The organism is Acinetobacter sp. FDAARGOS_494, from assembly GCF_003812225.1.
GTDB lineage: Bacteria > Pseudomonadota > Gammaproteobacteria > Pseudomonadales > Moraxellaceae > Acinetobacter > Acinetobacter baumannii.
Genome location: NZ_CP033866.1, coordinates 1,553,400 through 1,784,085, shown reverse-complemented (window position 1 = coordinate 1,784,085; position 230,686 = coordinate 1,553,400). Strand labels below are relative to the sequence as shown.

General features: G+C 39.8%; 206 protein-coding genes, 4 tRNA genes, 6 rRNA genes and 2 pseudogenes (2 of these 218 only partly in view). 106 read left to right on the top strand and 112 right to left on the bottom strand.

Going from position 1 to position 230,686, the window contains the following annotated elements; genetic code table 11:
• Positions 1–1,554, top strand: partial view of a TonB-dependent receptor gene (locus tag EG365_RS08635; RefSeq protein ID WP_001216156.1) — the 3' portion only. It extends 537 nt beyond the left edge of the window; the window shows 1,554 of its 2,091 coding nt (coding positions 538–2,091); its start codon lies beyond the left edge, outside the window; the stop codon is at positions 1,552–1,554.
• A 44-nt stretch (positions 1,555–1,598) separates the two neighbouring features.
• Here the strand turns inward: EG365_RS08635 and EG365_RS08630 are convergent, their stop codons facing one another.
• From EG365_RS08630 to EG365_RS08615, 4 genes are all read right to left on the bottom strand, one after another.
• A complete protein-coding gene (locus EG365_RS08630; RefSeq protein ID WP_000059266.1) occupies positions 1,599–1,979 on the bottom strand; it encodes a nuclear transport factor 2 family protein in 381 nt (126 codons plus the stop codon).
• 28 nt (positions 1,980–2,007) lie between these two features.
• The gene (locus tag EG365_RS08625) at positions 2,008–2,382 is read right to left on the bottom strand and encodes a ribonuclease E inhibitor RraB (protein ID WP_001078193.1); all 375 of its coding nucleotides are present in this window, start codon (positions 2,380–2,382) and stop codon (positions 2,008–2,010) included.
• Positions 2,383–2,492: 110 nt separating this feature from the next.
• Entirely contained in the window at positions 2,493–3,158 is a 666-nt protein-coding gene (locus EG365_RS08620) for an RluA family pseudouridine synthase (protein WP_001130513.1), read from the bottom strand.
• 111 nt (positions 3,159–3,269) lie between these two features.
• Positions 3,270–3,971 (bottom strand): DUF1003 domain-containing protein, encoded by a 702-nt coding sequence (locus EG365_RS08615; protein ID WP_000428563.1) that lies wholly within the window; start codon positions 3,969–3,971, stop codon positions 3,270–3,272.
• Positions 3,972–4,773: 802 nt separating this feature from the next.
• On the opposite strand from EG365_RS08615, the gene EG365_RS08610 reads away from it, so the two are divergent.
• Positions 4,774–5,475 carry an SDR family NAD(P)-dependent oxidoreductase gene (locus EG365_RS08610; protein WP_001063526.1) on the top strand — a complete coding sequence of 234 codons (702 nt, stop codon included), beginning with the start codon at positions 4,774–4,776 and terminating at the stop codon, positions 5,473–5,475.
• 97 nt (positions 5,476–5,572) lie between these two features.
• Here the strand turns inward: EG365_RS08610 and EG365_RS08605 are convergent, their stop codons facing one another.
• A complete protein-coding gene (locus tag EG365_RS08605; protein WP_000442892.1) occupies positions 5,573–6,802 on the bottom strand; it encodes a beta-ketoacyl synthase N-terminal-like domain-containing protein in 1,230 nt (409 codons plus the stop codon).
• A gap of 668 nt (positions 6,803–7,470) precedes the next feature.
• Here EG365_RS08605 and EG365_RS08595 point away from each other — a divergent pair.
• On the top strand, positions 7,471–7,755 hold the full coding sequence (locus EG365_RS08595) for a hypothetical protein (RefSeq protein WP_004644001.1): 285 nt from the start codon (positions 7,471–7,473) through the stop codon (positions 7,753–7,755).
• A 351-nt stretch (positions 7,756–8,106) separates the two neighbouring features.
• Here EG365_RS08595 and EG365_RS08590 read toward each other — a convergent pair whose 3' ends face one another.
• The 8 genes from EG365_RS08590 to EG365_RS08555 form a co-directional block, all read right to left on the bottom strand.
• Positions 8,107–8,607, bottom strand: coding sequence for an NUDIX hydrolase (locus tag EG365_RS08590; protein WP_001065616.1), 501 nt, complete (start codon positions 8,605–8,607; stop codon positions 8,107–8,109).
• Between the two features lie 266 nt (positions 8,608–8,873).
• On the bottom strand, positions 8,874–9,449 hold the full coding sequence (locus tag EG365_RS08585) for a DUF4126 domain-containing protein (RefSeq protein WP_000447790.1): 576 nt from the start codon (positions 9,447–9,449) through the stop codon (positions 8,874–8,876).
• Positions 9,450–9,572: 123 nt separating this feature from the next.
• Complete coding sequence (locus EG365_RS19365; protein WP_001983336.1) at positions 9,573–9,707, bottom strand: zinc ribbon-containing protein; 135 nt, start codon at positions 9,705–9,707, stop codon at positions 9,573–9,575.
• 331 nt (positions 9,708–10,038) lie between these two features.
• On the bottom strand, positions 10,039–10,305 hold the full coding sequence (locus tag EG365_RS08575; protein ID WP_000450437.1) for a hypothetical protein: 267 nt from the start codon (positions 10,303–10,305) through the stop codon (positions 10,039–10,041).
• A gap of 158 nt (positions 10,306–10,463) precedes the next feature.
• Positions 10,464–13,070 carry a Fe/S-dependent 2-methylisocitrate dehydratase AcnD gene (gene acnD / locus EG365_RS08570; protein WP_001093600.1) on the bottom strand — a complete coding sequence of 869 codons (2,607 nt, stop codon included), beginning with the start codon at positions 13,068–13,070 and terminating at the stop codon, positions 10,464–10,466.
• The gene (prpC, locus tag EG365_RS08565; RefSeq protein WP_000097514.1) at positions 13,070–14,227 is read right to left on the bottom strand and encodes a 2-methylcitrate synthase; all 1,158 of its coding nucleotides are present in this window, start codon (positions 14,225–14,227) and stop codon (positions 13,070–13,072) included. The genes acnD and prpC overlap by 1 nt, the downstream gene beginning before the upstream one ends.
• A gap of 265 nt (positions 14,228–14,492) precedes the next feature.
• Positions 14,493–15,377, bottom strand: coding sequence for a methylisocitrate lyase (prpB, locus tag EG365_RS08560; RefSeq protein WP_001118922.1), 885 nt, complete (start codon positions 15,375–15,377; stop codon positions 14,493–14,495).
• The gene (locus EG365_RS08555; RefSeq protein ID WP_001153625.1) at positions 15,370–16,080 is read right to left on the bottom strand and encodes a GntR family transcriptional regulator; all 711 of its coding nucleotides are present in this window, start codon (positions 16,078–16,080) and stop codon (positions 15,370–15,372) included. Before EG365_RS08555 ends, prpB begins: the two co-directional genes overlap by 8 nt.
• Positions 16,081–16,125: 45 nt before the next feature.
• Here EG365_RS08555 and EG365_RS08550 point away from each other — a divergent pair.
• Both EG365_RS08550 and EG365_RS08545 read left to right on the top strand, forming a co-directional pair.
• Positions 16,126–16,260: pseudogene (locus tag EG365_RS08550) on the top strand (hypothetical protein).
• A gap of 335 nt (positions 16,261–16,595) precedes the next feature.
• On the top strand, positions 16,596–17,810 hold the full coding sequence (locus EG365_RS08545) for an aromatic amino acid transaminase (RefSeq protein ID WP_000486246.1): 1,215 nt from the start codon (positions 16,596–16,598) through the stop codon (positions 17,808–17,810).
• Positions 17,811–17,858: 48 nt separating this feature from the next.
• On the opposite strand, the gene dld is transcribed toward EG365_RS08545, so the two are convergent.
• The 4 genes from dld to lldP all read right to left on the bottom strand — a co-directional run bounded on the left by dld (position 17,859) and on the right by lldP (position 23,444).
• Complete coding sequence (dld, locus tag EG365_RS08540; protein WP_001193011.1) at positions 17,859–19,565, bottom strand: D-lactate dehydrogenase; 1,707 nt, start codon at positions 19,563–19,565, stop codon at positions 17,859–17,861.
• Between the two features lie 291 nt (positions 19,566–19,856).
• The gene (lldD, locus tag EG365_RS08535; protein WP_000587282.1) at positions 19,857–21,008 is read right to left on the bottom strand and encodes an FMN-dependent L-lactate dehydrogenase LldD; all 1,152 of its coding nucleotides are present in this window, start codon (positions 21,006–21,008) and stop codon (positions 19,857–19,859) included.
• Positions 21,005–21,739 carry a transcriptional regulator LldR gene (gene lldR, locus EG365_RS08530; RefSeq protein ID WP_235892095.1) on the bottom strand — a complete coding sequence of 245 codons (735 nt, stop codon included), beginning with the start codon at positions 21,737–21,739 and terminating at the stop codon, positions 21,005–21,007. The genes lldD and lldR overlap by 4 nt, the downstream gene beginning before the upstream one ends.
• Positions 21,740–21,776: 37 nt before the next feature.
• Positions 21,777–23,444, bottom strand: a complete 1,668-nt coding sequence (gene lldP / locus EG365_RS08525; protein WP_169518033.1) for an L-lactate permease — start codon at positions 23,442–23,444, stop codon at positions 21,777–21,779.
• Between the two features lie 373 nt (positions 23,445–23,817).
• On the opposite strand from lldP, the gene EG365_RS08520 reads away from it, so the two are divergent.
• Positions 23,818–25,188 (top strand): phosphomannomutase/phosphoglucomutase, encoded by a 1,371-nt coding sequence (locus EG365_RS08520; RefSeq protein ID WP_000209934.1) that lies wholly within the window; start codon positions 23,818–23,820, stop codon positions 25,186–25,188.
• Between the two features lie 43 nt (positions 25,189–25,231).
• Here the strand turns inward: EG365_RS08520 and galE are convergent, their stop codons facing one another.
• The 16 genes from galE to tviB form a co-directional block, all read right to left on the bottom strand.
• Positions 25,232–26,248, bottom strand: coding sequence for a UDP-glucose 4-epimerase GalE (galE, locus tag EG365_RS08515; protein WP_001062913.1), 1,017 nt, complete (start codon positions 26,246–26,248; stop codon positions 25,232–25,234).
• Entirely contained in the window at positions 26,241–27,911 is a 1,671-nt protein-coding gene (gene pgi, locus EG365_RS08510) for a glucose-6-phosphate isomerase (protein ID WP_000045497.1), read from the bottom strand. Before pgi ends, galE begins: the two co-directional genes overlap by 8 nt.
• Entirely contained in the window at positions 27,908–29,170 is a 1,263-nt protein-coding gene (locus EG365_RS08505) for a nucleotide sugar dehydrogenase (protein ID WP_000686136.1), read from the bottom strand. The genes pgi and EG365_RS08505 overlap by 4 nt, the downstream gene beginning before the upstream one ends.
• A gap of 115 nt (positions 29,171–29,285) precedes the next feature.
• Positions 29,286–30,161 carry a UTP--glucose-1-phosphate uridylyltransferase GalU gene (galU, locus tag EG365_RS08500; RefSeq protein ID WP_000591434.1) on the bottom strand — a complete coding sequence of 292 codons (876 nt, stop codon included), beginning with the start codon at positions 30,159–30,161 and terminating at the stop codon, positions 29,286–29,288.
• Between the two features lie 24 nt (positions 30,162–30,185).
• Complete coding sequence (locus EG365_RS08495; RefSeq protein ID WP_000826958.1) at positions 30,186–30,806, bottom strand: sugar transferase; 621 nt, start codon at positions 30,804–30,806, stop codon at positions 30,186–30,188.
• Between the two features lie 12 nt (positions 30,807–30,818).
• Positions 30,819–31,646 carry a glycosyltransferase gene (locus tag EG365_RS08490; RefSeq protein ID WP_000493225.1) on the bottom strand — a complete coding sequence of 276 codons (828 nt, stop codon included), beginning with the start codon at positions 31,644–31,646 and terminating at the stop codon, positions 30,819–30,821.
• A gap of 6 nt (positions 31,647–31,652) precedes the next feature.
• Positions 31,653–32,687 carry a glycosyltransferase family 4 protein gene (locus EG365_RS08485; RefSeq protein WP_000697210.1) on the bottom strand — a complete coding sequence of 345 codons (1,035 nt, stop codon included), beginning with the start codon at positions 32,685–32,687 and terminating at the stop codon, positions 31,653–31,655.
• Positions 32,688–32,690: 3 nt separating this feature from the next.
• Positions 32,691–33,731, bottom strand: a complete 1,041-nt coding sequence (locus EG365_RS08480) for an EpsG family protein (protein ID WP_000053677.1) — start codon at positions 33,729–33,731, stop codon at positions 32,691–32,693.
• A gap of 82 nt (positions 33,732–33,813) precedes the next feature.
• Positions 33,814–34,905 (bottom strand): glycosyltransferase, encoded by a 1,092-nt coding sequence (locus EG365_RS08475; RefSeq protein WP_000697420.1) that lies wholly within the window; start codon positions 34,903–34,905, stop codon positions 33,814–33,816.
• Positions 34,906–34,996: 91 nt separating this feature from the next.
• Positions 34,997–35,893 (bottom strand): glycosyltransferase, encoded by an 897-nt coding sequence (locus EG365_RS08470; RefSeq protein WP_225873573.1) that lies wholly within the window; start codon positions 35,891–35,893, stop codon positions 34,997–34,999.
• Positions 35,894–36,335: 442 nt separating this feature from the next.
• Positions 36,336–36,902, bottom strand: a complete 567-nt coding sequence (locus tag EG365_RS08465) for an acyltransferase (protein ID WP_000728108.1) — start codon at positions 36,900–36,902, stop codon at positions 36,336–36,338.
• On the bottom strand, positions 36,899–38,251 hold the full coding sequence (locus EG365_RS08460) for a lipopolysaccharide biosynthesis protein (RefSeq protein WP_001238749.1): 1,353 nt from the start codon (positions 38,249–38,251) through the stop codon (positions 36,899–36,901). The genes EG365_RS08465 and EG365_RS08460 overlap by 4 nt, the downstream gene beginning before the upstream one ends.
• A 34-nt stretch (positions 38,252–38,285) precedes the next feature.
• A complete protein-coding gene (locus tag EG365_RS08455; protein ID WP_000564784.1) occupies positions 38,286–39,365 on the bottom strand; it encodes a DegT/DnrJ/EryC1/StrS family aminotransferase in 1,080 nt (359 codons plus the stop codon).
• A 1-nt stretch (position 39,366) separates the two neighbouring features.
• Positions 39,367–39,945 carry a UDP-2-acetamido-3-amino-2,3-dideoxy-D-glucuronate N-acetyltransferase gene (gene wbpD, locus EG365_RS08450; RefSeq protein WP_000011808.1) on the bottom strand — a complete coding sequence of 193 codons (579 nt, stop codon included), beginning with the start codon at positions 39,943–39,945 and terminating at the stop codon, positions 39,367–39,369.
• Positions 39,942–40,892, bottom strand: a complete 951-nt coding sequence (locus EG365_RS08445) for a Gfo/Idh/MocA family protein (protein ID WP_000712681.1) — start codon at positions 40,890–40,892, stop codon at positions 39,942–39,944. Before EG365_RS08445 ends, wbpD begins: the two co-directional genes overlap by 4 nt.
• Before the next feature lie 30 nt (positions 40,893–40,922).
• On the bottom strand, positions 40,923–42,218 hold the full coding sequence (gene tviB / locus EG365_RS08440; protein ID WP_001175092.1) for a Vi polysaccharide biosynthesis UDP-N-acetylglucosamine C-6 dehydrogenase TviB: 1,296 nt from the start codon (positions 42,216–42,218) through the stop codon (positions 40,923–40,925).
• 360 nt (positions 42,219–42,578) lie between these two features.
• Here tviB and EG365_RS08435 point away from each other — a divergent pair, with 360 nt between their 5' ends.
• From EG365_RS08435 to EG365_RS08415, 5 genes are all read left to right on the top strand, one after another.
• Complete coding sequence (locus tag EG365_RS08435) at positions 42,579–43,679, top strand: polysaccharide biosynthesis/export family protein (RefSeq protein ID WP_000872595.1); 1,101 nt, start codon at positions 42,579–42,581, stop codon at positions 43,677–43,679.
• A 4-nt stretch (positions 43,680–43,683) separates the two neighbouring features.
• Positions 43,684–44,112: a low molecular weight protein-tyrosine-phosphatase gene (locus EG365_RS08430; protein WP_001165994.1), complete on the top strand. Its 429-nt coding sequence runs from the start codon at positions 43,684–43,686 to the stop codon at positions 44,110–44,112.
• Between the two features lie 19 nt (positions 44,113–44,131).
• Positions 44,132–46,318 carry a polysaccharide biosynthesis tyrosine autokinase gene (locus tag EG365_RS08425; protein ID WP_001075976.1) on the top strand — a complete coding sequence of 729 codons (2,187 nt, stop codon included), beginning with the start codon at positions 44,132–44,134 and terminating at the stop codon, positions 46,316–46,318.
• Between the two features lie 192 nt (positions 46,319–46,510).
• Entirely contained in the window at positions 46,511–47,233 is a 723-nt protein-coding gene (locus tag EG365_RS08420) for an FKBP-type peptidyl-prolyl cis-trans isomerase (RefSeq protein WP_000030405.1), read from the top strand.
• A gap of 49 nt (positions 47,234–47,282) precedes the next feature.
• Entirely contained in the window at positions 47,283–47,978 is a 696-nt protein-coding gene (locus EG365_RS08415; RefSeq protein WP_000724216.1) for an FKBP-type peptidyl-prolyl cis-trans isomerase, read from the top strand.
• A 45-nt stretch (positions 47,979–48,023) separates the two neighbouring features.
• Here EG365_RS08415 and murJ read toward each other — a convergent pair whose 3' ends face one another.
• Positions 48,024–49,574, bottom strand: coding sequence for a murein biosynthesis integral membrane protein MurJ (gene murJ, locus EG365_RS08410; protein WP_169518025.1), 1,551 nt, complete (start codon positions 49,572–49,574; stop codon positions 48,024–48,026).
• Between the two features lie 72 nt (positions 49,575–49,646).
• Positions 49,647–50,216 (bottom strand): 1,6-anhydro-N-acetylmuramyl-L-alanine amidase AmpD, encoded by a 570-nt coding sequence (gene ampD, locus EG365_RS08405; RefSeq protein ID WP_000810002.1) that lies wholly within the window; start codon positions 50,214–50,216, stop codon positions 49,647–49,649.
• A 171-nt stretch (positions 50,217–50,387) separates the two neighbouring features.
• Here ampD and nadC point away from each other — a divergent pair, with 171 nt between their 5' ends.
• Positions 50,388–51,233, top strand: coding sequence for a carboxylating nicotinate-nucleotide diphosphorylase (gene nadC, locus EG365_RS08400; RefSeq protein ID WP_000026927.1), 846 nt, complete (start codon positions 50,388–50,390; stop codon positions 51,231–51,233).
• Here the strand turns inward: nadC and EG365_RS08395 are convergent.
• From EG365_RS08395 to EG365_RS08375, 6 genes are all read right to left on the bottom strand, one after another.
• The gene (locus EG365_RS08395) at positions 51,230–51,397 is read right to left on the bottom strand and encodes a hypothetical protein (protein WP_000938939.1); all 168 of its coding nucleotides are present in this window, start codon (positions 51,395–51,397) and stop codon (positions 51,230–51,232) included. The two genes, nadC and EG365_RS08395, sit on opposite strands and share 4 nt — an antisense overlap.
• Positions 51,398–51,818: 421 nt before the next feature.
• A complete protein-coding gene (locus tag EG365_RS08390) occupies positions 51,819–53,987 on the bottom strand; it encodes a phosphocholine-specific phospholipase C (RefSeq protein ID WP_001081733.1) in 2,169 nt (722 codons plus the stop codon).
• Between the two features lie 21 nt (positions 53,988–54,008).
• On the bottom strand, positions 54,009–54,143 hold the full coding sequence (locus EG365_RS19545; RefSeq protein ID WP_254974790.1) for a hypothetical protein: 135 nt from the start codon (positions 54,141–54,143) through the stop codon (positions 54,009–54,011).
• Positions 54,144–54,275: 132 nt separating this feature from the next.
• Entirely contained in the window at positions 54,276–54,992 is a 717-nt protein-coding gene (gene rph, locus EG365_RS08385; protein ID WP_001217232.1) for a ribonuclease PH, read from the bottom strand.
• A 158-nt stretch (positions 54,993–55,150) separates the two neighbouring features.
• Positions 55,151–56,293, bottom strand: coding sequence for a fatty acid desaturase family protein (locus EG365_RS08380; RefSeq protein ID WP_086263486.1), 1,143 nt, complete (start codon positions 56,291–56,293; stop codon positions 55,151–55,153).
• 30 nt (positions 56,294–56,323) lie between these two features.
• Positions 56,324–57,349, bottom strand: a complete 1,026-nt coding sequence (locus tag EG365_RS08375) for a ferredoxin reductase (RefSeq protein ID WP_000994547.1) — start codon at positions 57,347–57,349, stop codon at positions 56,324–56,326.
• A gap of 173 nt (positions 57,350–57,522) precedes the next feature.
• Between EG365_RS08375 and EG365_RS08370 the strand changes: the two genes are divergently transcribed.
• Positions 57,523–58,161 carry a TetR family transcriptional regulator gene (locus EG365_RS08370; protein WP_000027529.1) on the top strand — a complete coding sequence of 213 codons (639 nt, stop codon included), beginning with the start codon at positions 57,523–57,525 and terminating at the stop codon, positions 58,159–58,161.
• A 136-nt stretch (positions 58,162–58,297) separates the two neighbouring features.
• Positions 58,298–58,945: a TetR/AcrR family transcriptional regulator gene (locus tag EG365_RS08365; RefSeq protein WP_001047029.1), complete on the top strand. Its 648-nt coding sequence runs from the start codon at positions 58,298–58,300 to the stop codon at positions 58,943–58,945.
• Between the two features lie 78 nt (positions 58,946–59,023).
• On the opposite strand, the gene EG365_RS08360 is transcribed toward EG365_RS08365, so the two are convergent.
• Entirely contained in the window at positions 59,024–59,641 is a 618-nt protein-coding gene (locus EG365_RS08360) for a thiol:disulfide interchange protein DsbA/DsbL (RefSeq protein WP_000737567.1), read from the bottom strand.
• Positions 59,642–59,820: 179 nt separating this feature from the next.
• Between EG365_RS08360 and ubiG the strand changes: the two genes are divergently transcribed.
• From ubiG to EG365_RS08300, 12 genes are all read left to right on the top strand, one after another.
• Positions 59,821–60,534 carry a bifunctional 2-polyprenyl-6-hydroxyphenol methylase/3-demethylubiquinol 3-O-methyltransferase UbiG gene (gene ubiG / locus EG365_RS08355; protein WP_000080759.1) on the top strand — a complete coding sequence of 238 codons (714 nt, stop codon included), beginning with the start codon at positions 59,821–59,823 and terminating at the stop codon, positions 60,532–60,534.
• A complete protein-coding gene (locus EG365_RS08350) occupies positions 60,531–61,232 on the top strand; it encodes an HAD family hydrolase (protein ID WP_000973871.1) in 702 nt (233 codons plus the stop codon). Before ubiG ends, EG365_RS08350 begins: the two co-directional genes overlap by 4 nt.
• 65 nt (positions 61,233–61,297) lie before the next feature.
• Complete coding sequence (locus EG365_RS08345; RefSeq protein ID WP_000877608.1) at positions 61,298–62,044, top strand: YciK family oxidoreductase; 747 nt, start codon at positions 61,298–61,300, stop codon at positions 62,042–62,044.
• Positions 62,045–62,261: 217 nt separating this feature from the next.
• Positions 62,262–62,672: an RcnB family protein gene (locus tag EG365_RS08340; protein WP_000732885.1), complete on the top strand. Its 411-nt coding sequence runs from the start codon at positions 62,262–62,264 to the stop codon at positions 62,670–62,672.
• Between the two features lie 223 nt (positions 62,673–62,895).
• Positions 62,896–63,216, top strand: a complete 321-nt coding sequence (locus tag EG365_RS08335) for an RcnB family protein (protein WP_000724538.1) — start codon at positions 62,896–62,898, stop codon at positions 63,214–63,216.
• 120 nt (positions 63,217–63,336) lie between these two features.
• The gene (argA, locus tag EG365_RS08330; RefSeq protein WP_001142457.1) at positions 63,337–64,692 is read left to right on the top strand and encodes an amino-acid N-acetyltransferase; all 1,356 of its coding nucleotides are present in this window, start codon (positions 63,337–63,339) and stop codon (positions 64,690–64,692) included.
• Between the two features lie 333 nt (positions 64,693–65,025).
• Positions 65,026–65,994: a sulfonate ABC transporter substrate-binding protein gene (locus EG365_RS08325; protein ID WP_001173278.1), complete on the top strand. Its 969-nt coding sequence runs from the start codon at positions 65,026–65,028 to the stop codon at positions 65,992–65,994.
• A 71-nt stretch (positions 65,995–66,065) separates the two neighbouring features.
• Positions 66,066–67,049: a sulfonate ABC transporter substrate-binding protein gene (locus tag EG365_RS08320; protein WP_001164669.1), complete on the top strand. Its 984-nt coding sequence runs from the start codon at positions 66,066–66,068 to the stop codon at positions 67,047–67,049.
• 26 nt (positions 67,050–67,075) lie between these two features.
• Positions 67,076–68,251 carry an FMNH2-dependent alkanesulfonate monooxygenase gene (gene ssuD, locus EG365_RS08315; protein WP_000689552.1) on the top strand — a complete coding sequence of 392 codons (1,176 nt, stop codon included), beginning with the start codon at positions 67,076–67,078 and terminating at the stop codon, positions 68,249–68,251.
• Positions 68,248–69,045: an aliphatic sulfonate ABC transporter permease SsuC gene (gene ssuC / locus EG365_RS08310; protein ID WP_000031022.1), complete on the top strand. Its 798-nt coding sequence runs from the start codon at positions 68,248–68,250 to the stop codon at positions 69,043–69,045. The genes ssuD and ssuC overlap by 4 nt, the downstream gene beginning before the upstream one ends.
• A 13-nt stretch (positions 69,046–69,058) precedes the next feature.
• Positions 69,059–69,859, top strand: a complete 801-nt coding sequence (locus EG365_RS08305) for an ABC transporter ATP-binding protein (RefSeq protein ID WP_000183286.1) — start codon at positions 69,059–69,061, stop codon at positions 69,857–69,859.
• A gap of 260 nt (positions 69,860–70,119) precedes the next feature.
• Positions 70,120–70,740, top strand: a complete 621-nt coding sequence (locus tag EG365_RS08300; RefSeq protein ID WP_001186827.1) for a TetR/AcrR family transcriptional regulator — start codon at positions 70,120–70,122, stop codon at positions 70,738–70,740.
• Positions 70,741–70,774: 34 nt separating this feature from the next.
• On the opposite strand, the gene EG365_RS08295 is transcribed toward EG365_RS08300, so the two are convergent.
• Together EG365_RS08295 and EG365_RS08290 are read right to left on the bottom strand one after the other, a co-directional pair.
• Positions 70,775–71,341, bottom strand: a complete 567-nt coding sequence (locus EG365_RS08295) for a 5'-nucleosidase (protein WP_001090743.1) — start codon at positions 71,339–71,341, stop codon at positions 70,775–70,777.
• An 80-nt stretch (positions 71,342–71,421) separates the two neighbouring features.
• Positions 71,422–72,555: a TDT family transporter gene (locus EG365_RS08290; protein ID WP_000828377.1), complete on the bottom strand. Its 1,134-nt coding sequence runs from the start codon at positions 72,553–72,555 to the stop codon at positions 71,422–71,424.
• A 208-nt stretch (positions 72,556–72,763) separates the two neighbouring features.
• Between EG365_RS08290 and ribF the strand changes: the two genes are divergently transcribed.
• From ribF to EG365_RS08265, 5 genes are all read left to right on the top strand, one after another.
• Positions 72,764–73,765, top strand: coding sequence for a bifunctional riboflavin kinase/FAD synthetase (ribF, locus tag EG365_RS08285; RefSeq protein ID WP_000771825.1), 1,002 nt, complete (start codon positions 72,764–72,766; stop codon positions 73,763–73,765).
• A gap of 61 nt (positions 73,766–73,826) precedes the next feature.
• Entirely contained in the window at positions 73,827–76,664 is a 2,838-nt protein-coding gene (gene ileS, locus EG365_RS08280) for an isoleucine--tRNA ligase (protein ID WP_001281045.1), read from the top strand.
• Positions 76,657–77,187 (top strand): signal peptidase II, encoded by a 531-nt coding sequence (gene lspA, locus EG365_RS08275; RefSeq protein WP_001133879.1) that lies wholly within the window; start codon positions 76,657–76,659, stop codon positions 77,185–77,187. The genes ileS and lspA overlap by 8 nt, the downstream gene beginning before the upstream one ends.
• A gap of 1 nt (position 77,188) precedes the next feature.
• Complete coding sequence (locus EG365_RS08270) at positions 77,189–77,671, top strand: FKBP-type peptidyl-prolyl cis-trans isomerase (RefSeq protein ID WP_000136002.1); 483 nt, start codon at positions 77,189–77,191, stop codon at positions 77,669–77,671.
• A gap of 134 nt (positions 77,672–77,805) precedes the next feature.
• Positions 77,806–78,348: an NADPH-dependent FMN reductase gene (locus EG365_RS08265; protein ID WP_000964178.1), complete on the top strand. Its 543-nt coding sequence runs from the start codon at positions 77,806–77,808 to the stop codon at positions 78,346–78,348.
• A 45-nt stretch (positions 78,349–78,393) separates the two neighbouring features.
• On the opposite strand, the gene EG365_RS08260 is transcribed toward EG365_RS08265, so the two are convergent.
• The 8 genes from EG365_RS08260 to EG365_RS08225 all read right to left on the bottom strand — a co-directional run bounded on the left by EG365_RS08260 (position 78,394) and on the right by EG365_RS08225 (position 86,353).
• Positions 78,394–78,744 carry an ankyrin repeat domain-containing protein gene (locus tag EG365_RS08260; protein WP_000353867.1) on the bottom strand — a complete coding sequence of 117 codons (351 nt, stop codon included), beginning with the start codon at positions 78,742–78,744 and terminating at the stop codon, positions 78,394–78,396.
• A 119-nt stretch (positions 78,745–78,863) separates the two neighbouring features.
• A 5S ribosomal RNA gene (rrf, locus tag EG365_RS08255) occupies positions 78,864–78,978 on the bottom strand.
• 185 nt (positions 78,979–79,163) lie between these two features.
• A 23S ribosomal RNA gene (locus tag EG365_RS08250) occupies positions 79,164–82,056 on the bottom strand.
• 340 nt (positions 82,057–82,396) lie between these two features.
• Positions 82,397–82,472 (bottom strand) — tRNA-Ala (locus EG365_RS08245).
• A gap of 55 nt (positions 82,473–82,527) precedes the next feature.
• Positions 82,528–82,604 (bottom strand) — tRNA-Ile (locus EG365_RS08240).
• Between the two features lie 59 nt (positions 82,605–82,663).
• Positions 82,664–84,200 (bottom strand): 16S ribosomal RNA (locus tag EG365_RS08235).
• A 391-nt stretch (positions 84,201–84,591) separates the two neighbouring features.
• Positions 84,592–85,149: a peptidylprolyl isomerase gene (locus tag EG365_RS08230; RefSeq protein WP_004644054.1), complete on the bottom strand. Its 558-nt coding sequence runs from the start codon at positions 85,147–85,149 to the stop codon at positions 84,592–84,594.
• Between the two features lie 133 nt (positions 85,150–85,282).
• Positions 85,283–86,353: an alpha/beta hydrolase gene (locus tag EG365_RS08225; protein WP_000123588.1), complete on the bottom strand. Its 1,071-nt coding sequence runs from the start codon at positions 86,351–86,353 to the stop codon at positions 85,283–85,285.
• A 210-nt stretch (positions 86,354–86,563) separates the two neighbouring features.
• Between EG365_RS08225 and EG365_RS08220 the strand changes: the two genes are divergently transcribed.
• Positions 86,564–86,890 carry a hypothetical protein gene (locus EG365_RS08220; protein ID WP_001274777.1) on the top strand — a complete coding sequence of 109 codons (327 nt, stop codon included), beginning with the start codon at positions 86,564–86,566 and terminating at the stop codon, positions 86,888–86,890.
• Positions 86,891–87,063: 173 nt separating this feature from the next.
• On the opposite strand, the gene EG365_RS08215 is transcribed toward EG365_RS08220, so the two are convergent.
• From EG365_RS08215 to EG365_RS08205, 3 genes are all read right to left on the bottom strand, one after another.
• Complete coding sequence (locus EG365_RS08215) at positions 87,064–87,294, bottom strand: hypothetical protein (RefSeq protein WP_000733015.1); 231 nt, start codon at positions 87,292–87,294, stop codon at positions 87,064–87,066.
• Positions 87,295–87,451: 157 nt separating this feature from the next.
• A protein-coding gene (locus tag EG365_RS08210; RefSeq protein WP_085940413.1) for an IS4-like element ISAba1 family transposase occupies positions 87,452–88,542 on the bottom strand; the annotation gives its coding sequence in 2 pieces (ribosomal slippage) (positions 87,452–88,002 and positions 88,002–88,542; 1,092 coding nt in all).
• A gap of 332 nt (positions 88,543–88,874) precedes the next feature.
• Positions 88,875–89,741: an MBL fold metallo-hydrolase gene (locus EG365_RS08205; RefSeq protein WP_000765237.1), complete on the bottom strand. Its 867-nt coding sequence runs from the start codon at positions 89,739–89,741 to the stop codon at positions 88,875–88,877.
• A gap of 107 nt (positions 89,742–89,848) precedes the next feature.
• Between EG365_RS08205 and EG365_RS08200 the strand changes: the two are divergent.
• The 6 genes and pseudogenes from EG365_RS08200 to EG365_RS08175 all read left to right on the top strand — a co-directional run bounded on the left by EG365_RS08200 (position 89,849) and on the right by EG365_RS08175 (position 96,382).
• Positions 89,849–90,777, top strand: a pseudogene (locus tag EG365_RS08200) (LysR family transcriptional regulator).
• A gap of 128 nt (positions 90,778–90,905) precedes the next feature.
• Positions 90,906–91,460 (top strand): nucleotide exchange factor GrpE, encoded by a 555-nt coding sequence (gene grpE / locus EG365_RS08195; RefSeq protein ID WP_001262789.1) that lies wholly within the window; start codon positions 90,906–90,908, stop codon positions 91,458–91,460.
• A gap of 153 nt (positions 91,461–91,613) precedes the next feature.
• Positions 91,614–93,554, top strand: a complete 1,941-nt coding sequence (dnaK, locus tag EG365_RS08190) for a molecular chaperone DnaK (RefSeq protein WP_001062605.1) — start codon at positions 91,614–91,616, stop codon at positions 93,552–93,554.
• Between the two features lie 330 nt (positions 93,555–93,884).
• Entirely contained in the window at positions 93,885–94,802 is a 918-nt protein-coding gene (locus EG365_RS08185; RefSeq protein ID WP_000714212.1) for a matrixin family metalloprotease, read from the top strand.
• A gap of 81 nt (positions 94,803–94,883) precedes the next feature.
• Positions 94,884–95,894 carry a M57 family metalloprotease gene (locus EG365_RS08180; RefSeq protein WP_001237496.1) on the top strand — a complete coding sequence of 337 codons (1,011 nt, stop codon included), beginning with the start codon at positions 94,884–94,886 and terminating at the stop codon, positions 95,892–95,894.
• Between the two features lie 101 nt (positions 95,895–95,995).
• Positions 95,996–96,382, top strand: coding sequence for a hypothetical protein (locus EG365_RS08175; RefSeq protein ID WP_001985173.1), 387 nt, complete (start codon positions 95,996–95,998; stop codon positions 96,380–96,382).
• A gap of 49 nt (positions 96,383–96,431) precedes the next feature.
• On the opposite strand, the gene EG365_RS08170 is transcribed toward EG365_RS08175, so the two are convergent.
• From EG365_RS08170 to EG365_RS08150, 4 genes are all read right to left on the bottom strand, one after another.
• Positions 96,432–97,724 (bottom strand): lytic murein transglycosylase, encoded by a 1,293-nt coding sequence (locus EG365_RS08170; RefSeq protein WP_001252435.1) that lies wholly within the window; start codon positions 97,722–97,724, stop codon positions 96,432–96,434.
• Positions 97,725–98,412: 688 nt separating this feature from the next.
• Entirely contained in the window at positions 98,413–99,534 is a 1,122-nt protein-coding gene (locus EG365_RS08165) for a 5-(carboxyamino)imidazole ribonucleotide synthase (protein ID WP_000361796.1), read from the bottom strand.
• Between the two features lie 9 nt (positions 99,535–99,543).
• Entirely contained in the window at positions 99,544–100,056 is a 513-nt protein-coding gene (purE, locus tag EG365_RS08160; RefSeq protein WP_000994663.1) for a 5-(carboxyamino)imidazole ribonucleotide mutase, read from the bottom strand.
• Positions 100,057–100,239: 183 nt separating this feature from the next.
• Positions 100,240–100,602 carry a DMT family protein gene (locus EG365_RS08150; RefSeq protein ID WP_002018080.1) on the bottom strand — a complete coding sequence of 121 codons (363 nt, stop codon included), beginning with the start codon at positions 100,600–100,602 and terminating at the stop codon, positions 100,240–100,242.
• A 241-nt stretch (positions 100,603–100,843) separates the two neighbouring features.
• On the opposite strand from EG365_RS08150, the gene mpl reads away from it, so the two are divergent.
• A complete protein-coding gene (mpl, locus tag EG365_RS08145) occupies positions 100,844–102,217 on the top strand; it encodes a UDP-N-acetylmuramate:L-alanyl-gamma-D-glutamyl-meso-diaminopimelate ligase (RefSeq protein WP_000550105.1) in 1,374 nt (457 codons plus the stop codon).
• Between the two features lie 69 nt (positions 102,218–102,286).
• Here the strand turns inward: mpl and EG365_RS08140 are convergent, their stop codons facing one another.
• Complete coding sequence (locus tag EG365_RS08140) at positions 102,287–103,537, bottom strand: low temperature requirement protein A (RefSeq protein ID WP_001266009.1); 1,251 nt, start codon at positions 103,535–103,537, stop codon at positions 102,287–102,289.
• A 135-nt stretch (positions 103,538–103,672) separates the two neighbouring features.
• Here EG365_RS08140 and EG365_RS08135 point away from each other — a divergent pair, with 135 nt between their 5' ends.
• Both EG365_RS08135 and EG365_RS08130 read left to right on the top strand, forming a co-directional pair.
• Entirely contained in the window at positions 103,673–104,269 is a 597-nt protein-coding gene (locus EG365_RS08135) for an undecaprenyl-diphosphatase (RefSeq protein ID WP_000051331.1), read from the top strand.
• Between the two features lie 318 nt (positions 104,270–104,587).
• Entirely contained in the window at positions 104,588–105,541 is a 954-nt protein-coding gene (locus EG365_RS08130) for a TerC family protein (RefSeq protein ID WP_000447691.1), read from the top strand.
• Positions 105,542–105,592: 51 nt separating this feature from the next.
• On the opposite strand, the gene EG365_RS08125 is transcribed toward EG365_RS08130, so the two are convergent.
• The gene (locus tag EG365_RS08125) at positions 105,593–106,216 is read right to left on the bottom strand and encodes a nucleotidyltransferase family protein (RefSeq protein WP_002027542.1); all 624 of its coding nucleotides are present in this window, start codon (positions 106,214–106,216) and stop codon (positions 105,593–105,595) included.
• A 136-nt stretch (positions 106,217–106,352) separates the two neighbouring features.
• Here EG365_RS08125 and EG365_RS08120 point away from each other — a divergent pair, with 136 nt between their 5' ends.
• From EG365_RS08120 to EG365_RS08095, 6 genes are all read left to right on the top strand, one after another.
• A complete protein-coding gene (locus EG365_RS08120) occupies positions 106,353–106,718 on the top strand; it encodes a hypothetical protein (RefSeq protein ID WP_001256718.1) in 366 nt (121 codons plus the stop codon).
• A gap of 21 nt (positions 106,719–106,739) precedes the next feature.
• Entirely contained in the window at positions 106,740–107,900 is a 1,161-nt protein-coding gene (locus EG365_RS08115) for a glutathionylspermidine synthase family protein (RefSeq protein WP_000823201.1), read from the top strand.
• A gap of 290 nt (positions 107,901–108,190) precedes the next feature.
• Positions 108,191–109,246, top strand: a complete 1,056-nt coding sequence (locus tag EG365_RS08110) for an aromatic ring-hydroxylating oxygenase subunit alpha (RefSeq protein ID WP_000991549.1) — start codon at positions 108,191–108,193, stop codon at positions 109,244–109,246.
• A 56-nt stretch (positions 109,247–109,302) separates the two neighbouring features.
• A complete protein-coding gene (gene guaD, locus EG365_RS08105) occupies positions 109,303–110,628 on the top strand; it encodes a guanine deaminase (protein ID WP_000052272.1) in 1,326 nt (441 codons plus the stop codon).
• Positions 110,629–110,842: 214 nt separating this feature from the next.
• Complete coding sequence (gene hpt / locus EG365_RS08100; RefSeq protein WP_000214980.1) at positions 110,843–111,370, top strand: hypoxanthine phosphoribosyltransferase; 528 nt, start codon at positions 110,843–110,845, stop codon at positions 111,368–111,370.
• 171 nt (positions 111,371–111,541) lie between these two features.
• Positions 111,542–111,793, top strand: coding sequence for a GlsB/YeaQ/YmgE family stress response membrane protein (locus tag EG365_RS08095; RefSeq protein WP_000269732.1), 252 nt, complete (start codon positions 111,542–111,544; stop codon positions 111,791–111,793).
• Positions 111,794–111,846: 53 nt separating this feature from the next.
• On the opposite strand, the gene EG365_RS08090 is transcribed toward EG365_RS08095, so the two are convergent.
• Complete coding sequence (locus tag EG365_RS08090; RefSeq protein ID WP_000592161.1) at positions 111,847–112,545, bottom strand: DsbC family protein; 699 nt, start codon at positions 112,543–112,545, stop codon at positions 111,847–111,849.
• A 95-nt stretch (positions 112,546–112,640) separates the two neighbouring features.
• Positions 112,641–113,627, bottom strand: coding sequence for a CDF family Co(II)/Ni(II) efflux transporter DmeF (gene dmeF, locus EG365_RS08085; RefSeq protein ID WP_001154505.1), 987 nt, complete (start codon positions 113,625–113,627; stop codon positions 112,641–112,643).
• A gap of 57 nt (positions 113,628–113,684) precedes the next feature.
• On the opposite strand from dmeF, the gene EG365_RS08080 reads away from it, so the two are divergent.
• The gene (locus tag EG365_RS08080; RefSeq protein ID WP_000018128.1) at positions 113,685–113,948 is read left to right on the top strand and encodes a metal/formaldehyde-sensitive transcriptional repressor; all 264 of its coding nucleotides are present in this window, start codon (positions 113,685–113,687) and stop codon (positions 113,946–113,948) included.
• Between the two features lie 45 nt (positions 113,949–113,993).
• Here the strand turns inward: EG365_RS08080 and mnmE are convergent, their stop codons facing one another.
• The 5 genes from mnmE to rpmH form a co-directional block, all read right to left on the bottom strand.
• Positions 113,994–115,349, bottom strand: a complete 1,356-nt coding sequence (gene mnmE, locus EG365_RS08075; protein ID WP_000556118.1) for a tRNA uridine-5-carboxymethylaminomethyl(34) synthesis GTPase MnmE — start codon at positions 115,347–115,349, stop codon at positions 113,994–113,996.
• Between the two features lie 90 nt (positions 115,350–115,439).
• Positions 115,440–117,200, bottom strand: coding sequence for a membrane protein insertase YidC (gene yidC / locus EG365_RS08070; protein ID WP_001188089.1), 1,761 nt, complete (start codon positions 117,198–117,200; stop codon positions 115,440–115,442).
• Between the two features lie 5 nt (positions 117,201–117,205).
• On the bottom strand, positions 117,206–117,526 hold the full coding sequence (gene yidD / locus EG365_RS08065) for a membrane protein insertion efficiency factor YidD (RefSeq protein WP_000251652.1): 321 nt from the start codon (positions 117,524–117,526) through the stop codon (positions 117,206–117,208).
• Positions 117,527–117,536: 10 nt separating this feature from the next.
• Complete coding sequence (gene rnpA, locus EG365_RS08060) at positions 117,537–117,929, bottom strand: ribonuclease P protein component (RefSeq protein ID WP_001240377.1); 393 nt, start codon at positions 117,927–117,929, stop codon at positions 117,537–117,539.
• Positions 117,930–117,958: 29 nt separating this feature from the next.
• Positions 117,959–118,093, bottom strand: coding sequence for a 50S ribosomal protein L34 (rpmH, locus tag EG365_RS08055; protein ID WP_000831329.1), 135 nt, complete (start codon positions 118,091–118,093; stop codon positions 117,959–117,961).
• A gap of 670 nt (positions 118,094–118,763) precedes the next feature.
• Here rpmH and dnaA point away from each other — a divergent pair.
• From dnaA to cybC, 5 genes are all read left to right on the top strand, one after another.
• Positions 118,764–120,161, top strand: coding sequence for a chromosomal replication initiator protein DnaA (gene dnaA, locus EG365_RS08050; RefSeq protein ID WP_000964768.1), 1,398 nt, complete (start codon positions 118,764–118,766; stop codon positions 120,159–120,161).
• A 97-nt stretch (positions 120,162–120,258) separates the two neighbouring features.
• Positions 120,259–121,407, top strand: coding sequence for a DNA polymerase III subunit beta (dnaN, locus tag EG365_RS08045; RefSeq protein ID WP_001237350.1), 1,149 nt, complete (start codon positions 120,259–120,261; stop codon positions 121,405–121,407).
• 14 nt (positions 121,408–121,421) lie between these two features.
• Complete coding sequence (gene recF, locus EG365_RS08040) at positions 121,422–122,504, top strand: DNA replication/repair protein RecF (RefSeq protein ID WP_000550807.1); 1,083 nt, start codon at positions 121,422–121,424, stop codon at positions 122,502–122,504.
• Between the two features lie 52 nt (positions 122,505–122,556).
• Complete coding sequence (gene gyrB, locus EG365_RS08035; protein WP_000093725.1) at positions 122,557–125,025, top strand: DNA topoisomerase (ATP-hydrolyzing) subunit B; 2,469 nt, start codon at positions 122,557–122,559, stop codon at positions 125,023–125,025.
• A 37-nt stretch (positions 125,026–125,062) separates the two neighbouring features.
• Positions 125,063–125,455, top strand: coding sequence for a cytochrome b562 (gene cybC / locus EG365_RS08030; protein WP_000987631.1), 393 nt, complete (start codon positions 125,063–125,065; stop codon positions 125,453–125,455).
• 85 nt (positions 125,456–125,540) lie between these two features.
• On the opposite strand, the gene EG365_RS08025 is transcribed toward cybC, so the two are convergent.
• Positions 125,541–126,098 carry a VTT domain-containing protein gene (locus EG365_RS08025; protein WP_001009202.1) on the bottom strand — a complete coding sequence of 186 codons (558 nt, stop codon included), beginning with the start codon at positions 126,096–126,098 and terminating at the stop codon, positions 125,541–125,543.
• 251 nt (positions 126,099–126,349) lie between these two features.
• A complete protein-coding gene (locus tag EG365_RS08020) occupies positions 126,350–128,281 on the bottom strand; it encodes an ATP-binding cassette domain-containing protein (RefSeq protein ID WP_000613969.1) in 1,932 nt (643 codons plus the stop codon).
• A 256-nt stretch (positions 128,282–128,537) separates the two neighbouring features.
• Here EG365_RS08020 and EG365_RS08015 point away from each other — a divergent pair, with 256 nt between their 5' ends.
• From EG365_RS08015 to erpA, 4 genes are all read left to right on the top strand, one after another.
• Positions 128,538–129,542: a putative solute-binding protein gene (locus EG365_RS08015; protein ID WP_000746542.1), complete on the top strand. Its 1,005-nt coding sequence runs from the start codon at positions 128,538–128,540 to the stop codon at positions 129,540–129,542.
• 255 nt (positions 129,543–129,797) lie between these two features.
• Complete coding sequence (locus EG365_RS08010) at positions 129,798–130,805, top strand: putative solute-binding protein (protein WP_000724999.1); 1,008 nt, start codon at positions 129,798–129,800, stop codon at positions 130,803–130,805.
• Positions 130,806–131,147: 342 nt separating this feature from the next.
• Positions 131,148–132,152, top strand: coding sequence for a putative solute-binding protein (locus tag EG365_RS08005; protein WP_001212536.1), 1,005 nt, complete (start codon positions 131,148–131,150; stop codon positions 132,150–132,152).
• 124 nt (positions 132,153–132,276) lie between these two features.
• Entirely contained in the window at positions 132,277–132,612 is a 336-nt protein-coding gene (erpA, locus tag EG365_RS08000; RefSeq protein WP_000993572.1) for an iron-sulfur cluster insertion protein ErpA, read from the top strand.
• 55 nt (positions 132,613–132,667) lie between these two features.
• Here erpA and EG365_RS07995 read toward each other — a convergent pair whose 3' ends face one another.
• Entirely contained in the window at positions 132,668–133,513 is an 846-nt protein-coding gene (locus EG365_RS07995) for an alpha/beta fold hydrolase (protein WP_000366401.1), read from the bottom strand.
• A 127-nt stretch (positions 133,514–133,640) separates the two neighbouring features.
• Positions 133,641–134,768, bottom strand: a complete 1,128-nt coding sequence (locus EG365_RS07990) for an anhydro-N-acetylmuramic acid kinase (protein ID WP_001274581.1) — start codon at positions 134,766–134,768, stop codon at positions 133,641–133,643.
• 61 nt (positions 134,769–134,829) lie between these two features.
• Between EG365_RS07990 and tyrS the strand changes: the two genes are divergently transcribed.
• The 7 genes from tyrS (at position 134,830) to EG365_RS07950 (ending at position 143,050) form a co-directional block, all read left to right on the top strand.
• Positions 134,830–136,062 carry a tyrosine--tRNA ligase gene (gene tyrS, locus EG365_RS07985; RefSeq protein ID WP_000335558.1) on the top strand — a complete coding sequence of 411 codons (1,233 nt, stop codon included), beginning with the start codon at positions 134,830–134,832 and terminating at the stop codon, positions 136,060–136,062.
• Between the two features lie 913 nt (positions 136,063–136,975).
• Positions 136,976–138,511 (top strand): 16S ribosomal RNA (locus EG365_RS07975).
• A gap of 59 nt (positions 138,512–138,570) precedes the next feature.
• A tRNA-Ile gene (locus EG365_RS07970) sits at positions 138,571–138,647 on the top strand.
• Between the two features lie 55 nt (positions 138,648–138,702).
• Positions 138,703–138,778 (top strand) — tRNA-Ala (locus EG365_RS07965).
• Between the two features lie 340 nt (positions 138,779–139,118).
• Positions 139,119–142,010, top strand: a 23S ribosomal RNA gene (locus EG365_RS07960).
• A 185-nt stretch (positions 142,011–142,195) separates the two neighbouring features.
• Positions 142,196–142,310, top strand: a 5S ribosomal RNA gene (rrf, locus tag EG365_RS07955).
• Positions 142,311–142,450: 140 nt separating this feature from the next.
• Entirely contained in the window at positions 142,451–143,050 is a 600-nt protein-coding gene (locus EG365_RS07950; RefSeq protein WP_000587879.1) for a glutathione S-transferase family protein, read from the top strand.
• A gap of 58 nt (positions 143,051–143,108) precedes the next feature.
• Here EG365_RS07950 and EG365_RS07945 read toward each other — a convergent pair whose 3' ends face one another.
• Positions 143,109–143,801, bottom strand: a complete 693-nt coding sequence (locus EG365_RS07945; protein WP_000698059.1) for a TIGR04219 family outer membrane beta-barrel protein — start codon at positions 143,799–143,801, stop codon at positions 143,109–143,111.
• A gap of 628 nt (positions 143,802–144,429) precedes the next feature.
• Here EG365_RS07945 and EG365_RS07940 point away from each other — a divergent pair.
• Positions 144,430–145,773 (top strand): sodium-dependent transporter, encoded by a 1,344-nt coding sequence (locus tag EG365_RS07940; protein WP_000132721.1) that lies wholly within the window; start codon positions 144,430–144,432, stop codon positions 145,771–145,773.
• Between the two features lie 12 nt (positions 145,774–145,785).
• A complete protein-coding gene (locus EG365_RS07935) occupies positions 145,786–145,929 on the top strand; it encodes a methionine/alanine import family NSS transporter small subunit (RefSeq protein ID WP_001097630.1) in 144 nt (47 codons plus the stop codon).
• A gap of 42 nt (positions 145,930–145,971) precedes the next feature.
• On the opposite strand, the gene rsmB is transcribed toward EG365_RS07935, so the two are convergent.
• On the bottom strand, positions 145,972–147,276 hold the full coding sequence (gene rsmB / locus EG365_RS07930) for a 16S rRNA (cytosine(967)-C(5))-methyltransferase RsmB (protein ID WP_000084728.1): 1,305 nt from the start codon (positions 147,274–147,276) through the stop codon (positions 145,972–145,974).
• A complete protein-coding gene (fmt, locus tag EG365_RS07925) occupies positions 147,273–148,235 on the bottom strand; it encodes a methionyl-tRNA formyltransferase (protein ID WP_000691198.1) in 963 nt (320 codons plus the stop codon). Before fmt ends, rsmB begins: the two co-directional genes overlap by 4 nt.
• Before the next feature lie 347 nt (positions 148,236–148,582).
• On the opposite strand from fmt, the gene ilvD reads away from it, so the two are divergent.
• The 3 genes from ilvD (at position 148,583) to EG365_RS07910 (ending at position 152,825) form a co-directional block, all read left to right on the top strand.
• Positions 148,583–150,412: a dihydroxy-acid dehydratase gene (gene ilvD / locus EG365_RS07920; RefSeq protein WP_001113596.1), complete on the top strand. Its 1,830-nt coding sequence runs from the start codon at positions 148,583–148,585 to the stop codon at positions 150,410–150,412.
• Positions 150,413–150,725: 313 nt separating this feature from the next.
• Positions 150,726–152,015: a hypothetical protein gene (locus EG365_RS07915; protein WP_000055250.1), complete on the top strand. Its 1,290-nt coding sequence runs from the start codon at positions 150,726–150,728 to the stop codon at positions 152,013–152,015.
• Between the two features lie 78 nt (positions 152,016–152,093).
• Positions 152,094–152,825 (top strand): sulfite exporter TauE/SafE family protein, encoded by a 732-nt coding sequence (locus EG365_RS07910; RefSeq protein ID WP_000143314.1) that lies wholly within the window; start codon positions 152,094–152,096, stop codon positions 152,823–152,825.
• A gap of 8 nt (positions 152,826–152,833) precedes the next feature.
• Here the strand turns inward: EG365_RS07910 and EG365_RS07905 are convergent, their stop codons facing one another.
• The 4 genes from EG365_RS07905 to EG365_RS07890 all read right to left on the bottom strand — a co-directional run bounded on the left by EG365_RS07905 (position 152,834) and on the right by EG365_RS07890 (position 158,878).
• On the bottom strand, positions 152,834–153,724 hold the full coding sequence (locus EG365_RS07905) for a LysR family transcriptional regulator (protein WP_001209843.1): 891 nt from the start codon (positions 153,722–153,724) through the stop codon (positions 152,834–152,836).
• Positions 153,725–153,803: 79 nt separating this feature from the next.
• Positions 153,804–155,099, bottom strand: a complete 1,296-nt coding sequence (locus EG365_RS07900) for a solute carrier family 23 protein (RefSeq protein ID WP_000073451.1) — start codon at positions 155,097–155,099, stop codon at positions 153,804–153,806.
• A gap of 300 nt (positions 155,100–155,399) precedes the next feature.
• Positions 155,400–158,084 carry a phosphoenolpyruvate carboxylase gene (gene ppc / locus EG365_RS07895; protein ID WP_000250585.1) on the bottom strand — a complete coding sequence of 895 codons (2,685 nt, stop codon included), beginning with the start codon at positions 158,082–158,084 and terminating at the stop codon, positions 155,400–155,402.
• 170 nt (positions 158,085–158,254) lie between these two features.
• Positions 158,255–158,878, bottom strand: a complete 624-nt coding sequence (locus EG365_RS07890; RefSeq protein ID WP_001195316.1) for a TetR/AcrR family transcriptional regulator — start codon at positions 158,876–158,878, stop codon at positions 158,255–158,257.
• A gap of 149 nt (positions 158,879–159,027) precedes the next feature.
• Here EG365_RS07890 and EG365_RS07885 point away from each other — a divergent pair, with 149 nt between their 5' ends.
• From EG365_RS07885 to dnaJ, 4 genes are all read left to right on the top strand, one after another.
• Positions 159,028–160,128 (top strand): efflux RND transporter periplasmic adaptor subunit, encoded by a 1,101-nt coding sequence (locus EG365_RS07885; protein WP_001050652.1) that lies wholly within the window; start codon positions 159,028–159,030, stop codon positions 160,126–160,128.
• Positions 160,129–160,130: 2 nt separating this feature from the next.
• Positions 160,131–163,256: an efflux RND transporter permease subunit gene (locus EG365_RS07880; protein ID WP_000671284.1), complete on the top strand. Its 3,126-nt coding sequence runs from the start codon at positions 160,131–160,133 to the stop codon at positions 163,254–163,256.
• 139 nt (positions 163,257–163,395) lie between these two features.
• Positions 163,396–163,773, top strand: a complete 378-nt coding sequence (locus EG365_RS07875; protein ID WP_000529425.1) for a hypothetical protein — start codon at positions 163,396–163,398, stop codon at positions 163,771–163,773.
• A 104-nt stretch (positions 163,774–163,877) separates the two neighbouring features.
• Complete coding sequence (dnaJ, locus tag EG365_RS07870) at positions 163,878–164,990, top strand: molecular chaperone DnaJ (RefSeq protein WP_001119029.1); 1,113 nt, start codon at positions 163,878–163,880, stop codon at positions 164,988–164,990.
• Between the two features lie 114 nt (positions 164,991–165,104).
• Here the strand turns inward: dnaJ and EG365_RS07865 are convergent, their stop codons facing one another.
• Positions 165,105–165,455 (bottom strand): hypothetical protein, encoded by a 351-nt coding sequence (locus EG365_RS07865; RefSeq protein ID WP_000555689.1) that lies wholly within the window; start codon positions 165,453–165,455, stop codon positions 165,105–165,107.
• A 184-nt stretch (positions 165,456–165,639) separates the two neighbouring features.
• Here EG365_RS07865 and dapB point away from each other — a divergent pair, with 184 nt between their 5' ends.
• Positions 165,640–166,461, top strand: a complete 822-nt coding sequence (gene dapB / locus EG365_RS07860) for a 4-hydroxy-tetrahydrodipicolinate reductase (protein WP_001271389.1) — start codon at positions 165,640–165,642, stop codon at positions 166,459–166,461.
• Between the two features lie 51 nt (positions 166,462–166,512).
• On the top strand, positions 166,513–167,166 hold the full coding sequence (locus EG365_RS07855; protein WP_001036017.1) for an START domain-containing protein: 654 nt from the start codon (positions 166,513–166,515) through the stop codon (positions 167,164–167,166).
• A gap of 40 nt (positions 167,167–167,206) precedes the next feature.
• On the opposite strand, the gene EG365_RS07850 is transcribed toward EG365_RS07855, so the two are convergent.
• Positions 167,207–168,397 (bottom strand): MFS transporter, encoded by a 1,191-nt coding sequence (locus tag EG365_RS07850; protein WP_001097146.1) that lies wholly within the window; start codon positions 168,395–168,397, stop codon positions 167,207–167,209.
• A 4-nt stretch (positions 168,398–168,401) separates the two neighbouring features.
• Complete coding sequence (gene dkgB, locus EG365_RS07845) at positions 168,402–169,205, bottom strand: 2,5-didehydrogluconate reductase DkgB (protein WP_001025233.1); 804 nt, start codon at positions 169,203–169,205, stop codon at positions 168,402–168,404.
• Between the two features lie 120 nt (positions 169,206–169,325).
• Between dkgB and EG365_RS07840 the strand changes: the two genes are divergently transcribed.
• Entirely contained in the window at positions 169,326–170,228 is a 903-nt protein-coding gene (locus tag EG365_RS07840; protein WP_000843079.1) for a LysR family transcriptional regulator, read from the top strand.
• On the opposite strand, the gene EG365_RS07835 is transcribed toward EG365_RS07840, so the two are convergent.
• Positions 170,212–170,586 (bottom strand): hypothetical protein, encoded by a 375-nt coding sequence (locus EG365_RS07835; protein WP_000768329.1) that lies wholly within the window; start codon positions 170,584–170,586, stop codon positions 170,212–170,214. The two genes, EG365_RS07840 and EG365_RS07835, sit on opposite strands and share 17 nt — an antisense overlap.
• Positions 170,587–170,676: 90 nt before the next feature.
• Between EG365_RS07835 and EG365_RS07825 the strand changes: the two genes are divergently transcribed.
• Entirely contained in the window at positions 170,677–172,101 is a 1,425-nt protein-coding gene (locus tag EG365_RS07825; RefSeq protein ID WP_000143925.1) for a PLP-dependent aminotransferase family protein, read from the top strand.
• Between the two features lie 2 nt (positions 172,102–172,103).
• Here the strand turns inward: EG365_RS07825 and ahr are convergent, their stop codons facing one another.
• The 8 genes from ahr to EG365_RS07785 form a co-directional block, all read right to left on the bottom strand.
• Entirely contained in the window at positions 172,104–173,132 is a 1,029-nt protein-coding gene (gene ahr, locus EG365_RS07820; protein WP_000069841.1) for an NADPH-dependent aldehyde reductase Ahr, read from the bottom strand.
• A gap of 38 nt (positions 173,133–173,170) precedes the next feature.
• On the bottom strand, positions 173,171–173,731 hold the full coding sequence (locus tag EG365_RS07815) for a DNA-3-methyladenine glycosylase I (RefSeq protein ID WP_000857016.1): 561 nt from the start codon (positions 173,729–173,731) through the stop codon (positions 173,171–173,173).
• Positions 173,732–173,761: 30 nt separating this feature from the next.
• Positions 173,762–174,007 (bottom strand): hypothetical protein, encoded by a 246-nt coding sequence (locus EG365_RS07810; protein ID WP_001287365.1) that lies wholly within the window; start codon positions 174,005–174,007, stop codon positions 173,762–173,764.
• 9 nt (positions 174,008–174,016) lie between these two features.
• Positions 174,017–174,553, bottom strand: a complete 537-nt coding sequence (locus tag EG365_RS07805) for a M23 family metallopeptidase (RefSeq protein WP_001253744.1) — start codon at positions 174,551–174,553, stop codon at positions 174,017–174,019.
• A 47-nt stretch (positions 174,554–174,600) separates the two neighbouring features.
• Entirely contained in the window at positions 174,601–175,635 is a 1,035-nt protein-coding gene (gene mutY / locus EG365_RS07800; protein ID WP_001113857.1) for an A/G-specific adenine glycosylase, read from the bottom strand.
• A 140-nt stretch (positions 175,636–175,775) separates the two neighbouring features.
• Entirely contained in the window at positions 175,776–176,138 is a 363-nt protein-coding gene (locus EG365_RS07795; RefSeq protein ID WP_000130110.1) for an HIT family protein, read from the bottom strand.
• Between the two features lie 185 nt (positions 176,139–176,323).
• Positions 176,324–177,061 carry a dienelactone hydrolase family protein gene (locus EG365_RS07790; protein ID WP_000100768.1) on the bottom strand — a complete coding sequence of 246 codons (738 nt, stop codon included), beginning with the start codon at positions 177,059–177,061 and terminating at the stop codon, positions 176,324–176,326.
• 171 nt (positions 177,062–177,232) lie between these two features.
• Entirely contained in the window at positions 177,233–177,391 is a 159-nt protein-coding gene (locus tag EG365_RS07785) for a DUF1328 domain-containing protein (protein ID WP_000490267.1), read from the bottom strand.
• A gap of 194 nt (positions 177,392–177,585) precedes the next feature.
• Between EG365_RS07785 and EG365_RS07780 the strand changes: the two genes are divergently transcribed.
• The 3 genes from EG365_RS07780 to EG365_RS07770 all read left to right on the top strand — a co-directional run bounded on the left by EG365_RS07780 (position 177,586) and on the right by EG365_RS07770 (position 180,697).
• Positions 177,586–178,044: a YcgN family cysteine cluster protein gene (locus EG365_RS07780; RefSeq protein ID WP_000102816.1), complete on the top strand. Its 459-nt coding sequence runs from the start codon at positions 177,586–177,588 to the stop codon at positions 178,042–178,044.
• 112 nt (positions 178,045–178,156) lie between these two features.
• The gene (locus EG365_RS07775) at positions 178,157–179,326 is read left to right on the top strand and encodes a PQQ-dependent sugar dehydrogenase (RefSeq protein ID WP_012392008.1); all 1,170 of its coding nucleotides are present in this window, start codon (positions 178,157–178,159) and stop codon (positions 179,324–179,326) included.
• 105 nt (positions 179,327–179,431) lie between these two features.
• On the top strand, positions 179,432–180,697 hold the full coding sequence (locus EG365_RS07770; protein ID WP_001285411.1) for a replication-associated recombination protein A: 1,266 nt from the start codon (positions 179,432–179,434) through the stop codon (positions 180,695–180,697).
• Positions 180,698–180,712: 15 nt separating this feature from the next.
• On the opposite strand, the gene EG365_RS07765 is transcribed toward EG365_RS07770, so the two are convergent.
• The 5 genes from EG365_RS07765 to dapA form a co-directional block, all read right to left on the bottom strand.
• Positions 180,713–181,552 carry a formate/nitrite transporter family protein gene (locus EG365_RS07765; protein WP_000349499.1) on the bottom strand — a complete coding sequence of 280 codons (840 nt, stop codon included), beginning with the start codon at positions 181,550–181,552 and terminating at the stop codon, positions 180,713–180,715.
• Positions 181,553–181,833: 281 nt separating this feature from the next.
• On the bottom strand, positions 181,834–182,037 hold the full coding sequence (locus EG365_RS07760; RefSeq protein WP_000418560.1) for a hypothetical protein: 204 nt from the start codon (positions 182,035–182,037) through the stop codon (positions 181,834–181,836).
• Positions 182,038–182,229: 192 nt separating this feature from the next.
• Complete coding sequence (gene purC, locus EG365_RS07755; protein WP_000917863.1) at positions 182,230–182,949, bottom strand: phosphoribosylaminoimidazolesuccinocarboxamide synthase; 720 nt, start codon at positions 182,947–182,949, stop codon at positions 182,230–182,232.
• Between the two features lie 37 nt (positions 182,950–182,986).
• Positions 182,987–183,589: a hypothetical protein gene (locus EG365_RS07750; protein ID WP_001177091.1), complete on the bottom strand. Its 603-nt coding sequence runs from the start codon at positions 183,587–183,589 to the stop codon at positions 182,987–182,989.
• 15 nt (positions 183,590–183,604) lie between these two features.
• Positions 183,605–184,498 carry a 4-hydroxy-tetrahydrodipicolinate synthase gene (gene dapA / locus EG365_RS07745; protein WP_000193600.1) on the bottom strand — a complete coding sequence of 298 codons (894 nt, stop codon included), beginning with the start codon at positions 184,496–184,498 and terminating at the stop codon, positions 183,605–183,607.
• A 329-nt stretch (positions 184,499–184,827) separates the two neighbouring features.
• On the opposite strand from dapA, the gene pncA reads away from it, so the two are divergent.
• The 3 genes from pncA to EG365_RS07730 all read left to right on the top strand — a co-directional run bounded on the left by pncA (position 184,828) and on the right by EG365_RS07730 (position 187,987).
• Entirely contained in the window at positions 184,828–185,472 is a 645-nt protein-coding gene (gene pncA, locus EG365_RS07740) for a bifunctional nicotinamidase/pyrazinamidase (RefSeq protein WP_000783436.1), read from the top strand.
• A gap of 54 nt (positions 185,473–185,526) precedes the next feature.
• On the top strand, positions 185,527–186,465 hold the full coding sequence (locus tag EG365_RS07735) for a bile acid:sodium symporter family protein (RefSeq protein WP_001275077.1): 939 nt from the start codon (positions 185,527–185,529) through the stop codon (positions 186,463–186,465).
• A 178-nt stretch (positions 186,466–186,643) separates the two neighbouring features.
• Positions 186,644–187,987, top strand: a complete 1,344-nt coding sequence (locus EG365_RS07730; RefSeq protein WP_001071741.1) for an MATE family efflux transporter — start codon at positions 186,644–186,646, stop codon at positions 187,985–187,987.
• Positions 187,988–188,007: 20 nt separating this feature from the next.
• Here the strand turns inward: EG365_RS07730 and EG365_RS07725 are convergent, their stop codons facing one another.
• The gene (locus tag EG365_RS07725) at positions 188,008–188,478 is read right to left on the bottom strand and encodes a DUF523 domain-containing protein (RefSeq protein WP_000924609.1); all 471 of its coding nucleotides are present in this window, start codon (positions 188,476–188,478) and stop codon (positions 188,008–188,010) included.
• Positions 188,479–189,000: 522 nt separating this feature from the next.
• Between EG365_RS07725 and hppD the strand changes: the two genes are divergently transcribed.
• Positions 189,001–190,056 carry a 4-hydroxyphenylpyruvate dioxygenase gene (hppD, locus tag EG365_RS07720; protein ID WP_000353163.1) on the top strand — a complete coding sequence of 352 codons (1,056 nt, stop codon included), beginning with the start codon at positions 189,001–189,003 and terminating at the stop codon, positions 190,054–190,056.
• A 73-nt stretch (positions 190,057–190,129) separates the two neighbouring features.
• Here hppD and EG365_RS07715 read toward each other — a convergent pair whose 3' ends face one another.
• The 4 genes from EG365_RS07715 to fahA form a co-directional block, all read right to left on the bottom strand.
• On the bottom strand, positions 190,130–190,909 hold the full coding sequence (locus tag EG365_RS07715; protein ID WP_000568800.1) for an IclR family transcriptional regulator: 780 nt from the start codon (positions 190,907–190,909) through the stop codon (positions 190,130–190,132).
• A 299-nt stretch (positions 190,910–191,208) separates the two neighbouring features.
• Positions 191,209–191,757 (bottom strand): VOC family protein, encoded by a 549-nt coding sequence (locus EG365_RS07710; RefSeq protein WP_000141645.1) that lies wholly within the window; start codon positions 191,755–191,757, stop codon positions 191,209–191,211.
• Positions 191,758–191,774: 17 nt separating this feature from the next.
• Positions 191,775–192,407 (bottom strand): maleylacetoacetate isomerase, encoded by a 633-nt coding sequence (maiA, locus tag EG365_RS07705; RefSeq protein WP_000781245.1) that lies wholly within the window; start codon positions 192,405–192,407, stop codon positions 191,775–191,777.
• Positions 192,394–193,701, bottom strand: coding sequence for a fumarylacetoacetase (gene fahA / locus EG365_RS07700; RefSeq protein WP_000435859.1), 1,308 nt, complete (start codon positions 193,699–193,701; stop codon positions 192,394–192,396). Before fahA ends, maiA begins: the two co-directional genes overlap by 14 nt.
• Positions 193,702–194,059: 358 nt before the next feature.
• Between fahA and EG365_RS07695 the strand changes: the two genes are divergently transcribed.
• From EG365_RS07695 to zigA, 3 genes are all read left to right on the top strand, one after another.
• Positions 194,060–195,448: an amino acid permease gene (locus EG365_RS07695; RefSeq protein WP_000107089.1), complete on the top strand. Its 1,389-nt coding sequence runs from the start codon at positions 194,060–194,062 to the stop codon at positions 195,446–195,448.
• Between the two features lie 162 nt (positions 195,449–195,610).
• The gene (locus EG365_RS07690; protein WP_000833249.1) at positions 195,611–196,294 is read left to right on the top strand and encodes a YcbK family protein; all 684 of its coding nucleotides are present in this window, start codon (positions 195,611–195,613) and stop codon (positions 196,292–196,294) included.
• 142 nt (positions 196,295–196,436) lie between these two features.
• Complete coding sequence (zigA, locus tag EG365_RS07685; protein ID WP_000624541.1) at positions 196,437–197,702, top strand: zinc metallochaperone GTPase ZigA; 1,266 nt, start codon at positions 196,437–196,439, stop codon at positions 197,700–197,702.
• Between the two features lie 34 nt (positions 197,703–197,736).
• Here the strand turns inward: zigA and EG365_RS07680 are convergent, their stop codons facing one another.
• Positions 197,737–198,849: an acyltransferase family protein gene (locus EG365_RS07680; RefSeq protein ID WP_001246964.1), complete on the bottom strand. Its 1,113-nt coding sequence runs from the start codon at positions 198,847–198,849 to the stop codon at positions 197,737–197,739.
• A gap of 352 nt (positions 198,850–199,201) precedes the next feature.
• Between EG365_RS07680 and hutC the strand changes: the two genes are divergently transcribed.
• The 10 genes from hutC to murI all read left to right on the top strand — a co-directional run bounded on the left by hutC (position 199,202) and on the right by murI (position 211,392).
• On the top strand, positions 199,202–199,954 hold the full coding sequence (hutC, locus tag EG365_RS07675) for a histidine utilization repressor (protein ID WP_001138319.1): 753 nt from the start codon (positions 199,202–199,204) through the stop codon (positions 199,952–199,954).
• Positions 199,951–200,526, top strand: coding sequence for a HutD family protein (locus tag EG365_RS07670; RefSeq protein WP_000593442.1), 576 nt, complete (start codon positions 199,951–199,953; stop codon positions 200,524–200,526). Before hutC ends, EG365_RS07670 begins: the two co-directional genes overlap by 4 nt.
• Positions 200,527–200,777: 251 nt before the next feature.
• Positions 200,778–202,454, top strand: coding sequence for a urocanate hydratase (hutU, locus tag EG365_RS07665; protein WP_000214184.1), 1,677 nt, complete (start codon positions 200,778–200,780; stop codon positions 202,452–202,454).
• A gap of 87 nt (positions 202,455–202,541) precedes the next feature.
• Entirely contained in the window at positions 202,542–204,080 is a 1,539-nt protein-coding gene (gene hutH, locus EG365_RS07660; RefSeq protein ID WP_000421600.1) for a histidine ammonia-lyase, read from the top strand.
• A 64-nt stretch (positions 204,081–204,144) separates the two neighbouring features.
• A complete protein-coding gene (locus tag EG365_RS07655) occupies positions 204,145–205,557 on the top strand; it encodes an amino acid permease (RefSeq protein ID WP_000081464.1) in 1,413 nt (470 codons plus the stop codon).
• 51 nt (positions 205,558–205,608) lie between these two features.
• The gene (hutI, locus tag EG365_RS07650; RefSeq protein WP_000737802.1) at positions 205,609–206,814 is read left to right on the top strand and encodes an imidazolonepropionase; all 1,206 of its coding nucleotides are present in this window, start codon (positions 205,609–205,611) and stop codon (positions 206,812–206,814) included.
• 10 nt (positions 206,815–206,824) lie between these two features.
• The gene (gene hutG / locus EG365_RS07645) at positions 206,825–207,745 is read left to right on the top strand and encodes a formimidoylglutamase (RefSeq protein ID WP_001016889.1); all 921 of its coding nucleotides are present in this window, start codon (positions 206,825–206,827) and stop codon (positions 207,743–207,745) included.
• A gap of 253 nt (positions 207,746–207,998) precedes the next feature.
• On the top strand, positions 207,999–209,825 hold the full coding sequence (locus EG365_RS07640; protein ID WP_000797598.1) for a DUF885 domain-containing protein: 1,827 nt from the start codon (positions 207,999–208,001) through the stop codon (positions 209,823–209,825).
• Between the two features lie 104 nt (positions 209,826–209,929).
• Complete coding sequence (locus EG365_RS07635) at positions 209,930–210,568, top strand: HAD family hydrolase (RefSeq protein WP_000415724.1); 639 nt, start codon at positions 209,930–209,932, stop codon at positions 210,566–210,568.
• Between the two features lie 23 nt (positions 210,569–210,591).
• Complete coding sequence (gene murI / locus EG365_RS07630) at positions 210,592–211,392, top strand: glutamate racemase (protein WP_001063716.1); 801 nt, start codon at positions 210,592–210,594, stop codon at positions 211,390–211,392.
• A gap of 85 nt (positions 211,393–211,477) precedes the next feature.
• On the opposite strand, the gene glmS is transcribed toward murI, so the two are convergent.
• The 8 genes from glmS to EG365_RS07590 form a co-directional block, all read right to left on the bottom strand.
• A complete protein-coding gene (gene glmS, locus EG365_RS07625) occupies positions 211,478–213,316 on the bottom strand; it encodes a glutamine--fructose-6-phosphate transaminase (isomerizing) (protein ID WP_000334189.1) in 1,839 nt (612 codons plus the stop codon).
• A 12-nt stretch (positions 213,317–213,328) separates the two neighbouring features.
• Complete coding sequence (gene glmU / locus EG365_RS07620) at positions 213,329–214,693, bottom strand: bifunctional UDP-N-acetylglucosamine diphosphorylase/glucosamine-1-phosphate N-acetyltransferase GlmU (protein WP_000108584.1); 1,365 nt, start codon at positions 214,691–214,693, stop codon at positions 213,329–213,331.
• 16 nt (positions 214,694–214,709) lie between these two features.
• Positions 214,710–215,225: a phosphatidylglycerophosphatase A gene (locus EG365_RS07615; protein WP_000380675.1), complete on the bottom strand. Its 516-nt coding sequence runs from the start codon at positions 215,223–215,225 to the stop codon at positions 214,710–214,712.
• A complete protein-coding gene (thiL, locus tag EG365_RS07610; RefSeq protein ID WP_000807396.1) occupies positions 215,203–216,120 on the bottom strand; it encodes a thiamine-phosphate kinase in 918 nt (305 codons plus the stop codon). The genes EG365_RS07615 and thiL overlap by 23 nt, the downstream gene beginning before the upstream one ends.
• A 15-nt stretch (positions 216,121–216,135) precedes the next feature.
• Complete coding sequence (nusB, locus tag EG365_RS07605) at positions 216,136–216,585, bottom strand: transcription antitermination factor NusB (RefSeq protein ID WP_000084188.1); 450 nt, start codon at positions 216,583–216,585, stop codon at positions 216,136–216,138.
• Between the two features lie 3 nt (positions 216,586–216,588).
• Positions 216,589–217,059 (bottom strand): 6,7-dimethyl-8-ribityllumazine synthase, encoded by a 471-nt coding sequence (gene ribE, locus EG365_RS07600; RefSeq protein WP_001007829.1) that lies wholly within the window; start codon positions 217,057–217,059, stop codon positions 216,589–216,591.
• A gap of 11 nt (positions 217,060–217,070) precedes the next feature.
• Entirely contained in the window at positions 217,071–218,192 is a 1,122-nt protein-coding gene (gene ribBA / locus EG365_RS07595) for a bifunctional 3,4-dihydroxy-2-butanone-4-phosphate synthase/GTP cyclohydrolase II (RefSeq protein WP_001131392.1), read from the bottom strand.
• Positions 218,193–218,431: 239 nt separating this feature from the next.
• Entirely contained in the window at positions 218,432–219,739 is a 1,308-nt protein-coding gene (locus tag EG365_RS07590; RefSeq protein ID WP_002000748.1) for a hypothetical protein, read from the bottom strand.
• Positions 219,740–219,798: 59 nt separating this feature from the next.
• On the opposite strand from EG365_RS07590, the gene serB reads away from it, so the two are divergent.
• The 3 genes from serB (at position 219,799) to EG365_RS07570 (ending at position 222,500) form a co-directional block, all read left to right on the top strand.
• A complete protein-coding gene (gene serB / locus EG365_RS07585) occupies positions 219,799–221,022 on the top strand; it encodes a phosphoserine phosphatase SerB (protein ID WP_001206799.1) in 1,224 nt (407 codons plus the stop codon).
• 409 nt (positions 221,023–221,431) lie between these two features.
• A complete protein-coding gene (gene aciT / locus EG365_RS07575; protein WP_000255593.1) occupies positions 221,432–221,767 on the top strand; it encodes a ciprofloxacin tolerance protein AciT in 336 nt (111 codons plus the stop codon).
• Between the two features lie 253 nt (positions 221,768–222,020).
• Complete coding sequence (locus EG365_RS07570) at positions 222,021–222,500, top strand: hypothetical protein (RefSeq protein ID WP_000778126.1); 480 nt, start codon at positions 222,021–222,023, stop codon at positions 222,498–222,500.
• Between the two features lie 39 nt (positions 222,501–222,539).
• Here the strand turns inward: EG365_RS07570 and dtd are convergent, their stop codons facing one another.
• Positions 222,540–222,983 (bottom strand): D-aminoacyl-tRNA deacylase, encoded by a 444-nt coding sequence (gene dtd, locus EG365_RS07565; RefSeq protein ID WP_001202018.1) that lies wholly within the window; start codon positions 222,981–222,983, stop codon positions 222,540–222,542.
• Between the two features lie 200 nt (positions 222,984–223,183).
• Here dtd and EG365_RS07560 point away from each other — a divergent pair, with 200 nt between their 5' ends.
• From EG365_RS07560 to EG365_RS07535, 6 genes are all read left to right on the top strand, one after another.
• Positions 223,184–224,707, top strand: a complete 1,524-nt coding sequence (locus EG365_RS07560; RefSeq protein WP_000476845.1) for a catalase — start codon at positions 223,184–223,186, stop codon at positions 224,705–224,707.
• A 129-nt stretch (positions 224,708–224,836) separates the two neighbouring features.
• On the top strand, positions 224,837–225,322 hold the full coding sequence (locus EG365_RS07555; protein ID WP_000639068.1) for an ankyrin repeat domain-containing protein: 486 nt from the start codon (positions 224,837–224,839) through the stop codon (positions 225,320–225,322).
• Positions 225,323–225,462: 140 nt separating this feature from the next.
• Positions 225,463–226,677 (top strand): nicotinate phosphoribosyltransferase, encoded by a 1,215-nt coding sequence (gene pncB, locus EG365_RS07550; protein ID WP_000074561.1) that lies wholly within the window; start codon positions 225,463–225,465, stop codon positions 226,675–226,677.
• A gap of 150 nt (positions 226,678–226,827) precedes the next feature.
• Positions 226,828–227,676, top strand: coding sequence for a sulfurtransferase (locus EG365_RS07545; protein WP_000174475.1), 849 nt, complete (start codon positions 226,828–226,830; stop codon positions 227,674–227,676).
• Complete coding sequence (asd, locus tag EG365_RS07540; protein ID WP_000011218.1) at positions 227,673–228,524, top strand: archaetidylserine decarboxylase; 852 nt, start codon at positions 227,673–227,675, stop codon at positions 228,522–228,524. The genes EG365_RS07545 and asd overlap by 4 nt, the downstream gene beginning before the upstream one ends.
• A gap of 428 nt (positions 228,525–228,952) precedes the next feature.
• Positions 228,953–230,173, top strand: coding sequence for an acetamidase/formamidase family protein (locus tag EG365_RS07535; protein WP_002057470.1), 1,221 nt, complete (start codon positions 228,953–228,955; stop codon positions 230,171–230,173).
• A 26-nt stretch (positions 230,174–230,199) separates the two neighbouring features.
• Here the strand turns inward: EG365_RS07535 and EG365_RS07530 are convergent, their stop codons facing one another.
• On the bottom strand, positions 230,200–230,686 hold the 3' portion of the coding sequence (locus EG365_RS07530) for an AcfC family putative adhesin (RefSeq protein ID WP_000043211.1). Its footprint extends 272 nt past the window's final position; the window shows 487 of its 759 coding nt (coding positions 273–759); the start codon falls outside the window, past its right edge — the gene reads right to left on this strand; its stop codon occupies positions 230,200–230,202.

Here is a 230,686-nt window from a genome sequence, read left to right as displayed (position 1 = left end):
GCCAATACCCAAGAACAATATCGCATAAGTCTGGAACACACCGCGCCTATTAACGATGAACTGGCCTATCGTTTAGCAGTGGCTCACGAAGATAATCAAAGCTTTCGCGATCATGTTAGCAGTGAACGCTGGTTCTTTTCACCACAGCTCACATGGAAAATTTCAGACCAAACACAACTCGACTTTGACAGTGAATTTACAGAGCATAAAGGAACCTTTGACCGCGGTGTCAGCACAGTCAATCATCAGTTTGTGATGGACCCGAAAACCTTTACAGGTGAACCTGACGATGGTGATTTGAAAATAAAAGATTACTTTTACCAATTACGTCTTAGTCACGAGTTTAACCCTGACTGGAAACTAAATAGTGCGGTCAGTTATAAAGATGCACAAATGGTCGGCTTTGCAACCGAACCTCGGCGTATGCAAGCCGATGGACGTACTTTAGAACGTCAACGTCGCTATCGTGATTATACAAGTGAAGATGTGCTGGCTCAGACAGAGTTACTTGGCAAGATTGATACTTCGTGGGCTCGCCATGAAATTTTACTTTCAACCGAGCTTGGTCAACTCGACTATAAGCAAAACCAGCTTCGTCGCAATCACAGCACAAGCTCAACAAACACAATTGATATCTACCAACCTGAATACGGCAAATATTTACCGAACCTCACTCCGTTTACCGACACCAAAGAGCGCCAGCGTTACTTCGCGCTTAATGTACAAGATCAGATCTTTTTCAATGACCAGTGGAGTGTGCTATTTGGCAACCGTTTTGATCAGGTCGAACAAGACTTTAAAAATCATATAAAACAGACCGAAGACAACCAAACACTTCACCAGAATAGTCCACGTTTCGGAGTAAATTTTAAAGCCTCTGAGCAATGGGCGTTTTATAGCAACTATGGCCGCTCATTTGCCATGAATAGTGGTATGAACCGAAATGGACAGACCTTCGCTCCTGAAAAAGGCGAAAGCTATGAAGTCGGTACCAAATATAAAATAAACGACCAAAGTGTGCTGAGCCTCGCTTTGTTTAAAATGAAAAAACGAAATGTACTTACAACTGACCCAATCGACAGTAACTTTCAAACCGCCGCAGGCGAAGTGAGTAGTAAAGGAGTTGAATTTGACTTAAATAGCCAGATCAATGACCGCTGGTTCGTTAATGCCAACTATAGTTATACCGATGCTCAAATTGAAAAAGACCAAGACTTGGCAAAAGGCGCTCGTCTAAGCAATGTTCCAAAACACCAAGGCTCCGTAAGCACCAATTATGAGTTTCTACAAGACGGTGCAAGAAAAGCGGGTGTAGGTGCCAACCTTACCTATGTCGGTGAGCGCAGTGGACATAATCTTGATAATGGCTTTAACTTACCAAGTTATACGCTGGTCAATTTAAATGGCTACTATGCACCATCTGACCGTTTACGCTATCAGCTGAATATAAATAACCTATTTGATAAGACCTACTATGTCTCAAGCTATAGCGATTTATGGGTTCAGCCGGGTGAACCATTGAACGCCTCAATTTCGGCACAGTGGAAGTTTTAATTCTTCTATAAAATAAAAAAGCCCGAATGGTTTCGGGCTTTTCACTAAAACATACCATTTTCATTAACAAGTGGATCAGGCTGTATTTGCCCAATATCCCAAAACTCCGCAATTTTTTCATTTTCAAAACGGCATATATGAACCACAGCTAAAATTGTTAGCTTGTTATTCATTTGCATTTCCAGTTTCGAATGTACTGCAACTAAAGCGCCATCTTCAATGACATGCTGAACTTCAAGAACTTTGTTTGGAGTTTCAATTGCACTTTCACGCATCCCTTCCTTTAAAGAAATCTTATCACCAGCATAATAAGGATTGTGATGCTTAAAGTTTGGAGCGGTATAATTGCCGTAGGCTTCATCGACCTCGCCAGCAGCAGCAAGCTCTAAAAAACGTACCGCAATTTCTTTTTGAGATAAGCTCATTGTAGAACCTCCCGGCTATATTTAGGCTTTACTGTAAAATGTCATCTTCTTCTTCGTCGAAGACATAAGCCATGCAGCCCCACCCATCATATTCGCCGTTAAATTGCTCAGCGATTGTCGAAAACCACTGCTCCAGATCAACAATATCTGAATACTCTGGTTCCATCGTAACAAAGATGGTAATGATCCATTCATTCGGTTCAACAGAATCATCTTGGAAAAGAGAAATTTTTTGCTCTTGATAGAGTAAATGCATCGCGCATTGCTCTGCATTTTGTTGATCTTGAAATGCAATTGAAAATTCAATTTCATGAAGCTCGGTTAAATCATCCCCGTCTTCAACCATTTGCCAAAGTACATTGCCGTTATCATCATCTGGAAATTGTTCGTAATCGCGGTTCATTAGATTGTCCTTGTTGTTGCTCTATTTGTATTATTCGGCATTAAGAATAACCGACTTTTATTGCAGTTTGGATATGTATTCAGTTGCGAATTGCATCAAATTTTAATTTTTTAAAAAGGCACTTGTGACTCAATCACCACATCTGTTCCCTTCAAAGGATGTTGAAAAGCGAGATATGCAGCGTGTAAAGCCATACGATTCAAATGAAACCGTTTAGGTTCAGGATGATATAACTTGTCCCCCATAATCGGATGCCCAATATGCATCATATGTACACGTAACTGGTGCGAACGCCCTGTCACAGGCTCCAGCAACACACGACTTTGATCTGTTGTTGCATCATAAACCAATGGTTGAAACAAGGTTTTAGCATGTTTACCTAATTCAAAATGTACAATTTGTCTTGGGCGATTTTCCCAGTCAGTAATGAGTGGAACTTCAACACTGCCCTCTTGTTTTACTTGGCCTTGCACCACAGCAATATAATGTTTTTTGACTGTTCTGGCCTGAAACATTTTACTTACCGCAACTTCTGCATCGCGATGCTTGGCAAACATAAGTAAACCTGAGGTTGCCATATCTAAACGGTGCGTAACCTTTGCTAAAGGGAACTTTTCTAGCACCCTTAAATACGCACTGTCATGATGTTCAGGTAACCGGCCCATGACCGACAACAAACCCGCAGGTTTATCAACCACAATTAAATCGTCATCTTCAAATAAAATTGAAAGCGGATCTTGTGGCGGAGCGTAAACAAAGTTGTCGTTTAAAGGCATGGTCGTAGAAACAGCAATGGAGCATGGCGGCAAATCATAAAGAAATTTCAGACCTACCGCAAAATAATCTATAGCGCCCTACCTATGTTCCACGTGAAACTCAGAAAATCTTTATCGTTTTTTATTCATTTCAGCTAAAAGATCGAGCTGAATTTCTTGAATATGTGCAAGCCTTTCCCACTGATGCGATAAAAGATGGTCCATTTTTTCATGTAAATGACGAATCTCAAGCTCGGCTTTTAAATTAATTTGATAGTCATGTTGCGAACGCAAACGGTCTTTTGCTTCTTGACGGTTTTGACTCATCATAATAATAGGTGCCTGAATTGCAGCTAAACATGACAACACTAAATTCAGCAAAATAAAAGGATAAGGGTCGACGGGACGGACCACCATCACAACCGTATTTAAAACAATCCACCCCGTTAAAAATAAAGCAAAACAAATAAGAAAAGCCCAGCTACCACCAAATGATGCGATTTTATCTGCCAGTTTTTCTCCAAACGTCCAGTTTTGATCAAAATCTGACTCTGTATTTCGGCTAATCAGTTCATGCCGTTGCATACTGCCAATTACTTCATTTTCTAGGTTAGATAACTCACCCTTTTCCGAGCGTAATAGGGACTGCACATATTTAATTCGATAATCTGCCAGATCGGCCCGACAAATAAAGCTTGAGTAACTCCAATCTGGATGGTCTTTTAAAATTTCATCACTAATCACGTTACGGATGACTTCACCCGATACTAAATCTTTTAAAGGAAAGCTCTTTCCACATACGGCGCATTGGCGACACTGATTTTTATTCTCCATATTATCCAGCTCGCAATTGATCATAAGATTAGTATATAAACGATTTTGGTTGATCACATCGTAAATAAAAATAGCGCTCTAACCTAAAATCTGTAAAGTCGCTAAAACTATTTTTCGGTGAGCAGAAATTACAGGCTTCATATAATGAGATTTAAATGTCAGGAGGTAGCGCAGAAAGATTAGGCTTATTCATAAATTATATTCTTGTAAAATATCATTTTTATTATTGAGAATTTTTTAGGGTGTCAAGGGAAAACATCTATGGTTTACTTCAACAATCATAACTTTGTAAGTTATAACCTTGTGCCTATAAACTTTTGATCTATAGCGTCCTAAGCCGAATCGAGACCTTTTGGGTGAGTACACACTAACGTTATACGTTTCGGTGCATGCTACTCTTTTCGATCCCTATCACACCCTTGAGATATAGTTTAGCCAGCACTCTGCGGGATTGTTTTTCTAAGAAAAGCGAATTTTTATTATTTATGGGAATTTTTACGTCATTAAGCAAATTTAAAAGAATATATTCCCATTTACCTATAATTAGTTAAATTTAAATTCCACTTTATTTGTATTTTTCGGTTTATTTTACCAGTCAAAAAATTTGTAGACCAAATTGGGAACTCTTCCATCAGTTTATGTTTAGCCGAATAAATCATGTAAAGTCGACTTCTTAATCCCGCTTTTAAGTATTTTTATTCTTTGCGTACTATTCTTAGAGATAACTTTTGCGCTTGAATACATTATAAAAACATATTATAAATTATTTATAACCAAATAATTGGTTTTTTGGAACTTTATAATGAACAACAATATTATAATTTTTGGTTATGGAACAGGTATTTCCAAAGCCGTAGCACATAAGTTTGGTAAAGAAGGCTATAAAATCGGGTTAGTGGCACGAAACGCCCAAAAACTTGAAAAGGCTATTCTAGAACTTAAGACACAAGGTATTGAAGCTTACGCTTTTGCATGTGATTTAGCTGTTCTTGAAGATATACCAAATCTTATTAAACGCATTAAAGATCAATTAGGAGAGATTAAAAATATTCATTGGAATGCTTTCCATGATATTGAAGGCAATATTTTAGAAACCCCTCCACTAGAACTTACCAAAAGCTTTCATATTCGCGTGTCGAGCTATATTGCGACGGTACAGGCTTGTCTAGGCGATTTAGAGAAGAACCACGGTAGCATTTTATCAACAAACGGAATTTTTGCTTTCGATGCAGTGGGCATCGACTTGGTTGCCAAAGAATATTCATCGTTAGCAACTACCGCTGCCGCTCAATACAAGGCCACTAACTTACTTGCTCATAGTCTTGCTGACTCAAATGTTTATGTGAGCCAAGTGATTGTAAATGGTTTCGTAGATGGAACCCCTGAAGCGAAGGATAAAACCTACGCGGTACATCCAGAAACGGTTGCGGAGCAGTTCTGGTACTTACACCAACATAAACAAGAAACGGTTTCTTTTTGTGGTGAAGCCATTCAAGCTGCTTAAACTATTTCTAATGAGAGAAAAAGCGTAATAAATTACGCTTTTCTTAACTTTTTAAATTTATTCTTTTTCTCACACCCATATATATTTCGTATTTAAATTACTCTTCCCACTTTCTAAAAACCAGACAAGTATTTACGCCACCAAAACCAAAGCTATTACTCATAACTGTTTTTAGTTCGGTTTCTCGGCTTGTTTGAACAATATCAAACTTTTTAGCTTCTTCGCGCAGTTCGGTAATATTAATGCTCGGCGCGATAAAGCTATTTTGCAGCATTAAAATAGAATAAATAGCTTCGTGTACCCCTGCGGCCCCTAAACTATGGCCAGTCATTGACTTGGTCGAACTGAGTGGTGGTACTTCTTCGCCACCAAAAGCTCGCTCTATGGCCAATAGTTCGGGAATGTCCCCTGCCGGCGTTGAAGTGCCATGCGTGTTGATATAGTCGATGGTGTCTGAACCGTTTTGCTTGGCTTCTGCGAGTGCCAGTTTGATGCAGCGAGTCGCACCTTCACCACTTGGGGCAACCATATCGACACCGTCACTATTGGCAGCGTACCCAACCACTTCGGCCAAAATTTTTGCTCCGCGCTTTTGGGCATGACTTAAAGACTCTAAAACTACCATGCCACCGCCGCCAGCGATCACAAAGCCATCGTTATCGACAGAATATGGGCGTGAAGCCGTTTCTGGTGCGTCATTATATTTAGAGCATAAGGCTCCCATCGCATCGAATATTGCGGTTTGGGACCAATGGTCTTCTTCGCCGCCACCCGCCAGCATGAGGTCTTGTTTGCCAGCGGCAATAAGGTGATATGCATAGCCAATTGCGTCCGCTGACGTGGCGCAGGCACTCGCAACCGATTGAGATACGCCTTTTAGGTTAAAAGCGCGTGATAAGTTAGAGCTAATGGTGCTGGTGAGGTAGCGTGGTGCTAAATCGGGTGATACTTCGCTTGCGCCTTTTTCTTTTAGGGTATGCAACATGTCGATGATAGACGCTGTTGAGGTGCCGCCTGTTCCCCCAATCACGCCATATTTTGGGTTATTGGCAATGTCAGTTACATCAAGCTTGGCATGTTGTAGCGCATCGAGTGCCGAGTTGTAGGCATACATCGCGCAAACGCCCATGTGTTTTTTTAGCTCAGGATCAATATTTTCAAAATTCATTTCGGCAGTGGCGCTCACATGACTTCGAAAGTTTAGTTTTGCATAGACTTCGTTATAGCGAATGCCTGAGCGGCCTGCTTTTAAGGACTCGGTTACTTTCTCTAATGTATTTCCAATACAAGAATTAATTCCCATACCTGTGATGACAACACGTTCCATTCTTATCTCTATAAAAACGACAAAAATAGATCTTAACAATCAAGTTCCTTTTTGGAACTGGCAAAATATTTCTATATTTATTATTTTTTCTCATCAAATATAAATAAAAAGTTAATAATAATAGTTTTATTTTAAAATCTATTTAGTTTGATTATTAAATCAAAAATATTTTAAATATTAAATTGACGTATTTAAAATCACCGATTATTATCTCGTTGCTGGCCTACATTGCCAGACGGTTTTGACAGACCGTAACTCGTGGCGGATTATAGTAGAATCTATAAGTCGTTAGACCCTTGCGTCCCCTTTCTTTGCGGTAGGACGGGAGGGGGACGCCCCGCGCGTGCTGGTTCTACGAGTCCAGTCTGTCAACCCCCTTTCGTTCTACCACCCTAAATTAATTCGCGGTAATTCGGTGGTAGAACTCCATTTTTAAGGAGTTGACTATGCCATTTTTCAAACTCATTTTCTCTCTTATTTAACTATTTTATTGATTTAAAATTTGGTTTTTTACGCCCTATTTTTTAAATTTATAAATTATTTTTTATTTTAAAATTTTATTTTCCTGTATACATTGGAGGATTAATTATTACCTAAAAAATTATTTTAATTTTTAAACTGATTATATTTTTATTCTACTCATAGATATAAATCATTATGAGAATAATATGACAATTTATAAACCTTTTTTGGCTTTAAGTTTTGTTCTAGTGAGCTTGGGTATTTCAGGCTGTAACCTCCACACTCAGCAAGAGTTTGAAAAAATTTGCCTGTCGGGTGGGCATAGCAAGACCAGTTGCGAATGTATTTACCAGCGACTCGAACAAACCTATTCCCCGAAGCTTATGCAGCGCCTAGAACATGTCAGTTTGCAAAGTCCTGTTCTCCCACGGGACTTTGCCCCTACTTTTTTCAGCGTCATGCAGCGGTGTGACAAAAGTAGTCTGGGCTAAGCGTTGGCTTAGCTCTTTATCTCTGTGTTGCAATGGTTATTACTTTAAATCAGCGCAAAAAATTAAAGTCTGTTGTGGCACAGAGGCCTAAGCCTAATTCAAAATAAGATATATGAAAGGCAATCTTGTAAGTTTTAACCTACAAACTTTTAAGGATTTTGCGGATTGGCGACAGCCTACTTTTTTCCTAATATGAAGTCATACAGGAACAGGATGTTCCAGAACACAAAACAACAATAATATGTTCAAGCACCAGGAGCGTGAGATACGACAGGAGTCATATCTAATCACCAAATACGAAAAAGCCCGACAGGAAGTCGGGCTTTTTTTATATCTGAATATTGGGAAATATTAGGATTTAAAAATTTCAGGCAAACTATCTACAAGAATATTAGGAATGTTGTTTGGATAAACAATCTCATCTGTTTGTCTTAGCTCATCAAACGTCCACCAACGACTTTTACTAATCACAAGCTTTTCTTGTTCAGTCCAGTTTGCTGTATTCACTTCTTCATTTTTAATGAAAACAATAAAAAGCCTTTCATCAGAAATCACAACTTCTGCACTAGGTAGCATCATTTCAAAATTGCGTGTTGCCACATGAGTGCCTACATTTTGCCTAACTACACCCAATTCTTCATAAAGCTCTCGGCAAGCTGCTTGTTCGAAGGTTTCCCCTTCTTCAAGACCTCCACCTACAGTTGCCCAATGTGATTGTCCAGCTAAGGCATCATTTGTATGAGTGAATTGAAATAATAGGATTTGATGATTTTCATTAATAACTAATAGTCTTGAAGATTTTCTAATACGCATTTGATTTTTTCTTAAAGCAACAAGATGGCTATTATTCATATTCACTTTGAAAAGTTAAATCATTTCTCTATGTACGTTTTATCCTACAAACTTTTAGGGATTTTGCGGATTGGCGGCACTCTGCTTTTTTCCTAATATGAACTCATACAGGAACAGGATGTTCCGGAACATAAAACAACAATAATACGTTCAAGCACCAGGAGCGTGAGATACGACAGGAGTCATATCTAATCACCAAATACAAGAAAGCCCGACAGGATGTCGGGCTTTTTTTATGCTTATTAAAAAATGATATTTACACTCACCTATAGCGGGGTATGTGCCTGTTCTTGCTTTTTATGGCGAATCCAACGCACCACCCAAATAACCGCAATCAGTACCACTATTGCAACAAGCGCAGGTACCAACATAGCTAAAACTGAAAGTAAGATTGCTCCAATCCACTCCCCTGTTGCAACGATAAAATTACCCAAGCCACCCGTGGTTGCAGTTGAAACACCACGTGCAGCAACGGTACTCATTTGCACCACACCTGCCGTACCACCACCAACAATAATGGCTGCTGCCCAACTGGCAAACTGAGACATTTCTCCACTACTGACCGCCATTGTCGCTAACGTACCCGCGATCATCGCCGCAGGGGTTGCGACTGTGTCTAAGGCATTATCGACCCACGGGATATAGTAAGCTGCGACTTCACACACCGTTGCCACACCTAAAGCCAAACACACCGATGGCAGAGCTAACCACTCAAAGCCTTTTGATGGCTCAAACCAGCCCATCATGGTGGCAATGCTCATAACCAATAGCAGTACAAACACGCGAAAACCGCAGGCAGCGCTCAGGCCCACACCAATACATAAACCCAATATTGTTTCCATAACGGTTTCCTTCTTTATGCCCATCACGGGTCTTGTTATGTAAGTCTTATTTTTAAATTAACAAAAAGCCCCATCGGGTGACAGGGCTTTTTGTTAAATGCGAACGCAAATATTATTTCATTCTTAACGTTTAAATTGCGTGCAGTAGCATTTCGTGCAAGGTGGTAAAGGGTCGGTATTAATTTCTAAAAACACTCTATGTCCGCACTGAGCACAGAAATAGAAGCCTGTTCCGGGTTTTTCGCCAGCTGTTACCATGATTACATTCCTATAATCGTATATATATTAAACAGGAATATAACCCACTTAAAGTGAATGTCAATTGTCCATTTCGCCCGATGATGATGGCATAAATGCAAAAAATGTTATTTGTACGATTTATCTTACATAGATTTAGGGATTTAGCGGATTGGCTACCCTCTGCTTTTTTTCTAATATGAACTCATACAGGAACAGGATGTTCCGGAACATAAAACAACAATAATAGGTTCATGCATCAGGATCGTGAGATACGACAGGAGTCATATCTAGCAACCAAATACGAAAAAGCCCGACAGGATGTCGGGCTTTTTTTATACGATAAATCACTTTAAAGAAAATACATTCGAATCAAATTTGCCGCAATAAGCATAAGAATAATAGCCGTTAAACCTGTCAACAAATTGAGTAGTACTTTAGCGATATTTGATAAGTTTGATTTATAGATCTTAACATTTATACCATAGGCACTTGCTCCAAGAGCTCCGCCAATAGCACCTCCAACCAACATAAGTACGAGTGGCCAGCCACATAATAGATGCGCTCTAACTGGCAACTTCCTCTCAGCTTGATTATCTAATTTATTTGTTGTTTCCAATTTTTGATCCTTTTTTATATGGATATTTATCTAAAAAATCTATTTTAAATGCAATTTTTTATGAGGCTATCAACTCTTTTTACACAATATATAGTAAAAAACCCCATCATCAAGATAGGGCTTTTTTTGAACAATATCAATAATGTTTAACTAAAATATTAAGCCACTTGGCCTTCTAAAAAGTCTTGCGCAAAACGCTGTAATACACCGCCCGCTTCATATACAGAAACTTCTTCTTCTGTATCTAAACGGCAAGTCACAGGCACTTCAAGAATCTCTTCTTTACCATCCGATGTGGCACGTTCAATCACTAAAGTTAAAGTCGAACGCGGCGCAATATTACCAATCACGCTATAAAGCTCTGTACCATCTAGTTTTAAAGTCTTACGGTTTACACCCGGTTTAAACTCAAGTGGTAACACGCCCATACCCACCAAGTTGGTACGGTGAATACGCTCAAAACCTTCTGCTACAATCGCTTCAACACCTGCAAGGCGTACCCCTTTTGCAGCCCAGTCACGGCTTGAACCCTGACCGTAGTCAGCACCCGCAATAATAATTAACGGCTGCTTACGGTTCATGTAGGTTTCAATTGCTTCCCACATGCGCATCACTTCGCCTTCTGGCTCTACACGCGCTTTTGAACCTTGCTTAATGGTACCGTCTGAACGGCGAACCATTTCGTTATAAAGTTTCGGGTTTGCAAATGTTGCACGTTGTGCAGTCAAATGGTCACCACGGTGCGTTGCGTATGAGTTGAAGTCTTCTTCTGGTACACCCATTTTGTGAAGATATTCACCCGCAGCCGAGTCCATCAAAATCGCGTTTGAAGGCGACAAGTGGTCGGTAGTGATGTTATCACCCAAAATCGCAAGCGGACGCATGTTCGCCAAAGTACGTGGTGCAGCCAACGCCCCTTCCCAATATGGTGGACGGCGGATGTAAGTACTTTGCGGACGCCAATCGTAAAGTGGGCTCTTCGCTTGCTCCACTTCGCCCAAGTCAAACATTGGAATGTAGACTTTACGGAACTGTTCAGGCTTCACGGCTTGCTTAACCAACGCATCAATTTCAGCGTCAGATGGCCAGATGTCTTTGAGGTAAATCGGGTTACCTTCTTTGTCATGACCTAACGCATCTTTTTCGATGTCAAAACGAATCGTACCTGCAATTGCATATGCCACAACAAGCGGTGGAGATGCCAAGAACGCTTGTTTTGCATATGGATGGATACGGCCATCGAAGTTACGGTTACCAGAGAGTACTGCGGTTGCGTACAAGTCACGGTCAATAATTTCTTGCTGAATGGCTGGATCTAATGCACCCGACATACCGTTACACGTCGTACAAGCGTAAGCCACAATACCAAAACCAAGTTTCTCTAAGTCTTTTAGAACACCTGCTTCTTCAAGGTAAAGTGCAGCCGCTTTTGAACCCGGTGCAAATGATGATTTCACCCAAGGTTTACGAACCAAACCAAGTTCATTTGCCTTACGTGCCAGCAAACCTGCCGCCACGGTGTTACGTGGGTTAGAGGTATTAGTACATGAAGTAATTGCAGCAATAATGATTGCGCCATCTGGCATTAAGCCATCAGAACGGTTTTCAACTACACCTGCAATCCCTTTTTCTTTTAGGTCACTGGTTGAAACACGTGCATGCGGGTTTGATGGGCCAGCAATGTTACGTGTAACTGTCGATAGATCAAAACGTAGTACACGTGGGTACTCTGCTTTGGTCATTTCAGATGCCCAAAGGCCGATTTCTTTTGCGTACTGTTCAACCAATGCCACTTGAGCATCTTCACGGCCTGTTAGGCGTAAGTAGTCGATTGTGTTTTGGTCGATGTAGAACATCGCAGCCGTAGCGCCATATTCTGGTGTCATGTTCGAAATGGTTGCACGGTCACCCACAGACATGCTGTCAGCGCCTTCACCAAAGAACTCAAGGTAAGCACCAACCACACGCTCTTTACGCAAGAATTCAGTTAGAGCTAACACGATATCTGTTGCAGTAATGCCTGCCTGACGTTGACCAACCAACTCAACACCAATAATGTCTGGCAGACGCATCCAAGATGCACGGCCCAACATTACGTTTTCAGCTTCTAAACCACCAACACCCACAGAAATTACGCCCAAAGCGTCTGTATGTGGTGTATGTGAGTCTGTACCGACACATGTGTCTGGGAATGCTACGCCATCACGCGCCTGAATCACCGGAGACATTTTCTCTAGGTTAATCTGGTGCATAATGCCGTTCCCCGCAGGGATCACATCGACATTTTTAAATGCGGTTTTGGTCCACTCAATAAAGTGGAAACGGTCTTCGTTACGGCGGTCTTCAACAGCACGGTTTTTTGCAAAAGCGTCTGGGTCAGCACCACCATATTCCACTGCTAAAGAGTGGTCGACAATGAGCTGTGTTGGTACAACTGGGTTAACTTTAGATGGATCGCCGCCCTTCTCAGCAATCGCATCACGCAAACCTGCAAGGTCAACCAATGCAGTTTGACCCAAGATGTCATGACACACCACGCGCGCTGGATACCAAGGAAAGTCCAAGTCCTGACGGCGTTCAATCAACTGCGTTAAATAAGCAGTTAAGTTCTCGGCATCGGCACGGCGTACCAATTGCTCTGCGAGTACTTTAGAGGTGTAAGGCAGTTTTTCGTATGCGCCTGGCTGAATATCTTCAACGGCTTGACGCACGTCGTAATATTCAAGCTGGGTACCTGCCAGCGGTTTACGGTATTTTGTGTTCATTAACCACGCTCCGCCAATGGTTTAAATTCGAGGTTTTCAGGGCCTGTGTAGTTCGCGCTTGGACGAATGATTTTGCCGTCTTGGCGTTGTTCAATCACGTGTGCTGACCAACCTGCTGTACGTGCAATTACGAATAACGGTGTGAACATTGCAGTTGGAACACCCATTAAGTGATAACTCACCGCACTGAACCAGTCGAGGTTCGGGAACATGTTTTTCACTTCTTTCATCACTGCTTCCAAACGCTCAGCGATGAGGTACATTTTGGTGTTCTCTTGCGCTTCTGCTAAGTCGTGCGCCACTTTCTTGATCACTTCGTTACGTGGGTCAGAAACTGTATATACAGGGTGACCAAAACCAATCACGACTTCTTTATTTTCAACACGTTTACGGATGTCAGCTTCTGCTTCGTCTGGATTGTCGTAACGTTGTTGAATCACGAATGCAACTTCGTTTGCACCACCGTGCTTAGGTCCGCGAAGTGCACCAATACCGCCTGTAATTGCCGAGTACATGTCAGAACCTGTACCTGCAACCACACGTGAGGTAAATGTAGATGCGTTGAACTCATGCTCAGCATACAAAATAAGTGATGTATGCATCGCTTGAATCCACTCTTCACATGGTTTTTCGCCATGCAACAAATGTAAGAAATGCGCTGCAATCGAGTCGTCATCCGTTTCAACTTCAATACGACGACCGTTATTGCTGAAGTGGTACCAATAAAGCAGCATTGAACCTAAGCTTGCCATTAATTTGTCAGCAATGTCTTTTGCGCCAGCTTCGTTGTGGTCTTCATGTTCTGGCGTTAAACAACCTAGAACTGAAACACCAGTACGCATCACATCCATTGGATGTGCAGATGGTGGTAATTGCTCAAGTGCAGTTTTAAGTGCTGCTGGTAAGCCACGAAGTGCTTTTAATTTTGCTTTATATGCTTTGAGTTCAGCTTTGTTTGGTAATTTGCCATGTACGAGCAAGTGAGCAACTTCTTCAAACTCGCTACCTGCCGCAAGGTCAAGAATGTCATAGCCACGATAGTGCAAGTCGTTACCGCTACGTCCTACGGTACATAGTGCTGTGTTGCCTGCAACTTGTCCACTTAGTGCAACTGATTTTTTTGGTTTGAAGCCTGTTGTTGTTTCATTTGAGCTCATAAGATTGTCCTTTCCTATCTGAATTTATTTATTAAGCACGACGGAGTCGCACCGTTTTCACTTCTTATTTCGGGATTAACCTTCGGTTCGACCTACTTTTCTTTCGGGAAAAGTAGGCAAAACCATTGTCATCTGCAAAACTCGTCCACAACCATCGAATATCCTATCTATCGCAGAACCAATTTTAAAAAATGTAGTCCTGTCTCAAACAGTTGCAGATGACGCCTCCGAGTATCAGATTCCAATTAATCAACTTTTTAATTTATTACTTCTTTTTAGCAAATGCGTTGTCTAAGTAGTCTTCAAACGCGTAGTAGTTAATGCGTTCATATAACTCTTTACGCGTTTGCATAATATCAACCACATTCTTTTGCGTGCCTTCTTTACGTAAGGTTTCATACACAGTTTCGGCTGCCTTGTTCATAGCACGGAAAGCAGAAAGCGGATAAAGCGCAAGGCTTACATCGGCAGATGCTAACTCTTCAGTAGTAAACAATGGTGTAGAACCAAACTCGGTAATGTTTGCCAAAATTGGTACGCCTGTCTTCTGAGCAAATTGCTTGTACATATCAAGCTCGGTAATTGCTTCAGGGAACAACATGTCTGCGCCTGCCTCAATGTAGGCACCCGCACGGTCAATGGCAGCTTGTAAGCCTTCAACCGCTAACGCATCGGTACGCGCCATAATCACGAAGCTGTCATCACCACGTGCATCAACCGCAGCTTTAATACGGTCAACCATTTCTTCTTGAGTCACAATGGCTTTGTTCGGACGGTGACCACAACGTTTTGCGCCCACTTGGTCTTCAATGTGCATTGCCGCTGCACCAAACTTGATGAGTGCTTTTGTAGTACGTGCAATGTTAAATGCAGAAGCACCAAAACCTGTGTCCGCATCGACTAATAATGGAAGATCACATACATCAGTAATACGGCGTACGTCGGTCAACACATCATCAAGGTTACTGATTCCCAAATCAGGTAAGCCTAAAGAACCAGCTGCTACACCACCACCTGATAAGTAAATCGCTTTATAACCTGCACGTTTTGCCAAAAGTGCATGATTGGCGTTGATGGTTCCAACCACTTGTAATGGCTTTTCTTGGGCTACGGCATCGCGAAATAGCTGACCTGCGGATTGTTTAGCCATTGTTATGTTCTCCTTGTGCTTGTAGCAGTGTTTGCTCAATAATTTTGTAAGAAGCATTGATATGTCGATGCATGAGCAGCTCAGCAAGTTCACCATCGCCTTCTGCAATTGCATCTAAAATACGGATGTGTTCGTCCCAAGCTTTGCTCGGTCGATCAGGTGTGTTTGAAAACTGAATTCGGTACATGCGGATGAGATGATAGAGCTCATCGCATAGCATTTTTTCTAAGGTTTTATTGCCACTACTTTTGATAATGCAGTAGTGAAAATCATCCTGCCCTTCTTGCAAGTAATATCCCTTACCTGCTTTAAAGTTTTCATCTTCAGCATGCATACGCAAGACATCACGTAGCGCCAGAATTTGCTTTTTATCAATATGCTGTGCCGCAAGTTTGCAAGCTAAACCTTCTAATGACGCACGAATCTGGTAAAGCTCTTTAAACTGTTGCAGTGAGAGCGAAACCACGCGCGCGCCCACATGTGCGGTACGCTCAACCAAACGTTGCCCTTCAAGGCGATGAATCGCTTCACGCAATGGCCCACGGCTAATACCGTAAGTACGTGCCAGTTCAGGCTCGGAAATTTTGCTACCTGCCGGAATTTGACCCAAAACAATCGCCGTCTGTATTTGCTTAAATACATGCTCGGTCAGTGTTCTTCCCTGACTTTGTAATGGCTCTGGTGCGAAGGTCAAATCTTGCATATTGTCGACAATTTTTAATCAATTATGAGTTTTATAGCGGGATGAATGAAAAAAATCAAGGTGATTGTTGACACTTTTCAGAACGCATCAGGTCAATTTTTATAGCCTGACCGCTTATATCACCTTATATTTAAACAATTAAACCACTTGCCAATTAATATATATAAAACAGTTACTTAATATTAATTTACCTATAGATTTATGGCACTTTTTTAGTTGCTTTTCGGCCTCTAATCTTTTGTTTCAAACTTTAGTCTACAACCAATGTATTACAGCAAGATTGTAGACAATCTGCTTGAATGAAAGCATGAGTTAGAAATTAGTTTCTATTTACCGTAATTTCTTTTAAATCTTTTTATCATTTTCATCCAGAAAATATCGATATTAGTGAAATTATCAGGTGCTTCACGGTAGCTTTATTGATACATTATTGAGCATCGACATAGTTGTGGCGTATTTTTCGAGACAGAAAAAACCCAGCACTATGCATATTGTTGAATGAAAGGACTTTTTTGATGTTTCAACATATCCCCCCATACGCAGGCGATCCAATTCTCTCTTTAATGGAACAGTTCAATGCTGATACTCGTTCTGAAAAAGTAAACTTGAGTATTGGTCTTTATTATAACGAAGACAGCATTGTTCCTCAGTTAGAGACCATTATCGAGGCGCAAAAGCGTATTGAGCCTAAGAACGGTAAAACCAAACTTTATTTGCCAATGGAAGGCTTCAAACCTTACCGTGAAGCAATTCAAGCACTTTTATTTGGTGCAAACAGCCCAGCAGTTAAAGCTGGCCGTGCTGTAACCATCCAAACGCTTGGTGGTTCAGGTGCATTGAAAGTTGGTGCAGATTTCTTAAAAACTTATTTCCCAAATTCAGACGTTTGGGTAAGCCAACCAACTTGGGATAACCACGTTGCCATTTTCAATGGCGCTGGCATTAAGACTCATTTCTACCCATATTTCGATGCAGAAACGCGTGGTGTAGATTTTGACGGTATGCTTTCTACACTTAAAACTTTGCCTGAGCAAAGCATTGTGTTGTTGCACCCATGCTGCCATAACCCAACGGGTGCTGATTTAAACCCAGCGCAATGGGACCAAGTGATTGCAGTATTAAAAGACCGTAACCTTATTCCATTCCTAGACATCGCTTACCAAGGTTTTGGTGACGGTATGGAAGAAGATGCGTATGCAATCCGTGCTTTAGACCAAGCGGGTCTAAACTTCATTGTGAGCAACTCGTTCTCTAAAATCTTCTCTTTATATGGCGAGCGCGTTGGCGGTTTAACTTTCGTATGTGACGATGCAGAAGCTGCTCAGTGCACATTCGGTCAGTTAAAAGCGACTGTACGCCGTATTTACTCTAGCCCTCCTACAACAGGTGCTTGGCTAGTTGATGAAGTGTTAAATGACGCTGAACTTAACCAACAATGGCAAGGTGAAGTGAAAGAGATGCGTGAGCGTATTATCAAAATGCGTAGCATCTTGAAAGACGAACTCACTAAAGCATTACCAGACCGTGACTTTAGCTACCTTGTAAACCAAAAAGGTATGTTCAGCTACACAGGTTTAACTGCTGAGCAAGTTGATATCTTGCGTGAAGAATATGCAATCTACTTAGTACGTAGTGGCCGTATTTGTGTAGCAGGTTTAAACATGAACAATGTTTACACTGTTGCTAAAGCGATGGCTGAAGTGCTTGCTAAATCTGTAGAAGCTGCATAAATCATCTATAAAAAAAGGCGCTTCGGCGCCTTTTTTTATGTCTCGATATTACGATTTAGCCTTGCCCCAATATTTCAGTTTTGAGGTATGTCCAATCCCTACGTTAAAGCTGTTGGTTGGGTCGAGTTTTTGGTAGAAATTGGCTAAGGCAGGTTTGGCAATATAAAGATGCCCGACATTATGCTCTGCCGGATATTCAGCACGGCGCGCATCGAGTAATTTCCACATTTGATGTTCCATTTCTAAAGGGTCATTGCCCTTTTTAAGAATATAGTCTTGATGGAACACATGACAAAAGAAATGCCCATAATAGAGTTTATAGAGAATTTTCTTTTCCATTTCAGCTGGTAGTTGCTCTACCCATTCGCGGTCATTACGACGTAACGCAATATCAAGCGCCACAATATCTTCAACTTCACTACGGTGTGTATCGCGATAACGAATTGCAGCTCCTGCAATCGCAAAACGGTGTAAGAATGCCTTTCGACCTTCCTCTTCACTACATACGAAATAGTTACCTGACTGATGCACAGTAAAATATTCTTTTAAAAACTGCTCTGTCTGTGCTTTCGAATTATTTTCGACACGTAAAACCAAATGGTGCTCATAACGGTCTCGATATTCGGTCATACGCTTCGGCAAATGACTCGGTAAAAAGAAGGTAATCGCCTGTAAAATCTGGTCTGTTAAACCTTTAATTTTAAATTTTTCTAAAAAGCCATCGACTTTATCTTTCATCGCAAAGGCTTTTGGAACATTGGCTGTACCAAACTTTTCAATAAATAAAAACGTGTCTTTTCCGTACTTTTCACCAATCAAGTAAGCATCTCGATGAATATATTCACCCGCAATCGGTAGGCTTGGCAGTGAGGTCAGTAAGTAACGACGAATGGCCGTTAAATCATCGGCATCATTACTACCAATATAAAAAACACTGCTCTCTACTTTTTCATAGGTATCAAGGCGTACAGCAAACACACAGACCTTACCTGCCGAACCTGATGCTTCAAACAAACGTGACGGGTCTGCATTAAAACGAGCAGGCGTATCCTCATCCACTTGCGTCACGTCGTGCGCATAGCGATGGTCCGATGCCTGCTTTTCGTTGTCATCTAAAATATCTACGGCTTGGTATTGCTGCTTCTCTAAACGAGTCAAAATTTCTTCGGGTGTCGAGCCTAAATTCACCCCTAAATGATTCACCAGCTCTAATTGACCAGCAGAGTTCACCTGAGCATATAACGCCAGTTCCGTATACGCAGGACCACGGCGTACCAATGCACCGCCCGAGTTATTACAGACACCGCCAAGTACTGATGCACCAATACAAGATGAACCAATCACCGAATGTGGTTCACGATTATAACCTTTTAAAATTTGCTCTAAATTATCTAAGGTCGCACCCGGTAAACAAATCACTTGCTTACCGTCATGAATGACGTGAATACCCTTTAATCGGCGCGTACTCATCACTAATACAGGACGGTCATAATCATCACCATAAGGGGTTGAACCACCAGTGAGTCCTGTATTGGCCGCCTGCATAATCACAATACAATCTGCCTCAATTGCAGCTTGGAGCACCTGCCATTGCTCTAGCAAGGTCCCTGGTACAACCACTGCAAGCACTTTCCCCTCACCAAAACGACGACCTTGACGGTACTGACGCGTACTTTGATCATCGGTCAAAACATGCGAACGCCCTACAATATTTTGTAAGCGATCAATCACTGCTTGAGGAGAAAATGTTTGCATGATGGTTTCCTTTTGGTCATCCATTTATCAAATTAGACCAACACGACGGCAACTTACCGTTTGTAATTTATAATTTAATTAGCTCATTCTCTAATGTGAATCAGCCCTACATTTACTATCGCGGTTGGCGGCATGGATGCCGCCGTTTCGATGCGGTAGCAAGGACGTACCGTCATCGAAACTAAAGTTTTTGGTTACTTTTGACCTTTCAAAAGTGACAAATGCCTATATGTAAAACATCAGCAAATCACCAAATTTTGAGGCTGTGCTTACTGCTTCACTTACTATGTCTTAAAGTCCTTGTTTAATCGCCTGTACTAAACAATCCGCATTAATATCCGAAATCGACTTAGCACCCGTTAAGGTCATCGCAACACGCATTTCCTTATCAATTAAATCAAGTAAGTTCGACACACCTTGTCCACCTGCTGCTGCCAAGGCATAAACAAACGCACGGCCAAGTAAAACCGTATCCGCACCAAGCGCCAACATGCGCACCACGTCTAAACCATTACGAATGCCTGAGTCAGCCAAAATTGCTAAGTCACCTTTGACTGCATCAGCAATTGCAGGCAATGCACGAGCAGAAGACATCACGCCATCTAACTGACGACCACCGTGATTCGATACCACAATGCCATCTGCACCAAAACGCACAGCATCTTTGGCATCTTCAGGATCTAAAATACCTTTAATCACCATTGGGCCATCCCAAAACTCACGAATCCACTCAAGGTCTTTCCATGAAATGGATGGGTCAAAGTTCGAGCCTAACCAGCCGATATAGTCTTCAAGCCCAGTCGGTTTACCTAAATATTTAGAGATATTCCCGAGGTCATGCGGACGTCCCATTAAGCCAACGTTCCATGACCAGTGTGGGTGAAACACTGACTGCATATAACGACGCATCGCAGCATTTGGCCCACTCATACCCGAATGAGCATCACGATAACGTGCACCTGGTACAGGCATATCTACGGTAAATACCAGTGTTGAACAACCTGCTGCTTTTGCACGTTCCAAAGCATTACGCATAAAACCTCGATCGCGTAATACATAAAGCTGGAACCACATTGGACGGTTAATTGCAGGTGCAACTTCCTCAATCGGACAAACAGAAACCGTTGAAAGCGTAAATGGAATACCTTTTTTATCGGCTGCCATTGCGGCTTGCACTTCACCACGGCGTGCATACATACCTGTTAAACCCACAGGAGCCAAGGCAACTGGCATCGACAGCGTTTCATTAAACAGTTTTGTCTCTAAACTTAACGCGGACATGTCATTCAGCACACGTTGACGCAATGCAATTTCTGACAAATCTTGTACGTTACGCTTTAAGGTATATTCCGCATACGCTCCACCATCAATATAGTGAAATAAAAATGGGGGTAAGCGACGTTGTGCCGCAGCACGATAATCATTGCCAGAAGAAATAATCATTTTGAATCAACTCTATTTAAACGGTTTGCACGTTTCTGGCGAGCTTCATCTTCATCCAGAGAACGCACATGATTAATCACAAATTCAATATGACCGCAGACAGCTTGGCGTGCGGCCTCGGGATCTTTACGATCAATAGCATCCATCACCTGAAAATGCTGCTCGCTGAGCAAGTCACCATTTACGGGGTCGTTATAAACTTTCTTACGCCCTAACAAGACGTTGTATTGCAGCAAATCAAATAGACTTCGCATCATTTGAATCAGCACCACATTGTGAGATGCTTCAGCAATCGCTAAGTGGAATTCAGCATCGGCCACCGCCGCCTGTGCTGAGTCACCCGCATTTTGATGGCGACTAATTTCATTAAAATAATGATGAATTTTGGCGCGATCTTCTGGGGTCGAACGTAACGCGGCATACCATGCAGTTCCCCCTTCGAGCACCAAACGCGCCTCTTGCACATCAAAACGGTATAACGGATCTTCTTCAATCAGGTTACTAATCGGGTTCACAATCAGTTGCTGTGGCCATTGTTCAGGTAATTGCTGAATATAAGTTCCATCGCCACGGCGACTAATCAGTACACCTTGACTATTGAGCTGTTGAATTGCTTCACGCAAAGACGGACGAGAAACCCCTAAGCTAGTTGCAAGCTGGCGCTCGGCAGGCAAACGATCACCTTTTTTCATGTGACGCTCTTCAAGTAATGCCTGCAATTTCATGACCACTTGATCGGAGATTCTCATCGCGTTTCCTTCACTGGAGTTATGGAATCATCCACGGAACCAGATAAGCCTGAACCGTAATAATGATGCCAACAAAGACAGTGAATATGATGCTATGTTTTACCGTGAAACGGAACAAGTCAGACTCTTTTCCAACTAAGCCCACTGCGGCACAAGCAATCGCAATCGACTGTGGCGAAATCATTTTACCTGTCACACCACCACTGGTATTCGCAGCGACCAATAACACTTCCGGAATACCAATTTGCTGAGCGGTGGTTGCCTGTAATGCCGAGAACAAAGCATTTGAAGACGTGTCTGAACCTGTAAGGAACACACCAAGCCAACCCAAAAATGGCGAGAAGAAAGTAAACGCATGACCCGTATGCGATAGAGCCAAAGCCAAAGTTGCAGATAAACCTGAATAGTTCGCAATAAAAGCAAATGCCAACACCATACCAATCGAGTAAATCGGTGTTTTTAACTCATTGAGCGTCTCACCGAAGGTTATTACTGCCTCACTTGCTTTCATTTTTAAGAAAATAACTGTGATGATTGCAGCAATAAAAATTGCAGTACCTGTTGCAGAGAACCAGTCAAACTTATAAATCGCTTCGTATGGTTTCATCTCGGACACAATCGGTGGCATTTTCTCGACCAATTTGTGTAAATACGGCACTTCAAGTTTAAAATTCCAGTGTTCAAGAGCACCATCTTTTGCAAATAATGCTTTAAATGGCTTAACGCTCCAGATCGTGACCATTACCGTTAAAATAGCAAATGGAGACCATGCCTTTGCAATTTTCCCAATGCTATAACGTTGAACTGTTGTAGGTTGCTGAGCCAAAGTCTGACCCGCTTCAGGTTCAAAACGGAAAATATGTTTTGGTTTCCAAACGCGGAATAACAACGTCAGGCTGACCAATGAAGCAATTGCTGCGGTAATGTCTGGTAACTCAGGGCCAATAAAGTTAGAGGTGAGATACTGGGCAATCGCAAAAGCACCACCACCGACCAATACCGCAGGCCAAGTTTCCTTAACACCACGCCAGCCATCCATAATCGCCATAATCCAGAACAGCACAATAATGGTTAAAAATGGCAACTGACGACCCACCATCTGGCTAATTTCCATAGTGTCTACACCGGAAACCTGCCCTGCCACAATAATTGGAATACCCATTGCACCGAATGCAACTGGTGCTGTATTTACAATTAAACATAAACCAGCAGCGTAAAGTGGCTTAAACCCTAAACCGACAAGTAGTGCAGCGGTAATTGCGACAGGAGCACCAAAGCCCGCAGCTCCTTCAAGGAAAGTACCAAATGCAAAACCAACAAGTAACATTTGCAGACGTTGGTCTTCGGTAATAGATAGAATGCTTGAGCGGATAACTTCAAACTGGCCTGTTTTTACCGAAATCTTGTATAGAAAAACTGCCCCAATAATGATCCATGAAATTGGCCATAGACCGTAGAAGAAACCGTAAATGATTGACGCAAAGGCCATTTGACCCGGCATTTGATAGAAAAATAGCGCAATCAGTAATGCAATAATAACTGTGCCCGTACCCGCGATACTGCCTTTTAAACGAAAAACAGCCAAGGCCAAAAAGAAGAAAATAATCGGGATTAATGCAACCGCACTAGACAGCCAAATATTATTTAAAGGGTCATAAAGTTGTTGCCACATATTGAGCATTGTCATCTCCTTGAAATGCCGGGGCGAATTTTTGTACCTTAAAATCTCAACATTTACACAAATTGGTATGACCAATTAAAATTTAAGTGTAAATGCTATTCCTTAAACCACATGGCGCATCATAAACACAGTTATTGGTAAGATCAATGATTAAATAATTACCACAATTGGTATGACCAATATAGCCAAGAAAAATCAAGCCATTTCTCATCTATAATTTTTTTTATTCGACTAAAGTCGTAAAAAAGCTTCCTTATAAACTTAAATATGACCTACAGAAATGAAGTGCAAAATTTGAATATAAAAACTATAAACGTACCAATTTGATGATCTATGTATAATGTGCACACAACTCAAACCACATGTATTGAATTGAATAATGACTACTTTAACGTGTTTTAAAGCTTATGATATCCGAGGCAAACTCGGCACCGAATTGAATGAAGAAATCGCCTATAAAATTGGCCGCGCTTACGGACAAATCTATAAACCAAAAACTGTGGTTGTAGGTTGTGATATTCGTCTAAGCAGTGAGGCTTTAAAACAAGCGGCCATCCGCGGTTTAAATGATGCAGGTGTGAATGTGCTTGATTTAGGCATGACGGGTACTGAAGAAGTGTACTTTGCCGCTTTCCATTTAGACGTACAAGGTGGTATAGAAGTAACTGCGAGTCATAACCCAATGGACTATAACGGTATGAAATTGGTTCGAGAAAATGCTCGTCCAATTAGTGCCGATACTGGTTTAAAAGAAATTCAGGCTTTAGCAGAGACCAATAACTTTGAAGAAGTTGGTCAAAAAGGTACAACGCAAAGCTATAACATTTTGCCTGAGTTCGTTGACCATCTACTGACTTATATTGAACCTGCAAAAATCCGTCCATTAAAGTTAGTGGTAAACGCGGGTAATGGTGCAGCTGGTCATGTGATTGATGCCATTGAAGAAAAATTTAAAGCGCTTAATGTACCGGTTGAATTTATTAAAATTCATCATGAAGCAGATGGCACTTTCCCAAATGGCATCCCTAACCCAATTTTAATTGAAAACCGTGACAGTACCCGAAATGCTGTTCTTGAGCATAAAGCAGATATGGGTATTGCATGGGACGGCGACTTTGACCGCTGTTTCTTGTTCGATGAAAAAGGTCAGTTTATTGAAGGCTATTATATTGTTGGTTTATTGGCTCAAGCTTTCTTAATCAAACAGTCAGGCGAAAAAATTGTGCATGACCCACGTTTAGTGTGGAACACATTTGATATCGTCGACGAATATAAAGGTGTTGCTGTACAGTCAAAATCGGGGCATGCATTTATTAAAGATGTTATGCGTGAACACAATGCCGTATACGGCGGTGAAATGAGTGCCCACCACTATTTCCGTGATTTTGCTTACTGTGACAGTGGTATGATTCCTTGGTTACTCACCATTGCTCTACTCTCTGAAACAGGACAATCTCTCTCAACACTCGTTGAAAATATGATTGCCAAGTTCCCTTGTAGTGGTGAAATCAACTTTAAAGTAGCCGATACGCAAACTACGATTCAAAAGATTTTCGACTTCTATGCCGATCAAAATCCACAAATTGACCGTACCGATGGTGTAAGCCTCGACTTTGGCGCATGGCGCTTTAACGTCCGTGCTTCAAATACTGAGCCTTTGTTACGTCTTAATATTGAAAGCCGTGCAGATCGTCAAGCTCAGCCAATGCAATATTATGTAGATGAGTTGACTGGATTAATTCAGAACTAATTAAAAATAAAAAAGGAGCAAATCGCTCCTTTTTTATCCGAATTTAATTGTAGCCATTAGGATTCTGCTTTTGCCAATTCCAGCTATCCTTAAGCATATCTTCTAAGCCATATTGAGGTTTCCAACCCAACTCAGCAACTGCGCGAGCATTGTCCGCAAAAGAAGTCGCAACATCCCCTGCTCTACGTGGAGCGAACTCAAAAGCAACAGGTACACCATTCACTTGTTCAAAGGTATTTTTGACTTGTAAAACAGATGAACCATTACCTGTACCAATATTCCATGCACGGCAACCTTGCGCCTGTAAGCGGTTATTTAAAGCGCATAAATGTGCATTCGCCAAGTCAACAACATGGATATAATCTCGCACACCTGTACCATCTATTGTATCGTAATCATTACCATAAATAGATAGTTTCTCACGGCGGCCCACAGCAACTTGAGTCACATAAGGCATTAAATTATTTGGAATACCTTGCGGGTCTTCACCAATACGCCCACTCTTATGTGCACCTACTGGGTTAAAATAACGTAGTAAGGCAATAGACCATTTAGAGTCAGCTACTGAAAGTTTTTGTAATAATTGCTCAACAATTAGTTTTGTATATCCATAGTTATTACTTGGCATACCTGTTGGCATTTCTTCATTTAAAGGAGAGGTATTTGCTTCATCATATACTGTCGCAGAAGAGCTAAATACAAGTGTATAGACACCTGCCTTTTCCATCGATTTAACCAGTTGAATACTGCCCGCAATATTATTATCAAAATAAATAAGCGGTTTTTCCTGGCTTTCACCTACTGCTTTTAAACCTGCAAAATGAATAACCGCATCAATTGCGTGCTCTTGAAACACTTGGTCAAGCTCACCAGAATTCCGAATATCGCCCTCCACAAAAGTTAAACTTTTTTGTGTGATCTCTTGAACTCTATTTAAAGATTCTTTTGAGCTATTTGAAAGGTTATCAAATACAATAACTTCATGGCCTGCTTCTAAAAGCTCTACACAAGTGTGTGAACCAATATAACCTGCACCACCTGTAACTAAAATTTTAGCCATCGACTTTTCCTAATAAAATTTTAATCAAACCACGTGTTGAAGCATCAAGTGTTGAAAGATCATTTTGAGCACCATTTAAAATTGGAAGTAACTGATCAGCAATCTGCTTACCTTTTTCAACACCCCATTGATCAAACGGATTAATATTCCAAATCACCGACTGAACAAATACCTTATGTTCATATAAGGCAATCAACATTCCTAAACTATATGGATTAAGTTCTTTTAAAAGTAATGTTGAGCTTGGCTGATTACCTTCATATTGTTTATAAATTGGTAAATTCTTTAATTCAGCTGAATCTAAAGCTTCATTACCAAAAGCCAATAAACGTGATTGTGCCAAACAATTTGATAATGCGAGGTGATGTTGCTCAATCAATGCCTCAGCATTCTCTACATACGTAAAGTGATCTGCATTATAGCGTTGGACTGGGGCAATAAAGTCACAGCTTACTGCTTGAGTTCCTTGATGTAATAACTGATAGAAGGCATGTTGAGCATTTGGTCCGACTTCACCCCATACAATTGGGCAAGTATCTAATTCAACTTTTTGACCATCACGTTGTACCGACTTACCATTAGACTCCATTTCAAGCTGCTGCAAATAGGCAGCAAAATACTTTAATCTTCCGTCATAAGGTAATACCGCATGGGTTTGAATATTTAAAAAATTATTATTCCAGATACCGAGTAATGCCATGAGAACCGGTATATTTTGCTCAAAGTTTGTATTTTGAAAGTGCTCATCGACAGCATGTGCGCCAGCTAAAAGCTGTTGAAAGCCATCTATACCAATCGTGAGCGCTATAGGGAGACCAATACAAGACCAAAGAGAATAACGTCCACCAACCCAGTCCCAAAGCAACAACTGATTTTCAGGAGCAATACCCCAATCAGTCATTTTTTCAGCTTTTGTAGATACACCAATGAAGTGACTTTTTACAACGCGGTCATGCTTTCCTAAAGCTTTTTCAAGCCACTGACGAACTGTTTGTGCATTTGATAAGGTATCAATAGTACCAAATGACTTTGAAGAAATAATAAATAAAGTTGTTTCCGGACGCAGTTGATGGAGTAAGTCTGATAACTGGCTACCATCCATAGTCGAAACAAAGTGTACATTAAGTGGTTTGGCAGTTTTTACTTTAAAATCGCATAGTGCATGGGTCACCATTTGAGGCCCTAAATCGGAACCACCTACACCAATATTAACGACATCCTGAATCACTTCACCCGTAGCACCGCGGTATTGCCCAGCATGGATTTTTTCAACCAAAGCGTACATACGCTGTAATTGAGTATGAACCTGTTTTGTGAGTTCAGGAAATTTAGAATATTCCGATGGTAAACGCAAAGCCCAGTGCATAGCTGCACGCTGCTCAGTACAGTTGACTTTGTCTTGGGAGAATAAGCGCTCAATCCAGTGAGTTAATTGTTTCGTCTTTGCTAAAGCAAACAATTGTTCTAAAACACTTTTTGTTATACGGTGTTTACTATAATCAAAAACCAATTGATCGAACTTTACCGAATAGTTTTGAAAGCGGTCTTGCTCGGCTGCAAATAATTCTTTGATATGTAATTTTGAATTCTTCTCAACTAATGAATGAAGCTGTGCTATAGGCGAGACTAACTCTTTAGGAAACTTTTCGATAGATTTACTCATAATCGACCTACTCCTTCATAAGCGAAACCTTTTGCTTTCACATATGCCGGATCGTAAATATTACGCCCATCCAAAATAAGAGGATGCTGCATTACTTGTTGTAACTGTTTAAAATCAGGGCTCCAATATTGTTTCCATGCTGTCACTAAGCATAAAGCATGAGCTCCCTGTGCAGCTTCATATTGGTCAGCACATAAAACCAGATCTTCACGGTCTCCATAAGTTGTTGCGATCTCATCTAAGGCTTGTGGGTCATGTAAACGTACTTTTACCCCTTGTGCCCATAATGCAGCTAACAAAATATGAATAGGTGAGTTATGAGTGCTAGAGGTGTTTTCCTTAAATGAAGCCCCCCAGATCGCAACAGTTTTACCGCTCAAATCACAGTGATAATAATTCCATAATTTACGGAATAAAATTTCTTTTTGTTGCTCATTAATCGCCCACACTTGCTCTAGCAACCGACTTTTAGCCCCTGTTCCAGATACAGTACTCGAAAGCGTTAAAATATCATGTGAAAAGTTTTCACCACCAAATCCAACACCTGCCGACAAATAGGCTGCACCAATACGTGTATCTGCAGCAATACCATGTTTTACATTAGCAATATCAATACCGAGTTTTTCGGCCACCATCGCCAAATCATTCATGTAGCTAATACGGGTTGCCAACATTCCCGAAATGCTGAGCTTTGTAAATTCAGCATCTAAAATTGGCATAAATAAATATTGATAGCTAAAACGGAAAAAAGGACGTAACAGCTCTTGCATAGTGTCTTGAGCATAACTCGATTCAACACCAACAATTACATGTTTTACGTTCAGCACGCTATTAATCGCATTTCCTTCTTGAATCACATCAGGAAAATAAACCCACTCATCTTTTGGCAAATGTTGTTTTAATTGATTCGTACCATGTAGACCAAAAGTAGAGCCATTGATCATTAAACGTGGATGAACTATCGGGCGCTCACTCAACTTTTCAACTGTTTTTAAAGCAAGCTCGATTTGTGTTGGGCTAAAACAAAATAAATAAACTTCAATATCTAAAGGAATTTCAGAAAAAGGACTCTCTTTTAAAAAACCTGCTTTTCTCTGTTTATTTAAATAATGATTAACTTCTTGATCTTGATAAGAAAGTATAGAAATGTTTTCTTCACAGGTGACACTTGTACACCAATAGATCTGATTGCCATATTCAGCTAATAATGCTGCCATTACACCAGCATGTAAGGTGGTTCCAAATACCGCGATTTTCATTGTACACCTGATTTTAATATTCTATAAAATTCTCTTCCCTTTCCAGGAAGAGAATATATTGCTCTGTTCATATATTCATTCGTTTTTACAAATAGTTAAACAGAGCTACAAAATTTTATAATTTAAGTTCCTGAATTAATTGTTTAAAATCATTTCCTAACTTAGGGTGTTTAATTCCATAGTGTAGTACAGCTTTTAAATACCCAATCTTACTACCACAATCAAACGTTTGACCTTGCATACGATAAGCTTCAACAGTATCTGTGTCTTGAAGCATTGCAATTGCATCAGTTAACTGAATTTCATTACCCGCACCTTTCGGCGTGTTCTCAAGTAATTGCATAATCTTGGCAGGTAACACATAGCGGCCAACCACTGATAAGTTTGATGGTGCAGAGCCTACTGCAGGCTTTTCAACAATACCCTGCATAGCAATGCTTTCACCTTCATTTGGGCTATGTTTTACATCCACAATCCCATATTGATCTACTAAATGGTCTGGCACTGCTTCAACCATGATTTGAGCAGCTTGGCTTGAGTTATAGCGAGCAATCATACGGGATAGATCATTTTGTCCAGAGCTATCTTTCACCAATACATCTGGTAATAGCACAGCGAAATCATCTTGACCGACAACACTCTTTGCACATAACACAGCATGCCCTAAGCCTAAAGGCTGAGGTTGTCTTACACTTACTACACTCACATGCTCAGGCACAATTTGAGTAATCTCTGCAAGTAAATCGAATTTTTTCTTTTGTTCTAGAGTGGTTTCCAACTCAAAGTTACGATCAAAATAATTTTCAATTGATGCTTTCGATGAATGAGTAACTAAAATAATTTGTTCAATTCCAGCCTCTACCGCCTCGCGTACTACATATTCAATTGCAGGACGATCAACGACCGTTACCATTTCCTTTGGAATAGACTTACTTGCCGGTAGAAAACGTGTACCTAAACCAGCTACTGGTAAAACTGCTTTTTTAATCATAAGAAAGATTTCAAGATATAAAATTTACTTAACAGAAGAATCAATATTTTCTTGGGTATCATTACCTTTAAATAAAGATGGCCCAACATGCCCTGGAGCATTAATTCCTTCACGTTTTAACATCACTTTGACTGTTTTAAACATGATTTTGAAATCAACCCAAACGTTGTGATTATCTACATACCATACATCACACTTAAATCGTTCTTCATAATCAAGTTCATTACGCCCGCTTACTTGAGCTAAACCCGTCATTCCAGGGCGTACTTCTAAACGACGCGCTTGTTCTGGTGAATATAAAGCAACAAAATCTTTTAGCATTGGACGCGGCCCTACCACACTCATGTCACCTTTTAGTACGTTAATAAGCTGTGGCATTTCATCCAGACTAGTTGAACGCAGTTTTTGTCCAAACGGAGTAATACGAGCTTCGTCTGGCAATGGATTTCCTTGAGCATCAAATGCATCTTTCATAGAACGGAACTTAATCATTTTAAATAATTTTCCGTCCTTACCAGGTCTTTCTTGGTAAAAGAATATTGGTGAACCTAAATTTTTACGGACTTTATAAGCAACTATCAGAAATATTGGCGACAGAACAGTTAAAGCTATTAAAGAAATGACTATGTCTACTAAACGCTTCATATTTTCATTCACTCATTTTTTAATATCTTTACGAAGAAAGGTATTATAAATTGTACCTAATAAATTCGCTGGTAACAGTCTAAACGCAGACCGTACCAGAAACAGCATGTTAGCATATAGAGGATTTTGTAACTTTAGTTGTTTTTTTAAATCTAGTAACTGTTTTTCACTTTTAATATATTGTAAACCTTTGCGGCGACCATGCATACCATTATCAATACGTGCATAGACCAATACATCTGGTAAGTTCTCAATTTTATACCCTTTAGCAATCACCCGTAAAAAAAGGTTATAGTCTTCCATCCATAAATGATGTTGATAACCACCAACCTCAAGGATATGTGACTTTCGATACGTAATAGTCATATTATTAAACGGACTTTGCTTTTTTGCATAATTTCTTAACTCCTCATTTGATAGAGGAACTTTACGCATTCCTACCGGATTTCCAATATCCTCAATAAATTCAAAAATTTGTCCTCCAACAATAGAAATTTCAGGATTTTGTTGTAAAAATTTAATCTGTTTTTCAAAACGTTCAGGGACATAAATATCATCTGTATCAACAATAGATACAATGTCATAATTACATTCTTGTAATCCAATATTTTTTGCCTTTCCTGTACCTACATTTTTCTCAAGTTTAGTAACTCGTAAAACATTCCCAAGTTTTTTTTGCCACTGAGCAATTACTTGATCTAATTCAGGAGTTAAAGGGCCATCTTCGATTAAAACAATTTCTGTAGGTTTTAAAGTTTGATTATCCCAAATGCTTTCCATACAAGTATTGAAATGTTCCGGTTGTTCTTTATGATAAATAGAACTTAATACAGAAAACATAAAAATTTATCCTTCTAAAACCTTTTCAATCCAGATATTTAAAATCTGTTCAGGCTGATATTTTTTGGAATTTAACAATGAACTTTGAGAAAACTGTTCTAATAGCTGAGGAGATAAAGCAAGTTTTAAAATCGCTGCAGCTAACTCTTCCACATTTTGATCTTCAACTAAAAAACCGTTTTTACTATCGCGAATGACATCACTTGGACCATAAGGACAATTATATGACACAATAGGTAAACCGAAGCTCTGAGCCTCAATTAGCACCATTGGTAAACCTTCATATTTGGATGACATTACAAAAAAGCTAGATTGTTCATAAACTTCTTTTACATTTGAGGTACTACCCTTCAAACTCACATTTTTAAGAGAATGTTGTTTAATATAATCTTGCAACATCTCCTCATGCTCACCTTCACCATAAATATTAAGCTTCCAATCCGGAATAGATTGATATATTTTCTTCCAAGCTTGAAGTAAATGAATATAGTTTTTCTGATCAGTTAAACGGCCAATCGTTACAATTTGTTTATTATTATTTTGTGGTTGCGAAGCGATAGAAAAGGGAGAAAAATTAGGAATGACAATTACATTTGAATGAAACTTATCAAATTGTTCTTTATCATTTTGGGTTAGTGTTACCACTTGATCAATATTACGATATAAGAACTTACTTAGAATTTGTATTTTTTTAGGGCGACTAATAAAAGAAACATGTTCCAAAACTACTAATTTCTTTATATTTGGAACAAAAGCACATAGTAGGGATAATTTACCCATATTATGTACAACTACAACATCATAATTATTAGAAGAAATCTGTTTTTTAAGCTTTTTATAAAACTCAAATAAACTGCCAGATAAAGCAATTACTTCTACATTATCTGCAATTGGGTAAGCTGCATTTTCTTTTATAGATTCCCTATTCAAAAGAGTAATATTATAGCTTCCTATTGCTGCCATTTTATTAGCCAGCTCAACTGCAACTCGTTCAGAACCAGATTTACTCTTCAAAGAATTAATTAAAAAAAGAATTTTCATATCTTAACTCAATGGTAGGAAATAGTTATTTTTTATAAACTCTGAAGCTTGGAATGTCCATGTAACATAAAAAATCACTAAAAAGTATAATAAAAAATATATATACAAATAAATTTTATTTAATCTACTACTTAGTAACATAGGCATTAGAAAAACTTCAATTAGTAAAAATGTATTTGATAGTCTACCACTTAATATACCAAAATCATAAAAAGCCACGCGTAATGACAAACCAACTGTAAAAATAAATACAAAAAAAACTATAAATTTATTTAATAACAACCTATTATTCAATAATAAAAAAATTAAAAAGAATTCTATATAAAATTTTATATTCGAAAGTGAAAAAAAGCCAACACTTTCAGCATAATCAGTAGTAGAATAGGCCTCTAATCTTTGAAAATAATCCATAGCAGCGTCTAAAAGTATAAATCTTGCCACAATAAATCCGAAAACTAAAATCAAAATATTAATTATAAAAAATTTAAAAACTGAAGTATTTATTTTCAAAAAATTATTAAAGAAAAGATAAGAAATAAAAATAAGAATAAATGCTAAAGAACTTTGATGAAACAATATAGCCAAAATAAAAAAAACCAATGAAATATATTTTTTACCAGATAAATATAAAACACTACCGTAAATAACCAATGGAATAGCAAAACCTTGCCTAATTTGCATAAACTGTTGCATCATAAAGAAACCAGTGGGCAAATAATACAACATTACATATAGAAATTTGATTTCTACTAATCTAGATATTCTATAAAAAGTAAAAAAAGTAAAAAAAGAAAAAATGGTAAAAAGAACTACAGGAGAATCTGAAAACAAGGAAATAATTTTACTATATAACCCCCAACCAATCTCTACTCCTGTTTCATTATAAAAAAGAGAAAAATTTGTAAGATCATAGGATCCTATATTCTTAAAAATCATATAATATGTAATTGTATCATTAGTATTCCCCCTAAATCCTACAAGTAATGATAAAAATGAGGAAAGAATTAAAAAAATGAGCAACTCTTTTCTTATTTTTAAACTCACATTATCACCTTAAGAAATAGACTTCAAATACAACTTACATTTTATACTAGACGAAATAAAGAATGTATTAATTTTACATGGTTTAACTCTTTTCTTCCAGAAGTTGTTCATACAATTCTTTTAGAAGAATTTTCTTATCAATAAATTTTATTGCGGCTTGCTTTACTTCAGATTTACTGACTTTTCTCATTAAATGGGCAAAAGACAAGATATCAACAAATTTTGGTTCTCCAAATTTATAGTATTCAAATTCCTCTGGAAATATATCCTTATGACCAGAATAAATAGGCAAACCATAATTTAAGTATTCCCTTACTTTTAATGTACAGGCTTCTTTCATTCCTTTTCTAAATAAACCAAATGATGCTAGCCCAATCCACATTTTTGACATCAATTGTGAAATTTCGATATTATTCAAATGTCCATGTAAGATGACACGACTATCCTTCTTTGCTAAAAGTTCATCCTCCACACTAACATCGCCAACTATATGCAATATAAAATCATCATTTATCGAACTTAGATTGTGAAGCAATAAATCTAAACCATGCCAACCATTAAAATAGCTAGCAATAAAAACAATTTCTGGAATATTATCATTACGGTCATCTAAAATAATATCATGTTGACTTATAATTCCATTAGGATAAACTATTTCTTTTTTAAACTTCCCATTAACTCTTGAATTTTCATATAGAAAAATTTCTTTAGTTACTGCAACAATCCCTTTTGAATAAGAAATAGATTTTTTACCAAAATAAATTTCCATCAAACTTTTGATTTTAGTTTTAACTCCATAATTATATGAATAAAGTTCATCTATTTCAAAAGTATGATGCATAATATATACAGGTTTGATCATTTTTCTTATAAAGAATGGCTCAAATGGATCACATAAACTATGCCTAATTATAAGCACATCATACTCTTGCATAATCCCTTCTAGCCAAGAATAATAAGACTTTTTCGCTTTAAACCATTTTTTTAACTCTCCCCCCATAATATCATTACATACTGTAACAATTTCATTATTATGAAATCCATTAGGATTTTGTACAAATAAAATGGATTTCCAAGAAATCCCAAGCTCTTTAGCAGCCTCTTGTTCCCAATACATTTGATTAACAATACCTGAGGAAGCATCTTTCATATAAGCAGCATGTAAAATTTTCATATAAAGACCGGAAAAGTTAAACTTATATATTATAACTAAATATTAGCACCTACGACATCATTATTAGGTACATTAATAACAAGATAACATATTAAATACCAATAGTATAAACACTCTTAATTTTATCATTATAATAATCAATAGAATGTTCTTTTTTAATACGATTCAATGATTCAACACCTTTATTAATAACAACATTAGGATTTTCATATGCACTGAGAATATGCTTCTTCAACTGATCAATAATAGTTCTTCTGCATAAGTCTTTCTTTGAATAAGAATCAACTACAATCTCACCATATTTATTTTTATCAACATTAATTAACCAACCAATATCGTTATTATTAATTTCCGACAATGCTCTAACATCCGTTGAAATTACAGGGCAACCACAAGCTTGGAACTCTAAAACAGAATATCCAAATGTATCTGCCCATGTCGGTAAAAGGCCTATATGATGCTCTCTAATCATTTCAATTACTTTATTATTGTCCACATTAGAATATATTTTAATATTTTTTCTGTTCATAATTATGGTATTAATATTTTTTGAAAAATCAGAATCATCTTGATAAATACCAAAGGAATAATTATGGGTCCGATTTAAAATTCCTACAACTGTCAACATAATTTCATTTTCAGAAATTATCCCCTCTTCAAGTAACTCATTAATCGCTAATATACATTCTGCACCACCCTTTAAATAAAAATCATTTCCAACGAAAATTAATTTTAATGGTTTTAAGACTTTTTCTTCAATCTCATGTTGAGTAGTATATATTTTTTGAGGAGGGTACAAAACGAACATTTTTTTTTCAATCTTATCTCTTACTTTTGGATAAGCTTTTAGAATATCTGATTGAATTTTTTTTGCGCTTTTTGACAATGCAATAACACCTAAACAATTATCCCTTGCAACAACTTCCAAATATTTATTTATTTCATCATTATAAATATATTCAGGATTCAAATTCTTATGATTACTCAAAATATCCAAAAACCGTGGTAACATTGTCTCGAAAGTAACCACCCATTTATTATTTGTTAAACAAATATCATTAAAAGAATGTATTACATCTACATTTTTTACAGAAATAGGTTTAAACAAAAAACGATGAAAATAATTCTTAATGACTGGTATATTATTAAAATAATAATAAATATTATATTTTTTAAATTTATATAGTCATTTTCCTGCGAAGTTGTAACACATCTAATTTCCGGATAATTAAATTTTGTCAATCCAATTTTCATATAGTAACCTTAAAAAATAGTTAAATTCACTATCTAAAAAAACATATAAAAATTTTTAGATAGTTCAGCTTTAAATAAACATTTAAAATCAACTTGAGAAACTCAATCCAACCATTCATCTAAATAAAGCCATAATAAATTGATATCTTATACCTAATATTATTATAACTTTACTATTACTTAATCTCCTTAATAATTTTTGCAGGCACTCCAGCAATTACGATATTACCCTGTTTAAAACTTTTTGTTACGACTGCTCCAGCAGCAACTATTGTTCCATTACCTAAAACAACACCTGGCAAAATTACACTATTCATGCCTATCCAACATTTGTCACCAATAACTACATCTTTGCCTTCTGTATGGCTTTCCAAATCAGCAAGATCATGATTTGAAGTAATTATTCCAACATTTGGAGCAATATAAGAACCTTTACCAATATATATGTGAGCACTAAAATTTTGAAAATACGTTCCAGGTGATTGAAAATTATTTAAATCATCTGGATGAAAGTGAATGTTATAAGGATTTGAAATCGAACAAGTTAAAGCCGTAGGAAAAGGGGTAGGCTTGCTTAATCTCAGTATATTTTTCACCCAAATAGATCTTACAGCCCAAACATAACCACTTAAACTTTTAGAAAAAAAGCGTCCTTCTAAGTATTTTCTTTTAAAAAACAAATTTAAAAATAGACGAATACAAGGCAATATAAAATAGATTAGTTTCCGAAGTTTTTTTTTCATAGACCCAACACTCTTAAAGTTATATTCACCATTACGCCCAATGAAGTTATAAATATTAATAAGAAACCAACTTTCTTAACCAATAGAATATGATCTTTAACTTCAAGGCCAGCAGAATTAGAAAAAACGATATAACAAATTCCATAAAATATCCCTCCTGAGATTGCATATGCCTCTAATAAATAGGTAGGATTTAAATAGAACTGTCCATATAATATACCTATACGTAATATAAAACCTGTTAGAGTCAATAAAAGCATTTGTTTCTGACGACCAACAATATGCATAATCATTGATATAGGTGAAGCTATTAGTTGGAAAGCAAACCACGGTATCATCCAGCTTATAATTAAACCGACCTTTTCCCATTCGTAGCCAAATATATATTTAGCCAAGATGGGGCTAACTAGACCTATAAAAATTAAACTACTTACACCATATTTAAATAAATTTTCCAATATATTTGTAGTGTAATGAGCAATAGTTTTTTCTTGCACAGCCGCAGGGGCATGAGCTAAATATACTTGCGAAACTGCCCCGCCAATTAACTGAATAGGCACCGCCAATACTTGCATTGCTATCATTAAATAACCAGCTTCAGAACCTAAAGCAAGTGTAGCAATAATAATTATAGGAAGTTGAGCTCCTGCAGAGTTAGCTAAAGAATCAAGAGTTGAATATTTAGGGAATTGATCATTTTTTTTAAAAACATTATACAATTTTATAATTGTTATATTTCTTATAAAAACTTCTGATTCCTTCCAAAAGTTCTTAGCTAACTTTCCGATCCCGAAGGAAACCTTAATAATTTGACCGAGAGCTAGCCCCAAAGCTGCTGTACCCCAAAACCCCAATATTATTTGTGTAGCTACCCCACTTATCGACTGTACAACTCTTGTTCTAGCAATTACAGTAAAATTTTTCTTTCGGGTAGCCCAATATTGAAGCGCTGTATATATTCCTGAAAAAAAAACGCCCAAAGGGATTAACCAAATTATATGATTAAAATTAGGTTTTTTTAATAAAGAAATAATTTCTACATGAAATACCCAAATTAAAAGTCCAGTTAATATACTGATAGCAAGATTACTAATTAATGCCAATATAACTAATATTGCTGCTTCCTCATCTTCAGAAGGAATTGGTATAGCAATTTCAAAACGCAAACAGCTAGCTACTGTCACAATACCTAATATAGATGCATAAACAGCAAATATAGAAAAATCACTAGGACTATATAATCGTGTTATAAAAGGCAAAGCTATTATAGCCAAACCTTGAGCAAAAGCTGTACCTCCGACTAGGACTGACACGGCTTTTAAAAAGCCTCCCTGAGCATTTAACCTCATATTAATCTTTTCAAAAAGGCTTTTCACAGCTTAATCAACCAAAAGCCTTAACAATTTTTAATTGATCATCAATAACTAAGTAGGGATGCATAGGTAAGCTCATTACTTTCTCCGCAATCGCATCTCCAATAGGGAGATGAATGTCACTATCCGCTACAGCAGGTTGCTTATTAAGTGGTATTGGATAATGCACTGCTGTTGGAATACCTTGAGCTTTTAATTTCTCTTGTACTTCTGCACGGTTATCAACCTGAATCGTATATTGAGCCCATGCACTGGTATTATACGATTCAATATACGGCGTAGTATGAATCCCTACATCGTTAAATAGTCGGTTATAAACTTCCGCTACTCTTTGACGTGCTTGCATTTCATCATCCAAAATTTCTAATTTTGGTAATAAAATTGCTGCCTGCAAGGTATCTAAGCGGCTGTTCACACCAACACGGATATGGTGATAACGCTTATCTTGTCCATGACGTGCAATCTGACGAATCACTTTAGCTAGTTCATCATCATTGGTAAAAATAGCGCCACCATCACCATAACAACCTAATGGTTTACTTGGGAAGAAACTCGTACAAGCAACTGTACTTAGGTTACAGCTTTTACGACCTTTATATGTGGCCCCAAAGCTTTGGGCAGCATCTTCAATTACAGGGATACTATACTTTTTAGCAATTGCATTGATTGCATCAAAGTCTGCACATTGGCCATATAAACTCACAGGAATAATAGCCTTAGTTCGAGGTGTAATTGCAGCTTCTAATTTTTCAATATCTAAATTATAAGTCTTCGGATTTACATCAACATATACAGGTTTTGCACCTAAGAGTGCAACTGTTTCAGCAGTAGCAATATAAGTAAAACCTGGTGTAATCACTTCATCACCAGGCCCAATACCGAAAGCCATTTGTGCAATTTGCAGGGCATCTGTGCCATTTGCACAAGTAATACAGTGCTTAGCACCCACATACGAAGCTAGCTTTTCTTCTAACTCAATTACTTCCGGCCCTAAAATGTATTGACCATGTGTCAATACATTTTGAATACCAGCATTAATTTTATCTTTAATTCGATTTTGTTGTGCTTTTAAATCAATAAAGTCAATCATATTAACCTTGCTTTGTTAGTGTTGTTCCATCGAGTTGATAAACCGCTCCTGTATGAGAACAGATAGCCTGAGCTTGTCCCTGCAAAGGTAAATCAAGCTGTTCACCAAATTCACTCATCCAACCGATTTGTTTAGCAGGTACACCCACCATCAGCGCATAAGCAGGAACATCTTTATTAACAACTGCACCCGCCCCAACGAAAGCATAAGCACCTATAGTAATGCCACAAACAATGGTACAGTTTGCACCAAGCGTAGCGCCCTTTTTCACCAAGGTGTCTCGGTATTGATCTTTACGCTCAATGAGGGAACGCGGGTTATAAACATTCGTAAATACCATGCTTGGGCCACAAAAAACCCCTTCTTCCAAAGTAACATTATCGTAAACCGATACATTATTTTGGACTTTACAATGGTCACCAATTACAACTCGGTTACCAACAAATACGTTTTGACCTAAAGAAACACCCTTGCCAATTTTGGCCCCACCACAGACATGAACAAAATGCCAAATACGCGAACCGTCACCAATTTGTGCACCATTATCGACTATCGCAGTTTCATGTTGATAAAAGCTCATGCTTTTTTCACCTTTGCTAATAGTGGATGTGGATTTTCAGGATTTTCAATAATTGGAGAAACTCGGATCACCTCGACCGTTTCAATTGCCGCGCGGTTCTCCTCAACACCGTAGCCTTTACCTTCTAATACACGTTGATAGCTCTGAGTATGTAAATCGGTAAAACCACCAGAGAATTCAAGTTCTTCATTTTCAATAGTAATGCTACGGTAAGTTAATTTTTCACCTTGCACCGCATTTTCTGGTAGATTATTAGCATCAATTGATAAGAACCAACGTACACGTGCACGCTCATATTCTAAATAACCAGATGCAGTTTTCTCATCGCGATAATGCACTTCATTTTTTACAATTTTTCCAAAAATAAAATGCAACATATCGTAGAAGTGCACACCAATATTTGTCGCTACACCACCAGATTTGTTATCAACGCCTTTCCATGACTTTAAATACCATTTACCACGAGAAGTTAAATAGGTAAGGTCAACATCAAATACTTTATGGGCTGGGGCAGCTTGAACTTTATCACGCAGTGCAATAATAGACGGGTGTAAGCGTAGTTGTAGAATCGAGTTTACTTTCGCACCATATTGCTTTTCATATTCAGCTAGCATATTTAAGTCTTCTGAATTCAAAACTAATGGCTTTTCACAAATAACGTCTATACCATTTTTTAAAGCATATTTCATATGTGGCGCATGTAAATAATTAGGTGAGCAAATTGCTACATAGTCTAGCTTTTCACCTTTTAACTTTTGATCTTCTACATATGCTTCAAATTCTTCAAATTCTGTAAAAAACTCAGCCTCAGGAAAATGACTATCCATAATCCCAACAGAGTCATTTACGTCCATCGCAACCGCTAAAGTATTACCAGTTTCTTTAATTGCTTTTAAGTGACGCGGTGCGATATAACCAGCAGCACCAATTAATGCAAATTTTTTCATGTTTAAAACTTCAATTTAATATAAATAAAATTAGAGACGGAATACAGTAAAACCAACATCTGACATTTGTGTACGGTCAAAAAGACTCTTCACATCAGCTAAAACTGGTTTTTCAGCTTTTACGTAGCTACGTAATTCACTGGCAGAAAGAGAACGGAACTCACTATGGCCTACTGCGACAATCAAACTATCAACTGGATTTTGAGCATTCACGGTACCAAGCTCAACACCATATTCATGCTTAACTTCTTCTGCATCAGCCCAAGGGTCTGCAACCACAACCTGTGCACCCCAAAATTCGAGCTCTTTAATTAAATCGGCTACTTTACTATTACGAATATCAGGACAGTTTTCTTTAAATGTGACACCTAATACCCCTACTTTTGAGCGCGGTACATCAATACCATTTTGAAGCATTAGTTTAATCGTATTACGAGCAACATAGCGCGCCATATTGTCATTAATACGACGACCAGCAAGAATTACCTGCGGATGATAACCTACCTCTTCTGCTTTATGGGTCAAGTAGTAAGGGTCAACACCGATACAGTGTCCACCTACCAGACCAGGACGGAAAGGTAAGAAGTTCCACTTACTACCCGCTGCTTCCAACACATCTAAGGTATCAATACCAATACGGTCAAAAATTACCGATAGCTCATTAACCAAAGCAATATTTAAATCACGCTGAGTATTCTCAATAACTTTTGCTGCTTCTGCGACTTTAATACTAGAAGCTTTATGAGTACCTGCAGTAATAATGCTGGCATACACTGCATCCACCGTATTAGCTACTTCTGGTGTGCTACCACTCGTAATTTTTTTAATTTTGGTTAGTGTATTAACCTTATCTCCCGGGTTAATACGCTCAGGACTATATCCTGCAAAAAAGTCCTGATTAAATTTAAGTCCCGATACTTTTTCCAATATTGGAATACATACTTCTTCAGTAGCACCTGGATATACCGTTGATTCATAAACAACAATATCGCCCTTTTTTAGAGCTTGACCAACTGTCTCACTTGCCTTTTTTAAAGGGGTTAAATCTGGTCGGTTAACTTGGTCCACAGGTGTAGGAACTGTTACAATAAAAAAATTACTCGTTTTTAAATCATCTAAGTTTGCACTAAAACTTAATTGTTCTGCTTTTTGAAGCTCTTCTGGAGAAACTTCTAAAGTATGGTCTTTTCCACTCTTTAATTCATCAATACGATTTTGATTAATATCGAATCCAATTACTGGCCCTTTTTTGCCAAACTCAACTGCCAATGGCAAGCCTACATATCCTAAACCTATAATCGCTATTCTTAAATCGGCAAGTTGCATAAAAGTTAGCCTTTTTCCTTACAAGATTGTATCTATTAAATATATGTTGCATGTTAACTGGATATAGTCGAGCGTAACTATAGCAGTTTTTTTTTATTCTCCGTAATGCAATTGTATAAAAGTGTTTACAGCATTTACTAATAAGACGGTTTAATTTTTTTGAAATGTTTTTCATATTTAGTGTTAAACTTTTTCAACGGAAAAATAGCCGTTCGGATAAACTAAACATACAAAGCACTACGATTTTTCGATGTTTTTTGATTTCTTTTCAGCTAGAATCTGTGCATCCTGCGTTTAATAGACACTTGTTAATACGCAGTAGAAAATATCAATTAAAGATAAATACACAAAGGGTCGCGTGTGAAGTATTGCCAGTTTTTCTCTGTTCTTGCTTTAAGCTTAAGTGCTGCCAGCTGTGCGGTTACTTCCGGTTTACAAACTTATGATATTCCTAGTGAGGGTGTTTATAAAACGGACCTCGGAACTACAGTTAATGTAGTTAAAATTTCTCAAGAGACATTACCGGCAATTCAGCCTGCTCAAATTGACTATCAACGCGACTACGCATCATTATTTAAAACGCAGCAGTCTATTTATCGTTTAAGCCCTGGCGATATTCTTTCTATTCAGCTTTGGGCATATCCAGAAATTACTCCTCCAGTTAATGGTATTAGCAGCGAACAATCTATTCAAGCCAATGGCTACCCAATCGATCAGAGTGGTTATATTCAGTTTCCGTTGGTTGGACGCTACAAAGCTGCTGGTAAAACACTTGCTCAAGTCAACCGTGAGTTACACAACCAACTCGCCCGCTTTTTAAAAAATCCTGATGTTATTGTTCGCGTGCTTTCATATGAAGGGCAGCGCTTCTCTGTTCAAGGTAGTGTTACCAAAGGTGGCCAATTTTACCTAAGCGATCAACCGGTGAGTATTTATACTGCATTAGGTATGGCAGGTGGCGTCACTACGACAGGTGATAACACTTATATTCAACTGATTCGGAATGGCCGAACTTATAACCTAAATACGATTGATTTAGAGAAAGCAGGCTATTCACTTCATAAACTTCTGGTTCAGCCAAACGATACTATTTATGTAAGCACACGTGAGAACCAAAAAATTTATGTGATGGGTGAGTCAGGTAAAAATCAAGCTTTACCAATGCGTGATCAAGGCATGACTTTAACTGATGCTTTGGGTGAAAGTTTGGGCATTAATCCAAACTCTGCAAGTGCAAGCCGTATATATGTTGTACGGACTAATCCAAATGATCATGTTACTGAAATTTATCATTTAAATTTAATGAGTCTCGGTGATTTCGGCTTAGCCAATCAATTTAGACTACGTAGTAATGATATTGTTTATATTGATGCGACTGGCTTGACACGTTGGCAACGTGTGGTTAATCAGATTATCCCGTTCTCAAATGCTTTATATAACATAGACCGTTTGGGACAATAATTTTATGCAAATTAAAAATATTTTGGTGGTTTGTATTGGGAATATTTGCCGTAGCCCTATGGCAGAATATTTATTAAAACAGCAATATCCTCAACTCAATATTGAATCTGCGGGTATTTCGGGGTTGATTGGGCATCAAGCCGATGAAAAGGCGCAGCTCTGTATGCAGCGTTTAGGCATTGATATGCAGCCTCATATTGCGAGAAAGCTCAATGCCGAGCTCATCAAAAAAGCTGATCTTATTCTAGTGATGAGCAGTAACCAACAAAAGCATATTGAACAAACTTGGCCCTTTGCAAAAGGAAAAACTTTCCGTTTAGGTCATTGGCAAAATAAAAATGTGCCCGATCCCTACCAGCATGAGCAAGCTGTATTTGATGAAACTTGCCAGCTCATTCAGCAATGCGTGGCTGACTGGAAACCTTATATTTAACGTATAGATTTTTAAGCATATGAACCAACAGAATACTAATACCGAAGATACAATTGACTTAAAAGAATTGTTTTTTTCACTGATTGCTCAGTGGAAACTCATTGCTCTATGCGTTATTTTAAGCGTTGTATGTGCCCTACTCTATTTACGTGTAACGCCAGATACCTATTCGGTAGATGCTTTAGTTCAGGTTGAGGACAGTAAAGGGGCTTCTGCTGCACTTTTAGGTGATCTCTCACAAATGATTGAGCAAAAATCACCAGCTCAAGCAGAAATAGAAATTTTAAAATCTCGTTTGGTTTTAGGCACGGTCATTAAGGACTTACATTTAAATATACAGGTCTCTAGCACTGAAAATACACTTACCCATCGCTTATTAAGTGATACTGACTATAAAACTGAATACACTAAGAAATCAGTTTTATTTAAAGATGACTTAAAAAGTTTTGAAGTACGTGAATTTGAAGTTCCAGCTTACTATCTTGACAGAAACTTACTTCTTAATTTTGATAAACAGTCTTTACGTTTAACAGATCCAGATACTGAAGAAGTCATCTTAACTGTTCCATTAAACCAAGCTAATCACGTTGCTGGTCCTCATGGTTTATGGAAAGTTGCTATCTTTACGAAAGATCAATTTGACGCGACCTATAATATTAAAAGTCAATCAATACCAGCTGCTGTAAATGCACTTAGCACAAATTATTCAGTAGCAGAACGCGGCAAGCTTACAGGAGTGTTAGGTCTTAACTATCAAGGTCAAGACAAAGAGCATATTACCAAAGTTCTCAATGCGATTTTAGCGACCTATAGTGCACAAAATATTGAGCGCCGTTCAGCAGAGTCTGCTCAAACCTTAAAATTTTTAGATGAACAACTACCTGATCTGAAAAAACAGCTAGATGATGCAGAACGTCAATTTAATAAATTCCGTCAACAGTATAATACCGTTGATGTGACTAAAGAGTCTGAGCTTTATTTAACCCAAAGTATTACTTTGGAAACTAAAAAAGCAGAGCTTGAGCAGAAACAAGCTGAAATGGCAGCTAAATATACAGCTGAACATCCAGCAATGCGTGAAATTAATGGCCAGCTCGCTGCGATTAATAAGCAAATTGGTGAGCTCAATAGTACTTTAAAACAATTACCGGATGTTCAACGCCAATATTTACAGCTTTATCGTGAAGTTGAAGTTAAGACACAACTCTATACAGCCCTTTTAAACTCATACCAACAACTTCGTATTGCCAAAGCTGGTGAAATTGGTAATGTACGTATTGTTGACACTGCAGTTGAGCCAGTTGAACCAATTAAACCGAAAAAGTTGTTAGTCCTTATTTTATCGGTATTTGTGGGTGGCTTTATTGGAGCTCTAATAGCCTTATTACGTAATATGTTACGTACAGGTATTAAAGACTCTGGTCAAATTGAAAATGAAATGGATTTACCGGTTTATGCAACCGTTCCTCGTTCTCCAATTCAAGAAAGCCGTATCAAGATTTTAAAGAAGAAGAAGAGCATTCCTATTCTTGCGGTTAAAAACAGTGATGATATTGCCATTGAAAGCTTACGCAGTATCCGTACAGCTATTCACTTTGCATTAGCAAATGCAAAAAATAATATCATTATGATTGCTGGTCCTTCTCCTGAAGTGGGTAAATCGTTTATTTCAACTAACTTGGCAACTATTTTCGCGCAAGGTAATAAACGAGTACTATTGATCGATGCCGATATGCGCCGTGGTTATATGCACAAATATTTCGATGTTGATGTGAAACCAGGTCTATCAGAACTTTTAAGTGGACAAGCTGATTTACAAAAAGTATTGCACAAAACTCAGGTAGCCAATCTTGATGTGATCACTCGTGGTAAGAGCCCAACAAACCCTTCAGAGATCTTAAGCTCAAACCAATTTAAGGAATTACTTGAGCAGCTACAAAGCCAATACGACCACATCATTATTGATACTCCACCAGTGCTTGCAGTAACCGATGGTATTATTATTTCGCAATATACTGGTGTGAACTTAATTGTTGCACGCTACGCCAAGTCACAAATGAAAGAGCTTGAACTAACTGTTAATCGTTTTGAACAGGCGGGTGTTAAAGTCAACGGCTTTATTCTCAATGATATTCAACGTGCTAGCGCTGGCTATGGTTATGGCTATAACTATGCTTATGCCTATAAGGCACAAAAAGAAGACTAATTAAAACTCTTCATAAAAAACCGGATCAAATGATCCGGTTTTTTATTTGCTTTTTAAGTTTTGCCACATTAAAACTAACTAAAATATATAAAAAACCACTCGTTTTTTTTGTTAAACATTCTATGCTTAAGTCGAAGCATGCTAAGATCGAAGCAGCCTTTTAGACTCAAATGATTATTTTTGGAACCCTTTATGAGTAAAGCCTTACCCATTGCTGTCGCTGTAGTTTTAGGCGGTGCTGCACTTGTACCTGTATATTATGCAACTCAACATCCGACCACAGAAGTCGGACGTAAAGCAGACAAAAATGCTTCTCCAATTCAAAAAATCAGTTATGTTCTTGGGTATGAAGTTGCTCAACAAACCCCTCCTGAGCTGGATACCAAAGCATTTGTTCAAGGGATCCATGATGCGCGTAATAAGCAGCCTAGCGCTTATACTCAAGAAGATTTAAAAGCTGCCGTTGCTGCTTATGAAAAAGAGTTACAACAAAAAATGCAGCATCAAGACAAACCTGAGCAAGCAGGTACAGCTACTGACTCTGCAGATGCACAGTTCCTTGCAGAAAATAAAACGAAAGCTGGTGTAAAAACTACTGTATCAGGTTTGCAATATATCATTACTAAAGAAGGTACTGGTAAACAGCCAACTGCTCAGTCTATTGTTAAAGTACATTATGAAGGCCGCTTAATTAATGGACAGGTTTTCGATAGTTCTTATAAGCGTGGTCAACCAGTAGAATTCCCGCTTAATCAGGTCATTCCGGGTTGGACTGAAGGTCTTCAACTCATGAAAGAAGGTGGAAAAGCGACTTTCTTTATACCATCAAATCTTGCATATGGCCCACAAGAGCTTCCTGGAATTCCAGCAAACAGTACACTGATTTTTGATGTAGAACTCATTTCAGTGAAATAATAACAATCCAGGAGAGTCGTTATACTCTCCTGTTTTTTTGGAAAATGACATGAAAAAAATCAGTTTGGTTATTGCAGCGTCAACGATGAGTTTATCTGTTTTTGCTGCTGCACCGATAACAAATAAAAGTCCGGCAAAAGATCAGTTTAGTTATAGTTATGGTTATTTAATGGGCCGTAATAATACTGATGCGTTAACAGATTTAAATCTTGATATTTTTTACCAAGGTTTACAAGAAGGTGCTCAAAATAAGACAGCACGCCTAACTGATGAAGAAATGGCGAAAGCAATTAATGATTATAAAAAAACATTAGAAGCTAAACAGCTAGTCGAATTTCAAAAACAAGGTCAACAAAACGCTCAGGCTGGTGCAGCTTTTCTGGCAGAAAATGCTAAAAAATCTGGTGTGATTGCGACTAAATCAGGTCTGCAATATCAGGTATTAAAAGAAGGCACTGGTAAAACACCTAAAGCCACCTCTCGTGTAAAAGTAAACTATGAAGGACGTTTACTCGACGGAACTGTATTTGATAGCTCAATTGCACGTAATCACCCTGTTGATTTCCAGTTAAATCAAGTGATCGCTGGATGGACCGAAGGCTTACAAACTATGAAAGAAGGCGGTAAAACCCGTTTCTTCATTCCAGCAAAACTTGCTTATGGTGAAGTTGGCGCTGGGGATAGTATCGGTCCAAATAGTACTTTAATTTTTGATATTGAGTTGCTACAAGTTTTGCCAAAATAATTTTCGAAGATAAAAAAAGCGATCTAAATTGATCGCTTTTTTATTTTAGTGTTTTAAATCTCTCGGTCTAAAGCCTGTCAGTAATAAGCCAATTAAGTAAGCGATCACACCTACAACGCATAAACCTACCACCTCTGCAACACGAACCCATTGAGAGAGTTCTCCGTTATACCAATTTAACCCGAACCAAAGCGCTGCAATCATCGCAAGGTTGGCCAAGCCATATTGAAGTGCCAGTTTTTTCCAATGTGCACCAAATCGGAAAATATTACGCTTATGTAGGTAGAAATAGAGCAAACCTGCATTTACTAAAGCTGAACCAGAAGAGGCTAATGCAAGCGCCATATGCTCTGCATGCCAATTGATTAATTTAAAGAAACCAATGAATACAACGTTTAAAATCGCATTGGCAGCAACCGACATTAAACCCACACGGACCGGTGTTTTTGTATCTTGCTGCGCATAGAAACCTGGTGCAAATACTTTAATTAACATAAAGGAAATTACGCCTGCACTCATACATTGCAATGCAAGTGCTGTCATTTGTGTATCGCGTAAATCAAACTCACCACGCTGGAACAATGCCTGAATAATCGGTGTAGAAAGCATAAATAAAGCAATACTTGCTGGCAAACCAACCAACACAATCACTTTTGCTGCCCAATCGATCATACTGCGAAACTTCGCTTGGTCTTGTTCAGCATGACGTGCTGACAGTGAGGGTAAAATCACTGTACCAATCGCAACACCGATTAATCCTAAAGGTAACTCAGTCATACGTTCGGCACTGTAGAGCCAAGATACTGAACCATCTTGCATGAAAGATGCCCAAATCGTATTTAGCAATAGGTTAATCTGAGTCACAGATACACCAAATAATGCTGGAAGCATTAATTTTAAAATACGTTCTACACCTTCATGTTTAAAATCAACTTTCGGTGGGATCAGTAAGTTTTTACGCCATAACTCAGGAATTTGTATCGCTAACTGTAAAATACCAGCCGCAACAACCGACCAACCTAAAGCTTTGATTGGCTCAGCCATATACGGTGTAAGCCACCAAGCCCCTGCAATCATTGCTACGTTCAGTAAAACAGGTGAAAAAGCTGGCGAGGCAAACGAGCCATAACTGTTTAAGATGCTGCTGGCAAAAGCCGTAAGCGACATAAACATTAAATAGGGAATGGTCAGACGGAACATACTGACCGCTAAATCAAACTTTTCAGGGTCATTATGGAAACCCGGCGCATACATATAGATAATTGCTGGAGCTAAGACCATAGCCACGAAAGTCAGTAAAGTCATGACTGTCAGCAAACAGCCAAATACTCGACTAATTAAGATCTGTACTTCTGCATGCGCACGACCTGTTTTATATTCGGTCAATACCGGAATAAAAGCCTGTGAAAAAGCCCCTTCGGCAAACAACCGTCGAAAGAAGTTGGGAATACGAAAAGCCACAACGAAGGTATCGAAATCTTTACCCGCACCAAACACGTTGAGCAATACGACATCTCGTACTAAGCCCAATACCCGTGACAACATCGTCATCGCACTGACAATAAAAGTCGATCGCCATAATGCCATCGTACTCACCTACAGCTATATTCGAAAGTCGCTATTGTAATGAAACTAGAAAATCTTTTCGTTGTGAAATGATGAATGAACTCAAGTTTTTTTCTGTGCTAACAACTGCCTAAAGTGCTGCCATTTAAAATAAGGTCCTGGATCGGTTTTTCGGCCCGGTGCAATGTCTGAATGCCCTGCAATATGGTTTTTAATTTCAGGATAGGCCTGACGAATAGCATTAACAACGTCAGTTAGCACTTCATATTGTACGTCTTCAAAAGGTAAATCATCACTTCCTTCAAGCTCAATACCAATTGAATAATCATTACATTCAACTTTGGCTAAGTAGCTTGAACGCCCTGCATGCCATGCACGATCATTAAAGTTAACAAACTGTAGGACTTCACCTGTTCGTAAAATTAACAGGTGTGTAGAGACTTGCATACCTTCAATAGTCTGAAAATAGGGATGAACGGACCAATCTAATTTATTTTGGAAAAACTGTTCAATATAGCCTCCCCCAAACTGAGAAGGCGGCAAGCTAATATTATGAACCACAATCATTTGTATTTCGGTACCAGCGGGACGCTGGTTAAAATTTGGAGAAGGTACTTGTCTCGCCCCTTTTAATTGTCCATCTATAACTTCATACGGTGTGATTTGCTTCATTGAGATGCCAATAAATTGCTTGCCAATTGTTTTAGTTTAAAACAGTTAATTGCTTTTCAGAGTAGTCAGCATGATTGTTTATCGCGATTAATCTGATAAAACAGCTTATTTTTAAAGTCGACGGTGCTAATATATCGCAAGTTTTAGGGTCATCGACAAAATGGAAACCGTATGAGCATACCTCAGTCTTTGCTTGAACAGTCAATTCAAATCAATATTCAACAAGCATTACAAGAAGATATTGGGGACGGTGACATTACCGCCATGCTCACACCTGAAGATGAACAAGCTACCGCAACTATCATCAGCCGTGAAGATATGGTTTTAGCTGGACAGCCGTGGGTGAATGCGCTCATCTCAGCGTATGACAACACTGTACAGGTGACTTGGTTAAAACAAGAAGGTGACCGTGTTGCTGCAAATGAAGCCTTTTTAAAGCTTGCTGGTTCTGCACGTAGCTTACTGACTGTAGAGCGCCCTGCTTTAAACTTTATTCAAACATTATCGGCTGTTGCAACAAAAACTGCTGAATATGTTCAGCATCTTGAAGGTTTAAACACAAAGCTTCTCGATACACGTAAAACTTTACCGGGCTTACGTATTGCACAAAAATATGCCGTAACCGTCGGTGGCGGACAAAATCACCGCCTCGGTTTATTTGATGCATTCTTAATTAAAGAAAATCATATTATGGCAGCGGGCGGTATTGCCCAAGCGATTGCAAAAGCACATCAAATTGCGCCGGGTAAACCTGTTGAAGTCGAAGTTGAAACTTGGGATGAGCTAAACCAAGCGCTTGAAGCAGGTGCAGACATTGTCATGCTCGACAACTTTAGCCAACAACAAATGATTGATGCTGTAAAACACGTGGCGGGACGCTGTAAACTCGAAGCTTCGGGCAATATCACTATTGAAAACTTACGCGAAGTAGCGACTACTGGTGTCGACTATATTTCTATGGGCGTGTTGACTAAAGATGTCAAAGCCGTTGATTTATCAATGCGTTTTAATGCCTAAATAAAATCAGCATCATTATTGGTATTTTTTTGCGACTTGGTCATGTCTGCCGCTTGTGTTTTTTGCCATGCTGACTGAGTCGCTTGTGCCCCACTATCCCGTGGATCGGCAGCCATTAAAACAAAAGTAACTACTGCTAATAATACAATAAAACCTTGTAGCATAAATTTTCCCCATCACTTTAAAAAATTAGGGTTTCAAGGTAAAAGATAAATATGACCAGGCTTAGGAGATTCTGTTACAAAAGGTAAGTCTTTATTTTTATTATTCATCTATACGAAAAGTTATTACCTGTCTTCATTTATATTTCCCAACATTAGATTGTGCGAGATGTCATCTACAACCTGAGCAAGACAAAGCGATTATAGCTTTGTCGAAGCGCACGAATGTTATTAAGCCAACTGTTGTCTTTCGATACGTAATAAAGATTAATTAATCTTTATTACGTACTTTACTTTGGGCGAAACCAAAGTAACGAATTAGCTACTTCCACTGGATGAATAAACGATAAGACTCCGTCGTGCTAACTAATTTAAAATAACTATTAACTAAGACTTCAGCTTAATATTCATGCATTACAGCAACTTAAGACTCTAAATATCCCATATATGGATCAGAAATTGAATCTTCTTGAGTTTCTATACGTCCTGCAAAACGGCGACTAAACGTCGCATCGTCCGCTAATGTCACCGTAAAATCATACCAACCACCAAATTCAGACATATCCCAAACCAGTTCTTTTTCAACACTATTGGTTTCTATCACCCATGTCTTGTTTGGTAGATAAGCATTAGCTTTGACGTTGAGCTTGACTGTCTTATTACCATCATGACGCACTTTTAAATATAAATTCGCATCACATTCTTCTACACATACTCTAATTTCCGGTAATGCTTGAGTCTGATTAGCTTGACTTAAATTACCTTTAAACGCACGGTGAAAACCATTTGGTCCAAGTACCCATAAATCATACTGTCCATTGATAGTATTCCACGCGTCATCAAGCTGTTTGCCCGCCTCAACCATATAACGGCGTGGAATTGCCGTAAGATCTAATCGGTTATAGACATGGAAAACGGCTGCCTGTTTACCCGTATTGGAGAACATCAGTTTAACCGTTTTTTGAGTGACATCGACTTTGGCACTAGTGTGCAAAATATAAGGTAAAGCACGCGAAGGTCGAATTCCTATTTCCTGCTGAGGAAATTGTTGCTGGCTCGGAACAGAAACTTGCGGCAATAGTTCTTGAGCGACACGAATCGCATCGGCTTCGGCTTTTGTTTTCTTCCCATCTAGTTCAGCAACAGGCAAAAGATTCGGTGTTTTAAAATTAAATGCCGTTGTTAAATCACCACATACAGCACGGCGGTATGGGCTAATGTTAGGTTCTTGCACACCAAAACGTTTTTCTAAGAATTGTAAAATAGAAGTATGATCAAAGACTTGAGAATTTACCCATCCTCCACGGCTCCACGGCGAAATCACATACATTGGAACGCGTACACCTGGGCCATACACCCGTCCGTCTGTTTCGGGTTGAGATTTTGAAGTCGCTACTGCTGGATGGTTAAAGTATTCATAAGATACTTGTTGGTCCGTTAAAGTAGTTTTTCCATATACAACACCGTTTATATCTTTAGAAGGTGCGCTTGGTGAAGGAACATGGTCAAAGAAACCGTCATTTTCATCGAAGTTCACCAATAAAACGGTTTGACTCCACACTTGAGGGTTTTCAGTTAATACATTTAATACTTCCTGAATATACCAAGCGCCTTGTACAGGACTAGATGGCCCCGGATGTTCACTGTAAGTTGCAGGAGCAACTAACCAACTCACTTGCGGTAATTTACCCTGCGCAATATCAGCTTTAAAAGTTCCTAAAAAACCACCGTCTGGCATGGTATTGGCAATACCTTTGTAAAGTGGTTGAGTCACATCAATCTTTTCATCATATGCTGGACACGTTAGTGTGTCGTTACTGACAGGTTGACCAGATTGCTCATTTGCACGGCGATATTGCTTGAAACCAGCTAAAGGGTTATCAGTAAAGTTATCCGGCATGTTTTGATAAACTTTCCATGTCACGCCAGCCTGCTGTAAACGCTCAGGATATGTCATCCATTCATAACCTTCTGTTGATGGACCAATTCCATCAAATTCGTTGACCACACTCGCAACACCTGCGCCTGTAGGTCCATTGGTTCCCGTCCAGATAAATTTACGGTTCGGGTTAGTTCCCGCGTGCATGGCACAGTGGTAGGCATCACAAATCGTAAAAGCATTCGCTAAGGCAAATTGATATTCAACTTCTTGTTTTTTGTAATAGCCCATCGACTGCGGTTGTTTATGCGTTACCCAATCACTCATACGCCCATTATCCCAAGCACCTTGACCATCTGACCATGAATGATTTGTACCAGTAACACGCTGAGCATTTCCTAAATGACTATCTAAGTGGTATGGCAATACTTTCTTTTTGTTGGCGTCATATTGTTCCCAAACCTTTCGGCCTTCTGTCATAGGAATGGTAAAACGGTCGCCGAAACCACGTACACCTTTTAGTGTTCCAAAATAATTATCAAATGAACGGTTTTCCTGAGTCAAAATCACAATGTGTTTAACATCTTGAATTGTTCCACTTTCAACTTTGGCGTCAATTGCTAACGCTTTTTGAATACTCAGCGGGAAACTCGCTAGAGCAGCTGTCCCAAACATTGTTTTTGTAGAATTTAAAAGAAATTCGCGACGATTCATTAGTTCTATCCTGAGTTCTTATTATGGTGCACAGTGCATTTTGCAATTACTGGTAGGCGGTGTTGTTGGCGATGAATTATCTGAGTCGTTATCATCGTTACAAGCACTGAGCATGAGTGCTAAAGATGTAATTAATAAAATTGAAAGTTTTCGCATTGGTTTTTCCCAAACGGTTTAAATGCGAACTACTAATAAAGCGAAAAGGTGACAGGCAAGTGATGTTTTTATGTCGATTTGATGAAGGCATAAAAAACGCATCCGAAGATGCGTTTTTTAGAAAACTTAAACTTACCAGCCTAAAGCTTCTTGTTGCTTTTTAATGAGCTCGGCAATTCCTTTTTCGGCCATTTCTAACATGGCATTGCTTTGAGCACGGGTAAACGGTTTGTCTTCGGCAGTACCTTGAATTTCAATAAACTCGCCTGCTTGTGTCATCACGACATTTAAGTCAGTTTGACAGTTCGAGTCTTCTTCATAACAAAGATCAAGCAATACTTCGTCTTGATACATGCCTACAGAAATTGCAGCAACTAAGCCTTTAAGTGGATCTTGCTTAATTTTTTTCTGTGCAAGTAAAACATTCATCGCATCAACCAATGCTACAGCAGCACCAGTGATTGAAGCAGTACGTGTACCACCATCTGCCTGAATGACGTCACAGTCGATGGTAATAGTATTTTCACCAAGCTTTTTCAAATCAACCATCGCACGTAAGCTACGACCAATGAGGCGTTGGATTTCTTGAGTACGACCAGTTTGTTTGCCACGAGCAGCTTCACGATCACAACGTGAGTGTGTTGAGCGCGGTAACATGCCATATTCTGCTGTTACCCAGCCTTGACCTTGGCCTTTTAGAAAGCGTGGCACTGAGTTATCAATGCTTGCAGTACAAAGGACTTTGGTGTGACCAAATTCGACCAGCACAGAACCTTCAGCATAACGGGTGTAGTTTCGTGTAATTTTCACTTCACGTAATTGGTCTAATGCACGTTGGTCAATACGCATAATCCTTCCTAAATTCTCTTAAATACAAACTTGGGCATAGTATAGCAAAGGATTTTGACAGGTTGAGTTTATTCCCTACTTTCAAATGTAAGTCTGCACTTTTCATGACTTAAAAATAAAAATAGCCCCTTTTTAGGAGCTATTTATTGGTCTATCTATTAGGCAAATTTGAATTTTGCTTTTAATTTTTCTAATGTCTGCATCACTTTTGCAGTGGTGTGGTTTGGTAATGAGCATTTTGCTAAACGCACCCATACACTCCAGAACTGACGCATGAAATTAGCTTCATTGTAGTTAATGCCGTATTCTGCACAGAGTGCCTTAATTTTCGGTGCTACTTCTTTATAGCGGTTGGCAGGCATATCTGGAAATAAATGGTGTTCGATTTGATGGCTTAAATTACCACTCATAAAATGAAGCCATTCTGTACCACTAAAATTACTTGAACCACGAATCTGACGTAAATACCACTCTGCCTTAGTTTCAGTGTCGGTATTATCCGGCTCAAACGTTTCTGCATCTTCAGTAAAGTGGCCATTAAAAATCACAGCAGATGACCACAAGTTACGAATAATATTAGCAACTACATTGCCTGCAAAAACCGGTAAAAACATAGGACCAGAGATCACAGGGAAAAACACATAATCCTTTAAAACTTGGCGTGTTGCTTTTTTACGGACCTTAGCCGCATCTTTCCACACCTGTTTCCAGCTTTTGGTTTTATAAACTAATGCATCTTCAAGATGTAGATTTTGTACACCTACATACCATTCAAAGAAAAACATTAACTGTAGAGCCAAAGGAATATTAAATAGGTGACGAGGTTCCCACTTCTGTTGATCGCTTACTCGCAAAATGCCATAACCGACATCATGATCTTTACCGACAATATTGGTATAGGTGTGATGTACATAGTTGTGTGTTTCACGCCAGTCATCACCAGAGGCAATGGTATCCCAATCGTAAGTATTACCATTCAGACTTGGTTCATTTAACCAGTCAAACTGACCGTGCATAACGTTATGACCAAGTTCCATGTTTTCTACAATTTTAGAAATACCTAGTAAACCTGTACCCAATAACCAGACAGGTGGAATCCAACCACCAAACATCAACATGCCACGTGATGCGATTTCGGTATAGCGAACGAAGTTACGGACTTTGTAGATATATTTTGCATCTTGCTCACCAAGACTTTGCATAACATCTTGACGAATCTGTTCAACACGGCGGCCAAATTCTTCAATTTGCTCAGGGGTTAAATGAGCAGATTTAGAAGCCATAGAAACTTTTAATGCCATATTCATAGGGTTAATCCTCTGTAATTCTTTTTATAGATCAATTGTGACTGGGCTTAATGCCTGGCTCACGCATAGTTTAATTGGACGGTTCGGTTGGTCTTCAATTTCACCTGTTAACAGGTTTTGAGTAACTCCGCTCACTTTGGTACAACTGCATTTATTACAAACACCCATACGGCAGCCATGTTGCGGGCGTAGTCCCGCCTGCTCTGCACTGCTCAGTAAATTTGTTTCAGCTAAAAATTCGTGTTGAGCACGGCGGAAAATAACAGGCTGTGCTGCATGTGTACCAGTCACTTGGAGTGGTTGGAAATATTCTTGGTGAAGCCGAGACTGAGCACCTTTTTGCGCATAAATTTCATTCGCCTGCAGCATCATGCCGTGGTGTCCACATATATAGGTCGCAGTCTGCGCAAAATCTGGAACCAGCTTTTGCAGTAAGCTTTCAGTTAAATGCTGCTTTTGCTCGCTGGTATTAAAAAAATGATATTGAAGCTGTGGGTGCTGTTCTGCCAAAGCTTTTAATTCGGCATGAAAAATTTCTGCACGATTAAAATAAATGACATGAATTTGTTCAAGCTGCTGTTTCAAAGCTTGCTGCAAGAGTGAATAAATTGCAGTAATACCACTTCCTGAAGCAATCAAAATCGCAGGCTGCTGGCCTTGATGCAAAGTGAAATCACCTTGTGGCTGTGAAATTTCAACACACTCGCCCACATGTAATAGTTGAGCTGCACGAGACACCAAGCCTTGTACTTTAATACCTAAAGCGATTTCACCTTGAGTGGTTACTTCAATAATCGAATAGCTACGTTGTTGGTAAACGCCATCGATAAGCAACGTCAATAGAATGCTTTGTCCCGCACAAACCTGTTCGAAATTAAAATTACGATTTGGTTTAAGCTTGATCAGTACCATATCAGTATGAAGCGGCTGAACAGCGGTAACTTCTGCAAGTACCCTTTTCCAAGCCCAAGTCGCGTTAATTTTCTGCAAAACAAAATCAACGAAATCTTCTCGTACCCAATGTGGTTGATAGTTAAGTGTTGCGTTCATACGTTCCTCTTTTGTTTCTGGCTATTTATTTGAGTGAACACATGTTCGTATAGTGAACATATGTACACTATATTTATAAGTGTTCACTCAGTCAACACTTGTTCACTATTTTTTTTATGAAAGTTTGCTCTTTTTTGTTAGACTTTGGCTCACGGTTTAAATAGGTTTTTTTAATGTCGATACGGGATGAACGAAAACAGCAAAGTCGTCAGGCACTTCTCGATGCAGCCTTGCATCTGAGCACGTCTGGGCGTTCGTTCAGTAGTATCAGTTTGCGTGAAGTTGCACGTGAAGTGGGTTTAGTGCCAACAGCGTTCTATCGTCATTTTCAAGACATGGATGAACTCGGGAAAGAGTTGGTTGACCAAGTTGCCCTACATTTAAAAAGCGTTTTACATCAACTCGGCCAGAGTTATTTACAGCACAAGTCTGCAAAAACCCAAACCAGTATTGAGCTATTTGTACAGGCAGTGAACCATAGCCCTAAACAGTGGCAATTTATGATTGCTGAACGTTGGGGTGGTTCAGAAACGGTCCGTGCAGCCATTGCTAGAGAAATTGAATTTTTGATTGAAGATCTCACAACAGATCTGACTAAGCTCGAAAATTTTAAACATATTCAAAACCCTCAAGACTTAAATGTCTTATCTACCATTTTGACCAATATGTCATTTACATGGGCAATGACGTGGCTCAACCTCGCCAAACAATATCAAGGTGAGCAACTTAAACAACAACAGACTGCATTTATTGAAAATGCGTCTACACAAGTTCGCTTACTGTTTAGAGGCATTGCTAACTGGGAACGGTAAAACTGGCAAATGACAAAAAACAGGTTATGTGTTAATACGTAAAGAGTGAAAGAAAAAGGCGAAAATTTCGAGAAAAGTCTTTTTCTTTTTACAGGAAGTAAACTATTCGTTAGGCCAAACTGGTGTGGGAATACCTATGAATCTTGATCGTCATACACAGTTTTTGATGCGCAAAGAAAAAATTCTAAGCGTTGCAGAAAAATTGTTACTAGAAAACAATCAGGAAATTACTCTAGATGAATTAGTGGCCGAGCTAGATATTGCAAAAGGTACGCTTTATAAGCACTTTAGAAGTAAAAATGAACTTCTGCTTGAATTGATTATTCAAAATGAAAAACAAATTTTAGAAATTTCTCAAAAATATAATACTGATTTTAAAGAGTATGCGCCACGGTACATGCTCCACCATTTGCTCACACCGGGAAAAACGATTTTATTGCATCAACTTGAAGAAAATCTGACGATGACAGAGTCTAAGTTGAAGCATCTTTTTGAAGAGCTTTATGAAGTTCGTCAACAACGTATTCTAGCGATTAAAGACATTACAGAAAGTTATTTAAAATCATTAAGTTATGATATGTCGATTCGTGACTATTTATCTTATATCTGGTCACTCACTTACGGTGCATCGTTGCTTTTAAACTCAACTTATTATCAGCGCTCGATTGGTTCTCGCCAAAAATTAATTAATTTATATATTAACCAAGCCTTATCACTACCTACCCAAACCACCAATTTTGATGCGCTAAATTTTCAGATAGAAGACGAGAATTCTCAAAATTAATTGAATTATTTCGTGATTATGAAATAAATTTTATAAAAAAGGGCTTCATAAGAAGCCCTTTTTTAAAGCAATAAACTTTTATTTTGCCTTACGTTCTTTTTCAATTAAGTAATTAAGGACTTGGGTAACTTTACCATCTTCACCCTGTACAACATATTTACCATTAACGACAACTGCTGGAACACCTGTTAATTGGTACTGTTGAGCAAGTTTATTTGACTCGGCAACTTTTGCAGTTACAGCAAATGAGTTGTAAGTGCTATTAAATTTTTGTTCAGGCACACCGTAACGAGTAAAGAATTTAGCCGCAGAAGCCTGGTCAAAAATCTGCTGACCATTCACCTGAATTGCATGGAATAATGGTAAATGCGTGCGCTTACGTACACCTAATGCCTCAGATGTATAGTAAGTACGTGCCCCTTGTTCCCATACTTTGTTCATGGCTGCTGGCGTACGCACAAAACGTACATCACTCGGAATTTGTTTTAACCACGTTTGCATATGTGGTTCAAGTTTAAAACAGTGCGGACAGCCATACCAAAAGAACTCACGAACTTCGATTTTCCCCGGTACTTCCACTTTGCCTGGATTGGCGATTACGGTGTAGTCTTTACCAGCAACAAAATCTGCTGCCATTGCACTACCCGATACGGCCATAATTGCTGCACTCAAACCACCCAAAACCAATTTTTTCATTGTTACAGCTTTTCCTCTAAGTTGTTATGCATTAGCTTATGCCCTAAATATAAAACAAATATGCTAAATTCGTTTTGCTTCTGTGAAGTTTTTTATTGGGTTTATCGCTTTTTTCCCAATAATCGCTACACTAACGGCGAACTACATCAAAAAGATAACCCAAGTTTAGAGGTGACACCATGTCGCAATTGAATGTTGATTTACAAGAAATCGCAAAATTTGAAGCACTTGCTGCCAAATGGTGGGATCAACATTCTGAATTTCGCCCACTTCATCAAATCAATCCTTTACGCTTAAACTGGATTGATGAACGTGCAGGTGGCCTTGCCGGTAAAAAAGTACTTGATGTCGGCTGTGGCGGCGGGATTTTGGCTGAAAGCATGGCACGTCGTGGAGCAGATGTACTGGGCATTGATATGGGTGAAGCGCCTTTAGCTGTAGGCCGTTTGCATGCTCAACAAGAAAATGTTCAAAATATTGAATATCGTCAAATTCCAGTTGAAGAATTGGCGCAAGAACAAGCAGGCCAATATGATGTGGTCACTTGCATGGAAATGATGGAACACGTTCCAGACCCGGCATCCATTGTAAAAGCATGTCAGACTTTGGTTAAACCCGGTGGCCATGTGTTCTTCTCGACCATCAACCGTAACCCGAAATCTTATTTATTCGCCATTATTGGTGCTGAATATGTGCTGCGCATGCTGCCAAAAGGTACGCATGATTATCACAAGTTTATTCGCCCATCTGAAATGGCACATGATATTCGTAATGCAGGCTTAACGTTAAAAGAAATGACGGGCTTACACTACAACCCAATTACGAAGCGTTATTGGTTAGCGCCAAATGTTGATGTTAACTATATGGTTCATACAGTAAAGACAGGTGCATGATGAAGGCTGTTTTATTTGATTTAGACGGCACGCTCATCGATACGGCTGCCGACTTTATTCGTATTATTCAACAAATGTGCCGTGATGCAAGACGCCCTGTTGTAGAAGCCGATCTTATTCGTACACAAGTGTCTGAAGGTGCCCGTGCCATGGTCAAATTGGTCTACCCAGAGCTGGATGTGACCAATCCAATTTTCTTGGCACATCGACAAAATTTTTTAGATTTGTATGGCAATAATATTGTTGTCGATACTGACCTGTTTGAAGGGATGTATCCACTTTTAGAAGAGTTAGAAGCTCAGCAAATTCCGTGGGGTATTGTCACCAATAAACCACGTGGTTTAAGTGAATCTCTTCTAGAAAAGTTAAACCTGACGGAACGCTGTGCGGTTTTGGTATGTCCTGAAGATGTTTCTAAAACTAAGCCAGACCCGGAACCAATGTATTTGGCTGCAAAGCAGTTAAATATCCCGGCAAATGAAATCATTTATGTGGGGGATCACCCACGTGATATCGATGCTGGCCGCAATGCTGATATGTATACCATCTTAGCAGCTTATGGCTATTTACCTATCGAACATCGGGATGATTTAAACGCTTGGCAAGCCGATTCGATTGTAAATACGGTGACAGAATTACACGAGTTGTTACGTCAAAAGCTTCCTGCTCTACAGGAAAATCAGCGTATGATAAGTTAACACAAGAGTTTTATAAGCTTTTTTAACGGTTACTTATATCAATATAAAAAGAAGGAGGTTTACCAATGAAATATTCAGAATATCAACCTCGTCCGGATCTACTCAAAGATCGAATTATTTTAATCACTGGTGCTGGTGATGGAATTGGGCGAGCTGCGGCCCTCAGTTATGCTTTACATGGTGCAACTGTCGTCTTGCATGGTAGAACCTTAAATAAACTTGAAGTAATTTATGATGAAATTGAAGGTTTAGGCGCACCTCAACCTGCTATTTTACCCCTCCAGCTTTCGAGTGCTTCCGATCGCGATTATGACTTTTTAGTAAGTACGCTAGAAAAACAATTTGGTCGTCTGGATGGCATTTTGCATAATGCGGGTATTTTGGGTGAGCGAGTAGAACTTGCACATTATCCAGCAGAAGTATGGGATGATGTGATGGCAGTCAATTTACGTGCACCTTTTGCTTTAACCCAAGCTTTATTACCACTATTACAAAAGTCAGAAAACGCTTCTGTCGTATTTACCAGCTCTGGTGTAGGCCGTGAGGCACGCGCGCTCTGGGGTGCGTATTCTGTCTCTAAAGTCGCGATAGAAGCGGTGAGCAAGATTTTTGCGGCTGAGCATACTTATCCAAATATTCGCTTTAATTGTATTAACCCAGGAGCTACACGTACTGCCATGCGTGCTAAAGCTTATCCTGAAGAAGATCCGAAAACATTACCAACACCTGAGTCCATCATGCCAGCTTATCTTTATTTAATGGGTGAAGATAGCTTAACGCTCAATGGGCAAAGTATTGATGCACAGGATTAAATAATTACAGATGAAAAGCTAAAATAATTTATAGCCGATCATCACATCTGGCTTGGCTATACCTGAAAAGATATATACAAGCCTTTTTTATTATTGAGAAAAACGCTGGATTTATCCGTAATTTTAATTGAAGCATTAAATGATCTTCACAGTTTCTCTGCATTTTGCGCGTACAGTATTCAACATGAGAGACATCAGATGTAAACGAGGATGCATCATGAAAAAGTTGTTCACCATCTTAGCCCTTTGCATCACTGTACTGACCACCAGTATGGCAAGCTTTGCTGATCCTCCTTTTGACCGAGGACATGGCCCGAAAGGTGCTAAAGGCGGACCTCGTGGTGAATGGAATGATCGTGGGCATAAATTTGACCGTGACGATAATGGTGATCGTGTTCGCGATGAACGCCGTATGCGTGAGGAACGTGGCTTTGAGCGTCTGAAACAACATCGTTGGCAGCCAGGTTATGTGATGCCACAGCACTATCGTGGTAATGGTTATAAAGTCGACTATAAAGACAATAACTTACCTAAACCCGATCGTAACCAGCAGTGGTACAAAATTAACAATGACTATATTTTAGTCGACACGGACTCTAACAGTATTGTGAGTATTCGCGGTTTCTAAGATAGATAGCTCCTCACTATCGCTTAGTAGGAAAGGATAAAGCTGATCGGCTTTATCCTTTTTTGTATTTTTATATCAATATGATATTAAAATTTAAATCTTCTAAATTTCTTCTTATTTCATAGAAAATTTTCACATTTATTATTCTTCGCCTTCACGATTTATCTGTAATTTTTCACTAATCTTCAATTATCGAAATTTAATAGATCATTCGAGGTTTACGATGAAAAAGATAACAACAGCAATTATTCTTTCAATGAGTGGTTTAATCGCAACAACAGCAATGGCTGCGCCTCACGACCATTATCACCACCAAGGATATGAGACAAAAACCGTTAAAGTCATTCATAAAGATGACCATGCGAATATCTGGCGTGCAGGCCAAGTCGTACCGCATCAATACCAACATCCACGTTATGTCATTGACTACCGCTCACACCAGAAATTGACTAAGCCAGGTCGTTATCAAAAATGGTATAAGGTGAACGGAAATTATGTACTTGTAAATGAGCAAAGCCATAAAATTATTAAAGTAATTCGTTAAGTTCATAAAACATCTAACACCCAAATCTAATTTGGGTGTTTTTTTATCTAAAACATGCGACTTTGAGCTTTTTTGTTTAGAATCCTCTTTATATCTTTTTGCTGTTGATTCGAGATCGGTATGCCAACTAAGTCTTTAGAGAAATCACATAATAATACTCAGCATTATGTACATTGGTTCCGACATTCAGCACCCTACATCAATGCGCATCGTGACAAAACTTTTGTTTTAATGTTTGGCGGTGAAGCAGTCCGCGATCCTAATTTCGAACATATTATTCACGATATTGCCTTATTACATTCTCTTGGCATCCGTTTAATCTTAGTGCATGGCGCACGTCCACAAATTAATCACAACCTTAAAGAAAAAGGGATTGAAACCCCTTTTTATGATAACTGCCGTATTACTACACGCGAATCTTTAAGCTGTGTCATGAGTGCTGTAGGGTCTATTCGGTTAGAAATCGAAGCATTGTTATCTATGGGTTTAGCCAACTCTCCAATGTATGGCGCTCGAATAGATGTCGTATCAGGTAATTTTGTAACCGCTAAACCTTATGGTATTCGTGAAGGAATGGATTTTCAGCTTACAGGCGAAGTTCGTTCAATAGATACAGACGCGATTGAACGTCATCTTGATAACAATAATATTGTTTTACTTGGTCCAACGGGCTATTCAACCACAGGTGAAGTATTTAATTTAAGAGCTGAAGAAGTTGCAACCAAAACTGCGACTTATTTAAAGGCAGATAAATTAATCTTTTTAGGTGAGCAACAAGGTTTACCCAATGAAGATGGGCAATTACTGCGTGAATTAAGCCCACACCAGCTTGATTATTATATTCAACAATACCAAACCACCCACCCAACCCTAACCCTACATTTGCAAGAAGCAAAAAAAGCATCTTTATCGGGTGTACATCGTGTCCATCTAATTTCTTATTCTTATGATGGCGCACTTATTGAAGAACTCTTTACGCGTGATGGTGTGGGTACCATGATTACCGATGCGCATTATGAAGAAGTTCGTATGGCACATATTCAAGATGTCGGCGGGTTAATGAACCTTTTACGCCCATTAGAAGAAGAAGGCATTTTGGTGTATCGCTCACGTGAGCGTTTAGAACAAGAAATTAACCAGTTCGCTGTCATTGAACGAGACGGTATGATTTTGGCCTGCGCTGCCCTTTATCCAATTCCGACTGAGTTTAATGAGACACGTTCAGCAGAAATTGCTTGTGTAGCAGTACACCCAAGTTATCGTAAATCGAACCGTGGCAGCCAAATTCTGCAATTTCTCGAAGAAAAGGCCAAACAACAAGGTATTCGTCAATTGTTCGTTTTAACCACCCGTACCGCGCACTGGTTCTTAGAGCACGGTTTCCATCAGGTGAGTGTGGATGACTTACCAAATGCCCGTCAGGCACTTTATAACTATCAAAGAAATTCTTTAGTCTTTAAAAAATTGCTTCCCTAGACTATGCATTTTTTAAGATATTCTTATTTCAGATAAGCTTAGTCTAAAAAGTACAACCATAAAGGTAATTAATATATGGTTGTACTTTTTTTAAATCTTTAAATTTTTCTATTTTAATAATTTTTATTTTATTTACATATACTTAAATATCTTTTTATAAATATTATTCTGTTCAATAAATCATTTTTTTGCATAAGTTTATCGCCGAAAGTTTTTAGCTTTTTTTTGCATAAATAAAGACTGAATATTTATTTTTTACGAAATAAAAATCCCTTTAGGGTATCTGCTCATCCAATTATTTTTCTTTTTCTCTTTCGGGGAGCACGAAACCACATGGCACTTTTTAATTCCACTTCATGGGCAAAATATTCAGTCATTGCTGCCAGCCTTGCGGGAGTGATGATGCTAGGTGGTTGTGCCAAAAAAGAGGAGCACACCACGACAACTTTAAATATCGGCTATCAGAAATATGGCATCCTTCCTATTCTAAAAGCACGTGGTGACTTGGAAAAAGCGCTCAAAGATCAAGGCGTACAAGTGAAATGGGTCGAGTTTCCTGCGGGACCTCAATTACTTGAAGGCCTAAATGTAGGAAGTGTTTCGTTAGGCGAAGCAGGTGAAGCACCACCTATTTTTGCTCAAGCAGCCAATCCAAATTTAGTCTATGTCGCAAATCAACCTGCTGCACCAAAAGCAGAAGCGTTATTGGTACAAAAAGATTCTCCAATCCAGTCTATTAAAGACTTAAAAGGAAAACGTGTCGCACTGAATAAAGGTTCGAATGTTCACTACCTTTTATTGAAAGTCTTAGAAGCAAATCACTTGAGCTTAAGTGATATTCAACCTGTTTATTTACCACCATCAGATGCGCGTGCAGCCTTTGAAAAAGGAGCTGTCGACGCATGGGTGATTTGGGATCCGTTCTTTGCAGCAGCTGAACATCAGATTCAGGCCCGCGTTCTAGCAACAGGTGAAAACTTGGTAAGCAATCATCAGTTCTACTTAGCTGATCGTAAATTTGCAGAAAGTAATCCAAAAGTTCTGAACACTGTTGTACAAACGCTAAACCAGACAACTGAATGGGTTAGCACACACCAGGATGAGGCTGCTAAGCTACTCGAAAAACCTACGGCACTTGAATTTGATGTACTTAAAACATCCATTTCACGTATGGGTTTTGGAGTTCAGCCAATATCTGACAAGGTAGCCCAAGAACAACAATATGTAGCTGATGCCTTCTACGCGCAAAAGCTCATTCCCAACAAGCTCACCATTCAAGAAGCCATTTTAAAACTGAAATAAACCCTGCTTGGGCACAGCTTAAATAACGATATAAATGCTGTGCCTTGTGTTAAGGGAACAAGGATATCAATATGCAACATCAGTCATTATTTAATAAGAGTCAGTGGACTCAGTTAGTTAAGCGCTTTAGCGCGGTCGCTGTATTAGGTTTCACAATCGCAGCACCTGCTTGGGCAATTGACCCAACAGTGAAAGAACTTCGTATTGGTTTTCAAAAAAGTTCGATTAACTTCGCGATTGCCAAACAGCAAAAACTATTTGAACAAGAATTTCCAAATGCCAAAATCACTTGGAATGAGTTCCCCGCTGGCCCTCAAATTTTAGAAGCCTTAGCTGTTGGCTCACTCGATGTTGGCGTTACTGGAGACACGCCCCCGGTCTACGCTCAAGCCGCTGGCAAGCCTTTATATTACATTGCTTATGAAGCAGCCAAACCATTGGCCTCAGCAATTTTAGTTCCCAAGAACTCACAACTAAAACAGCTTAAGGACCTAAAAGGTAAACGTATTGCGCTACAGAAAGGTTCTAGCTCACATTACCTACTTGTACAGGCCGTACGTAAAGTAGGCTTAAAATGGAGCGACATTACCCCAATTTGGCTCACACCTGCCGATGCTCGCGCTGCATTCCAAAAGGGTGCTGTTGATGCATGGGCAATATGGGATCCGTACTACGCTTCAGCACAACTAGAAGACCAAGCTCGTGTTCTTGCATCTGGTAAAGGCCTAAGCCCGAACTATACCTTTTACTTAGCCGCTCCAAATTTTGTTAAGCAATATCCAAAAGCTGTTCCAGGACTCATCAAGCAGATCAATCAAGCTGACAAATGGGTCCAAAGCCATCAAGCAGAAACTGCAAGTGCGGTTGGCCAAAGTACAGGCCTAAAACCTGCGACCAGTGACTTATTTATTAAACGCCGTCCACGTCCGTCATCGGCAGCTCCACTTAACAGCAAAGTCATTGCTGAACAACAGCAGCTTGCAGACATCTTTACTCAACAAGGCATCATCCCTAAACCAATCAGCATTAAACAAGCTGTTTGGGGTGCCAAGTAATTTCAATAGATATATAGGTAATGCACATGAAAATTTTCTGGTTTATTCCTACCCACGGTGATAGTCGCTATTTAGGTACAAGTAAAGGCGCTCGTCAGGTTGACCATGCCTATATGAAGCAAATTGCTGTGGCAGTAGATAACTTGGGTTACGAAGGAGTACTTATTCCAACAGGTCGTTCATGTGAAGATCCTTGGATTACGGCGGCAAGCCTAATCGATGCAACTCAACACCTTAAGTTTTTAGTTGCATTACGTCCAGGGGTAACAACACCAGCGTTGGCAGCTCGTATGGCTGCAACATTTGACCGCTTGTCGAATGGTCGTGTTCTACTCAACTTAGTGACAGGTGGCGATGAAGCAGAACTACGTGGGGATGGTTTATATGAAGATCACTCAACGCGTTATCAAACAGCCAATGAATACGTAAAAATCTGGCGTGAAATTTTGACACGCTCACATACGGGTGAAGCTTTTACATTCCACGGTGAACGCTTACAAGTAGATGATGCAAAACTACTTTACCCACCTGTACAAAAGCCTTATCCACCACTTTGGTTCGGCGGTTCTTCAGATGTCGCTGTTGAACTCGCGGCTGAGCAAGTTGACACCTACCTGACTTGGGGTGAACCACCAGCAGCCGTGAAAGAAAAGATCGAACATGTCCGTGCCAAAGCTGAGGCTAAGGGCCGTAAATTAACTTATGGCATTCGTTTGCATGTCATTGTTCGTGAAACCAATGAACAAGCATGGGCAGCAGCTAACGAGCTTATCCAATATCTGGATGATGCAACTATTGCTGCAGCACAGAAAAAATTTGCACAAATGGACTCAGTGGGTCAGCAACGTATGGCGGCTCTACACGGCGGTAATCGAGACAAACTTGAAGTATCCCCAAATCTTTGGGCAGGTATCGGTCTAGTCCGCGGTGGTGCAGGTACAGCACTTGTCGGCGATCCTGAAACCGTTGCTGCACGTATTCAGGAATATGCGGATTTAGGTATCGATACCTTTATTTTCTCAGGCTATCCACACCTTGAAGAGTCAATCCGTTTTGCAGAGTTAGTATTCCCATTATTACCAATCGAGACCCGAGCTAAACTTGCTCAACCAAACTTAACCGGTCCATTCGGTGAAATCATTGCCAACAACTATGTTCCAGACGAGAAGAAACAAAATAGTTCCGTCAAGGAGCCTGCATGAGCAAAGATATAAATATTGTTTCACGTGGAACGAAACAAGTCGGGCAGCGTCTGCTGCCTTGGATTTTTCCGATTGTTCTATTGGTTGTCTGGCAAATTGCATCGAGTTCAGGGCTTTTAGAAAATCGTATTCTGCCGGCTCCTACGGCTGTCGTTTCTGCTTTTTGGCATCTACTCATTAGCGGCGAGCTTTGGCAACACGTTAAAGTCAGTGCAGGACGAGCCTTACTCGGACTATTTATTGGTGGTGGTTTAGGTTTGCTATTGGGTCTGCTCAATGGGTCTTCGCGTTTCGCCTCTACCCTGCTCGATACAACCTTGCAAATGATTCGTAACATCCCAGCATTAGCACTTATTCCACTGGTTATCTTGTGGTTCGGTATTGATGAAACAGCCAAATTATTTTTGGTGGCGGTCGGAGTCTTCTTCCCTATTTATATCAACACCTATCACGGTATCCGTTCAGTCGATCCACAATTAATTGAGATGGGTAAAAGCTATGGTCTTTCACGTTGGCAGCTTTACAAAGAAATTATTCTACCGGGTGCGATGCCCTCTATTTTAGTTGGTTTACGTTTTGCTTTAGGTCTGGTTTGGGTGTTGCTCATTGTAGCTGAGACTATTTCAGCACAAGCAGGTATTGGCTATATGACTATGAATGCACGAGAGTTTTTGCAAACTGATGTGGTTCTGGTCGGTATTCTTCTTTATGCCCTATTAGGCAAATTAGCCGATGTTCTAGCGCAACTTTTGGAACGTTATTTACTACGCTGGCATGCCGGTTATCAAAAATAAAGGAGCTTAAAATATGACAAATCTGAATTTAAATATTAATCAGAATGACGTAGAGCTCATTCCAGAAAACCATCCAGAGTCACAAGAACCTGTGGTAGGCGCAGAGATTCTGATTGAACAGCTTTATAAGTTTTATGGTGAAGTTAAAGTTCTTGAAGATCTTAACCTTCATATTCAACCGGGCGAATTTTTAGCTATTGTTGGTCGTAGTGGCTGCGGTAAAAGTACTTTATTGCGCTTAATTGCCCAACTTGAAAAAGCCAGTTTTGGAGAAATCAAATTTAAATCTGCCCGACATTTGCGTGAAGGTATTACTAACGATGACATACGGGTTATGTTTCAAGACCCCCGGTTACTTCCTTGGAGAAATATTCTTCAAAACGTGCAACTTGGGCTACCAAAATCGCAACATGCTTTGGCAGAAGAATTATTAGAAAAAGTAGGTTTAAAAGAAAAAGCGGGACAATGGCCTTCACAGCTCTCAGGTGGTCAACGACAACGTACTGCCCTAGCCCGTGCGTTATCTCATACTCCCCGTATTTTATTGTTAGATGAACCTTTGGGTGCATTAGACGCGTTAACTCGTCTTGAGATGCAAAGCTTGATTGAACGTTTATGGAAAGAGCAAGGTTTTACTGCCATTTTAGTTACACACGATGTAAGTGAAGCAGTGCAACTGGCTGACCGCATTATATTGTTAGATAAAGGTCAGATTGCTCAAAGTTTTCAAGTTAATTTGCCGCGTCCACGGAAAAAGAGCATTACTTTTGCTCAGCTTGAACAACAAGTACTCGATGCCGTTTTAGCCACTTAAGGTTGAGATGAGTAATGAGAACCATTCAACCGAAAAATGCCCAATTAACGAGCAATAAAACTGATGATTTATTGCTCTTTTTTAGGGCGAAGATTAAAAAATATTTTTAAGAATAACAATAAACTAGTGAATCTCTCTATTTTTTGCACAATAGTATATCTATTGCTCAAATAACTATCCGTTTTTTCACTAAAAAAGTGAGACACCTGTGCACAAATCAAACGATTTACCTTACAATGGGAACACTATCTTTTTAATTTATGCAGCAAATGGAACAAAAGAAGAGTACCCAAAAGCGCAATCAGCTTCTTGCTGCCGCCCTTGATGTGTTTTCACTATATGGGTTCAGTGGCGCAAGTCTGGATGAAATTGCCCAACTCGCTGACATGCATAAGTCGAATATTTTCTATTACTATGAAAATAAAGAGTCTTTATATGTGGAAGTGCTGACCACAGTTTTACAAAAATGGCTAGCTCCCTTACAAACCTTAGAAGCTGAGTTAGAACCAGCCGAAGCCTTGTCTCATTATTTAATTCAAAAAATCGAACTTTCTCGTAGCCAACCAAAAGCTTCGCGACTATTTGCTTTAGAAATTATTCAAGGGGCACCGCATATTTTGCCTATACTGAAAGGGCCCTTGAAAAAGCTATTTAAGCGCAAAGCTAAGGTCATTCAAACTTGGCAAGAGCAAGGAAAAATTTCACCGGATATCGACCCGGAACTTTTAATTCTCAATATTTGGGGTCTTACGCAAAATTATGCCGATTTTGCAACTCAAATGGAAATGGTAACCGGGAAAACGCTTCGTAACCGCAGTATGTTCCAGCGTTCGATTGAGCATACGGTACATATGATGCTCTACGGTGTATTACCTCGCTAAAATAAAAAAGATCGGCAAATTTGCCGATCTTTTTTTAGAAATGATTTTGATAAAGTGCTAAAAGCTTTTGTGCACCCAATAATAAGTTTTCTTCCCAATCCAAATGAGCCGTATCATCTGCTCCATCAGTAATATATTTCACCGAAATTAAACGTACACCTAACTTGTGGCAAACTTTTGCTAACGCATAACCTTCCATATCGACTACATCACAAGCGACCTTCGGCTGACCCGTTTCAAATGAGTCCCCTGTCCCACAAATTCCTTTTGGTAAATCCGCAAAATGCGTTTGGAGATGAATTTCAGCCGCCAAGTGGTCATCTAACGGCGTTACCCCAACTTCAAATCCTAAAGGTGAAACGTCCATATCGCGTTGTACAAAAGTTTTTATTTCTACTAAATCGTGCCGATTAAAAGATGAACTTCCTGCTGTACCTAAGTTAATTAAAGTTTTACAGCCTGTTTTTTGAATAACTTCAAACGCTTTAAAAGCAGCGTTGATCTTACCAATACCACTGTAATGGACTTCGATACCTGCTTGCTCGAATAAACCTTTAGACTCGTTGGGAAGTGCCATAATTAAAGCGGTATCTGTGTTCATTCAAAAAGCTCAAATCAGAATTAACAAAATTAGAAAGTAAGTATAAATCAGGTGCAAAAGCTTTTTGCACCTTTTCACCTTTACTGCATTCTTTGTTGTAAAGCCACCAAACATGGAGAGAAGAATAGCTTGCCACTGTATGCTCCGGCTAAGGTTTTCTTCATTACCCCGCTCCACATCACTAATAATAAAATACTGAATGCCACAGCGACGTATTGTAAAAATACAACTTCAATCTGATGACCTAAATTAAATAAAGCCAAAATAAACACACCAAATGGGAAGGTTAAGCCCCACCAACCCAAGTTAAATGGAATACCTGTCTTTGCATGACGAAGTGTTGTTAAAATCGCAAGGCCAAGCCACCATAACCCAAAGCCTAAAAGTACCAGACTACCCACAACGCCCAAGGCTTGAAATACATGGGCCAACTCAGGAAAGCCAACATTTACAAATACTCTTTGTGCCTGCTCACCTAGCAACAATAGGCCTAAAGCACCTGTCCCAATCGGGCCTAAAGAAAGCCAGCTAGAAATCGCGACTTCTTTTTCTGGTAACTGATGCAAAGCCATACGCAACATTAAAATCGTTAAAATGGCAAATGCAGGTAAAACAGAGATTCCCCAAAGTACGTAACCCGCTAACAATAAATGAAAGCTATGCACATCTGTTGGTAAATGTGCAACCAACATGCCCGCAGAACTTGCTGCGACTTCACAAGCAACTACAGGTAACAACCAAATTGCAGTCATGGTATGTAGCTGATGATTCTGACGGCTAAACATACAAAATGGTACGATCCATGCAATTGCTAGTGCTAAAAAAACGTCGATGTACCACAAAGCTTGGGCGATATGAACTGCCACTTCGCCGTAAAGTCCGATTCCGAAGCTTAAAAAGCCATTTAGTATGGTTGCAAGCCCCATCGGTATAGCACCTAAAAACAAGCTCATATTTGGATGATTAAATATTTGCTTCGCTTCATGCGGGAAGAGTAACCACCGCAATAAATAGAGAACTGAAAAAACACTAAATAGAACAATATTAAATTGCCATAACAGCGTAGCCAGCATAAATAAAAATGATTTGGCAAATGGAAGCTGAATTAAAATCATACTGACCACGCCAGTACCCATAGTTGCTGTAAACCAATTTGGGGTAAAATGCCGTATAACATCTTTACTTTGATTTAATTGGTAAAAGGGTCTTTTCATCTTAAGTCTCTAATCAAAGAGTGGATGAGGCTATAGTAGGATAAATTAATAATAAGAAAAATTGATTTATTTTTATTTAATTCATCATTTTTTTAGATATAGAAAGTATTCGTATTGAAAAATACCTGAGTAAAAACACAACAACAAGACGAATCTGTGAGATTATGGCAATATATAGCCCTTGCAAAAATAGCCATATTTTAAGTTCATGAAACTGCTTCGTCTTAATGCGTTATCGCCCAATTTCCAGTTACCACAAACAGCGGTAACTATTGGTAATTTTGATGGTGTCCATTTAGGTCACCAAGCGATGATTGCTCAACTCAAAAAAATTGCTGCAGCACAAGGCTTAAAAACATTGGTCATGATTTTTGAGCCCCAACCGCTTGAGTTCTTTAAAGGCTACGATGCCCCACCTCGTATTAATTCATTACGGGAAAAAGTTGAATATCTAGCTGAACTTGGGGTGGATTACATCGCGGTTGCCAAGTTTGACCAGCATTTCCGTAGCATGAGTGCTTCTGAGTTTGCAGATTTATTAAAAGACAAATTAAATGCTCAAGCTTTAGTTTTAGGAGATGACTTTCATTTCGGCAAAGACCGTCAAGGCAATAGCGAATTTTTAAAGAATTACGGCTTTCAAGTCACAAATTTACATACGATTGAACTCGAAGGTGAACGCGTCAGTTCAACCCGTATTCGCCAAGTGCTTCAAGTGGGTAATCTCGCTTTAGCAGCTAAATTATTAGGCCGTCCGTACAGTATTACCGGTCGTGTTCAATATGGTGACCAAATTGGACGAACTTTAGATTTCCCAACGATTAATGTTCGTCTCAACCGTCATAAGCCTTGTTTAAATGGTATTTATGGCGTTGAAGTCATTTGCGAAACAACTTCGCTAACTCAAAAAGTGCTTCAGGATAATCCTGAAAAGCCCGGAATTGCCGGATATCATGAAAACAGCCTCTATGGTGCAGGTCATGTCGGTACTCGTCCAGCCATTCAGCAAGAACATCCAGAGTGGAGATTAGAAGTACATTTCCCTGATGTTTCTGCTAATCTGTATGGCTTATTTATGCGGGTGACTTTTCTTCACTATCTTCATGGTGAATTGAACTACCCTTCGCTTGAAGCACTTAAGGCAGGAATTGATAATGACGTGCAGCAATTACGACAATATCGTAACGACACGACACAATTTCCTTTTTAATTCGAATTTTGATTGTAAAACATGTCGGCTCCCAAGCTGATTAAACTGGAAGACAACTTGCATGAGCGATAAGCAAACTACTGAAAATGCAGTGGACTACAAAGCCACGCTAAACCTGCCGGATACTCAATTTGCAATGAAAGCAAATTTGGCAGTACGTGAAGTGAAATGGTTAGAAGAGTGGTATACCGACAACATTTATCAGCAGATTCGTGCATCGCGTATTGGCAAGAAAAAATATATTTTGCATGATGGCCCTCCATATGCGAACGGTACAATTCACTTGGGCCATGCGGTTAACAAAGTACTTAAGGACATCATCGTAAAAAGCCGTACTTTGGCAGGTTTCGATGCGCCATATGTACCAGGTTGGGACTGTCACGGTTTGCCAATCGAACTAAAAGTTGAAGAAAAAGTAGGTAAAGTGAGTGAAAAAGTTGATGCAGTCACTTTCCGTAAACATTGCCGTGAATATGCGCTAAAGCAAATTGATTTGCAGCGTACAGACTTTAAACGTCTTGGTATTTTAGGTGACTGGGATAATCCTTACCTCACCATGAACTACAAACAAGAAGCCGATATCGTTCGTGCTTTAGGTTTAATCCAAAAAAATGGCCATATCCAGCCGGGCTTAAAGCCAGTGAACTGGTGTATGGACTGTGGCTCAGCACTTGCTGAAGCTGAAGTTGAATACGAAGATAAAAAATCAGACGCAATTGACGTTGGTTTTGGCGTTGTAGATTTAAAAGATTTAAGCGCTCGTGTAAATGTAGACGTTCAAGATCCAACTGATATCGTGATCTGGACCACTACACCTTGGACGTTACCAGCGAACCAAGCAGTTGCATTGCATGCCGAAATTGAATATCAATTGGTACAAGTGACTACTGAACGTGGTAAGCAAAACTTTATTCTTGCTAAAGACTTAGTTGTTTCTGCAATTGAGCGTTACAAGCTTGAAAACCCAGTTGTTTTAGCTGACTTTACTGGTTCAGCTCTTGAGAACCTTACCCTACAACATCCTTTACTTACCGATCGCCAAGTTCCGGTAATTTTAGGTGAACACGTTATCGCAACAAGCGGTACAGGTGCTGTACACACTGCTCCTGGCCACGGTGCAGATGACTATAAAGTAGGTCTTCAATACAACCTTAAAGTTGAAAACCCAGTGGGTGGTAACGGTGTTTACTTACCAACCGCACCAATCTTTGCTGGCGAGCACATCTATAAAGCCAATCCAAAGATTATTGAAGCTTTAGGTGCTGTAGGTCGCTTATGGGCTCATCAACCGATTAAACACAGCTACCCACACTGCTGGCGTCATAAGACTCCAATTATTTTCCGTGCTACACCACAATGGTTTATCAGCATGGATCAAAAAGGTTTACGTGACGGTGCACTTAATGCCATTGAAAACGATATCGAGTTTGTACCGAACTGGGGTAAAAACCGTATTGAATCAATGATCGAAGGCCGTCCGGACTGGTGTATCTCACGTCAACGTACTTGGGGTGTACCAATTCCTTTCTTCGTTCATAAAGATACGAACGAATTGCACCCTCGTACGCCTGAGCTCATCGAAGAAGTTGCCAAACTTATCGAGAAAGAAGGTATTGATGCATGGTTTAACCGTGATGCGAAAGACTTCATTGGTGAAGATGCTGAACAGTACAATGCTGTTCGCGATACGCTTGATGTATGGTTTGACTCTGGTACAACGCATTACGCTGTACTTGAGCAACGCGACGAATTAGAAAGTCCTGCTGACTTATATTTAGAAGGTTCAGACCAACACCGTGGTTGGTTCCAATCTTCTTTATTAACGTCTATGGCAATTCACAATCGTGCGCCATATAAAGCCTTGTTAACTCATGGTTTTACAGTTGATGAAAATGGCCGTAAATTGTCGAAATCTTTAGGCAACTATATTCCGCTTGAAGAAATCATCAAACAACTTGGTGCCGATGGTTTACGTTTATATGTAGCATCTAGCGACTATCGCTATGAAATTGCAGCATCGAAAGAAATCTTTAGCCGTGTAAGTGATAGCTACCGTCGTATTCGTAATACGCTACGCTTCTTACTTGCAAACTTAAATGGTTTCAAACCAAGTACAGATGCTCTGGCAGTAGATGATCTTATTGCTCTTGATCAATACATCTTGCAACGTGCTAATGAAGTACAACAGACCATTATCGCGGCCTATGAAGAAATGAACTTCCACGTCGTGTGTAGTGCGTTAACAAGCTTCTGTATTAATGACTTAGGTGGTTTCTATCTAGACATCATCAAAGACCGTCAATACACCACTAAGGCTGACTCACAAGCACGTCGTTCCGCACAAACAGCGCTTTACCATATCGTACAAGCATTTGTTCGCTGGATGAGCCCGATTCTAAGCTTCACAGCTCAAGAAGCGTGGCCACTTATTCCTGAACAAACTGACAAGTATGTATTTACAGCTGAATGGTATGACCTACCTGTTTCATCAAAAGCAAACTTGCTTTCTGAAGCAGATTGGCAAACATTGATTAGCGTAAAATCTGCAGTAAATAAACAGATTGAAGCAGCTCGTAACGCTAAACTTGTCGGTAGTAATCTTTCAGCCAAAGTTGAACTTTGGGCAAATGAATCATTACAAACAGTTTTAAACCAACTGGCTGATGAACTCCGTTTTGTTCTTATTACTTCGCAAGTAGTAGTACATCCATTTGCTGAACAAGGTGAAGCAACTGAAATGGAAGGCTTACGTGTACAAGTATCTGCAGCTGAAGGTGAAAAATGTGCACGTTGCTGGCATGTCCTTCCTGATGTAAATACACATGCCGATCATCCTGGTTTATGTGGTCGTTGTATTGTGAACGTCACTGGTCGTGGCGAAGTGAGAAAATATGCCTAATTCACAAGCTAAAAAAGGCTTATTCCAGTTTTATCCTCACAACCTCATTTGGCTTGGACTTTCTGTCCTTGCCATTGTGTTGGATCAATGGACAAAATGGATTGCAAGTACACATCTGAACTACGCAGATCCTGTACCTGTACTTCCATTTTTAAACTGGACACTATTACATAATTATGGTGCAGCTTTTAGCTTTTTATCTGATGCTGGAGGATGGCAACGCTATTTCTTCACATCTTTGGCAGGCTTAGTTTCAATACTTTTTGTATTTTGGTTGCTACGTATGCCTAAAAAAATGGTGGTGCTACCTGTAGCTATCGCTTTAATTTTAGGTGGAGCCCTTGGTAATCTAATTGACCGTATTACTTTAGGGTATGTGGTCGATTTTATTCATGTTTATTACCAAAATCATCACTTTCCAGCTTTTAATATTGCGGACAGTGCCATTACTCTAGGTACCATTTTGCTACTCATCGACACATTCTTCCTTGAGAAGCAAAGACCTAAAAATTCGGATGCATAATATGACCGAAATTATTCAACCTAATGAAGAAATTCGTATTACTGACGGTTCTAAAGTTGACCTACACTTTTCTGTTGCTATTGAAAATGGCGTAGAAATTGACAATACACGTAGCCGTGAAGAACCTGTTAGCTTAACTATTGGCGACGGTAACTTGTTACCAGGCTTTGAGAAAGCGCTTCTTGGCTTACGTGCAGGCGATCGACGTACAGTACATCTACCACCAGAAGATGCTTTTGGCCCGTGGAATCCTGAAAATATACAAACTTTTGATACGGTTAAATTCGAACAACGACCTATTCCTGGTCACATGATCGAGTTTGAAGATAAAGCAAAAGCAACTTTATTTGGTGTTGTGAAGTCAGTAAATGATGATATTACTGAAATTGATTTCAACCATCCTCTAGCCGGCAAAAATATTACTTTTGAAGTAGAAATATTTAAAGTGACTCCAGCTGGTCAGCAAGGCATTAAGATCATGTAAAAAAAGCCCTCGATTGAGGGCTTTTTTTATTATTTAACTTTTATTGATGACATAAGAATCCTTACAAATTCTATATTCTCACGCACCTATATAATGAATTAAGTTATAAAGATAAAAATCCTTAGGAAAAACATATGCTGGTCTATATTATCGTCGGAAGTGTTCGCGAAGGGCGCACAGCTATTAAAATTGCCAATTGGTTAGAAACAACAATACCCTCATTTAATCTAAAAGATTTTCAAACAGAAGTAATTGATTTAAAAGAATGGAATCTACCCTTATTTTCAGGTTCTCACCCACCTGCTACAGGTATTTATGATCAACCTAAACAACAAGAATGGGCTGATAAAATTGCCCAAGCTGATGCATTTATCTTTATTAGCCCAGAATATAACCACGGTTATAGCCCAGCTTTAAAAAATGCACTAGACTATGTTGGTAAGGAATGGAGCGGTAAACCAGCAGCATTTATAGGTTATGGCTCAACAAATGGTTCTCGTTCTATTAGCCAAATACGCCAAGTCACTTCAAGTTTAAGTATTGTTGACCCCAATGCTGTAATAGAAATTCGGGATATATTTAAGCGTAATAAAGATGAAAAATTCGAAGCCAATGAGTTTGAAGTAAAAGGGCTTCAATCAATTGTTGAGAAACTACAGAAATATCATTTGTCTTAAATTGAATAAAAAGCCTCCTTTTTAAATAAAAGGGGCTTTTTAATTTTATAAACTTTTTAAATAATTCACTATGTCAGTATTACCCGCCATTTCTGCAAGCTGTAGTGCTGTATATTCGCTTTTATAAGTGACATGCGCCCCTTTTTCAACTAAGAGCTTCACTATCTCTAAATGATCATTCTCAGCCGCTGCTTGTAGAGCAGTATACCCTTCATCATCAGTCTGATTAGGGTCTTCTCCATCTATTAATAATTGTTTTACTTGCTCTAGATCACCTAAAGATGCCCAATAAATCAGTTCTGGAAGAGAGAGTTCTTCATCGTCTTCAGGTATGGGAGAGAAAGAATTAATTTTCACGGGGACACCAAAAATAAAAAACTTCCTCATTATATCCATAGAATCGAGTAAGCATCCAAAAATGATTTGTAGTTCTATATTTAAATAATTCTTTATTGATTGCTTTCTTGATATAAAAAAACACCCCCAACCACTGGTTGGGGGTGTTTAGAATAATGAGCTGGCGATGACTTACTCTCACATGGGTAATCCCACACTACCATCAGCGCTAAGAGGTTTCACTTCTGAGTTCGGGAAGGGATCAGGTGGTTCACTCTTGCTATGGTCGCCAGCACAACTGTTTATGGATACTTGCTTAGGTCTTACTTGATGCCGAAGCGTTTTCCAAATCTGTAACAGACTGGGCTGAATTGAATCTTACTTTATCTGTTCATTTTAGCTAGAGGTATAACTAAATCAAGTTGTCTTGCATACTTAAGAATCGATTGATGCTTCATATACAACTGCTTGGGTGTTGTATAGTCAAGCCTCACGAGCAATTAGTATTGGTCAGCTTCACATATCACTATGCTTCCACATCCAACCTATCAACGTCCTAGTCTCGAACGGCTCTTTAGAGGACATAAAGTCCTAGGGAAATCTTATCTTGAGGTAGGCTTCCCGCTTAGATGCTTTCAGCGGTTATCCCTTCCGAACATAGCTACCCGGCGATGCGACTGGCGTCACAACCGGTACACCAGAGGTTCGTCCACTCTGGTCCTCTCGTACTAGGAGCAGATCCTCTCAAATTTCCAGCGCCCACGGTAGATAGGGACCGAACTGTCTCACGACGTTCTAAACCCAGCTCGCGTACCTCTTTAAATGGCGAACAGCCATACCCTTGGGACCTGCTTCAGCCCCAGGATGAGATGAGCCGACATCGAGGTGCCAAACACCGCCGTCGATATGAACTCTTGGGCGGTATCAGCCTGTTATCCCCAGAGTACCTTTTATCCGTTGAGCGATGGCCCTTCCATACAGAACCACCGGATCACTAAGACCTACTTTCGTACCTGCTCGACTTGTGGGTCTCGCAGTTAAGCGCGCTTTTGCCTTTATACTCTACGCGTGATTTCCGACCACGCTGAGCGCACCTTCGTACTCCTCCGTTACTCTTTAGGAGGAGACCGCCCCAGTCAAACTACCCACCAGACACGGTCCTCGTCCCGGATCACGGGACAGAGTTAGAACCTCAACATTACCAGGGTGGTATTTCAAGGACGGCTCCACTGGAACTAGCGTTCCAGCTTCAAAGCCTCCCACCTATCCTACACAAGTAAGGTCAAAGTTCAGTGTCAAGCTGCAGTAAAGGTTCACGGGGTCTTTCCGTCTAGCCGCGGGTACACTGCATCTTCACAGCGATTTCGATTTCACTGAGCCTCTGCTGGAGACAGCGCCGCCATCATTATGCCATTCGTGCAGGTCGGAACTTACCCGACAAGGAATTTCGCTACCTTAGGACCGTTATAGTTACGGCCGCCGTTTACTGGGGCTTCGATCAAGAGCTTCGCTTACGCTAACCCCATCAATTAACCTTCCAGCACCGGGCAGGCATCACACCCTATACGTCCACTTTCGTGTTTGCAGAGTGCTATGTTTTTAATAAACAGTTGCAGCGGCCTGGTTTCTGCGGCTGTCGTCAGCTCAGGAAGCGAGTTCCATCACCAACAACAGCGTACCTTCTCCCGAAGTTACGGTACCATTTTGCCTAGTTCCTTCAGCAGAGTTCTCTCAAGCGCCTTGGTCTACTCGACCTGACCACCTGTGTCGGTTTCGGGTACGATTCCTGTGTAACTGAAGCTTAGAGACTTTTCCTGGAAGCATGGCATCAACCACTTCGCTGTACAAGTACAGCTTGCTATCAGATCTCAGCATAGAGTACCCCGGATTTGCCTAAGATACATGCCTACATCCTTTCACCTGGACAACCAACGCCAGGCTGATTTAGCCTTCTCCGTCCTCTCATCGCATTACACAGAAGTAATGGAATATTAACCATTTTCCCATCGACTACGCCTTTCGGCCTCGCCTTAGGGGTCGACTCACCCAGCCCCGATTAACGTTGGACTGGAACCCTTGGTCTTTCGGCGAACGGGTTTTTCACCCGTTTTGTCGTTACTCACGTCAGCATTCGCACTTCTGATACCTCCAGCATGCTTCTCAACACACCTTCATCGGCTTACAGAACGCTCCCCTACCACGTATACAAAGTATACATCCGCAGCTTCGGCACATAGTTTTAGCCCCGTTACATCTTCCGCGCAGGCCGACTCGACTAGTGAGCTATTACGCTTTCTTTAAAGGGTGGCTGCTTCTAAGCCAACCTCCTAGCTGTCTATGCCTTCCCACATCGTTTCCCACTTAACTATGATTTTGGGGCCTTAGCTGGCGGTCTGGATTGTTTTCCTCTTGACTACGGACGTTAGCACCCGCAGTCTGTCTCCCGGATAGTACTCATAGGTATTCGGAGTTTGCATCGGTTTGGTAAGTCGGGATGACCCCCTAGCCGAAACAGTGCTCTACCCCCTATGGTATTCGTCCGAGGCGCTACCTAAATAGCTTTCGGGGAGAACCAGCTATCACCAGGCTTGATTAGCCTTTCACCCCTATCCACAAGTCATCCCCTGGCTTTTCAACGACAGTGGGTTCGGTCCTCCAGTTAGTGTTACCCAACCTTCAACCTGCTCATGGATAGATCGCCTGGTTTCGGGTCTATACCCAGCAACTAAACGCCCTATTAAGACTCGATTTCTCTACGGCTCCCCTATACGGTTAACCTCGCTACTGAATATAAGTCGCTGACCCATTATACAAAAGGTACGCAGTCACACCACGAAGGTGCTCCCACTGCTTGTATGCATGCGGTTTCAGGATCTATTTCACTCCCCTCACAGGGGTTCTTTTCGCCTTTCCCTCACGGTACTGGTTCACTATCGGTCAGTCAGGAGTATTTAGCCTTGGAGGATGGTCCCCCCATATTCAGACAAGGTTTCACGTGCCTCGCCCTACTCGTCATCATTATGTGTGCCCTTTCGTGTACGGGAATATCACCCTCTACGTTCGCACTTCCCAGAGCGTTCCACTAAAACACACATAACTTAATGGGCTGATCCCCGTTCGCTCGCCGCTACTGAGGGAATCTCAATTGATTTCTTTTCCTAAGGGTACTGAGATGTTTCACTTCCCCTCGTTCGCCTTGCAACACTATGTATTCATGTTGCAATACCTACCTTAAAGTAGGTGGGTTCCCCCATTCAGACATCTCCGGATCAAAGGATATTTGCCGCCTCCCCGGAGCTTTTCGCAGGCTATCACGTCTTTCATCGCCTCTGACTGCCAAGGCATCCACCACATGCACTTAATTACTTGACTATACAACCCCAAACAGTCGATGTTACCTACAAGTTAGTAACTTCAACATTTCAGTTTAGAGCACTGTGCACTTAAGCACTGTACAGCTTCAATCTAAATTCACATACCAAAACGCTTGATTCAGTTAATTTGCTAGTTCTCAATTCATCTAGATTAATTGCTTAACCTAAACTCTTGAGTGAACAATTTATTTCAGACTCAATTTTGCCAATCTGTTAATGAGTTAATGTGTCTTCGTCAGATCACACTAATTACCGTGATAATGAAATCACAGAAGTTAATAAACCAAGATCTTAATCTTTATTTACTAATTTCTGTAATCCGAACTTATCTTAAGTTCTGGTGGAGACTAGGAGAGTCGAACTCCTGACCTCCTGCGTGCAAAGCAGGCGCTCTACCAACTAAGCTAAGTCCCCAGCTTACATCATCAATCATGTATCTTTTATCTATAACTTCAACCAGTCAAAGTCATGGTGGGTCTGACAAGACTTGAACTTGTGACCCCACGCTTATCAAGCGTGTGCTCTAACCAACTGAGCTACAGACCCTCAGATACATCTATGAAGAACAACTTGTTGTGGATTCTTACCAATCGTCAATCTTTCGTTAAGGAGGTGATCCAGCCGCAGGTTCCCCTACGGCTACCTTGTTACGACTTCACCCCAGTCATCGGCCACACCGTGGTAACCGCCCTCTTTGCAGTTAGGCTAGCTACTTCTGGTGCAACAAACTCCCATGGTGTGACGGGCGGTGTGTACAAGGCCCGGGAACGTATTCACCGCGGCATTCTGATCCGCGATTACTAGCGATTCCGACTTCATGGAGTCGAGTTGCAGACTCCAATCCGGACTACGATCGGCTTTTTGAGATTAGCATCACATCGCTGTGTAGCAACCCTTTGTACCGACCATTGTAGCACGTGTGTAGCCCTGGCCGTAAGGGCCATGATGACTTGACGTCGTCCCCGCCTTCCTCCAGTTTGTCACTGGCAGTATCCTTAAAGTTCCCATCCGAAATGCTGGCAAGTAAGGAAAAGGGTTGCGCTCGTTGCGGGACTTAACCCAACATCTCACGACACGAGCTGACGACAGCCATGCAGCACCTGTATCTAGATTCCCGAAGGCACCAATCCATCTCTGGAAAGTTTCTAGTATGTCAAGGCCAGGTAAGGTTCTTCGCGTTGCATCGAATTAAACCACATGCTCCACCGCTTGTGCGGGCCCCCGTCAATTCATTTGAGTTTTAGTCTTGCGACCGTACTCCCCAGGCGGTCTACTTATCGCGTTAGCTGCGCCACTAAAGCCTCAAAGGCCCCAACGGCTAGTAGACATCGTTTACGGCATGGACTACCAGGGTATCTAATCCTGTTTGCTCCCCATGCTTTCGTACCTCAGCGTCAGTATTAGGCCAGATGGCTGCCTTCGCCATCGGTATTCCTCCAGATCTCTACGCATTTCACCGCTACACCTGGAATTCTACCATCCTCTCCCATACTCTAGCTCACCAGTATCGAATGCAATTCCCAAGTTAAGCTCGGGGATTTCACATCCGACTTAATAAGCCGCCTACGCACGCTTTACGCCCAGTAAATCCGATTAACGCTCGCACCCTCTGTATTACCGCGGCTGCTGGCACAGAGTTAGCCGGTGCTTATTCTGCGAGTAACGTCCACTATCCCTAGGTATTAACTAGAGTAGCCTCCTCCTCGCTTAAAGTGCTTTACAACCATAAGGCCTTCTTCACACACGCGGCATGGCTGGATCAGGGTTCCCCCCATTGTCCAATATTCCCCACTGCTGCCTCCCGTAGGAGTCTGGGCCGTGTCTCAGTCCCAGTGTGGCGGATCATCCTCTCAGACCCGCTACAGATCGTCGCCTTGGTAGGCCTTTACCCCACCAACTAGCTAATCCGACTTAGGCTCATCTATTAGCGCAAGGTCCGAAGATCCCCTGCTTTCTCCCGTAGGACGTATGCGGTATTAGCATCCCTTTCGAGATGTTGTCCCCCACTAATAGGCAGATTCCTAAGCATTACTCACCCGTCCGCCGCTAGGTCCGGTAGCAAGCTACCTTCCCCCGCTCGACTTGCATGTGTTAAGCCTGCCGCCAGCGTTCAATCTGAGCCATGATCAAACTCTTCAGTTAAAATCATTTTGCACCTTATTTATAGACAAGGTACCAATTCTGGCTCATCAATTACTGACTTAAATTTCGCTCAAATAAACTTCGAGTAATTTAAACCAATCAATCAATGAAAATTATTTCGATTAATCAATCAGTAAAAATCCACACAAGTTGTTCTTCAATTCTCTTAATGATTTTTCTGCTCCTCATCAGAGACAGAATTCAACGCAATACAAAACCTTCATCTTAACCCTGTAAGCTAAGATATTCTCGTGTATCGCGTCGGGATGAGTGCATTATAGGGAAAAAAAACCAGTACGCAAGCACTTTTATAAATATGCGCGCTCGACCGGTTCTTTTTCAGCCAAATAAAATTTTAAAAATAATTAAATAGCTGATTTATATGGTTAATTTATTTTTGAGATTTTTTGATTTTTATATCTACTATCTTTATAGGCTGTTTTGGTACGTTTTGATGCATGCCATAGTTTGATGTAGGAGCCTGAACAATACGGACAACTACATCCATTCCTTTGACCACTTTACCAAAAACAGCATATCCGGGATTTCCTGGTGAACGGTTAAGAAAGTTATTGTCTGCAACGTTTATAAAAAACTGGCTAGTTGCTGAATCAGGATTTGAAGTACGGGCCATCGCCAAAGTACCTCGTGTATTTGCAATACCATTTCCTGCTTCGTTTTTAATAGGTGCTCGTGTTGTCTTTTCCTGCATGTTCGCAGTCATTCCGCCACCTTGAGCCATAAATCCTGGAATGACACGGTGAAAGATGGTCTCTTTATAAAAACCAGATTTTACATAGCCTTTAAAGTTATTCACACTCATTGGTGCTTTATCATCGTATAACTCTATTTCGATGTTGCCTAAATTTGTTTGCATCTCAACTAAGGTATTCGCCCACACTGAGTGACTACTTACTCCTAAACACAACAACATTAGTAATTTTTTCATATTGCCCTACAACAACTTTATAAATAATTAACCGTTAAATCTAATCGCCTACGGCAAACAATTCTAGTGAGTATTTATTAATAGCTTTTATATTAATCCACGTTCCACGTGAAACATGGATTAATCAGCTTACTTAACTATTTTTATCCCAAAACTTTCTAAAGTTTTTACTAATTTCGATCATATAACGTTTTGCTTTTCTAGAAATCGGAGTCAGGTTAATAAAGCCATGGGTCTGATCCGGAAATTCTTCATAATGCATTTTCACGCCATTTTGTCTTAACTTATGACTATATATTTTAGCTTCATCATGTAAGACATCATGCCCCGCTGTAATCACAAAAGCGGGCGGGTTTTTCTTTAGATTGCCATAGGTAGGTGAAATTATTGGATCATCAAGTTCTACATTATGATGCGTTGCATAATATTGTGTGACATAGTCAATATCAGTATTTGTTAAGACTAACCCTTCGTTATAAGCGTAAAATGAAGGATGTCTGCTTTTGAAGTCGACTGTAGGATAAATCAATAATTGTGCCTGTGGAGCATAAGCTTTATTTACTGATCTTTGCGCTACAACAGTACTAATATTTCCGCCAGCGCTATCCCCTGCGACAGCAATTCTACTTTTTAATATTTTTAATTGTCTGCGGTTTTGATAAACCCAAGCTAATGCATCTTCACACGATTGAATTAAATGTTGTGGTGAAACTTCAGGTGCTAAAGGATAGTCGATACTGAGCACCTGTACTTTTGCATATTTTGCTAATAAGCGACAGACCTCATCATGAGTATCCAAACCACCTACCACAAAACCACCTCCATGATAGAACACGATCAATGGCAATTTTTTATTAGGGGCAGGATGATAATGCCTAGCAAAGATAGTCCCGCTTTGTAGGGGTAAGCGGATATCTTCTACTAACTCAATATCAGTTGGTTTTTGGCGTATGGCCTGCATTTGTGCATCGAATGCTCTTCTTGATTCAATTGGGTCTGAACCAATAAATCCCACTCTCCCCTGTTTAATTTGCACAGCCATCATGCATTTCGTAAATGAATCGAGATCTGGATATTGATAAGAGTATCCTAAAATTTTAGCGAGAGACTCTTGAGCTAGTCTAGGTAACCTATCAAGTGCTCGAGCGGCAGGACCTTGCCCCTTATCTAGCAATGTTTGAATTTTTTGATTAAATGCTGTCATGCCTGTCTCCTTGAATCCCTCTTATCCTTCATATTTTCTACAGAATTCTTTGTTGTTTGACTATATTCGCATACAACTCATGCAATCAAGATACAAAGGTAAAAACCAATCTACGCTAATCTGATTTATAGCAAATGTCATTAACAAATCTGTCGTTTAAAACAGGACTTTTTTGCCAATTATTGTTAACAGACAAAAAGAGGTACTGCTATGTCAGCAAAACTAGTTGTTACTTTGTTAGCAACCAGTCTTTTAACTGTAGGCTGTGTTGCTTATACAGATGATCCTTATTATCGCGGTGGTTATGGTTACCATGATCATGACGACGATCGTTATGACCGTAACGATGGACGTCGATATAGTGAGTGGGAACGCAAACGTTGGGAAGAGCGTAAAAGATTATATGAACAACAACGCAAAGATATTCGCGAACAGGAAAAGGATCGTCGTGAATGGGAAAAACGACACCGTAAATGGGAGAAGAAACGCTTAGAAGACCGAGATCATGATCATAGAGATTATCGTCATGATGACTAAACATACTACTTCTATATAAAAAGCCCCAAAGCAATAAGTCTCTTGGGGCTTTTTTGAGGAATATAAATTCTCTCTAATTTATAGAAAAATGAGTAGCAGCTCATTTCATATATGTATCGGCATCTTGAACATATACGTTCTATAAACTCATATCTCTTATTTTTAGCAGCAAATTACTGAGCAGTTGCAGAACCTGAAACTGAACCAGAAGCGCCAGCATCAACTTGACCTGGTTGAGCTTGACCAGAAACACCTGCATCTACACCAACACCAGCTTGTACGCCAGATGGGCTAGCACTTGTTTGAGCAGAACCAGAAGCATTTAAACCAGCTTCTGATGCACAACCAACAGCTGTAAATGCAACACCAGCAAGTACTACAGAGATAAGACCTAATTTTTTCATGATAGCTTTCCTTTCATTACGACAAACATTTAAATGCAAAGTTCATCTTCGCGCTGCCTATAATTCACAATTTTTTTTCTCAACGTGCGTATCATTGGTTGTCTTTTGTAGTAATAGCGGTACAAATTCTGCAATTTTTCTCTGTACACGACAAATTTCACAGAACCCTTATCCTATCAGGGTTCTGCCTTCTTAAAATTGCCAAAATTTCCTTAAACTCTTCTTTTTTCCCAAAACCAATTAAACGCTGAATCGCCATTTGAACATAGTCTAAACCATAGCGAAATAAACTCATTGAGAGTCGTCCATGCTTCTTTATTTTTATCGCTTTTTTTTGATCATGTTGCCATTCACCCGTTAAGTAACACCAACAGAAGCTTATAGCTAACACCGCAATCAATTTTTTCACTCGTCTAGGGTCTGTCAAGCGCGTATTTTCAAGATTAAACCCGCGTCCTTTGAGACAACTGAATAAGGTTTCAATTTCCCAGCGTAATGCATAATCCTGAATAGCATTGGCATTAAACTGAGGAGAAACGACGAGTAAAAGCTCTCCATTTTCTAACTGTAGTGCACTTATATATAGTTTCACCCGACCAACCAAAATCCGTCGTTTACGACATTCAATTTGACCAACTTTAAGATGGCGAAATAAATCACTAATTTTATGATTCTTTCCTAAATGATTGGTGACAATGAAGTTTTTTTAACACGAATGCAGAAGTTGATGTCTTGTTCAATTAACCATGTAAACCACTGCTCACCGATAAACTCTCTGTCTGCGAACACATTCACAATACGGTCTTTACCAAAAATGGCTATAAAGCGTTGAATCAAAGCAATACGCTCTTTCGTATCTGAATTTCCACGTTTATTAAGCAATGTCCAAAGGATAGGTATCGCTATTCCACGATAAACGATTGCGAGCATCAGGATATTAATATTTCGTTTTCCCCATTTCCAATTGGTTCTATCTAAAGTCAGTTGCACTTGGTCGAATGAAAACATATTGAAAATCAACTGAGAAATTTGACGATAATCAAAATACTGACCTGCAAAGAAGCGCTGCATACGTCGATAAAATGATTGTGGTAAGCACTTGATGGGCAAGGCTTTAGATGCAGAAGAAAGATTACATGTTTGCTTTAAAATAATCACAAGCATGATGAGCGCAAAGCACTTTAAATGTGACTTGTTCCATTTTAGATATTTGTTTAAGATAAGATATAACTCATTGAGATGTGTCATAGTATTCGTCGTTAGAAAACAATTATTATGACATTATTTCAATGAGTTATCTATTTTTATCGTGTACAGAGGCAATTTTTTATTAAAATTACTTTCTTAAATCAACTATATTATTTTATAAATGAAACTATAGATAAGCACTTGTTTAATTTTATCAATTTTTTATTTTTTCTCTATTTGATAGATATATTCAAAATATTTCCCTTTATAGAAACGCAATATAAGTTGCGTAGATTGTTACAGAGCTTTTTGACTTTTAAAATCGATTTTTCTGTAAGAAAGCCGTGAATTGTCACGGCTTTCTTGAAAGTTAATATGGCTTAAACGCTAGATTATGGCCACTGCATTTCACCTTTTACCACTTTAGCACCGAGCTCTAAGCTATCAACACTTTGAAGCGTTGGGTATTGCTTCTGCATGAGCTTGCTCAGCTCAGTAGCATTTTTAGTTGCTTTAGCTGCTTTTTCATAACTATTTAAATAGCTAATTGAAAAGTTAACAGCATCTAAACCTTGTGGAGTTCCCTCAACCATATGAGCAGGTACAACAATTTTAGGTTGGAGTGCTTTGATGCTTTCTAAAGATTGAATGACTTCCACACGATCTTTGGTTTTAGGTGTATCTGCCATCCATAAATGAATACCTGAAGATACCGGAATCCCCCCCACAACTGCTTTTGCAGAAGGAACCCATAAATAAGTAAGTTCTTTTTTACCTTTAATCTCGATTGACTCATTCTCAAGTTTTAAAGTTTTAGCAGTGTAAGCTTGAGGCACAATAATCTGGCTAGGTGCATTTGCACCCATTTGTGGCCCCCAATATTTAACTTTAAGCGCTTGAGTATCCTGAATATGCTTTACTGTTTCCGGCGTAGCAATGATCTGTACATTCGGGAAATACTGTTTAAATACATCTAAGCCGAAATAATAGTCCGGGTCGCCATAGCTTACGAAAATAGTTTTTAATGTTTTACCGCTATCGAGAATATTTGCAGCAATACGTAATGCTTCAGATTTTGAGAATTGTGCATTAACCAGTAAAACTTCTTTGTTGCCTTCTATTAAGGTTGAGGTGACACCAAAGTGCTCTGGTTTAGCCAGAAAACTCTGAATTTTCAGATCTTGAGCAAGAGCTGACTGAGCCATAGTTAATGCCGTAGCAGTAGCAAGTGCGGAAGCGGATAATTTAAATAATTTCATTAGGTATTCTCCTGTTTCATGAAGAACACTTTAAATTGCAATTTATGTAAGATAAACGCACTAATTTAAGATAAACTGTTGCATATATTGTAATAATAGCTAGACATATGGATACTTTAAAAGCCATTCAGGTCTTTGTTTCTATTGCACAACACGGTAATTTAACTAAAGCCGCAGAGCATCTTAATTATTCTCGTGCAATGGTTTCGCGTTATCTTGAGCACCTTGAACATACGTTCTCAACTCGACTATTTCAGAGAAATACCCGAAAAATATCTCTTACACCCGCAGGTGAAAAAGCCCTGCTCTACTGCGAAAATATTTTACAGCAGCAACAACTTTTACAAGAACTCGCAGCACCTGAACAACACAACGGTACAATCCGTTTTACATGCGGATTATTTCTATTTGAACTTGGGGTTGCGGAATGTATTCGGCAATTTAAGAGACAGCATCCTCATATTCAGTTTGATGTGTACCTGACTGAAAGCACGATGGATCTTATAGATGCACAAGTGGACTTGGCACTACGCATTACTCAAAAAGTCGCAGATGGTTTAATTGCACGGCCAGTTTGTCAAATCGAATCCGTTTTCTGTGCTCATCCTGATTATTTAAAACAGCACAGTCCCCTACTCCATCCTCGTCAACTCATTCAACATGAATGTATTGCACATCATAGCCAACATCAATTCTGGACACTTTTTGATAATGAGCAACAACCTCAGAACTATCCTCTAAATGTCACTTTTAAAAGTAATGATGTGAATGCACTTTACGATATGTGCTTACATGCACAGGGAGTCGCAATGTTGCCTACATTATTAGTTGAGAAAGATTTAAAAGAAAAACGCTTAAAAGCTTTATTTAAAAATTTTACGGCCCCCGAGTTAAGTTTGTCGGTCGTGTATGCTTCTAGACAACATTTACCCCGAATCACTCAAGAATTTATAGCTTTTATGATCGAAAATTTAGATTTTTACTTAAAACCGCAAAATTAAAAGCTTTAAATTGCCGTGTACGCTTGAATTTTTAGGCAATGCCCATACTTCATCCCTATTAATGAATTACAGCATATGCATGGCAGTTCAGGTTTTACACAGTAAATACTGATGCCAAAAAGGACTGTACATGTTTAAAAACCCATTTAAACGGAGATCATCAATGGCTAATGAGCAAAACGAGCAAGCTCAAGACATTCAAAATGAGCAAGTTGAGCAATCTAACGAGCAAACTCAGGCTGAAGGTGTAGAGCAAGCAAACGACGTTACCGTTGAATCTTTACAAGCGCAAATCACTAAACTAGAAGAAAATCTTAAGCTTGAAAAAGCTCGTACTGCCAATGCAGTTTACGAAGCACAAAAAAGTGTAGAGCGTATTCAGCGTGAGTCTGAGAAGCATAAAGAGACTGTGCTTGAGAAATTTGCAAAAGAATTGTTGGACTCTGTCGATAATTTAGAACGCGCAATTCAGGCAGCTGGCGATGAAGAAACGCCTGTACTTGAAGGTGTTAAGTTAACCTTAAAGTCACTTTTAACGACTCTTGAGAAATTTGGCGTTGTAGAAGCTGATACTCAAAATGGTTTCAACGCAGATTTACACCAAGCTGTTGGCATTGATCCAAATGCAAAAGCAAATGAAATCGGTACCGTTTTACAAAAAGGCTATACCTTAAATGGCCGCTTATTGCGCCCTGCTATGGTTATGGTTGGTCAATAAAATGAGCAAAAGCAAAGCATCTCTTTGCTAAAAGCCCAAGAATTTGAGAGTTTTTTGATTTTTTTTCATAAAAATGCTTGAAAAAAACCGATTGACTCTCATATCGAATAACAAGCAAAAACATTGCAACAGAATTTTAGAGGAACACACCAAATGGCAAAAATTATTGGTATTGACTTAGGTACTACCAACTCATGTGTTGCTGTACTTGAAGGCGATAAAGTAAAAGTAATCGAAAACGCAGAAGGCGCACGTACAACTCCATCGATCATTGCGTATAAAGATGGCGAGATCTTAGTGGGCCAAAGCGCTAAGCGTCAGGCAGTAACAAACCCTAAAAATACATTATTCGCGATCAAGCGTTTAATTGGTCGTCGTTATGAAGATCAAGCAGTACAAAAAGACATCGGTCTTGTACCTTATAAAATCATCAAAGCAGACAACGGTGATGCTTGGGTTGAAGTAAACGATAAAAAACTAGCACCTCAACAGATCTCTGCTGAAATCTTGAAAAAGATGAAAAAAACTGCAGAAGATTATTTAGGTGAAACAGTAACTGAAGCGGTAATTACCGTTCCTGCTTACTTTAACGATGCTCAACGTCAAGCAACTAAAGATGCGGGTAAAATCGCTGGTTTAGATGTTAAACGTATCATTAACGAACCAACTGCTGCTGCACTTGCGTTCGGTATGGACAAAAAAGAAGGCGACCGTAAAGTTGCAGTTTACGACTTAGGTGGTGGTACATTCGACGTATCTATCATTGAAATCGCGGATCTTGATGGCGACCAACAAATTGAAGTGTTATCAACTAACGGTGATACTTTCCTTGGTGGTGAAGACTTCGATAACGCGTTAATTGAATACTTGGTTGAAGAATTCAAGAAAGAACAAAACGTAAACTTGAAAAACGATCCACTTGCGTTACAACGTTTGAAAGAAGCTGCTGAAAAAGCAAAAATCGAGCTTTCTTCTTCGAATGCAACTGAAATCAACCTTCCATACATCACTGCTGATGCGACTGGTCCTAAACACTTAGTGATCAACGTAACTCGTGCAAAACTTGAAGGTTTAGTTGCTGATTTAGTTGCTCGTACTATCGAACCTTGTAAGATTGCTCTTAAAGATGCTGGTCTTTCGACTTCTGACATCTCTGACGTCATCTTAGTTGGTGGTCAGTCTCGTATGCCACTTGTACAACAAAAAGTACAAGAATTCTTCGGTAGAGAGCCACGTAAAGACGTGAACCCTGACGAAGCAGTTGCAATCGGTGCTGCAATTCAAGGTGCTGTATTGTCTGGTGACAAGAACGACGTATTGCTTCTTGACGTAACACCATTAACTTTAGGTATTGAAACAATGGGTGGTGTATTAACACCAATCATTGAGAAAAACACGACGATTCCTGCGAAGAAATCACAAGTGTTCTCTACTGCTGCTGATAACCAACCAGCGGTAGATATTTCAGTTTACCAAGGTGAACGTAAGATGGCTCAACAAAACAAATTGTTGGGTAACTTCCAGTTAGGTGACATCCCACCTGCTCCACGTGGTGTGCCACAAATTGAAGTATCTTTCGATATTAACGCTGACGGTATCTTGAAAGTGTCTGCAAAAGACAAGAGCACTGGTAAAGAGCAATCGATCCAGATTAAGGCAAACTCAGGTTTATCTGATGCTGAAATCGAAGCGATGATTAAAGATGCAGAAGCAAATGCTGAAGAAGACCGTAAGTTTGAAGAACTTGCAAAAGCTCGTAACGAAGCTGATGCATTAATTTCAAGCTCAAACAAAGCTGTTAAAGATCTTGGTGACAAAGTAACTGAAGATGAAAAAACAGCGGTAAATACAGCAGTTTCTGAACTTGAAGCAGCAACAAAAGAAAATGATGTTGAAGCAATCAAAGCGAAAACTGAAGCTTTACAAAACATCTTAATGCCGATCACTCAACGTGCTTATGAACAAGCGCAACAAGCTGGCGGTGCTGAAGGTTTCGACCCAAATGCATTCCAAGGTGGTGATGCTGGTCAACAAAAAGCAGACGATGGCGTTGTAGATGCTGAGTTCACTGAAGTAAAAGATGACAAAAAATAATTTGTCTCTTTAAAAAAGACCGCGCGAAAGCGCGGTTTTTTATTATTTACAAAAAGTAACAATAATATTTTTTATATATTTTCATGAACTTAATGGGCAAAATAGTCAATTATAAAAACTAACTATTTATTATTTATAGATATTTTAAAAAATTAAAATCACTGTTATGAAATCCATTAATTTTTCTATTAATGCCAAACACATGTATTTATTTATTCTCTTTCTTTAGCAAGATCACAAAAAAATCGCTAACTCTGGTCATTTTTATCACTTTGACGAATAAGGATTACATCCTAACAATAAGAATTTATTTATATTTTTATTTTTGCCATGAAAAAATTTCTATGGTGGGGAATAAGTTTATACTTCAGTATAAGCTTACAGATAGCTGCTTTTGCTCAAAGCAATTTATCAAATATTTCTTTTAATCAGCCTTTAAAATATAGGATGAATTATATAGATCCACGTTTTGAATTAACGAAAGAACAATTTATTCAAATTGGTAAAGAAGCAGCTGAAATTTGGCAAAAAGAAACTGGGAAAACCTATTTTATTTACGATTCTCAAGCAGAGCTTACCATTAATTTGGTATTGGACAATCAACAAGCTACTCAAAATGAAAGAAAAAATAGTATAAATGAGCTATTAAAGCAGCAGGAAGAATGGAGAGAGAAAAATAAAGCTATTCTTTTATTTAAACAACAAATTGATCAGGAAACTACTCTTTTGAATAAAGAAAAAGAGAATCTCAAGTATAAATTCGAACAATATCAAAAAGATGTATCTCTTTTTAATCAAGGAAACTATGGGCAATTTACTCAAAGCAGTTTAAACAAACGCCAAGCTGAGTTAAGCCAGCTTTCGTTAGAATTACAAACAAAGTTTTCTCAACACAGCAATAAAATAGAAATGCTTAATAGACAAATTAAGCAAATAAATCAACAACAAAGCTTGCTTAATCAATCTATTGAGCAATTTAATTTGAGCACGACTTCTGGCTCAAAGACTTTTCATAAAGGCTTGTTTAGTCAAAACCAAATTCAGATTTATGGCTTTACTTCATTCGATGATTTGCGCCTAACACTTGCTCATGAGTTTGGACATGCATTAGGTTTAAAACACACCGATGATCCTAAATCTTTGATGTACCCTCTTTTAAGAGAGCAGGATATTCATAACTTCAAATTAACAAATTCAGATTTAGATCTATTGGCTACATTATATGGTTCAAATGACGAAAATCATTAAAACTAACTGATTAAATAAACTAAATAAAATAAAAACTATTCAATTTTTACTAAAAAATAATTTGGCATTTGGTAAAAAATAATGAGACTCAAGTCTCATTATTTTGTCGAAATTGTATATTTTTTGATTGATTTTTCATTTTATATTCTTATAATACGTTTTTTTTCAAATCTCCCCCCTTTGATTATGCGTTTAACTTCTTTGTTATTAGGCATGGCCTTTGCTTTTTCTAATTTTCAGGCTAATGCTAATCTTGCGACTCCCCTACACACCCAAGTTCAGCAAAAAAATGTTCAACATTTGACATATAAAATTGCTGAAGTTGACCCTCGTTTTGGTTTAAGTCAAGAGCAATTGATCCAGATTACACAGCAAGCTGCTGATATTTGGAAAGAAGGTACAGGTAAAAATTACTTTACTTATGACCCAAATGCAAAGTTAGAAATTCGTCTTGTATACGATGACAGCCAAAATCGTTCAGCAGAGCGTCAAAAAATCGCTTCTCAGTTCAAACAAGACCAACAACGTGTAATTGATGAGCAACAACAAATTAAACAGTTGAAGCAAAATTTAAGTCAAACTCAATCGGATCTTGAAAATAAAAAACAGATCTTAAATGAGAAATTGAAGAATTTTGATCAACAGATGATGCAATTTAAGGAAGGAAAATTAGCACCTGAATACACCGCAAAATCCCTTTCGAAAACTCAGAAAGATTTACAGAAACAGACAGTTGCTTTAAAGAAAGATATCGCTGCTTATAATCAGCAAGCTGCAGACTTAAATAAAAAGGTTACTCACTTTAACCAGATTAATGATGAATTCAATCAATCATTAAATCAGTTTAAGCAAAATGCCCAAGCTGATGTATTTAAGAAAGGTATTTATAACGGTAAACAAATCATGATCTATGAATATAGTTCTATTGATGATTTACGTTTAACAATTGCTCATGAATTAGGCCATGCACTTGGCTTAAAACATAGTGATCAACCGGGTGCTTTAATGTACTCAGTTCGAAAAGATAGCGATAAAAAAAGTAATATTTTAACTGATGCTGATCGTGATCTATTAAGCGCTTTACCTCAATAATTAGATACTGAACTCATACGATGTATCTATTTTATAAATAGATACATCGAAATTCATGTCAAAGTCATGTTATTGTGGTTGTAAGAGCCGTCTAAAATAGAATGGAGATCAAGATGAGTTATTATCATATCCTGATTGAAGTAAATGATCACATTAGTACGATTGAGCAAACTCGAGATATCGAACTATTTGATATTATTGAACTTAAACCTTACCTTCATTCTATTTTATTACCTTACTTCAATGAGCAAGAAATTGAGCTTGAAGATGAAAATATTGAATATAAAGATATTTTACATCTGGAAGTTAAGCAGACATTATTGCCTATCGAGCACCTAATTGAAGAAGAACAAAAGCAGCTACCAAGTGATACAGATGTCACAATTACTGCTTATGAAATTTTTAATGACCGTGATTTAAGCCAAGATGTTACCTCAGTTATTTTTGATATATTGGAAGCAGTTAAGCTAGATCAATCTATAGTTTAGCTGTTCAATAAAAAAGGTCTGCATATGCAGACCTTTTTTATTGAATATTTTATTGCATCATTTTTCGTGCTTGTTCTTGGCGGAATGCACGTAAAATTTGTTGCCCTGCCCGTCCTGTTGGATTTAAACCTAAACGGGTTTGCTCCTGACGAATAGCAACACGGGTTTTATCGCCAATCAATCCATCAACAGCACCAATATCATAACCACGATTAATCAAAAATTGCTGAATTTCGCGACGCTCTGCACGTGAAGTACCAGGATCATCAGTTGGCCAAGAGCTAACAAATGGACCTGCTCCTCTTAAGCGATCAGACAAATGTGCAATTGCAAGCCCGTAACTTTCCGCAGCGTTGTAACTATAAATAGCATCAAAATTCTTAAATACTAAAAATACTGGTCCACTTGGTCCTGCTGGAGCCATTAAACCGGCTGGCGTACTACCAGACAAAGGACCTTGTATTAGTGGCGAACCATCAATCCGTGTTACTCCTCGCGCACTCCAACTGCTTAATGGTTTTTTCGAGCGTCGTCCTTCTCCATCAATTGACATGCCTGCTGGAATTTGAACTTCAAAACCCCAAGGCATACCCGTCTGCCAACCTGCTTTATTCAAGAAATTAGCCGTTGATGCCAATGCATCTGCAGTACTCGATACTAAATCGCGTCGGCCATCTCCATCAAAATCAACCGCTAAGCGTTCATAAGTTGATGGCATAAATTGAGTATGACCAAATGCTCCTGCCCATGAACCTTTAAGTTGATCTTCGGTTAAGTCACCACGCTGTAAAATACGCATTGTGGCAAAAAACTCAGTACGGAAATAACTTTGCCGGCGCCCTTCACAACTTAAAGTTCCAAGCGCTTGTAATAAAGGATATTTTCCAGAGATATCACCAAAATTACTTTCAACGCCCCATACTGCTACAATGGTTTCAGCAGGCACACCATACTCTTGAGAAGCACGATTTAAAACATCACGGTGTTGTACAAGTTTTTGTTTTCCAAGTGCAACACGTTCTTCATCTACCAGACCAGACAAATAATCCCAAATCGGTGTCGAAAACTCTGGTTGGTAATTTAACTTATCAATCACCGAGTAATCTGGTGTTAAATTTTGCGTATAGCCATCATAAGTGCTACCTGAAACACCAGCAGCAATAGCCTGTGAACGTAAATTTGCCAAACAGCTCTGGAAATTATTATTAGGCGTATAAGTATCACTATTCGTTACTGGAACAGTCGCATTACTAGATATTGTAGAACCATTAATTACCAGCTCTGCTTGAGCCTGGGTCATCGCCAAAAATACAGACCCAACAATACAAGAAAAACGTCGCATATTATCCTAGTTCAATTTTTAAATTTAAATTTGTAAGTACCATACCATTATGGACTCAAATTTTTCAGAGAGAAATCGTAAATTTGAATTCATAATTACTTCTTTAAATTCATTTCCAGAGTTTTAAATTCAAATTTCCCCTCTATTTTTGAATTTAAAACTTTCCTCACAAGATGAATTAATTTTTAAATTCAAAATCTGCCCTCTAATTTAAATTCAAAAACTTCATTTTAAATTTAAAAATCCAAACCCAATCCACTTGTGGATAACTTATAAAACCACACATCTAAACTGCCTCACACACTATATTCTTTATGCTTTTCATAACTCTTGTGAAGTACAAGCCCTTGGCTACTCATGAATATACGTTTTAAATTTAAAAGTCAGGCGCAGTTTTGAATTTAAAATATCATTCAGACGACATACATCTTTTTAAATTCAAAACAAACACAAGCTGAAGCACAAGATTTAAATTCAAACTTCAAACATTGGGGATAACTTATTTTAAATTCAAAAACTCTCAAAACAACTTATTTCATTTTTAAATTCAAAATTAGAGCCTATATTTAAATTCAAAAGCTCAACAAAAGTTATCCACAGCAAGCAAATAACAGGTTTTTAATATTTTTTTAAATTTAAAAGACAAAAAAAGCGATCCGAAGATCGCTTTTTAAAAAATTTAACTTATTTAAATGGTCATATCATCTGTTAAAGCGAGTGGTTCTGGCAAAATTTTCGCTAACTGACGGCATAAATTCGTCAATTCGTTACTATCCACAGGCATTAAAGTGATATGGCCTAATTTACGGCCAGCACGTTCCGATTTGTTATAAAGGTGCAGATGAGCGCCATTTAGTGCCAAAACATCTTTAGTTTTAGGATGCTGACCAATAATATTGATCATAACCGTTGGTCGAACAACGTCTGTTGACCCCAATGGTAGTCCTGCAACAGCTCGAATATGGTTTTCAAACTGTGAACATACAGCACCTTCAATTGACCAGTGACCTGAGTTATGCACACGTGGTGCCATCTCATTTGCACACAAGCCTTGTTCTGTCACAAATAGCTCGAGAGTTAGCACACCTACATAGTTGAGATGATTTAACAAACGCGTAATGTAGTCTTGAGCAACAGGTTGTAGAGCTTCACTATTCGGTGCAGGTACGATTGAGTGCGACAAAATACCGTTGTGATGGTGGTTTTCAGCCAATGGCCAAGTTTTTACTTCACCATTTTGACCACGTACTGCAATAATCGAAACTTCGCGAGAAAATTTCACAAAGCTTTCAGCCACTAAACTTTTTGCAGGACCAAGCTCTGCCCAAGCTGTATCAATTTGGTCTTCGGAACGAAGTACAAACTGACCTTTGCCATCATATCCGCCAGTTGCAGTCTTAAGTACAATTGGTAAACCAAGCTCAGCAACAGCTTTTTTCAAGCTTTCTAGACTATCTACAGCACGATACGGCGCAACAGGAATCTCAAGTTCATCAAACAATGCTTTTTCTGACAAACGATTTTGCGCAGTTGCTAAAGCAATACGGGGAGGGTGCAGTGTTTTAGTTTGTGTTAACACATCTACATCTGCAACAGGTGTATTTTCAAACTCAAGACTGAAAACATCAGCGCTTTCAATAAACTGCTTTAAACCTTGTTCATCTTGACTAGAAAAAACTTGGCCTAAAACACCTGCTGGACAATCTGTATTTGCTTCAAAAAAAGTACATTGAATATTTAATGGTAAAGCTGCTTGCGCCATCATACGGCCCAATTGCCCACCACCAAAAATACCGATAGTTTTATCCATTTCAGCCTCTTAAACCTGTCCCGGAATATTGTTGCTTGCAACTTTATCAGTTTGTGCAGCACGGAAATCTGCAACATTTTTTGCGATTTCAGGACGAGTTAAACCTAAGATTTGAGCAGCCATAATCGCAGCATTGGTCGCACCAGCCGGACCAATTGCCAAAGTACCTACAGCGATACCTGCTGGCATTTGTACAATTGAAAGTAATGAGTCTACGCCATTTAAAATTGATGATTTAACTGGTACACCCAACACAGGTAAATCAGTTTTTGCCGCACACATACCTGGTAAATGCGCAGCTCCACCAGCGCCTGCAATAATCACTTGAATACCACGATCACGCGCAGTTTCTGCATATTCAAACAAACGGTCCGGAGTACGGTGAGCAGATACCACTTCCGCTTCAAATGGGACACCAAGTTGTTTAAGCATATTGGCAGTATGTTCAAGCGTTGCCCAATCGGACTGGGAACCCATGATAATTCCGACTAAAGGTTGGGTATCTGTTGCGACCGCGTTCATTGGCATTTCCAAAGCGTAAAAATGGTAAAAACTCGACTTGTACCAAGCCAAGCATGAGAGAAAAAGATGAGGCCAATATTATAGCTGTTTTTTCACTCACCCCAAAGCCCAAGTTTATGTGGAAAAAGCATGATTCCGATGGATTTAACAACGATCTGTCTGAAAACCCAATTTCATATAATTTTACTGGCTTCTAAATACAAAATAGACACAACCAAACAGGCATAACATAGCCCAAACATAGTCTAGCTTGAACGGCTGCTTAAATAGCAACACCATAAATGGAACAAATACAATAAGCGTGACAACTTCTTGGGTAATTTTCATTTCACCCAAAGTCCAACCTTGGTCACTCAAGAGTCGAGTTGCCGGAATCATAAAACTATATTCAAGCAGGGCAATAGTCCAACCGAATAAAATCGCTTGCCAGAATGGTGCGTGGTGCAAAAACTTAAGATGCCCATACCATGCAAGTGTCATAAAACAGTTAGAAATAATTAACAGAACGAAAGCTAAAACCGTTGGGCTCAAAGGCACATCCTTCATCATCACGATGATGTAAGTATTAATATGGATCGAAAATATTATAAAAGATAAAACTGTAATTCAGCTTAAATCTAAAAAATAAAGCTGTACTTTTATGAACGCCTCAAACACATAGAACAACAACGAATTTTGACTATCTTTTCCAGTTGAGCCTTGCTATCGTTGCTGGCAAATTTATCAATAATGAAAACACAGTAATTCACATTAATACTGTGTACAAAAGCAGTGGAGAAGGCGAGCAATGCATCTGCATATCTTGGGTATTTGTGGCACTTTTATGGGCTCTTTAGCACTTTTAGCTCGTGATTTAGGACATAAGGTAACAGGTTCCGATTCAAACGTTTACCCGCCAATGTCTACCCAGTTAGAAAATGCAGGTATTGAACTCATGCAAGGCTATGACCGTAGCCATTTACAGCCTCATCCGGACTTGGTTATTGTCGGCAATGCCATGAAACGTGGTATAGATGCCGTCGAATACATGCTAAATGAAGGTCTGCCATATATTTCTGGTCCACAGTTCCTTGCTGATCACGTTTTACAAGGTAAACATGTGCTTGGTGTGGCGGGTACTCACGGGAAAACAACTACGACAACCATGCTCGCTTGGGTACTTGATCAGGCGGGTTTAAACCCGGGCTTTTTAATTGGCGGTGTTCCACTTGGTTTTAGTGAAAGCGCTCGTTTAGGCGGTGGCAAATACTTTGTGGTTGAAGCCGACGAATATGACTCAGCTTTCTTCGATAAACGTTCTAAGTTTGTTCATTATCATCCAAAAACGGCGATTTTAAATAACCTTGAATTTGACCATGCCGATATTTTTGATGACCTAGCAGCGATTCAAAAGCAATTCCATCATCTGGTTCGTACTATTCCAAGTGAAGGCCGTATTATTGCGCCAATTACCGAAACTCATATTGATGAAGTACTTGAAATGGGCTGCTGGACACCAGTGATTCGTACAAGTTTAGAAGCAAATGAAAAAGCGGCTTTGTCTGCTGAATTAATTTCAATTGATGGCAGCCATTTTAAAGTACTCGAAAATGGCAATGTTGTTGGCGAAGTGAAATGGAGCATGACAGGGCAGCATAGCGTAGCGAATGCATTGGCAACGATTGCAGCCGCTCAGCATGTAGGCGTTTCGCTTGAAAAGGCATGTGAAGCTTTGTCTAACTTTGGCGGTGTAAAACGCCGTATGGAGTTACTCGGCACGATCAATGGTATTGAGGTTTATGATGACTTCGCTCACCATCCCACAGCAATCGACACGACTTTAGATGGCGCACGTAAACGTTTAGGCGAACGTCGTTTATGGGCCATTATTGAGCCACGTTCAAATACCATGCGCATGGGTAGCCATAAAGATGGCTTGGCACATTCTGCACGTTTAGCAGACGAAGTGATCTGGTATCAGCCAGAAGGCCTAGACTGGGATTTACAACCTGTGATTGAAGCCGCGACTAACCATGCCCAAGTCAGCCGTTCACTTGATGAAATTATTGAACGTATTGTCAATGAAGCAGGTGAGGGTGATGCCGTTGTAATTATGTCGAATGGTGGTTTTGGTGGCTTACATCAAAAACTTATGAGCGCATTAAAAGCAAAAGCTGCTTAACTTTCGCTCCAGATGAATCAATAAAAAACGGGTTTCAAATTGAAACCCGTTTTTTATTTTAATGATTTTTTAACCCTGTTTTGGCTCTATATTTTGCATAAATTTATTCGAGATGAATAAACGTAACGTATAGACAATACCCATCGCAAACACGCTATATCCCACGTTAGTACAAATAAACGGAATACATAAAATAATGAGTGCAGTAATAGGATAAAACCATTTAGTAATTCCAGATAAGCACTGAAACTCATAAAGTATCCATATGCAACTGGTATAAAGCACCACACTCACCGCGACAATTACACCCATGTATAAATCAGAAATATGGGCATGGTGCGTGGTGACATCCACGGCGGCGGCAAGCGCAGCACCTACCGCAGCAATACTCACAAAAACAAAATAATGGCCATATCCCCAAACAAACGGACGTACACCTTTAATATGATGATGCTGTTCACTGCGGTCAAAGTAAGCCCACCACATTGCAAACATCAACATTAATCCGCCAATCATTAAAAAAACAGCCGGAATATTAATAGATTGAGCCGCAAGCGCATCACGAATGGCATTAAAGCTACCTACGATGGATTCCCCTAAAACGATAATAGTAAGAAGGGCATAGCGCTCTACAATATGATGAGGATGCCACGGCGTAGGAGAATATTTTTCTGCATAGATAGGAACAAATAACTCGACCACAACCAGAAGTAAAAATAAAGGAATTGAAAGAGCATGAGCAAAGTTAGCAACAAGCCAACCAATTTGTACCAATACGATACCTACGGCATAACGATACGCCGTAATTCGCCGTTCAGGGTCATGTTTTGCGGCTCTCAGCCACTGGGTGACTAAAGCCAAACGCATAATCACATAGCCGACAATAATGATGTCAAAATCCTGACTATGGAACACATCAGGAATACCTGCGGCCATGACCAATGATCCTACAATCTGTACAAAGGTAAGACACCGATACAATGCATCGTCATTATCGTAAGCCGAAGCAAACCATGAAAAATTCATCCATGCCCACCACAGCGCAAAAAATACCATCAGGTAACTTGGTAATGCATGCCATAGATGATTTTCAATAATTGCATGATGTAGCTGCTGACCAGCTGTTGCAATCGCGACTACAAAAATTAAATCGAATAATAATTCGAGGGGAGTTGCTGCTCTATGCGGCTGTTCTGGATCTCTTGGAGATAGGGGCCTCAAACTTAATTTTTTCTGTTTTTCTTGAGTAGTCATAAAATAACGTTCTCGAATAAAGTGCCAACACGTTAACACTTTAATATTAACGCCCCGAACACGCATTAAAAATTATCTAGCCTTACTGTCTATTATTTACTCACAAATAAACTATATTTCATTTTTGTGACAATTCTTTATCAAGACCTTAAGCTTAATTCTTTATCATAGCTCACGTTTTTGTTCTTGTTTGGAATATGAATGTCTTTAGAAACACTCAACCTTGGCTTATTCCATGTCATTAATGGGGCTCAGGATGCGAGTCAATTTATCATTCGTCTTGCTATCTTTTTTGCTAATGATCTCCTCTATATTCTTTTATTCATACTTACATTTTTATGGTTTTATGGCGATCAAGATTTAAAAAATAGGGTCATTAAATCTGTCTTTCTAACCTGTGTATCGCTTTTAGTCGGTTACGTTATTTCTCTGTTTTACCATCACCCAAGACCGTTTGTGATGGGTGTGGGCACCACCTTTATTGAACATGCGCCAACAGCGTCTTTTCCAAGTAATCATATGCTAATTTTTAGCACCATTGCCCTGTCTTATTTATTTGCTCAGCGCAAAATGATTGGAATTATTCTTTTATTTTTGTCATTTGTAGTGGCGTGGTCACGTATTTATTTAGGTGTGCATTTCCCTTTAGATATGTTGGGTGCTTTTATTGTCGCGTTACTAGTCAACACAGCCGGTTATTACTTCTGGAATGTTTATGGTACGCCTTTAACAGCATTCTTTATTCACCTTTACCAGATTATATGCAAACCGCTTTTAGACCGTGGTTTGATTAAATAACCTCTAGAGCTTTTATGTAGTAAAACCACCACATGAAGTTCAGTTGCGTAATACAAAAAAATCTGCCATTCTATGTGGACTTGGATATGTTTTATCCAAAACAGAATTTAGTTTGACAAGGGGAGTAGCCTCCTCCAAACATAACAGCAATGTTATGTGTCAGATATCGTCAATACACTTTTATTAAAAAGTCGGTATCTGAGCATCGTGAAATTCATGGTGTAGGCAAGACCTTGATCATGTTGATACAGATGTTTAATTCATCTGGCAACTGGTCGAGGTTTTTTTATGCCCAATTGCCGGATGTATGGAGGATTTATGGAAACAATCGGCAATTTATGGCTGTACATAGCATTCTTTGGCATAGTCATTGTCATGCTTCTGATTGACTTCTTGGGCTTTAAGCAAAAACAAGGTCAAGATGTCTCAATTAAGCAAGCTGCTTACTGGAGTGTGGCGTGGGTAAGCGTCGCAGCCTTATTTGGTGGCGGTTTATGGCTTTACTTACAACAAACAGTTGGGGTGACCTTAGCAAATCAAAAAACCATGGAATACTTTGCAGGTTACTTACTCGAAAAGTCCCTCGCAATTGACAACGTTTTCGTGTGGTTAATGATTTTCGCAGCGTTTGCTATACCAGCTGCGCTACAACGTAAAATTTTGCTCTACGGCGTATTAGGTGCAATCGTACTGCGTACCCTCTTTATTTTTATTGGTGCATGGTTCGTTCAAGAGTTTTCTTGGGTACTTTATATCTTCGGTGCGTTCTTGGTATATACAGGCTTTAAGTTCTTAAAAGGCCAAGAAGAAGAAACCAATATTGAAGATATCAAGCTTTTAAAATGGTTACGTAACCATATGCGTATTACGCCACAGCTTGAAGGTGACAAATTTTTTGTACGCCAAAACGGTTTATTATGGGCAACACCGTTATTTCTAGTTTTGATTTTGGTTGAAGCTTCAGACGTGATTTTCGCAGTAGATTCTATTCCTGCTATTTTCGCGGTAACTAGCGACCCGTTTATTGTTTTAACGGCGAACTTAATGGCAATTTTAGGTTTACGCGCAATGTTCTTTTTACTTGCTGGCGCTGCGACTAAATTGCATTACTTGCCATACGGCTTAGGTATTATCTTATTGTTCATTGGTGCAAAAATGTTATTGCTTGATGTATTCCACATGCCAATCTGGATCTCATTAAGCTTTATCGTCATAGTGTTAGCAATCACTGCTTACCTCTCTTTACGTCATAATAAGCGACAAATCTCATAGAATCTTTACTTACATAATATTAAAGGGCTTTCATAGAAAGCCCTTTTTAAATTAGGAATTGACTATTTTTAATTTTGGCCATTGTTGTAACCAATTTTTGCTTTCTACACGATTTTTGAAAGTCTGATAACTAACTAGAGCTGAATTCCAACGTAGATTCAATTCAAATAAATCTGATAAGCCAAAAGGTGCAATTATTTCTAAATTACCGAAAGTGTCAAAACGTATTGCTACAGCTGTTGCTGTTTCTGACCATAATGATAATGCTTCCTCAATCGAAGTTAATGGTTGAATTTTTTCACCATTATCTTTACGGTACCATGTATGTACCAAAGCCTGATTAACAACATCCCAATCTTGATTTGGAAATTTGCTTTTTAAATCACTTTGCAATTCTTTTTGATAACTATCATCATATTCATTAGCATCATAATAAATCACATCCATATCACTTGTATTTAAATCATAAGTTTTGCCATGTAAATATGACCAAACAGTATTTCTCACAGCGCCAGCACTTAAATAAACTTTTGGATGCAATTCGGAAATGATAGCTAATATCTTTAATAAACAAGGAGATTTCATCACCAAATCAATAAAATCTTGTTGATAATTATTATATATATTTGTCATATTTGGAAAAATACTAAAGTCATCCACCATGTAATAGTACATAGAAGCTCTGTACTTTAAAAGCGCTGATCAATATCATATGCCAACCTAAAATTTATCTTTCCTAATCAGAAACATAATAGATAACAGCTAATCGGTATTTTATGCCGAATATATTTATTAAAATGTGTGGAGTCTCATGCGTTCTAAAAAAATTAATCTTGTCGTTGTCCCGTTATTACTCACGGCATGTAGCCATAATGATGATCCTTTAGTACAAGACGTATATAACAACCAATATGACTGTGCTCGCGACTGGAATAATGAAACATGTAAACAAGAAAATAGCTCAAGTGGACATGGTTCTAGCTATGTTGGAAGCCGCTATTTAGGGCCTGCGTATTATCAAAATAATCGGGAAGTTTCTTATCACGGAAATACCTTACATCCTTACAGCAATTTGAGTGTAGGTCGCCCCATTATCTCAAGTACGGCGAAAAGCGCGTCTTCCTCATCCCCAATACGTGGGGGGTTTGGTCGTAGCGGTTTCTCTTTCGGCGGCTAAATCCTCAGGCATTCACTTAATATGAAAAGAAAAATATTTACTCCACGTCCAGACTGGCAAGTGGAACATCAAAATATTGGTTTTGATTATTTTAATTTACCTTCTCTCGATGGCTCAATTTACTGGTCTGAAGGGGTTGCGTATGAGTTTACCCTTAAACAGATTGAACAACTCGAAGATGCGGCAAATGAACTGCATCAGATGTGTTTATCAGTAGTAGGAGACCTCATTCAACGGGGAAACTATCCTGTTTACTTTCAAATTCCAGAAACAGCCATAAACCATATTGAACATTCATGGAAACAAAATGCTCCCATGCTGTATGGCCGCTTTGATTTCGCTTACGATGGGCGAAATATCAAAATGCTGGAATATAACGCCGACACGCCTACTGGCTTACTCGAAGCCTCTGTCGCGCAGTGGCTGTGGATAGAACAAGTTTCAGGCATTGCAAACCGAGACCAGTTTAATAGCATTCATGAAGACCTGATTAAACGCTGGAAGACAATTTTACCGCGTGGTAGCCATGTGCATTTTGCTGCCTGTCAGGAGGCTGGAAGGGAAGACTGGGGTAATTTAGAGTATTTGATAGATACCGCTTATCAAGCTCATCTACAAGTTTCCGAGCTTTCTATGGAGAACATAGGTTGGAACGGGCAAGATTTTGTTGATCTCCATAATCAGCCCATTCAGAACATATTTAAACTCTATCCATGGGAATGGATCTGGGAAGAAGCATTTTCTCAATATATCCATCCACAAACACAGTGGATTGAACCTTGCTGGAAAATGTTACTTTCAAATAAAGCGATTTTGGTTGAGCTTTGGAAGCATTATCCAAACCATCCATTATTGGTTGAAACCCATACCTATGACCCGCAACAAGCTTTGTCCGGTAAATGGGTGAAAAAGCCGATTTTAGCAAGGGAAGGGGCCAATATTCGGGTTTTACAAGACGGCCATGACCAAGGCGCGGCTTCTGGTAGCTTTTATTTTGATGACTATGACAAATATGGTTATGTCGTACAGAAATGGGTAGATACCCCATTATTTTCAGGACAACTACCTACTCTTGGTTTATGGATGGTTGGACATCAATGTGCAGGCATGTCTATTCGTGAAGATTGTTATGACATCATTGGTAATGATGCCCACTTTGCAGCACATTATTTTGTCGAGTAATAAGCGAATAGAGATTTAAAAAAGCACTGTTTAGGTGCTTTTTTATTGTGCCTTCGACGCAGTCAATCAGTGCATTTTAAATATATAGCGAATAATCAATGTTCGCTTTTAAAGCTAAATTAGAACAAAAATTCAAAAATATAATGATTTAACTCTATGTATTTTAAATTTTTTATTCTGGTTTACTTTCTTAAAATTCAATATTGGCAAGCTCTTTGCATCTCCTAAAAAGAAAAAAGCCTAGATTTTAAGGGCTCGCGAGAGCCCTGATTTTTTTAAGGAGTAATGCAATGAATGCTATTCCAACTTTAACTCCCCTTGCCATGCCGTGTAACAGCAGTTTTGAAGCAAAAGATTGGGAAATTTTATCGAGCCATTGGTATCCCGTCGCACGTATTCAAGATGTCTCCAATGCGCCTCAACGAGTCACACTACTAGACGTCAATATGGCCCTCTATAAAACAAAAAGTGGTGAAATTCATCTGGTCCGAGACATTTGTCCACATCGTGGCGTGCCTTTAACCAAAGGTTGGGTGGATGGTGAGGAGATTGTTTGTCCTTATCACGGTCTACGCTATAACACCGAAGGGAAATGTACCCAAATACCAGCTCAGCCCGAACTGACTAAAATTTCTGATCGTTTTTCTCTAACCAAATTTCCGGTTGTGCAAAGATACGGCCTCATTTGGACCAGTATTCATGGTCGTGATATTGATAAAGCCAATATTCCTGTATTAGATACTTGGGATGATGCAGAACATCAAGCGATTTTGCCACCTTTTGTAGATATTGGTGGTTCTAGTGGTCGTCAGCTTGAAGGGTTTATCGATGTCGCTCATTTTGCATGGGTGCATCACAACGCCTTTGCGAATCGTGATAATCCCATCGTCCCTAAATATCACACTGAACGTACCAACTATGGCTTAAAAACGGTCTATATCAGCAATGTCAGTAATTATCCGCATGAACTGAAACATCTCGAACCAGAAGGCTTTTTGTGGAAGCGTACTTTTGAGGTTTATCCGCCATTTTCTGCCGTGCTTACTGTCGATTTTCCAGAAGGTGGGATCTTAAAAATTTTAAATGCCTGTTGTCCTATCTCAAGTAATAAAACCCGCTTATTTGTTCCACTCACACGTAACTTTGACCAAACAGGTGATTTAGAAAAGGTATATGCATTTAATGCGCAAATTTTTGCCGAAGACCAAGATATGGTCGAATCACAAAAGCCAGAAGAACTGCCGCTTGATCTAATGATGGAAGCACATTTTGAAGCAGACCGTTCATCAACGACTTATCGACGGATTTTGGCTGAATGGGGACTAAGTAAACGTTATACCGTTTAAATCTTGGCTAACTGGGGTACAATCAATCGAAAAAAGTGAAAATATATAGGCTTTCCATGTCATTGATCGCAAATACCACCGTTGTGCGTGGTCGTTTTTTAGATATTCAACAAACTGTCTCTGAGCCAACTGATATTCCAAATCAAATACGTTATTTGGAAGATGGTGTATTGATTAGTGAACATGGAAAAATCAAATGGTTTGGTGCATGGGCAGACGCTCAACAGCATCTTCCTGCTGGAGTTGAGGTTCAACATTATCCAGAACAATTGATTGTACCTGGCTTTATTGATACTCATATTCACTTCCCTCAAACCGAAATGGTGGGAGCTTACGGCGAGCAACTTTTAAGCTGGCTTAATACTTATACTTTCCCAACTGAAATCCAGTTTCAAGACAAAACATATGCAAACGAAATTGCCCAGTTCTTTGTTCAGGAACTCTTAAAACACGGTACAACTACGGCCCTCGTTTTCTGTACAGTTCATCCCGAGTCTGTTGATGCCTTATTTGAAGCCGCAGAGCGCGTTCAGATGCGTTTAATTGCTGGTAAGGTACTTATGGACCGTAATGCGCCAGAAGCGCTGTGTGACACGCCAGAAACGGCTTACAGCGACACCAAAGCACTCATTGAAAAATGGCATGGTAAAGGCCGTGCTCTGTATGCAATTACGCCACGATTTGCGCCGACTTCTACACCTGAGCAACTAGAAAGAGCAGGGCAGTTAAAACAAGAATTTCCGGATGTGTATGTCCATACGCATTTAAGTGAAAACAAAGATGAAATTGCTTGGGTGAAATCTTTATTCCCGGAACAAGCAGGCTATCTAGATGTTTATCAACATTATGGCCTGACTGGTAAGCGTTCTGTGTTTGCGCATTGCGTTCACTTAGAAGATGAAGAATGGCAATGTATGCATGATACACAATCGGCTATCGCATTTTGCCCAACTTCAAACCTGTTCTTAGGCAGTGGTTTATTTCCATTGAAAAAAACTTGGGAAAAACAAGTGAAAGTAGGCTTAGGGACAGATATTGGGGCTGGCACATCGTTTAGCTTACTGCAAACTGTTAACGAGGCTTATAAGGTTCAGCAGTTACAAGGTGATAAACTCTCCGCTTATGAAGCGCTTTATCATGCAACCCTAGGCGGAGCAAAAGCACTCGATTTGCAGGATCAGTTAGGTAACTTCAACGTCGGTAAAGAAGCAGACTTTGTGGTACTAAACTTAAAGCCAACAGCATTACAGGAACTTCGCCAGTCTAAATCTAAGTCTGTTGAAGATTCACTGTTTGCATTATTCACTTTAGGTGATGACCGTAATATTGAGGCGACTTATATTTATGGAAACCGTGCTTATCAAAAAGAAACAGCCAAATAAAAAAGGCATTGTTAAGTTTTTGTTATTATTTGGAATATGTGCTATTGCGTTAAAACGTGATCGACATATTCCGCAAAATGATAAAATTTCACAGCCATCAAAGGGTGCATGAAACGTCATTTTGCTTTAAAATTTTACCATTAACTCAGATTTTCGAGGTGTTGCTGGTCAACACCTTTTTTATTTTTTCTTTTATATCTTGTAGGAATCTGCCATGACTGTTGCAATGAGCATCATGATTTCAACCGAAGAAATTCAAGCAAAAGTCAAAGAGCTCGGCGAGCAAATCAATTCTCACTATGCAAATAGTGACAAAGAATTGGTTCTGATTGGTCTACTTCGTGGTTCTGTTATTTTCATGGCAGACTTATGCCGTACGATTACCAAACCACATGAACTCGACTTTATGACAGTGTCTAGCTATGGCGGCGGTACCACTTCAAGTCGAGACGTTAAAATCTTAAAAGATCTTGATGGTGAAATTCGTGGTAAAGACGTGCTTGTGGTTGAAGATATTATTGACTCAGGCAACACCTTAAGCAAAGTCGTGGAAATGTTGCAGACTCGCGAACCAAATTCGATTCAATTATGCACATTAGTGAGTAAACCATCTCGCCGTGAAATTGATTTAGAAGTTAAATTTTTAGGTTTTGAAGTTGAAGATAAATTTATTGTTGGTTATGGCTTAGACTACGACCAGAAATATCGTCACTTACCATTTATTGGTGAGATTGGCCTATAAATTTTATAAAAATGGCACCGCAAGGTGCTATTTTTTATATAAAGGCTGAGCTTTGAACAAAAAAGACACAAAAAGTCGCAATCTGCTACAGACAAAACAGATCACTCTACCGCACGATAGAATATGAAGCAAAATCATTAACTTCATCAAAAAAACAACTGGAGAACAAATATGTGGTCACTTATTGTTGCTATTGTGGTTGGTTTCTTCGCTGGCTTAATCGCTCGTGCTTTACACCCAGGTGATGATAAAGCAGGTTTTATTGTTACTACTTTAATTGGTATTGCAGGTTCACTTCTAGCCACTTATGGCGGTCGCTTACTTGGTCTTTATGGAGAAAATTCAGCGGCGGGCTTTATTGCTTCTGTCATTGGTGCCGTCATTATTCTCTTTATCTATAACCTAATTGCACGAAAAAGCTAAGTAGTAAATTTAATTTTAAAAAAAGCACCGAACGGTGCTTTTTTTAAGTCATTTTATAAACCTAACTCTTTCCAAACTGCCTGAATTTCTTCAGCAGAGCGTGCTCCGACGAGTTTAAATCCGTTAGCAAAAATGAGAGTAGGCGTGCCATTAAAACCTAATTTTTTCCCTAATTCCAAGTTACGGTCAATCGGGTTTGTACAGCTCGCAACCGTTGGTTTAACACCTTGCTCAATTAATTTTTTCCATGAATATGATTGATTCGGTGCACACCAAACTTGTCTAGAAACCACAATAGACTGAGGTTTTAAAGGATAGATGAACGTGTAAATAGTCACATCTTTCAGCTTGTCGAGTTCAGGCTCAAGCTGTTTACAATAAGGGCAATTTGGATCAGAAAATACTGCTAAAACATGCTGGCCATTACCTTTGACTGTTTTAATGGCATCTTTTAAAGGCAACTGTTTCCAATCAATTGAGTTCTGTCCTAAAACCAGATCTTTAGTTAAGTTCTTTTGGTCTTTTAACCGAATCATAGAGCCTACAAACATGTGCTGCCCATCTTCACCAAGATAAATAATTTGCTGGTCCAGATTAGCACTATATAGCCCAGGCATTTCGGTTTTCTGAATATTACTAATTTTCAAATTAGGATATTGTTTTTTAATATTTTCCCGAACAGTATCTACATTAGCGAAACTCAAACTTGTAGTTAAACTAAATAACGCCAATATTCCTAATTTTTTAATCATAAAACCGACTCGGAGGCAGGAGAGAAGAACATTTTAATCAGTTCCGTTAGTGAAAACAGAACTGATTACCGAGTTATAACCAAACTTCTACTCAGTTATGCCAATGTTTCACGTGGAACATAAACAGGTTTTAAGGTATTAATTTCTACTGAAATATGCACAATTTCATCATGAATCGATAAAGCATCACGAATCTGGTCTGCATTTAAAGAGATATCGTCAGTTTCAAGCGCCAAAATACAAGAAAATTTACCTTTTGCGACTTTCCAGACATGAATATCTGTAATTTCCACATGTTTCGGAAATTCAGCTATTACTTCCCGAATTTCATCAACTACAGGATGGTCCATTTCAGCATCTAGAAGGGTTTTTCCTGTCTCTTTCATTAAGCCAAAAGACCACTTTGCAACTAAAATAGCACCTAAAATTCCTAAAATTGCATCTAAAAAATCCCATCCAAAATATTTACCTGCGAAAAGCGCTACAATTGCAAAAACAGAAGTCACTGCATCTGCAACCACATGTAAAAACGCAGCTTTTTGGTTTAAATCATGGTGATGATGCCCATGGCCATGCTCGTGATGGTGATGGTGATGGTGATGGTGATGGTGATGGTGATGGTGATGGTGACCATCATCATGAAGTAACCAGGCACAAATCAAGTTAATAACTAAACCTAAAATTGCAATTGGAATCGCTTCATTATAAAAAATTTCAACCGGGTTAAATAAACGTTGAATTGACTGAAAAGCCATAAAAATAGCCACAACCATCAGCAAAATTGCGCTGCTATAGCCGGCTAAAATCTCAATTTTCCAAGTTCCAAAGCTAAAACGGTGATCATTGGAATAATGACGGGCTGCACGATAGGCAAAGTAGGCTAAACCAAGGGCCAACATATGTGAACTCATATGCCAACCGTCGGCCAGTAGTGCCATTGAATTGAAGAACCACCCACCAAATACTTCCAGTACCATCATGGACGCCGTTAAAATGGTTGCAATCAAAATACGTTTTTGTGCAAGTGGATTTCCTTCATCAAACTGATGTTGATGATGACGTGATACACTATAATCCTGCATAAAATTTAAACCCAATATACTCCCTACCAGTATATTAAATTGTACAAGAGAAAACAGATGAGTCACATTGGTCAGGATAAAAAAATTGTTAATCGTGTAAAACGACTAAAAGGGCAAATCAACAGCATTGAAAATGCGATAGAACAACCAGAATCTTCATGTATAGATATTTTGCAGCAAGTTGCAGCCATAAAAGGTGCAATAAACGGTTTGATGAGTGAATTAATGGAACAGCACTTACATCATCACGTACTTAAAGGCGCAGAAGTCGATCAAAATGAGCTAGATGAATTTTTAAAAGTTTTAAAAAGATACGGCTGAGAAAAGTACTGGATGACATAGCACTCTACATCATCCAGTTTTTTATTATTTTCCGATACAGAACGAACCAAAGATTTTGCCTAATAGGTCATCGGCACTAAAGTCACCCGTAATTTCACCTAAAGCATTTTGAGCAAGACGTAGTGATTCAGCAACGAGCTCACCAGCGTTAAATACAACAAGTTGCTCACGTGCCTCTGCCAAATAGAGCTGAGTGCGCTTCATTGCGTCTAAATGACGTGTTCTCGCAATAAATGTATCTTCCTCAGGGTGAAATCCTGCATGCGCTGTAATCGCATCTACGAGGCCTTGTACACCCATCTCTTGTTTTGCTGAAACTGTGATATGACGGAACCCTTGATAATCGCTTATTTCGGCAGGTTGACCAGTTAAATCACATTTATTACCAATTAACATGAGACGACGCGGTTCAATATGTTCGGCAAAGTATTCTTGAGCCAGTTTTAAAGGGTCATCACCTTGATTTAAATCGTAGACCAATAACAACAAATCGGCCTGCTCAATTTCTTTGATTGCACGACGAATGCCTTCTTTCTCGACTACATCTCCCGTTTCACGAAGACCCGCAGTATCCGTTAAGGTGATTGGTAAACCATTTAAGCTAATTTTTTCATGTAAAACATCACGAGTTGTACCAGCAATATCAGTCACAATTGCACGCTCAACACCAGCAAGTGCATTTAACAAGCTCGACTTACCCGCGTTTGGTTTACCCGCAATAACAACCTGTAGACCTTCACGGAGTAATTGCCCTTGTCGTGCAGAGGTTTGAACGGCATGTACAGATTGTTGAACATCTTCCAACAAAGCTAAAATTTTGCCATCAGCCAAAAAATCAATTTCTTCTTCTGGAAAATCAATCGCAGCTTCTACGTGCAGACGTAAATGAATCAGTTTTTCTAAAACTGTATTAATTTTTGTTGAAAAAGCGCCTTGTAAAGAACGGACTGCCGAACGAGCCGCAGCTTGAGAGGTCGCATCAATCAAATCGGCAATTGCTTCAGCTTGTACCAAGTCCATTTTGCCATTTTCAAAAGCTCGCATGGAGAATTCCCCAGCTTTTGCAGCAATTGCCCCAAGCTCAAATAAACGGCCAAGTAAGGCATTTTGAATGACAGGACCACCGTGGCCTTGAAGTTCTACAACATCTTCACCAGTAAAAGAATGTGGATTTGGAAAGCACAAGACAATACCTTCATCCATAATACTTCCATCAGCATCATAAAACTTACGGAAACCCGCCATCCGAGCTTCAGGTAAGTTTTTTTGCGTCAGTTTTTGAGCAATATCATAGGCCTTAGGTCCCGATAAGCGAATCACGCCCACTCCACCACGCCCTGGTGGCGTTGCAATTGCGGCAATTGTGGTTTGACTATGCATATTATTCACCTAAAAACCTAAAATACAGCCAAAGAAAAATCCGCCTAAGATTACCATCTTAAGCGGATTGATTCAGCAAAAGTTCAAGGATTAAGATGCCGATTCAGCTTTACTGATACGACTTTTCTCAACGCTCTTGTTAATAAACCATTGCTGTAAGATTGTAATACTGTTGTTCACAATCCAGTACAACACAAGACCCGCAGGGAAGAACAACATAAATACCGTAAACATAATCGGCATAATGCGGAATACTTTCGCTTGCATTGGATCAGCTGGTTGCGGGTTCAACATTTGCTGAGCAAACATTGTCGCACCCATAATTAATGGCAAGATGAACCATGGGTCCATCGCAGACAAGTCTTGAATCCAGCCTAACCACGGTGCATGACGTAATTCCACACTTTCCATGAGTACCCAGTACAAAGCAAGGAAAATTGGCATTTGTAGCAATAACGGTAAACAACCAGAAAGCGGGTTAACCTGTTCACGTTTGTAAAGCGCCATCATTTCTTGCGAGAAGCGCATACGGTCTTCACCGAATTCTTCTTTCATGCGTTGCATTTCTGGTGCAATCACACGCATTTTCGCCATAGAACGATAACTTTTTGAAGATAAAGGCCATAAAATCATCTTCACCATAATGGTAAGTAAGATAATTGACCATCCCCAGTTGCCTACAATGCTATGGAAGAATTGAAGACCTAGGAACAATAACTTCGCAATTGGCCATAACCAACCATAGTCAACAGTCTGGTTTAAACCTACCGCTAAATCTTTTAATTCAGATTGTACTTTTGGACCTGAATAAAGCTTCGCATCGACTTCCATCGAAGTACCCGCCGGAACATTAATTACTGGCGAAGTAAAGCCAATAATATTCATATGATCCGCAGACTGACGAGATTCAAGTTTAGCGACATAAGGCTGACCATTTGCTTGAGTCAGTTTAAGGTTTCCTGGAATCCAAGCACTTACAAAGTAGTGCTGAACCATTGCAACCCAACCGCCTTTAGCTTCGGTATTGAGTTTTTCTTCAGAGAAATTCGCAAACTTAAGTTTGTTGTAGTGAGCATCCGGAGTACCCCATGCACCACCTAAGAACGTACCTAAAGTGAAAATACCCTGAGAAGACTTACCTGGATCTTCCGAATTATCACGTTTCAACTGTCCAAACATCTGACCTTGCCAGTTTTGTTGGCTACGGTTAACAACTTGATGTTTGACAACAATTGGATATTGACCTTGAGTAAATGTAAAAGTTTTAATAATTTCAACGCCTTCTGGTGTCTTAAACACCATAGGAACTGTTAAAACTTTCTCAGAATGTCCACTTTGATCTTGTACCCCTTTAGCATCAGCTAAAGTATATGATGTTTTTTCAACAGCATATAATGGGCGACCACCACGACTGCTATCTGGTCCATTCAAACCAATTAAGCCAGACTGAGCAACATAAGTACGCTTGGCATCATTTTCAAGCATAACAAATGGTTGATTACTGTCTTTGCTCTTGTCGTGAGAGAGTAATTCAATACGAACAATATCACCACCTTTTGGATTGATCCAAAGATGATAAAGGTCAGTTTGTACTGAAATAAGCTGTTGATTCACAGGTGCAGTTGCATCTGTGGTTTGTGACTGCGCAATATTTGCTTGTGGCACATCGGAAGCCACTGTTGCAGTTTTAGCATTTGGCAAATCAGCAGATACTTCATGTGAACTTACAGCCGCCGCTTGTTGTTGCGGTGCAGTTGCAGCATTTCCATAATCTTTTTGCCAAGCCAAAATGAGCAAATATGCGGTGACAAACATGGCCCCGAGAATTGCAAACCTGGCCCATTGTTGCATATCTATTACCCCAAATGGTTAGAGAGATTTTGCTTCATTAAACGATCACGAAAGGGTACAGCAACATGATGCGTTTGAGAATCTATTTGATGAAACGAAATAAAACGAATTGCTTTAGGCGGTACCGGATCGTATCCAGAGCCTCCCCACGGATGACAACGACAAATACGTTTAGAAGATAACCAAACGCCTTTGATTGCACCATGAGTTTGTAATGCTTCTAGCGCATATTGGGAACAAGTTGGGATATAACGACAACGGGGTCCAAGAAGCGGACTAATCGCAATTTGATACAGTCGAATGAACCAACGCAAAATACGAACCATTGGTCATCTCTTAATTCTGCGAGGTTGGGACAACTTTAGAATGTTTTTTCGCTAAGCGTTGTAATTTTTGCCAAGCAAAATCTAATTGTTGATATAGCTCAGCATTCGTAATCGTTTCTATACCAACTTTAGGCATCACAACAACATCTATGTCTGACCCAAATTTCGGCTGATGTAGACGAAAGCTCTCACGAGCAAGACGTTTTATTCGATTTCTTTCATGCGCACGACGCACTTTTTTCTTAGCAACAACAATACCCAAACGGCTGTTAGGCTGTTCGGTTAATTTTGCAAGAAATAAAAAATGGGGTTGATGCACTTTAAAAAGCGCACCATCAAATACACTTTTATAATCTGCAGCACAGCGTATACGAAGATCTGTGCTAAAACTGTAAAGTGCCATCACACCCAAGTCTGGTCAGCGTAACAGTATTAAACAGTTAAGCTATGACGACCTTTTGCACGACGACGAGCTAATACTTGACGACCAGCTTTAGTTGCCATACGAGCACGGAAACCATGAACGCGTTTACGCTTTAATTCAGATGGTTGGAAAGTACGTTTCATATCGAAACTCCCAAAAATGATCTTTCTATAAAGGTCCGCGATTTTATTGTGCAATGTTTACGCTGTCAATGAAAAACAGTGAAAGTTTTGTATTTAAGTCAAATTTTTAACTTTTTATCTTCTCTTTATATTTAGCCTATTTTTCTTATTTAAAAGTTATACACAAAGTAATTGTTTATTTTTATTAAGACTTTTAAGATATACACTTCTTATTTACATACTTATCAACAAACCTTGATGTGAAGTTGGTTTTGATTTGGTATATTTGAATTTAAATTCATATTTTTTAGTTATCCACAATTTGGATCAGCCCTATTAAATAAATTCAAATTTTAAAATTTAAATTTATTCTTATTAGTGTGGACTTTTTTTGTGGATTTCACAGTTTTAAATTTAAAAAACATATATTTGAACTGTTGATAACTCTGTTTTTATTGTCTTTATGGATTGTGGATAAGTTTATGTGATAATTTATCCACAGGATGTGCAAAAAGTTATTCACAATTGATTTTGAATTTAAATTTATTCACAAGAGATTTCTTTTTAGGCAAAATCAAACGAAATCGTCATGACAGATGTGGATAACTTGGGTAGAATGGCGACCCCTTCTCATCAGGAAGGGTTAATCTTTAAATGATTTGAATTTAAAACGCAGACATAGGGGATACACATGCTTTGGACAGACTGCTTAACTCGCTTGCGACAAGAGCTCTCTGATAACGTCTTTGCGATGTGGATTCGCCCTTTAGTAGCTGAAGAAGTAGAGGGGATACTACGTCTCTATGCTCCTAATCCTTATTGGACGCGTTATATTCAAGAGAATCATTTAGAGTTAATTTCTATATTGGCTGAACAATTGTCAGAAGGGCGGGTGCGTCAGGTTGAAATCTTGGTAGATTCTCGTCCTGGTAGTATTTTGTCCTCTAGTGAACAGCCTGCAACAACTACAGCAGCTTTACAAACTGCCCCTATACCTCAACCTGCTAAGGTTAAAAGAGAACCGGAACCTGTTGCTAATACTGCAGTTAGTTCTAAGAGTTCAAAAAAGAAACTATTAAATCCACAATTTACTTTTTCACTATTTGTTGAAGGCCGTTCTAACCAAATGGCAGCAGAAACCTGTAGAAAAGTATTAACACAGTTAGGTGCTTCTCAACATAACCCTTTATTTTTATATGGTCCGACAGGTCTAGGTAAGACTCACTTAATGCAAGCAGTTGGTAATGCCTTACTGCAAGCGAAGCCGAATGCAAGAGTCATGTATATGACTTCAGAAAGTTTTGTACAAGATTTTGTGAGCTCATTACAAAAAGGAAAGGTAGAAGAGTTTAAGAAAAATTGCCGTTCTTTAGACTTGTTATTAGTAGATGATATTCATCTTTTGGCAGGAAAAGAAGCAAGCCTCGTTGAATTCTTCTATACATTTAATGCCTTACTTGATGAATCCAAACAAATTATTTTAACTTCTGATCGATACCCTAAAGAATTAACAGAACTTGATCCTCGTTTGGTTTCTCGTTTTTCCTGGGGGCTATCAGTAGGTGTTGAACCACCTGATATTGAAACTCGAATCGAAATTCTGCTTAAAAAAGCTGAAAATAGTGGCGTTGATTTACCTAGAAACTGTGCGTTGTTTATTGCCCAACAAGTCGTAGCGAACGTACGTGAACTTGAGGGCGCACTGAATAAAGTTGTCGCAATTTCACGTTTTAAAGGTGCTCCAATTGACCTTGATGTCGTACGGGAATCTTTAAAAGATGTTTTAGCGATCCGTGCTCGTACAATTAGTGTAGAAAATATCCAGCGTGTAGTGAGTGAATATTTCCGAATTCCATTAAAAGAGCTGGTAGGTCCAAAGCGTACCCGAATTTATGCTCGACCACGTCAGTTGGCGATGGGGCTTGCCCGTGAATTAACGGGAGATAGTTTTCCTGAAATTGGAATGGCTTTTGGTGGGCGTGATCACAGTACAGTGATGCATGCTTGTGAAAAAGTCGTCAGTTTACGGGAAGAAGACCCAATCTTTGATGAAGATTATAAGAACTTATTACGTTTGCTTCAAAGTTAATGAAATAATAAGACGTTGTTGCAAAGTCTACGTAAGTGCAGCATAGTACACAGCTAAAAAATGAAATGTTTGCTCCAAGTTGCTAGAGGAATGAATCGTGCGTTTGAAAATCGCTAAAGAAAGTTTACTCAATGTTTTATCGCATGTGGTCGGTGCGGTAGAACGTCGTCATACCTTGAATATTCTTTCAAACGTCAAAATTCAGACTAATGCTCAAGCGCTCACTATTACGGGTTCCGATTTAGAAGTTGAACTCGTAGCGAGCACCGCTTTATCAGAAGGGGCGTGCCTTGAGGCAGGCGAGACAACTGTTCCTGCTCGTAAATTGATGGAAATTTGTAAATCTTTGCCTACAGCTGCATTGATTGATTTACAAATTACTGAAGATCAAAGATGTATTTTAAAATCTGGTAATAGCCGTTTTGTGCTAGGTACACTACCGGCTGAAGATTATCCATTGTTAACCACTGAGAATAGCCAAGGTACGCAAGTACAGGTGACTCAACGTGAATTAAAGCGTTTATTTGAAAAAACTGCTTTTGCAATGGCTGTACAAGATGTACGTTTTTACCTCACTGGTACTTTATTAGAAATTGATGAAAATCAATTGCGTGCAGTAACAACTGATGGTCACCGTTTAGCACTTTGTGAAATTTTGGCTTCCTCTACTTCATCTCAGTTGGTACAAGCGATTGTGCCTCGTAAAGCTGTGGGTGAATTACAACGTTTACTCAGCATTGAAGATGAACAGCTCACTTTGCTTATTGGCCGTGAATTATTAAATGTAACGATTAATACGCCAAGCCGTGATAAAGAACAAGGTGATATTACAGTTCGTTTTACAACTAAATTGATTGATGGGAAATTCCCTGATTATCGCCGTGTTATTCCACGTGGTGGTGATAAACATGTTTTGATTGGTCATGACGTATTTAAACAATCATTACAACGTGTAGCAATTTTAAGTAATGAAAAATTGCGTGGTGTTTTCCTAAACTTCAATCAGGATTCTTTACAGCTTCGTGCAAATAACCCTGAACAAGATGAAGCAATTGAAGATTTAGCGATCCAATATCAAAGTGCCCCATTAGAAATGTCATTTAATGCTCAATACCTACTCGATGTGTTGGGTGTATTAGATGGTGATGATGTAAATATGAGCATGACTGAGGCGAATCAGTCTGTATTGGTTCAAGATCCGGCTCATCCTGACCAGACCTATGTGGTTATGCCGATGCGTGTTTAATCTGGTTTAACTATATGCATCTTACGCGCTTAAATATTGAACGTGTGCGTAATTTAAAAACGGTTGCACTCCATGGGTTGCAACCGTTTAATGTCTTTTATGGCGCAAACGGTTCGGGTAAAACATCAATTTTAGAAGCGATCCATTTGCTTGCAACAGGTCGCTCATTCCGTACACATATACCCAAAAATTATATTCAATATGAAGCTGACGACGCGATTGTATTTGCTCAGTCAGCAACTGAAAAAATTGGTATGCAAAAACTCGCTTCTGGTGAGCAACTCATGAAAGTGAATGGCGATACCGTTGCGACTCAAGGTCAGCTCGCAAAGTTACTTCCTTTACAGCATATTGATCCACAAAGTACGGATATTATTGATCATGGTGCCAAGCCAAGAAGACAACTTTTAGATTGGCTTATGTTCCACGTGGAACCTGAATTTTATTTTGCGTGGCAATATTACTCTCGTGCGCTAAAGCAGCGTAATACCTTACTCAAAACACGGCGTAATCTTTCATTAGCTGATTTAGAACCGTGGAACAAAATGTTGAGTGATTATGGCGAGATTTTGCACTCACAGCGTTTAAGTATTGTCGAGCAATGGAATGTTTATTTCCAAAATGACTTAAGCCAATTACTGCCTGATTTGGAGATTGAGCTGGAATATAGCCCAGGTTTTCATACAGAGCAGGGGCTTATGCAAGACTTGTTGAATCAGCATCAAAAAGACATCGAGAGACGTTATACCGAGTATGGTCCTCATCGGGCAGATTTGCGCTTAAAAACGCCATTTGGACATGCTGATGATGTTTTATCAAGAGGTCAGAAAAAACTCTTGATTATTGCCTTAAAACTGTCACAAATTGCAATGTTGCATGCGAGTAATAAGGAAACTGTGGTATTATTGGATGATCTGACAGCAGAATTAGACTTAACCGCACAACAACGTTTAATTGAACGATTAAGCCAACTTGGTAGCCAGGTTTTTATGACAACTTTAGATCATGCATCGGTAAAAAAACATTTACATGATCTGTCTATTTCATATCAATTATTCAGTGTTGAATCCGGTCAAGTTAGTCTTGCTGCACCATAATTTTTTGATGTTACCCATCTTTGAATAAACCTATATTTGCTAGGGAGAAACCATGAGTTCAGAGTCTCAATCAGCCTCTCAAACAGAACAAACCAATGAAAAGGCTTATGATTCCTCTAGTATTAAAGTATTACGTGGATTAGATGCAGTTCGTAAACGTCCGGGTATGTATATTGGGGATACAGACGACGGTACCGGTTTACACCATATGGTGTTTGAGGTTGTCGATAATGCAATCGACGAAGCTTTAGCTGGCCACTGCGATGAAATTATTGTCACGATTCACGAGGATGAATCGGTCAGTGTTTCAGATAATGGCCGCGGTATTCCAACCGATATTCACCCTGAAGAAGGGGTTTCTGCTGCAGAAGTAATTTTAACGATTCTGCATGCAGGCGGTAAGTTTGACGATAATAGCTATAAAGTTTCAGGTGGCTTACACGGCGTAGGTGTTTCGGTTGTTAACGCACTTTCAAGTAAATTGCATCTAACAATTTACCGTGCTGGTCAAATCCATGAGCAAGAATATCATCATGGCGATCCGCAATATCCATTGCGTGTGATTGGTGAAACGGATAATACCGGAACAACTGTACGTTTTTGGCCAAGTGCAGAAACATTCAGTCAAACCATTTTTAATGTTGAAATTCTAGCACGCCGTTTACGTGAGCTTTCTTTCTTGAATGCTGGTGTACGTATCGTTTTACGTGATGAACGTATTAACCTTGAGCATGTGTATGACTATGAAGGTGGTTTATCTGAGTTTGTAAAATACATCAACGAAGGTAAAAACCATCTCAACGAAATCTTCCATTTCACAGCTGATGCTGACAACGGCATTGCTGTAGAAGTAGCATTGCAATGGAACGATAGTTACCAAGAAAATGTTCGCTGTTTCACAAACAACATTCCACAAAAAGATGGTGGTACGCACTTAGCAGGTTTCCGCGCAGCTTTAACACGTGGCTTAAACCAGTATCTTGAAAATGAAAATATTCTCAAGAAAGAAAAAGTGAATGTGACTGGTGATGATGCGCGTGAAGGTTTAACAGCCATTATTTCTGTTAAGGTTCCTGATCCGAAATTCTCGTCTCAGACAAAAGAAAAATTGGTATCAAGTGAGGTAAAACCAGCGGTAGAGCAAGCAATGAACAAAGAGTTCTCTGCTTACTTACTTGAGAATCCACAAGCTGCAAAATCAATTGCAGGCAAGATTATTGATGCTGCACGCGCACGTGATGCTGCACGTAAAGCACGTGAAATGACACGCCGTAAGAGTGCATTAGATATTGCAGGTTTGCCTGGTAAATTGGCTGACTGTCAGGAAAAAGACCCAGCGCTTTCTGAATTGTATCTTGTCGAGGGTGACTCTGCGGGTGGTAGTGCCAAACAAGGCCGTAACCGTAAAATGCAGGCTATTCTACCTTTAAAAGGTAAGATCCTGAACGTTGAGCGTGCGCGCTTTGATAAAATGATCTCTAGTCAGGACGTGGGTACATTAATTACAGCACTTGGCTGTGGTATTGGCCGTGAAGAATATAACCCTGACAAGCTCCGTTATCATAAAATTATTATTATGACCGATGCCGATGTCGATGGTTCGCACATCCGTACATTGTTATTAACATTCTTCTTCCGTCAAATGCCGGAGTTGGTGGAACGTGGTCATATTTATATTGCACAGCCACCTTTGTATAAGCTCAAAAAAGGTAAGCAAGAGCAATATATTAAAGATAACGACGCATTAGAAACTTACTTGATTTCAAATGCGATTGATGAGCTTGCTTTATATATTAGTGCTGATGCGCCTGCAATTACAGGTGAAGCGCTGGCAAAAGTAATTCAAGACTATCAAGTTTCACAAAAGAGCTTACAACGCTTAACGTTACGTTATCCAGCAAGCTTACTTGATGCATTACTCGAAGTCGACGCATTTAAAGCAGATCAAAACCATGATCAAGCTTATGTACAACAATGGGCGGATCAAGTACGTGAAGCTGTACAAAGACTACAGCCAAGTTTGCGCCCTGAAATTACGCTTGAAACATTTGAACGCGAGAATGCTCAAGGCGAGAAATCTGCGCATTACTGGCCACGTGTAACTGTATATGTTCATAACTTGCCACATGCTTACTTACTTGACGCAGGTTTATTGAATTCTGCGGAATATGCTCGTTTATTGAAGAACTCGAAGAGTTGGTTCAAGTTAATTGAAGATGGCGCATACTTGCAAAAAGGTGATCGTCGTATTCAAGTCGCTAATTTCCATCAGGTATGGCAGCACATTCTGCAAGATTCACGCCGTGGAATGATGATCCAGCGCTATAAAGGTCTGGGCGAGATGAATGCTGAGCAGCTTTGGGAAACCACAATGGACCCTGAAAACCGTAATATGTTACAGGTGACTATTGATGATGCAATTGAAGCTGATCGCATGTTCTCATGCTTAATGGGCGATGATGTTGAACCACGTCGCGCCTTTATTGAAGAAAATGCATTAAATGCGGATATTGATGCTTAATTGATAGCAAGATTCTAAATCAGTCTAGGGAGAGAAGATGATGAGTCAAAAAATTCTAGCAAGTATGCTGATTTCATGTGCGGCTTTAGTGAGTCATTCTGCATTTGCAGCAGACTTGGAAGCCGACATGAAAACTTTAGCGAAGAGCACTAAAGCCTTTGCTGAAGCAAAAGATATCGATAACGCTAAACAGCAGCTTGTGATTATGCGTCAGGCAGCATTATCTTCAAAATTATCTTTACCTCATAAGTTGGAAGGTTTACCCCCTGAAAATGTACAGGTAAAAGAGTACCAAGCGGGTTTAGATCAGTTGGTTGCTGAAATTGATCGGGTTACGGTTTTTGTTGATAAGGGACAATTGGACCAAGCCAAAGCTGAAGCAATTAATCTGGTAAATATTCGTAATGAAAACCACAAAAAGTTTAGATAAAGTTACTTTGATCTAAATCAAATAAAGGGAATGATTAATTCATTCCCTTTATTTTTAGCTATATAAATTTATTTAACCAAACTTATTAATTTTCAACAAAATCTGTAACTTGAATGAGTGCATGGCCAAATAGGTAGCCAGCCGTTAAAAGGATGCAGATCCACAAAATAGCTCCTGCCACATTGTAAATCAAAAATTTTCCATAGCTCATATTGCTTGAGCCGGCAGCGAGGGGTGCAAAAGAACGTGCGAAAGGAATAAAACGTGCTAAAAGAATAGTTTTACCGCCATGTTGCAAGAAATAGCGGTTCGTTTTATTCAAATATTCTTTTTTAATAAAACGTGATTTTGCTTCAAAAATACGGTTTCCAAAATGGCGGCCAATAGAATAATTGACGATATAGCCTAATGTTGCTGCAACGGTGAGCAGAGTAATCATATAACCAAGATGCATCAGTTCAACCACCGAGCACAGTGCACCTACAGTTAAAAGTAAGCTATCTCCAGGTAAAAAGAACATAAACACAAAAGCAGTTTCAGAAAAAATAATCAAAAAGAGTATGGCATAAACCCATGCACCATACTCCTGAATCAAAATAGGTAAAAATTGTTCAAAATTAGTAATAAAATCAATAAAATTCATTCAGTTTGTCTGATCCCGAATTAAATACCTACTCAAGAAGGGTAAAAACGAAGTTACAGAATTTAGTTAAATTATCTGTGTATGGCAACCCTTAAGATGTAGCTTAAGTTTTATATGTTATCAAATTTGAATCTATCTCAAAAATTTAACAGCTGAATGAAACTTTATTAGAGATCGTTCATATTTTTATAAGCTAATAAAAAATAAAAGCCAGTACAGATACTTAAATATACGAATACTGGCCAAGATATTTAGTTTTCAAATGAGGCTTCCATTTCCTCAAGTTCCATCATGAGTTCTAAGAGTTGCTCTTCATATTGTTCAAGCTTAGCTTTGAGTTCGGTTTGCTCATTCATCAGTTTAAGCAAATCGTCCTTACGATTAGCTTCATATAGTGAAGTATCTGCTAAAGCTTCTTCGATTTGAGCAAGACGTGGCTGAAGCTTTTCAATTTGAGATTCAACCTTTTCAATATTTTTACGGATTGGTCGAGTTTGTTCACGACGGCGAGCTGCTTCTTTACGCTGTGCTTCTTTATCGACTTTAGCGGGAGCTGGAGCGGCAGAAGATGAATTATTTTGTGCTACAGCAGTCTGAGCATTGATTTGTTGCTGGCGTGCTTCACGTAGCCATTTAGCATAATCCTGCAAATCACCTTCAAACTCGGTACATTTGCCACCGTGTACCAAAAGGAGTTCATCACAAACGCTGGCAATAAGTTGACGTTCGTGAGAAACCAGAACAACTGCACCCTCAAAATCTTGTAAGGCCATACTAAGCGCATGACGCATATCAAGGTCTAAGTGGTTCGTTGGTTCATCCAGAATTAAAACATTTGGGCGCTGCCATACAATGAGTGCTAAGGCCAAACGAGCGCGCTCACCCCCAGAGAAGCTTTCACATGGAGTATCCATGCGTTCGCCACTAAAGCCAAAACTACCTAAAAAAGAACGTAATGTTGCTTCACTAATTTGTTTATCGGCTATCCGGGCGAGTTGAAGCATTGGGCTGGCTTGACCATCTAAAGCGTCCATTTGGTGCTGTGCAAAGTAACCAATGTTAAGTAGCTCGGAAGCTTTACGTTCACCTGCCAGTAATGGTAAATCTCCCACCAAGCTTTTAATCAATGTTGATTTACCTGCACCATTCATACCAAGCAGACCAATACGCGAGTTTGGCGTAATTTGAAGTTTAATTTTTTCAGCAATTTTTTTATCGCCATAACCTATGCTGGCATTTTCTAGGGTCAGCAACGGTGAACTCATTTTGGTAGGTTCACGGAAACTAAAAGTAAACGGTGTATCTACATGAGCAGGTGCAAGTTGCTGCATGCGTTCAAGTTGCTTAATACGACTTTGTGCCTGACGAGCTTTAGTGGCTTTAGCCTTAAAGCGATCAATGAACTTTTGTAAATGAGCACGGGCTTCTTGCTGTTTTTCAAAAGCTTGTTGTTGTTGTGCTAAACGTTCACTTCGAGTGGTCTCAAATATGGAGTAGTTACCCGTGTAAAGAGTAAGTTCCTGATTCTCAATATGAAGAATATGGTCTGTAATTGCATCTAAGAAATCTCGGTCATGCGAGATTAAAATGAGGGTGCCCTCATAAGCTTTGAGCCAATCTTCTAACCATAAAATTGCATCCAAATCTAAGTGGTTAGTTGGCTCATCCAATAAGAGTAAGTCAGAACGACTCATCAATGTACGCGCCAAATTCAGACGCATACGCCATCCACCAGAAAAACTAGCAACGTTTAAACGTAATTGATGTTCTAGAAACCCTAAGCCAGCCATCAGCTGAGCTGCTTTAGATGGCGCAGAATAACCATGAATTTCATCAAAACGGCCATGTAATTTAGCCAAATCCGAGTCAGTTAATTGTTCTGGTTGAGCAAGTTTATTTTGAATATCCCAATATTCTTCATCACCAGAAAGGACAAAGTCGATAGCAGGCATGTCTAGGGCTTTAACTTCTTGCGCCATATGCGCCACAGTCCATACAGAAGGGCGAGTAAGCGAGCCTTCATCTGCTCCTAAGCTACCGAGTAATGCTGCAAATAGTGTTGATTTACCTGCACCATTGACCCCAGTCAGACCAATCTTCCAACCTGGGTGTAATTGCATAGACGCTTTTTGAAATAGAACACGTCCACCGCGGCGTAAAGAAACTTGGTCAAATTGAATCATCTTGTCTTATTGAGGTGAGTTAGGGATGCTGTATTTTAAAGAGAACTGATCATGAAGACAAAACTTTCGGAGTTTTAGTTTATAAATACTGAGATTGCATGGTTTCACTGATCCCGATTAAAGCTATTCGTCTGAAAATATCCAAATTTTGAGCAAGATAGGCCACATTTAGAAAAATATGGCTAAAATAAAAACAATTTAAAACTTGGTTGATAAATGAGCTACTAACTAATAAAACTAGACTAAGGAAAGTCAAATGAAAAAAAGATTGGGGATAGTAAGTGCAGTCATTTGCTGTGCTATGGGGACAACACACGCGGGGCAAAACGTATGTGTATTCGATTTATTGGGTAAATCAGGTGAATCCTACAAAATGATGGAAGAATGGGCACTTGCGGCAAAAAGTTGGCAAGCGGACATTACATTAATTCCATTTCAAGATGAAGCTCTAGTAGATCGTAGGCTGCGTGAGGGTAAATGCGATGCAGCTTATATGACTTCAATGCGAGCACGAAACTACAATAAATTTGCAGGCTCGATTGATGCGATTGGCGGGGTGACAAGTAATGCTATTGCTCAAAAGGCGATTAGTTACGTTTTGGATCAACGTAATAAACATCGCATGCTAACCACACAAAATGGAACAAACTATGAGGTGGTTGGAATTGTCCAGATTGGACTAGCATACTTATTTGTAAGAGATAGAAACCTCAACTCAATTGAGAAAGTACGTGGGACTAAGTTTGCTATTTTGCAATATGACGCAGCCCAGAAAATTATGGTTGAAAGTGTAGGTGCCCAGCCTATTCCTTCTGAGATTACCGATTTTGTGAAAAAGTTTAATAGTGGCCAAGTCGAGGCAATTGCTGCACCTGCTTATGCTTATAAACCTTTAGAAATTGGTAAGGGGATTGGAGCAAATGGAGCTATGTTTACTTTTCCTGTGGTGAACGTCACAGGGGATTTAATTGCAAGAAGTGATAAGTTTCCGGCCAATTTTGGAATGAAGTCTCGTGAATGGTTTATTAAACAGTTGCCACAGAACTTCGCAATGGTAAAACGGTTAGAAACCGGGATTCCTCCTAAAATTAAATTAAATTTTTCAGCCGAAGATAAGTTGAAATATCAGAAAATATTACGTGAAGGTCGCCTTGGCTTAACAAAACAAGGTGTATATGACGCGACAATGATGAGTGTACTCAAGCGCGCACGATGCACCATTGAACGGACAAATTTTGAATGTACGCTTACTGGAGAGTAGTTTGTTTTTTAATCACAAAAACCCTACAGATATTTCAAAGCTGAATATGGGTATGAAAATTGTGAATATAAAAAATAACTTACGGAAAATTAGCGATTTTTTATTTTAATAAATAATTTAAATCGAACAAACAATGGTTCAATGAGATAAAAATATTTGAGTAAAAGCTCTATTTTTTTCTAAAAAACATGATTAATATCTGTGTTTGAAAGGAAACTTCAAACAAAAAATCTGTTCCGTGGAAGGATGAAGAAAATGAAAAAAATCGTACTTGCTATGGCTGCCGCTTCTGTTGTTGGTTTTTCTGCTTCAGCGCAAGCAGCGAGTACCGTGTGTGTATTCGACCTCTTAGGAAAAGCAGGCGACTCATATAAAATGATGGAAGAATGGGCTCTAGCTGCAAAAGGCTGGGGTACTGAAATTAACTTAGTTCCTCGTCAGGACGAGGCTGTTGCAGATAATGATTTCAAAGCTGGTAAATGTGATGCCGTAGCAATGACAGCTATGCGTGCTCGCCAATATAACAAATTTGCCGGATCAATCGACTCGCTTGGTGGCGTTCCTAATAACCAAATTGCACAACGTGCTATTACTTATGTATTAGATGCACGTAATGCTGCAAAAATGACAACTAACCTTGGTGGTAAAAAATACGAAGTTGCTGGTATCTCTCCGTTAGGTTCAGCGTTCATTTTCGTACGTGATAAAAACATCAACTCAGTTGAAAAAGCTGCTGGTAAAAAATTCGCTGTGTTAGGTTATGACGATGCACAAAAAATTATGGTGCAGCGCGTAGGTGCTCAGGCAGTTCTTTCTGATATTTCAAACTTTGCTGCTAAATTTAATAATGGTCAGGTAGATATGGTAGGTGCGCCTGCTTATGCTTACAAACCATTAGAATTGAACAAAGGTTTGGGTGCAAACGGTGTAATGTGGAACTTCCCAGTATTACATGTAACGGCTGATTTAGTATTGCGTGCTGATAAATTCCCAGCAGGCTTTGGTCAAAAGTCTCGTGATTGGTTCGTAAAACAATTACCAAAAAGCTTTGCAATGATTAACCGTTTAGAAGCACAAATTCCAGGTAAATATAAAATGAACCTAAGTGCTGAAGACAAACTGAAATATCAAAAAATGTTACGTGATGGCCGTATGGATTTAACTAAACGCGGTATTTACGATGCAGGTATGATGTCTGTATTGAAAAAAGCACGTTGTTCTGTAGACAAAGCTAACTTTGAATGTTCAATGCCTGGTGAATAATTCATGTTGAACTTAAAAGCCTAGATTTATTCTAGGCTTTTTTGCTTTCTATAGGCTGTCAATTCAGCCATTGTGATTCATTAAAAAGACGCTAATCTAAATTGAGGATAAAACTTCATCTGGATATATGAAGATATTAGAAAATAGAACAAGGAAGTGAGTCATTAAAAGAGCTAAGGGAATTTAACTCGTTATTTTTTATTGAGCTCGGATAAACAGAATTGATCATAAAAATATCTAAATTGTGAATCTTAGATGAAGCATATCTCATGAGAATCATGCCAACCAGCGTGAAATTTCTTGATGCCAAAAACAAAAAATTTACAAGGAAAGGAAAAGAATATGCGATTTTCCAAAACGCTTTTACTTGCGATGGGACTCACAACAATTTCATTTGCAGCCGAGGCCAAACAAACCATATGTGTTTTTGACTTTGTTGGTAAAAATGGCGATGTCTATGCACTCATGAAGGACTATCAGCTTGCAGCGAAAAACTGGGGAGCTGATATCGAACTAAAAGTAAACCAGAATGAAGCAGTGATTGCTGAAGATTTTAAAGCGGGCAAATGTGATGGTATTAGTGTATCAGGCATGCGCGGACGTCAATTCAACTCATTTACGGGATCATTAGATGCAATTGGTGCGATTCCAGATCTCAAACTTGCTGTTAAAGTCATGCAAGGTTTAGCAAGCCAAACCTTTAGTAAATATATGGTCAATGGCCGCTATGAGGTAGTAGGTGTTATTCCGGTAGGAGATGCTTACCTTTTAGTAAACGACCGTAGTATTAATACCGTAGCGAAAGCTGCGGGTAAAAAAATCGCCGTATTAGACTACGATGAAGCACAAAAAATCATGGTTCAGCAGGTGGGTGCTCAGGCAGTGAGTGCAGATGTGACTAACTTCGGGGCCAAATTTAATAACCATCAGGTCGATATTATTGGTGCGCCAGCAGCAGCGTTTAAACCTTTAGAGTTGCAAAAAGGCTTAGGTACAAAAGGGGCAATTGTAAACTATCCAATCTTACAGGTGACCGGAAATATTATTATTCGTCCAGACAAATTCCCAGCTGGTTTTGGTCAGAAATCTAGAGAGTGGGTGGCTGGTCAGTTACCGCGTGCTTTTACTATCTTGGGTAAAATGAAAGCGGATATTCCGCAAAAATATTGGATGGAAGTACCAGCTGCCGATAAACCGGGTTACCAAAAGCTCATGCGTGAGTCTCGAATTAACCTTACACAACGCGGTGTTTATGATAAACGGATGATGAAACTATTATGGCAATTCCGTTGTAAGCAAGACGCGAAAAACTTTGAATGTGGCTTACAAGATGAGAATTACAAATAATCTTGATAAAAATACTCAAGATTCGCTTTAAACTTCGAAGACAGACCCTATATTGATTATGCTATACTCAATATAGGGTCTTTTTTATTTTGAAAGGCACAGCAAAATCCGAGGAACAATCATCATGAATGCCCAAGCTCTAGTTTTGACAGATAATGCTGCCAATAAGGTACGCCAACTCCGTGATAGTGAAGGGAATGACGATCTCATGTTACGTGTATATGTAACCGGAGGCGGGTGTTCAGGGTTTTCATACGGCTTCAATTTCGCCGAAAGCGTAAATGAAGATGATGCTGAATTTGTAAATGGCGACGTAAAGATGCTGGTTGACTCGCTCAGCTATCAATATTTAGTTGGCTCAGTGGTTGATTATGTTGAAGGCCTTGAAGGTTCACGCTTTATTGTGCAGAACCCGAATGCGACAACAACCTGTGGTTGTGGTTCTTCATTCTCAATTTAAAAAGAATTTTAAATAAAAAAACCTCTCATTATAGAGAGGTTTTTTATTTATAAGATTATGCTTGATCATGTATAGATTCTAAAAAGCATTGTACGAGTTCAGGTGCATTTTGATAAGGAATCCAATGAGAGGCATCCATAAAAATAGCCTTATAATTATTTTTAAAATAACCTGAATTTAACTTGGCACTTTTTTCTGTTACTGCAATATCATGCTTACCCCAAATAAAAAGAGTGGGAACGTCTATTGCTTTAAAAGGATTTTCAGGCTTTTCCCAAAAAAAGCCACGATACCAGTTTAATGCCGTAGTTAGCCTATTTTCTTTTATAAATTCAGTTTCGAATATTTCAATTTGCTGTTCGGTCATGCCAGATGATTTAAGAAATTTTCTTGCTACTTTAGGCATTTTCTTAAATAAAAGTTCGGGCAAAATAGGAAGCTGAAAAACTGCAAAATAATAAGATTTTAGTAGTTGATTGCTACTTAAGCAGGCTTTTAAAAAAGCAGCTTGATGGGGTACGGAAACTAAAGTGAGATGTTGAATATACTGTGGATACTTCATAGCTACACTAGACGCAATTACAGAACCCCAGTCGTGCCCAATTAAATAAACTGGTTGACCAAGTCCCTTAATAAAAACTGCGACATCTTCAGTTAGTTCACTTAAAGCGTAATGAAAGCGGCTTTGTGGTCTAGCATTTAGACTATAACCACGTTGATGGAGCGCAAATGTTCTAAATTGATGCTGATGTAATAATTCCGAAGTCTGCTCCCAACTATGGGCAGTTTCTGGAAAGCCATGCAATAAAACCACGAGAGGGCCATCTATAGGGCCTGAATCAATGACATCGAATGTCCAAGCCCCACGTGTGTATTGATGAATACGTTTGGTCAGATCCATAAGAACATGCCTTACTTATTTTTGTTGGCATTTATCATGAATTTTTATGACCAATTTAATAACAGCATTTCGGGTCAGGAAATGTGTTATGAGGTCGAATCAGTCCAATTAAATCGAATAAGTAGTTTTATACCGCCGTGATCGTGCCTAAGATTCTAAAATCTGACGCTCCGGTTACCGCAGGTAAATTACCACTTAAACCATTCACAAAACGCATTGCTAACCATGCAAATGCTGTAGCCTCAACCCAAGTAGGGGAGAGCCCTAAAACATCAGTGGTTTGAACTGACCAATTGTGCTTACGTAAGCGCCAACGTAATTGTTCTAACAAATAGGAGTTATAAGCTCCACCTCCACATACATAAACTTCACCTGTTTCCATATTAGAACGATAGATCGCTTTTTGAATGGCACGTACAGTAAGTTTCAATAAGGTAGCTTGAATATTTTCAGGTGTATCTTCTAACTCATCATAAGTTAAATCATTACGCCAATCGATTAACTGATCATCTAACCAGTCAATATTGAAATCTTCACGTCCCGTACTTTTAGGAGGTTCTTTAGAAAAATACTCATGAGCATAAAGACGGTCGAGTAAAGAGCGAATAGGATGACCATAAGCCGCCCAGTCACCATTTTCATCGTATGGATGGCCTGTATGGCGATGGCACCATGCATCCATCAAAATATTGGCAGGTCCAGTATCAAAACCAAAAACGCCGTCTGGATTGTTAGCTGGCAACATACTTACATTGGCAATGCCGCCTAAATTCAAAATCACCCGATGAATACTTGGGTGCTGGAATAATGCCTGATGAAATGCAGGCACTAATGGAGCGCCTTGACCACCTGCTGCCATATCTCTACGACGGAAATCTGAAACGACCGGGATTTGAGTGATCTCAGTAATAATGTTTGGATCGCCAATTTGTAGCGTAAAACCATGCTCTGGACGATGACGAATGGTTTGTCCATGCGACCCAATCGCTTTAATTTGTCTACGATCTAATTGGTGCTTTTCAATGAGAGAATTAATCCCGTGACCAATCATTTTGGCTAGAGCAACATCAGCTTTACCCATGCGGTCAATTTCATTGTCATCGGGTAAAGTTAATGCCATAAGCTCATCACGTAACTCGGGTTCGAATGGAACTGTAAGTGTGGCATGAAGCTGTAGTGGCTCAAATGAAGCCGCAACAATATCCACACCATCCATACTAGTGCCAGTCATTACGCCGATATAGATTGCGCTCATATGCAACTTCCCCTGCAAGACGCTGAAAAAATGTTAGTATATCGCACAAATTGAATAACTGATGTGTTTAGGTTTTGTGATGTCAAATTTCTTGCCCGCCGAAGAACAGCTTGCCCTCATCCAACGAGGCACGCACGAAATTATTTCAGAAGAAGATTTACTGAAAAAGCTTAAAGAGAATCGTCCTCTTAAAATTAAAGCTGGTTTTGACCCTACAGCTCCAGATTTACATTTAGGACATACGGTTCTTATTAACAAACTAAAAACGTTTCAAGATTTGGGTCATGAAGTTACTTTCTTGATTGGCGACTATACAGCCATGATTGGTGACCCAACGGGTAAAAGTGCAACTCGTCCGCCGTTATCACGCGAACAAGTTGAAGCTAACGCTAAAACTTATCAAGAACAAGTTTTCAAAATCTTAGATCCGAATAAGACAAAAGTACGTTTTAATTCAGAGTGGTTTAACCAAAAGTCTGCTGCGGATCTTATTCAGTTGGCAAGCCAGCAAACAGTATCACGTATGTTAGAGCGTGATGACTTCACTAAGCGTTATAACAATCATCAGCCAATTGCAATTCATGAGTTCTTATATCCTTTAGTTCAAGGCTATGACTCTATCGCACTTGAAGCAGACGTTGAGTTAGGTGGTACAGACCAAACCTTTAACTTACTTATGGGCCGTACATTACAAAGCCGTTATGGCCAAGAATCACAAGTATGTATCACTGTACCAATTCTAGAAGGTTTAGATGGCGTAAATAAAATGTCTAAATCTTTAGGTAACTATATTGGTGTTTTTGATGCGCCAGGTGCAATGTACCAAAAAGTATTATCAATGCCTGACTCTTTAATCGAACGTTATTTCGATTTATTAAGTTTTAAATCTCTAGATGAGATCAAAGCTTTATTAGATGAAATCGCGGCTGGTCGTAATCCACAAGAAGTAAAACGTATTCTTGCACTCGAGTTGGTTGAACGCTTCCATGATGCTGAAGCTGCTGCTAATGCTCATAAGAGTGCTGGTAACCGTATTACAGAAGGTGAGGTGCCGGCAGATACTCCTGAAGTAACTATTTCACGTGGTGAGTTTGGTGGTGAAATCTTTATTGCCACGATTCTTCGCGTAGCAGGATTAAATCCAAATGCAGCAGCTGCAAAAGATGCTGTTGCACGCGGTGCAGTAAAAGTAGACTGGAATGTAGTAGATGCAAGTTTCTCTGTAAAAGAAAACGGGACTTTCATTATTCAGTCTGGGAAAAAAGCAATTGCACGTGTAACTTTCACTGACTAAAAGTTATGTAGTGATAGAAAAGCAGGAGTAATCCTGCTTTTTTTATTTCAGAACCATAAAACCAATTAAGCGTTCCACGTGGAACCATCTAAGTATTATTAAGAATAAAATAAATTAAAAAATAAGAAGAAATATAAAGTGAGGGTAGAGTATTTACTCTAATATTTCTTTGGATTCTTTGGATTCTTTGGATTCTTTGGATTCTTTGGATTCTTTGGATTCTTTGGATTCTTTGGATTCTTTGGATTCTTTGGATTCTTTGGATTCTTTGGATTCTTTGGATTCTTTGGATTCTTTGGATTCTTTGGATTCTTTGGATTCTTTGGATTAAAAAGCTTATAGAGGAATAAAAACCATATAAAAGACTCCCTAACTTCAAAATGATTATATAGCTAAAGATAAAAACCAATAAAAAAATAGCAAAAATGCCTAAAAAAAAGCCATATATATCACTTTTTTCGCAAAATAGTAGAAAAAAACGGCACTCAAGTGAAAAAGGGATAAATACCCCTTGCAAAGGGAATGAGATGGTCTATAATGCACATCCATCGGCGGTGATGCAGATAGAAACTTGTTGAAAAACAGTTACTTGTGATTAGGTTGATTGCTTTAAGTGATGAATTTGATGATGAGATGGTTTAGAGAATAAGTTTTAAAAATATCGAAATTACCTGTTGACTTTTAAGAGATTAAGAGTAATATAGCCGGCCTAGCTTGCTGGTGACGAACCAGTAAGAAGATCATTAAGAGAATTGAAGAACAACTTGTGTGGATTTTTACTGATTGATTAATCGAAATAATTTTCATTGATTGATTGGTTTAAATTACTCGAAGTTTATTTGAGCGAAATTTAAGTCAGTAATTGATGAGCCAGAATTGGCACCTTGTCTATAAATAAGGTGCAAAATGATTTTAACTGAAGAGTTTGATCATGGCTCAGATTGAACGCTGGCGGCAGGCTTAACACATGCAAGTCGAGCGGGGGAAGGTAGCTTGCTACTGGACCTAGCGGCGGACGGGTGAGTAATGCTTAGGAATCTGCCTATTAGTGGGGGACAACATCTCGAAAGGGATGCTAATACCGCATACGTCCTACGGGAGAAAGCAGGGGATCTTCGGACCTTGCGCTAATAGATGAGCCTAAGTCGGATTAGCTAGTTGGTGGGGTAAAGGCCTACCAAGGCGACGATCTGTAGCGGGTCTGAGAGGATGATCCGCCACACTGGGACTGAGACACGGCCCAGACTCCTACGGGAGGCAGCAGTGGGGAATATTGGACAATGGGGGAACCCTGATCCAGCCATGCCGCGTGTGTGAAGAAGGCCTTATGGTTGTAAAGCACTTTAAGCGAGGAGGAGGCTACTTTAGTTAATACCTAGAGATAGTGGACGTTACTCGCAGAATAAGCACCGGCTAACTCTGTGCCAGCAGCCGCGGTAATACAGAGGGTGCGAGCGTTAATCGGATTTACTGGGCGTAAAGCGTGCGTAGGCGGCTTATTAAGTCGGATGTGAAATCCCCGAGCTTAACTTGGGAATTGCATTCGATACTGGTGAGCTAGAGTATGGGAGAGGATGGTAGAATTCCAGGTGTAGCGGTGAAATGCGTAGAGATCTGGAGGAATACCGATGGCGAAGGCAGCCATCTGGCCTAATACTGACGCTGAGGTACGAAAGCATGGGGAGCAAACAGGATTAGATACCCTGGTAGTCCATGCCGTAAACGATGTCTACTAGCCGTTGGGGCCTTTGAGGCTTTAGTGGCGCAGCTAACGCGATAAGTAGACCGCCTGGGGAGTACGGTCGCAAGACTAAAACTCAAATGAATTGACGGGGGCCCGCACAAGCGGTGGAGCATGTGGTTTAATTCGATGCAACGCGAAGAACCTTACCTGGCCTTGACATACTAGAAACTTTCCAGAGATGGATTGGTGCCTTCGGGAATCTAGATACAGGTGCTGCATGGCTGTCGTCAGCTCGTGTCGTGAGATGTTGGGTTAAGTCCCGCAACGAGCGCAACCCTTTTCCTTACTTGCCAGCATTTCGGATGGGAACTTTAAGGATACTGCCAGTGACAAACTGGAGGAAGGCGGGGACGACGTCAAGTCATCATGGCCCTTACGGCCAGGGCTACACACGTGCTACAATGGTCGGTACAAAGGGTTGCTACACAGCGATGTGATGCTAATCTCAAAAAGCCGATCGTAGTCCGGATTGGAGTCTGCAACTCGACTCCATGAAGTCGGAATCGCTAGTAATCGCGGATCAGAATGCCGCGGTGAATACGTTCCCGGGCCTTGTACACACCGCCCGTCACACCATGGGAGTTTGTTGCACCAGAAGTAGCTAGCCTAACTGCAAAGAGGGCGGTTACCACGGTGTGGCCGATGACTGGGGTGAAGTCGTAACAAGGTAGCCGTAGGGGAACCTGCGGCTGGATCACCTCCTTAACGAAAGATTGACGATTGGTAAGAATCCACAACAAGTTGTTCTTCATAGATGTATCTGAGGGTCTGTAGCTCAGTTGGTTAGAGCACACGCTTGATAAGCGTGGGGTCACAAGTTCAAGTCTTGTCAGACCCACCATGACTTTGACTGGTTGAAGTTATAGATAAAAGATACATGATTGATGATGTAAGCTGGGGACTTAGCTTAGTTGGTAGAGCGCCTGCTTTGCACGCAGGAGGTCAGGAGTTCGACTCTCCTAGTCTCCACCAGAACTTAAGATAAGTTCGGATTACAGAAATTAGTAAATAAAGATTGAGATCTTGGTTTATTAACTTCTGTGATTTCATTATCACGGTAATTAGTGTGATCTGACGAAGACACATTAACTCATTAACAGATTGGCAAAATTGAGTCTGAAATAAATTGTTCACTCAAGAGTTTAGGTTAAGCAATTAATCTAGATGAATTGAGAACTAGCAAATTAACTGAATCAAGCGTTTTGGTATGTGAATTTAGATTGAAGCTGTACGGTGCTTAAGTGCACAGTGCTCTAAACTGAAATGTTGAAGTTACTAACTTGTAGGTAACATCGACTGTTTGGGGTTGTATAGTCAAGTAATTAAGTGCATGTGGTGGATGCCTTGGCAGTCAGAGGCGATGAAAGACGTGATAGCCTGCGAAAAGCTCCGGGGAGGCGGCAAATATCCTTTGATCCGGAGATGTCTGAATGGGGGAACCCACCTACTTTAAGGTAGGTATTGCAACATGAATACATAGTGTTGCAAGGCGAACGAGGGGAAGTGAAACATCTCAGTACCCTTAGGAAAAGAAATCAATTGAGATTCCCTCAGTAGCGGCGAGCGAACGGGGATCAGCCCATTAAGTTATGTGTGTTTTAGTGGAACGCTCTGGGAAGTGCGAACGTAGAGGGTGATATTCCCGTACACGAAAGGGCACACATAATGATGACGAGTAGGGCGAGGCACGTGAAACCTTGTCTGAATATGGGGGACCATCCTCCAAGGCTAAATACTCCTGACTGACCGATAGTGAACCAGTACCGTGAGGGAAAGGCGAAAAGAACCCCTGTGAGGGGAGTGAAATAGATCCTGAAACCGCATGCATACAAGCAGTGGGAGCACCTTCGTGGTGTGACTGCGTACCTTTTGTATAATGGGTCAGCGACTTATATTCAGTAGCGAGGTTAACCGTATAGGGGAGCCGTAGAGAAATCGAGTCTTAATAGGGCGTTTAGTTGCTGGGTATAGACCCGAAACCAGGCGATCTATCCATGAGCAGGTTGAAGGTTGGGTAACACTAACTGGAGGACCGAACCCACTGTCGTTGAAAAGCCAGGGGATGACTTGTGGATAGGGGTGAAAGGCTAATCAAGCCTGGTGATAGCTGGTTCTCCCCGAAAGCTATTTAGGTAGCGCCTCGGACGAATACCATAGGGGGTAGAGCACTGTTTCGGCTAGGGGGTCATCCCGACTTACCAAACCGATGCAAACTCCGAATACCTATGAGTACTATCCGGGAGACAGACTGCGGGTGCTAACGTCCGTAGTCAAGAGGAAAACAATCCAGACCGCCAGCTAAGGCCCCAAAATCATAGTTAAGTGGGAAACGATGTGGGAAGGCATAGACAGCTAGGAGGTTGGCTTAGAAGCAGCCACCCTTTAAAGAAAGCGTAATAGCTCACTAGTCGAGTCGGCCTGCGCGGAAGATGTAACGGGGCTAAAACTATGTGCCGAAGCTGCGGATGTATACTTTGTATACGTGGTAGGGGAGCGTTCTGTAAGCCGATGAAGGTGTGTTGAGAAGCATGCTGGAGGTATCAGAAGTGCGAATGCTGACGTGAGTAACGACAAAACGGGTGAAAAACCCGTTCGCCGAAAGACCAAGGGTTCCAGTCCAACGTTAATCGGGGCTGGGTGAGTCGACCCCTAAGGCGAGGCCGAAAGGCGTAGTCGATGGGAAAATGGTTAATATTCCATTACTTCTGTGTAATGCGATGAGAGGACGGAGAAGGCTAAATCAGCCTGGCGTTGGTTGTCCAGGTGAAAGGATGTAGGCATGTATCTTAGGCAAATCCGGGGTACTCTATGCTGAGATCTGATAGCAAGCTGTACTTGTACAGCGAAGTGGTTGATGCCATGCTTCCAGGAAAAGTCTCTAAGCTTCAGTTACACAGGAATCGTACCCGAAACCGACACAGGTGGTCAGGTCGAGTAGACCAAGGCGCTTGAGAGAACTCTGCTGAAGGAACTAGGCAAAATGGTACCGTAACTTCGGGAGAAGGTACGCTGTTGTTGGTGATGGAACTCGCTTCCTGAGCTGACGACAGCCGCAGAAACCAGGCCGCTGCAACTGTTTATTAAAAACATAGCACTCTGCAAACACGAAAGTGGACGTATAGGGTGTGATGCCTGCCCGGTGCTGGAAGGTTAATTGATGGGGTTAGCGTAAGCGAAGCTCTTGATCGAAGCCCCAGTAAACGGCGGCCGTAACTATAACGGTCCTAAGGTAGCGAAATTCCTTGTCGGGTAAGTTCCGACCTGCACGAATGGCATAATGATGGCGGCGCTGTCTCCAGCAGAGGCTCAGTGAAATCGAAATCGCTGTGAAGATGCAGTGTACCCGCGGCTAGACGGAAAGACCCCGTGAACCTTTACTGCAGCTTGACACTGAACTTTGACCTTACTTGTGTAGGATAGGTGGGAGGCTTTGAAGCTGGAACGCTAGTTCCAGTGGAGCCGTCCTTGAAATACCACCCTGGTAATGTTGAGGTTCTAACTCTGTCCCGTGATCCGGGACGAGGACCGTGTCTGGTGGGTAGTTTGACTGGGGCGGTCTCCTCCTAAAGAGTAACGGAGGAGTACGAAGGTGCGCTCAGCGTGGTCGGAAATCACGCGTAGAGTATAAAGGCAAAAGCGCGCTTAACTGCGAGACCCACAAGTCGAGCAGGTACGAAAGTAGGTCTTAGTGATCCGGTGGTTCTGTATGGAAGGGCCATCGCTCAACGGATAAAAGGTACTCTGGGGATAACAGGCTGATACCGCCCAAGAGTTCATATCGACGGCGGTGTTTGGCACCTCGATGTCGGCTCATCTCATCCTGGGGCTGAAGCAGGTCCCAAGGGTATGGCTGTTCGCCATTTAAAGAGGTACGCGAGCTGGGTTTAGAACGTCGTGAGACAGTTCGGTCCCTATCTACCGTGGGCGCTGGAAATTTGAGAGGATCTGCTCCTAGTACGAGAGGACCAGAGTGGACGAACCTCTGGTGTACCGGTTGTGACGCCAGTCGCATCGCCGGGTAGCTATGTTCGGAAGGGATAACCGCTGAAAGCATCTAAGCGGGAAGCCTACCTCAAGATAAGATTTCCCTAGGACTTTATGTCCTCTAAAGAGCCGTTCGAGACTAGGACGTTGATAGGTTGGATGTGGAAGCATAGTGATATGTGAAGCTGACCAATACTAATTGCTCGTGAGGCTTGACTATACAACACCCAAGCAGTTGTATATGAAGCATCAATCGATTCTTAAATATGCAAGACAACTTGATTTAGTTATACCTCTAGCTAAAATGAACAGATAAAGTAAGATTCAATTCAGCCCAGTCTGTTACAGATTTGGAAAACGCTTCGGCATTAAATAAGACCTAAGCAAGTATCCATAAACAGTTGTGCTGGCGACCATAGCAAGAGTGAACCACCTGATCCCTTCCCGAACTCAGAAGTGAAACCTCTTAGCGCTGATGGTAGTGTGGGATTACCCATGTGAGAGTAAGTCATCGCCAGCTCATTATTCCAAACACCCCAATCTCAAAAGAGGTTGGGGTGTTTTTTTATAGCAGGTAAATCAAAATATTATGGAAGTGTTGTGTTATAAACAATAAGAAAATTATATATTTAAATATGCAGAATAAGGGGGTAAGTACCTATGATAATCTATGGTGATGTAGATTCAGGTAATTGTTATAAAATCAAACTGTTACTATCCCTATTAAATATAAATCATAGATGGATTCATGTTGATATTTTAAATAAAGATACTCAAACAGCAGAGTTTCTATCTTTAAATCCTAATGGGAAAATACCTGTATTAGCTTTAGATGATGGACGGGTTCTAAGTGAGTCTAACGCTATTCTAGGCTACTTGGCTGAGGGAACGGAATTGATTCCTGCAGATCCTTATATGAAGGCAAAAATGTATCAATGGATGTTCTTTGAACAATATAGCCATGAACCATTTATTGCAGTTGCTCGTTTTATTAATAAATATCTAGGTTTACCGCCAGAAAGAATAGAGGAATATCATAAATTACAACCAAAAGGCCATAAAGCGTTATCTATTATGAATAAAGCTTTAGTAGAGCACGACTATCTTGTTGGAAATAAATTTACAATTGCTGATATTGCTTTATATGCATACACGCATGTAGCTGAGGAAGGCGGCTTCGATTTAAAGTTATACCCAAATATTCAAGAATGGTGTCAACGAATTCAAAAATGTCCAAAATATGTGAGTATGGTTGAATAAAAAAGAACTCTTATAGAGTTCTTTTTTATATGGGGAAGATCAAAATTCTGTTTTTAATTTAGAAATGTGCTTCTAAGCCCACATAAGGTCCTTTAAATTCAAATTTAAGGTCATTGTTATCATAATCATCTAAATCGATATTGAGGATACGATAACCAGCTGTTAAGCCTAAATCGATTAATAAATTATCGGCAAACTTATACTTTGCTTCTACTAACGCATCTGTAATTTTTGCATCATCAAAGTTTGTATATGTTGCTTCACCTTTAGCGCTTAACCCTGTAAATGGAAGTTTTACTTCACCTGATAAATAAGCAATCGGATATGTCTTATCAATATCTACACGTTTACCGGTATAGGCAGTAATATCTCCATTTAGTACAGTTGCACCAAGACCTGCATCTACACTGACAATATTATCTAGTAACTCATAGTAGAGAATAAAATCACTATGATCTAAATCAACGTTATAGTTAGCTTGACCCAAAGTTTCTGATTTAGTTTGAGTATCTAAATTAACATAACGAATTTTTGCATTTGGAATAAATGGGATTGGGTGCTCAAAAGCTAATGAAAGTTGAGCACTACCTTTTCGGTCTAGATCTTGATCTTCAAGAGATTGTGAAGACATATTAGCTTTGCCGTCATAAAACCAGTAGCCAACGTCTCCTTTTACGCCTATAAAATCTGCTTGTGCGAATCCGCTAAGACCCATCCCGAGTGCTAAAAAAGACAGTTTTAATATTTTCATCATCAATCCTAAAAAGAAAATCTTTGAACGCATGATATAGATATCTTTGCAGTTATGCATTGATGAAAAATGGTGAATATAAAGCTTCTATATCTTCAATTTTTAATATTCTTTTATTTAATTAATTTTCATATAAAAATTAATTACTTATGGTGATTTGAGTTTTAGAGGTTTTAGTATAAATTTTGTGTAAGGGATCGATAATACTTTGATATTTTACTCATCTATAAATTAGTTGATATATCTACTTTATGAATGGGAATAAAATTTTAATGGTAGAAAATATCATTGAATGTAAGGAGGTAATAATATGCTTTAAAACAGGAATATTAGCTAAAAAATAACCAATCTAGATAAGAATCTCTAAAAAAACGTAAATTTTCAGACGGAAATTACAGTAAAAAGAAATAAAAACAGGTATTGTTCAGCTATATAGGGGCAAAAAATGGACAAAAATCTTTAAGGAAGAATTTTCTATTTTTGCTTGTTTGTTAAGGGAATAAAAATACTCAAAAGGTGCATTTTATTTTCTACAAACACAAAAGTATTTTTTGGTTCTTTTTTTGCATGCGGAATAACAATCAACAATAGCAGTAAAAATAAGTAATCTTTTAACATTAGGTGTTCTATGACAGATACTCGTGAAAACTGGACGTCACGATCTGGTTTTATTATTGCAGCCGTTGGTTCGGCTGTAGGCTTAGGTAATATTTGGCGCTTTCCGTACGTTGCGTATGAAAATGGCGGTGGTGCGTTTCTTATTCCCTATCTATTAGCACTCATCATTGGTTTGTACTATGCAAGTGTACTTACATGGGCTGGTAGCTATGTTTACTTCTCTATTGGCCAAATGTGGGGAAGTGATCCGGAAGGTTTCTTCTTTAATACCTATTTGCAGACCACAAAAGCAACCGGCTTTGATCTACAGTTTGTAGGTCATTTATTCTGGCCGATTGTTGGGATTTGGGCACTTACTCTCATCATTCTTTATGGTGGTGTGAAAAAAGGTGTGGAATTATCAAATAAGATTTTCATGCCTTTATTATTCATTCTCTTCACTATTTTAGTTATTCAATCGTTACGTTTACCAGGTGCGGTACAAGGTTTAAATGCATTCTTTACACCGAACTGGTCTGCAATGATGGATTATAAAGTTTGGTTAGCTGCCTATGGCCATACTTTCTTTTCACTCTCAGTTGGTTTCGGGATCATGGTGACCTATGCATCCTATTTAAAACCAAAAACGAATTTAACTGGTTCTGGTTTAATCGTTGGTTTTGCAAATGCTTCAACAGAGATTTTAGCGGGTATTGGTATCTTCGCAGCGCTTGGTTTTATGGCACATGCCGCAGGTACTGAAGTTAAGGATGTTGTGAGTGGCGGTATCGGACTCGCATTTATTGCTTTCCCTAAAATTATTTCAAGTTTAGGTTCTGGTGCTGATCTATTCGGTCTTTTGTTCTTCTCTTCATTATTTGTTGCTGGTATTTCTTCAATGGTCAGTATTTTGGAAGTGCCTATTGCAGCAATGCAAGATAAGTTAAAGTGGGGACGTAAGAAAGCGGTAACGATTATTGGTGGTGGTAGTGCACTGGTTTCAATTATTTTATTCTCAAGTGTAAACGCAATTAAGCTCGTTGATATTGTTGATCACTTTATTAATAACATTGGGATTATTGGTGGGGCTTTATTATCAATTATTAGCGTAGCTTGGTTTAAACGTTCAGCACTTAAAGAGCTTCGCGACCATGTAAACCGTATCTCAACCATTCAATTGGGTAAAGGCTGGGACTTCACTTTAACAGTCATTACCTCTTTAATCTTATTAACCACACTCTGTATGACTGTTTTTAATTTGATCAAAAATGGCTATGATACTTATAGTATGAGCTTACAAGGTGTCTTTGGCTGGGGCAGTGTGATTTTCTGTGCAGTCGTTGCTATCGTGTTAAGTAAAATGAAAGATCGCTAGGAGGATAAAATAATGAATACTTCGGCAATCGTGATGTTAATAATTTCGATGGTATTTGTATGGGGTGGATTAGCACTATCCATCTTACATTTAACAAAGCATCCTGAAGAGTTAGATGAAGTTTTAGAAGAAGTAAAAGATCAGCATACGCTTTGATATTCTGATCTAGTAAAAAAGCAGGCATAACGCCTGCTTTTTTTATGTAATCTTTTGAATTTTACAATAATAAAATCCATCACCAGATTGTGCTTCTGGCAACAGTTGTCTGCCATGAACTTGTTCAATTCCCCAATCTGCCTCGATTTTCACTTCTTTTGCATCAGGATGTTCTGTGAAGAAGTTAATCATCTGCTGTTCGTTTTCAGATTTTAAAATTGAGCAGGTGATATAAAGCAATGTACCGCCAACTTTGAGTTGCTGCCACATGTGCTCTAAGATCTGCTTTTGTAGCTCAATGGTTTGGGCTATGTCACTAGATTGGCGCAATAGGCGTATGTCAGGATGACGTCGAATCACACCTGTCGCAGAACAAGGAGCATCAAGTACGATACAATCTACAGGTTGAACAGGATTCCACTTGGTTGCATCGGCTGCCAAAATTTCCGTATGACTTTGATCGAGTGCTAAGCGATTTAAGTTTTCAATCACACGGACTAAACGACTGGGGTCCTGATCAATGGCGATGAGCTGTGCTGGTTTAAACTTTTCAAGCAAATGAGCCATTTTACCCCCTGGGGCAGCACAAGCATCAATAACCGTTTTATTGTTTAAATCAGGCAACAAGGTGGCACATAGCTGTGCATGTTCATCTTGTACAGAGAACCAGCCTTGTTCAAAACCCGGTAACTGAGTGATTTGTACAGATTGCTCAAGGACAATACCAGCTTCGGAAAACAAACACGCACGTGACTGAATGTCTAAACTTTGTAGTTTTGCTAAATAAGCATCTCGACCAATATGACGCTGGTTCACCCGTAAAGTTAAAGGCGCGGCTTGCTTTAACGATTGGCAGAGAGCTTCTGTTTGTTCTCCCCAATCCTTTTTTAACCGTTTAAAAAGCCAACTTGGTAAGCCATGTGCTTGCTGTAAACCTTGCTGAAAGTCATCAGTTTCACGAGTTGCTCGACGCAAAATTGCATTAACAATACCACTGAGTGCAGGGAAACCAAGTTGTTTAGTTGCATCGACTGTTTCCGAGATGGCAGCGTGCGCTGCAATACGCGTGCATAAAACTTGATAAAGGCCCACGTATAGGCAGGTTTCTACAGTCTCATTGTTTAAAGGTTTGCTGAGTAAAGGCAGGCTAATTGACTTAAGTGCGAACCATTGGCGCAATGTACCTAAAACAAGTTCATGAAATAGTGCACGATCACGCTCTGCTACTTGATTCAGCTGTGTATTTAAAATACTAGCGAGCGATTGACCTTGCTGAACTTTTAGCAAGGTCTGGACGACTTGAGCGCGCAGGTTAAAACGTGATGAATTTGAAGTAACCTGACTCATGGCAGAATCTGTCCTACGTGAAGTTTTTGAGTTTGTGCAATTTGTTGAGCATTTAATGCTTTACCACCCGGCCACTGCACACTCGTTAAACAAATAAATGTATTTTCACCGCAAGCGACATGTACACCCTGTTTATCGATTGCAATAATTTCACCAGCTTGAGCATCTGCTTTGTTTTGATTAGAAATTGTTGAATTCCAAACACGCAGCGCATTATTTTCATCAAGTTGAATAAAGGCAACAGGCCATGGGTTGAATGCCCGGATATTGCGGTCAACTTGAACTGCATTCATAGACCAATCAATACGAGCTTCTGATTTCACGAGTTTATGCGCATAGACTGTTAAGCTTTCGTCTTGAACTTCGCGTTCTGCTAAATATTTTTGCAGAGTTTCTTCTGACTCAAGTACCGCACAAATTGCTGTTGCACCTTGAGCTGCAAGTTTGTCATGCAACGTCGCTGATGTATCTTCGGAAGTGATTGGGCAATAGGTTTTATACATCATATCGCCTGTATCTAAACCCGCCGCCATTTGCATGATGGTGATACCAGTTTCATCGTCACCTGTTGCAATTGCACGCTGAATCGGTGCTGCACCGCGCCAGCGTGGTAATAATGAGCCGTGAATATTTAAACAGCCATATTTAGGTGTATCGAGTACAGCTTGTGGAAGAATTAAGCCATATGCCGCAACCACCATGACATCAGCGCCTAAAGCAGCAAGTTCTTGTTGAGCTGCCAAGCCTTCTTCAGTTGAAGCTTTGAAGTGAAGCGGTTGATAAACAGGAATATTATGTTCCAGCGCAAGCTGTTTTACAGGAGACGGTGTTAGTTTTTGTCCACGACCTGCTTTACGGTCTGGTTGAGTATAAACCGCGATAATTTCATGGGAAGTTTTTAGTAGAGCCGCCAATGCTGTTGCAGCAAATTCGGGGGTGCCAGCAAAAATAATTTTCACAAATGCAATCCAAAAAAAGTTTAACGCTAGTATACGTGAAAAACGATTGAAGCCCTAAATCGAGGTCAAAGGAGAGCTAAAGCCATAAATAGTGAACAAAAAATTATTCAAAAACTTTTATTGATAAAAAAAGGTTATAAAAAAATAAAAAATTATTCATGTAAGTTTTGCTAAATATTGACTGAGTATTATCGTTCTTGGCTTTCCCAATATTATTTGCTTCTATAGAATGGAGAATGATCAAATTATGATGATGAGTCAATATTCCGACTGATCTAACGCTATATCAGTATCATTCAGCCAGAGTGGAAGTCATTTCACTCAAGCACAACTTGTTGGAAACACAAATGCCTGACTATCGTTCAAAAACATCGACACACGGAAGAAATATGGCTGGCGCACGTGGCTTATGGCGTGCAACAGGAATGAAAGATGAAGATTTCGGCAAACCGATTATTGCAGTGGTCAATTCATTTACCCAATTTGTTCCAGGCCACGTCCATCTGAAAGATTTAGGACAGCTTGTCGCGGCAGAAATTCAGGCAGCAGGTGGTGTTGCTAAAGAGTTCAATACAATCGCGGTGGATGACGGTATCGCAATGGGGCATGACGGCATGCTTTATTCATTACCATCACGTGATTTAATTGCGGACTCAGTTGAATATATGGTGAATGCACATTGCGCCGATGCGATGGTGTGTATTTCGAACTGTGACAAAATTACTCCGGGAATGTTGATGGCTGCGATGCGTCTAAATATTCCTGTGGTATTTGTGTCTGGCGGACCAATGGAAGCAGGTAAGGTTAAATTCCGCGGTGATGAAAAAGCAATTGACCTTGTAGATGCTATGGTTGTTGCAGCTGATGACAGCTACACAGACGAAGAAGTTGCAGAATTTGAACGTTCAGCATGTCCAACTTGTGGTTCGTGTTCAGGTATGTTCACTGCGAACTCAATGAACTGTTTAACAGAAGCGCTAGGTTTATCGTTACCGGGCAATGGTTCTATCGTTGCAACGCATGCAAACCGTAAAAAATTATTCTTAAAAGCAGGTCAGCTTATTGTTGAATTGGCCAAACGCTACTATGAGCAAAATGATGCAAGTATTTTGCCTCGTTCAATTGCCACTAAAGCTGCTTTTAAAAATGCGATGACACTTGATATTGCAATGGGTGGTTCAACCAATACAGTTCTTCACTTGTTAGCTGCGGCAAATGAAGCTGAAGTTGATTTTACGATGGACGATATTGATGAATTGTCACGTCGAGTACCAGTGCTTTCAAAAGTAGCACCAGCAAAACAAGACGTACATATGGAAGATGTACATCGTGCAGGCGGTATCATGGCCATTTTAGGCGAGCTTGATCGTGCGAATCTACTTGATGTATCTGTACCGACAGTACATGAGAAAACATTAAAAGATGCGTTAGATAAGTGGGATATTATCCGTACTGAAGATCCAGAGGTATATGAGTTCTATCGTTCATCTCCGGGTGGTGTTCCAACTCAAGTTGCATTCTCACAAAACCGCTACTACTCAACTTTAGATGGCGACCGTGAAAAGGGCGTAATTCGTAATGCAGAACATGCATTCTCTAAAGATGGTGGTTTAGCTGTTTTATACGGCAACATCGCACTTGATGGTTGTATCGTAAAAACTGCGGGTGTAGATGAATCTATTTTAAAATTCACTGGTACAGCACGCGTTTTTGAGAGCCAAGATGCAGCTGTAGAAGCAATTTTAGGCAATGAGATTAAAGCTGGCGATGTTGTTGTTATTCGCTACGAAGGTCCACGTGGTGGTCCGGGCATGCAAGAAATGCTTTACCCAACCAGCTATCTTAAATCTAAAGGTTTAGGAAAAGACTGTGCGTTGGTTACAGATGGTCGTTTCTCTGGTGGTTCATCAGGTCTTTCAATTGGTCACGTTTCGCCAGAAGCCGCTGAAGGTGGTGCGATTGGTTTGGTTGAAGATGGCGATACCATCGAAATTGATATTCCAAATCGTACCATTCACTTGAATATTGATGATGCGACTATGGCGCACCGTCGTACAGTTCAAGAAGCGAAAGGCTGGCATCCGAAAGAAGAACGTAAACGTAAAGTATCAAAAGCGTTAAAAGTTTATGCAATGCATACCACAAGTGCGGCAAAAGGAGCTGTACGCGTTCTATAAAATATTCAATTTTAATAATTGAGTAGGAAACATGCACCCATTAACACGATGAATTGTTATCATGTTAAGGGTGCATTTTTTATGTCTGGTAAAAAAAATCCGCTTGTAGAAAAAGGTGGTTTCAGATCATTCTATGGGTTTGCCATAAAATGGTGATAAAATCTTCACCTACGCAGAAACTCGCGAAATAACATGACATATTTTCTGCGCGAACTTAGGTAGTCATTTTTCCATCTCGACTACTGTTTCACCTTGCACTATGATCAAAATAACTTTTGATCTCGCTTAGGATTTATTTTTAGAGGCACTACTCATGTCACTGCTACGCCGTTGGTTTGACCCTATCCGATCGAGCTGGTTTTACCAAAAGCCTTCTCGTCAAGCGGTGTTACCCACGGAAAATGGTTTAAGTATTTATTTACGACTTGATGATGTGTATAGCTATCTGGCTGTTCAGCAATTGTCTCAGCTAGATGAAATTTTAAGTGATGAACTTAAACCTTTAAAAATTATTATTTCCCATACGGCTTCTGAACCTCCAAATAGCATGACGCATGAGGAGTGGCAGCATTATTGTTTAAATGATGCCAAAATTTTAGCAAATCAGCATCGGTTTGCTTTTGATGAGTTTCCAGAAATCCCAAGTCCAGAATCTTTAAAACAAGCCGCTGTCATATTAAAAAGAACCCCACTACAAGGTCAGAACTTCTTACATTTACTTGAAGATATCTTTCACATGCTTTGGCAACAGCAATATGGAAAATTGCGTACTCTACATGCCATGGCAGTCAAGCATCAGGTTCCTCAGCATTTTCCAGAACGTATTTTTACGGATGAACCTGTTCGAGCGGCATACTTTGAGTTTGGTGGACGTAAATATCATGCAGTAGATGATTTATTACGTTTAACCCGACGTTTAAAACAACAAAAGTTACTGACAGGTAATCCGATATTTTTAATTAATCATATCGAATGGCGTGAACATTTGATTAATGATGCTGAGGCGTTAAATGAAATTCAGGCTTTGCATCCTGAACTTGATGTATTTATCGCTTTAGAAGACCCGATGAGCTGGTTGTTGCTTGCCTATATTAAAGAAGAGCTCGCAGACTATTATGATATTCAGCTAAAAGTTTATCCTTTGAGTTATCGGGGCCGAGACTGGTTTGACTGGAGCTTGGCAACACGTGTGTCTAAACGTACCGAGGTTGCTTTTACACCTTTTTGCCGACCTACAGAAGAAAGTACGCTTGGGATGGCAAAGCTTTTCTATAGTGTGCCGGAAAATCAGCAACTTGATACAATTTTCACTATTTTGCAGGCTGTTTGGACGAAAGGAAAAGATCTATCTTTCCAGAAGCATTTCCAACAGTTACAGCAGCAACTGGGTATTGAGCAGTTAACTGAACAGGATATACAGTCGGTTTTAGCGCAAAATGATGCACTTTGCCAAGACAAGCATCAACCTGATTTGCCGGTTTTAGAGTTGCGTATCGATGGGCAAAGCTATGTATTTAATAGCCTGTATCGGGTTTGGATGATTGAAAGTATTTTTAGCAATGTTTTAGAAGAAAAATACAAAACGGCCTCAACTTCTAATTGAGGCCTACTCCTAAAAACAAGAATAGGGCAAAGCCTGTTTTTTCCGTAGCATAACCATGTAGGGAATCGGAGATAAACAGTGACATTTCTAGCAATTATTATTGTGGTGTTTGCCTTCGCGGGCATGATTAAAGGCATGATCGGTTTAGGATTGCCCGCGGTATCGATGGGTTTACTCACCATCGCAATGAGCCCTTTTCAGGCAGCCTCTCTGCTCATTGTCCCTTCAATGGTCACCAACGTCTGGCAGCTTTTTGCTGAAGGGCATGTCTGGGCGTTTATTCGGCGTTTCTGGACATTGCTTGTCGGCATTATAGTAGGTTCAATATGGAGCTTTTTACCTACTTTAAGTCAAAGTCATGGGCATAGTAGTGAAATTTTATTAGGCTGTATGTTGGCCTTATATGGACTCTATGGGCTATGCGTAAAGAGACTTCCACACTTAGGAAAGCATGAAGGTTGGCTATCACCCATTATTGGATATATCGGCGGGGCAGTGACTGTAGCAACAGGCGTCATTATTATTCCTATCGTACCGTATTTGCAGTCTTTGCATTTAAAACGTGATGAGTTGGTACAGGCTTTAGGATTAACGTTTACGGTCTCTACCATTTGCCTTGCTGTGTTTTTACACCATAACCCGATGTCAGGGATATCACTGGACTATCGTTTATCTTTCGCTGCGTTGTTGGCTGCGCTCATTGGAATGTGGATCGGTAAAAAAATCCGCTATCGACTGAATGAGCAAATATTTCGCCGTATCTTTTTTATAGGCTTGATGTCATTAGGACTTTATATGATTTTGCATTAAGTCAATTTTTAAGGACGATGCTGCAATAAAAAGTCTGCAAACTGTTGATAACTACTGGGCAACTGATTGAAACTTTGTGTGGCCAAAAGTAGTTTACGGTTTGCCCATGCGCCTAGCAGTTGAATTGAATGGAAATCATAGTCTGATTGTAGGCGCTGTGCAGCACGGGCAGGCATAATCGCAATTCCCACACCTTTGGCGACTACCTCGGCAATTGCGCCAAAGTTAGGTAAGCGCAACCGATACTGTATATTAAAGCCTAATAATTTGGCTTGGGTTTCAATGGACTGTTGTAAAGAGTGATGCGATTTGAGTCCAATAAAACCATAGCTTAAAGCATCTACTAAATTTAGCTCTTTGTAGTAGGCTAACTCATGTGTCACAGGGCAAATAAGTACTAATGGGTCGCTTGCAAACTCTTTAGTTTGCAAATGTCGGGTATTGAAAAAACTCGAGACTAGGCCAAGACTTGCAATCCCTTGGGTTAATGCATCTACAATTTCTGAACTTTCTGCTTCATGCAAATCGATATTCATTTCGGGATGAAGCACTAGATATTGCGGTAATAAGGTAGGTAGATATTCACTTTGAGCAGATGAGTTACACCAAAGTGTTAATGCTTCTGTTGTCGGCTGTCTGAACCGCTGCATTTCGTGTTCGAGTTGATCTTTTTGAGCTAAAAGCTGACGAGCATGCTCTACAAATGCATGTCCAGCAGTAGTGAGTTCTACGCCTGTGGTTTGTCGAATAAATAAGGGGGTCTCAAAATACTGTTCAAGTTTTTTTATACGTTCACTCGCCGCCTGAAGTGAAATCGCAGAGCGGTCAGCGCCTTTGGTGAGGCTACCAGTCGAGACAATATGAAGAACCAGCTGTAAATCAAAAAAATCAAAACGCATGATAGGAACGTATTGAAATGCAAAAATTCATCATACTAAATCGGAATGAAAAAAGGCAGCTTGCGCTGCCTTTTAGAATTTAGGTTTTATCTTTTAAACTAAACAGCCAGTTTAAAATAATGGCTGCAAACGTTGCTGTACCAATACCACCTAAATTGAAATTACCGAACAATAATTCAAAGTTTCCAGCACCCAAAATAATGGTTACTGAAGCCACAATCAGATTTTTATTGTTAGAAAAATCGACTTTGTTTTCAATCCAGATTTTTGCACCGGCAATGGTAATTAAGCCAAATACCACAATAGATGCACCTGTAAGGACTGCACTTGGAATGGTACTAATGACAGCGCCAAATTTTGGTGATAGACCTAAGAAAATAGCAAAGATGCCTGCAATCACAAATACAATGGTTGAGTACACACGAGTGACTGCCATCACACCAATGTTTTCACCATAAGTCGTCATCCCTGGCGCACCAACACTACCAGAAAGTGTCGTAGCTAAACCATCAGCGACAAAGGCTTTGCCTAATTGTGGAGTTAGGTTTTCTCCAGTCATTGCACCTACTGCTTTGATATGGCCTAAGTTTTCTGCTACTAAAATCAGTGCAACCGGTGCAATAATTAAAATAGCCTTAGTATCAAAAGTAGGATGTGAAAAGTTTGGAATACCGAACCACGAAGCTTGTGAGATCTGGCTAAAATCGATCGGTTTACCTAAACCTAGACCGTTTGTCGCAATCGCATAGATTACATAAGCCAAGATCAAACCTACCAATAGAAGTAGACGCTGCAATAAGCCTCGTGTAAAAACTGCAATACTGCCCATACAAAGTACAGTAATTAAGGCCATCCACATTTCAAATGGCTGTCCTGCAACGCCTTTAATGGTAACAGGGGCAAGGTTGAGACCAATAATCATCACAATTGCACCAGTCACCACAGGCGGCATAAGTTTTTCAATCCAGCGTGTACCCGTGAGCATGACAATAAAACCGATGAGTGCATAAAAAATACCGCACGCTACGATCCCGCCCAACGCAATAGAAAGATTTGGATTGGCCCCTGAACCTGTGATATGCCCCGTGGCTGCTGCAACAACCCCAATAAAGGCAAAACTCGATCCTAAATAACTAGGAACACGACCACCTGTAATTAAGAAGAACAGGATGGTACAGATACCTGACATTAAAATAGCAAGGTTAGGGTTAAAGCCCATGAGTAAAGGTGCTAAAACAGTTGCTCCAAACATGGCAAATGCATGTTGGATACCTAAAATAGCACTTTGAACTGGAGGGAGATATTCATTGGTAGAGACCGGCCGATGGTCAACATCACCTTGGTAAGGCTGCCATTTGGGAAACCAGTTGGACATAAAATAAGCTCATTATTCTTTAATTGGTGCAATGATACTCTTTCTTGTAAAAGCATTTAATCTCTTGTATTGAATATGAAAGTGAAAAGTAATTATTTTTTAACGATCGGTATAATTTTATAAATTCTAAATATAAGGAATTAGGTGTTTTTTTCTGATAAAAATTAATTTTATGATTTTTAAAAAAATATTCTAAAAAATGAAAAATCGAGGAAAATTTGAGAAAAACAAGGAATTTTGCAAGTAAAAAGCAGCACATCCGAGATGCACTGCTTTAAGAAAGTAGTTAGTAAAATGAGCTTAGCCTGTATTACGTAAACCAGCAGCAATTCCGGCAATACTTACCATAAGTGCATGGTCAACAGGGGTATGCTCTGCCTGACGTTCAGCAAGATAATCACGGCGGCGTTTCATGAGTTCAGCTTGTAAAAGATGCAAAGGCAGTAAATAAGGTTTACGAACTTGCATAGACTGATCCAAAACTTCATTGTCGCTTAATAGTTTTGATTCATCTTTTAACGTAAGCAAGGTTTCCACAGCATCTTTTAGACGTTGGCGTAACTGATTGCCGAGCACTTTTAAGTCTTCATCTTCAGTCAAATGAGACTCGTAATAGAGTGCAATATTGGCATCGGCTTTAGACAATACCATTTCCAGCATATCAATAAGTGTCTGGAAATAAGGCCATTGCTGAAGCATTTCATCAAGCGTTGCTTTTTGCTGATCAGCAATCACTTCATTAATCGCCGCACCTGTACCTAACCATGCAGGTAACATCAAACGGATTTGTGTCCAAGCAAACACCCATGGAATGGCACGTAAAGATTCGATACCGCCACTTACTTTACGTTTTGCCGGACGTGAACCTAGTGGTAACATTTGTAATTCAAGCTCAGGAGTGACAGTCCGTAAGTACTTCACAAAATGCGGGTTTTCACGAACTGTTTGACGATAAACCTTCACAGAATGATCTGTCATACGGTTCATAAGTTCACGCCACTCAGCCTTAGGCTCTGGTGGTGGTAATAATGTCGCTTCAAGCGTTGCTGCGGTATAGATTTCAAGGTTTTGCATGGCAATACCTTCTAGACCGAATTTGAAGCGGATCATTTCACCTTGTTCTGTCACACGAATTGCACCAGAGATTGAGCCCGGTGGTTGCGAAAAGAGTGCTTGTTGCGTTGGAGCACCACCACGGCTAATTGAGCCGCCACGACCGTGGAACAGAGTCAACTGTACGCCGTGTTTACGAGCAATTGCAGTCAGCTCTTCTTGAGCACGGTATTGGGCCCAGTTAGCAGACATGAAACCGGCATCTTTTGCTGAATCCGAGTAGCCGATCATGACTTCATGTTTACCCTGAATGTGCTGCTTATACCAATGCATATTAAACAACGTATTCATGGTAGTTGCTGCGCCATCTAAATCTTTTAAAGTCTCAAATAAAGGCACTACACGTAAAGGATGCTGAATACCGGCTTCTTTTTGCAATAACAATACAGCTAAAACATCACTTGGATATTCAGCCATAGAAATAATATAAGCCCCTAAAGACTCAGGTGGTTGGTCTGCCAAAGTACGCATGGTTGCAAATACTTCTTGTACATCTGGGTGACCAATCAAACTACCTTCTGGCTCATTAATATACTTCGGTAGTAGCGGGCGTTTGCTTTGGAGCTCCTGAATAAGGAAGTTTTGGCGCGCTTGTTCAGTCCATGACTCAAAATTACCCAGACCTAAGTATTCGGTAATTGCTGAAATGGCTTGGCGATGACGACCTGATTCTTGGCGAATATCGAGCTTAAGTAGTTCAATACCAAAACAGTTCACACGGTAGATAAAGTCGAGTAGTTGACCATTCGCGATTTCAGGTAGATTACTGTCAATTAGAGAGCGATAGCACAGCAATAATGGTTGTAACAGTTCATCTTTGCTTTTAATGACATTGCTGTCATCAGCTTCTAAGCCTTGTAGGCGCTGAGCTAACCAATGACGAGTTGCTTTTAAACGCTCACGTGTTGCACGTAAATACTCACGATAAGGCTCTGGATGAGGACTACCAATGGCTTGAACCATTTCTTCGGAACAAGACTGAATTGATAGTTCCCAACGTAAGTTTTCGATATCTCTTAGATAGAGGTCGGCAGCTTGCCAGCGTGATAACCATAATACTTCTTGGGTAATTTGATGAGTAACGTTCGGGTTACCATCACGGTCTCCACCCATCCAAGATGCAAAACGTACCGGAGCAATATGAAGTGGTAAGTTTTGTTGGCAATTGTCTTGGACCAGTTCATTTAGCTCACGGATAAATTTAGGAACAGCATTCCAAAGTGTTTGCTCAATTGTGGCAAAGCCCCATTTTGCTTCATCTACCGGGGTCGGGCGGTGCTGCCTGATTTCATCTGTTTGCCAAGCCGAACTAATTTGTTGTTTTAAATTGGCAAGAGCATTTTGTCGTTCACGCGGAGTAAGTTTTTGCTGATCAAGTTGTGATAGACAAGCATTGATATCGTCATATTTTTGAATCAGGGTACGACGACTCACTTCTGTTGGATGCGCCGTAAGTACCAATTCAATCTTAAGATCACAAATTTGCTGGAACAGTTTTTCCGTCGAAATATTTTTATCTTTAAACTTTTTAAATAAGTGAACAAGGGGATTCGGGGAGTTTGCATCCGGATCGAACTCTGCCTGTCTGCGGCTACGTACCACATGATATTGCTCAGCAATATTGGCAAAATTGAGGAAGTGAGAAAAAGCGCGGGTAAGAGGCAATAGCTCTTCATCGGGCAATTCTAAAAATAATTGTTCTAATTGCTTTTCGGCTTCAGCTTGACCATCACGTGCACCTTTGGCAAGAGCACGGATTTGCTCGATCTGATTAAACAGTTCTTGTCCTGCATGCTGTTTTAGGGTTTCACCTAATAAATTGCCAAGTAAGCGGACATCCTCACGCAGTGGCGCATCGATTTGCTGAACCATGCTATTTTCTCCTGTTCTTATTCTTTTCGAATATAGCGCGATTAACGAACATTCCAAGCTTTGAGCGTAAGAAAATGTGAATTTTTGCTTAAAAAATAACATTTAAATCGCTTATAACGCTTTAAAAGTCGACATGCACCCGTTGCAAATTTTGGCAATCGGACTTTGGTTTAATGCCGATATCTGAGTAGAAATAAATCAATAGCATCCCGAATAAACCGATCTATCTCTTGAGCATTCGGTACAGGAATAATTCTAAGTAGAACCTTGTGATGGCGTACACCAAGCAATAAGGTCAAAAGCAGCTCTGTTTGATATAGCGGATCATCGGCTTGAATAAAACCTAATTGAGCAGCTTTTTGAAAAAACTCAACTAACTGATTTTGCAGACGGGTATGGGATGCATTAAAAAACTGTAGGGCGAGTGGACTTTGCTCTGCTGCAAGTTCAAATAATACATGCTCGAGTTTAAGTGCTTCGGGGGAATAAATAATCTGCAAGGCACGTGAACACACTATATAAAGTGTTTGATAAAAGTCTGCCGATGCATCTAATTCAAATGGTTTAGTGCCTAGAGTCTCTTCACAAGTTTCTGTAATGGCACAGATAAACAGGTTTGCTTTGTCTTGAAAGTGATTATAAACCGTGAGTTTAGTAACGCCTGCTTCCTGTGCAATCAGGTTCATGCTGGTACCGTGATAACCGGACTTTAAAAAAATAGCTTTAGCGGCCTGTAAGATACGAGCACGCTTTTCCAGATCTTTGGGGCGACCACTTTGATTAACTGTTTGCACGAAACCCTCTAATAAAACTATATAAAAATAAATACTTATAAGTTTTTCTTTAATTAATGTACCGTCGGGTATATTAATTAAAAAACAAACAAACTATGATGCAAATATATTGTGCCTTAAAAAACCAGTTTGAATAAGAGCGATAAGATATGAATCTGTTAAAACCTCTCATCATGAGTATGATGATTGTTTGCATGGTCACATTAACGGGGTGTAGTAAAGAGGCTCCCAAAACAGAAGAAATACCCTATGTAATGGTGACCCAGCCTTCAACCACACTTCACGAACAGAAAAGCTATGCTGGAGATGTACAGGCTCGACAACAAACTGCCTTGGCATTTCGGGTGGGTGGACAAGTTACGGCTCGCTATGTGGATGTAGGTGACCGAGTTAGAGTTGGGCAAGTATTAGCAAAACTCGATGTGGCGGATGCACAGCTACAATTAAATGCTGCCAAAGCTCAATTAGAAAACGCACAGGCAGCAGCAAAAACAGCCTCAGATGAGCTTAAGCGGTTTCAACAATTATTACCTATAAATGCCGTGAGCCGTTCGCAATACGATACGGTAAAAAATCAATATGATGCGGCTCAGGCAGCATTACAACAAGCTCGTTCTAATTATGAAGTCTCTGCCAACCAGACTGGTTATAACCAACTTGTTTCTAATAAAAACGGGGTGATTACAGCGCGTAATATTGAAATTGGACAGGTGGTTGCAGCAGGGCAAGCGGCTTATCAACTGGCAATTGATGGTGAACGTGAAGTGGTCATCGGCGTACCGGAACAAGCAGTTAGCGAGATTAAAGTTGGCCAAGCGGCATGGATAACTTTGTGGTCTAAACCGAACGAACGATTTGCCGGATATGTACGCGAAGTTTCTCCAGCTGCTGACCAGTCCCGTACATTCACAGTTAAGGTGGCACTCAAAGAAGGTCAGTCTGCTATTCAGCTTGGGCAAAGTGCACGCGTATTTTTTAGTTCGACTCAAACTAATGTCATGAGTGTGCCACTTTCGAGTGTATCTGCAACAGATAACCAACCTTATGTATGGGTGGTGAATGCGAATCAGACCTTACGTAAAGTGCCTGTAACGATTGGTGCTTATGGCAGAGATAGTGTGCCGGTATTATCGGGTTTAACACCAAATGATTGGGTAGTGATTGGTGGTGTGCACTTGCTGCGCGATAAACAGAAGATTCACCCGATTGATCGTGAAAATCGTGCAGTGAAAATTCAGGGAGCCAAATAACCATGAAATTTAATCTCTCTGAATGGGCACTGAACAATAAAGGTATTGTCCTTTATTTCATGCTCTTGCTCGGCATTATTGGTGCAATTTCTTATTCAAAACTCTCACAAAGTGAAGATCCGCCATTTACCTTTAAAGTCATGGTCGTACAAACCTACTGGCCAGGCGCGACAGCCAAAGAAGTTTCTACTTTAGTTACGGACCGTATCGAAAAGGAACTGATGACCACAGGTCAGTATGACAAGATTATGGCGTATTCCCGTCCAGGCGAGTCGATGGTGACTTTTGTTGCTAAAGATTCTCTCACTTCTGCGCAGATTCCTGATGTTTGGTACAACGTTCGGAAGAAGGTCAATGACATTCGCCATGAACTCCCAAGTGGGGTGCAAGGTCCATTTTTTAATGATGAATTTGGCGATACCTTCGGTAATATTTATGTACTGACAGGCAAAGACTTTGACTATGCGCTTTTGAAAGAATATGCCGATCGTTTGCAATTACAACTACAGAGAGTCAAAGATGTAGGCAAAGTTGAGCTAATTGGGCTACAAGATCAGAAAATCTGGATTGAAATTTCAAATACTAAAGCCGTTCAGCTTGGGATTCCTGTTTCTGCCATACAAGAAGCCCTACAAAAGCAAAATAGCATGGCAAGTGCAGGTTTTTTTGAAACTGGAACGGATCGTATTCAAATTCGAGTAAGTGGCCAATTACAAAGCGTAGATGACATTAAAAAAATGCCTTTACTGGTAGGCGATAAAACCATTCAGCTTGGTGACGTTGCTGATGTCTACCGTGGTTTTAGCCAACCTGCTCAGCCGCGTATGCGTTTTATGGGTGACAATGGTATTGGTATTGCCGTATCTATGCGTAAAGGCGGCGATATTATTGCCTTAGGTAAAAATCTGGAAACTGAATTTGCCCAACTGCAAAAAACATTACCTCTAGGTATGAAACTACAAAAAGTATCTGACCAACCAGTAGCGGTACAACGTAGTATCCATGAGTTTGTCAAAGTACTTGCTGAAGCGGTCATTATTGTCTTGTTAGTGAGCTTTTTCTCATTAGGTTTCCGGACGGGTTTAGTTGTCGCTTTTTCCATTCCTTTGGTTTTAGCAATGACTTTTGCTGGCATGAATTTATTTGATGTCGGGCTGCACAAGATTTCGCTTGGTGCCCTAATTCTAGCTTTGGGCCTGCTTGTAGATGATGCCATTATTGCGGTCGAGATGATGGCCATTAAGATGGAGCAGGGGTATAGCCGAATTAAGGCCGCCGGATTTGCATGGAAAACAACAGCATTTCCGATGTTGACGGGGACATTAATTACCGCTGCAGGCTTTTTACCTATTGCTACGGCTCAGTCCAGTACAGGTGAATACACACGCTCTATCTTTCAGGTCGTGACGATTGCTTTATTGGTGTCGTGGGTTGCCGCAGTTTTATTTGTACCTTATTTGGGTGAAAAACTACTACCTGATTTTACCAAGATGGGTCATCAAGCACCTTGGTATGTCCGTTTGTGGGCAAGAATAACTAAAAAACCGCAACTGCAAACTGTGGCCATTTCACAGGACCATCATTACGATCCTTATCAATCGAGTTTCTATTTACGTTTTCGGAAAATGGTCGAGTTTTGTGTGACCTACCGTAAAACCGTGATTGTAACAACGGTGGGGATTTTTGTGCTGTCTGTACTCATGTTTAAGATGGTGCCACAGCAGTTTTTCCCGCCTTCAAACCGCGCTGAAATTTTAGTCGATTTAAAACTCGAAGAAGGCGCATCGTTAACCGCTACAGAGCAAGCGGTGAAAAAGGTTGAACAATTCCTGTCTAAACAAAAAGGCATTGATAATTATGTAGCCTATGTCGGTACAGGTTCACCACGTTTTTATTTACCTCTAGACCAGCAATTACCGCAAGCTAGCTTTGCGCAGTTTGTTGTTTTGGCATCATCGCTTGATGATCGTGATGAAATTCGCCGTTCGTTAGACACCCAAATTAAGCAGTTACTCCCACAAGTCCGTACTCGTGTGTCATTACTCGAAAATGGCCCACCTGTTGGTTATCCATTGCAGTATCGTGTGTCAGGTGAAGATTTAAATCTGGTACGTAAAGAAGCACAGCAGGTTGCTAGGGTAATTAGTGAAAACCCGAATACCACCAATGTGCATTTGGATTGGGGTGAGCCAAGCAAGATTATTTCAATTCAAATTGATCAAGACCGTGCTCGACAAATGGGTGTGTCCAGCCTCGATTTAGCCAACTTCTTGAACGCCTCAATTACAGGTAGTGCGATTGAACAGTATCGTGAAAAGCGTGAGCTGATCGAAATCCGATTACGTGGTGATAAAGCTGAGCGCGTTGAAGTAGCTTCACTGGCAAGCCTTGCAGTACCAACAGCGAATGGAACAACTGTACCTTTAGCCCAGATTGCGAAAATTGAATACAAATTTGAAGATGGTCTGATTTGGCACCGTAATCGGTTACCGACAATTACTGTTCGTGCAGATATTCGTACCAATTTACAGCCAGCTACCGTTGTTGGTGAGTTAGCTGAATCAATGGACAAGTTACGCGCTGAGCTGCCAAGTGGCTACCTCATTGAAGTGGGGGGAACAGTGGAAGAGTCGGCACGCGGACAAAGTTCGGTCAATGCCGGTATGCCACTCTTTTTGGCAGTGGTCATGACATTACTCATGATTCAGCTGAAGAGTTTGTCTCGGGCAACAATTGTATTTTTGACTGCACCATTAGGCTTAATTGGCGTTGTTTTATTCTTACTTTTGTTTAATAAACCATTTGGTTTTGTTGCCATGCTAGGAACCATTGCCTTATCCGGCATGATTATGCGTAACTCACTCATTCTGATTGATCAGATTGAACAAGACAGACAGGCAGGGCATCCAACGTGGGAAGCAATTATTGATGCAACAGTACGCCGTTTCCGTCCGATCATTCTCACGGCATTGGCAGCAGTACTCGCCATGATCCCTCTTTCGCGGAGTATTTTCTTCGGTCCAATGGCTGTTGCAATTATGGGCGGACTCATTGTTGCTACCTTGCTGACATTATTTTTCTTACCTGCATTGTATGCAGCGTGGTTTAAGGTGAAAAAAACAGCATAAAATACATAAATTTTTTGTGAATAAAGGTGCGAAATATTGAAAAGTCCAATATAGTAGCACCTGTCTTTACACAAAAAATACAGGATTATTTCGCTGCATAAAAAATAGGCATAATGCAGTGAATTGAGGTGAAATACAGATGGGGCAAGACCATATCGAACAGCATCGCCGTTATATTGTAATTTCTTATGCGTTCATGTTTCTTGCATTGTTTACGGTTATTTTTGCGGCCTTTGCTTATCTGGTCGCTCGTAAAGTAGCTGTTGTGGATGATGCGGAAGTTTGGATTCATGCTCATGCGCTATGGATTATGCGCAATGGTATTCTATTCCTCCTCATGTCAGTTTTTGCTGTGGTCTGGTTTATTCCTCTCTTCTTTTTTGCATGGGATAGCAACCTTTGGGTAACGGCTTCAACAGTTGCTGGTGTAGTTTTTAGTGCTATTGCTTGGTTATTTTTATTAAATGCATGGTTAAAAGGCTTGTCTAAATATTTAAAAAATAAGGCAGTTTTTTAATATATCTGTTTTTTGAAAGTTTTCCCCTTGTAAATTCGGCTAAAGCCCCCCATTTAGTCGGCAATAGAGTATTGATAAAATTTCCGTGAGGAGCACCGCCAAACATGGCTAAACGTGATTATTATGAGGTTTTAGGCGTTTCAAAAACCGCAAGTGATGATGAGATCAAAAAAGCCTATCGTAAATTGGCGATGAAATATCATCCTGACAGAAACCCTGACAATGCCGAGGCTGAAGAAAAATTTAAAGAAGCTTCTGAAGCTTATGAGATTTTATCGGACAGCGAAAAACGCAGCATGTATGACCGTATGGGACATAATGCGTTTGAAGGCGGCTTTGGTGGCGCTGGTGGTGGCTTTGGCGGTTTCAGTGCAGAAGATATTTTTAGCCAGTTCGGTGATATCTTTGGTGGAGCGTTTGGTGGCGGCGGACGTCAGCAACGCCAACGTCGCGGTTCAGATTTACGCTATGTAATGGAACTTACCCTTGAGGAAGCTGTAAAAGGGGTTAAAAAAACAATTACCTTTACTGCTCCAGCACCATGTGATGTGTGTGATGGTAAAGGCTCTAAAAATCCAAAAGATGTAGAAACCTGTAAAACTTGTCACGGTTCAGGACAAGTGCGTATGCAGCAAGGTTTCTTCTCTGTACAACAAACTTGTGGCACATGTCGTGGCCAAGGCAAAATTATTAAAAACCCATGCCATGCATGTCATGGTTCAGGTGTAGCAGATCGTCAGCAAACATTAGAAGTGACGATTCCAGCGGGTGTGGATAATGGTGACCGCGTTCGTTTAAGTGGTAAAGGCGAGGCTATTCGTGATGGTCAAGCTGGTGACTTATACGTTGAAGTGGTTGTTCGTGAACACGAAATTTTCCAACGTGATGGTGCCGATTTATATATGGACGTACCAGTAAGCATTGCTGATGCTGCACTTGGTAAAGAAATTGAAATCCCGACTTTGGAAGGCCGAGTTAGCTTGAAGATTCCTGAGGGAACTCAAACAGGTAAATTATTCCGTTTACGTGGTAAAGGTGTGCGCCCTGTACGTAGTAGTATGGTGGGTGATTTACTTTGCCGTATCGTGGTAGAAACACCGGTTAACCTAACCTCTCGTCAACGTGAATTACTTAAAGAATTACAAGCATCTTTCGATGGTGAAGACAGTGCTTCTTCACCAAAGAAAAAATCTTTCTTTGATCGCTTATTCGATTAATGATTGATTAGATCAGAAATTAAAAAGAAGGCGGATATTGATAAAATATCCGCCTTTTTATTGCGCTGATTCATCTTATTATTTTTATTCTGCTTAAAAGAAAATGACTAGTAATTATTCTGTAGGATGAGCGACATCAATATCATCAACACTTACGTTGAGTTCACTTGATGCAACTGGAGCCACTATAGCTTCGACAGTAGCTTGAGGAGCAGGTTGTACAGCTGCTTTTAGGGCTTCTTCAGTTTTTTCTTCAATGATTGGATCAATATCTTCAACTTTAACCTCAGCAGTAGCATCGCTTGTTTGAGCTGTAGGTGTTGCTGCTTGAGTATTTACGTTTGTTGTAATACGTGCTTTAGATAAGCTCTCTAATGTTTCTCCGGGCTGGATTGCAGGCTCTGCAAATGCCACTGAACTTATTATCCCCATAATAGCGATTAGGCCAATAATTTTCGAATGCATGCTGAACTCCTTATAGTCATCTTTTTTTCATTCGTGGCTCAGTAGTGTGCAGATCAATTCTTTAACTTTTGTGAAAACAGATTAAATTCCGGTTCCCTTTAAAAAATATTTTTTACTTTTTATCGTGAGCAAAGAGTTTTGATATAGTAAGCCAATTACGTAAAACAGAAGATTGGGAAGGATTATGTCAGCAGCTCCACGCATTGGTATTTTGGGTGCAGGCGGCCGTATGGGTCGTACACTTATTCAGGCAGTTCAACAAGCAGGCTATCAATTGGCTGCGGCAGTAGAGCGTCCAGAAAGTAGTTTGGTCGGCACAGATGCTGGTGAACTTGCAGGAATTGGTTCAGTGGGTGTGAAGGTTTCAGGAAGCTTGGCTGATGTACTTAAAGATTGCGATGTAATCATTGATTTTACTGCACCAGCTGCAACCGCCCAGCATTTAAAGCTATGTCGTGAAGCTGGGGTGGCTATGGTGATTGGCACCACAGGGATGTCTGATGAGCAAAAGGCTGAATTGGATGAAGCAGCAACGCATACACCTGTTGTATATGCTGCGAACTACTCTGTTGGCGTAAATGTATCAATCAAGTTACTTGAGCTTGCAGCAAAAGTATTTGGCGATACAGTAGATATTGAAGTAATTGAAGCTCACCACCGTCATAAAGTAGATGCACCATCTGGTACTGCATTAATGATGGGTGAAGCAATTGCGGATACGTTAGGCCGTAACTTAAAAGAAGTTGCTGTTTATGGTCGTGAAGGGCATACCGGTCCACGTGATCGTCAAACCATTGGTTTTGAAACCATCCGTGGTGGCGATATTGTAGGGGAACATACGGTCATGTTTATTGGTGAGGGTGAGCGTGTTGAAGTCACTCACAAAGCCACTAACCGTATGAACTTTGCCGCCGGTGCAGTACGAGCTGCTGCATGGGTAGTGGGCCGTGAAGCGCGTAAATATGACATGAAAGATGTTTTAGGGTTGAACGACGTACAGGTGTAAACCATCTGTACACTTCCCATATGTGGCGAGAAAAACAAGATAGAGCAGAACATGAATAAAAAACAAATTGCTTTGACCACTCTTCTTTGCTTAAGCAGCCTCTATACAGGGGCTGCCTCTACAGACAAGGCTAAACTCAGCCTAGACCGTAATCATATTAAAGTGTGGACCTATCAAAAAGCAGATAACCCAGTCTTTCAATATAAAGCGGAAACAACGTTTGATGTACCCCTTGAACGTGCTGTGGCGGTGATTTTAGATGTAGATCGTGCAGCTCAATGGGTGCCTTATATGGGCAAGGTCCAAATGCTTTCTCAGGATGAAAAGAAAGGCGAATTTACTTTATATATGGTGTTAGATTTTCCTTTTCCGCTAAAAGACCGCGATGTAGTGGTTAAAGGAAAAATGAGTAAAGCAGCCAATGGCCTAATTACTATTAAAAATACGGCAGTTAATAGTAACTATCCGATACAACCCGATGTCGTGCGCCTAACACGCTATGAAGGGGATTGGACATTCCAGAAACTTGCCAATAATAAAGTTAAAGTCACCACTAGTGGCTATGCTGATCCAGCGGGTGCAATTCCTTTAAGCTTCGTCAATATGTTTGTTCAACAGCAGCCTTATCAGATGCTGCTTAAAATGAAACGGGAAGTAATGAACCCGATTTATGAGCAACCTAAGTTGCCGGAAATTTTAAAATAAATAAGCTAAAAAAAGCGCCTGATCTCAGGCGCTTTTTTTATTAGTCTGAACACTGTTGTAAGGTTTGAGCGGGGCTGCTTTCTCGTTTGATTTGGAATAAAACCAATAACAAACCTAATCCCGCCAGTAAGGCACCCGCAAAAGATACTGCACTATAACCCCAACCTAAATCGAGTACTAACGCGCCTGCAGCGGCACCTACTGCATTACCTAGGTTAAACGCACCGATATTTACTGAAGAGGCAAGCCCTGGAGCTTCGTGAGCAACTGACATGACACGCATTTGTAATGGCGGTACTAAAGCAAAGGTTGCTGCACCCCATATCACTAACGCAATGGCTGCTCCAATCTGGCTTTGAGCAAGAATTGGGAAAGTTACCATCATCACAATCAACAGTACCAAGAAACCAATCAGAGTTTTGTTGATAGATAAGTCTGCAAAACGGCCACCTAAATGGTTACCAATCGAGAAACCGACACCAATCAGCACCAACATGAACGTAATGAAGGTCGGTGAAGCATGTGTAAACTCAGTCAAACTTGGCGCAATATAGGTGTAGAGCGTAAACATTGCACCTGCACCGAGTACGGTAGTGAGTAATGCAAGAACCACGGGGGTACGCGTTAATACTTTTAACTCGGCCTTCACGTTTGGTTTTTGGGCAACCATACCTTGCGGTAATGCTTTCCACAAAGCGAGCATAGTAATAATGCCAAGCACGGAAATCGCAAGGAAAGACATACGCCAGCCAATGTTTTGCCCAACCCATGTTGCTAAAGGCACACCACCAATATTGGCAATGGTTAAGCCCATAAACATGGTTGCCACTGCACTAGCCTGTTTATGCGCTGGTACGATACTCGCTGCCACAACAGAACCAATTCCGAAAAAGGCACCGTGGTTCAGGCTTGTAATGAGACGTGCACCTAATAAGCTCATATAATTTGGTGAAAACGCTGCAATCAGGTTACCCACCGTAAAGATCGCCATCAAAAAAATCAGTGCATTACGTCGTGCAAAACCACCAAACCACAGGGTCATAAACGGTGCACCTAGCATTACGCCAAGTGCATAGCCTGTAATTAACATACCGGCTGTTGGAATAGAAATCCCTAAATCATTAGCGATATTCGGAAGCAATCCCATTGGAGAAAATTCCGTGGTGCCAATGGCAAAGGCACCTATTGCCAATGCCAATAACGAGAACGCCGTATTTGATTGAGTGTTCATGAGTTTAGTCCCAAACTGGTGCCCATGGCTCTGGGCTAACTTCACGACTGTTACGATCAAGTTCGGCAATCATTTGCATTTCAGCCGCAGTTAACTCGATATCCTGTGCTTTTAAATTACTAATCAGGTTTTCACGTTTAGTCGAAGATGGAATGACTGCAAAACCACGCTGCAATGCCCATGCTAATGCAATTTGCGCTGTCGTTACTTTATGAGCTGCTGCAATCTCCGCTAAAACAGGATCTTGAAGCACTTTACCGTATGCAAGCGTCATGTATGAAGTGACATCAATATTCTTCTCTTGTAAAAAATTCACAAGTTTATGGTTTTGAAGATAAGGACTCAGCTCAATCTGGTTCGTTGCAATATGCTCTACACCAATTGTGTCAATTGCTTGTTGGGTAAGTGTAATATTGAAGTTTGAAATACCAATTTGCTTGGTTAAGCCTTGTTGTTTTGCTTCAAGTAAAAGCTGCATGATTTCAGGAATCGAAACGCCTAAATCCGGTGCTGGCCAGTGAATCAAAGTTAAATCGACATGGTCAGTACGAAGCTTTTGTAAGCTCTCTTTTAAGCTTGGAATAAACTTCTCTTGAGCAAAATTATCTACCCAGATTTTTGTAGTTAAAAACAAGTCCTGACGTGATACGCCACTTTCAGCAATCGCTTGACCAATTGCTGCTTCATTTTCATAGATTTGAGCAGTATCAATTGCACGATAACCGACATCTAGCGCATTTTTAACAGAATCAATCACAGCTTGTTCTTTAAGGCGGAAAGTTCCTAGACCAAAACGTGGGATATTCATGTATTCACCTGAAATTAAATAATTGTTTAACTTGAGGTGCATTTTGCTTTTTTTATTGTTGCGAAAAAATAGATGAATAAGCAAAATATCTTTGATGTTTAGTCAATAATAGAATAAACCATGAAATCAACAATTGAAGAACTTGTTGCCTTTATCACAATTGTTGATACAGGTTCATTTGTGGCAGCAGCAGAACATTTAAAGCAAACACCTTCGGGGGTGAGCCGATCTTTAACCCGTTTGGAAGCAAAGTTAGATGTGACTTTGCTAGAGCGAACAACGCGTAAATTGAAACTGACTCAAGAAGGGCAACAATTTCTTATAAAGGCCCGTAAAATTTTGAATGAGCTGAATGCGGCCGAAGAAGAACTTCAAAAGTCTGATCAAGGTACTGCCGGTCTTATTCGGGTTGATTCTGCCACACCGTTTGTTTTGCACGTGATTGCACCATTAATGCATAAATTCCGTGAGTGTTACCCCGATATTGAAATCGAATTAAATAGCAATGATCAGGTGATTGACTTACTTCAGCATAAAACCGATGTCGCATTTCGATTTGGGGAACTTAATGACTCTAGTCTGCACGCCAAGTTGGTATGTAAGAGCCGTTTATATATTGTGGCAAGTCCTGACTATCTAGCTCTTAAGGGAACGCCAACACAACCTGAAGAACTTGAACAGCATGATTTGATTGGCTTTACTAGACCTACTTATATCAATAGCTGGCCAATTAAAGTTGGCGATGAATATTTTTTTGCCCAATCAAAAATTAAAGCATCGAGTGGAGAGACCGTACGCCAACTGACGATTAGAGGACACGGCATTGCGCGACTATCTGAATTTGAAATTTGGAAAGATATGGAAGAAGGGCGATTGATTGCATTATTTGAAGACAAAATTGAGCATCAATATCAAAGCATCCATGCTGTGTATTATCAACAAGAGCATCTACCAAAACGAATCCGTTTATTCATTGAATTTTTGGCAGAACAGTTAAAAGATGGTTTTAAAAACGCTCTCTAAAGGTCGTATAACTATCAGTTGGAATATGAACTTCTAAAATAGGTGTCGTTTGTCCTTCTGATGAATGTTGAGACAGAAAATAGCTTTTTTGCTGTTCTCGGCAGCTAAAATATAGTTTGGAATAGACTGAATTCACCATTACAACTTCACTTGAGCTATTTCGTTTATATTGATAATGAGAAATCGCACTGGTCTCGTCATCAGTGCGTTGCTCCATTTTGTAGTCTTGCTGGTTGGTCATTTTTAAATAACCTTCAATCAAACTTTGGCAAACCGTGTGTCTTTGCTGTTCATTTTTTGGTTGTGGTTGGCAACCTGCTAAAACAATAGTAAATAACAATATAATTTTTAATTTCATTAGCTTGCTACTCTCTGAGTTGATTTCCATAGCCTAAAGGTGTTCTATAAACCAGTACAGATACAGAAATTTTTAAAAAAGCAGCACAGAATGACTTTTCAATATCAGGTTCTTGCCAATCAATTAGCACATCGTATTTATCAAGATGAGCTTAAACCTCATCAAAAACTCATTTCCTTACGAGATTTTGCCCGACAACATGGTATTAGTTTAAGTACAGCAAAAAGTTGCTATGAATTACTTGAGGCGAGGGGACTTATTTATGTAAAGCCGAAGTCGGGTTATTTTGTAGTTGCTCGTACCCCATCTAGTCCTATTCCGGATAGTCCTGATTTCTTATCTTTGCCTCGACATGTCTCAAATCTGGAGTTGCATAACCAAATTCAGGAAGCTGCCTTACAAAGTCATCTTGTACCTTTGGGATCGATTCAGTTAACGCCCCACTTTATTCCGGTAGAGGGTTTACGTCGTTCTATTCAACGTGCTTTAAAAAATTGTCAGCCACAAGATTTTCTTTATTGTAATAAACAAGGGCATGAGCAATTAAGAAAAGCACTATCCGATCATTGGCGTGAAGATGGCATTTATATCGCTCCGGAAGATATTTTTATTACCAATGGCTGTATGCCGGCTTTGTCTTTAGTGATTCAGAAGCTTACTGAAGTGGGCGATAGTATTCTTATTCCTACACCCACCTACAATGGTCATTTACAGTTATTAGCAAGTTTAAAACGACAGATTGTTGAGATTCCGGCAGATCATCGCGGAATTGATCTTGAGCGCTTAGAATCTTTAATGCAGCAAGGTTTGGCGAAGGTTTGCTTAATGACAGCCAACTACCAAAACCCTTTAGGATATTGCTTTAGCAACACAGAGAAGCAGAAGATTGCTGAATTAGCTGCAAAGTATCAGTGTTTTATTATTGAAGACGATATTTTCGGTGAATGTGGCTACAGTAGCGAGCGACCATTACCCATTCGATATTGGGATCGCGAAGGTTATGTGGTTTGGTGTGGTTCAGTGTCGAAGTCTTTGTCGAGTGCGTATCGAGTAGGATGGTTTTGTTTAACGACAAAGTTACAGCATTTAAAACTTGAACTGTTGGTAAGTAATATCGGGGTGAATACGCCCTTGCAGTTAGGTCTAGCTGATTTTATTTATAGTCGGGGTTATCGAGAGCATTTAGAGCAGCTACGACCAAATTTAATGCGGCAAGTGGAAGAATACCGTAGCTGTATTTTAAGAGCCTTTGAAGGTATACCAATTGCATTGAGCCAGCCCGAAGGCGGATATGCATTATGGATACAGTTACCTAAGAGTGTAGATAGTTTAGCGCTCTATTACACTGCACAAGCTCAGGGAATTACTGTAGTACCGGGCCATGTTTTTGGTGAGGATGAACGCTATCGACATTTTATTCGTTTAAACGCAGGCCATGAGTTAACTGCAAATGTCCGCCAAGCGATTAAAAACTTGGCAGACTGGTCACGACAGCAGATGAAAACCTTGAGTTAGTTTTATTCTGCGAAGTCTGCTTTAAGCACAATACGGTAGCGTGCTTGACCTGAGTGTAGACGTTCAATTGCTTCATTGAGCTGTGACATTGGAAATAGCTCAATTTGAGGTGCAATTTTTTTGCGTGCGGCAAACTTTAAAAGTTGGCGTAGAGCAGCAGGTGAACCTGTAGGTGAACCAGTTACTGATTTGGCACCATCAATAAGTGAGCCGACAGAAACAGGAACAGGTTCTAGTGTGAGCCCTAAGAAGTGCAAAGAACCGTTTGGTGCTAGCGTAGAAATGAAAGCACGCCAATTTAAAGTCACATTCACGGTACTCAGCAATAAATCAAATTTACCCTTTTGAGCTTTTACCACTTCTGTATCGCGGCTATTCACCACATGGTTGGCTCCCATTGCTTTGAGTTCTTCGGTTTTATCTGGGTTAGAACTAAACGCCGTAATTTCACAGCCCCACGCTTTAAGAAGCTTAATGGCTATATGACCCAAACCACCAATGCCAATCACACCCACGTGATGTGTTGCCTGTATTTTGTGTTTGAGTAGTGGATCAAAAACGGTAATTCCGCCGCAAAGTAAAGGGCCTGCACTTTCTGGGTCTAAATCTTCGGGAAGGGGAATGGCCCATTGCCAGCCTGCACGAACTTTATCGGCAAAGCCACCCGCATGTCCCACGATTGTTGCGATATTTTCGCCCGTACAAAGTACTTGTTGACCACCAATACACTCATCACAGGCTTGGCAACTTTCAGCGGTCCAGCCAATACCGACACGTTGCCCAATTTGTAGTCCTTTGGCTTCTGAGCCTAAAGCAACAATTCGTCCAATAATTTCATGGCCTGCAACTACAGGGTACACGGTTGAGCGCCATTCATTATTTAAAACAGAAATATCAGAATGACACAAACCACAGTATTCAACTTTTACCTCAACCTGATGCGGTTGTAATTCACCTGCATCAAATTGATATGGGACCAGTTTTTCACCTGCCTGCATTGCAGCATAAGCCTGAATCGTATTATTGCTCATCGGAAACTCCTTAAGCGGATTTGAACCGTTCTGGTGGGTTATGAAGCTTTAAATTGACAATCATTTTCATGGTCATTGACCATACCCACTGCCTGCATAAACGCATAGCAGGTGGTTGGACCAACAAATTTGAAACCATTTTTTTTAAGCGTTTTGGAAAGTTTTAGGCTGAGCTCAGTTTGAGCAGGGGCCTTGCGATAATCTGCAACATCATTGTGTTGAGGAGTGGCATCTACAAACTGCCAAAGCCATTTAGAAACATCACCAACTTGAGCTTTAAGGGCTTGCCAAGCAATCGCATTATCGCGAATGGCTTTGAGTTTGCCTAAATGACGAATTAAGCCTGCATCGGATAGTTTTGTTTCTAAAAAGTCATCCGTAAATGCGGCAATGTCAGCAATAGGATGATTAAAAAAGTGCTGACGGTAGCTTTCTCTTTTTTTCAGTACGGTAATCCAAGATAGGCCTGCTTGTTGCCCTTCAAGACAGAGCATTTCAAATAATCGGGCTTCGTCGTGTTCTGGTTTGCCCCATTCTTCATCATGGTAAGCAATATAGAGTGGATCATCGGAACACCATCCGCAGCGTTGAGTTTTCATGATGATGCTCCTTATATTTATCTTGGTATTTTAGAGTTTGAATGGTACCCATTCATTTGGGCGAGTATCCCAATAATACAGTTCAGCTTGAGTTAAGTCTTCAAACTTTAGCCAAAAGTCTTTGCCAACTTTATCTGAAAAACCGGTACTGATCAGTAGGGCATCATCACTGATTTCCATGATCCAGCCTTGATAGCTATTGCCATTTAAAATGATCTTTTGCTGGTTGCCAGACTCGGCAAACTCTACTAAGCGATTGATCAGCGCTTCCGACATAAAATGTTCCTAGCGTAAATATGAATAAGGATTAACAGCACCACGACCTTTACCATCTAAGTAAAGACCATAATGAAGATGAGGTGAAGTATAACGTGCATTGCCCGTGTTGCCGACATAGCCAATTAAATCACCTTTTTTGACATAGTCACCTACGTTTAAGCCACGTTTATGTCCATCAAGATGAGCATAATAATGCCATGTTCCTGCTGGGCCTAAAATCCAGATGACTTTGCCACCGAGGTTATTATTACGAAGATCGGCAATGAGCCCTTCAGTTGCACTGTACACTTTGGTTCCACGTGGAGCCAAAATATCAATTCCTTCGTGGCTACGGCCCTGACTCCGAGCAGCTCCCCATGTGTCTTTTAGCTCATCTCGATCGACACCTTTTACCGGAACAGGAAGCCGACTTGGAAGCTGCATACTCTTGAGTTTGCTAACTTGGGCTGGTGAAAGCGGGGCAGGTTTTTTAGGCGCACTGGCACAGGCTGCCAATAGAATAATGAGAAAACCAAGTGAGAGATGGGAAACTAAACGTCGCACAAAATACTCCCTGTCACAGCCATATCAAAATTATTTTGCTCACTATGTCATGAACGGCTTGTCGAGATCAATTTTTTCATAGCAGTTGGAACACCTTTAGCAATAGCTTGTTCTGGACTCAGCCATTGGCCTTCAAGTTCAATCGCCAGATGTTCTTTTTGATCAGGTTCCACGTGGAACACATGAGCATTAAGTAACCATGTGAAGTGAGTAAAGCTATGACTGATCTGAAAAGTTTGTGGTTGAGGTTGTAGCTTAAATTGCTGACTTAATTTCAAGCGTTCATGTTCATTTTCTAAAATAGGTAAACAAAATAAACCGCCCCATAGACCATGAGCTTGGCGTTGCTGCCAGAACCATTCATCTTCGCACTGAATAATAAGAACATCTGCCGTTTTAACAGGCGGTGTTTTTTTCGGTTTTTTAAAAGGTAATTCTTGTTCTAAACCTTGCTGATAAGCCTGACAATGAGCTTGCATTGGGCAATATAAACAAAGAGGTTTTTTAGGCGTACAGATGGTCGCACCCAAGTCCATAATTGCTTGAGTGTAGTCATGATTGCGTTGGGTGGGACAAAGCTCTTCAGCCAGTTTCCACATTTCACGTTCGTGCTGTGGTTTGCTTAAGTCATCTTCAATGGCAAAGAAGCGAGCTAAAACGCGTTTCACATTGCCATCCATAATCACGCCATACTGACGTAAACCTAAAGACATGAGTGCACCTGCGGTCGAGCGACCAATGCCGGGTAGTGCAATCCATTCTTCTAGGGTTTCAGGAAATTTGCCTTGCTGTGCTACAAGGCCGGCAGCTTTATGCAAATTACGGGCACGAGCGTAATAGCCAAGACCTGCCCAATAAGGAGCTACTTCATCCCAAGTTGCATGACCTAAAGCTTCTACTGTTGGGAAGCGCTCCATAAAGCGGTCAAAATATTGCAGAACTGTTTTTACCTGAGTTTGCTGTAACATAATTTCAGAAACCCAGACTTTGTATGGATCATCTGCGACTTGCCAAGGCAAATCATGCCGACCATGTTGATCGAACCAGTTTAAGAGGGCAGCAGAAAAAGAAAATTCAGGCATGAACAGCTATAGAAGAAAAGTAAGGGCTAAATTATAGCTGAAATTTGGGTGAAATTTTGTTTAAAGCAACCGAAGAAAGTGGACATATGAAAACAGGGACTACATTAAAAATGTAGTCCCTGTTCTATGAGTAAAAAGGATTAATCCTTTTGTACACCCCAACGTTGATCAAGTTTCAACGGTTGATTTTTGTAGTATGGAATGACATGAATGTGAAAATGGTCAGAAGTCTGTCCAAACACTTCACCATCATTAAAGCCAATATGGAAACCGTCTGGCTGATGGCGAAGCTGGGTTTCATGACGGGCAATTTCAAGAAGTGTCAGTAAGCCTTGATGTTCTTTAGAAGTAATATCAAAAAACGAGCTGACATGGCGTAGCGGAGTCACTACACAGTGACCTTTAGACAACGGATTTGGGTCTGGTAAAATTACAGCAAATTCATTCTTATCAATGATGTCATATTCATCAAAATCGCAATACGGACATTTCTTGTCAGTCATTGTTGTATCCTCTCATGTTATTCCATTAAACCCCGAGTGCGGGAAATAAGACTAGGCTTTGCTCTAGCTCAACGGGAGTATATTTATTGAAGTATGGTTTAAAAAATACAGTAAAAATATTGCAAAGTCATAAACATTTAAGGGAGCAAATGCGAAAAATGCCATTTGCTCCAAATTTGCTTCTTTTATTTTAAAGTACGTTCTAATAAAGCGTACATTTTAGCAAGGCCTTGTTTCTCCGCTTCGCTGTTGTAGCCAAGGTCTACACCATTCGCTTTAGCTCTTTCATCTGCAAGCGGGTTACTAAAGCCATGTTTAGCATCTTTTAAAACCACTACCTCATGTTTAACCTCAGCAGCTTGCATCTCTTTTTCAAAATTAGCAACATCTTCTAAGGTGACCATGCTGTCTAGTTCACCATGTAGAACCAATACCTCGCCTTGAATGTTGCCTTTTTGAGCAGGAGCCTTAGGAGTTAATGTACCATGGAATGTCGCAGTTGCTTTGAGGGGAGCACCTGAGCGAGCTAGATCGAGTACCACTTTGCCACCATAGCAAAAACCTACCGCTGCAAGTTTTTCACTGTTCACTTCTGGTTGAGCAGCTAAAGTTTGAAGCCCTGCGTTGGCACGATCAGTCACAGTGTCTAGATCTTCAAATGTCTGCATCATCCATTCATAAGCTTGAGCTGCAGTCGTTGTTACTTTTTTATCGCCATACATGTCAATTGCAAGTGCAGCATAACCGTGTTCAGCAAGTTCACGCGCACGTTGTTCAGTGTATTCGTTACGACCCCACCACTCAGGACCAATAATGACACCTGGTACAGGTGTTTCACTTTCTGGAGCCGCAAAGTAACCAATTAAATGGCTACCATCTGGTGCAGTATATTGAATTTCACGGGTTTTAATTGCTGTACTCATGACATTAATCCTGAAATTAAATTCGATTTAAATACGCTTGATTAAAGCATAAAAAATAAAAGCCATATAAATAACTATGTAAAAAACTACATCAAAAGAAAAGCATAGAAATATTTATGCAATAAAAAAAGAAGGAACGAGTTCCTTCTTTTTGATATGGTCATGATTAAATTAAGTTCGGCCTCGCGAAATAAAACCAATAACAGCGAGAATTACAGCGATCACTAATAAAATCACGGCAAAGTCTTTAGATAACCCTGCAACACCACCAAACCCTAATAGACTGGCAATGAGTGCAATCACTGCAAAAATTATTGCCCAACGGAACATATGCTGTCCTCCTTATTTTTCATTGTCTTTTTACTATATAGCGTGTTTTTTGCACGAAATGTGTCGTTTATGTGGTTGAAATGTATATTAAACAATCATTTTGTGATGCCAAAAATACGGCTTCTTTTCTTAAGACCAGCGTACTTCAATGCTATAATCTGATTTTGCTTGATCTATATAGCCGTTAAAATCTTATGTCTACCGAGACCTCACTTCGTCCATTGTTTTGGAAAAATTATACGCTAGAGCAACTGACTCAGGCTGAGTGGGAGGCACTGTGTGATGGATGCGGATTGTGCTGTTTGGTCAAGCTAGAAGATGAAGATACACATGAAGTTGCGTACACCAAAGTGGCGTGCAAGTTACTTGATTGCAATACTGGACGTTGTTCTGACTACCCAAACCGTCAGCAGCAAGTACCCGACTGTTTACAACTAACACCGGAAACTTTAAAAACCATACACTGGTTGCCATCGAGCTGTGCCTATAAACGTTTGAATGAAGGCAAAAATTTACCTTCTTGGCACTATTTAAATACGGGTTCCAGACAAAGCATAGTGAAAGCGAAAAAGTCGGTAGCAGGGCGTTGTATTCCTGAAACTGATGTACATGAAGATGATATCGAAGATTATGTGGTGCGTTGGGTGCGTTAATACGCTCCCGATGAGCATTTTTAATTACAGCGTATAATAAAGTAACATTTTTATCGTAAATTTTTTAATCATCTCCGTTATATAAAAATAAAAGCAAAAGGAGATAAAAATGATGAGACGATTAGCAGCCCCCTTATTATGTAGTAGTTTCTTCTTGTTAATGGCCTGTGGCTCTAATAATACTAATTCAAAAAGTCCTGAACAAAATACAACTACAAAAACAGAGCAGACCAGTGCTGCCAAACAAACTTATCAGGTCGAGGCAGTCGCACATTTTAAAGAGCCTTGGGCGATCACCAGTTTGCCTGATCAACGCTTATTGGTGACTGAACGGCAAGGTAAGCTAAAAATTTTTAATCCACAAAATAAACAGATGTTGGATGTCCAAAGTATTCCAGCCGTAAGTTATGGTGGGCAGGGCGGTTTAGGTGATGTAGCCTTGCACCCGGACTTTGCCAAAAATCACTGGATATATCTTAGTTATGCAGGCAAAGGGCAAGGTGGGTCTGGTGCAGTGATTTCACGTGCAAAATTAGATTTATCTAACCCTAATCAACCAAAACTCACCGATATAAAGCAAATTTGGCAGCAAGTACCTAAAGTGTCAGGACAGGGCCATTATGGGCATCGTATGCTTTTTGGCGCAGATGGTAAGCTGTGGGTGAGTTCAGGTGAGCGTCAAAAGTTTGACCCTGCCCAAAATATGAAAAGTAACTTGGGTAAAATCTTGCGTTTAAATGATGACGGTTCAGCAGCCTTAGGTAACCCTTTTTATGAGCAAGGCGGTGTCACTGCTGAAATATGGTCACTTGGACATCGTAACCCATTAGGAATGGCCTTTGACCGTAAAGGACAGCTATGGGTGGTTGAGATGGGGCCTAAAGGTGGTGATGAGCTTAATATTATTACCAAAGGCGAAAACTATGGTTATCCGATTGTTTCAAATGGAGATCATTATTCAGGGCAGCCTATTCCAGATCATCACACGCGCCCAGAGTTTAAAGCACCAGAAATTGACTGGACTCCTGTAATCTCACCGTCGAGCTTAATTATTTATCGCGGACAACAATTTCCTGCATGGCAAAATAAAGCTTTAATTGGCGGGTTATCTTCAGAAGCAATTGTTGTTGTAGATTTAGAGCATAAGCCCGTAAAAGAAGTACAAAGATTAGAGATGAAGCAACGTATTCGTGGGTTACATGAAGCACAAGACGGTTCAATTTGGGTAATTGAAGATGGCCCCAATGCTCGTTTACTCAAGCTGAGTAAGAAACCCTCTTAATGCTAGGAAATACCCTGTAAATAAAGGATGTGTCTCATAGATTCAAATTGTAGATTTCTGTGAGACACAATAGACTATAGTGAAAAGACGATAAAGCTATTTGAGATGTCAGACACCCATATTCCACTTCCTGAACGCCTGCGCCCGAGAGACTTGTCTGAAATTATTGGGCAAGATCATTTGTTAGGTGAACATGCGCCCTTACGTCAAATGATTGATCAGGGACATTTGCCTTCTATTATTTTTTGGGGGCCGCCAGGCGTCGGTAAAACGACAATTGCTTTGCTTTTAGCTCAGGCAATAGATCGTCCATTTGTGAGCTTATCTGCGCTAAATACGGGCGTAAAAGAATTACGTGAAGTGATTGCAGAAAGTGGTGACTTACTGACACCTGTAGTTTTTATTGACGAAATCCATCGCTTTAATAAATCACAGCAAGATGCATTATTAGGTGCCGTAGAAAAAGGTAAAATTACCTTAATTGGCGCCACCACTGAAAACCCGTCTTTTGAAGTCAATAGTGCACTTTTATCACGCTGTCAGGTCTATACCTTAAACAGTTTAGACAGTGAGGCAATTCAGACGCTACTTAACAATGCACTCCAAAACGATAGATTTTTAAAAGAACGCTATATTCATATTGAAGAGTATGATGCTCTTTTACAGTTTGCAGCAGGTGATGCTCGTAAGGCACTCAATTTACTTGACTTAATTGCAAGTACTTTTGAGCCCGAAGTTGAAAATACCATTACCAATGCGGTTGTAGTAAAAGTCGCTCAGCAAAATATTGCGCGTTATGACAAATCGGGTGAACAGCATTACGACCTCGTTTCTGCCTTTATCAAATCGATTCGTGGTAGTGATCCAGATGCGGCTTTGTACTGGATGGCACGGATGCTTAAAGGTGGGGAAGATCCGGTTTTTATTGCAAGACGTATGTTGATTGCCGCTTCAGAAGACATTGGAAACTCGAATCCAAATGCACTATTGCTTGCAGGTGAATGTTTCCGTTCTGTACAGGCGGTGGGAATGCCTGAGGCTCGAATTATTTTGGGTCAAACAGCAGTTTATTTAGCGACCAGTGCAAAAAGTAATAGTACTTACCTCGCAATTAATAAGGCCTTGGAACTTGCTGAGAAAACGGCAAATTTACCAGTACCTTTACACTTGAGAAATGCGCCAACCAAACTGATGAAACAGCAAGGTTATGGAATTAATTATCTCTATCCTCATGACTACCCAGAGCACTTTGTGTTGCAAGACTACTTGCCACCTGAGTTAAAGGGAACCAAACTCTATGAGTCGGCAAGAAACAAGCGTGAAGTTGAAGGTGAACGCCTACAACAACGCAGATGGCAGCAGGAACAATAGTTTTATTGTTTCCTGCTATTGTTCCAATTCTTCAGTCACTTGACCATAAATCAGCAGGGTAAACACGCCTGTACCACCAATAATATTGCCAATGGTGGTTGGAATCAGGAAATTAAACATATATTCACCAAGAGAAGCTTCTCCTTGCCAGACCAGATAGGACATTTCGGTAGAGCCAACGACCACATGGGTAAAGTCGCCTAGTCCTATTAGATAAGTCATGAAAAAGATGACTAGGAATTTATTGCTGACGGAAGGTAGCATCCAGACCAATGCAGCAATTAAAAGTCCAGACATAACCCCTTTAAGCAAGTTTTGGATGGCGGAAAAAGACGCAACATGATGTGCGAGCTCATCTAGGGCTTTGTCAATGTTTGGAGTAAACAAGTCGGTGGTCAGGAAGAATAAACTCGCCAAACCTGTTCCAATGATATTGCATAGAATCACGATTCCCCATAGACGGCCTACAGCTCGTAATTTGTCTAAGGTAAAGGGCTTAAATAGGGGCACAACTGTAGTAATAGTATTTTCGGTAAAGAGCTGCATGTGTCCTAAAATAGCGATCAGGAATCCAATGGTATAACCGAAATTGGTAATTAAATCGGTCCAGATGGCATCAGTTGGGATATAAGAAGCAATAATCGCTTTAAATACAAATGAAAAACTGATGACTAGACCTGCTGCAATGCCTGAAAAGATGAGTGCGGCTGTTGGGCGATCTAACTCTTCGGCACCATCACGGCGAATAATTTCATATACTAAACGGGGCGACAGTTTCTCGTGTTCTTCAACTGCCATTTTTTCACGCCAGCTTAGGGTTTGATCGACTTTCTCTTCTTCTAGTTCATGGTCCATCAGGTTTACTCCTCACTGAATATTTATATTTATCGTTTTTTATTTATTGTTAAGGCAGTGTTCAGGATAAATCTAGAAGATTCCTACCAGCTTTATGTGTTTTTTTATAAATTGAACACTCGGGGGGGTAAGCGAACTAGAACAATAATGCGTGAAGAAAAGAATCGACCAGACCTGATAGAAAAGTTAAGTATAAGAAAAGATAGCAAACTCAATCAGCCTGCTATAAAAAGTGTAACGTTGAAGCTAAGCGCTTGTAGTCATGAAAATGGCAACAATAATTAAAACAAGGTATATGCTCTCAAGGTACGTATGAGTTTCATATAGTCGCCTTGGGAAGCTTCAGAAATGACAGTTTCGACTTCAGCTTGGCTCCATCCTTGCTTTAAGGCAGAGTGGCTAAAATTAGATAAAATTACTAATGGATTTTCACCAAAATGGATTGGATGATTCATTAATCTCTTTTCAGGCTTAAATAGTTCCATAGACTCATCCTATTTAAAAATTTAATTATTGTGATGCAATTTATATTTTTTTTGATTTTAGTGCCTTGTTTTGAGATTGTGCAAGTCATAATTTAATTAAATATACAAATCTGTCTACTTTTCCTAAATTCTTGGGTGCTGAAAATAAAAAAACCGAGCTGAAATGCTCGGTTTTTTATAAAGTTGAGCTGATTAGATGTCAGATAAATCTACGCCTAAACGAGCAGCAACTTCTTCATAAGCTTCAACAACACCGCCTAAGCCTTGACGGAAACGGTCTTTGTCGAGTTTTTTCTTAGTATCTTTGTCCCATAAACGACAACCGTCTGGAGAGAATTCGTCACCAAGTACGATACGATCATGGAAAACACCAAATTCAAGTTTGAAGTCCACCAAAATCATGTTGCCTTCAGCAAATAATGCTTTTAATACATCATTTACTTTATAAGTTAACACTTTCATTTGTTCTAACTGTTCAGCAGTTGCCCAACCTAAAGCAATCGCTTGAGATTCGTTAACCATTGGATCGCCTAGGCCATCATCTTTGTAGAACAATTCAAATGTAGGAGGAGTTAACTCTTTACCTTCTTCTACACCTAAACGACGGCATAGAGAACCTGCTGCATAGTTACGGATTACACATTCAACAGGAATCATTTGAAGTTTTTTAACAAGAACTTCAGTTGGAGAAAGCAATTTTTCAAAATGCGTTTCGATACCCGCTTCAGCAAGTTTTTCCATGATGAAGGCGTTAAAACGGTTGTTCACCTTGCCTTTACGATCTAGTTGTTCGATTTTTTCGCCATTGAACGCAGAGGCATCATCACGAAAGACTAAAATCAGATGGTCGGCATTGTCTGTTTCATATACAGATTTTGCTTTACCAGTATAGAGCAAGGTTTGTTTTAACATGAGGGAACCTTTTTTAAAAAAAATGCCTAGTAAACGACTAGGCTGGCCAATTTTGGTAAATCTGGTTTAACACTTCTGCGGCAACATCAGGGCTAGCAAAAGTGTTATCTGGATTAAATAGAGCAAGGCTATGACTAGAGCCAACACCAGTGAGCTTAAGCACATATGTATTGTCATTTACTTTAATCGTCGCTTGATTGTTACCTTGAGCGATGACGTTGTAATTTAACGTGCTTAACGTAGCTTTGGTGTATTGCCAAATCTCGGCAGTACTTCCATCAATTTTTAACAGTGGATTTTTATTACCATCTGTCACAAGTTGAGGGCGACCAAGCGCACTACCTGTTTGAGCAGATGCATCTGCTGTCGTATCAGTTTGAAGTGGTTCAGGACGTGGCAATGCAAAACGATTGCCACGCTTGTTTTCAAACTTCGGTGCGTGATCGATAGCAAGCTGGTCTACTGTTGGTGCAGGATACAAAGGTGTCGCTGGTCGTACAGTTGCATCAGCAGGGTACTCAAGTGGGGCGAGTTGCTTTGCATTTTTATAATCTAAAGAGTGATTATTGAGTGCGAAGCGACCACAGCCAGCTAAACTTAAGGCTGAAACTGCAAGGACTAAACCAAGACGTAATTGCATCATAAATTGCTCTTATTAAATAATTCCCGCATCTTTTAGGGCATTGCGGAGAGGTTCGCGATATTGCTCAGCGAGAGGAGTGAGTGGTAAACGAATACCAGTATCAATCAGTCCCATCTCATGTAGTGCCCATTTCACAGGAATTGGGTTTGATTCGCAAAATAGAATATTGTGTAAATTTGCAATCTTATTGTTAAGCGTCTTTGCTTGTTGCTCATCTTTTGCAATTGCAACCGCACATACTTCGCTCATTGCTTTAGGTGCAATGTTTGCAGTAACCGAGATATTACCGTCTGCGCCAAGAAGCATAAGTTCCCATGCAGTTTCATCATCACCTGAGTACACAGCCATCTTGCCGTTTAAAGCATCAATTAAAGCTTTACCGCGCGGTACGTCACCTGTTGCATCTTTAATGCCGACAATATTTGGAATTTCCGCTAAACGAACAGCTGTATCGTTTGACAAATCTACACCTGTACGACCAGGTACGTTGTAAAGAATAAGCGGTAATTCAACAGCTTCAGCAATCGCTTTATAGTGTTGGTAAAGGCCTTCTTGAGTCGGCTTATTATAGTATGGGGTTACAAGTAAAGCTGCATCTGCGCCAAGGTCTTTGGCAGCTTTAGTTAATTCGATTGCTTCACGGGTTGAGTTTGCACCAGTACCGGCAATAATTGGAATACGTTTGTTGGCTACACGAATAATTTCTTTAATAACCTGTGTGTGCTCTTCCATGCTCAATGTTGAGGCTTCGCCGGTTGTACCGACGGCTACAATACTGTTTGTACCTTGTTCTATGTGCCACTCAACCAGCTTCTCAAGACTCTTCCAATCTACACCGCCATCTTTCAACATGGGAGTGACGATTGCGACGATTGAGCCTTGAATGGTCTGTGCTTGCTGAGTCATTTTAAAAAATATCCTATTTATCCATCCGAATCTGAGGTAAGAAAAACAAAATGTGGGATGGTTGCAGTATTTTGATTGTCCAGTTCTAACAATAACAGATTGTTGAATGACAATTATGCAAATTATGACTGATCAGACGCATAAGAACAATATGCTTGACTGATAAACCCTATGTAAACTTGAGCAAAACATAGAATGCCAATTTGATCATTTCAAGTAAAAGACAGTAAAAATGAGAATATGGTGCAATTCTTCCAACCTCTACTTAACACGGTCTTTTTTATGGCAAGATAAAATGCATATTTCTCCCGAATGGGACTTAAGATGGCATGAAAATGAATAAACAACCACAAAATTCGGCTTTAGTCGTAGTTGATGTGCAAAATGGTTTTACCCCTGGTGGAAACCTAGCAGTTGCCGACGCCGATACGATTATTCCAACCATTAACCAATTGGCAGGTTGTTTTGAAAATGTAGTCCTCACTCAAGACTGGCATCCGGATAATCATATTTCTTTTGCAGCCAACCATCCGGGCAAGCAGCCATTTGAAACGATTGAACTGGATTATGGATTACAGGTGCTTTGGCCTAAGCATTGTATACAAGGCACACATGATGCCGAATTTCATCCGGATTTAAATATCCCGACAGCTCAACTGATTATCCGAAAAGGTTTTCATGCTCATATTGATAGTTACTCGGCTTTTATGGAAGCTGACCACTCAACAATGACAGGTTTAACGGGATATTTAAAAGAACGTGGTATTGATACGGTCTATGTGGTCGGAATTGCCACAGACTTTTGTGTCGCATGGACTGCTTTAGATGCGGTTAAGCAAGGCTTTAAAACTTTAGTGGTTGAAGATGCGTGCAAAGGTATTGATCTTAATGGTTCATTAGAACAAGCGTGGCAAACTATGCAGCAACAAGGTGTTGTTCGTATTCAATCGACTGATCTGTTGAATGAATGCTAGAGATACTGATTTTGATGCTTGGACTTTAATTGCGATTTGGTATGGATGAACAGTATGTCTGCATTACTCCGTTTTACTCAGTTTGTTCAAAAGACGTTTGCCCTATGGGTAATTATTTTTGCAGCTCTGGCGCTATGGCAGCCTGAATTTTTTGTTTGGCTGAAAGCTTATATTCCATGGATTTTGGGCATTATTATGCTTGGCATGGGAATGACCATGACCGTTGATGATTTTAAAGGGGTTCTACAAAGCCCTAAAGCCGTGTTAATTGGGGTTGTCGCGCAGTTTGTGGTGATGCCGGGCTTGGCATTTATTTTATGTAAATTATTTAATTTGCCTCCTGAAATTGCGGTCGGCGTTATTTTAGTCGGTTGTTGCCCAGGAGGAACAGCTTCAAATGTCATTACCTATATGGCCAAAGGCAATGTGGCTTTATCGGTCGCCTGTACCTCGGTATCAACACTCTTGGCTCCTGTGTTAACGCCTACAATTTTCTATCTACTTGCCAGCCAATGGCTAAAGATTGACGCGGCTTCGATGTTTATTTCGATTTTGCAGGTCGTACTACTTCCGATTGTGATTGGGCTAATTTTGCGAACTTGGCTTAAACGTCAGGTTGAATCCTATATTCAAGTCATGCCATTAGTTTCAGTGATTGCAATTGTAGCGATTGTGGCAGCCATTATTGGTGGCAGTAAAGCAGCTATTTTACAGTCGGGTTTGCTCATTTTGGCGGTAGTGATATTGCATAATGGGCTTGGATATTTATTAGGTTTTGCCGCAGCGCGTTTCTTTAAATTGCCTTATGTGGACAGTAAAGCAATTGCGGTAGAAGTAGGAATGCAAAACTCAGGCTTAGGCGTGGCGCTTGCAGCAGTGCATTTTGCGGCTTCCCCGATTACTGCCGTACCAAGTGCTATTTTCAGCCTTTGGCATAATATTTCTGGTCCTGCACTTGCGACTTATTGGGCAAGTAAACACAAACAAGAATAACTATATAAACGATATACATTAGAAAAGAAGGCCAAACGGATAGTTTGGTCTTTTTATTTAAAGCACTTTTTATTTGAGCTGAATTTAAAACTGGTATGTCTTTTGCTTCGAATTGATGCACTAAAAATAACGTGAATATCAACATAAATCGCAAAGAAAAAAATAAGGCATTTTTTTGATGAACCAGATTTTTAAATTATTTATTCCCATGCTCTCTAGCAATTTGATTCTAATTTTAAGTGGATTGATTGATATTGCTTATGTAGGGCATTTTAGTAATGACCATGTTGCCGCCTTATCGGTGTCCTTATCTTTATATACAGTGGTTTATGTCATTGGAATGGGGATACTGCAAGGTGTGATGCTTAAGCTCTCGGAAGCTTATGGTTGCCATAACATACCACGTATTCGTCAAATTTTTATTCAAGGCGTTTGGCTGATGTTAGGTTCGGCATTGGTGAGTATTGCCTTGCTTTACTTGTTCCGTGATCTACCAAAATTATTTGGTGCATCTGAACATGTCGTTTCAATTACTAAAAACTGTATTTGGGCTTTGGTATTTATTTTACCTGCCCATTTATTGATGCGCTTATTTACAGCTTTGTCTCAGGTCACTGAAAATGCGTATAAAGTTTTATTATCAGATAGTCTTTTCTTCATTCTTAAAATTATTTTGTCTTATCTTCTGATTTATGGTGTCGCTTTATTTTCAATTCCGCCACTCGGGGCGATAGGGGCGTTGTTAGCCACTATCATTGTACGGTGGTTTATGTTGGCCGTTTATTACCTGTTTTTTCTAGAGAAAAGGTACATCTTTATTGAACATCCAGAACGGTCAGATGAAGATAGCCGGCAAAGACTGCGTATGATTTTAAAAATAGGGATACCTACTGCGATCATGGCGTTGATGGACGTTGTTGCATTTTGTTCAGTTGCTATTCTGATTTTGCCTTTCGGGAGTGTGGTGTCTGCAGCCCATCAAATTGTCGCGAGCACTGGCGGTTTCATGTTTATTTTTCCTTCATCAATTGCCTCGGCTTATAGCATTTTGGTGTCAAGAACTATGGGCAGCGGAAACATGGAAGAAGCAAACAAAATTGCCATACAAAGTATATGGGTCATTATGGCAGTAAGCGGCAGTCTATCCCTGTGTTTATGGCTGGAGAGGGACTTAATTGTCACGTTATATTCAGATGATTTGGCTGTTCAGATTTTGGCTGCATCACTGCTGTTGATTGTCTGTATGTCTCACTTTCTAGATGGCTTAATGACGTTATTGACCTCTTTGCTGCGTTGTTGGGATGTGTCGATTTTACCAATGCTGATTTTCTTGGTCGTGGTGTTATGTTTCGGATTAGGCGGTGGTTGGTGGATGGCTTATAAAGGGCTGCACTGGGGGAGTCACTCTATATCTGCAATGGGAATTTATGGTTTCTGGAGTATGGCTGCCATAAGTTATTCAGTGGCTTGTGTATTGAGTGCCTTCTGTTTTCGTTTTAGAAAGCAATTAAGAGGTTTTTGATTAGGTAAATCAACACAACCTTAAAAAGGATGTGCTGCTAACCATTCTTCAATCTCATTTTCAGAAATCACTTCAAAACCATGGCGCTGTAACAGTGCTGTGGTAATCCCAACACCCGTAATTTTCTCGCCTTGAAAAGTACCGTTATAAATTTTTTGACTACCGCAAGACGGACTATTTTCTTTTAAAACCACACAAGTTGCTTGTATTTGCCGTGCAATGTCTAAAGTACGGTAGGCGCCTTTTAAATATAGCTCTGTTACATCTAAACCAGATGAATCCAGGATTTTTGCCTTGCCATCAAGCACATCTTGACCCGTACCCCCAACAATTTCTGCAGGTAACCTTGGAGTAGTAAAACCACCTAATAACTCTGGACAAAGTGCATGCGCTTTTTTATTTAAAAACAACTGCTTAAGTTTAGTGTGTAAGCAAGAGCGGCCATCGTAGCGTACAGGCTCCCCAATTAAACAGGCACTAATTAAAAGCATGATTTTTCCGCCCTTAGAACTTTAAAAGCCATGTGAGTGTACCCAATGATTTATAAAATATGAAATCTAAAACAAGCACAAACAAACGAAGTAATTTGATTAATAAATTACACAATTCATAATTAAATTATGTATTGCATAATTTAATTGTTTTTAGTAGCATCTGTCTTAAGGTAAATGGCCATTGGAGGTCCAACAAGGATGTTGGCCTCCATAAATCTAGGAATAACTTTAGGAAAAGACGATTTTTAAAGGTTTATTGAAAAATCTCAATCGTACTTTTAGATAAGAAAGGACAGTGTGTATGGAAAACAAACACCATATAGAAGGGAAATTAATCATCGGCTTTGCGCTCACTCAATCTTCGTTTTAGTTATTGGTTTTTTTCTCATAGGATGCGTTGGGCTAAGGCATTTTGACGGTTCAAACACACTCCCAGCAAATGCGTATTCTATAGAGAAAGGAGCTGACCAGATCAGCATGAGAAGTAAACGGATCAGGTAATTACCAGAGGGAAACTAGATGGATATTTTAGAGAACCCATTAGAATTATGCGGTTTTGCATTTATTGAGTTTGTTTCAAAAGAAAATGAATTAGATCCAATTTTTGAAACAATCGGCTTTTCAAAAGTAGCCAAGCATAAATCGAAAAAAGCGTACTTATGGCGTCAAGGAAATATCAATATTATCCTGAATTATCAGCCAGAATCTTATGCTTCATTCTTTTTTAATGAGCATGGTCCATCTGCTTGTGCGATGGGATTTAAAACTCGTGATGCAGCAAAAGCTTTTAAAAAGGCGGTTGAACTTGGTGCAGAACCAATGTACTCAAAAGTTGGGCCAATGGAGCTTAACATTCCGGCAATTAAAGGTATTGGTGGCATGCCAATCTTCTTGGTTGACCGCGATATTTATGAAAATGACTTTGTTTTCTTCGATGATGCGCAGCGTAACCCTGAAGGTGCGGGTTTAAAAGAAATTGATCACTTAACGCATAACGTCTACAAAGGACGTATGGAGTATTGGGCAAACTTCTACGAGAAGATTTTCAACTTCCAGGAAATTCGTTATTTCGACATTAAAGGTGAATATACAGGTTTAACCTCTAAAGCATTAACTGCACCAGATGGCATGATTCGTATTCCTTTAAATGAAGACTCAGACAAGGGTAACGGCCAAATTGCAGAATTCTTAGCTGATTTTAATGGCGAAGGTATTCAGCATATCGCGTTTATTTGTGATGACTTAATTTCGACTTGGGATAAGTTAAAAGGCCTTGGTCTTAAGTTTATGACACCACCGCCAAATACGTATTATGAAATGCTTGAAGAGCGTTTACCTGAACATGGTGAACCAACTGAAGAGTTAAAACAACGCGGTATTTTATTAGACGGCAGTACTAAAGATGGCCAGAAGAAGCTTTTATTACAAATCTTCTCTGAAAATATGATTGGGCCAGTCTTCTTCGAATTTATTCAACGTAAAGATGACGACGGTTTCGGTGAAGGTAACTTCAAAGCACTGTTTGAATCGATTGAACGTGACCAGATTCGCCGTGGTGTGCTCGAAGCAAAATAAGTTTTGCTTTGTCTCTAATCTAAAAAAACCAAGAGCAATGCTCTTGGTTTTTTTATGGCTATTGATTAGCTGATTAGCGGCTTTTAATATATTGATTAATTGAATTAATCTCATTTTTAAGTGTTTCAATAATTTTACTTTGTGGATCGACGGGTAAAAACATCTCGCTATCAAGCGCCACAATACAAAACTCAATCCCTTGGTTTGAGTTAAATACTGGCAGGCCTACTGCGTTAATACCGGTAAGTAAATCACCTTTCGCCGCAGACATTTGTTGTTGGCGGATCGTCTCTTTAAGTTCTAAAAATTCTTCCCAGTTATGTGGCGCAATGTTTAGCCCAAGTTCCTGATGTTTTTGCCACTCAGTTTCTAATAAAGGACGAACAAAATGCTCAGGAAGGTAAGAAGCAAATAAACGCCCAGCAGCAGAATTGACTAAAGGCATAATTGAGCCAACTTTGGTCACAATCGAAATTGGGTGGTTAGATTCAATCGATTGAACCACGACAGGGCCTTTGGGTGACCACTTACTAATTTGAATACCACAGCCAATTTTGCTTTGTAAGTCGTAAATTAAATGTTGTACTAACTGTAAAGTATCGCTGTGCTGAATGCAGTTTAAGCCTAAACGCCATGCTTGATCACCTAAGGCATATTGGCCATCCTCAAGCTGTTTGGCGTAATCCATGCGAATTAGGCTCACCAAGTAGCGGTGTACTTTGGCAGGATGCATCTCAAGCTTACTAGATAAGTCTTTGAGAATAATGGGTTGATTGTGCTCTAAAAGGGCATTTAGTACGGATAAGCCAACTTCAAGTGATTGAACCCCCCCAGATATTTTTTCTTCAATCATTTAAATACCCTTAATCGATTTACTTCAACAGTTAAACAGTTTTGTTCAGAACATAAATTGGCATTGATGCGTTTTACATCATGCCTGAGCCTATAGAAAAATAGAAATCACCTTTTTCTATTAGCGAAATTCACATGTTTAATAATCCACAATTTTTACAAACACCTTCATCTTACATTTATAGCGTAAATTGATAGAGGTTTAGTAGATTTAAACAATATAAATCGGCATTGATATAGAACAGTTCATTTAAACTATTCCCATCAATGCCGACTTTTAAAACGATTGCTTTGAAAGAATTACGCGCCTAATTCTTCTTCATGCAAGAAATGAGTATGGTGTGGAGCGCGTTTGGTTTTGCTCCATTCCTCTAACATTTCAGTTTTCATTTCTTCAGTAATTTTTGCAATTTTTTCTTCAGCATGTGCATCGTTATAAGTCAGTTCTAAACGATGTCCATTTGGGTCAAAGAAATAAATTGAGTGGAAGATACCATGGTTAGTAATACCTAATACTTTAACACCGTTGTCTTCCAAATGTTTTTTGGCAGCTAAAAGGGCATTTAAATCTTCAACTTCAAAGGCAATATGTTGCACCCATTGAGGCGTATTTTCATCACGGCCCATTTCTGGTTGGGTTGGCAATTCAAAAAATGCTAAAACGTTGCCTTGACCTGCATCTAGGAATAAATGCATATACGGGTCAAAAGCTTTCGTTGAAGGTACATGGTCTTCTGCAAAAGCTAAGATAAAGTCCATATTGAGCATTTTTTTATACCACTCAACAGTTTCTTTCGCATCCTTACAGCGATATGCAACGTGATGTATTTTTTTAATGGCAAATGTCATGTTGAAACTCCTTTTTACTATTCCCAATCTGGTTGTTGTTCTGGCGCCGCGTTATAGAAGGCTGGGATAGACAAACAATGTTGATAAATTGATTCAATTTTTGGAAACGCCGACAAATCAATCTTGAAGCGTTTCGCGTTGTAAACCTGTGGAATCAGGCAGCAGTCGGCAATGGTTGCGTGTTGTCCAAAGCAAAATTGTCCATTTGAATCTTGAAGTTGCTGTTCGAGTGTTTGAAAGCCTTCAAGAATCCAGTGCTGATACCAGTAATTTTTTTGTTCGTCCGAAACATTTAAATCATTTTTTAAATATTTCAGCACGCGTAAGTTATTTAACGGGTGAATATCACAGGCAATCGCCTGTGCAAAAGCACGGATTTTGGCTCTCTCTTTCACATCATTTGGAAGTAATTTGGTTTGAGGATATTGTTCATCCAGATATTCCAAAATACTTAATGACTGTGACAGGGTTAAATCGCCGTCCACTAAAGTTGGTACTAAGGCACTGCGATTTAACTTTAAATAGTCTTCAGTTTGCTGCTCATTTTTAACTAAATGAACGGGTACAGTTTCATAAGCGAGACTTTTAAGGTTGAGACCAATCCGTACTCTGTAAGCTGCAGAGCTACGAAAGTAACTATACAGCTTCATAATTAGGCTCCGAAGTTTCTGCAAAATCAAAAGTTAATGCAGGAAGTACCGTATTTCGGACTTCACCAAAACCAATACGGATACCATTTTTCTCACAGTGGCCTTTCATGATGAGTGTGTCGCCGTCTTGCAAGAAACCACGAGTTTCACCATTCGCAAGTGTTAGAGGCTTAGTGGTGTTCCAAGTCAACTCAAGCAAGCTACCATAAGAGTCAGGTGTAGAACCAGAAATAGTACCTGAACCCATTAAATCACCGACCTGAACGTTACAGCCTCCAATGGTGTGGTGAGTTAGCTGCTGAGCCATAGACCAATACATATATTTAAAATTAGTACGGCAGATCACATCAGGTTGTGTTGATTTCGGGCTTTGAATTTCAACACTCAAATTAATGTCGTAACTATTCGCGATATTTTCTTGTAGATACGCTAAAGGTTTAGGCTCTTGTTTTGGGCCTTCCACTTTAAATGGCTCAAGTGCTTCAAGCGTGACTACCCAAGGTGAGATGGCACTAGCAAAAGATTTTGAATTGAAAGGACCTAGAGGTACATATTCCCATTGCTGGATATCGCGCGCTGACCAGTCATTGAGTAATACCATTCCAAAAATATGGTCCCAAGCATTTTCAATTGAGATTGGCTGGCCAAGCTCCGTTGGTTTACCAATAACAAATGCTGTTTCAAGTTCGAAATCGAGTTTACGCGTAGCTGAGAAAACTGGACGCTCTTCATTTGGAAGTTTAATTTGTCCAGATGGACGCACGACTTGAGTGCCACTGACTACAACAGAGCTAGCACGGCCATTGTAACCAACAGGCAATTCAGTCCAGTTTGGAAGTAAGGCATTTTTAGGGTCGCGGAACATACAGCCTACATTGGTGGCATGTTCTTTAGAAGAATAGAAATCGGTATAACCAGATACTTGAAGTGGTAAATGCAAAGTAACACTGTCTTGCTTAACCAAAACTTCTTGGCGCAATGCTTCATTTTCTTGAAGCGTTAAATTATCAACTGAAAGAAGAGACTGTAGCGTTTTACGAACTTTAGACCAATTGGCTTTGCCCGATTCAATAAATTTATTCAGTGTAGGCTGGTTAAAGTATGTGTCTTGATCTGAAAGTTTTAAAAGACCATGCTTTTCAAGAGCAGCGAGATCAATGACCCAATCACCGATAGCTACACCGACCTGACGCTCGCCTTCGGCTGTTCTACTAAAAATACCATAAGGCAAATTATGAATAGTGAAATCAGATTGAGGTGAAACTTCAATAAAAGAGTTTAGTTTTTGTTCCATTTTCGCTTCCTTGTCTTCATCTCGCGTCTTATACAAATAAAAGTTCGGTCTAGGGACTGAGCTACTCAATAAGTTTTAACCGTTATTTAGATCATCTTTTTACTTATGAGTTTGATAGAGACCGAGAACAACCAATTACTTCATGGTTCTTATAATACTGAATTCATCAAATTACGCAATACATAATTTAATTACACATTGCATAATAATTGTTATTTCTTGCATTTTCTGTTTTCATGCGCGGTTGTGAGAAAAGTAACGCAATTATTTTTTCATCAATCTCTATGAAAATCCGATCAATTTATGATATACGTAATTTATTGGAAAAAAATTACGTGACAAGGATGAGAATAATCATATGTCAACACAAGAGCAAGGAAACCTGAAACATGGTTTGAGTAATCGTCACATCCAGCTGATTGCGTTGGGTGGAGCGATTGGTACAGGGCTGTTTCTTGGTATATCACAATCGATTAAATTGGCAGGTCCATCGGTAATCTTGGGTTATGCGATTGCAGGATTTATTGCTTTTTTAATGATGCGCCAGCTCGGTGAAATGGTCGTAGAAGAACCTGTAAGTGGGTCTTTTAGCCACTTCGCTTACAAATATTGGGGACCTTTTGCAGGCTTCATGTCAGGATGGAATTACTGGGTACTCAATGTACTCGTGTGTATGGCAGAGTTAAGTGCAATTGGTCTTTATATTCAATATTGGTGGCCGCAAATCCCAACCTGGGCATCTGCTCTAACGTTCTTTATTCTCATTAATGGTATCAATTTACTACATGTTAAGTTTTTTGGCGAAATGGAATTTTGGTTTTCAATTGTCAAAATCTTAGCAATTTTAGCCATGATCGGTTTCGGTTCATATTTACTTGCAACCGGCACCGCAGGGCCTCAGGCCAGTATTTCTAACCTTTGGGCATTAGGTGGTTTCTTCCCATTTGGTATTGAAGGCTTGGTTATGGCTATGGCTGTGATTATTTTTGCTTTTGGCGGTATTGAGCTTTTCGGTATTACTGCTGCTGAAGCGCGTGATCCAGACAAAACTTTACCTAAAGCTGTAAACCAGATTATCTATCGTATTTTGATTTTCTATATTGCGACACTTTTTGTTTTATTCTCATTATTTCCGTGGAATCAAATGGCAGAAGGTGGCAGTCCTTTTGTGATGGTCTTTGCCTCTTTAGATAGCCAAGGTGTTGCGACATTATTAAATTTCGTTATTTTGACAGCTGCGGTTTCCGTCTATAACGGAACCAGCTATTGCAGCAGCCGTATGCTTTTAGGCCTTGCCCAACAAGGTAATGCCCCGAAAGCTCTTGCCCGTATTAATAAACGCGGTATTCCAACCAATGCGGTTCTAGTCTCTGCATTTGTGACGGTATTGTGTGTTTTACTCAATTATATTTTCCCTGAAAAAGCATTTGGTTTACTCATGATGCTGGTAGTAGCAGCGATTGTGATTAACTGGGTAGTGATTTCATGGACACATTTAAAATTCCGTAAATTCATGCAACGTCAAGGTCAAACGACTAAATTCCCTAGCTTCATGTATCCATTTAGCAACTATCTTTGCATGGCATTCATGCTTGGAATTTTAGTTGTGATGTCTTTAACGCCAGACATGCGTGTGGCAGTTATGATGATTCCAGGATGGATTTTGTGTTTGATGGTGGCTTATCAATTTAAGCGCCGTAAAATAAAAGCTGAGCAGACTGTACATGCTTTAGAAGCCGATATGTAATTAGGTCTTAGATAGAAGCTAAAAAGGACGTATAAATACGTCCTTTTTTATTTTTTAAAATTTACAACAGAAATTAAAGGATTTAATAATTGTTATATTATAACATTTCTGAAATTAAGTGATTAAAGGCTTCCAGACGTTTAGGGAAGATAGAATATATTTATGAAGCGTTATTTAGGTTTACTCGTATTATCTCTGGTGGCTTGTAGTACTCAAACACCCCAGCCGACGATTACTCATCGCTCTCCCTCTTTGCCTCAACCATCTAAAACTGTGGTTAAAATCAAACAACAGCCTGAAGATTATATCGTTTGGATTGCTACTGCAGATCACAGACAGTCTGTACAAGCTTATAAGCAATTTCTTAAGCAAAAAGGACTTGCCGATTTAGTTCCAGACCACGAGTTATTACGTTCAGCCCGAGACTGGCAAAAATGTGGAGTTGAGCCTTACGCAGTGCCACCACGCGAGATTTGGTCCAACATTGTTCCGACGCTCAATATATTAAAAGCATTGGTTGATGATGGCGTGATTAACGATTTTGAAGTGACTTCGGTCTATCGAGCTTTAGCTTTAAACCGCTGTGCAGGTGGTGCTGATGCTTCTCGACATGTCTTTAATGCAGCACTTGATTTTAGGATTGGGCCAGAACAGCCTAGCGACTTAGACCAGTTCAATATTCAACAAACTAAAACCAAGCTTTGTCAGTTCTGGGCAACTAAAGGCCAAGCGTTTAATATGGGACTGGGTGTTTATGCTTCAGGACAAATCCATATTGATAGCCAAGGTTTTAGAGCATGGGGGCCAGACCATCATTATAGAACCTCAATTTGTCAGGGACTATAAAAGCAATTTTTTCAAACACTAAGTAATTTGGCTTAGATAAAACTGGAATAAAAACTTGATCAATAGTTATGTTATAACATAACATTATTGTGGTTTAGAAATAGATTACGCCTGTGATCTGGCCATATTTAAATGGCCAGCCATGATCAGTTTAAATATTATTCAAAGAGATCAAGCCATGCACACTGCAATCGCCAACTCATTTGCCAAGCTTCCCGTCACTGTTTTATCGGGCTTTTTGGGTGCAGGAAAAACTACATTACTCAACCATATTTTAAATAATCGCGAAGGCCGCCGTATTGCCGTGATTGTTAATGATATGTCAGAGGTAAATATTGACGCGGCATTAGTACGCGAAGGTGGGGCAGAGCTTTCAAGAACAGATGAAAAACTGGTTGAAATGAGTAACGGCTGTATCTGTTGTACGTTACGAGAAGACTTATTGGTTGAAGTGAGGCGTTTAGCCGATGAAGGACGCTTTGACCAATTGGTGATTGAGTCAACAGGCATTTCAGAACCTTTACCTGTGGCAGAAACTTTTACTTTTGAAGATGAAGATGGAAACTCACTCAATGAGTTTGCTCGACTCGACACTATGGTTACGGTAGTCGATGCTTTTAACTTTCTTAAAGACTACAGTTCAGTTGACTCCCTACAACAACGCGGCGAATCATTAGGCGAGCAAGATGAGAGAACTGTGGTTGACCTTCTTATCGATCAGATTGAGTTTTGTGATGTGATTGTACTGAATAAAATTGATTTGATTGATCAGGCTCAGCAAGATCAGCTTATCGCCATTTTAAAAACGTTAAACCCGCGTGCCCGAATTGAAATTGCTCAATTTGGAAAGGTCGCTTTAGATAAAATTTTAAATACACAGTTATTTGATTTTGATGAAGCCGCGCAAGCACCGGGTTGGTTAAAAGAGTTACGCGGCGAGCATACACCTGAAACTGAAGAGTATGGCATTAGTAGCTTTGTTTATCGTGCCCGCCGACCTTTCCATCCAGAGCGTTTTTATGATTTGGTTCAGGCTGAATGGCCGGGAGTCGTGCGTTCCAAAGGCTTTTTCTGGTTGGCTGCCGAACCGACATTGGCTTACTCATGGTCACAAGCGGGAGCAATGGCTCGACACGGTTTAGCTGGTTATTGGTGGGCAGCCGTTGCAGAAGAAGACTGGCCGAGTGACCTAGCCAGTATTGAAGAAATTAAGAAAAACTGGGATGCCCGCACAGGTGATGCGCGTCAGGAGCTGGTTTTAATTGGTATGCAAATGGATGAGCAAGCTTTAATACAACGCTTAGATAGCTGCTTGTTAAACGATGAAGAAATGGCTTTAGGACCACAAGCATGGCAGAGCTGGTCTAATCCTTTTAAGCAAGATGATGAAACGATGTTGATCGCTTAATAAAAAAGCCCCTATTTTCAAGGGGCTTATTTTTTTATGATTTATCTTTAATAAAAACCTTTCGAATGTAGCTGTTAAGCGGGGTGGAATAGTATTTTTCAATTGCTGCGCTAATGATAAAAGTCAGAACCAAATAGCCAATTAAAAGCATAATTTTAATGCTAGAGTCGGTTTGGGCTGGAATAAAAGCAACCTTCATAAGGCCCAGCACAACCAGATGAAACAAATAAGTTTCGTAACTTCTTTGCCCCAACCAGACCATCACTTTGGTAAATAGGTTATGCGCTTGTGTTTCGGAAGGATGTTGAAAACACAAAATCAGTAAGCTTGTGGCAAAAGCAAATAAGCTAATACCCCATGTACTGACTTCTTTAATGGGCGCATATAAATATAGAGCGGTCATACTCAAAATAATCAACCATGAAAGAGGTTTTTTATAGGTCCAATCTGGTCGATAGGTATGAGAAAATATCGCCGTTAAACAACCAATTGCTATACCATCAAAACTCGAAAAATAATGATATAAATAGGCACCGCTTTCTTCTCCAAAATGGAGAGACCTAAAATAAGGTCCATATAAAATCACTCCAACAAGTACAGTAATAAAGACCTTATTACTACGCGTAAGTAGACACAATAATGGAAAAACAAAGTAAAAAACTTCTTCTACAGAGAGCGACCACAACACGCCCAAAGCGTAGTTTACCCAACCAAATTTAATAATCAGGATATTCATCCAGAAGGTTAAGGCTGCAAATATGGTTAAAGGATAAGAGACCTCAATGCCATTCGGTGCTTGGTTCATAAAGGGTTTTAAGTCAAATGAACCAAGTATGCTTACACCTAAAATGAGTAATACCAGACACGGTAAAATACGTGCTGCCCGTCGGATATAAAAATGCTTGAGGTTAATTGCAGAAAATTGTTTGTCTCGTTTTAAAGTGTGATGGGTAATTAAAAAACCCGAAATCACAAAAAACATGGTGACGCCATAATTTCCGTTTCTTGCGATGACTGTGCTAAATGCTTCACCTAAAAAATCAAAACCTAACCATGTATCTTTGAGTTTATAGGGAATATTAAAATGATGTAAAAGAACCAAAAGGATAGAAATTCCTCGAAGAATATCTATTTTATAATTACGCATTCGATGTGCTTCCAGTTTTATTAATATACTGTGTGGCAGAAGAATACTATCGATCAGTTATTTTAAATAAAAATTTTAAGCATCATTTCGTAAACCAGAAAAAATGATATTTTTGTTTTCTAGGATGGGGCACTGGCTTAGCAGAAATAACTATTAAATAAATATTGATAAAGCCTTTATATATTTGAATTTCTCTACATAAAACTTTAAATTAGCTCTTGTCGAGCTATGTTTATTTTTTAAACTTTTTAAAATATATTTAATTCATAAATTAACATGTTGTATGTGGTTGTATATACATAGCATGTCAACTAAAATACCTTTTTGCCTGCTGCCTTTTTGAGTATTTGTTATGCCCAGAACATCAAAACAAGAACATACTGAGCTTTCGATTGAAGCTGATAGTCCAGTTCCTTTATATCAGCGCGTAAAACAGCTGATTTCACAAAAGATTTATGAAGGCTCTTGGGCTGTAAATAAAAAAATTCCTTCGGAAAGTGAACTGGTTAATCAACTCGGCTGTAGCCGTATGACGGTAAACCGTGCGCTACGTGAGTTAACAACAGAAGGCTTACTTGTTCGAATTCAGGGTGTTGGTTCTTTCGTTGCTGAAGGGCAAGGCCGAACTGCACTTTTTCAAATTAACAATATTGCCGATGAGATTATTGCACGAAACCATAAGCACCATGCTGAAGTTTTAGTCTTAGAACAAATTTATGCAAATGCAGAGCAAAGCGTGTTAATGCAGACTCGCGAAGGGCAAAAATTATTTCACTCGATTATTGTGCATTATGAAAATGATGTGCCTGTTCAGGTCGAAGATCGTTTAGTTGATGCGGCACTGATTCCAGATTATTTAGAACAAGATTTTAAAACCATTACCCCAAATGCTTACCTCATGGCAAAAGCACCCGTGACAGAAGGTGAACACATTGTTGAGGCCGTTTTAGCATCGCCTCAAGAGTGTAAGTGGTTAAAGATTACTAAAGCTGAACCGTGTTTACTCATCCGCCGTCGCACATGGTCAAACAAACAACTCATTTCAAGTGCACGATTGATTTATCCGGGCAGTCGCTATTATCTCGAAGGGAAATTTAATCCATGATTAAATTGATCAGGGCCGATCAATATACAAAAATGCTTTGGAAAAATGGTGCAGGCTTTACTTTAGAAATTGCTCGAAGCCAAGGTGAAGCCGACTTTGAGTGGCGCATTTCGATGGCAGATGTAACAACTTCTGGACCATTTTCGTTATTTCCGAATAAGCAACGCATTATTAGCGTACTCGATGGGCAGGGCATGGTACTGCATGTCGATGACCTTCCTGCCAAAAAGCTGAAACAGGGCGATATTTTTGCTTTTCATGGTGAAAGTCAGGTCCAAAGTGAACTGGTAGACGGTGCAATTCGGGATTTAAATTTAATTTATGATCCTGCAAAGTTTCATGCCCGTTTTCAGTGGTTGAATGAGGCAGCGGAGCAGGAATTTATAAGTTCGGCAGACCTGATTTTTATTTTTAATCAGGGTAGTGAAACGGAAGTGAACGTTGATGAGCATTCCGTTCAGCTTGCTGCTCATGAGACGCTAAAAATTGAGAAAAAATCTGGTGTCACATCAATCAATTTTCCAAAAAAACAGCTCAAAAGTTGCTATATCATTGAGTTAATTCAACGTTAAAAAGACATCATTTACTGATTAAAAAGCACATGTCTTGTTAGAAGATATGTGCTTTTTTTATGTCAGATATAAAAATAAATTAATTTAATTCATAAGTTTATTCAACTTTTTAAAAAAAATACGAGCAAGCCTCTTCACGCCGAAAAATATTTGTGTAGTATATAGATGTATATACAAGTTAATACATTACTATACAAATGCAGAAACAAGTGATGTTCTGCTGATGTAAGCTCAAAGGAAGGAGTCCGACTGTGACAACAACGACAACAAAATTTCGTGATGTAGAAATTCGTGCACCACGCGGCACTGAATTAACGGCTAAGAGTTGGTTAACTGAAGCCCCATTGCGTATGTTGATGAATAACCTTGATCCGGACGTTGCAGAAAACCCGAAAGAATTGGTGGTATACGGTGGTATTGGCCGTGCAGCACGAAACTGGGAATGTTTCGACAAAATTGTAGATACGCTAAAAAATCTTGAAACTGACGAAACTTTATTAGTTCAATCAGGCAAACCAGTAGGTGTATTTAAAACTCATAAAGATGCGCCACGCGTTTTAATTGCAAACTCAAACCTTGTACCGCACTGGGCAAACTGGGAACACTTTAACGAATTAGACGCTAAAGCTTTGGCAATGTACGGTCAAATGACAGCGGGTTCGTGGATCTACATTGGTAGCCAAGGTATTGTACAAGGTACTTATGAAACTTTCGTTGAGGCAGGTCGCCAACATTACAATGGTGATTTAAAAGGTCGTTGGGTTCTTACTGCTGGTTTAGGCGGTATGGGTGGTGCTCAGCCTTTAGCTGCAACACTTGCAGGTGCATGTTCTTTAAACATTGAATGCCAACAAGCAAGTATCGATTTCCGTTTACGTACTCGTTATGTAGATGAACAAGCGACTGATTTAGACGACGCTTTAGCACGTATTGATCGCTATACAAAAGAAGGTAAAGCAATTTCAATCGCACTTCATGGTAATGCTGCTGAAATTTTACCTGAGCTTGTACGCCGTGGTGTACGTCCAGACATGGTGACTGACCAAACAAGTGCACACGATCCACTTAATGGCTACTTACCAGTAGGCTGGACTTGGGAGGAATATCGTGAACGCGCGAAAACAGAACCGGAAGCTGTTGTAAAAGCTGCAAAACAGTCGATGGCAAAACACGTACAAGCCATGCTTGATTTCCAAAAAATGGGTGTTCCAACATTTGACTATGGTAATAACATCCGTCAAATGGCGAAAGAAGAAGGCGTAGCAAACGCTTTTGATTTCCCAGGCTTCGTACCTGCATACATCCGTCCGTTGTTCTGTCGCGGTATTGGTCCATTCCGTTGGGCAGCGCTTTCTGGTGACCCAGAAGATATTTATAAAACAGATGCCAAAGTTAAAGAGTTAATTCCTGATGATGAGCATTTACATCACTGGTTAGACATGGCTCGTGAACGTATTAGTTTCCAAGGCTTACCAGCGCGTATTTGCTGGGTAGGTTTGGGCTTACGTGCAAAACTTGGTTTGGCATTTAACGAAATGGTTCGTAGCGGTGAATTGTCTGCACCGATCGTGATTGGTCGTGACCACTTAGACTCAGGTTCGGTTGCAAGTCCTAACCGTGAAACTGAAGCAATGCAAGACGGATCAGATGCAGTATCAGACTGGCCTTTATTAAATGCATTGTTAAATACAGCAGGCGGCGCAACTTGGGTGTCTCTACATCATGGTGGTGGTGTAGGTATGGGCTTCTCTCAACACTCAGGCGTTGTGATTGTGTGTGACGGTACAGATGAAGCTGCTGCACGTATTGCTCGCGTACTAACCAATGACCCTGCAACAGGTGTTATGCGTCATGCCGATGCAGGTTATGAAATTGCGATTAACTGTGCCAAAGAGCAAGGCCTACACTTGCCAATGATCACCCAATAAAAATACATGGAAGAACTGGCGGTGCTTTTTGCAATTGTGAAAAGCACCGTCTCAGCAGAATATAGTGCAAAAAATTAGGAAGCCAACATGGAATTACTGATCCAACCGGGAAAACTGACCTTAGCCGATTTACGTCAAGCTTACCTCAACCCAATTAAAGTTAAACTAGATGAAAGTGCTTCATCTGCAATTAATGCAAGCGTGGCTTGTGTAGAGCAAATTGTAAATGAAGGACGTACAGCTTACGGTATTAATACAGGTTTTGGCTTACTTGCCTCAACTAAAATTGCGCCTGAAGATTTAGAAAAATTACAGCGTTCATTAGTTCTTTCGCATGCGGCAGGTGTAGGCGAAGCACTTGATGATGCAATGGTTCGTTTAATTATTCTATTGAAAGCAAATAGCTTGGCACGTGGTTTCTCTGGTATTCGTCGTAAAGTCATTGATGCTTTGTTGGCCTTAATTAATGCTGAAGTTTACCCACACATTCCACTTAAAGGTTCAGTAGGAGCTTCTGGCGACTTGGCACCACTTGCACACATGTCTTTAGTTTTACTTGGTGAAAGTAAGGCACGTTATAAAGGTGAATGGTTACCAGCAGTTGAAGCTTTAAAAATTGCAGGTTTAGAACCAATTTCTTTAGCGGCTAAAGAAGGTTTGGCACTTTTAAATGGTACACAGGTTTCAACAGCTTACGCTTTACGCGGCTTATTCGAAGCAGAAGATTTATTTGCTGCCGCGACAGTTTGTGGTGGCTTAAGTGTTGAAGCAATGCTTGGTTCACGTGCACCTTTCGATGCGCGTATTCACGAAGTACGCGGCCAACGTGGTCAAATTGATGTGGCTGCGGCTTATCGCGATTTATTGACTGATTCGAGTGAAATCTCTCGTTCACATGAAGAATGTGGCAAAGTTCAAGACCCATATTCTTTACGTTGCCAACCACAGGTGATGGGTGCATGTTTAACTCAAATCCGTCAGGCTGCTGAAGTATTAGAAATTGAAGCAAATGCTGTATCTGATAACCCGCTTGTGTTTGCTGAACAAGGTGACGTGATTTCTGGTGGTAACTTCCATGCAGAACCTGTTGCAATGGCGGCCGACAATTTAGCATTGGCAATTGCAGAAATTGGTTCACTGTCTGAACGTCGTATTTCCATGATGATGGACCGTCATATGTCACAGCTTCCACCGTTCTTGGTAGCAAATGGTGGTGTTAACTCGGGCTTTATGATTGCTCAGGTAACCGCTGCTGCTCTTGCAAGTGACAACAAAGCGCTTGCACATCCTGCAAGTGTGGATAGCTTACCGACTTCAGCCAACCAAGAAGACCATGTATCGATGGCTCCAAATGCTGGTAAACGTCTTTGGTATATGGCTGATAACGTTCGCGGCATTTTAGCTGTTGAATGGTTAGGCGCTTGTCAGGGTCTAGACTTCCGTGAAGGTTTAAAAAGCTCGCCTAAACTTGAACAAGCTCGTAAAATCTTGCGCGACCAAGTTCCTTACTACAGTGAAGACCGTTTCTTTGCTCCTGATATCGAACAGGCTAGTGAATTGCTTGCGAGTGGTTGCCTAAACGAGTTACTCATTCCAAAACTACTCCCTAGTTTATCTGAAGTGTGATTGATAAAACGGTCACATGGAGTGGCCGAATCCAACTAAATTTCCTCAAGGATTGGAGATTATAATGTCACAAAACTCCACACTACAGCGGGGCTTAAACACCCGCCACATTCGTTTCTTGGCATTGGGCTCAGCAATTGGAACTGGGCTTTTCTATGGTTCGGCAACTGCTATTAAAATGGCAGGGCCTTCAGTATTACTTGCGTACATCGTTGCAGGGATTGCAATTTATATTGTGATGCGCGCACTGGGTGAAATGGCAGTCCATAACCCTGTCTCTGGCTCATTTAGCCACTATGCTTCTCAATACATTGGTCCTTTGGCCGGCTTTACGACAGGCTGGACTTATGTTTTTGAGATGGTGATTGTTGCAATTGCCGATGTCACTGCGTTTGGTATTTATATGGGGTTCTGGTATCCCGATGTCCCACGGTGGATCTGGATTTTGTCTCTCATCATGTTCTTGGGCGCAATTAACCTCATTCATGTGAAAGTCTTTGGTGAACTCGAATTTTGGCTCTCAATTGTCAAGGTGAGTGCCATTGTTGCCATGATTTTAGGTGGCTTAGGTTTGATGTTCTATGGCTTCCATGCTGACCATAGCAGTGTAGTGCCGGGGATTCAAAACTTATGGATCTATGAAGGCTTTATGCCACATGGCATTGCAGGCTTGGTTGCATGTTTATCTGTAGTGGTATTTGCTTTCGGTGGTATCGAAATTATTGGTATTACAGCAGGTGAATCACAAGACCCGAAAACCACTTTACCGAAAGCAATTAATGCTGTTCCGGTACGTATTTTACTTTTCTATGTACTAACCATCTTTGTACTCATGTCGATTTTCCCATGGAACCAGATTGGTAGCCAAGGCAGTCCGTTTGTACAAATTTTTGAAAACTTAGGCATTAAATCTGCTGCAAATATTTTAAATATTGTAGTGGTAACTGCTGCAATTTCGGCAATTAATAGTGATGTGTTTGGTGCAGGCCGTATGTTGTACGGTATGGCAAATCGTGGTCAAGCACCTCGAATTTTCCAAAAATTATCGCGTAATGGCGTGCCTTGGATGACTGTTGTGGTTATGGCTGGCGTACTGTTAATTGGCGTCGTGCTGAACTACCTGATTCCTGAAAATGTGTTTGTCATCATTGCATCAATTGCAACGTTTGCAACTGTTTGGGTATGGCTCATGATCTTGCTTTCGCAAGTCGCGATGCGCCGTAAATTATCTACTGCTGAAATTAAGGCACTTGATTTCCCTGTATTTGGCTGGCCATATGCCCCTGCTTTTGCAATCGGTTTTATGGTGTTCATTTTAGTGATGATGGGCTACTTCCCAGACTCGCGTCCTGCAATTTATGTAGGAATCACTTGGCTTGCTCTCTTAACTATTGCTTATCGTATTTGGGTAAAACCAGAGCAAAGCTTGGGAAAGGAAAGTGAGCCTGTCCAGCAAAACATAGAAATGGAAAGCTAACAAATCAGCTGCCCAATAGTTTTACTGTTGGGCAGTTTCGAGGATAGGCTAATGAAAAAACTTTGGCAAAACTGCCATATTGCCACCATGCAAAATGGGCAATATTCCTACATTGAAGATGCTGCAATTGTTACCGAAGGGCATCTCATCCACTGGATTGGAAAACAACAACAACTTCCTACCGACACTTATTCCGAAACAGTTGACTTAAATGGTGCTTGGGTAACCCCTGGGTTCATCGACTGTCATACGCATAGCGTATTTGGTGGCAATCGTAGTGTTGAGTTTGAAAAGCGCTTACAAGGTGTAAGTTATGCTGAAATTGCAGCAAGCGGTGGCGGTATTGCAAGTACAGTACGCGCAACACGTGAAGCCAGTGAAGAACAACTCTTAAACTCAGCACTGAAACGTATTCGCTGTATGCAGCAAGACGGTGTCACCACCATTGAAATTAAGTCTGGCTACGGACTCAATTACGAAAACGAGCGCAAAATGCTGCGTGTAATCCGTCAAATTGGTGAAAAATTACCGATGACGGTCAAAAGTACCTGTTTGGCTGCCCATGCGTTACCGCCAGAGTACAAAGATCAAAGCGATGCTTATATCGAGCATATCTGCACCGAAATGCTGCCTAAACTACATGCTGAAGGCTTAGTCGATGCAGTTGATGCGTTCTGTGAGCATTTAGCATTTTCGCCAGCTCAGGTTGAACGTGTTTTTAAAACGGCACAATCATTGGGGCTACCCGTTAAACTTCATGCTGAACAGCTTTCATCGCTAGGTGGCTCAAGCTTAGCAGCACGTTATCATGCTTTGTCGGCCGACCATTTAGAATACATGACTGAAGATGACGTCAAAGCAATGGCAGCGTCAGGCACAGTTGCAGTGTTATTACCGGGTGCCTTTTATTTATTGCGTGAAACCCAATACCCACCGATTGAAAGTCTGATTAAGCATGGCGTGCGTATTGCGCTATCGAGCGATTTAAACCCCGGCACATCTCCGGCACTTTCTTTGCGTTTAATGCTGAATATGGGCAGTACGCTATTCCGTCTGACACCTGAGCAAGCATTAGCAGGTGTCACTATTCATGCTGCACAAGCGCTCGGTTTAGAGCAAACACACGGTAGTTTGGAGCAGGGTAAAGTCGCTGACTTTGTCGCTTGGGATATTGAGCATCCATCTGAAATTGTTTACTGGCTGGGCGGAGATTTGCCTAAGCGAGTCGTTCAGCATGGACAAGAAGTTATTTTTTAAACGGTGTCACATGAATCACACATTTAAATGGCAAGGCCGACATGATGGCGAGGGTGAGGCACATCAACGTATTCACCATATAGTGAACACCACCCAACATGCTGAATTTGCCCTGATTGGTTTTAGCTCTGATGAAGGCGTAAAACGTAATAAAGGCCGTGTTGGTGCTGCCGACGCACCAGATGCGATTCGTACCCAACTTGCTAACTTACCAATTCATCGTCCAGTCAGTATTGTCGATTTGGGGACGGTGACCTGTGAATATGGCAATTTAGAGCAAGCACAAAGCGAATTAGCTGAACAAGTCGCAAATAGCCTAGAACATGGCTTAAAACCTGTTGTATTGGGCGGTGGACATGAAGTTGCATTTGGCAGCTTTAGCGGTCTGTTCCAATATGTACAAGCCCACGCACCAAATAAAAAAATCGGCATTATTAATTTCGATGCCCATTTTGATTTGCGTGAAGCAGAGCATGCCACCTCTGGAACACCTTTTTTACAGGCAGCTCGACTTTCAGAACAGCATCAAAAACAATTTAATTATTTATGTATTGGGGTTGCCAACCATGCCAATACTAAAATTTTGTTTGATACTGCCGATGCGCTGAATTGTTCATATTTACGTGATCATGAGGTTAATATGTTTAACCTAAACAACGTGCTCGTAGCGGTTGATGCTTTTATTGAAAAAGTAGACTGCTTGTACGTTACGATTGATCTAGATGTCTTCACGGCTGCGGTTGCACCGGGAGTCAGTGCACCTGCTGTAAAAGGAATTGATTTAGCGACTTTTGAAGCAATTTTTAAGCATATTCAAGAGACTGGAAAAATCAAACTTTTAGATATTGCTGAGTGCAATCCAAAATTTGATTTAGACAATAGAACTGCAAAGTTGGCTGCCTATATTGTTTATCAATATTTGTTTTCTTGAGAAACAATTTTTAAGGTAGAAATGAAAAAGTGCACTGAGATCGCTCATGTGCGCTTTTTTTTGACTTTCTGGTAAATTAAAGTCAGATACGGAATATAGATAGCAACTATAATTAATTTAATTAAAAAGAAAATTAATTTATAAAATCATTGAGTTAAAAAATACTCGATTTTTACACTATTTTATATGCTGCTTGGCACGTAATTTGTTTTGTCTTTATTTTAACCTTTGTTAAATATGTTTGGATAATTAAATGAAAAACAGAACCTTACATTTTGCTTGTATCAGTGTTTTATTTTGGATGTCTCATTCTTCTGGTGCTGCAAACCCCGAAATTAATACGAATACCATCGAAAAATCACAATCTAAACAAAAGAGTGATATCTCTGTTCGGGTGAAAGCTTTAAACCAGCTTTTACAAGAGCAGTGGGAATATACTTTAAAAAATAATCCTGAAATTGCAACGACTTTAGGTGATTTACGCTACAACAATCGGTGGACCAAGTTTTCAAAAACTCAGATTGAGAAAGATAAAAAAACTACGCAAAATTTTTTAAAACGTTTTGAAGCAATTGATAGCACAGGGTTTTCAGCAACTGATCAATTAAATAAAGATTTAATGATTTATCAGTTGAAAGAGTCACTTAAATATTATGATTTGAAATTGTATGAGATGCCTTTCAATCAAATGTGGGGACTACATTTACAATTTCCGGGATTTATTAGTTCGATTCCATTTGATAATGCTAAACAATATCAAGACTATATTTCTCGTTTAAAACAAATTCCTCTTATTCTTGAGCAAGGTATTCAGTTAGCGAAACAAGGACAAAAAGATGGCTTGATGCCACCCAAATATTTAATTGAAAAGGTGGCAAAGCAGATTGATAGCATTGCAACTCCAGCAGGAAAGGACAGTGTGTTTGCTTCTCCATTAAAGCAATTTCCAAACAACATTTCGAAAGCAGAACAAGAGCGTTTAAGCCGTGAAGTACTACAGGTCATAGACCAGAATGTACGGCCTGCTTATCAAAAACTCGGGACGTTTATTCAGAAAGATTACTTACCCTATGGACGACAACACGAGGGTATATGGAGCTTGCCAAACGGTGAAGAGCTCTATCGCTTTTATGTAGAAAACAATACGACAACCTCTGAAAGCCCTGAAACTATTCATCAGCTCGGATTAAAAGAAGTTGCTCGGATAGAAGCGGAAATGCTGAAAATTGCCAAAGCACAAGGTTTCAATAATTTAAAAAGTTTCCAACAATCATTAAAGACAAATCCTGCGGTTTTCCCAAAATCTCGTGAAGAAATTTTAGAGATTTATCGCGGGTATATTGCCCAAATGCAACCAGAGCTGCCGAAGCTGTTTGGTTTATTACCCAAAAATAAAGTCGAGGTTTTACCTGTAGAGCAATATCGCGAAAAAGAAGCGGCAGGTGCGGAGTATCATCAAGGAACGCCTGATGGTTCACGGCCGGGACAGGTATATGTAAATACTGGCGATTTCTCTGAACGTTCCAAAATATCAATGGAAGCAACCGCTTACCATGAAGCAATTCCCGGCCACCATATGCAGATTGATATTGCCCAAAACCTACCAAATTTGCCGATGTTCCGAAAGCAACCCAACCACACCGCCTACATTGAAGGATGGGCACTTTACGCCGAGCAGTTGGGTAAAGATGTTGGTTTCTATAAAGACCAGCTTTCAGACTATGGAAGACTCTCGAGTGAGTTGTTCCGTGCTTGTCGGTTAGTGGTGGACACTGGCGTACACTATAAAAAATGGACCCGTCAGCAAATGATTGATTTTATGCGAGAACACTCAGCTTTAGATGAACCCGATATTCAGGCAGAGGCAGACCGATATATCGCTATTCCTGCCCAAGCATTGGCATATAAGATGGGTCAACTCAAAATTTTAGAGCTACGGGAGCTTGCAAAACAGGAGCTTGGAGATCGTTTTGATATCAAAACGTTTCATGACATGATTTTAAATGCAGGAACACTGCCTTTAAATATACTGGATGCCCGTATTAAAAATTGGATTAAGGAACAAAAAGCGGCAGCTTAAAACAAAAATCAAAATTTAGGTCAGGTCCTCGAAGGGCCTGATTTAAAAACCAATAGAAAACAGAATATAATTATAAAAAATATATTTTATTTCAGAACTTTAAAATGGAAAAATCTTTAAAAGAATACCAAGCTATTATTTTTGATATGGACGGTACTTTAGTCGACTCCTTTCGCTTCTTTTTAGGGGCATTAAATCAGCTTGCCAAGAAGCATAAATTTAAATCTGTAGAGCTACATGAAGTAGAGCAGTACAAACATCTTTCACCAAAAGAAATTATGAAAGAGATGAATGTTTCTAGGTGGAAACTGCCTTGGATTGCCAAAGATTTCATTCGTTTAATGAAAGAAAGAGATCAAGAAGTTTACATGTTTGAAGGCATGCGGGATCAGCTAATAGAACTACATAAGCGGGGATATACGCTCGCAATTATTACTTCAAACTCTAAAGAAAACTGTCAAAGTATTCTTGGTACAGAACTATGTGAACTTTTTAGCCATATTGATGGTGGCTCGTCTATATTTGGTAAAGCTAAACGAATTAAGCGTGTTCTAAACATTTTGAATTTAAATAAAGAGCAGGCTATTTATGTTGGTGACCAAACGACTGATGGCGAAGCTGCACATAAAGCAGGCATTGATTTTGCTGCGGTAGGTTGGGGTTATACATCGGCTGAAAAATTAAAAACCATTCAGCCCAAAGTCGTGCTAACAGACTTGGCAACCATGAAAAAATTTTTCTGAATATATGAAATGCAGGACAAACCATGAATAACAATAACAACCCGATTGGAATGATTGATTCTGGTTTAGGTGGGTTGTCTCTTTTTAAGCATATTCGGCAGGCCCTTCCGAATGAAGACATTATCTATTTCGCTGACTCGAAATATGTCCCGTATGGAGACAAAGAAAGCGACTGGATTGTTTCACGAACCACGCATTTAATTTCAAACTTAGTTGCTCAGGGCAAATGCAAAGCGATCGTAATTGCTTGTAACACCATGACGGCTGTAGCGATTGAAACGATTAGAGCGCAAATTAATGTGCCACTTATTGCAATAGAACCCGCCGTAAAACCGGCAGTAGCAATCACTCAAAGTAAGCATATTGCGGTTTTGGCAACTGCCACCACGGTAAAGGGTAAAAATTTAAAAAGTTTAATTGAAACGTATGCGCAAGATATTAAAGTGTCTTTAGTGCCTTGTATTGGCTTAGCTGAAAAAATCGAAACGGGCAAAGCACATACCGCGGAAGTTAAAGATTATTTAAAAAATATTTTGGCGCCGTTGGTCGAGCAAAAAGTCGATACGATTATTTTAGGATGCACACACTATCCATTTGTCTCAGATACGATTCAGGAAATTGTAGGCCGTGATATTCAAATTATTGAGCCTTCGGAAGCTGTGACAGCGCAATTAATACGGCAGCTCAATCAATATCATTTAAGTTCTGAAAGTCCAAATGAGGGGAATCATATTATTTGGACCAGTTCAGACCCGTTGGAAGTTGCGGACGTTACTTTTTCTTTGTTATCTGAGAAATTGTCTGTAAAAGCTGTAGAGCTATAAAAAGCCCAATAGGCAATTAATGCATATCGGGCTTAATAAATCAGTTATTAAAGCAGGTGATGCCTTAATAATGATCTTTTTTGAATTACTCTACAGTTACTGACTTCGCCAAGTTACGTGGCTGGTCAACGTCTGTACCACGTAATACAGCAACGTGATAAGACAACAACTGAACTGGTACGCTATAAATGATTGGTGCAAGCCATTCGTTTACTGCTGGAATTTGTACAACGTGTTGACGATCTTTTTCGACTACACCGCTATTTTCATCAGCAAAAACGAATAACTCACCGCCACGCGCCTGAACTTCTTCCATATTCGACTTAAGCTTATCAAGCATTTCGTCATTTGGCGCAAGAATCACGATTGGCATTTCAGTATCAACAAGTGCCAATGGGCCATGTTTTAACTCACCAGCCGCATAACCTTCTGCGTGAATATATGAAATTTCTTTAAGCTTTAATGCACCCTCCAAAGCGATTGGATAGTGTGTGCCTCGGCCTAAGAATAAACAGTGTTGTTTTTCAACGAACAATTCTGATAAACGTAAAATTTCAGCATCTTGCTTAAGCGTATCTAGAATGACTTTCGGGCTGTGCCACAATTCACGAGCAAGCTCTTCAATCATCACATTGCTAATACGTTGTTTCACTTGACCAATTTTCAAGATTAACAACATTAATGCAGCAAGCTGAGTCGTGAACGCTTTTGTTGATGCAACACCAATCTCTGGGCCTGCAAGTGTCAATAAGTGGTGATCAGTTTCACGCACCATTGAAGAAGTTGCGACGTTACAGATCGTTAAAGTCTGAATGTCGATATTATTTGCTTTAGCACGTTTTTGAGTTTCACGTAGTGCAGCTAAGGTATCCGCTGTTTCACCTGATTGTGAAATACAGATGTAAAGTGTATTTTCCACAATCACTGGTGAGCGATAACGGAACTCACTCGCAATCTCAACTTGGCATGGCACACCAATTAACTGTTCAAACCAATATTTAGCGATCATTCCTGAGTGATAACTTGTACCACACGCAATAATTTGAACACTTTGAAGTTTACTGAAATCTGCATCAGCATCTTTCAAGAAATCATCACGTAAATTGTTGCCATCAAGCGCTTGAGAAATTGTTTGTTTGATTGCTTCAGGCTGCTCATAAATTTCTTTGAGCATGTAGTGTTTATATTCACCTTTTGAAGCACTGCTTACAGTTGCATCAAGTTCTTTAACTGGACGTTCAACACGTTCACCTTTTACAAATACTTCAATTGAAGTACGAGTAAGACGGGCAATATCGCCTTCCTCTAAGTAAATAAAACGGTTTGTTACTGGTAAAAGGGCCAATTGGTCTGAACTGATAAAGTTCTCGCCAATACCCACACCAATTACAAGTGGTGAACCTTCACGTACAGTAATGAGTTCATCTGGGTAATCGCTGTGAATAATACCTAACGCATAGGCACCTTTAAGCTGAGGAACTACAGATTCTACTGCTTCAAGTAAACTATCAGTATTTTTTAGAGCTTCTGCAACTAAATGGGCTACCACTTCAGTATCTGTTTGAGAAGTAAATACATATCCTAAAGCTTGAAGGTCATCTTTAAGCTCTTGATAGTTCTCGATAATACCGTTGTGAACGACTGCTACCTTGCCTGACATGTGCGGGTGAGCATTATTTTCGGTCGGTTTACCGTGTGTTGCCCAACGGGTATGCGCAATACCAATTGCTCCAGTAAGCTGGTGTTCTGAAACAGCATCTGCAAGATTGGCAACTTTACCAACACGGCGCTCACGTAAAATTTGCTGGTTATTGAGTAAAGCAACGCCTGCCGAATCATAACCACGATATTCAAGACGTTTTAAACCTTCAATTAAAATCTCGGTTACACAACGTTCTGCAACGCCTCCGACGATACCACACATATTTCAATCCTCTTATTTTTTAAGCTTTTGGGGACGTTGATAATTTGCTTTAGAAATTTGTTGAGCACGCTCAAAGGAGAGACTTTGTTCAGCCACATCTTTCGTAATCACAGAACCCGCACCGACTGTTGCTCCATTACCAATAGTCACAGGCGCAACCAGCGAGCTATTAGAACCGATAAAAACTGCATCGCCAATAGTGGTTTTGTGTTTATTTGCACCATCATAATTGCAGGTGATTGTACCTGCCCCAATATTTGATTCAGCACCGATCTCGGCATCACCTAAATAGGTGAAATGGTTAGCTTTACTGCCTAGACCGATCGTTGTATTTTTGACTTCAACAAAGTTGCCGATATGTACTTCGTTTGCCAATTTAGCACCTGGACGTAAGCGTGCGAATGGACCAATTTGGGTATTTTCCCCAACAACTGCTCCATCAAAAACGCTGTATGCTTGGACTTTAGTGCCCGCTGCAATGGTTGTATTTTTTAAGATACAGCCAGCACCGATTTCGACAAAGTCACCGAGTTCACAGTCGCCTTCAATAATGACATTCACATCAATACGAACATCATGACCAACTTTTACTGTACCACGTAAATCAAAACGTGCAGGATCAGCAAAAGTTACGCCTTGCTGCATAAGTTCTTTTGCTTGTTGCTTCTGAAATTCACGCTCAAGTGCTGCAAGTTGCAGGCGGTCATTTACACCTTCAACTTCAAATGCGAGCTCTGGTTGAATTGAGGCGATTTCTAGACCATCAGCAACAGCCATCGCAACGATATCAGTTAAATAGTATTCGCCTTGTGCATTTTCATTTGAAAGCTTAGGCAACCACTCATGAAGTTTTGCATTGCTGACACAGTAAATACCTGTGTTGATTTCTTGAATTTGACGCTGAGCTTCGGTTGCATCTTTATGTTCAACAATTGCTTGGATTTTACCGTCTTGGCGGACAATACGGCCATAACCTGTTGGGTTATCGACATGTAAAGTAATCATGCCAATACCGGTTTTATTTGATACTTCAATCAGTTGTTCAAGTGTTGTTTGACGGACTAAAGGAACATCACCGTATAAAATTAATGAAATGCCGTCTTTAGGAAGTACCGGTAAAGTCATCTGTACAGCATGACCGGTCCCTAACTGTTCTGCTTGTTCAACCCACTGAATATTTTCTTGTGCGAAAGTCTTTTTTACGTGATCGCCACCATGTCCATAAATGGTAATGATGTTTTCTGCTAATAGTTGTTTTGCTGTTTTAATAACATGTCCTAGTAGCGGGCGACCAGCTAAAGGTTGTAGTACTTTAGGGAGCTGAGAACGCATTCGCGTTCCTTTGCCTGCAGCAAGAATAATGACAGTAGTTGACATGAATAACTCGAATGATTTAACTCAAATGGATAATAATTAGTGTACAAAGAGCAGCCCATACACCGGCAATAATATCGTCAAGCATAATACCAAAACCACCGTGTACTTGGCGATCAATGACGCGTATAGGCCAAGGTTTCCAAACATCGAAAATTCGAAATAATATAAATCCTGTAATTACCCAAATCCAATTTATTTGTTGTAAATAGAGCAGGGGAATAAAGGTAATAGATTGACCTGCAAATTCATCCCACACAATTCGACCATCATCGTGTACGTTGATTACTTTTGCAGTTTGACCGCAAATATAAATACCCACCACTGACATGATGAGAATAGCGATTAAACTTAAAGTAAATCCGAGAGATAACCAGATGGGAACAAAAAGTAAGGCGAAAGCAGAGCCAAAAGTACCAGGTGCTTTAGGAGCAAGACCAGATCCAAAACCAACCCCACAGAAAACGATGCAGCGGTTGAACCAAGACATGTCTTTAAAATGAATCGGCGGTTTATGCAAAGTGTTGGTATCCATGAATTTGCAATGGGTAATCTGAACCCAAATGCTCAAAAGTTAGTTTTGTTTGCTCAACGATCTGTCCGATCATTGTAATCTTAACGTCTAGTTGTTTTTGCAAAAGTTTTTCATAATTTTGCGGTGTTATTGTAAAACATAATTCGTAGTCATCACCACCTGCCAAGGCATATTGCCAACGTTGTCGTTCTTCTAGTTGTTGCAGTACAGGATCGACAGGTAATTTTTCTAGGATGAGTCGTGCTCCAACCGTGGATGCTTTTAAAATATGTCCTAAATCTTGAGCTAAACCATCTGACACATCGATCATGCTAGAGGCGAGCCCTTTTAGCTCTTCTCCAAGCTTACAACGTGGCGTCGGATAGTCCAGTCTTTGTTGTAGGGAATGTCCTAAATGCTGAAGCCCATAAGCAGCATCACCAATCTGCCCACTTACACAAACATAATCACCGACCTTAGCGCCTGAACGTAATACAGCTTTTCCTGTTTCAATCCAGCCCATGGCTGTGACGGTAATGGTAAGGTGCGGACCTTGAGTGGTATCTCCGCCAATTAAGGCAACTCCAAATTGATCACAACAGTCATAGATTCCCTGACTAAATCCTTCAAGCCACTCATGGTCAACTTGAGGCAAGCTGATTGCAAGTAAAATACTATGAGGTTTTGCACCCATTGCAGCAATATCAGACAGATTTACGGCAACACTTTTCCAGCCAATCGCATGGGGCGAGGTTTCAAGAGGGAAGTGACGTCCAGCAACAAGTGTATCTGCACAGATCACCAGTTGTTGATTTGGAGGGGGAGTAATTAAGGCTGAGTCATCACCAATACCAAGCGCAACGTCAGGATGTGACTGACGATTAAAGTATTGATCAATAATTGAGAACTCAGCCATAGAACATCAAGCCTATTATTTTGCTTGTTGTTTTTCTGCGCTACGCAGTGTCGAACTTAAACGGTCTAATACACCATTGATGTATTTATGACTGTCTGCTCCGCCAAAATGCTTCGCAAGTTCGATTGCTTCATCAAGTACCACACGATATGGAATTTCTAGATGATCACGTAACTCGTAAGCACCTAAACGCAAGGTTGCGAGCTCTACACCATCTAGCGCGTCAATTTCACGGTCAAGTACCGGAATAAGTAACGCATCAAGGTCTTCGTGCTGAGCGATAACTTGAGTAAGTAGTTCGTGATAATAGTTCAAGTCTACCTTGTGCATTGCATTTTCAGCACGTGTACGCGCTTCGATTTCATGTACAGGGTTGTGACTCATTTGCCACTCATAAATACCTTGTACAGCAAAACGACGTGCTTTACGTTTTGCTGCATAAGCGGCTTGCAGTGTTTGAGACATGCTTTAAATTGCCTTTAATAAATTAACCATTTCAATTGCAGTTAAAGCAGCTTCGCTACCTTTGTTTCCTGCTTTTGTACCTGAGCGTTCGATTGCTTGCTCGATGCTGTCAGTAGTTAATACACCATTGATAACAGGCAAGCTGCTTTCTAACGCAACTACACCTAAACCTTTCGCACATTCACCAGCAACAAAGTCAAAGTGAGGTGTGCTACCACGAATGACTGCACCGAGTGCAATGATGGCATCAAACTGGTTTGATGTAGCTAATTTTTTAGCAACGATCGGTAGTTCCCATGCGCCTGGAGCGTGAATAACAGTAATGTTATCTTCATTTACGCCATGACGTTTTAACGTGTCGATCGCGCCTTCTAATAAGTGTTCAACAACAAAACTGTTGAAACGACCCACTAAAATCGCATAACGACCTTCGCTTGCGAGATGTAATAAACCTTCAATACGGCGAATTGCCATAGCAACCTCGATTATTTCGTTGTGATTTGATCAGCAGTGACATATTCCACTACTTCTAAATTAAAGCCAGATAAGGCATTGAAACGCAATGGTGAGCTCAGAAGCTTCATTTTTTCAACACCTAAATCACGCAAAATTTGAGCACCAACACCAATGGTTTGATATTGATGTGAAAGTGCTGCATTGGATTTCACCGGTTTTGGCTTAGTTAAATCATCCAACGCTGGTCCCAAGTCTTGCAAATGATCTTGTCCGATCCAGACTAAAACGCCGCGGTCACTTGCTGCAATCGTTTGTAGCGCACGGTCTAGATTCCAAGCCGGTTCACCGTCAGCTTTATTTAGCTTAAGCAAATCGCGAACAGGACTAAAACCATGTACACGTACCGTTGTAACACCTTCTTTTGGCTCACCTTTGACTAAAGCCAAATGAATGTCAGGGTTACCTATCTCACGATAGCGATAGAGCTCAAATGAACCATATTCTGTTTGAATCGTTCTTTGATCCAAACGTTCTACAGTTTGCTCATTGGTCATACGGTAGTGGATTAGGTCGGCAATTGTACCAATTTTTAGGCCATGCTTCTCAGCAAAAATTTCTAAATCTGCGCGGCGTGCCATTGTGCCATCTTCTTTGATGATTTCACAAATGACAGATGCAGGCTCAAGACCTGCTAGTCGTGCTAAATCACAACCTGCCTCGGTATGACCTGCACGGTGTAATACACCACCTGGCTGTGCCATGAGTGGGAAAATATGGCCCGGTTGTACAATATCGGTTGGTTTGGCATGTGCTGCCACAGCAGCTTGAATCGTGTGAGCACGTTCTGCTGCCGAAATACCTGTAGTAATACCTTCAGCTGCTTCGATAGATAACGTAAAGTTAGTACCATGCTGGGCACCGTTCTGGTCAACCATCAGCGGGAGGTTTAATTGTTTACAACGTTCACGGCTTAAAGTTAAGCAAACTAAACCGCGTGCATGTGTAATCATGAAGTTAATATCTTCAGGGCGTACATGCGTTGCTGCGATGACAAGGTCACCTTCATTTTCACGGTCTTCGTCATCCATTAAGATGACCATTTTGCCTGCACGAATATCGGCGACAAGTTCTTCAACACGACTCAGCGGCATTCGCTTTCACCTTTTTTTGTCGTAAGACAATTTCTATTGAATAAATTTCGCATAGTTTACGCTGTTTATAGAATTTTGCCTATGATTCTGATTTATCCAAATTTACGACTCAACATCATAGAACCGGATTTATTTAGATAAATAAATCATAAGGAAATAAAATTATTTAAAATAAATACCATAAATTTAGATAAAAAAACCTAGCCGGATGGCTAGGTTTAAATGCGCACAATAAATTTTTAAGATGCTGCACTACTCGGGCTGTCATTTTGAGGAATTGATTTTTTACCCATCAAAATTTCAGTTCGAATATTTTGTGCAAGCTCTGCACATTCAGCATTCATACCATTGATCATAAATGCATGACGAGTCATGACATTACTTGGGTTAGGCATTGCAACAAGCTGATAGCTGTCTTGAATTGCTTTAAGCTGTTCATTATCAAGGTAGAGTGCAGATTCTTTCGCATGAAGATGTTGCGCTAAACGTTGAGCAGCTTCTTTGGCATCAATTTGCATTGCTTCTACGGCATTACACACGGCACTGCGAGTTTGTAGCGCAAAGCGTTTATCTTCACGGTAACGCTTATATAAAACGTCTGAAAGCAATTGGAAAACCGTACCTACCATAAGTAGACACTCTACAGCGTGTGGATGTGAAGTCGAAATGGCAAGTGTTGCGCCCTCTGCATGAAACTCGTCTACGACATCAATATCAGTCGCTTTCAAATGATAATGCTTCGTACATAGCTCAATACTCTTGTTTAAGAAGAGCTGACAAAGTTTAAAGTACGGTACAGAAACAGACTGGTTAACACTACTTAATAACTGTTTAGGGTCATAAAATTGAATATTAAGTGCCAAGGTATTTTGGTCTGTAGACTCTAAGCTTTTTTCTGGTTGTGAGCGAACAATTGGTTTCGCTTTAGCTTGCTGCTGAGCTTGAGCTACCAAGGTTACCGTATTTTGTTTTTCAAGTGCTAGAGCTTGAGTTAACTCTTGAATTTCATGTTTTAAACGATTTTCTTCATTAATACGGGCTAAGTATTCGCTACGTGTTGGGCGAGCAATGGCACGGTAAGCTAGCCATAATAAAACATGTAAAAACAGTGAAGCTAAAATCGCAAGCCATTGGGTACGAAGAATTTCCCCAATACTTGGTTGAATTAGTGTGATTTCAATAGAACCGACTTTTTTCTCGTTTTGAAGCGCATCACGAACAAAAATTTCACCTTGGCGAGTTTTTGACATGCCGCTTGTTGCCAAAACTTGTTTATTGGCGTCAAGAATACGGATAGATGCCACACTTGGATTGGTCGCATAGCGATTGGCAATCAGAGCTAAAGAGACCGTATTGGCAGGTTCAAGCTCAGATAAGCTGTCTGCAACGAGTTGACTGGTCATGAGCTGACCTTGACTCGCACGGTTTTCATTGAGCTGGTGTGTCGTTGCAATCACCAATAAAAAGGTATGCAATGCAAAACTAATGATCAGTAGGCTAGCAAATAGCCCTTGTCTAGGCGCAATCAAGTTAAACTTCCAAGGCAATTATATTGAAATTCGATTATGATTCTTACAATAGTTGTCACTCAGACTAGAGTCAATTCATGCGAGAAATCATTCTTATATCCTTTTTAGGACCGGACCAACCAAACCAGTTTACCCGATTAATGCAAGTACTATCCGTACATTCATTGCAAATACTGGATGTAGGTCAGGCTGTTATTCATAATCAACTGACATTGGGCATTGTGGTCGCCTCTGAAAATGAAACCGCGACCGCGTTGGCAATGAAAGAGATTTTGATTTTAGCACATGATATTGGCTTAACAGTGCGCTTTAAACCTATCTCGGGCGCAGAATACGATCAATGGGTCAGCGAAGGTGGACGAACTCGTTATATCGTCACGGCTTTAGCACCGGAACTCACTGCTGCACATTTACAAGCCGTTACACAAATTGTGTCTAGCCAAGGCTTTAACATCGAAACTGTAACTCGTTTATCAGGTCGTGTAGACCTTGAAAAAGATAGCACATTGCCTCGCCGTGCTTGTGTACAGTTTGGTTTAAGCAGTGGTCCGACTTTAGATGCTCAAGCTATGCGTGCAGCTTGTTTGCTTCTTTCAAGCGAATTAAATATTGATGTAGCTGTTCAGGAAGATAACGCTTATCGACGTAACCGCCGTTTAGTCTGCTTCGATATGGATTCAACTTTAATTGAACAAGAAGTGATTGATGAATTGGCGCTTGAAGCAGGGGTGGGTGAGCAAGTTGCTGAAATTACTGAAAGAGCGATGCAAGGTGAGTTGGACTTTCAGCAAAGTTTCCGTGCGCGGGTTGCTTTACTCAAAGGTCTTGATGCATCAGTTTTACCTAAAATTGCCGAGCGATTGACAATCACCGAAGGTGCCGAGCGCCTCATTTCGACTTTAAAAGCCCTTGGATATAAAACGGCAATTTTATCTGGTGGCTTCCAATATTTTGCTGAATATTTACAAGCTAAATTAGGCATTGATGAAGTTCACGCTAACGTTTTAGATGTACAAGATGGCGTTGTGACTGGTGAAGTAAAAGGTGTAATTGTTGATGGTGCCCGTAAAGCGGAGTTGCTGCGTGAGCTGGCGAACAAACTCGGTATTTCACTAGAGCAAGCGATGGCTGTTGGCGATGGCGCAAATGATTTACCGATGCTTGCGATTGCAGGACTTGGCGTAGCATATCGTGCTAAACCACTGGTGCGTCAAAATGCAAATCAGGCGATTTCAAGCGTTGGTTTGGATGGAGTACTGTATTTACTCGGTATGCATGACAAAGATTTAAGCCGTGCTTAAATAATAGTGAACAATCATTAAGCGCTGCTCAAGAGTAGCGCTTTTTTTATGCAGAATAGTCATAAAAACAAGCAAGTTATGACAAAATTATGCACAGAAAAAAGGCAATAAAAAAAACTGAAAAAAACTTATTTTGAGGCAAAAAAACAGCATAGTTTTTTGTAATGACACGCCAGAATTGATGCCATATAGGAAGTAGAACTTTTTTAAATTTACAAAAATGTAATGACAAAAGAATGTTGCGACAAAGTATGTCGCATCGACAAATAACAGGTCTTTTTTTCTAAAAAAAAACATCCATAATGCTTTCTAAGCTTCAACACAAATCATGAATTAAAGTTGTTTTTGGAATGAGGTCTGGTGTTCAGACCGAATGTTTTTAGACGTTTTCATTAAGACGGAGGTTTCTATGGTAACAGCGAATTTTGCCGCTATCGCCGGACTCAGCTTAATTGCTGTCGCGCTTGTTGCTGTGTTCTTTTCTCCTTACCGTCGTTGGCTTGGTTTTATGCTTGCAGGGATGTTTTTTTGGGGGCTATTGGAAGTGGTCCGTTTTGGAGTTCAAGTCACTTTTGAAATGCCAGTCACATATAGTTATTTAACTGCACTAAGTCTAGCGATGGTAATGGTTACATTTGTTTTATTACGTGAGGATAAACAGGCACAGAAGGCTTTGGCAAATCGCCAATATATAGAACACACGCCAGTATATGAAGATGATCAGCAGCAATGTTCTAGCCGATAATTCAATTGTTATCTAACGGTAAAAAGGTATGCACAGCATGCCTTTTTTATTTACGAAAACATGATTTTTATTATACAAAGCATTTATTAAAAAATAGCCAGTTATGCTACGATAGACTAGTCTGTTGACGTTTCATATATAGATTGCGTTGCCAATTAGAATATCATCAGTCGATGCACGAAACAGGCAATGGTGAGTCCTTGCTGAGTTTTGCCCCAAGGTTTTCATAAAAATACAATAGGCGTGAATGTTCATGAAACTTTCTTCTATACCTGTAGTCAAGTTACCACTTGTTGATGTCAGTACAGACCCGTTAGATTTATTGGTAGCAGGTTTGGCGCTGCGTATGAAACAGTTGGCACGTACAAGTCCTAAGTTTATTGAGCTAGTGCATGACCGTGCATTCCGCATTCAAATTGGTACTGATTTAGGTGTGGCACGCCAAATTATTATTAATCATGGTCACATCGATACAGTTGCTGGATCACCTGAAAAAGCTGACTTTATTTTGCAGTTTGCAGATAGCGAACAAGGCGTAAAAACTTTACTCAAAGGTGACCCAACAGCATTTATGACGGGTATGCAAGACGGTAGCATTAAAATGGAAGGTGATTTCAGTTTGCTCGTTTGGTTTAACCAAGCAGCTAAATTGATTCCACCAAAATTACCAAAACCAGTAAAAGATAAAGTACGTCAAGCACGTGCCTTTATTAAAGAAAAAACTGGTCGTTAAGATCTAACAAAAAACTCCCGATCGGGAGTTTTTTTATATCTATGCTTCAACTTCTAAATTGAAAGTGACCGGTCCATCATTAATCAAATGAACTTTCATGTCCGCAGCAAAAATACCTGTTTGAACATTTTCAAACTGTGAACGAGTATATTCTACTAACTGTTCATATAGTGCTTTTGCGTCGCTAGGCGGCATAGCCGGACCAAAGTCAGGACGTAGTCCTTTTTGCGTTTGAGCCATTAAAGTGAACTGTGAAACCAGCAGGACTCCGCCATTTGCCTGAGATACATTCCAGCCCATTTTGCCTTGCTCATCATCAAAAATACGATATTTCAAAATTTTGTCGATGAGCTTTTGTCCTTTCTCTAAAGTATCTTCTTTTCCTAAACCTAAAAAAACCAATAAACCTTTCTTAATTTCACCTGTTGTTTGACCATCGACCTCAACTTTGGCTTCGAGGACTCTTTGAATTAATGCACGCATAGAGGGATTTAAAACTAAGTATTCAGTAATTTCAGTAGTCTAGCAGAATTCATGTACTTATAGAGACAGTGAGCTACGAGTTTATAAGCTTTGATCTTACTTTTCGATTGGTTTAATTAAAATAATCTTTTTTATCTATTGTTAAAAACTTTGTATAGTGACCCTGCAGGAAAGGCATTTATACTTTTGGATTTAACATTATGTTTAAACGAACATTTTTATTTACAATAATTGCGGCAACGCTAAGCACAGTGTATGCAGCACCTTTAACAAAAGATAATGGCGCACCTGTAGGTGATAATCAGAATTCAACAACAGCCGGTGCTAATGGTGCAACGCTGTTACAAGATGTACAACTTATTCAAAAACTACAACGTTTCGGACGTGAACGCATCCCTGAGCGTGTCGTGCATGCTCGAGGTACAGGTGTATATGGCGAGTTTGTGTCTACTAAAGATTTGTCGGATTTAACGCTGGCTTCTTTGTTCAAAGCAGGAACGAAAACACCTGTATTTGTGCGATTTTCAACGGTAATTCATCCGAAAGGTTCACCAGAAACTGCACGAGATCCACATGGTTTTGCTGTGAAGTTTTATACCCAGCAAGGTAATTGGGATTTAGTAGGTAATAATTTGCCTGTTTTCTTTATTCGTGATGCGATTAAGTTTCCAGACTTTGTACATGCAATGAAACCTGATCCTGTCACTAATGTTCAAGATCCAAACCGCATTTTTGATTTCTTACAAAGCCAACCATGGTCGATTAATATGTTGACCTATGTTTATTCGAATTTGGGTACGCCTGAGAGTTATCGGACTTTAGATGGCTTTGGTGTACATGCATTTAAGCTCTATAACGACAAAGGTGAGTATAAATACGTTAAATTTAACTGGCGTTCTCAACAAGGCGTAAAAGGCCTGAATTTAGAACAAGTTCGGGAAGTGCAAGGCCGTGATTGGAGTCATTTAACCAATGATATGTATAAGAACATCTATGCTGGAAATTACCCGAAATGGGATTTGTACATTCAGGTACTTGATCCAAAAGATCTCGACAAATTTGATTTTAATCCGTTAGACGCAACTAAAATCTGGCCGAATGAGCTGGTTCCTGAATTTAAAGTCGGTACATTGACCTTAAATCGTATGCCGAAAAACTTTTTCCAAGAAACTGAGCAATCTGCCTTTGCGCCTGGAAATTTAATTCCTGGTATTGAGCCATCTGAGGATCGTTTATTGCAGGGTCGTGTTTTCTCTTATTCTGATACGCAATTGTATCGTTTAGGTGCTAATTATCAGCAAATTCCTGTCAATCGTCCACGAGTTGCAGTCAACAACAATAATCAAGAAGGCTTTATGAATATGGGTCAAACTGAATCCCATGTGAATTATGAGCCAAGTCAGATCGAGCCAAAACCAGCGACCGAAAAAGCCAGAGCTGTTCAAACACCACTAGAAGGTACGGTGATGCAACATGCAATTCAGAAACAACAACCATATAAACAAGCTGGTGATTTATATCGTAGCTATTCAGCACTAGAGAAAAAAGACTTAATCCGTAATCTAGCTGCAGACTTAGGGCAAGTGAAGAATGTTGAAACTAAAACGGTCATGCTGTCCTATTTCTATAAAGCAGATGCAGATTATGGTACTCGTCTTGCCAAAGCAGTAGGTGTAGATCTGAAAATGGTGCAAGCCAAAGCAGCCCAACTAAAAGATGAATAATATCTTTTAATCTATGTGGTAACAGGTGCTTGAATGTTACCTCCAGAAAGTCCTGTAACCTCAATCGCCTTTCCTGCACCTAGGGCGAGTGTTACAGGCACTTCTTATTGAGATTTTGAGGGTATTGTTATGATCTATTTTCGCTCGGTATTTCTTGCAACTTGTCTGTTGTGTAGCAGTATAGGAGCTTCGGTTTATGCAGCAATGCCATCTTCACAGGACAATGGTTCAGCAGAAGTCATTGAACTGTTTTTTTCAGCAGCTAAAGTCGGCAATGTTGAAGTTTTACAAGAATTTTTAAGTCATGGTTTTCCGATTGATGTTCAAGATCATTCGGGTTATACCGCGTTAATGATGGCAAGTTATTATGGGCAGAAAGATGCAGTAAAAGTGTTACTAGAACAAGGTGCCAACCGTTGTCTTAGAGATAAACGTGGACATACTGCATTAATGGGGGCCATCGTAAAAGCAGAATGGGGTATTGCTAAACAATTGCGTCAAGTCGACTGTGATGCCAATGCCGCTAAAACAGGACTGTTGACTGCAGAACAGTTTGCTATTCAATTTGGACAACAGCAACGCTTAAAAGACATCCAACCGTCAACAGAAAAATAGTAACTGTTTTAGGTAGGTATTTGAATTTAAATAGATACAATGCTTTCAGCTTTATGAAACATAATCAATTGCAATAGATAGAGCCATTTCCTAGAAAAAGTGTGCTTTAATGCTAAGAAGCAAGCGAATAATCATTGACTATGTCTCCAATTATCCATTCTTTACTTGATACAGACTTGTACAAATTTACGATGCTACAAGTGGTTCTGCATAAATTCCCACAAACACATAGCGTCTATCATTTTCGTTGCAGAAATTTAGAAGATACGGTCTATCCATTAGTGGATATTTTGGACGACTTAAACGAGCAACTCGACCATTTATGTAATCTCAAATATAAAGAAGACGAACTACAATATTTAAGAAAATTACGATTTATTAAAAGCGACTTTGTCGATTATTTAGAATTATTTCAACTCAAACGCCGTTTTATTCATGCGAGTATAGATGAAGAAGGTCGATTAGACATCCGTATTGAAGGGCCAATGGTTCAGGCCATGATGTTTGAGATTTTTGTTTTAGCCATTGTAAATGAATTATATTTTAGCCGGATTAAAACAGATGAAGTCTGGGCTGAAGGCGAGCGTCGTTTACAAGCAAAACTTGAATTAATTCAGCAATACGAAAAATCTCAACAACCGAATGATCCACCATTTTTAGTTTCTGATTTTGGTACCCGCCGCCGTTATAGTTTTGAATGGCAAAAACATGTAGTTGCTGCATTTCATAACACTGTGCCAAATGTGTTCCGTGGTACAAGTAACGTCTTGCTTGCCAAAGAGTTAAATATTACGCCAATTGGAACCATGGCCCACGAATTCTTACAAGCTTTTCAGGCACTTGATGTTCGCTTACGTGACTTTCAAAAAGCTGCTTTAGAAACGTGGGTTCAAGAATATCGCGGAGACTTAGGAATTGCTTTAACTGACGTTGTTGGTATGGACGCTTTCCTCAGAGATTTTGACTTGTATTTTGCCAAACTATTTGATGGCTTACGTCATGACAGTGGTGATCCGTACGAGTGGGGTGATAAAGCGTATGCACACTATCGTAAATTAAAAATTGATACCAAAACCAAAATGTTGACCTTTAGTGATGGCCTTAATTTGCCAAAGGCTTGGGAACTACATCAATATTTCAAAGACCGTTTTCAGGTGAGTTTCGGTATTGGTACTAATTTGACCAATGACATGGGCCAAACACCGCTCAATATTGTATTGAAACTGGTTGAGTGTAATGGCCAGTCTGTTGCTAAAATTTCGGACAGCCCTGGCAAAACCATGACTGATAACGATACATTCTTGGCCTATTTGCGTCAGGTTTTCCAAATCGAAGAGCTGGATGAAGCAATTTAATTACAATAGAGCTTAAGCGCTTGGCTGCCACTTAAGACTTGAGAATTTTAATATCTGATTTTCTGCTAAACACTAGCAGAAAATCAGAGTTTGATAGATATAAGCTTATGCTAAGATGAAATTAAGCTGGTATAAAAAGTAACCATGACGATGACACTCCCTGATTTTAAACTCGATTTATTAATAGAAGCAGAAGAGTTAGTGCCTTATTTAGGCAATGAATATATCCGTATTGTTGATTTGAGCCGTGCATCAGTTTATGAGCAGCTCCATGTTCCGCATGCTATTCACTTACAACCTAAATGGTTAGTTGCTCAACACGAAGAAGCAACAGGTGTTTTACCAGATGAAGCGGGTTTACAAGCGCTTATTGAAAAATTGAATATTTCACCAAATCACCATGTGGTGGTCTATGATGATGAAGGTGGGGCATGGGCAGGGCGTTTAATCTGGAATCTCCATTGCTTAGGTTTTACCCGTACAAGTTTAATTAATGGCGGAATTCATGCATGGCTTGGGGCAGGTTTACCCACCACAGCCGAGGTTGAAGAACTTCCTCGAGTTGATAACTTAATTCAGATCGATTTATCACATGCTGCTCAGTTCCGAGTGAACTATGAAGAACTACGCAAACAAGTTGAGCAAGAAAGTGTGCAATTGTGGGATTGCCGGACGAGTGATGAATATAGTGGCGTCCGTTTAGCAGCGCGACGCGGTGGTCACATTCCAAATGCCCTCCATTTTGAATGGAGTACTGCACTTAATCGTCAAAATCATCTAAAATTGCATCCGCTTGAACGCACGCGGCAGCGTCTTGAACAACTTGGGTTCGATTTAAAGCAACCTGTAGTCGTATACTGCCAGTCACATCACCGTTCTGGTTTGGCTTATATTCTGGCTAGACTTTTAGGTTGGGAAGCAAAAGCCTATGATGGTGCGTGGAGTGAATGGGGCAATCGCCTCGATAGTCCTATCATTACTGGAGAATCGCCGTCTTGAGTTTTACATCTCGCTTAAAAAAAGAATTATTTATTAAGGCACAAAATCTTGTTCCTCAGCATCAGTTAAGTCGTGTAGTGGGCAAAGTTGCTGCAAGTGAAAATCCAATTTTAAAAGCTGCTGTTATTCATGCATTTAAAACCAAATATGGCATTGATTTATCAATTGCTGAACAAGGCAATGCACTGAAATATAAATCTTTTAATGATTTCTTTACCCGTGCATTGAAAGACGGCGTACGTTTAGTTGATGAAAATCCGGATAGTATTGTTTCACCAGCGGATGGCGCGATTTCTCAAATTGGTAAAATCACTGCGGGCGAAGTATTTCAAGCAAAAGGCCAAAGTTTCTCTGTAGAAAAGTTAATTGGCGATCCACAACTTGCTCAGCCTTTCCAAGAAGGTGAGTTTGCAACGGTTTATCTTTCTCCACGTGATTATCACCGTGTTCATATGCCATTTTCAGGCACATTAACTGAAACGTTATATGTACCGGGTGAGTTATTCTCAGTAAATCAGGTGACTGCTGAAAATGTACCGGGATTATTTGCCCGTAATGAGCGTATGGTATGTTTGTTTGATACTGAGCTTGGTCGTATGGCCGTTGTTTTGGTTGGTGCTATGATTGTGGCAGGTATTGAAACTGTGGCAACAGGTAAAGTAAAACCATCGGGTCGTATCGAATTACAGCATCATGAGTTGAAGTTAGAGAAAGGTGCTGAGCTTGGCCGTTTTTATTTAGGTTCTACTGCAATTATTTTATTTGAAAAAGATAAAATCGAGTGGGAAAAACGTTTTAAAGCCGAGTCCGTTGTTGTCATGGGCGAACGTATGGGCCATACAATTTAGTCTTCTATAGAGCGCGTATAAAAAAGCAAACCCTGAGTTTAATTATTCAGGGTTTATTTTTTGATTTAAATTATATAAAAGTAAAATATATAACTATGTTTTTATCTATATTATATGGAAATATAATTATTGTTAATTGATCTGAAATAGCACGTTATAGAAGCTAGTCTATAAATATGTTTCTGAAGAGAGCAAAAATATTAATATGATTGAAAATTAATAAATAAAAAGAGAAAGGAATATTTAAGTTAGACTTAAGTCGTAATTTTACTTTTATTTGAAGATAAGTAATTAAATACAAAAAATTTATTTAATTTTATAAATACGAGGCGCTTTTTAGATATTGCACAGCCTTTAGCCTTGGCACAATGCTTGCTAACTATTTAGGACCTTACTGTAATTTTCATATTTTTTTAGGTTCTGAAATCATGTTAAAAGTTAAATGTCTGACAGCTTCGATTTTATCTGTACTTTGTATTTCACTCACTCATGCCAATGATTTTAAAGTTTTAAATCAAATTTCAAAACAACCTACTCACCTTCAAACTGGGGAATATAAAGGGAATTATTATGTTCCATCTACTTTAAATACCATTACATGGGGTTATTTACCAAATCGAGATGTTAAACCCGTGCTTACTGTTCCGTCGGGTAGTGTCGTAACATTTGATACGGTTTCTCATGAAGGTTTGCTTGAAGACCAAGGGCGTAATGCTGAAAAGTTCTTTAAATCGAAGGGCGTAAATTCTAATCAAATATTAGAAGATGCAAAAATAATTACGCAATCAAATTTAAAGCATGATTTTCATAAAGATGGACCGCATATTGTGACAGGCCCTGTTGCAATTGAAGGCGCACAGCCCGGTGATATTTTGAAAGTTGAGGTACTTAAAGTTGAGCCGCGTGTACCTTACGGTGTTATTTCAAATCGACATGGTAAAGGTGCTTTAGTAGGGGAATTTCCTAAAAAAGCAAAGCAAGAAAATGCATCGGCTGAGCATCCTGAACGCTATGGAAATGTCTCAATTTTCACACCAATTGAAAAAAATGCTAAAGGTGAGTACGAAGGTGTATTAAAAACAGAATCGGGTAAATCAATACGTTTTCCGCTGTATCCTTTTATGGGAATTATGGGAGTAGCAGCCAATACTTCTGAGCCTGTTCACTCTGTACCACCTGCAATGTATGGCGGAAATATTGATATTAATGAATTAGGTGCAGGTTCAACCGCTTATTATCCTGTTCAGGTTGAAGGTGCATTATTCTATACGGGTGATAGTCATTTCGCGCAAGGCGATGGAGAGGTGGCATTAACGGCACTAGAAGCTTCAGCCCGCGCCACGTTGAAATTTACCTTACTCAAAGCGGGTAAGGACAAAATACCGGGGAAAGAATTAAAACAACCTTTAGCTGAAAATGCTGAGTTTTGGATTACACCAGGACTTGATGAAGATCTAGATGAAGCGATGAAGAAATCTACACGTGAAGCCATTCGTTTCTTAAACCAAGAATACGGGATTGATGAGGCGACAGCATATGCGTATTTAAGTGCCGCAACTGATTTTGAAGTTTCACAAGTTGTAGATAAAACCAAAGGTATTCATGCAAAAATCAGAAAAGCTGATTTTAAAGAGTTTGAGAGTAAATAATAAAAAAGGGAGCCAAGCTCCCTTTTTTATTTAGTCCAACCATATTTTTTGAAAATAGTATTACCTTGCTGAGACGATAAAAACTCTACAAAACGTTTTGCTTCAGCGTCTTTTAAACTATGTTTAGTCAAGGCTACGCCTGTGTCGCGATAGACAACTAGCTCTGGTTCGATAGGTATAATTTGTCCAACGTCTGGGTTACTGATTCCCCAAATATTAAAGACTAACCAAGCATCATAGCTGCTATTTTCTTCCCAGTTTTTCTTGGCAATACCTGTGTTGGCTGCATAGGTGACAATATTCTTTCGAAAAGCTTTTGTTAATTGAATATTTCCGGTTCTGCCAGCGATATCTTCCCACATACCGACTTGACCTGCCCCATGTGTAACTAAAACTTTAATGCCAGATTTAGCGAGGCCTTTAAATCCTTTAATATTTTTAGGGTTTCCTTTTCTCACTAAAATCGTTGCGGGACGTAAATATAAAGGTTCTACCGAGTCTTTTATAATTTGC

What these genes read in the sequence shown, in the direction of transcription:
- EG365_RS08630 (WP_000059266.1), bottom strand. Translation starts at nt 1,979, where the DNA reads ATGAGCTTATCTCAAAAAGAAATTGCGGTACGTTTTTTAGAGCTTGCT.
- EG365_RS08625 (WP_001078193.1), bottom strand. Translation starts at nt 2,382, where the DNA reads ATGAACCGCGATTACGAACAATTTCCAGATGATGATAACGGCAATGTA.
- EG365_RS08620 (WP_001130513.1), bottom strand. Translation starts at nt 3,158, where the DNA reads ATGCCTTTAAACGACAACTTTGTTTACGCTCCGCCACAAGATCCGCTT.
- EG365_RS08615 (WP_000428563.1), bottom strand. Translation starts at nt 3,971, where the DNA reads ATGGAGAATAAAAATCAGTGTCGCCAATGCGCCGTATGTGGAAAGAGC.
- EG365_RS08610 (WP_001063526.1), top strand. Translation starts at nt 4,774, where the DNA reads ATGAACAACAATATTATAATTTTTGGTTATGGAACAGGTATTTCCAAA.
- EG365_RS08605 (WP_000442892.1), bottom strand. Translation starts at nt 6,802, where the DNA reads ATGGAACGTGTTGTCATCACAGGTATGGGAATTAATTCTTGTATTGGA.
- EG365_RS08595 (WP_004644001.1), top strand. Translation starts at nt 7,471, where the DNA reads ATGACAATTTATAAACCTTTTTTGGCTTTAAGTTTTGTTCTAGTGAGC.
- EG365_RS08590 (WP_001065616.1), bottom strand. Translation starts at nt 8,607, where the DNA reads ATGAATAATAGCCATCTTGTTGCTTTAAGAAAAAATCAAATGCGTATT.
- EG365_RS08585 (WP_000447790.1), bottom strand. Translation starts at nt 9,449, where the DNA reads ATGGAAACAATATTGGGTTTATGTATTGGTGTGGGCCTGAGCGCTGCC.
- EG365_RS19365 (WP_001983336.1), bottom strand. Translation starts at nt 9,707, where the DNA reads ATGGTAACAGCTGGCGAAAAACCCGGAACAGGCTTCTATTTCTGTGCT.
- acnD (WP_001093600.1), bottom strand. Translation starts at nt 13,070, where the DNA reads ATGAACACAAAATACCGTAAACCGCTGGCAGGTACCCAGCTTGAATAT.
- prpC (WP_000097514.1), bottom strand. Translation starts at nt 14,227, where the DNA reads ATGAGCTCAAATGAAACAACAACAGGCTTCAAACCAAAAAAATCAGTT.
- prpB (WP_001118922.1), bottom strand. Translation starts at nt 15,377, where the DNA reads ATGGCTAAACAATCCGCAGGTCAGCTATTTCGCGATGCCGTAGCCCAA.
- EG365_RS08555 (WP_001153625.1), bottom strand. Translation starts at nt 16,080, where the DNA reads ATGCAAGATTTGACCTTCGCACCAGAGCCATTACAAAGTCAGGGAAGA.
- EG365_RS08545 (WP_000486246.1), top strand. Translation starts at nt 16,596, where the DNA reads ATGTTTCAACATATCCCCCCATACGCAGGCGATCCAATTCTCTCTTTA.
- dld (WP_001193011.1), bottom strand. Translation starts at nt 19,565, where the DNA reads ATGCAAACATTTTCTCCTCAAGCAGTGATTGATCGCTTACAAAATATT.
- lldD (WP_000587282.1), bottom strand. Translation starts at nt 21,008, where the DNA reads ATGATTATTTCTTCTGGCAATGATTATCGTGCTGCGGCACAACGTCGC.
- lldP (WP_169518033.1), bottom strand. Translation starts at nt 23,444, where the DNA reads ATGACAATGCTCAATATGTGGCAACAACTTTATGACCCTTTAAATAAT.
- EG365_RS08520 (WP_000209934.1), top strand. Translation starts at nt 23,818, where the DNA reads ATGACTACTTTAACGTGTTTTAAAGCTTATGATATCCGAGGCAAACTC.
- galE (WP_001062913.1), bottom strand. Translation starts at nt 26,248, where the DNA reads ATGGCTAAAATTTTAGTTACAGGTGGTGCAGGTTATATTGGTTCACAC.
- pgi (WP_000045497.1), bottom strand. Translation starts at nt 27,911, where the DNA reads ATGAGTAAATCTATCGAAAAGTTTCCTAAAGAGTTAGTCTCGCCTATA.
- EG365_RS08505 (WP_000686136.1), bottom strand. Translation starts at nt 29,170, where the DNA reads ATGAAAATCGCGGTATTTGGAACCACCTTACATGCTGGTGTAATGGCA.
- galU (WP_000591434.1), bottom strand. Translation starts at nt 30,161, where the DNA reads ATGATTAAAAAAGCAGTTTTACCAGTAGCTGGTTTAGGTACACGTTTT.
- EG365_RS08495 (WP_000826958.1), bottom strand. Translation starts at nt 30,806, where the DNA reads ATGAAGCGTTTAGTAGACATAGTCATTTCTTTAATAGCTTTAACTGTT.
- EG365_RS08490 (WP_000493225.1), bottom strand. Translation starts at nt 31,646, where the DNA reads ATGTTTTCTGTATTAAGTTCTATTTATCATAAAGAACAACCGGAACAT.
- EG365_RS08485 (WP_000697210.1), bottom strand. Translation starts at nt 32,687, where the DNA reads ATGAAAATTCTTTTTTTAATTAATTCTTTGAAGAGTAAATCTGGTTCT.
- EG365_RS08475 (WP_000697420.1), bottom strand. Translation starts at nt 34,905, where the DNA reads ATGAAAATTTTACATGCTGCTTATATGAAAGATGCTTCCTCAGGTATT.
- EG365_RS08465 (WP_000728108.1), bottom strand. Translation starts at nt 36,902, where the DNA reads ATGAAAAAAAAACTTCGGAAACTAATCTATTTTATATTGCCTTGTATT.
- EG365_RS08460 (WP_001238749.1), bottom strand. Translation starts at nt 38,251, where the DNA reads ATGAGGTTAAATGCTCAGGGAGGCTTTTTAAAAGCCGTGTCAGTCCTA.
- EG365_RS08455 (WP_000564784.1), bottom strand. Translation starts at nt 39,365, where the DNA reads ATGATTGACTTTATTGATTTAAAAGCACAACAAAATCGAATTAAAGAT.
- wbpD (WP_000011808.1), bottom strand. Translation starts at nt 39,945, where the DNA reads ATGAGCTTTTATCAACATGAAACTGCGATAGTCGATAATGGTGCACAA.
- EG365_RS08445 (WP_000712681.1), bottom strand. Translation starts at nt 40,892, where the DNA reads ATGAAAAAATTTGCATTAATTGGTGCTGCTGGTTATATCGCACCGCGT.
- tviB (WP_001175092.1), bottom strand. Translation starts at nt 42,218, where the DNA reads ATGCAACTTGCCGATTTAAGAATAGCGATTATAGGTTTAGGATATGTA.
- EG365_RS08430 (WP_001165994.1), top strand. Translation starts at nt 43,684, where the DNA reads ATGCAAATTAAAAATATTTTGGTGGTTTGTATTGGGAATATTTGCCGT.
- EG365_RS08425 (WP_001075976.1), top strand. Translation starts at nt 44,132, where the DNA reads ATGAACCAACAGAATACTAATACCGAAGATACAATTGACTTAAAAGAA.
- EG365_RS08420 (WP_000030405.1), top strand. Translation starts at nt 46,511, where the DNA reads ATGAGTAAAGCCTTACCCATTGCTGTCGCTGTAGTTTTAGGCGGTGCT.
- EG365_RS08415 (WP_000724216.1), top strand. Translation starts at nt 47,283, where the DNA reads ATGAAAAAAATCAGTTTGGTTATTGCAGCGTCAACGATGAGTTTATCT.
- ampD (WP_000810002.1), bottom strand. Translation starts at nt 50,216, where the DNA reads ATGAAGCAAATCACACCGTATGAAGTTATAGATGGACAATTAAAAGGG.
- nadC (WP_000026927.1), top strand. Translation starts at nt 50,388, where the DNA reads ATGAGCATACCTCAGTCTTTGCTTGAACAGTCAATTCAAATCAATATT.
- EG365_RS08395 (WP_000938939.1), bottom strand. Translation starts at nt 51,397, where the DNA reads ATGCTACAAGGTTTTATTGTATTATTAGCAGTAGTTACTTTTGTTTTA.
- EG365_RS08390 (WP_001081733.1), bottom strand. Translation starts at nt 53,987, where the DNA reads ATGAATCGTCGCGAATTTCTTTTAAATTCTACAAAAACAATGTTTGGG.
- EG365_RS19545 (WP_254974790.1), bottom strand. Translation starts at nt 54,143, where the DNA reads ATGCGAAAACTTTCAATTTTATTAATTACATCTTTAGCACTCATGCTC.
- rph (WP_001217232.1), bottom strand. Translation starts at nt 54,992, where the DNA reads ATGCGTATTGACCAACGTGCATTAGACCAATTACGTGAAGTGAAAATT.
- EG365_RS08380 (WP_086263486.1), bottom strand. Translation starts at nt 56,293, where the DNA reads ATGGCATTAAAAGTTTCTATGGCTTCTAAATCTGCTCATTTAACCCCT.
- EG365_RS08375 (WP_000994547.1), bottom strand. Translation starts at nt 57,349, where the DNA reads ATGAACGCAACACTTAACTATCAACCACATTGGGTACGAGAAGATTTC.
- EG365_RS08370 (WP_000027529.1), top strand. Translation starts at nt 57,523, where the DNA reads ATGTCGATACGGGATGAACGAAAACAGCAAAGTCGTCAGGCACTTCTC.
- EG365_RS08365 (WP_001047029.1), top strand. Translation starts at nt 58,298, where the DNA reads ATGAATCTTGATCGTCATACACAGTTTTTGATGCGCAAAGAAAAAATT.
- EG365_RS08360 (WP_000737567.1), bottom strand. Translation starts at nt 59,641, where the DNA reads ATGAAAAAATTGGTTTTGGGTGGTTTGAGTGCAGCAATTATGGCCGTA.
- ubiG (WP_000080759.1), top strand. Translation starts at nt 59,821, where the DNA reads ATGTCGCAATTGAATGTTGATTTACAAGAAATCGCAAAATTTGAAGCA.
- EG365_RS08350 (WP_000973871.1), top strand. Translation starts at nt 60,531, where the DNA reads ATGATGAAGGCTGTTTTATTTGATTTAGACGGCACGCTCATCGATACG.
- EG365_RS08345 (WP_000877608.1), top strand. Translation starts at nt 61,298, where the DNA reads ATGAAATATTCAGAATATCAACCTCGTCCGGATCTACTCAAAGATCGA.
- EG365_RS08340 (WP_000732885.1), top strand. Translation starts at nt 62,262, where the DNA reads ATGAAAAAGTTGTTCACCATCTTAGCCCTTTGCATCACTGTACTGACC.
- EG365_RS08335 (WP_000724538.1), top strand. Translation starts at nt 62,896, where the DNA reads ATGAAAAAGATAACAACAGCAATTATTCTTTCAATGAGTGGTTTAATC.
- argA (WP_001142457.1), top strand. Translation starts at nt 63,337, where the DNA reads ATGCCAACTAAGTCTTTAGAGAAATCACATAATAATACTCAGCATTAT.
- EG365_RS08325 (WP_001173278.1), top strand. Translation starts at nt 65,026, where the DNA reads ATGGCACTTTTTAATTCCACTTCATGGGCAAAATATTCAGTCATTGCT.
- EG365_RS08320 (WP_001164669.1), top strand. Translation starts at nt 66,066, where the DNA reads ATGCAACATCAGTCATTATTTAATAAGAGTCAGTGGACTCAGTTAGTT.
- ssuD (WP_000689552.1), top strand. Translation starts at nt 67,076, where the DNA reads ATGAAAATTTTCTGGTTTATTCCTACCCACGGTGATAGTCGCTATTTA.
- ssuC (WP_000031022.1), top strand. Translation starts at nt 68,248, where the DNA reads ATGAGCAAAGATATAAATATTGTTTCACGTGGAACGAAACAAGTCGGG.
- EG365_RS08305 (WP_000183286.1), top strand. Translation starts at nt 69,059, where the DNA reads ATGACAAATCTGAATTTAAATATTAATCAGAATGACGTAGAGCTCATT.
- EG365_RS08300 (WP_001186827.1), top strand. Translation starts at nt 70,120, where the DNA reads ATGCAGCAAATGGAACAAAAGAAGAGTACCCAAAAGCGCAATCAGCTT.
- EG365_RS08295 (WP_001090743.1), bottom strand. Translation starts at nt 71,341, where the DNA reads ATGAACACAGATACCGCTTTAATTATGGCACTTCCCAACGAGTCTAAA.
- EG365_RS08290 (WP_000828377.1), bottom strand. Translation starts at nt 72,555, where the DNA reads ATGAAAAGACCCTTTTACCAATTAAATCAAAGTAAAGATGTTATACGG.
- ribF (WP_000771825.1), top strand. Translation starts at nt 72,764, where the DNA reads ATGAAACTGCTTCGTCTTAATGCGTTATCGCCCAATTTCCAGTTACCA.
- ileS (WP_001281045.1), top strand. Translation starts at nt 73,827, where the DNA reads ATGAGCGATAAGCAAACTACTGAAAATGCAGTGGACTACAAAGCCACG.
- lspA (WP_001133879.1), top strand. Translation starts at nt 76,657, where the DNA reads ATGCCTAATTCACAAGCTAAAAAAGGCTTATTCCAGTTTTATCCTCAC.
- EG365_RS08270 (WP_000136002.1), top strand. Translation starts at nt 77,189, where the DNA reads ATGACCGAAATTATTCAACCTAATGAAGAAATTCGTATTACTGACGGT.
- EG365_RS08265 (WP_000964178.1), top strand. Translation starts at nt 77,806, where the DNA reads ATGCTGGTCTATATTATCGTCGGAAGTGTTCGCGAAGGGCGCACAGCT.
- EG365_RS08260 (WP_000353867.1), bottom strand. Translation starts at nt 78,744, where the DNA reads ATGGATATAATGAGGAAGTTTTTTATTTTTGGTGTCCCCGTGAAAATT.
- EG365_RS08230 (WP_004644054.1), bottom strand. Translation starts at nt 85,149, where the DNA reads ATGAAAAAATTACTAATGTTGTTGTGTTTAGGAGTAAGTAGTCACTCA.
- EG365_RS08225 (WP_000123588.1), bottom strand. Translation starts at nt 86,353, where the DNA reads ATGACAGCATTTAATCAAAAAATTCAAACATTGCTAGATAAGGGGCAA.
- EG365_RS08220 (WP_001274777.1), top strand. Translation starts at nt 86,564, where the DNA reads ATGTCAGCAAAACTAGTTGTTACTTTGTTAGCAACCAGTCTTTTAACT.
- EG365_RS08215 (WP_000733015.1), bottom strand. Translation starts at nt 87,294, where the DNA reads ATGAAAAAATTAGGTCTTATCTCTGTAGTACTTGCTGGTGTTGCATTT.
- EG365_RS08205 (WP_000765237.1), bottom strand. Translation starts at nt 89,741, where the DNA reads ATGAAATTATTTAAATTATCCGCTTCCGCACTTGCTACTGCTACGGCA.
- grpE (WP_001262789.1), top strand. Translation starts at nt 90,906, where the DNA reads ATGGCTAATGAGCAAAACGAGCAAGCTCAAGACATTCAAAATGAGCAA.
- dnaK (WP_001062605.1), top strand. Translation starts at nt 91,614, where the DNA reads ATGGCAAAAATTATTGGTATTGACTTAGGTACTACCAACTCATGTGTT.
- EG365_RS08185 (WP_000714212.1), top strand. Translation starts at nt 93,885, where the DNA reads ATGAAAAAATTTCTATGGTGGGGAATAAGTTTATACTTCAGTATAAGC.
- EG365_RS08180 (WP_001237496.1), top strand. Translation starts at nt 94,884, where the DNA reads ATGAGACTCAAGTCTCATTATTTTGTCGAAATTGTATATTTTTTGATT.
- EG365_RS08175 (WP_001985173.1), top strand. Translation starts at nt 95,996, where the DNA reads ATGGAGATCAAGATGAGTTATTATCATATCCTGATTGAAGTAAATGAT.
- EG365_RS08170 (WP_001252435.1), bottom strand. Translation starts at nt 97,724, where the DNA reads ATGCGACGTTTTTCTTGTATTGTTGGGTCTGTATTTTTGGCGATGACC.
- EG365_RS08165 (WP_000361796.1), bottom strand. Translation starts at nt 99,534, where the DNA reads ATGGATAAAACTATCGGTATTTTTGGTGGTGGGCAATTGGGCCGTATG.
- purE (WP_000994663.1), bottom strand. Translation starts at nt 100,056, where the DNA reads ATGAACGCGGTCGCAACAGATACCCAACCTTTAGTCGGAATTATCATG.
- EG365_RS08150 (WP_002018080.1), bottom strand. Translation starts at nt 100,602, where the DNA reads ATGAAGGATGTGCCTTTGAGCCCAACGGTTTTAGCTTTCGTTCTGTTA.
- mpl (WP_000550105.1), top strand. Translation starts at nt 100,844, where the DNA reads ATGCATCTGCATATCTTGGGTATTTGTGGCACTTTTATGGGCTCTTTA.
- EG365_RS08140 (WP_001266009.1), bottom strand. Translation starts at nt 103,537, where the DNA reads ATGCGTGTTCGGGGCGTTAATATTAAAGTGTTAACGTGTTGGCACTTT.
- EG365_RS08135 (WP_000051331.1), top strand. Translation starts at nt 103,673, where the DNA reads ATGTCTTTAGAAACACTCAACCTTGGCTTATTCCATGTCATTAATGGG.
- EG365_RS08130 (WP_000447691.1), top strand. Translation starts at nt 104,588, where the DNA reads ATGGAAACAATCGGCAATTTATGGCTGTACATAGCATTCTTTGGCATA.
- EG365_RS08125 (WP_002027542.1), bottom strand. Translation starts at nt 106,216, where the DNA reads ATGTACTATTACATGGTGGATGACTTTAGTATTTTTCCAAATATGACA.
- EG365_RS08120 (WP_001256718.1), top strand. Translation starts at nt 106,353, where the DNA reads ATGCGTTCTAAAAAAATTAATCTTGTCGTTGTCCCGTTATTACTCACG.
- EG365_RS08115 (WP_000823201.1), top strand. Translation starts at nt 106,740, where the DNA reads ATGAAAAGAAAAATATTTACTCCACGTCCAGACTGGCAAGTGGAACAT.
- EG365_RS08110 (WP_000991549.1), top strand. Translation starts at nt 108,191, where the DNA reads ATGAATGCTATTCCAACTTTAACTCCCCTTGCCATGCCGTGTAACAGC.
- guaD (WP_000052272.1), top strand. Translation starts at nt 109,303, where the DNA reads ATGTCATTGATCGCAAATACCACCGTTGTGCGTGGTCGTTTTTTAGAT.
- hpt (WP_000214980.1), top strand. Translation starts at nt 110,843, where the DNA reads ATGACTGTTGCAATGAGCATCATGATTTCAACCGAAGAAATTCAAGCA.
- EG365_RS08095 (WP_000269732.1), top strand. Translation starts at nt 111,542, where the DNA reads ATGTGGTCACTTATTGTTGCTATTGTGGTTGGTTTCTTCGCTGGCTTA.
- EG365_RS08090 (WP_000592161.1), bottom strand. Translation starts at nt 112,545, where the DNA reads ATGATTAAAAAATTAGGAATATTGGCGTTATTTAGTTTAACTACAAGT.
- dmeF (WP_001154505.1), bottom strand. Translation starts at nt 113,627, where the DNA reads ATGCAGGATTATAGTGTATCACGTCATCATCAACATCAGTTTGATGAA.
- EG365_RS08080 (WP_000018128.1), top strand. Translation starts at nt 113,685, where the DNA reads ATGAGTCACATTGGTCAGGATAAAAAAATTGTTAATCGTGTAAAACGA.
- mnmE (WP_000556118.1), bottom strand. Translation starts at nt 115,349, where the DNA reads ATGCATAGTCAAACCACAATTGCCGCAATTGCAACGCCACCAGGGCGT.
- yidC (WP_001188089.1), bottom strand. Translation starts at nt 117,200, where the DNA reads ATGCAACAATGGGCCAGGTTTGCAATTCTCGGGGCCATGTTTGTCACC.
- yidD (WP_000251652.1), bottom strand. Translation starts at nt 117,526, where the DNA reads ATGGTTCGTATTTTGCGTTGGTTCATTCGACTGTATCAAATTGCGATT.
- rnpA (WP_001240377.1), bottom strand. Translation starts at nt 117,929, where the DNA reads ATGGCACTTTACAGTTTTAGCACAGATCTTCGTATACGCTGTGCTGCA.
- rpmH (WP_000831329.1), bottom strand. Translation starts at nt 118,093, where the DNA reads ATGAAACGTACTTTCCAACCATCTGAATTAAAGCGTAAACGCGTTCAT.
- dnaA (WP_000964768.1), top strand. Translation starts at nt 118,764, where the DNA reads ATGCTTTGGACAGACTGCTTAACTCGCTTGCGACAAGAGCTCTCTGAT.
- recF (WP_000550807.1), top strand. Translation starts at nt 121,422, where the DNA reads ATGCATCTTACGCGCTTAAATATTGAACGTGTGCGTAATTTAAAAACG.
- gyrB (WP_000093725.1), top strand. Translation starts at nt 122,557, where the DNA reads ATGAGTTCAGAGTCTCAATCAGCCTCTCAAACAGAACAAACCAATGAA.
- cybC (WP_000987631.1), top strand. Translation starts at nt 125,063, where the DNA reads ATGATGAGTCAAAAAATTCTAGCAAGTATGCTGATTTCATGTGCGGCT.
- EG365_RS08025 (WP_001009202.1), bottom strand. Translation starts at nt 126,098, where the DNA reads ATGAATTTTATTGATTTTATTACTAATTTTGAACAATTTTTACCTATT.
- EG365_RS08020 (WP_000613969.1), bottom strand. Translation starts at nt 128,281, where the DNA reads ATGATTCAATTTGACCAAGTTTCTTTACGCCGCGGTGGACGTGTTCTA.
- EG365_RS08015 (WP_000746542.1), top strand. Translation starts at nt 128,538, where the DNA reads ATGAAAAAAAGATTGGGGATAGTAAGTGCAGTCATTTGCTGTGCTATG.
- EG365_RS08010 (WP_000724999.1), top strand. Translation starts at nt 129,798, where the DNA reads ATGAAAAAAATCGTACTTGCTATGGCTGCCGCTTCTGTTGTTGGTTTT.
- EG365_RS08005 (WP_001212536.1), top strand. Translation starts at nt 131,148, where the DNA reads ATGCGATTTTCCAAAACGCTTTTACTTGCGATGGGACTCACAACAATT.
- erpA (WP_000993572.1), top strand. Translation starts at nt 132,277, where the DNA reads ATGAATGCCCAAGCTCTAGTTTTGACAGATAATGCTGCCAATAAGGTA.
- EG365_RS07995 (WP_000366401.1), bottom strand. Translation starts at nt 133,513, where the DNA reads ATGGATCTGACCAAACGTATTCATCAATACACACGTGGGGCTTGGACA.
- EG365_RS07990 (WP_001274581.1), bottom strand. Translation starts at nt 134,768, where the DNA reads ATGAGCGCAATCTATATCGGCGTAATGACTGGCACTAGTATGGATGGT.
- tyrS (WP_000335558.1), top strand. Translation starts at nt 134,830, where the DNA reads ATGTGTTTAGGTTTTGTGATGTCAAATTTCTTGCCCGCCGAAGAACAG.
- EG365_RS07950 (WP_000587879.1), top strand. Translation starts at nt 142,451, where the DNA reads ATGATAATCTATGGTGATGTAGATTCAGGTAATTGTTATAAAATCAAA.
- EG365_RS07945 (WP_000698059.1), bottom strand. Translation starts at nt 143,801, where the DNA reads ATGAAAATATTAAAACTGTCTTTTTTAGCACTCGGGATGGGTCTTAGC.
- EG365_RS07940 (WP_000132721.1), top strand. Translation starts at nt 144,430, where the DNA reads ATGACAGATACTCGTGAAAACTGGACGTCACGATCTGGTTTTATTATT.
- EG365_RS07935 (WP_001097630.1), top strand. Translation starts at nt 145,786, where the DNA reads ATGAATACTTCGGCAATCGTGATGTTAATAATTTCGATGGTATTTGTA.
- rsmB (WP_000084728.1), bottom strand. Translation starts at nt 147,276, where the DNA reads ATGAGTCAGGTTACTTCAAATTCATCACGTTTTAACCTGCGCGCTCAA.
- ilvD (WP_001113596.1), top strand. Translation starts at nt 148,583, where the DNA reads ATGCCTGACTATCGTTCAAAAACATCGACACACGGAAGAAATATGGCT.
- EG365_RS07915 (WP_000055250.1), top strand. Translation starts at nt 150,726, where the DNA reads ATGTCACTGCTACGCCGTTGGTTTGACCCTATCCGATCGAGCTGGTTT.
- EG365_RS07905 (WP_001209843.1), bottom strand. Translation starts at nt 153,724, where the DNA reads ATGCGTTTTGATTTTTTTGATTTACAGCTGGTTCTTCATATTGTCTCG.
- EG365_RS07900 (WP_000073451.1), bottom strand. Translation starts at nt 155,099, where the DNA reads ATGTCCAACTGGTTTCCCAAATGGCAGCCTTACCAAGGTGATGTTGAC.
- ppc (WP_000250585.1), bottom strand. Translation starts at nt 158,084, where the DNA reads ATGGTTCAGCAAATCGATGCGCCACTGCGTGAGGATGTCCGCTTACTT.
- EG365_RS07885 (WP_001050652.1), top strand. Translation starts at nt 159,028, where the DNA reads ATGAATCTGTTAAAACCTCTCATCATGAGTATGATGATTGTTTGCATG.
- EG365_RS07880 (WP_000671284.1), top strand. Translation starts at nt 160,131, where the DNA reads ATGAAATTTAATCTCTCTGAATGGGCACTGAACAATAAAGGTATTGTC.
- EG365_RS07875 (WP_000529425.1), top strand. Translation starts at nt 163,396, where the DNA reads ATGGGGCAAGACCATATCGAACAGCATCGCCGTTATATTGTAATTTCT.
- dnaJ (WP_001119029.1), top strand. Translation starts at nt 163,878, where the DNA reads ATGGCTAAACGTGATTATTATGAGGTTTTAGGCGTTTCAAAAACCGCA.
- EG365_RS07865 (WP_000555689.1), bottom strand. Translation starts at nt 165,455, where the DNA reads ATGCATTCGAAAATTATTGGCCTAATCGCTATTATGGGGATAATAAGT.
- dapB (WP_001271389.1), top strand. Translation starts at nt 165,640, where the DNA reads ATGTCAGCAGCTCCACGCATTGGTATTTTGGGTGCAGGCGGCCGTATG.
- EG365_RS07855 (WP_001036017.1), top strand. Translation starts at nt 166,513, where the DNA reads ATGAATAAAAAACAAATTGCTTTGACCACTCTTCTTTGCTTAAGCAGC.
- EG365_RS07850 (WP_001097146.1), bottom strand. Translation starts at nt 168,397, where the DNA reads ATGAACACTCAATCAAATACGGCGTTCTCGTTATTGGCATTGGCAATA.
- dkgB (WP_001025233.1), bottom strand. Translation starts at nt 169,205, where the DNA reads ATGAATATCCCACGTTTTGGTCTAGGAACTTTCCGCCTTAAAGAACAA.
- EG365_RS07840 (WP_000843079.1), top strand. Translation starts at nt 169,326, where the DNA reads ATGAAATCAACAATTGAAGAACTTGTTGCCTTTATCACAATTGTTGAT.
- EG365_RS07835 (WP_000768329.1), bottom strand. Translation starts at nt 170,586, where the DNA reads ATGAAATTAAAAATTATATTGTTATTTACTATTGTTTTAGCAGGTTGC.
- EG365_RS07825 (WP_000143925.1), top strand. Translation starts at nt 170,677, where the DNA reads ATGACTTTTCAATATCAGGTTCTTGCCAATCAATTAGCACATCGTATT.
- ahr (WP_000069841.1), bottom strand. Translation starts at nt 173,132, where the DNA reads ATGAGCAATAATACGATTCAGGCTTATGCTGCAATGCAGGCAGGTGAA.
- EG365_RS07815 (WP_000857016.1), bottom strand. Translation starts at nt 173,731, where the DNA reads ATGAAAACTCAACGCTGCGGATGGTGTTCCGATGATCCACTCTATATT.
- EG365_RS07810 (WP_001287365.1), bottom strand. Translation starts at nt 174,007, where the DNA reads ATGTCGGAAGCGCTGATCAATCGCTTAGTAGAGTTTGCCGAGTCTGGC.
- mutY (WP_001113857.1), bottom strand. Translation starts at nt 175,635, where the DNA reads ATGCCTGAATTTTCTTTTTCTGCTGCCCTCTTAAACTGGTTCGATCAA.
- EG365_RS07795 (WP_000130110.1), bottom strand. Translation starts at nt 176,138, where the DNA reads ATGACTGACAAGAAATGTCCGTATTGCGATTTTGATGAATATGACATC.
- EG365_RS07790 (WP_000100768.1), bottom strand. Translation starts at nt 177,061, where the DNA reads ATGAGTACAGCAATTAAAACCCGTGAAATTCAATATACTGCACCAGAT.
- EG365_RS07785 (WP_000490267.1), bottom strand. Translation starts at nt 177,391, where the DNA reads ATGTTCCGTTGGGCAATAATTTTTGCAGTGATTGCACTCATTGCCAGT.
- EG365_RS07780 (WP_000102816.1), top strand. Translation starts at nt 177,586, where the DNA reads ATGTCTACCGAGACCTCACTTCGTCCATTGTTTTGGAAAAATTATACG.
- EG365_RS07775 (WP_012392008.1), top strand. Translation starts at nt 178,157, where the DNA reads ATGAGACGATTAGCAGCCCCCTTATTATGTAGTAGTTTCTTCTTGTTA.
- EG365_RS07770 (WP_001285411.1), top strand. Translation starts at nt 179,432, where the DNA reads ATGTCAGACACCCATATTCCACTTCCTGAACGCCTGCGCCCGAGAGAC.
- EG365_RS07765 (WP_000349499.1), bottom strand. Translation starts at nt 181,552, where the DNA reads ATGGACCATGAACTAGAAGAAGAGAAAGTCGATCAAACCCTAAGCTGG.
- EG365_RS07760 (WP_000418560.1), bottom strand. Translation starts at nt 182,037, where the DNA reads ATGGAACTATTTAAGCCTGAAAAGAGATTAATGAATCATCCAATCCAT.
- purC (WP_000917863.1), bottom strand. Translation starts at nt 182,949, where the DNA reads ATGTTAAAACAAACCTTGCTCTATACTGGTAAAGCAAAATCTGTATAT.
- EG365_RS07750 (WP_001177091.1), bottom strand. Translation starts at nt 183,589, where the DNA reads ATGCAATTACGTCTTGGTTTAGTCCTTGCAGTTTCAGCCTTAAGTTTA.
- dapA (WP_000193600.1), bottom strand. Translation starts at nt 184,498, where the DNA reads ATGACTCAGCAAGCACAGACCATTCAAGGCTCAATCGTCGCAATCGTC.
- pncA (WP_000783436.1), top strand. Translation starts at nt 184,828, where the DNA reads ATGAAAATGAATAAACAACCACAAAATTCGGCTTTAGTCGTAGTTGAT.
- EG365_RS07735 (WP_001275077.1), top strand. Translation starts at nt 185,527, where the DNA reads ATGTCTGCATTACTCCGTTTTACTCAGTTTGTTCAAAAGACGTTTGCC.
- EG365_RS07730 (WP_001071741.1), top strand. Translation starts at nt 186,644, where the DNA reads ATGAACCAGATTTTTAAATTATTTATTCCCATGCTCTCTAGCAATTTG.
- EG365_RS07725 (WP_000924609.1), bottom strand. Translation starts at nt 188,478, where the DNA reads ATGCTTTTAATTAGTGCCTGTTTAATTGGGGAGCCTGTACGCTACGAT.
- hppD (WP_000353163.1), top strand. Translation starts at nt 189,001, where the DNA reads ATGGATATTTTAGAGAACCCATTAGAATTATGCGGTTTTGCATTTATT.
- EG365_RS07715 (WP_000568800.1), bottom strand. Translation starts at nt 190,909, where the DNA reads ATGATTGAAGAAAAAATATCTGGGGGGGTTCAATCACTTGAAGTTGGC.
- EG365_RS07710 (WP_000141645.1), bottom strand. Translation starts at nt 191,757, where the DNA reads ATGACATTTGCCATTAAAAAAATACATCACGTTGCATATCGCTGTAAG.
- maiA (WP_000781245.1), bottom strand. Translation starts at nt 192,407, where the DNA reads ATGAAGCTGTATAGTTACTTTCGTAGCTCTGCAGCTTACAGAGTACGG.
- fahA (WP_000435859.1), bottom strand. Translation starts at nt 193,701, where the DNA reads ATGGAACAAAAACTAAACTCTTTTATTGAAGTTTCACCTCAATCTGAT.
- EG365_RS07695 (WP_000107089.1), top strand. Translation starts at nt 194,060, where the DNA reads ATGTCAACACAAGAGCAAGGAAACCTGAAACATGGTTTGAGTAATCGT.
- EG365_RS07690 (WP_000833249.1), top strand. Translation starts at nt 195,611, where the DNA reads ATGAAGCGTTATTTAGGTTTACTCGTATTATCTCTGGTGGCTTGTAGT.
- zigA (WP_000624541.1), top strand. Translation starts at nt 196,437, where the DNA reads ATGATCAGTTTAAATATTATTCAAAGAGATCAAGCCATGCACACTGCA.
- EG365_RS07680 (WP_001246964.1), bottom strand. Translation starts at nt 198,849, where the DNA reads ATGCGTAATTATAAAATAGATATTCTTCGAGGAATTTCTATCCTTTTG.
- hutC (WP_001138319.1), top strand. Translation starts at nt 199,202, where the DNA reads ATGCCCAGAACATCAAAACAAGAACATACTGAGCTTTCGATTGAAGCT.
- EG365_RS07670 (WP_000593442.1), top strand. Translation starts at nt 199,951, where the DNA reads ATGATTAAATTGATCAGGGCCGATCAATATACAAAAATGCTTTGGAAA.
- hutH (WP_000421600.1), top strand. Translation starts at nt 202,542, where the DNA reads ATGGAATTACTGATCCAACCGGGAAAACTGACCTTAGCCGATTTACGT.
- EG365_RS07655 (WP_000081464.1), top strand. Translation starts at nt 204,145, where the DNA reads ATGTCACAAAACTCCACACTACAGCGGGGCTTAAACACCCGCCACATT.
- hutI (WP_000737802.1), top strand. Translation starts at nt 205,609, where the DNA reads ATGAAAAAACTTTGGCAAAACTGCCATATTGCCACCATGCAAAATGGG.
- hutG (WP_001016889.1), top strand. Translation starts at nt 206,825, where the DNA reads ATGAATCACACATTTAAATGGCAAGGCCGACATGATGGCGAGGGTGAG.
- EG365_RS07640 (WP_000797598.1), top strand. Translation starts at nt 207,999, where the DNA reads ATGAAAAACAGAACCTTACATTTTGCTTGTATCAGTGTTTTATTTTGG.
- EG365_RS07635 (WP_000415724.1), top strand. Translation starts at nt 209,930, where the DNA reads ATGGAAAAATCTTTAAAAGAATACCAAGCTATTATTTTTGATATGGAC.
- murI (WP_001063716.1), top strand. Translation starts at nt 210,592, where the DNA reads ATGAATAACAATAACAACCCGATTGGAATGATTGATTCTGGTTTAGGT.
- glmS (WP_000334189.1), bottom strand. Translation starts at nt 213,316, where the DNA reads ATGTGTGGTATCGTCGGAGGCGTTGCAGAACGTTGTGTAACCGAGATT.
- glmU (WP_000108584.1), bottom strand. Translation starts at nt 214,693, where the DNA reads ATGTCAACTACTGTCATTATTCTTGCTGCAGGCAAAGGAACGCGAATG.
- EG365_RS07615 (WP_000380675.1), bottom strand. Translation starts at nt 215,225, where the DNA reads ATGGATACCAACACTTTGCATAAACCGCCGATTCATTTTAAAGACATG.
- thiL (WP_000807396.1), bottom strand. Translation starts at nt 216,120, where the DNA reads ATGGCTGAGTTCTCAATTATTGATCAATACTTTAATCGTCAGTCACAT.
- nusB (WP_000084188.1), bottom strand. Translation starts at nt 216,585, where the DNA reads ATGTCTCAAACACTGCAAGCCGCTTATGCAGCAAAACGTAAAGCACGT.
- ribE (WP_001007829.1), bottom strand. Translation starts at nt 217,059, where the DNA reads ATGGCAATTCGCCGTATTGAAGGTTTATTACATCTCGCAAGCGAAGGT.
- ribBA (WP_001131392.1), bottom strand. Translation starts at nt 218,192, where the DNA reads ATGCCGCTGAGTCGTGTTGAAGAACTTGTCGCCGATATTCGTGCAGGC.
- serB (WP_001206799.1), top strand. Translation starts at nt 219,799, where the DNA reads ATGCGAGAAATCATTCTTATATCCTTTTTAGGACCGGACCAACCAAAC.
- aciT (WP_000255593.1), top strand. Translation starts at nt 221,432, where the DNA reads ATGGTAACAGCGAATTTTGCCGCTATCGCCGGACTCAGCTTAATTGCT.
- EG365_RS07570 (WP_000778126.1), top strand. Translation starts at nt 222,021, where the DNA reads ATGAAACTTTCTTCTATACCTGTAGTCAAGTTACCACTTGTTGATGTC.
- dtd (WP_001202018.1), bottom strand. Translation starts at nt 222,983, where the DNA reads ATGCGTGCATTAATTCAAAGAGTCCTCGAAGCCAAAGTTGAGGTCGAT.
- EG365_RS07560 (WP_000476845.1), top strand. Translation starts at nt 223,184, where the DNA reads ATGTTTAAACGAACATTTTTATTTACAATAATTGCGGCAACGCTAAGC.
- EG365_RS07555 (WP_000639068.1), top strand. Translation starts at nt 224,837, where the DNA reads ATGATCTATTTTCGCTCGGTATTTCTTGCAACTTGTCTGTTGTGTAGC.
- pncB (WP_000074561.1), top strand. Translation starts at nt 225,463, where the DNA reads ATGTCTCCAATTATCCATTCTTTACTTGATACAGACTTGTACAAATTT.
- EG365_RS07545 (WP_000174475.1), top strand. Translation starts at nt 226,828, where the DNA reads ATGACACTCCCTGATTTTAAACTCGATTTATTAATAGAAGCAGAAGAG.
- EG365_RS07535 (WP_002057470.1), top strand. Translation starts at nt 228,953, where the DNA reads ATGTTAAAAGTTAAATGTCTGACAGCTTCGATTTTATCTGTACTTTGT.